Source organism: Pedobacter psychrotolerans, from assembly GCF_004340665.1.
Lineage (GTDB): Bacteria > Bacteroidota > Bacteroidia > Sphingobacteriales > Sphingobacteriaceae > Pedobacter > Pedobacter psychrotolerans.
In genome coordinates, this window is the sequence record NZ_SLWO01000009.1 from 1 (window position 1) to 206,042 (window position 206,042).

Annotated in this window: 157 protein-coding genes and 3 tRNA genes; 95 read left to right on the forward strand and 65 right to left on the reverse strand. The window is 37.8% G+C overall.

The window, feature by feature from the left end:
• A partial coding sequence (locus EV200_RS19355) for an integrase core domain-containing protein (RefSeq protein WP_165877981.1) occupies positions 1–225 on the forward strand: 225 nt, incomplete at its 5' end.
• A 971-nt stretch (positions 226–1,196) separates the two neighbouring features.
• Here the strand turns inward: EV200_RS19355 and EV200_RS19360 are convergent.
• Both EV200_RS19360 and EV200_RS19365 read right to left on the reverse strand, forming a co-directional pair.
• Entirely contained in the window at positions 1,197–2,027 is an 831-nt protein-coding gene (locus tag EV200_RS19360; RefSeq protein WP_132535685.1) for an MBL fold metallo-hydrolase, read from the reverse strand.
• A 44-nt stretch (positions 2,028–2,071) separates the two neighbouring features.
• Entirely contained in the window at positions 2,072–2,515 is a 444-nt protein-coding gene (locus EV200_RS19365) for a MarR family winged helix-turn-helix transcriptional regulator (RefSeq protein WP_132535687.1), read from the reverse strand.
• A gap of 252 nt (positions 2,516–2,767) precedes the next feature.
• On the opposite strand from EV200_RS19365, the gene EV200_RS19370 reads away from it, so the two are divergent.
• The 7 genes from EV200_RS19370 (at position 2,768) to EV200_RS21825 (ending at position 9,791) form a co-directional block, all read left to right on the forward strand.
• The gene (locus tag EV200_RS19370; protein ID WP_229676747.1) at positions 2,768–3,916 is read left to right on the forward strand and encodes an MFS transporter; all 1,149 of its coding nucleotides are present in this window, start codon (positions 2,768–2,770) and stop codon (positions 3,914–3,916) included.
• Between the two features lie 182 nt (positions 3,917–4,098).
• Complete coding sequence (locus EV200_RS19375) at positions 4,099–5,928, forward strand: glycoside hydrolase family 2 protein (protein WP_132535689.1); 1,830 nt, start codon at positions 4,099–4,101, stop codon at positions 5,926–5,928.
• Between the two features lie 189 nt (positions 5,929–6,117).
• Positions 6,118–7,587, forward strand: coding sequence for a glycoside hydrolase family 30 protein (locus tag EV200_RS19380; protein ID WP_132535691.1), 1,470 nt, complete (start codon positions 6,118–6,120; stop codon positions 7,585–7,587).
• A 19-nt stretch (positions 7,588–7,606) separates the two neighbouring features.
• Positions 7,607–8,431, forward strand: a complete 825-nt coding sequence (locus EV200_RS19385; protein WP_132535693.1) for an SDR family oxidoreductase — start codon at positions 7,607–7,609, stop codon at positions 8,429–8,431.
• Between the two features lie 189 nt (positions 8,432–8,620).
• Positions 8,621–8,854 carry a hypothetical protein gene (locus EV200_RS19390; RefSeq protein WP_132535695.1) on the forward strand — a complete coding sequence of 78 codons (234 nt, stop codon included), beginning with the start codon at positions 8,621–8,623 and terminating at the stop codon, positions 8,852–8,854.
• Positions 8,855–8,977: 123 nt separating this feature from the next.
• Positions 8,978–9,433 carry a hypothetical protein gene (locus EV200_RS19395; protein WP_132535697.1) on the forward strand — a complete coding sequence of 152 codons (456 nt, stop codon included), beginning with the start codon at positions 8,978–8,980 and terminating at the stop codon, positions 9,431–9,433.
• A 190-nt stretch (positions 9,434–9,623) separates the two neighbouring features.
• The gene (locus EV200_RS21825; protein ID WP_165877982.1) at positions 9,624–9,791 is read left to right on the forward strand and encodes a hypothetical protein; all 168 of its coding nucleotides are present in this window, start codon (positions 9,624–9,626) and stop codon (positions 9,789–9,791) included.
• 111 nt (positions 9,792–9,902) lie between these two features.
• Here the strand turns inward: EV200_RS21825 and EV200_RS19400 are convergent, their stop codons facing one another.
• Entirely contained in the window at positions 9,903–10,547 is a 645-nt protein-coding gene (locus tag EV200_RS19400) for a hypothetical protein (RefSeq protein ID WP_132535699.1), read from the reverse strand.
• Positions 10,548–10,820: 273 nt separating this feature from the next.
• Here EV200_RS19400 and EV200_RS21830 point away from each other — a divergent pair, with 273 nt between their 5' ends.
• From EV200_RS21830 to EV200_RS19430, 7 genes are all read left to right on the forward strand, one after another.
• On the forward strand, positions 10,821–10,985 hold the full coding sequence (locus EV200_RS21830; RefSeq protein WP_165877983.1) for a hypothetical protein: 165 nt from the start codon (positions 10,821–10,823) through the stop codon (positions 10,983–10,985).
• 364 nt (positions 10,986–11,349) lie between these two features.
• Positions 11,350–11,622, forward strand: a complete 273-nt coding sequence (locus EV200_RS19405) for a hypothetical protein (protein ID WP_132535701.1) — start codon at positions 11,350–11,352, stop codon at positions 11,620–11,622.
• 644 nt (positions 11,623–12,266) lie between these two features.
• Positions 12,267–13,184, forward strand: coding sequence for a HamA C-terminal domain-containing protein (locus EV200_RS19410; protein ID WP_132535703.1), 918 nt, complete (start codon positions 12,267–12,269; stop codon positions 13,182–13,184).
• 5 nt (positions 13,185–13,189) lie between these two features.
• Positions 13,190–15,328 carry a DEAD/DEAH box helicase gene (locus EV200_RS19415; protein ID WP_132535705.1) on the forward strand — a complete coding sequence of 713 codons (2,139 nt, stop codon included), beginning with the start codon at positions 13,190–13,192 and terminating at the stop codon, positions 15,326–15,328.
• A 226-nt stretch (positions 15,329–15,554) separates the two neighbouring features.
• Positions 15,555–16,010 (forward strand): hypothetical protein, encoded by a 456-nt coding sequence (locus EV200_RS19420; RefSeq protein ID WP_132535707.1) that lies wholly within the window; start codon positions 15,555–15,557, stop codon positions 16,008–16,010.
• Between the two features lies 1 nt (position 16,011).
• Positions 16,012–17,052: a patatin-like phospholipase family protein gene (locus EV200_RS19425; RefSeq protein WP_165877984.1), complete on the forward strand. Its 1,041-nt coding sequence runs from the start codon at positions 16,012–16,014 to the stop codon at positions 17,050–17,052.
• Between the two features lie 231 nt (positions 17,053–17,283).
• Entirely contained in the window at positions 17,284–17,820 is a 537-nt protein-coding gene (locus EV200_RS19430) for a PI-PLC domain-containing protein (protein ID WP_132535711.1), read from the forward strand.
• 99 nt (positions 17,821–17,919) lie between these two features.
• Here EV200_RS19430 and EV200_RS19435 read toward each other — a convergent pair.
• The 7 genes from EV200_RS19435 to EV200_RS19465 all read right to left on the reverse strand — a co-directional run bounded on the left by EV200_RS19435 (position 17,920) and on the right by EV200_RS19465 (position 21,894).
• Positions 17,920–17,993 (reverse strand) — tRNA-Arg (locus tag EV200_RS19435).
• A gap of 110 nt (positions 17,994–18,103) precedes the next feature.
• On the reverse strand, positions 18,104–18,541 hold the full coding sequence (locus EV200_RS19440; protein ID WP_132535713.1) for a Fur family transcriptional regulator: 438 nt from the start codon (positions 18,539–18,541) through the stop codon (positions 18,104–18,106).
• Between the two features lie 9 nt (positions 18,542–18,550).
• Positions 18,551–19,000: a hypothetical protein gene (locus EV200_RS19445; protein ID WP_229676748.1), complete on the reverse strand. Its 450-nt coding sequence runs from the start codon at positions 18,998–19,000 to the stop codon at positions 18,551–18,553.
• Positions 18,997–19,440 carry a hypothetical protein gene (locus EV200_RS19450; RefSeq protein ID WP_132535715.1) on the reverse strand — a complete coding sequence of 148 codons (444 nt, stop codon included), beginning with the start codon at positions 19,438–19,440 and terminating at the stop codon, positions 18,997–18,999. The genes EV200_RS19445 and EV200_RS19450 overlap by 4 nt, the downstream gene beginning before the upstream one ends.
• On the reverse strand, positions 19,437–20,648 hold the full coding sequence (locus EV200_RS19455) for an ABC transporter permease (protein ID WP_132535717.1): 1,212 nt from the start codon (positions 20,646–20,648) through the stop codon (positions 19,437–19,439). The genes EV200_RS19450 and EV200_RS19455 overlap by 4 nt, the downstream gene beginning before the upstream one ends.
• Entirely contained in the window at positions 20,645–21,274 is a 630-nt protein-coding gene (locus EV200_RS19460; protein ID WP_132535719.1) for an ABC transporter ATP-binding protein, read from the reverse strand. Before EV200_RS19460 ends, EV200_RS19455 begins: the two co-directional genes overlap by 4 nt.
• A gap of 239 nt (positions 21,275–21,513) precedes the next feature.
• Complete coding sequence (locus tag EV200_RS19465; RefSeq protein WP_132535721.1) at positions 21,514–21,894, reverse strand: MerC domain-containing protein; 381 nt, start codon at positions 21,892–21,894, stop codon at positions 21,514–21,516.
• 84 nt (positions 21,895–21,978) lie between these two features.
• Between EV200_RS19465 and EV200_RS19470 the strand changes: the two genes are divergently transcribed.
• The 4 genes from EV200_RS19470 to EV200_RS19485 all read left to right on the forward strand — a co-directional run bounded on the left by EV200_RS19470 (position 21,979) and on the right by EV200_RS19485 (position 26,577).
• Positions 21,979–23,178 carry a GTP-binding protein gene (locus EV200_RS19470; protein ID WP_132535723.1) on the forward strand — a complete coding sequence of 400 codons (1,200 nt, stop codon included), beginning with the start codon at positions 21,979–21,981 and terminating at the stop codon, positions 23,176–23,178.
• 90 nt (positions 23,179–23,268) lie between these two features.
• Positions 23,269–25,722, forward strand: coding sequence for a TonB-dependent receptor (locus tag EV200_RS19475; RefSeq protein ID WP_132535725.1), 2,454 nt, complete (start codon positions 23,269–23,271; stop codon positions 25,720–25,722).
• A 71-nt stretch (positions 25,723–25,793) separates the two neighbouring features.
• Positions 25,794–26,234 carry a PaaI family thioesterase gene (locus tag EV200_RS19480; RefSeq protein ID WP_132535727.1) on the forward strand — a complete coding sequence of 147 codons (441 nt, stop codon included), beginning with the start codon at positions 25,794–25,796 and terminating at the stop codon, positions 26,232–26,234.
• A gap of 163 nt (positions 26,235–26,397) precedes the next feature.
• Complete coding sequence (locus EV200_RS19485; RefSeq protein WP_132535729.1) at positions 26,398–26,577, forward strand: hypothetical protein; 180 nt, start codon at positions 26,398–26,400, stop codon at positions 26,575–26,577.
• Between the two features lie 110 nt (positions 26,578–26,687).
• On the opposite strand, the gene EV200_RS19490 is transcribed toward EV200_RS19485, so the two are convergent.
• Together EV200_RS19490 and EV200_RS19495 are read right to left on the reverse strand one after the other, a co-directional pair.
• Positions 26,688–27,959, reverse strand: a complete 1,272-nt coding sequence (locus tag EV200_RS19490) for a nucleoside recognition domain-containing protein (RefSeq protein WP_132535731.1) — start codon at positions 27,957–27,959, stop codon at positions 26,688–26,690.
• Positions 27,960–28,140: 181 nt separating this feature from the next.
• Positions 28,141–30,999, reverse strand: coding sequence for a S9 family peptidase (locus tag EV200_RS19495; RefSeq protein WP_132535733.1), 2,859 nt, complete (start codon positions 30,997–30,999; stop codon positions 28,141–28,143).
• A gap of 365 nt (positions 31,000–31,364) precedes the next feature.
• Between EV200_RS19495 and EV200_RS19500 the strand changes: the two genes are divergently transcribed.
• The gene (locus EV200_RS19500) at positions 31,365–33,878 is read left to right on the forward strand and encodes a phosphatidylglycerol lysyltransferase domain-containing protein (RefSeq protein WP_208864578.1); all 2,514 of its coding nucleotides are present in this window, start codon (positions 31,365–31,367) and stop codon (positions 33,876–33,878) included.
• Between the two features lie 3 nt (positions 33,879–33,881).
• Here the strand turns inward: EV200_RS19500 and EV200_RS19505 are convergent, their stop codons facing one another.
• The 8 genes from EV200_RS19505 to EV200_RS19540 form a co-directional block, all read right to left on the reverse strand.
• A complete protein-coding gene (locus tag EV200_RS19505; protein ID WP_165877985.1) occupies positions 33,882–34,505 on the reverse strand; it encodes an AcvB/VirJ family lysyl-phosphatidylglycerol hydrolase in 624 nt (207 codons plus the stop codon).
• A 55-nt stretch (positions 34,506–34,560) separates the two neighbouring features.
• A complete protein-coding gene (locus EV200_RS19510; RefSeq protein WP_132535739.1) occupies positions 34,561–35,280 on the reverse strand; it encodes an AcvB/VirJ family lysyl-phosphatidylglycerol hydrolase in 720 nt (239 codons plus the stop codon).
• A gap of 4 nt (positions 35,281–35,284) precedes the next feature.
• Entirely contained in the window at positions 35,285–35,851 is a 567-nt protein-coding gene (locus tag EV200_RS19515; protein ID WP_132535741.1) for an outer membrane beta-barrel protein, read from the reverse strand.
• Positions 35,852–35,949: 98 nt separating this feature from the next.
• Entirely contained in the window at positions 35,950–37,752 is a 1,803-nt protein-coding gene (gene yidC / locus EV200_RS19520; RefSeq protein ID WP_132535743.1) for a membrane protein insertase YidC, read from the reverse strand.
• A 20-nt stretch (positions 37,753–37,772) separates the two neighbouring features.
• On the reverse strand, positions 37,773–39,389 hold the full coding sequence (locus EV200_RS19525) for a CTP synthase (RefSeq protein WP_132535745.1): 1,617 nt from the start codon (positions 39,387–39,389) through the stop codon (positions 37,773–37,775).
• A 243-nt stretch (positions 39,390–39,632) separates the two neighbouring features.
• On the reverse strand, positions 39,633–40,103 hold the full coding sequence (locus EV200_RS19530) for an HAD domain-containing protein (RefSeq protein ID WP_132535747.1): 471 nt from the start codon (positions 40,101–40,103) through the stop codon (positions 39,633–39,635).
• A gap of 16 nt (positions 40,104–40,119) precedes the next feature.
• Positions 40,120–40,503, reverse strand: a complete 384-nt coding sequence (locus tag EV200_RS19535) for a hypothetical protein (protein ID WP_132535749.1) — start codon at positions 40,501–40,503, stop codon at positions 40,120–40,122.
• 140 nt (positions 40,504–40,643) lie between these two features.
• On the reverse strand, positions 40,644–41,183 hold the full coding sequence (locus EV200_RS19540; protein WP_132535751.1) for a hypothetical protein: 540 nt from the start codon (positions 41,181–41,183) through the stop codon (positions 40,644–40,646).
• A 290-nt stretch (positions 41,184–41,473) separates the two neighbouring features.
• Here EV200_RS19540 and EV200_RS19545 point away from each other — a divergent pair, with 290 nt between their 5' ends.
• On the forward strand, positions 41,474–41,968 hold the full coding sequence (locus EV200_RS19545; protein ID WP_132535753.1) for a GNAT family N-acetyltransferase: 495 nt from the start codon (positions 41,474–41,476) through the stop codon (positions 41,966–41,968).
• A gap of 109 nt (positions 41,969–42,077) precedes the next feature.
• Here the strand turns inward: EV200_RS19545 and kdsB are convergent, their stop codons facing one another.
• The 4 genes from kdsB to trpS form a co-directional block, all read right to left on the reverse strand.
• On the reverse strand, positions 42,078–42,866 hold the full coding sequence (kdsB, locus tag EV200_RS19550; RefSeq protein WP_132535755.1) for a 3-deoxy-manno-octulosonate cytidylyltransferase: 789 nt from the start codon (positions 42,864–42,866) through the stop codon (positions 42,078–42,080).
• A 3-nt stretch (positions 42,867–42,869) separates the two neighbouring features.
• Positions 42,870–43,070, reverse strand: coding sequence for a DUF5808 domain-containing protein (locus tag EV200_RS22055; protein ID WP_132535757.1), 201 nt, complete (start codon positions 43,068–43,070; stop codon positions 42,870–42,872).
• 66 nt (positions 43,071–43,136) lie between these two features.
• On the reverse strand, positions 43,137–43,751 hold the full coding sequence (locus EV200_RS19560; RefSeq protein WP_025144984.1) for a deoxynucleoside kinase: 615 nt from the start codon (positions 43,749–43,751) through the stop codon (positions 43,137–43,139).
• Between the two features lie 101 nt (positions 43,752–43,852).
• Positions 43,853–44,851, reverse strand: a complete 999-nt coding sequence (gene trpS / locus EV200_RS19565; RefSeq protein ID WP_132535759.1) for a tryptophan--tRNA ligase — start codon at positions 44,849–44,851, stop codon at positions 43,853–43,855.
• Between the two features lie 152 nt (positions 44,852–45,003).
• Between trpS and EV200_RS19570 the strand changes: the two genes are divergently transcribed.
• The 6 genes from EV200_RS19570 (at position 45,004) to EV200_RS19595 (ending at position 48,220) form a co-directional block, all read left to right on the forward strand.
• Positions 45,004–45,732, forward strand: coding sequence for a lysophospholipid acyltransferase family protein (locus EV200_RS19570; protein ID WP_132535761.1), 729 nt, complete (start codon positions 45,004–45,006; stop codon positions 45,730–45,732).
• On the forward strand, positions 45,729–46,019 hold the full coding sequence (gatC, locus tag EV200_RS19575; RefSeq protein ID WP_132535763.1) for an Asp-tRNA(Asn)/Glu-tRNA(Gln) amidotransferase subunit GatC: 291 nt from the start codon (positions 45,729–45,731) through the stop codon (positions 46,017–46,019). Before EV200_RS19570 ends, gatC begins: the two co-directional genes overlap by 4 nt.
• 88 nt (positions 46,020–46,107) lie before the next feature.
• Positions 46,108–46,866: an ABC transporter ATP-binding protein gene (locus tag EV200_RS19580; RefSeq protein WP_132535765.1), complete on the forward strand. Its 759-nt coding sequence runs from the start codon at positions 46,108–46,110 to the stop codon at positions 46,864–46,866.
• 64 nt (positions 46,867–46,930) lie between these two features.
• Positions 46,931–47,479, forward strand: a complete 549-nt coding sequence (locus tag EV200_RS19585; protein ID WP_132535767.1) for a cob(I)yrinic acid a,c-diamide adenosyltransferase — start codon at positions 46,931–46,933, stop codon at positions 47,477–47,479.
• A gap of 90 nt (positions 47,480–47,569) precedes the next feature.
• The gene (locus EV200_RS19590) at positions 47,570–47,791 is read left to right on the forward strand and encodes a DUF2795 domain-containing protein (protein ID WP_010603503.1); all 222 of its coding nucleotides are present in this window, start codon (positions 47,570–47,572) and stop codon (positions 47,789–47,791) included.
• A gap of 270 nt (positions 47,792–48,061) precedes the next feature.
• On the forward strand, positions 48,062–48,220 hold the full coding sequence (locus tag EV200_RS19595; protein ID WP_010603502.1) for a lmo0937 family membrane protein: 159 nt from the start codon (positions 48,062–48,064) through the stop codon (positions 48,218–48,220).
• Between the two features lie 90 nt (positions 48,221–48,310).
• Here EV200_RS19595 and EV200_RS19600 read toward each other — a convergent pair whose 3' ends face one another.
• A complete protein-coding gene (locus tag EV200_RS19600; RefSeq protein WP_132535769.1) occupies positions 48,311–48,976 on the reverse strand; it encodes a 2-C-methyl-D-erythritol 4-phosphate cytidylyltransferase in 666 nt (221 codons plus the stop codon).
• A 74-nt stretch (positions 48,977–49,050) separates the two neighbouring features.
• Positions 49,051–50,100: a tRNA preQ1(34) S-adenosylmethionine ribosyltransferase-isomerase QueA gene (gene queA / locus EV200_RS19605; protein ID WP_132535771.1), complete on the reverse strand. Its 1,050-nt coding sequence runs from the start codon at positions 50,098–50,100 to the stop codon at positions 49,051–49,053.
• Positions 50,101–50,300: 200 nt separating this feature from the next.
• On the opposite strand from queA, the gene EV200_RS19610 reads away from it, so the two are divergent.
• On the forward strand, positions 50,301–51,545 hold the full coding sequence (locus EV200_RS19610) for an ABC transporter permease (protein WP_132535773.1): 1,245 nt from the start codon (positions 50,301–50,303) through the stop codon (positions 51,543–51,545).
• Between the two features lie 489 nt (positions 51,546–52,034).
• Here the strand turns inward: EV200_RS19610 and EV200_RS19615 are convergent, their stop codons facing one another.
• Both EV200_RS19615 and EV200_RS19620 read right to left on the reverse strand, forming a co-directional pair.
• Entirely contained in the window at positions 52,035–52,445 is a 411-nt protein-coding gene (locus tag EV200_RS19615; RefSeq protein WP_132535775.1) for an organic hydroperoxide resistance protein, read from the reverse strand.
• Between the two features lie 136 nt (positions 52,446–52,581).
• Positions 52,582–54,741 (reverse strand): FUSC family protein, encoded by a 2,160-nt coding sequence (locus EV200_RS19620; RefSeq protein WP_132535777.1) that lies wholly within the window; start codon positions 54,739–54,741, stop codon positions 52,582–52,584.
• A 278-nt stretch (positions 54,742–55,019) separates the two neighbouring features.
• On the opposite strand from EV200_RS19620, the gene EV200_RS19625 reads away from it, so the two are divergent.
• Positions 55,020–55,910: an alpha/beta hydrolase family protein gene (locus EV200_RS19625; protein ID WP_208864579.1), complete on the forward strand. Its 891-nt coding sequence runs from the start codon at positions 55,020–55,022 to the stop codon at positions 55,908–55,910.
• A 26-nt stretch (positions 55,911–55,936) separates the two neighbouring features.
• Here the strand turns inward: EV200_RS19625 and EV200_RS19630 are convergent, their stop codons facing one another.
• Complete coding sequence (locus tag EV200_RS19630) at positions 55,937–56,359, reverse strand: DUF2846 domain-containing protein (RefSeq protein ID WP_132535779.1); 423 nt, start codon at positions 56,357–56,359, stop codon at positions 55,937–55,939.
• Between the two features lie 99 nt (positions 56,360–56,458).
• On the reverse strand, positions 56,459–58,924 hold the full coding sequence (locus tag EV200_RS19635) for a mechanosensitive ion channel family protein (RefSeq protein ID WP_229676749.1): 2,466 nt from the start codon (positions 58,922–58,924) through the stop codon (positions 56,459–56,461).
• 138 nt (positions 58,925–59,062) lie between these two features.
• Between EV200_RS19635 and EV200_RS19640 the strand changes: the two genes are divergently transcribed.
• The gene (locus EV200_RS19640; RefSeq protein ID WP_132535781.1) at positions 59,063–59,896 is read left to right on the forward strand and encodes a hypothetical protein; all 834 of its coding nucleotides are present in this window, start codon (positions 59,063–59,065) and stop codon (positions 59,894–59,896) included.
• 280 nt (positions 59,897–60,176) lie between these two features.
• Here EV200_RS19640 and EV200_RS19645 read toward each other — a convergent pair whose 3' ends face one another.
• From EV200_RS19645 to EV200_RS19660, 4 genes are read right to left on the reverse strand one after another with little or no spacing between them, the layout of a single operon-like run.
• Positions 60,177–60,998, reverse strand: coding sequence for an amidohydrolase family protein (locus tag EV200_RS19645; RefSeq protein WP_132535783.1), 822 nt, complete (start codon positions 60,996–60,998; stop codon positions 60,177–60,179).
• Between the two features lie 26 nt (positions 60,999–61,024).
• The gene (locus tag EV200_RS19650) at positions 61,025–61,354 is read right to left on the reverse strand and encodes an L-rhamnose mutarotase (protein ID WP_132535785.1); all 330 of its coding nucleotides are present in this window, start codon (positions 61,352–61,354) and stop codon (positions 61,025–61,027) included.
• A complete protein-coding gene (locus EV200_RS19655; protein ID WP_132535787.1) occupies positions 61,355–62,209 on the reverse strand; it encodes a fumarylacetoacetate hydrolase family protein in 855 nt (284 codons plus the stop codon). It abuts the gene before it with no gap.
• Positions 62,210–62,242: 33 nt separating this feature from the next.
• Positions 62,243–63,007 carry an SDR family NAD(P)-dependent oxidoreductase gene (locus EV200_RS19660; RefSeq protein ID WP_132535789.1) on the reverse strand — a complete coding sequence of 255 codons (765 nt, stop codon included), beginning with the start codon at positions 63,005–63,007 and terminating at the stop codon, positions 62,243–62,245.
• 382 nt (positions 63,008–63,389) lie between these two features.
• Here EV200_RS19660 and EV200_RS19665 point away from each other — a divergent pair, with 382 nt between their 5' ends.
• The 24 genes from EV200_RS19665 to EV200_RS19780 all read left to right on the forward strand — a co-directional run bounded on the left by EV200_RS19665 (position 63,390) and on the right by EV200_RS19780 (position 113,563).
• A complete protein-coding gene (locus tag EV200_RS19665; RefSeq protein ID WP_132535791.1) occupies positions 63,390–66,128 on the forward strand; it encodes an alpha-d-galacturonidase in 2,739 nt (912 codons plus the stop codon).
• A complete protein-coding gene (locus tag EV200_RS19670; protein ID WP_208864580.1) occupies positions 66,125–67,672 on the forward strand; it encodes an MGH1-like glycoside hydrolase domain-containing protein in 1,548 nt (515 codons plus the stop codon). The genes EV200_RS19665 and EV200_RS19670 overlap by 4 nt, the downstream gene beginning before the upstream one ends.
• Positions 67,673–67,879: 207 nt before the next feature.
• Positions 67,880–69,457 (forward strand): glycoside hydrolase family 28 protein, encoded by a 1,578-nt coding sequence (locus tag EV200_RS19675; RefSeq protein ID WP_132535793.1) that lies wholly within the window; start codon positions 67,880–67,882, stop codon positions 69,455–69,457.
• A gap of 10 nt (positions 69,458–69,467) precedes the next feature.
• A complete protein-coding gene (locus tag EV200_RS19680; RefSeq protein WP_229676750.1) occupies positions 69,468–72,284 on the forward strand; it encodes a glycoside hydrolase family 95 protein in 2,817 nt (938 codons plus the stop codon).
• Positions 72,281–75,943 (forward strand): malectin domain-containing carbohydrate-binding protein, encoded by a 3,663-nt coding sequence (locus EV200_RS19685; RefSeq protein ID WP_229676751.1) that lies wholly within the window; start codon positions 72,281–72,283, stop codon positions 75,941–75,943. The genes EV200_RS19680 and EV200_RS19685 overlap by 4 nt, the downstream gene beginning before the upstream one ends.
• Positions 75,944–76,108: 165 nt before the next feature.
• A complete protein-coding gene (locus EV200_RS19690; protein ID WP_132535795.1) occupies positions 76,109–76,780 on the forward strand; it encodes a DUF3826 domain-containing protein in 672 nt (223 codons plus the stop codon).
• Between the two features lie 430 nt (positions 76,781–77,210).
• Complete coding sequence (locus tag EV200_RS19695; protein ID WP_132535797.1) at positions 77,211–80,408, forward strand: SusC/RagA family TonB-linked outer membrane protein; 3,198 nt, start codon at positions 77,211–77,213, stop codon at positions 80,406–80,408.
• A 38-nt stretch (positions 80,409–80,446) separates the two neighbouring features.
• Positions 80,447–82,459, forward strand: a complete 2,013-nt coding sequence (locus EV200_RS19700) for a RagB/SusD family nutrient uptake outer membrane protein (protein ID WP_132535799.1) — start codon at positions 80,447–80,449, stop codon at positions 82,457–82,459.
• Positions 82,460–82,847: 388 nt separating this feature from the next.
• On the forward strand, positions 82,848–84,503 hold the full coding sequence (locus EV200_RS19705; protein WP_132535801.1) for a pectate lyase family protein: 1,656 nt from the start codon (positions 82,848–82,850) through the stop codon (positions 84,501–84,503).
• A 1,115-nt stretch (positions 84,504–85,618) separates the two neighbouring features.
• The gene (locus EV200_RS19710) at positions 85,619–88,780 is read left to right on the forward strand and encodes a DUF6298 domain-containing protein (protein WP_132535803.1); all 3,162 of its coding nucleotides are present in this window, start codon (positions 85,619–85,621) and stop codon (positions 88,778–88,780) included.
• Positions 88,781–88,783: 3 nt separating this feature from the next.
• Positions 88,784–90,184: a glycoside hydrolase family 140 protein gene (locus tag EV200_RS19715; protein WP_132535805.1), complete on the forward strand. Its 1,401-nt coding sequence runs from the start codon at positions 88,784–88,786 to the stop codon at positions 90,182–90,184.
• A 266-nt stretch (positions 90,185–90,450) separates the two neighbouring features.
• Positions 90,451–91,383, forward strand: a complete 933-nt coding sequence (locus EV200_RS19720) for a glycoside hydrolase family 43 protein (protein WP_132535807.1) — start codon at positions 90,451–90,453, stop codon at positions 91,381–91,383.
• Positions 91,384–91,622: 239 nt separating this feature from the next.
• Positions 91,623–93,455 carry a sialidase family protein gene (locus tag EV200_RS19725; RefSeq protein ID WP_132535809.1) on the forward strand — a complete coding sequence of 611 codons (1,833 nt, stop codon included), beginning with the start codon at positions 91,623–91,625 and terminating at the stop codon, positions 93,453–93,455.
• Between the two features lie 406 nt (positions 93,456–93,861).
• Positions 93,862–95,265 carry a sialate O-acetylesterase gene (locus EV200_RS19730; protein WP_229676752.1) on the forward strand — a complete coding sequence of 468 codons (1,404 nt, stop codon included), beginning with the start codon at positions 93,862–93,864 and terminating at the stop codon, positions 95,263–95,265.
• Positions 95,265–98,033 (forward strand): glycoside hydrolase family 2 protein, encoded by a 2,769-nt coding sequence (locus EV200_RS19735; protein ID WP_132535811.1) that lies wholly within the window; start codon positions 95,265–95,267, stop codon positions 98,031–98,033. Before EV200_RS19730 ends, EV200_RS19735 begins: the two co-directional genes overlap by 1 nt.
• Positions 98,034–98,460: 427 nt before the next feature.
• A complete protein-coding gene (locus tag EV200_RS19740) occupies positions 98,461–101,202 on the forward strand; it encodes an alpha-L-rhamnosidase (protein WP_165877986.1) in 2,742 nt (913 codons plus the stop codon).
• 104 nt (positions 101,203–101,306) lie between these two features.
• On the forward strand, positions 101,307–101,972 hold the full coding sequence (locus EV200_RS19745) for a DUF3826 domain-containing protein (protein WP_132535813.1): 666 nt from the start codon (positions 101,307–101,309) through the stop codon (positions 101,970–101,972).
• A gap of 79 nt (positions 101,973–102,051) precedes the next feature.
• Positions 102,052–103,188 carry a sialidase family protein gene (locus EV200_RS19750; RefSeq protein WP_132535815.1) on the forward strand — a complete coding sequence of 379 codons (1,137 nt, stop codon included), beginning with the start codon at positions 102,052–102,054 and terminating at the stop codon, positions 103,186–103,188.
• A 164-nt stretch (positions 103,189–103,352) separates the two neighbouring features.
• Positions 103,353–104,765, forward strand: coding sequence for an acetylxylan esterase (locus EV200_RS19755; RefSeq protein ID WP_229676753.1), 1,413 nt, complete (start codon positions 103,353–103,355; stop codon positions 104,763–104,765).
• Between the two features lie 6 nt (positions 104,766–104,771).
• Positions 104,772–105,701, forward strand: a complete 930-nt coding sequence (locus EV200_RS19760; RefSeq protein WP_132535817.1) for a sugar phosphate isomerase/epimerase family protein — start codon at positions 104,772–104,774, stop codon at positions 105,699–105,701.
• Positions 105,702–105,708: 7 nt separating this feature from the next.
• A complete protein-coding gene (locus tag EV200_RS19765) occupies positions 105,709–108,303 on the forward strand; it encodes an L-rhamnose mutarotase (RefSeq protein WP_229676754.1) in 2,595 nt (864 codons plus the stop codon).
• A gap of 106 nt (positions 108,304–108,409) precedes the next feature.
• Complete coding sequence (locus EV200_RS19770; protein WP_132535819.1) at positions 108,410–109,495, forward strand: Gfo/Idh/MocA family protein; 1,086 nt, start codon at positions 108,410–108,412, stop codon at positions 109,493–109,495.
• 243 nt (positions 109,496–109,738) lie between these two features.
• A complete protein-coding gene (locus EV200_RS19775; RefSeq protein WP_132535821.1) occupies positions 109,739–111,328 on the forward strand; it encodes a sodium:solute symporter family transporter in 1,590 nt (529 codons plus the stop codon).
• Between the two features lie 60 nt (positions 111,329–111,388).
• Positions 111,389–113,563, forward strand: a complete 2,175-nt coding sequence (locus EV200_RS19780) for an alpha-L-rhamnosidase-related protein (RefSeq protein WP_132535823.1) — start codon at positions 111,389–111,391, stop codon at positions 113,561–113,563.
• Positions 113,564–113,730: 167 nt separating this feature from the next.
• Here EV200_RS19780 and EV200_RS19785 read toward each other — a convergent pair whose 3' ends face one another.
• Positions 113,731–114,504 (reverse strand): IclR family transcriptional regulator, encoded by a 774-nt coding sequence (locus EV200_RS19785; protein ID WP_132535824.1) that lies wholly within the window; start codon positions 114,502–114,504, stop codon positions 113,731–113,733.
• A 283-nt stretch (positions 114,505–114,787) separates the two neighbouring features.
• On the opposite strand from EV200_RS19785, the gene EV200_RS19790 reads away from it, so the two are divergent.
• The 17 genes from EV200_RS19790 to EV200_RS19870 all read left to right on the forward strand — a co-directional run bounded on the left by EV200_RS19790 (position 114,788) and on the right by EV200_RS19870 (position 140,612).
• Positions 114,788–117,541 (forward strand): family 78 glycoside hydrolase catalytic domain, encoded by a 2,754-nt coding sequence (locus EV200_RS19790; RefSeq protein ID WP_132535826.1) that lies wholly within the window; start codon positions 114,788–114,790, stop codon positions 117,539–117,541.
• Position 117,542: 1 nt separating this feature from the next.
• On the forward strand, positions 117,543–118,658 hold the full coding sequence (locus EV200_RS19795; protein ID WP_132535828.1) for a glycoside hydrolase family protein: 1,116 nt from the start codon (positions 117,543–117,545) through the stop codon (positions 118,656–118,658).
• 50 nt (positions 118,659–118,708) lie between these two features.
• Complete coding sequence (galB, locus tag EV200_RS19800; RefSeq protein ID WP_229676755.1) at positions 118,709–121,147, forward strand: beta-galactosidase GalB; 2,439 nt, start codon at positions 118,709–118,711, stop codon at positions 121,145–121,147.
• Positions 121,148–121,622: 475 nt separating this feature from the next.
• Positions 121,623–122,783: an ABC transporter substrate-binding protein gene (locus EV200_RS19805; RefSeq protein ID WP_132535832.1), complete on the forward strand. Its 1,161-nt coding sequence runs from the start codon at positions 121,623–121,625 to the stop codon at positions 122,781–122,783.
• Positions 122,780–123,931, forward strand: coding sequence for a CaiB/BaiF CoA transferase family protein (locus EV200_RS19810; protein WP_132535834.1), 1,152 nt, complete (start codon positions 122,780–122,782; stop codon positions 123,929–123,931). Before EV200_RS19805 ends, EV200_RS19810 begins: the two co-directional genes overlap by 4 nt.
• A 113-nt stretch (positions 123,932–124,044) precedes the next feature.
• Positions 124,045–125,208 (forward strand): CaiB/BaiF CoA transferase family protein, encoded by a 1,164-nt coding sequence (locus EV200_RS19815; protein ID WP_132535836.1) that lies wholly within the window; start codon positions 124,045–124,047, stop codon positions 125,206–125,208.
• The gene (locus tag EV200_RS19820; RefSeq protein ID WP_132535838.1) at positions 125,201–126,436 is read left to right on the forward strand and encodes an extracellular solute-binding protein; all 1,236 of its coding nucleotides are present in this window, start codon (positions 125,201–125,203) and stop codon (positions 126,434–126,436) included. Before EV200_RS19815 ends, EV200_RS19820 begins: the two co-directional genes overlap by 8 nt.
• Positions 126,437–127,510, forward strand: coding sequence for a Gfo/Idh/MocA family protein (locus EV200_RS19825; RefSeq protein ID WP_132535840.1), 1,074 nt, complete (start codon positions 126,437–126,439; stop codon positions 127,508–127,510).
• Positions 127,511–127,625: 115 nt separating this feature from the next.
• The gene (locus EV200_RS19830) at positions 127,626–128,069 is read left to right on the forward strand and encodes a MaoC/PaaZ C-terminal domain-containing protein (protein WP_132535842.1); all 444 of its coding nucleotides are present in this window, start codon (positions 127,626–127,628) and stop codon (positions 128,067–128,069) included.
• Between the two features lie 203 nt (positions 128,070–128,272).
• Positions 128,273–129,565, forward strand: coding sequence for an L-fucose:H+ symporter permease (fucP, locus tag EV200_RS19835; RefSeq protein WP_132535844.1), 1,293 nt, complete (start codon positions 128,273–128,275; stop codon positions 129,563–129,565).
• Between the two features lie 62 nt (positions 129,566–129,627).
• Positions 129,628–133,044, forward strand: a complete 3,417-nt coding sequence (locus tag EV200_RS19840) for a glycosyl hydrolase (protein ID WP_132535846.1) — start codon at positions 129,628–129,630, stop codon at positions 133,042–133,044.
• Positions 133,045–133,475: 431 nt separating this feature from the next.
• A complete protein-coding gene (locus tag EV200_RS19845) occupies positions 133,476–134,903 on the forward strand; it encodes a sialate O-acetylesterase (RefSeq protein ID WP_132535848.1) in 1,428 nt (475 codons plus the stop codon).
• A gap of 501 nt (positions 134,904–135,404) precedes the next feature.
• Positions 135,405–137,642 (forward strand): DUF5703 domain-containing protein, encoded by a 2,238-nt coding sequence (locus EV200_RS19850; RefSeq protein WP_208864582.1) that lies wholly within the window; start codon positions 135,405–135,407, stop codon positions 137,640–137,642.
• 164 nt (positions 137,643–137,806) lie between these two features.
• On the forward strand, positions 137,807–138,595 hold the full coding sequence (locus EV200_RS19855; RefSeq protein ID WP_132535850.1) for an L-fucose dehydrogenase: 789 nt from the start codon (positions 137,807–137,809) through the stop codon (positions 138,593–138,595).
• 124 nt (positions 138,596–138,719) lie between these two features.
• On the forward strand, positions 138,720–139,739 hold the full coding sequence (locus EV200_RS19860; RefSeq protein WP_132535852.1) for a zinc-binding alcohol dehydrogenase family protein: 1,020 nt from the start codon (positions 138,720–138,722) through the stop codon (positions 139,737–139,739).
• A gap of 415 nt (positions 139,740–140,154) precedes the next feature.
• Positions 140,155–140,349, forward strand: coding sequence for a transcriptional regulator (locus tag EV200_RS19865; protein WP_132535854.1), 195 nt, complete (start codon positions 140,155–140,157; stop codon positions 140,347–140,349).
• Complete coding sequence (locus EV200_RS19870; RefSeq protein ID WP_132535856.1) at positions 140,337–140,612, forward strand: hypothetical protein; 276 nt, start codon at positions 140,337–140,339, stop codon at positions 140,610–140,612. The genes EV200_RS19865 and EV200_RS19870 overlap by 13 nt, the downstream gene beginning before the upstream one ends.
• Before the next feature lie 132 nt (positions 140,613–140,744).
• Here EV200_RS19870 and araA read toward each other — a convergent pair whose 3' ends face one another.
• The 4 genes from araA to EV200_RS19890 form a co-directional block, all read right to left on the reverse strand.
• Positions 140,745–142,235 (reverse strand): L-arabinose isomerase, encoded by a 1,491-nt coding sequence (gene araA / locus EV200_RS19875; RefSeq protein WP_132535858.1) that lies wholly within the window; start codon positions 142,233–142,235, stop codon positions 140,745–140,747.
• Between the two features lie 340 nt (positions 142,236–142,575).
• Positions 142,576–143,277 (reverse strand): L-ribulose-5-phosphate 4-epimerase, encoded by a 702-nt coding sequence (locus EV200_RS19880; RefSeq protein WP_132535860.1) that lies wholly within the window; start codon positions 143,275–143,277, stop codon positions 142,576–142,578.
• Positions 143,274–144,971 carry a ribulokinase gene (locus EV200_RS19885; RefSeq protein ID WP_132535862.1) on the reverse strand — a complete coding sequence of 566 codons (1,698 nt, stop codon included), beginning with the start codon at positions 144,969–144,971 and terminating at the stop codon, positions 143,274–143,276. The genes EV200_RS19880 and EV200_RS19885 overlap by 4 nt, the downstream gene beginning before the upstream one ends.
• Positions 144,972–145,529: 558 nt before the next feature.
• Positions 145,530–145,754 (reverse strand): CDGSH iron-sulfur domain-containing protein, encoded by a 225-nt coding sequence (locus EV200_RS19890; RefSeq protein WP_029285844.1) that lies wholly within the window; start codon positions 145,752–145,754, stop codon positions 145,530–145,532.
• 424 nt (positions 145,755–146,178) lie between these two features.
• Here EV200_RS19890 and EV200_RS19895 point away from each other — a divergent pair, with 424 nt between their 5' ends.
• Both EV200_RS19895 and EV200_RS19900 read left to right on the forward strand, forming a co-directional pair.
• Positions 146,179–149,205: a SusC/RagA family TonB-linked outer membrane protein gene (locus tag EV200_RS19895; RefSeq protein WP_132535864.1), complete on the forward strand. Its 3,027-nt coding sequence runs from the start codon at positions 146,179–146,181 to the stop codon at positions 149,203–149,205.
• 10 nt (positions 149,206–149,215) lie between these two features.
• A complete protein-coding gene (locus EV200_RS19900; protein WP_132535866.1) occupies positions 149,216–150,841 on the forward strand; it encodes a RagB/SusD family nutrient uptake outer membrane protein in 1,626 nt (541 codons plus the stop codon).
• An 804-nt stretch (positions 150,842–151,645) separates the two neighbouring features.
• Here EV200_RS19900 and EV200_RS19905 read toward each other — a convergent pair.
• The 7 genes from EV200_RS19905 to EV200_RS19935 all read right to left on the reverse strand — a co-directional run bounded on the left by EV200_RS19905 (position 151,646) and on the right by EV200_RS19935 (position 163,437).
• Positions 151,646–152,215 (reverse strand): hypothetical protein, encoded by a 570-nt coding sequence (locus EV200_RS19905; protein ID WP_132535868.1) that lies wholly within the window; start codon positions 152,213–152,215, stop codon positions 151,646–151,648.
• A gap of 126 nt (positions 152,216–152,341) precedes the next feature.
• A complete protein-coding gene (locus tag EV200_RS19910) occupies positions 152,342–152,830 on the reverse strand; it encodes a hypothetical protein (RefSeq protein ID WP_132535870.1) in 489 nt (162 codons plus the stop codon).
• 140 nt (positions 152,831–152,970) lie between these two features.
• The gene (locus EV200_RS19915; RefSeq protein ID WP_132535872.1) at positions 152,971–155,931 is read right to left on the reverse strand and encodes an AAA family ATPase; all 2,961 of its coding nucleotides are present in this window, start codon (positions 155,929–155,931) and stop codon (positions 152,971–152,973) included.
• The gene (locus tag EV200_RS19920; RefSeq protein ID WP_132535874.1) at positions 155,918–156,538 is read right to left on the reverse strand and encodes an ABC-three component system middle component 1; all 621 of its coding nucleotides are present in this window, start codon (positions 156,536–156,538) and stop codon (positions 155,918–155,920) included. Before EV200_RS19920 ends, EV200_RS19915 begins: the two co-directional genes overlap by 14 nt.
• The gene (locus EV200_RS19925) at positions 156,535–158,442 is read right to left on the reverse strand and encodes an ABC-three component system protein (RefSeq protein WP_132535876.1); all 1,908 of its coding nucleotides are present in this window, start codon (positions 158,440–158,442) and stop codon (positions 156,535–156,537) included. Before EV200_RS19925 ends, EV200_RS19920 begins: the two co-directional genes overlap by 4 nt.
• 20 nt (positions 158,443–158,462) lie before the next feature.
• Positions 158,463–162,200, reverse strand: a complete 3,738-nt coding sequence (locus EV200_RS19930; protein WP_132535878.1) for an AAA family ATPase — start codon at positions 162,198–162,200, stop codon at positions 158,463–158,465.
• Between the two features lies 1 nt (position 162,201).
• Positions 162,202–163,437, reverse strand: a complete 1,236-nt coding sequence (locus tag EV200_RS19935; RefSeq protein ID WP_132535880.1) for an exonuclease SbcCD subunit D — start codon at positions 163,435–163,437, stop codon at positions 162,202–162,204.
• A gap of 495 nt (positions 163,438–163,932) precedes the next feature.
• On the opposite strand from EV200_RS19935, the gene EV200_RS19940 reads away from it, so the two are divergent.
• Complete coding sequence (locus tag EV200_RS19940; RefSeq protein WP_132535882.1) at positions 163,933–164,367, forward strand: RidA family protein; 435 nt, start codon at positions 163,933–163,935, stop codon at positions 164,365–164,367.
• A 739-nt stretch (positions 164,368–165,106) separates the two neighbouring features.
• Here EV200_RS19940 and EV200_RS19945 read toward each other — a convergent pair.
• The 7 genes from EV200_RS19945 to EV200_RS19975 all read right to left on the reverse strand — a co-directional run bounded on the left by EV200_RS19945 (position 165,107) and on the right by EV200_RS19975 (position 170,431).
• Positions 165,107–165,352 (reverse strand): hypothetical protein, encoded by a 246-nt coding sequence (locus EV200_RS19945; RefSeq protein WP_132535884.1) that lies wholly within the window; start codon positions 165,350–165,352, stop codon positions 165,107–165,109.
• Between the two features lie 193 nt (positions 165,353–165,545).
• Positions 165,546–166,970, reverse strand: a complete 1,425-nt coding sequence (locus EV200_RS19950; RefSeq protein WP_132535886.1) for an MFS transporter — start codon at positions 166,968–166,970, stop codon at positions 165,546–165,548.
• Between the two features lie 85 nt (positions 166,971–167,055).
• Complete coding sequence (locus tag EV200_RS19955) at positions 167,056–167,865, reverse strand: helix-turn-helix domain-containing protein (RefSeq protein ID WP_132535888.1); 810 nt, start codon at positions 167,863–167,865, stop codon at positions 167,056–167,058.
• A 394-nt stretch (positions 167,866–168,259) separates the two neighbouring features.
• Complete coding sequence (locus tag EV200_RS19960; protein WP_132535890.1) at positions 168,260–168,613, reverse strand: Arm DNA-binding domain-containing protein; 354 nt, start codon at positions 168,611–168,613, stop codon at positions 168,260–168,262.
• A 221-nt stretch (positions 168,614–168,834) separates the two neighbouring features.
• A tRNA-Lys gene (locus EV200_RS19965) sits at positions 168,835–168,907 on the reverse strand.
• 152 nt (positions 168,908–169,059) lie between these two features.
• Positions 169,060–169,758 (reverse strand): NUDIX hydrolase, encoded by a 699-nt coding sequence (locus EV200_RS19970; RefSeq protein ID WP_132535892.1) that lies wholly within the window; start codon positions 169,756–169,758, stop codon positions 169,060–169,062.
• Between the two features lies 1 nt (position 169,759).
• Positions 169,760–170,431 (reverse strand): HAD family hydrolase, encoded by a 672-nt coding sequence (locus EV200_RS19975; RefSeq protein WP_132535894.1) that lies wholly within the window; start codon positions 170,429–170,431, stop codon positions 169,760–169,762.
• A 132-nt stretch (positions 170,432–170,563) separates the two neighbouring features.
• Here EV200_RS19975 and EV200_RS19980 point away from each other — a divergent pair, with 132 nt between their 5' ends.
• On the forward strand, positions 170,564–171,715 hold the full coding sequence (locus tag EV200_RS19980; RefSeq protein ID WP_132535896.1) for an aldose epimerase family protein: 1,152 nt from the start codon (positions 170,564–170,566) through the stop codon (positions 171,713–171,715).
• Between the two features lie 749 nt (positions 171,716–172,464).
• On the opposite strand, the gene EV200_RS19985 is transcribed toward EV200_RS19980, so the two are convergent.
• On the reverse strand, positions 172,465–173,634 hold the full coding sequence (locus EV200_RS19985) for an alpha-hydroxy acid oxidase (protein ID WP_132535898.1): 1,170 nt from the start codon (positions 173,632–173,634) through the stop codon (positions 172,465–172,467).
• A gap of 568 nt (positions 173,635–174,202) precedes the next feature.
• On the opposite strand from EV200_RS19985, the gene EV200_RS19990 reads away from it, so the two are divergent.
• On the forward strand, positions 174,203–174,415 hold the full coding sequence (locus EV200_RS19990; protein WP_132535900.1) for a hypothetical protein: 213 nt from the start codon (positions 174,203–174,205) through the stop codon (positions 174,413–174,415).
• An 88-nt stretch (positions 174,416–174,503) separates the two neighbouring features.
• On the opposite strand, the gene EV200_RS19995 is transcribed toward EV200_RS19990, so the two are convergent.
• From EV200_RS19995 to EV200_RS20005, 3 genes are all read right to left on the reverse strand, one after another.
• Positions 174,504–175,133 carry a hypothetical protein gene (locus EV200_RS19995; RefSeq protein ID WP_208864583.1) on the reverse strand — a complete coding sequence of 210 codons (630 nt, stop codon included), beginning with the start codon at positions 175,131–175,133 and terminating at the stop codon, positions 174,504–174,506.
• Positions 175,134–175,338: 205 nt separating this feature from the next.
• Positions 175,339–176,118 (reverse strand): CPBP family intramembrane glutamic endopeptidase, encoded by a 780-nt coding sequence (locus EV200_RS20000; protein WP_132535902.1) that lies wholly within the window; start codon positions 176,116–176,118, stop codon positions 175,339–175,341.
• A 303-nt stretch (positions 176,119–176,421) separates the two neighbouring features.
• The gene (locus tag EV200_RS20005; protein ID WP_132535904.1) at positions 176,422–177,645 is read right to left on the reverse strand and encodes a serine hydrolase domain-containing protein; all 1,224 of its coding nucleotides are present in this window, start codon (positions 177,643–177,645) and stop codon (positions 176,422–176,424) included.
• A gap of 207 nt (positions 177,646–177,852) precedes the next feature.
• Between EV200_RS20005 and EV200_RS20010 the strand changes: the two genes are divergently transcribed.
• The 3 genes from EV200_RS20010 to EV200_RS20020 all read left to right on the forward strand — a co-directional run bounded on the left by EV200_RS20010 (position 177,853) and on the right by EV200_RS20020 (position 181,277).
• Positions 177,853–178,944: a sensor histidine kinase gene (locus EV200_RS20010; protein ID WP_132535906.1), complete on the forward strand. Its 1,092-nt coding sequence runs from the start codon at positions 177,853–177,855 to the stop codon at positions 178,942–178,944.
• Positions 178,941–179,645: a LytR/AlgR family response regulator transcription factor gene (locus tag EV200_RS20015; protein ID WP_132535908.1), complete on the forward strand. Its 705-nt coding sequence runs from the start codon at positions 178,941–178,943 to the stop codon at positions 179,643–179,645. Before EV200_RS20010 ends, EV200_RS20015 begins: the two co-directional genes overlap by 4 nt.
• A gap of 336 nt (positions 179,646–179,981) precedes the next feature.
• Positions 179,982–181,277 (forward strand): hypothetical protein, encoded by a 1,296-nt coding sequence (locus tag EV200_RS20020; RefSeq protein ID WP_208864584.1) that lies wholly within the window; start codon positions 179,982–179,984, stop codon positions 181,275–181,277.
• 301 nt (positions 181,278–181,578) lie between these two features.
• Here EV200_RS20020 and EV200_RS20025 read toward each other — a convergent pair whose 3' ends face one another.
• The gene (locus EV200_RS20025) at positions 181,579–181,956 is read right to left on the reverse strand and encodes a winged helix-turn-helix transcriptional regulator (protein WP_132535910.1); all 378 of its coding nucleotides are present in this window, start codon (positions 181,954–181,956) and stop codon (positions 181,579–181,581) included.
• Between the two features lie 86 nt (positions 181,957–182,042).
• Here EV200_RS20025 and EV200_RS20030 point away from each other — a divergent pair, with 86 nt between their 5' ends.
• Positions 182,043–182,588, forward strand: coding sequence for an NAD(P)H-dependent oxidoreductase (locus EV200_RS20030; RefSeq protein WP_132535912.1), 546 nt, complete (start codon positions 182,043–182,045; stop codon positions 182,586–182,588).
• A gap of 629 nt (positions 182,589–183,217) precedes the next feature.
• Here the strand turns inward: EV200_RS20030 and EV200_RS20035 are convergent.
• Both EV200_RS20035 and EV200_RS20040 read right to left on the reverse strand, forming a co-directional pair.
• Positions 183,218–184,336 (reverse strand): Gfo/Idh/MocA family protein, encoded by a 1,119-nt coding sequence (locus EV200_RS20035; RefSeq protein ID WP_132535979.1) that lies wholly within the window; start codon positions 184,334–184,336, stop codon positions 183,218–183,220.
• Positions 184,337–184,601: 265 nt separating this feature from the next.
• A complete protein-coding gene (locus EV200_RS20040; RefSeq protein WP_229676756.1) occupies positions 184,602–185,222 on the reverse strand; it encodes a hypothetical protein in 621 nt (206 codons plus the stop codon).
• Between EV200_RS20040 and EV200_RS22255 the strand changes: the two genes are divergently transcribed.
• The 12 genes from EV200_RS22255 (at position 185,143) to EV200_RS20100 (ending at position 199,628) form a co-directional block, all read left to right on the forward strand.
• On the forward strand, positions 185,143–185,316 hold the full coding sequence (locus tag EV200_RS22255) for a helix-turn-helix transcriptional regulator (protein WP_373287839.1): 174 nt from the start codon (positions 185,143–185,145) through the stop codon (positions 185,314–185,316). The two genes, EV200_RS20040 and EV200_RS22255, sit on opposite strands and share 80 nt — an antisense overlap.
• A 442-nt stretch (positions 185,317–185,758) precedes the next feature.
• Positions 185,759–186,154, forward strand: coding sequence for a type VI secretion system tube protein TssD (gene tssD, locus EV200_RS20050; RefSeq protein ID WP_132535918.1), 396 nt, complete (start codon positions 185,759–185,761; stop codon positions 186,152–186,154).
• A gap of 194 nt (positions 186,155–186,348) precedes the next feature.
• Positions 186,349–186,744 carry a type VI secretion system tube protein TssD gene (gene tssD / locus EV200_RS20055; RefSeq protein WP_132535920.1) on the forward strand — a complete coding sequence of 132 codons (396 nt, stop codon included), beginning with the start codon at positions 186,349–186,351 and terminating at the stop codon, positions 186,742–186,744.
• A 294-nt stretch (positions 186,745–187,038) separates the two neighbouring features.
• The gene (locus EV200_RS20060) at positions 187,039–188,856 is read left to right on the forward strand and encodes a type VI secretion system Vgr family protein (protein WP_132535922.1); all 1,818 of its coding nucleotides are present in this window, start codon (positions 187,039–187,041) and stop codon (positions 188,854–188,856) included.
• An 18-nt stretch (positions 188,857–188,874) separates the two neighbouring features.
• On the forward strand, positions 188,875–190,158 hold the full coding sequence (locus tag EV200_RS20065) for a tetratricopeptide repeat protein (RefSeq protein ID WP_132535924.1): 1,284 nt from the start codon (positions 188,875–188,877) through the stop codon (positions 190,156–190,158).
• 71 nt (positions 190,159–190,229) lie between these two features.
• Positions 190,230–194,807, forward strand: coding sequence for an RHS repeat-associated core domain-containing protein (locus tag EV200_RS20070; protein ID WP_132535926.1), 4,578 nt, complete (start codon positions 190,230–190,232; stop codon positions 194,805–194,807).
• 6 nt (positions 194,808–194,813) lie between these two features.
• Positions 194,814–195,734, forward strand: coding sequence for a hypothetical protein (locus tag EV200_RS20075; RefSeq protein WP_132535928.1), 921 nt, complete (start codon positions 194,814–194,816; stop codon positions 195,732–195,734).
• A 97-nt stretch (positions 195,735–195,831) separates the two neighbouring features.
• Positions 195,832–196,431 (forward strand): hypothetical protein, encoded by a 600-nt coding sequence (locus tag EV200_RS20080; RefSeq protein ID WP_132535930.1) that lies wholly within the window; start codon positions 195,832–195,834, stop codon positions 196,429–196,431.
• A gap of 127 nt (positions 196,432–196,558) precedes the next feature.
• Positions 196,559–197,173 (forward strand): hypothetical protein, encoded by a 615-nt coding sequence (locus tag EV200_RS20085; RefSeq protein WP_132535932.1) that lies wholly within the window; start codon positions 196,559–196,561, stop codon positions 197,171–197,173.
• Positions 197,174–197,380: 207 nt separating this feature from the next.
• Positions 197,381–197,899 carry an SMI1/KNR4 family protein gene (locus EV200_RS20090; protein ID WP_132535934.1) on the forward strand — a complete coding sequence of 173 codons (519 nt, stop codon included), beginning with the start codon at positions 197,381–197,383 and terminating at the stop codon, positions 197,897–197,899.
• A 178-nt stretch (positions 197,900–198,077) separates the two neighbouring features.
• On the forward strand, positions 198,078–198,614 hold the full coding sequence (locus tag EV200_RS20095; protein WP_165877987.1) for a hypothetical protein: 537 nt from the start codon (positions 198,078–198,080) through the stop codon (positions 198,612–198,614).
• A 219-nt stretch (positions 198,615–198,833) separates the two neighbouring features.
• A complete protein-coding gene (locus EV200_RS20100) occupies positions 198,834–199,628 on the forward strand; it encodes an immunity 22 family protein (RefSeq protein ID WP_132535938.1) in 795 nt (264 codons plus the stop codon).
• A gap of 531 nt (positions 199,629–200,159) precedes the next feature.
• On the opposite strand, the gene EV200_RS20105 is transcribed toward EV200_RS20100, so the two are convergent.
• The 5 genes from EV200_RS20105 to EV200_RS20125 all read right to left on the reverse strand — a co-directional run bounded on the left by EV200_RS20105 (position 200,160) and on the right by EV200_RS20125 (position 203,589).
• A tRNA-Ser gene (locus tag EV200_RS20105) sits at positions 200,160–200,246 on the reverse strand.
• A gap of 94 nt (positions 200,247–200,340) precedes the next feature.
• On the reverse strand, positions 200,341–201,330 hold the full coding sequence (locus EV200_RS20110) for a YihY/virulence factor BrkB family protein (RefSeq protein WP_132535940.1): 990 nt from the start codon (positions 201,328–201,330) through the stop codon (positions 200,341–200,343).
• A 4-nt stretch (positions 201,331–201,334) separates the two neighbouring features.
• Positions 201,335–201,748: an acyl-CoA thioesterase gene (locus tag EV200_RS20115; RefSeq protein ID WP_132535942.1), complete on the reverse strand. Its 414-nt coding sequence runs from the start codon at positions 201,746–201,748 to the stop codon at positions 201,335–201,337.
• On the reverse strand, positions 201,748–202,803 hold the full coding sequence (mltG, locus tag EV200_RS20120; protein ID WP_132535944.1) for an endolytic transglycosylase MltG: 1,056 nt from the start codon (positions 202,801–202,803) through the stop codon (positions 201,748–201,750). The genes EV200_RS20115 and mltG overlap by 1 nt, the downstream gene beginning before the upstream one ends.
• A 15-nt stretch (positions 202,804–202,818) precedes the next feature.
• Positions 202,819–203,589, reverse strand: a complete 771-nt coding sequence (locus EV200_RS20125; protein WP_132535946.1) for a PASTA domain-containing protein — start codon at positions 203,587–203,589, stop codon at positions 202,819–202,821.
• A gap of 212 nt (positions 203,590–203,801) precedes the next feature.
• Between EV200_RS20125 and EV200_RS20130 the strand changes: the two genes are divergently transcribed.
• The 3 genes from EV200_RS20130 to EV200_RS20140 all read left to right on the forward strand — a co-directional run bounded on the left by EV200_RS20130 (position 203,802) and on the right by EV200_RS20140 (position 205,899).
• The gene (locus tag EV200_RS20130) at positions 203,802–204,788 is read left to right on the forward strand and encodes a D-alanine--D-alanine ligase (RefSeq protein WP_132535948.1); all 987 of its coding nucleotides are present in this window, start codon (positions 203,802–203,804) and stop codon (positions 204,786–204,788) included.
• A gap of 21 nt (positions 204,789–204,809) precedes the next feature.
• Positions 204,810–205,394, forward strand: a complete 585-nt coding sequence (locus tag EV200_RS20135) for a Crp/Fnr family transcriptional regulator (protein WP_132535950.1) — start codon at positions 204,810–204,812, stop codon at positions 205,392–205,394.
• A 97-nt stretch (positions 205,395–205,491) separates the two neighbouring features.
• Entirely contained in the window at positions 205,492–205,899 is a 408-nt protein-coding gene (locus EV200_RS20140) for a DUF983 domain-containing protein (RefSeq protein ID WP_132535952.1), read from the forward strand.
• Positions 205,900–206,042: the final 143 nt, after the last annotated feature.

Consider the following 206,042-nt stretch of genomic DNA (forward strand, 5'->3'; position numbering starts at 1 on the left):
GCTCAGCCTGATGACTTCAAACAGGCAGAGAAAATGCTGCGATCAGCTGTAGAACTATATAACAATGAAAGACCGCACCTGAGTATTGGTCTGTTAACACCCCAAATGGTACATTCCAAAGAACTCCATGTGGAGAAATTGTGGAAAAACTATTATATTAAAAACACTAAAATTGTAAACCCATTTCAGGAAAATAAAAACCCTGTAAATCAATTAAAGGATTAAAACTAAAACTGTAAACTTTTTTTAGGACGATACATATAAATAATCTGTTCAAATAGTATTTTAAGGCATATGATTAATCGAACTCGGATGATCAATAAAACTTCTTTGACAGGATAACTTTCCTTTTTATGAAGTAACAAAAAACCACCCCGTCCTGCGGACACCCCTCTGGAGGGGAATTCTGGGTGCATAAAACAGCAGGAGCATTAATCTCTTTTTAAAGGAAAATCTGGGCATTTTGCCATTCCCTCCGATGCATCGGAGGGTGCCCAAAGGGCGGGGTGGTTGAAATATAAATAACCTATTATATAGTTTTGTAAGGCATATGATTAATCGAACTCGGATGATCAATAAAACTTCTTTGACAGGATAACTTTCCTTTTTATGAAGTAAACAAAAAACCACCCCGTCCTGCGGACACCCCTCTGGAGGGGAATTCTATGTGCATAAAACAGCAGATGTAAACTTTTTTTAGGTGATACAACCCTTTTTTACGCCCTTTCCCTTTCAGGGGAAAGGTGCCGATAGGCGGATAGGGGGTAACTAATAGCGATAACCTGTTCAAATAGTATTCTAATGCATATCATTAATCGAATGCTCAGGTTGTAGAAAAGTAATTTAATTATTCTCCCTATATTTAAGGTAGTGTTAAATCGCTGACGTGGCAAATTCTCAAAAAATCGATTTCTTTACCCCGCCTCCGGGCCACCTTTACCCCACTTTTACCCCACCATCTCGCCACACTTACCTTGTACATCACTTAAGTCTGCCGGTAGAGCTAAACCATAATTGGCCGATATTGTCTATCCAGCGATGAGGTAATCACGAAGAATCTTCCAGTTTATTATGGGCACATCTCTTACAAACCCTTATCCGGTGTGGAGTCTAAAAAAAAAAGCCCGTACGAGAACATGAGCGACAGATTTTAAGGCTTATTAATAGCGTTCTTGAAGATAAGAGGAGGGAGCGCTTTAAAATAAATTTAATTGTTCAGGTTGATATAGGCTTGGATCGAAACGATATGGTTTTGAATTTTGATTTGATACGTAATAAACTTCTGTCTCGCAATCTCTTGAAGCTACCTTTATGATGGTGTTTCCGGCAACATCATTAAACATTTGCTCTACCAGAACTGGATTATTGTTGTCTTTGGATAAGTGACTCAGCAAAAGATGTGACATGTAATCCGGGCGGTGATTTAAAAATAAATCCAAAGCTTGTGAATTACTTAAGTGTCCACGGCCACTGGTAATTCTTCTTTTTAAAAAATAAGGGTATTGTCCATTGGCCAGCATGTTCGCACAGTAGTTGGATTCTAAAAATGCGGCGTGGCAACGTTTAAACTGATTGATTAATCGATCGCATACCGAGCCTATATCTGTGAAAACACCTACCCGAACTTCATTACATTCAATCGTGAAAGAATAAGGATCAGCAGCATCATGGAATTTAGAGAAGGCTGTGATTTGCAGTTTCCCAATTTGAATATTCTGGGTATGGCTTAATCCGAAAGTATTTTGTTCGTCAAGAGCTAACTTGCTGCTCTTGAGTGTCGCTACACTAATATAAACCGGAATTTTATATTTCCTGGCGAACACAGCCAAACCTTTAATATGATCGCTATGCTCATGAGAAATAAAAACGGCCTTTACTTTTTGGATGGAAAGGCCTAATCGCAACATTCTCTTTTCTACCTCTTTACAAGGCAGGCCCACGTCAACCAGAATGGCTTCTTCCTCGTTGCCGACATAATAACAATTGCCGTTGCTGCCTGAATTTATGGATGTAAAGTATAATGCCATTGGATTCGCAAGTTAAGGCTAATTAACATAACGGGAAAGTAAAACTATACTCTAGTGCCATTGTATTCCACCAACCTGGTTAATAGTGGAAGAAAAGCTTGAATGAGGTTGATTTCTTCCTCTGAAAATATTTTCTCCATCGTTTTAACCAACCATTCTTCCTTTATTTTCCGACTGGCTATGATGTGCTTTTCGCCAAGTTTGGTTAAACCAATATGTATTTTACGTTTATCATCATCACTTGGAAATCTTTCTACGCAATGCGCATCAAAAAGGCGGTTAATAATTTGTGAAATGGCTTGCTTTGAAACCCGCTCCATTTCAGCAAGCTCTGTAGATAATAATTTGCCATGTTGTTCCAGTAAAGACATGGTTAACAATTCTGCATTACTAAACTCAGAACTCACGTTCTGTTTTCTCAATTGCCGGGTAAGGCGGGTAACCGTACTTCTCAGCTTTGCAGCAATTTCCTGTGTTTGTTTTGACATGCGTCTGGTAAATTAACTTGACAAAGATAATGTTAATTTATATTGTATTAAAGATGTTTATTCAAGGATCATTTAGAATTATGATCATAATATGATAAAAAAAATGATAAAGTAGCTTTACTGTTTTAATATAATTTTATACTTTTGTAAAGTTACTTTACTATTTTAATCATGAGTATTTTTCGTTCATTAAGACATTATAATTACAGACTATTTTTTACATGACAAGCCATCTCGCTTATTGGCACCTGGATGCAAAGAGTGGCCATTAGCTGGTTGGTTTATCGCCTTACAGGTTCGGCCTTCCTATTAGGGTTAATTACTTTTCTAAGTTTAATTCCATCATTAATTTTAGCCCCTTACGCCGGAAGTTATGTAGACAGGCATAATAAATACAAGATTTTGGTCATTACCCAAATCATCTTAATGCTGCAAGCTGGTGCGCTGGCTGTTATGATCTGGTTTAAAGTTTATGATATGTTTTGGATTGCTGCCTTATCATTGGTGCAGGGATTAGTAAATGCCTTTGATGTAACCGCACGTCAATCTTTAATGGTTAACCTGATCGAAGACAAGGAAGATTTACCGAATGCCATTGCGCTCAACTCTTCTATGTTTAATGCAGCCCGTTTAATTGGTCCGGCGCTGGCTGGCGTAATATTGAGTACGTTAGGAGAAGACATCTGTTTCCTCCTCAACTTTGTCAGTTTTATAGCGGTAATTGCTTGTTTAGCGATGATGAAGTTAAAACTAACTGCACACGTTAAGTCTAAAGAAAACATATGGATCGATTTAAAAAAGGGTTACGATTATCTCAAAACCTCACCTGATTTATCTTCCATGATTTTAATGATGGCCGCCTCTAGTCTGCTGGTGATTCCTTTTACAACGCTGCTTCCTGTTTTTGCAAAAGATATCTTTAATGGAGATGCCACAACCTTCGGATGGTTTGAAAGTGCTGCAGGTTTTGGTGCCTTCTTTGGCGCAATCTATATGGCTACCCGGAAAGCTGGTCAAAATTTACAGAAGATTGTCATCGTATCTGGCGGACTTCTTGCCGTTGCCGTGATTGCTTTAGCCATTGCACCTACTTTAATACTCGCGCTGGTTTGTACCGGTTTAGCTGCGCTGGGGTTAATGGCACAAACTTCATCCATCAATACCTATCTTCAAACCCATGCCGATGATTTGATGAGGGGCAGAACGTTGAGTTATTATATTATGGCTTACCAGGGAGTATTGCCGGTGGGGAGTTTGTTAATGGGCTATCTTGCACATTTATATGGTACACAAGTTATTGTAGCTTTTGAGGGCGTAGCAGGGTTGCTCATTGTTGGCGCTTTTCTTTACCATGAAAAACACCGTAATCAGTTAGAAAATAAGCTGTCTTTTTTTAGTTAAGGATCATTCTTAACGTTAATTTTTCAGTTTGATCTCATGCGCTGTGTTAATTTTTAGACGTTAACTTAGTAGGTGTTTTTGCTTAAAAGATAGATTTAGCAACATCGCTGACATGTTTTAAGTTCTAAAGAATTATTTATTAGTTTTGAAACTGTTAATTAAACAGATCAAAAATATCAGTTATGCTTAGATCAAGATATATTCTATTCGTCATTTGCTTTTCACTTATCACTTCAATGGGTAACGCACAGGTTACCGCACTTCAAAATATCCAGGCCAGAAAAATTCTAAGTTTAAATGGGAAATGGAATTATATCGTTGATCCTTATGAAAACGGGTATTATGATTATCGCCACGAGCCTTTCGATCAATCTAAAAGTGGAACAGGTGGGTATTATGATGATCGGGTACAAAAAGATAAAACCGAGCTTATTGAATATAATTTTGATCTCTCACCCCAAATGAATGTTCCTGGAGATTGGAATTCCCAATCAGAACAGTTATCGCTTTATGAAGGAAATGTATGGCTTCGTAAAAAGTTTGATGTTAAGCCTGAAAAAGGCAAAAAGTACTACGTTTACTTTGGTGCAGTCAACTATGAAGCAAATGTTTATTTAAATGGTAAAAAGTTGGGTGTACATAAAGGCGGTTTTACACCATTTCAGTTTGATGTAACAAGCAGTTTAAAACCTGGTGAGAATACGCTCATTTTAAAGGTTGATAATACCCGGAAGCCAGATGAAATTCCTACTGTAAATACCGATTGGTGGAACTATGGTGGCATTACCCGCGACGTTTTTCTTGCTGAGTTTCCAGATCATTTCATCAGCGATTATAAACTGCAATTAGTTAAAGGAAACAATAACCTGCTTAGTTTTACGGTAAAATTAGCCGATGCGACAGCCGGGCAAGACATCACATTGTCTATCCCTGAACTAAAACTTGAAAAGAAATATAAAACAGACTCCGAAGGAAAAATTAAAGATGAATTTACCTGGAATAATTTATCGCTTTGGTCGCCAGAGAATCCAAAGTTGTATGGTGTAAATATTAAAAGTGATAAAGAAGATATCAATGATAAAATTGGATTTAGAACCATCCAGGTGAAAGGCGATAGCATTCTTTTAAATGGTAAAAATACTTTTTTAAGAGGAATCTCTATTCATGATGAAAACCCGCTTTTGGCGGGTCGCCTCCGTTCAGAAGGGGATATGAGGATGATGTTGCAATGGGCAAAAGATCTGAATTGCAATTATGTTCGCTTGGCTCATTATCCTCATAATGAAGAAATGGTTCGCTTAGCTGATGAAATGGGATTGATGGTTTGGGCTGAAGTACCCGTATACTGGACCATCAGCTGGACCAATCCTTCTACATATGCCAATGCCAAACAGCAATTAACGGATTTAATCGTTCGGGATAAAAACCGCGCAAGCGTGATCATCTGGTCGATTGGAAACGAAACCCCACTAAGTGATGCCCGTTTGAGTTTTATGACTAACCTGGCTGAAACCGCACGTACACTTGATGATTCCCGTCTGGTAGCTGCAGCGCTTGAAGTTCACCGTGAGGGCAACACCATGGTCTTAAATGATCCATTGGGTGAAGTAATTGATTTAGTAAGTTTTAACGAATACGCTGGATGGTATTGGGGCGGCGCTCCGGCAGAGTTATCGAAATATACTTTCGATATTAAATATAAAAAACCAGTGGTCATCAGTGAATTTGGAGGTGATGCCCTGGGTGGTTTTCATGCTGATGAAAATACCCGCTGGAGCGAGGAATACCAGGAAGCACTTTATAAAAATCAGTTTAGCATGCTAAGCAAAATAAGTGCCTTACGGGGTGTAACACCATGGATCTTAGCTGATTTCAGATCGCCAAGAAGACAACATCCCGTTTATCAGAATTTCTGGAACCGTAAGGGCTTAATTAGTGAAACCGGCAAGAAAAAGAAAGCATTTTATGTGGTGAAAGATTTTTATAATCAAATGGAAACCAAATATAAATAAGTAATGATTAGTTAATAAAATCTATGGATTATTTTGCATCTGGCAGATAAGTGATTAGGTCTTATGATCCAAAAAATAGGAAAGAATGACGAGAATATGGGTTTAATCAATGGATTTATGCAGAGATTCGACACCTTACAACCCTTGATCGCCTTGAAGAAGGGATTTAAACTACAATAAATAATCATAATGAAACAACATTTAAGCATCTTACTTATTTTGGCAACAGCTTTCAGCACCTCGGCGCAGAAGAAGAAAGCATTGCCCGCACCAGTCCAAAATTACACCTTAGGAAATAAAAAAGTAACCGTTTATACCACGGCTGAAAAATCGGAGTATCGGATCAGCAAAACAGAAACTTTAAATTTTGTTGAAAATAAACAACCATTTGAAACAGAGCCTTGCATTTTTGTAGATCCTACCATAAAATATCAAACCATGGTGGGTATTGGTGGTGCACTAACGGATGCATCAGCCGAAACATTTGCCAAGCTGTCGAAAAAAAATCAGCAGGAATTGCTGGAAGCATATTACAGTAAAGATAAAGGGATTGGATATACACTAGCCCGTACCAATATCGCCAGCTGCGATTTTTCCAGTGGCAGTTATGGTTATGTTCAAGATAACGATAAAGATTTAAAAACCTTTAGTGTAGCACATGATGAGCAGTTCAAAATTCCATTAATTAAACAAGCAACTGCCGCAGCCGGAGGTAAACTAACTTTATTTGTAAGCCCATGGTCGCCACCAGCATGGATGAAAGATAACAACAGCCTAATTAAAGGCGGACATTTGCTTCCTGAATTTCGCCAAAGCTGGGCGAACCATTACGTAAAATTCATCAAAACATATGAAGCAATGGGCATTCCGGTTTGGGGCTTATCTGTTCAGAACGAACCAATGGCCAAGCAAATCTGGGAATCATGCGTGTACACTGCTGAAGAAGAACGCGATTTTATTAAGAACTTCTTAGGCCCAACTTTGCAAAAATCAGGTTTAGCATCTAAAAAGTTAATCGCCTGGGATCATAACCGTGATCAGATTTTCCAAAGAGCCAGTACCATTCTAAATGATAAAGATGCAGCTAAATACGTTTGGGGCATCGGCTTCCACTGGTATGAAACCTGGACGGGTAGCGGAATGCAATTTGGTAATTTGCGCCAAACACACGAAGCCTATCCGGATAAGGCGCTGATTTTTACTGAAGGCTGTAAGGAAAAATATGATGTAAATAAATTAGATGACTGGACTTTAGGCGAGCGTTATGGTTATTCCATGATCAATGATTTTAATGCCGGAACAGCTGCCTGGACCGATTGGAACATTCTTTTAGACGAAAAAGGTGGTCCGAACCATGTGGGTAATTTCTGTTTTGCACCAGTTCATGCTGATACTAAAAAAGATAAACTCATCTATACCAATGCCTATTATTATATGGGCCATTTTTCTAAATTCATCCGTCCCGGTGCTAAAAGAGTAGGCGCTGCATCCAGCAGAGATTTGTTGCAAACGACAGCTTTCTTAAACACTGATGGCAAATTAGTGGTGGTGGTGATGAACCAATCTGACGAAAAATTAAAATATAGTTTGTGGATTAAAGGGCAAGCTGCAAATACAACCAGTCTTCCACATTCGATTACCACTTTAGTGGTAGAATAACCAAATAAAAACCTAAACCATGATCAAAAAAATCGAAAATCTGTTCTCCTTAAAGGATAAAGTTGTTGTTGTAACAGGCGCTACCGGAGTATTAGGAGAAGCATTTCTTCAGGGGCTGAATGCTGCAGAAGCAACCCTTGTCGTGATTGGCAGAAATGAAGAAGTGGCCAAACTCCGTGCGCAGGAAGTAATTGATGCTGGAGGCAAGGCCATTTATATCATTGCCGATGTGTTGGATGAGCAAGCATTGACAACCGCTAAAACCCGTATTATAGAAACTTTTGGCAAAATAGATGCCTTGGTTAATGCAGCGGGCGGTAATGTGGCTGAAGCAGTAATCCAACCAGGAAGCGATATATTCAACCTGAATATTTCTGCACTAAAACAGGTTTTCGATTTAAATTTGTTTGGAACCATTATCCCAACTCAGATCTTTGGTCAGGAGATTGCCAAAAATGGTGGCAGCATTGTAAATATTTCATCGGTTTCCGCTACTCAGGCCATTACCCGTGTATTGGGTTACTCAATGGCTAAATCGGCTGTAGACAGTTATACCAAGTGGATGGCTGTAGAATTAGCTAACCGCTATCAGGATAAAATCAGGATCAATGGCATTGTTCCGGGTTTTTTCATTACCAACCAAAACCGGGCTTTACTCATCAATGAGGATGGCTCCTTAACAGCCAGGGGAAATGCCATTATTTCGAAAACACCATTCAAGCGCTTCGGCGCTCCGGAAGAGTTAATCGGCGCTTTGGTTTATCTTTTGAGCGATGCTTCTAAATTTGTAAATGGTGAAAACATTACTGTTGATGGTGGCTTCTGTTCCTTCTCAGGTGTGTAGATTCTTATAAATGATAATCTAAATTGATAAAAGAGGCTGAAATAGCCTCTTTTATTTTTTCTGATTGTTTCATAAATTCAATATGGCCCGGGTGATTTTGGATTAAACACATTAATTACGGTTTTTAACCGATAGGCCATATTTTAAACCCATCTTTGTATGTGGCTTGAAATTTGCCTTTAAATCATTATGGAAAACAACCAGCATCCCGAAAAAAAGATTTTAACACCATCAGTTATTCATGATGATTTATCAGAGGTTAAGAAACCTGAACACTTAAGAAAAACGGCTTCAGGTCATGATGATTTACTGCCAGAAAACCCGGAGCGCAATTATCATCACGAAGAATTCAAATCTTTAACTTCCAGCCATGATGAGATCAAACATGCAGATGATGACGTTTGGAACGGTGAAGATGCTTAATCTTTGAAACCTATTTCAAGATCTATTCCCGTCTTTTTCATAGCAGTATTATATGGAATGATAGGTATTCTTTGTAGCGTTTATGGTGTGATATCCGTTTATCATGCAAAACCATTAAAAGATATGAAGAATAACCTGTTATCAATCAGCGGATTGATGATATTACTTTCTTTGGTCGTGATTTCCTGCAAAAAGGACAAAACACCTGCCGGACCAAAAGATGCATTGACAGGATCATGGGAAGAAGTTCCACAAAAGGCATATAGCAAAAGATTGCTTTTTGAAGCGGGTGGAAACTTTTCCATGCAAATCAGAGATCAGGGTAATCAATACTGGAGTACAGAAGTGATTGGAAAATATACCATTTCCGGAGATCAACTGATCGTTAATACGAGTAGCAATCTGGAAAAATCCTCTACTGGAAAAATCATCAGTAATACCCCGATAAATTATGTTTTATTTGATAAAGGAAAGTTTTCCATTGATCAGCAGGTACTGACGATCAACTATACCACGTATCCGGCAGATGGTCCTGTACCTACAGTGGCTAAATTCAATCAGTTGATTCCGATAGATTAAAGAGGCGAGATCAGGTTGAAGATGATCTGTCTCAAACCTTAGTCTGGTGCGATATGCCTGTGTTTACAAGGAAAAAAAATCATGAGAATTTAAATTTTAAGAAGGTAGATAAATTCATTAATTCTTCATTTGATATTTAGAAATTTATTAAACAATAAACAAGGTTATTCACCCATTAATAAATATCAACATGAAAGCAATTAAAATTTTAATGATCGCATTAGTAGCTACTTTTTCTATAAACGCAGTAAGTGCACAAACAAAAGAACCTGTTAAAGTTAAAACAGAAAAAACAACAGTTAAAAAAGTACAAAAACACCACCACAAAGCTAAAAAAGCTGCTTCTGCAAAAATGTAGTCGCCACACAAAATGATTGAGGTTATAAATCCATTCCGAATTTCGGGATGGATTTATTGTTATAGTTAGGAATCAAATGAAAATAGAGAAGACTAAAGGCATTTCTCTTGATCAGTGAGAAATAAGCGAAACCATTATAAAAATAAATCCGGTTATTGCCATTAAAAAAAACAAAAATGATTTAATATCCTTTGCTTTATGTCCGTTTTTTAATACCAGGCGACTAAAGGGGGCGGATATTATTATGGCGAGTGCAAATAAAAAGGCAAATGCCGGTGCCAGCTGTCCACCAAAGCTCATAACTGTATGATTATCGTTATTCCCAAAAAACCCTAATAGATCTCCCAGCAATAAAAAATTCCAGATAACCACAAAAACAATCACCGCTGACCATTTCAAAGGAAAGCTTCCGATTGATTGATATTTTGCAATCTCCGCTTCAACGGCTGCCGGTAGGACACTGTTGTTATTTAGAAATCCGATATCTGTTATTCGTTTAATCAGATCGCGACTTCCGGAAGTTAAAAAAACAACCTTTTCACTATAGCCGTTAACCCGGTGATTAATTTTAATACCTGATGTGAATACTGCTGAAAATAGTTCGATAGAAATAATATCAGATGGTCTGAAATATAAATTACCTAGAATGGATGCATTTAACCGCAATTCATTTTTATTAACCAACAATTTAGCAAACGGCCAGGTAGCCTGGCCTGATCCAATGTATGCACCACCCGTTTCTTCAATTTCAAACATGCTCTTAAAGGTTGATTTTATGGCTAAAACTATTTAAAAGCAATGGAAAAACAAAATAACACCATTCAACATAACATGTCCAGTTTTTAAATAAATGATCTAATCCCAATTTTGACCATGTCACCAGCCAATTCTTTAGCCTCATTTTCCAGGTGCTAAAAACATGATTTGAAATTTTTATTTAAACGGGTAAAAATTCATCTATTCTTCATTTGATATCTAGAACTTTATTGAACAATAATCAAGGTAATAACCCATAAAATAAATATCAACATGAAAGCAATTAAAGTATTAATGATCGCCCTTGTAGCTACTTTCGCTGTAAATGCAGTAAGTGCACAAACTAAAGAACCTGTTAAAGTTAAAACAGAAAAAACAACAGTTAAAAAAGTACAAAAACACCACCACAAAGCTAAAAAAGCTGCTGCTAAAAAATAGTATATAGCAACAATAGGTTAGGTAATTAGGCCGCTTCGAATAATTTCGAAGCGGTTTTTTTGTTTATTTATAGTCCCTTCTGTGTTCCACAAACGAAAGTATCTATTTGATGGATATGGTCGATGAGATTACCAACAAGTAGAAAAATCTTTATTTAGGATTTGCTTCGCTTTATCTTGGATAAATCTAGTCAGGCTCTACTTCTCAGCTCGCCTGTGCAATTGAAAATGCTGCGCTAACGCTTGTGTTAAAACATAGATCGAATCCCGTTGCAGTGCAACTACTTATTCTCACCCATTTTTTCAGTTCGCAGGCGGTGAGCAATCACTTGTTTTTAACGGTATCATTTTTATTATATTTGAGCATGAGTATTGAGTGGTCAATTAATTATAAGAACAATGAGCTTGTTTTAAAAGAAGGATTTTTAATCGCCTATCAAATGTTATTATTCAAAGAAATTGAAGGGAATTATGGCAGTTCTGATAATGAGCTTAATGAGTTCAAGATATTTCTATTAAACGATACATTTACTATATATGCTGGATGGTGGGGAGGGATTGATTTTAACGAATTTTCAGATGCCACTATAAATAAACTAATACTACTAAACCGAAAACATGATTCACAAGGTTGGTAACGATATGAACTACCTTACAAGCTCGCATATATATCATATATGTAAAGAGGCATTTGAATATCTCACAGCTGCTGGAAAATCAGATTATGGCGTTCAATTTGATTCCAGTGACCTTTTGTATGCTGAGGAACAGCTCCCTATTGAAAACTATTCGCACGCCTTCCATTTAATTAAATTGTTAATGATGGGGACATTGAAACATTCAGATATTAATGGACTATTAGTTGGCTAATTAAAAGTGCTGCTAACCCTGATTAGTGTTTTGGTTTTGGTCATTGTAACTTAATAATTAATCAATAATACCGCCAAGCCTCGTGTTTATTGCATAAACATATCACTGCATCGCTTCTGCGAAGCTTTACTCCAGTGACCTTCCCTCCATTCGCAGGAGGTTCGCGTACTAAAAGTGAGTATTTACTGTTTTCCGTAATTCAGGCATTTCTATTCTTTATATATTAGCAAAGTAAATTATAAATTATGCTCTACCTAATATAAGCCATTTCAACTTTTAATGAAGAAATCGATATATTAGATACTAAATTCCGATTGTTAAGTCACTATCTGAAATCAAGAAAAAATTTATAGTCCGATTCTCGCGTAATTATAATTCAAACTTGTATATAAAATTCCCATCAAGCCAAAATATGGATTTCGAAATCTTAATCAACAATACTTTCTCCGATATAAATTCCAACGATACTTTATCTCCAATTACAAATAAAAGTGTAATTAGTATGATAAATAATTTTGAAGACTCAGAATGGAGATATAATCACTTTCAAAACTTTATATGGGATAACATTGCTGAGACTTCACTATCATATAATGAACGAGAAAGCTTAATTAATAGCCATCATTCATTATTAACATACGCAGCTAAAAATCTAAGACTCTCGGACAAAACAGGCGATATAAGCAAGGGAAGTGAAATTGCTGAAATTGTTTTGTATGCCATCATGAAACATCATTTCAATTCACTGCCCGTTGTACCAAAAATATTCTACAAACAAAATGCTCAGGACAATGCAAAAGGTGCTGATAGTGTACACATAATCATTGAAAATGGAAATGATTTTTCTATATGGTTTGGTGAAGCAAAATTTTATAATAGTATCGAAGACACTAGAATTCCTGAAATAATAACATCGGTTGAAAACTCTCTATCCACAGAAAAACTAAAGAAAGAAAATAGCATTATTACAAATGTTTCTGATATCGACTTGCTAATTGACGATGAAATCCTAAGAAATAAAATAAAGTCGGCTCTATCACCAAGAGAATCTATTGATCTTATCAAACCTAAACTTCACATTCCAATCTTGCTTTTGCACGAGTGCGAAATAACTAAAAAACATACAGTAATTTCAGATTTATACAAAGATGATATAATTGAATTCCATAAAAAAAGAGCGGAATCATATTTTAAAAAGCAAATTGACAAACTTGGAACTTTACCACATTATTCAGAAATTAAGTTTCATTTAATTTTCTTTCCAGTACCACTAAAGAAAATTATTGTAGACAGATTTGTTTCAATGGCTGACTTTTATAAAAACTCTTAACAGCGATGGATATATTTGATTCTTGTCACATTATAAACGATCACTTGATCTCTACAAGAGAAGGCCAAGCTCGAAATGAACTCATTAGATTATTAGATTATCACGAAAGAAATGATATTGAATATTCTCCATTAGTAAACCATTTAATCCGTGAAACGGGATTGTATCCTTATTTAAAACCAGATACAGCTGACTGGGGAGACAGATTTGTTTATGAAATATTTAAGGTTGATATCGGGGGTAAAGAGTCAACACTTCACAGAGAACAATCATCACTATTGAAAAGACTAATAAATGGTGAAAATGTAGCAGTGAGTGCGCCAACTAGCTTTGGAAAAAGCTTCGTAATTGATGCCTTTATTTCCATTAAAAATCCAAATAATGTTGTGATTATTGTTCCGACTATAGCATTAACAGACGAAACTCGTAGGCGGTTATATAAAAAGTTTGCTAATAATTATAAGATAATTACAACTACAGAGGTCGAACTAGCTGAAAAAAATATTTTTATTTTTCCTCAAGAGCGAGCAATGAACTATGTCAATAAAATTGACAGTATTGATATTCTAATCATCGACGAATTTTATAAGGCGAGTTCAGTATATGATAAATCAAGGTCGCCAGCATTATTAAAAGCAATCCTCAAACTTGGAATTAAATCAAAACAAAAATATTTTCTAGCACCTAATATTACTTCGATAGGAGAAAATGTATTTACCAAGGATATGGTGTTTGAAGATAAGCTGGGCTTTAATACTGTTTATCTTGAGAGATTTGACAAATACACTGAAATTAAGGGTGACAAAATTGAAAAAGAACTTCAAAAAGGCGAAATTTTATTAAATATTCTCGAACAGACAAAAACAAAATCTTTAATCTATGCTGCATCGTATCCACAGATTGATAAAGTTTCAAATCTTCTAAACGAGATGTTGCCCATTTCTGAAAAACCATTGTTGATAGAATTTTCTAATTGGCTCACAATCAACTATGGCGCAAATTGGAAATTAACTAACCTTGTTAAAAGAGGCGTCGGCATTCATAATGGACAGCTTCATCGCTCAATCAGCCAAATTCAAGTAAAGTTGTTTGAAGAAAAGGATGGATTAGCTAATATAATTTCTACTTCGTCAATAATTGAGGGAGTTAATACATCTGCAGAGAATGTTATTATTTGGCGTAATCGAAAAAGTGGTGGCAACAGCATCTTAGATAGTTTCACATATAAAAACATTATTGGTAGAGGGGGCAGAATGTTTAAATATTTTATCGGTAAAATTTATCTGCTTGAATCACCGCCTCAGGATGATGCCACTCAACTTGATATTCCATTTCCAGACTCTATATTAGGAGACTTGGATGAAGAGATTCATATTTCGAGTTTAAATAATGAACAAGTAGCAAAAATCGTATCATTCAAAACTGAAATGTATGATATATTAGGAAAGGAAGTCTATGATAGATTGTTAAAAGAAAATATTTTTCAATCTAACAATTCTGATTTTGTTAAAGAAACAGCAAGACAAATGAAAGATAATCAGGAAGATTGGAATGGACTTTCCTATCTAAATTCAAATGAACCTGAATCTTGGGATAGATTAATATGGAAAATAATAAGCTTGCAGCCAGGAGAGTGGGGAGATGGGCCATATGGTATTCAACATAAGAAATTTGTTGAGTTCGTCAAGGTCTTAGTGGCAAATTGGGGCAGCACTATTCCTGAATTGTTAGATGAATTAGATGAATTTGATATTGATATCGAGCAGTTTTTCAAACTTGAGAGAATTGCAGCTTTTAATTTATCTTCTCTAATAAGTGACATTAATATACTTCAAAGAGAAATCCTTAATAATGGCACTGATGTATCTCCCTTTGTTTCTAGGGTATCGCATGCTTTTTTGCCTTCGGTTGTGTATCAGCTTGAAGAGTATGGACTTCCAAGAATGATCTCTAGAAAACTTTACCAAAATGGTATTATTGATTTTAATAATGATAATTTGAATATACATAATACAATAGAGATTTTTCATGAAATAGGTAGGGAAAAGATCAAATCATTTAACTTCATTGATGCATTTGATGAATATATTTTGGACTATTTTTATGATGGTATTACAATATCAGAGAGCGAAAGTCCATTGTAGTTAAATAATTAAATCGATTTTTCTTCTTGAGGATTTATTTACCATTTACTTTAAAGGCTCAGTCAATCGTCAAATCACACTCTTTACGGTCATAAATATTGTTTCAGATTGAAAACAATCAATTTAACTGCTCTTCTCCAACAATAGGCCAATTTCAAATATTATCATTATAATTACTCGTTAAAAATTTACTTTATCGGTTTCTAGCAAATAAATTACAAATACAATGAATGAAAAACAGGAGGTTAAATTAAACCAATTATTAGAAAAAAGAATAAAACGTCTTGAATCCATAAACTACTTCGCAGAATATTTTGAAGAATTTTCATACTCAATTCTGAAAAAAGCTGTTATCAAAATAAACGAAAAGTTACAAGCTTACACTCAGGAAGCTTTAAGAGTGTTTTTCGAAAATCCTTTCGAAAATAAAAGAACTAGATTTTACGTAATGATCCAATTAATCTCGAATAATCATGGAAGAAATAATTTCTACCTAGATAATACGATGAATTTTCCTACCATAGAATTTGAGGGGGATGAATTTACGGGAAAAGTTCTTGTTAAATACAGTTTCGAGAATAAAATTAAATCTCAAAAAGAATATGATATGAATCATTTAAGAGATGATAGTTATGCTTCTGAGATAATTTTAGACTTTCTAGAAAAAATTTATTCTTTGTAAGGTGAATATTGAGAATAGAAAATTTAGAATTCTTAGCATCGATGGTGGGGGCTTACGAGGTCTCATCCCTCTTCAAGTAATTAGAGAAATAGAAGATATTACTAAGCGACCTATACATAAGACTTTTGATCTAATAGCTGGCACTTCAACCGGAGGATTGCTCACATGCGCTTTGAGTTTTGGAGATGTTCAGTCAACTATAGGTAATACAAGAAAATATAGCTTAGATCAAATTGAAGATATATATTTGAGTCGTGGGAAAGAGATTTTCGCGAAATCTAATCACTTAATGAATACATATAATTCATTAAGAAAATGGGTTAGGCCTGAGTTCAATCCTAAAAATCTGAGCAAAATATTAGATGAATATTTTGGGGATAATAGAATTACCAGTTGTCTAAAGCCTATTTTCATAACATCTTTTAATATCCATAGAAATATACCAATATATTTTACGACTAGAGAGGCGACATTACAAGAAGAAAAAAATGCTACACTTCATGAAATATGCAGGGCTACTTCTGCTGCGCCAACTTACTTTCCATCATATTCATTTAATTATGACTCTGAAAATGTTGTTTGCATTGATGGTGGCATCGTGATGAATAATCCTGCGATTGGTGCACTAATTGAAGTTTTGGGCAATTCTGATTATAAGCACTACAAAGTAGATGACAAACGTATTGATCTTAAGGATATATCCATATTATCTTTAGGAACTGGTAGGACAAAAAAAAATATAAATAGTTCATTTTCCCACAAATGGGGGAGAAAAAATTGGATTAAGCCTATTATTGATATTTCTACCGGTGGCCCAGTAAAGATTGTACATAACCAAATCAATACCTTGTTCAAAGCTAGCAATCTCGAAAAAAACTATTTTAGAATTGATATCGATATCGATGAAAAGTATTCTGAAATGTCAGATTCTAATCCGGATACATTAAATTATTTATTGAATCAAGCTAAGTCACAAATTACTAATAACCATACATTAAAAACAAAGCTTGAGATTTTTCTTAAGGAAAACGGAATTGTTTAGTTGATGATATCTATCTAACGATTTCACCAATTTAAGCTTCTCTCCTCAACACGTTTCAAGAAATTCCGGCATAAACGCTCAAATAGCCATCGCACAGGCTATTTATTCCGGTCCTCCTTTACTTAATTAGTTTGAAAGCTTGATTAAAGTGCCATATTTAAATAGATACCACTATATTACTAAATTTTGGATATGCATGAGGTATGATTTATATTTAATAAAATTAAAGATATGGCTCAGATAATTTGTGCACTAATAGTATTGGATAATGTAGCCGTACCTGCTGACATGGTACACTTCAGGGAAAACAGATCATTTGTAATACCTTTAGAACCTGATAAGTATGATGTGGACTGGAGTCCCCTTAGTGTTTTTATTGCTCACTGCGTTAGTTGTAATGACTTGTCTACTGCATTAAACACCTCTTCCGCAGTACAGAATAAATACAGCGAAGATGAAGAAGAACTATTTACCTACGATTTTTCAGCCCTGGCTTCGTTAATAAAAGAAATTAATCCAGATAGATTCATACTTAACTATTTTGAAGACTTTGCAGATATAACAGTACATGATTTATATCTAACCGTGATTAACGGTAAAGTTGTAAATGAGGCTACTTGCTTTTATGATGGGAAATTTGAACTTAATCCTGAATTTGATATAAACAAAGCATATCATGCGCTAATTAACCAAGGGGCAAGGATTGGTTGGCTTAATCATGATAAATATAGGAATTATGATAATGCAAAAAGGGCATTTGAACGTTAAGTTATAATAGTATTACTCTTAGGTTGGTGTTATCATCAATGAGAAAAAAACTTCAGCCATAAAAAAAGGCCTTTAGTTTAAACTAAAGACCTTTAAATGTACCCCGGAAGGGACTCGAACCCCTGACCCTCGGTTTAGAAAACCGACGCTCTATCCAGCTGAGCTACCGAGGCTCATTTTTTTAACGAGTTGCAAATATAGAAGTTCTATCTATAAAGCGAAAATATATTTTAAAGAATTTTCAATGATTTTTCTTTCAATCAAATAACCGTTTCATAACTAATTAATTAGCCTGGTTGCATTCCTTGCAAATCCCTGAAACAATCAGGTTCATATCCTCTACTTTGAACCCTTTTGCTATTTTTAGTGCCGGAATCTTCACCTCATCAAGGCAATATACTCGTAAACAGTTGTTACAATTGAAATGCACATGCTCATCATGGTGGTTATGCTCCGAGCAAGAATTAGAACAGATCGCATAATTCGCAGTACCGTGATTATCCATTACCCGGTGAATAATACCCTTCTCTTCAAAAGTTTTTAAAATCCGGTAAAGCGTTACCCGGTCAATTTCCTTACCAATCAAGTTTTCCAAATAGGGTTGTGAGGTTGCAGAATCGCGGTGTGATAAAATATCCAAAACCTGTAAGCGAGCGCCAGTTCTTTTCAGTCCGTTTTTAACTAAAAGATCTTCGTATTGCTGATTTTTATTCTGGTTCATAATGTAAATTTAAATAATTACTTTGGCATTCTTAATGGATACGGGCGGTTCATAACTGGCATTGGTATTGGCCAGTTTCAAAATCCCCTTTACCCGAACGGGTTTATCTGTAAAATCGGCAGCATTTATCAATTCGACCATAATCATAATCGGTACACCATTCTGTCCGCAAAAGTAGCACTGATTAATGGGTAAGGTAGCCAGTAAGAATTTTTGCTGTTTCTTCCCGCTTTTAATCGGGATCATATAGCCGGTTAGATCAAACTCCGCATCTTTAAAACGATTAATAGTCGGCCCGTATATAGGCAGAAGTTCATTTTTTTCGTTTAACTCAAATTTAACGGAGCCAATTACATCCCAGTTTAATGACCTCAGCTCATCACCTGGCCGATGAGGTTTCTGCTGAGAAAAACACAGGTTGGAGCAAAAAAATAATAGGATAATCGTAAGCTTGCTCATGGTATCTGTTTAGCACCAAGTAAAAAGAAATCAGAACGGTTGTCTCCTGAATTATTAATCACAAATTTGCCACGTAGCTTGATCGGCTTATCTGTAAAAGGAATTGCAGATGCCATTTTCACCTCTATCATAGAAGGAATATCTCCACTGCCACAAAACGGACAAGATTCAATAGGTACAATAGATAGCATAAACTCTGAAAATTTAGCGCCTACCTTGGTGGGGTAAATAAAGCCAGGCAATTCAATCACCTTATTATTTAAAGCCATCAGTTCAGGAGGGAAGATGCTTACCCATTTTAAAGGTTCAACCTGTTTATCATAACGTAAGCCAATCAAATTCCAGGTAGGCGTACGCATGTCTTTATGCACCTTCACCTGTGCGTGTACACCTGAAAAGCTGTAAAAAAAGAGTGCAATCAATAAAATATATTTCATCATTTATCTTTTGAAAGGGTACTTGCAATATCAACCTTATAGGTTTGCACCGCTGGAATAATTGCTGCAATAATGCCGATAGCCAGGCCAGCGCCAATCAGGTAGAGTTCATCCGTTAAGAAATAATAACCAGAAAGTCTGGCTTGAGAAGATTCCTGGAAATGGCCGATGAGTGTTAAGGCAATATGGCCTATAGCCAAGCCAATTAAAGCACCGGTTACAGTGATCATTAATCCCTCTAACATCACCAAACAGAATACCTTGGCCTTTGATGCACCCAGGCAACGCATGATGGCCAGGTCATATTTTTTCTCTTTCATGGAATTAAATAAACTGATAAAAACGCTCAATGCAGATATTGCCATGATCAGGATGGCAAACCATTTCAGCGTTTCAATCCCCACGCCAATCAGTGAAAACAACCGGGCACTTTCCATTGCAGGAGATGCGGCCTGCATATTGGTGCTTTGATTAACCATTCTAGGAAATATCACGACCGACATCGGCGAGCGATACTGAATGAGTAAAGACGTAATTTCACGATTATTGATTTCCTTTTCTTCCTCACCATGATGATGTTTATCCTCTTCATGATTCGGCTCATGCATTTTATAAACGCTACCAATATTGGTTAAGATCAGGTTATCTGTTACGTTACCTTGTGGTGCCAATATTCCCTTAACGATATAAGCATGTTGTTTATGCTCATCATCGGAATTACTTAAACCATGCGCACCGAAAAAGTGATCACCTACTTTCAGCTTAGACTCTGCTGCTACAGCGCTGCCAATAGTGGCTTCCAGGTCCTTATTCCAGAAATTTCCCTTAGCTATTTTCAATCCGTACAAACCAGTAAACGAAGAATCTGTACCTACAATCCTGTAACCCTGATAATTATCGCCAAGGGCAAGTGGAACCGCCCTTTTAACCATTGGATTTTGCATCAATGTTTGCGCATCCTTTGCCGGAATATTTCCCGTTGGAAAATCAATATGGTAAATACTGCTTAAAATGAGTTGTAACGGGCTTCCTTTGGCACCAACCACCAGATCAATATCCTTTGAATTACTTTCCAATTTATCACCAATTTGTGTAGATGCCAGAAAAAGTATGGATAAAATACCTACACCAAATGCTACCAATACGATATTTAAAATGGTGGTAAGTTTATTTCTGGATAAGTTTTTTGCACTTAATTTTAATATATTCATGATAATAAGTATTCTTTGCTAAGGCGGTTTCTCACTCTGTTATCATGTGTTGCTACAATTAATGATGCATGGCTGGATGCTGCCTGTTCCGTTAACAGTGAAATTACATTTTCAGCATTCTCATCGTCAAGACTAGAAGTCGGTTCATCCGCAATAAGTACCGATGGGTGATTAACCAAGGCACGAGCAATAGATGCGCGTTGAAGTTGCCCCTGACTCAGTTCTTCTGTATATTTTTTGGCTTTACCGGCAAGTCCTAAGGTTTCCAGTAAGAGTGATATCCGTTTTGCATCAATGGGCAAACCTGCAAGGGAAGCAGCAATGGCTATATTGTCGTAAATATTCAGGCTTTTAATGAAATGCGGTTTTTGAAAAACGATTCCTATTTTCTGACCTCTGAATTGATCCATTTCCCTCGTTGACAGATTATATATGCTTGTTCCATCCAGAATGACTTCTCCATTTTGGGGTTTCAGCAAACCTGCTATAATATTCAGCAAGGTGCTTTTTCCACTTCCTGATGATCCAAGTAAAAGCCACTGCTCTGCATCTTTAATTTCCCAGTCTGGAAACTGTAATATAGGTGCATGGTGGTATTGGTGAGCTAAAGACTGAATTTTAATCATAACTTTTTTGATATTAACCGAATGTTTTTAATGGCGTAACGGCGATAAAGTTCCTTTGCATCGTTTGTGCCATGCTTACAGGCCGGATTGAGCATACAGACAACGCTCAAGGCAGAGATAAATAACAATTTGATGTTTCTATTCATGGCTACAAATATATATTCTTTTCATTTGCAATAATGATGCATTAACACGGGTATTTAATAAAAAATGGGTGACCATGAAAGTTGTTGTCTTCATCAATGTGTACAGCTTTTGCTCAATCTGATATTCCAGAAATGTGCACAGGCTATGGCCAAACCACCAGCAGGAATGAATATAGGCTCCAATATTTCAATGCCTGAAAAATGACCGATAAAGATAAGTGCAAATCCTAGTATCAAAATGATAATAGGTAATATTTGGTGATGAATTTTTCGGTATGATTTACTTAAAGACCAGGCACCTATGATTAATGACAATAAGATCATCGATATTTCTATCGCAGGATGAGCTAGAAATTCGAGTCCCAAAAAGGGCAATAAAGTTAACACAAAGGGAAGGAGCGCACAATGTATGGCACAGGCAGTTGATGCAGTTATGCCGATTTTATCGAGATTTAGGGCTTTGATGGTTTTCATATCTATTTTATAGAAACAAATATAAAAGCAATAATGTTGCATTTATAAAATCTATAAATATATTTGCAACTTAATTGCATTGATATGATAAATAAACTACCAGTAACCGTACTCAGCGGTTTTTTAGGAAGTGGTAAGACCACTTTATTAAATTCCATTTTGAAAAACAAAACAGGCTTAAGAGTTGCCGTGATTGTAAATGACATGAGCGAAATTAATATTGATGCACAGTTGGTTGATCATGCAGGCAGCTTATCTAAAACAGAAGAAAAGTTGGTTGAAATGAGTAATGGCTGCATCTGTTGCACGCTTAGGGAAGATTTAATGTTAGAAGTGGAGAAACTGGCCAAAGAAAATAGATTTGATTACCTGCTGATTGAAAGCAGTGGGATTTCAGAGCCGATTCCAGTGGCACAAACTTTTTCTTTTGTTGATGAAGCTGCTAACATCGATTTGAGTCGGTTTAGCTATCTGGATACGATGGTTACGGTAGTTGATGCATTTAATTTTTATAAGGACTTTGGTACAGCAGAAATTTTGCAGGATAGAAACTGGGCAGATGATGTGGCAGATAAGAGAACCATTGTAAACCTATTGACGGATCAGATTGAATTTGCCGATGTGATCATCATTAATAAACTGGATTTAGTAACCGCTCATGATGCCAGCTTAATTGAGGCCTTGATTAAAAAACTTAATCCAACGGCAAAACTGCATAAAACAATTTTTAGCGAACTCAGCCCAGATAAGATCTTAAATACTAAACTTTTTAACTTCGAATCGGCCGCTTCAAGTGCTGCATGGAAAAAGGAGTTGGATGAAGTTCATATTCCTGAAACAGAAGAGTACGGCATTAGTTCCACCGTTTTTTCGGCAAGGAAACCATTTCATCCGGAACGGTTCTGGAATTATCTTAATCAGGAATTCCCGACAAACATCATCAGAACGAAAGGCATGTTCTGGATTGCAGCCATGCGCAACGCTGCTATTAATTTTTCACAGGCTGGCGGTTCGCTGAGGATAGAATTAGCGGGAACCTGGTGGGCTGCTATGAGTGAAGTAGAAAGAAATAGTGATGCAGTTTACCAGGAGAATAAACAAATGATTTTAAGTGATTGGGATGAAACATTTGGCGATCGATTAACAGAATTGGTATTTATTGGGCAAGAACTAGATGCAAAAGCATTAAAAGAGGATCTGGAGAAGTGTTTGTTAACCGATGCTGAAATAATTGCGTACAGGAATAATATGCTGTTCAACAATCCTTTTGAACAAGTGATTTAATAGATAAAAAGGTTTTTCTAAAAATAATATTTGTACTGTTTAAAATTAAATTTAGATTTGTCTAAATTTAATTTTAGATATGATTAATTTATGAAATCAATCCTGACTATTTTCCTTTCCATCTTAATGCTTACAGTTGTTGCACAGAAGAAAACCATTATTGGCAAAATTACCAGCAACCAGCAACCATTAGAAAATATTAACGTTAAAATAATGAGTACCAACCAATCTACCAAGTCGAATAGTTTGGGAGACTATCAACTCAATACGTTTGGGAAGGCAGATGTAGTGATTCAGTTTTCAGGGATAGGGTATCAGTCAGCAAAAGTTAAAGTATCAATCATTGGAGATAGCCTTCGGTATAATATTGACCTTAAAACCCAGGCAGCTGATTTAAATGATGTGGTGATTACTGGTGTGAACCGGGCAACGGCATTGCGTAAAAGTCCGGTGCCTATTGCCGTACTATCCAAAAAGACAATGGATCAAAATGTAAATACCAATTTAATTGATGCCATTGTAAAGGGGATTCCCGGTGTAACGGCAGTAACAACTGGTCCAAATGTTTCTAAGCCATTTATTCGCGGTTTAGGTTATAATAGAGTACTTACTCTATACGATGGTTTAAGGCAGGAAGGCCAGCAATGGGGAGACGAACATGGTATTGAAGTGGATGAATATGGTATATCAAGGGCTGAAGTAGTAAAGGGCCCGGCAAGCCTGACTTACGGTTCTGATGCATTGGCTGGTGTAATCAACATGATTCCACTGAATCCTATACTCGAAGACGGAGAATTACAAGGTGATTTCACCACAAACTACCAAAGCAATAATGGACTCATCGCCTCATCTTTAGGGTTAGCTTACAGAAAAAGTGATTGGAAATATACGTTCAGGGCGAGTGGAAAAACCGCACATAATTATCAAAATAAAGTAGATGGATTGGTGTACGGAACGGCCTTTCGGGAATATAATTTATCGGCAAGCGCAAGGGTTGATAAAAGCTGGGGTTATTCAAAAACAGCCATTACCTATTACGATAACTTAATGGAAATTCCGGATGGGAGCAGGGATTCTCTCAGTAGAAAATTTACCAGGCAAATTCTGGATAATGGCGATGATATTAAAAACAGACCAATAGTTCCAGATGATCAATTAAATAGCTACGCGATTAATCCCTTACATCAGCACATACAGCATTTTAGGTTTTATAACACCAGCAACTTTAAGTTGGGTAACAGTGACTTAAATGTGCTGATTGGTGGACAACAAAGTATTCGTCGAGAATACAATCATCCAACAGCGCCAGATCAGGCAGGTTTGTTTGTCATGCTGAATACTTTAAATTACGATATTAAATACAATCTTCCTGATTTTTCTGGAATTGAAAGTACAATCGGTATCAATGGGATGTTCCAATCTAACAGGAGTAAAGATGCTACCGATTTCCCCATCCCGGATTACAATTTATTTGATGTAGGCGCTTTCTTTTTTGCCCGGAAATCTTTTGGAAAGATTGATGTTTCTGGTGGTTTTAGAGCAGACAGGCGGAATATGGAATGGAAAAATTTCTATGTCGCTTCAAATCCTCAAACAGGTTTTGGTGAGAAAGTTAGTGAAGATGCTGCTGCTTCGAATTTACAATTTCCTGCATTTGAAAAAAAATATTACGGCCTATCTGGTAGCTTGGGCTTAACTTATAACATTTCAGAAAAACTGTTAATTAAGGCAAATATTTCCAGAGGATACAGGGCACCAAATATTACTGAAATTGGCTCTAACGGACTTGATCCGGGTGCACACATTGTTTACTTAGGCAACAGAACTTTTAAACCAGAATTTAATTTACAGCAAGATTTAGGTGTGATTGCCTATCTTCGAGATGCTGATTTAAGTGTTGAAGTTTTTAATAACCACATTCAGAATTATATCTATCAATCACGTTTAACAGATGAAAATGGTAATCCGGTTGTGCTAGTTCCTGGAAATCTGACTTATCAATATCAACAATCAAAAGCGCAACTCTATGGTGCTGAAGTAAGCATCAATTTGCATCCATCGCAGCTTAAATGGTTAAGTTTTAATAATAGTATGGCTTATGTAGTTGGCCTGAATAAGAACCAAGACCTATTAGATCTGCATGGCAGTGAAGCAAAGTATTTACCTTTTATTCCACCATTGCAAATTCGTTCTGAACTTAAGGCAACCGCGCAAAAGTACATTGGCTTTTTAAATAAACCTTATGTAAAAGTGGATGCATCTATTTTTGCAGATCAGGATAAGTTTTATGCCTTGGACAATACTGAAACTTACACGAAAGGATATACTTTATTTAACGCAGGATTTGGTTCAGCAATTCTGTCTGGAAAAGGAAAGGTACTAATGAATATTTTTATACAGGTCGATAATGTATTTAACGTGGCCTATCAATCACATTTAAACCGCTTAAAATATTTTGAATACTACAACTCATCACCAAATGGAAGATCAGGAATTTATAACATGGGTAGAAACTTTAGCTTTAAAATGATTATTCCTTTTTAATCAAAATTGATAACTGCGATTTGAAAATCCATTTTGGAAAAATATTTTGGATTTTTCTATATTTATGAAATATGGAAGAATCATTAAGTGAACAAAGATTAGGATTTCTAAGGCAATCTATTGGAAAGGTGATGACCAATTCACCTTCAAACTATATGAATTGGTTGGCTCCGATACTGATAAAAGCTGAAAGTGGAGTTTTGGTTTGTCAGTATACCATTCGTAAAGAAATGACTAATCCTTATCATATTTTACATGGCGGCGTAACAGCTGGCATTATTGATGATTTGATTGGCGCAACAGTTTACACTATGGGCCTGAATGATCGATACACCACCGTAAATAATTATATAGATTATTTTGCGCCAGCGGTAGAAGGTGATGAAATCAGAGCAGAAACTTCCATCATTAAAAAAGGAAAAACGATTTTGAACTTACAATGTGAGGTCTTTTTGCCCTCAAAAAAGCGCCTGATTGCAAGAGGATATTCAAACATGTTAAACATAGGTTAACATATTCCCGATTGCTTTGCGATTATTTATTAATTCCTTTAAACTAACGAAACATTCTGCGTTGTAACTTGTTGTATCTTAACCAAAAATATAATGAGCCATGTTAGAAAATTATTCATCCCTGCAATTCATTGTGAGAGGCAAGATTTTTAAAGGATTTTGCATGCGCATTCAAGACGATTTTCATGAAACTTATGCTGTTGTTTTAGACGGCTACCATTCATTTTGTATCTGGTTAGATAATAAAAGTGAAAAATGGTGTGCTTCTAAAAATGTAGCTATTGATCCAGATGCCATTGATGAAATTATTAACAGAATTTCTATTCCACCACAAGTTTCTTAAAAGTCTGACTTTAAAATGCTCATAAACTTAAAAAATCCCTGATCTTATCGAGATCAGGGATTTTTTAAGTTTATACACTTTCATTCTCATCGTTAAATAATATTGATACTTTATCCGAAAAACAAATAACAAATTCCAATTGCTGTACATACCCCAACTAAATCCGCCAGAAGCATAGATCCGATGGCATACCTGGTATTTTTGATTTGTACAGAACCGAAATAAACGGCTACCACATAAAAGGTAGTATCTGATGCACCCTGAAAGATGCCTGATAATCGGCTTGCAAAAGAATCAGCACCGTAGGTTTCCATCGTGCTTACCATCATTCCTCTTGCAGCTCCGCCACTTAAAGGCCTGATTAATGCGGTAGGCAAACCTTCCACAAATCTGGTATCTGTTCCCAAATAAACAAAGATGTTTTTAATTCCATTGATGACCACATCAAAAGTACCACTTGTACGCAATAAACTAATGGCTACGAGCATACCCACCAAATAAGGGATGATGTTAATCGCCGTTTTAAATCCATCTTTTGCACCATCTATAAAGGCATCAAACACATCAATTTTTTTGTATAACGCACCAAGCACAATTACAAAAAAGATAAATAGGATCAGTCCATTACTTAATAAACCAGAAAAAGACTGAATACCAGTGGCATCTAACGACCGGATGTAAAGTACGAGACTGGCAATAATAGCCGATAAACCTAAAATCCAACCGATTACAACGGGTTGCAAAAGGTTAATTTTCTGTTTAAATGAAACAATAAGCATGGCTGCCATAGTACCAACAAAAGTTACAATTAAACAGGGAATAAAAACATCTGTAGGATTTGAAGCATTCTGGGAAGCACGGATTGCAATAACACTTACCGGGATTAAACTCAAACCAGCCGCATGCAAACATAAAAACATGATCTGGGCATTGGATGCTGTATCTTTATTAGGATTAAGTTCCTGTAGACTTTCCATTGCCTTTAAACCAAATGGGGTTGCAGCATTATCCAGTCCAAGCAAGTTTGCTGAAAAGTTCATGATCATATGTCCCATAGAAGGATGACCTTTTGGAATATCAGGAAATAATTTAGAAAAAAATGGGCCAACAATTCTAGACAATAAACGGATACCGCCTGCTTTCTCAGCGATACTCATTAACCCCATAAATAACGCTAATATGCCAATAAGCTTTAAACAAAGTTCTACCGAAACCCAGCAAGTTTGAATGATGCCATCTAATTTAAGTGGATTTGCAGCGTCATCGGCCTTACCAATCACCATCCAGTTGAAAATATCGCTTTGTCCGAAAAAGAAACATTTTATACCCGCTACTACAATTGCAACGATTATAAACGCAGACCAGATTCTACTTAATGCCATTAGGTTTGTTTAGTTATATTTTAATGGGATGAAAATACCCTTTTTAAATGAAAGTGCCAAGTGGAGTACGGAGTCTTCAGTCTGGAGTCTAAAGTATATATTACGCTAATAAAAAAAGTCCATAGTCTGATCACTTTCGCGCTCCAGACTATGGACTTTTGACTCAGGACTTAAGACTTAACTAAGGTTTCTCGTCGGTTAATTTGAAACCCCAGGTTTTTCCTTTTTCTGTGGCAGGGATTCCACTTGTCATCCACACTGGCGCTTTCGCACCCTTAAGGTAGTGATCAAAAAATTGTTGCTCACGAATCTGAATATCTTTACGGTTTTGACGCTGAACTAAATTATGTGCTTCGCCGTTGTAATTTAACATCCAAACGGGTTTGCCCAGGCGACGTAAGCCTGTAAACATTTCAATACCCTGATACCATGGCACCGCTCCATCTGCATCATTTGCCATCACCACTACTGGTGTATTAACTTTAGGAAACATAAATAATGGAGAGTTTTCTATGTATAGTTCTGGCTTCTCCCACAAGGTGGCACCAATTCTACTTTGGGTTTTTTCATATTGAAACTGGCGATTCATGCCTGTTTCCCAACGAATTCCACCGTAAGCTGAAGTCATGTTCACTACAGGCGCACCTGCCCAGGCGGCGGCGTACATATTATTTTGTGTGATCAGATATGCCACCTGATAACCACCCCAGCTTTGACCCTGAATACCAATTTTGGTTCCATCTACCCAACTGTTTTTCTTGAGGCTTTCTACGCCGGAGTTAATATATTCCACAGCTGATTGTCCTGGATGTCCGCTTTCATATCTAATATCAGGTGCAAAAACCAGGTAACCATTACTTACAAAAAATGAAATATTGAGACGGGAAGGCGTAGGGGCAGGTGCCTGATAATTGTATAAGCCATCCGTTAATTTTTCATAGAAATAAGCAATCATTGGATATTTCTTATTGGGATCAAAATTTTCCGGTTTGTATAAAATACCTTCTGCCTGGTAGCCTTTAGGGGTAGTCCATTTTACCAATTCTGCAGTACCCCAATTATAATTCTGTTGCTGTTGATTAGTATTGGTTAACTTCGTTTCTGTTTTAAAATCAGTAGTGACATATACATTTGGCGATTCTACATAATTTGCTTTATCATAAATGTAAGTTTCAGCATCCTTCGCTTTTGCTAAATTAGAATACTTATATTTCGCCATCACCATCATTTCAGGTGCTTTAACAGCACCCACGTTTGTGCGATAGAAACCATTTTCTTTAGTCACGTTATTAAAAGCATTTAGCCAAATGACTTCGTTAGATTTTACAAATTTAGAATCTACATTTCTTTCAGATCTATTTTCTGGCAATACCCTTTCGTAACGGAAAGTAATTTTATTGGCCCTGCCGAAACCTGCTGTAATGTTTTTTGGTGCTGATTTTCCATCTGGTGAAAAGGACCACAAATCATATCTGTCATTTAGGATAACAGCTTTATCATCTGCCGTCCAGGTAGCAATTCCATAAGCCGATGGAAGATTAGGAACATCATTATCTTCATCCACGAATTTTACATCTAAACTTTCAGTAAGTGCGGTTACTTTTGAAGTTGAAACATTATAGGTATACCAATTGCCATTCTTTCTGTCAAAATACAACACATAATTACCACCTGGAGATGACATGGCGTAGCCATTCAATTCAGCAATAATCTTCTTACGCTGACCATTTTTGGTATCAACTAAATAATAGTCTTTAGCGGTTGAACCACTCCATTGGGATTCAATTCTATGTCCAAAATCTGTTGTGGCCAAAACAGCATCTGCATTCCCTTCGGCAATAAGGCTGGCATCTGGAACTGTTAAATCAGTTAATGGAATCACTTTAGGATCGCTACTATAAACATCAATCACCGATAAATAACTTTTTTTGCCATCACGATCAACATTTTTTAGTTGCATCGGCTGTAAGTAATCATCTTTATAATTCCAGACATCAACTTTGGCTACTTCAAAATCTACAATGGTGGTGTCTTTTGGACTTTTAACAGGTGAGATGCCAAAAAATAATTTCTTTCCATCCTTACTAAAAGTCACTTTTCCATCACCATTAACCGACCATTTTGCTGGTAATCCTGGCATATCAAAATCGACTATGGTTTGTGCGGTATCTAAAGTTAAAGAATTGTAGTAGACATTGTAATTCTTTATTTCCTGCTTTTCAGGACTTTGTTCACCTACGAATGCCAGATGCTCACTTTCTTCATCAAAGGCGAAATTTTTAAAACTACCTTTCCCCTTAATCAAGGTTTTTGAAGTACCTTTTTCAGTATTTAATAAAAATACACCTTGAGGTGCCGTTTTATCTTTTTTAGATCCACTACAGGTATATACAATTAGTTTACCGTCTTTACTGATGGCGTAATCGGTTACAAATTTAAAGGTCTGATCGGCTCCGGTAATTAGATTTTTAACCACCAAATCAGTTCCCTCTTCAGTTTTGCCTTTTCCAGCAGGTTCATCAGCTATAAAATCCATAGCTGAATCTTTATTATCAGCAGGTTTTGTAACTCTTTTAGCAGTATCTGGCTTTTCTGTGAGGTAAGCCATTACACCCGAACCTTCTTCAGGAAACTTAAATGATTTTACACGTGCAACTTTAGTGATTGTATTTGTGGTGAGGTTGGCAATGCCCAATGAATCTTTCGGCATTTCTTCGGGCTTTTTCTTCTTAATTTTAGCCTGGCGGATATCTTTATTGAATGGGCGAATGCTGAATACCGCAAATTTTGAATCATTGCTAAACTGTGCATTCATTCCTCTGGGAATAGTTAGCTTAGCATTGGTTTTGAGGTTGTTCAAGTACAATTGTGCATCACCTTCTTGCTGCAGAACACCGTACATTGCCCAGGAACCATTATTTGATAATTGCTTAAGGCCAACTGATTCCCAGGTATCATATACCGTATGATCTAAGGGTTTCTTTTGTGCATAAGCAAAGTTGACAACTAAAAATAGAATGATAGATAGTCTTTTCTGCATTTTTTAAAATAGATTAATAAGTTGGTTGTGATTTGAAGCTTCTAAAATTGGAAATTTCTGGCTCATTAAGAAACATGTATGCCAAATATTACAATAGGTTAATTTGATGAAATAAAAGATCAATGTTTAATCTTGGTGTTTGTAAAAAACTCATTACATTAGAGGCGATAAAAAGTAAATACAATTATCTAACTAATTATTAACTGATGCGTATTTTGCTGGTACATCTGCAAAATATTTATGCAAAATGAAACCTTGAATGGTATTTGTTATCTGATCTCTTTTCTATGATTTATAAAGCGAAGTCATTTTTATCCCGGTTAGTTTACAACAAATTTTTTTGGCAGTTTTTTCTAGCCATTTTTATGCTTTGTACCGCTGTGTTTTTTATCCACGGTCAACATATAGAGATTTTAGAAATTAAAGCGCAATTAAATACCGCTGTACCCAGCTATATTGGGATAGGGGTTTTACTTACCATTTTATATATAGTAGCCCAAGGGCAAATGTACGTGCATAGTTTTAAAGCCTTAAATGTGCACATGGGATTGCGCAATGCGATTGTACTTTTTTTAAAACGGAATCTGATCAGCATTTTTCTTCCTGCAGGTGGGTTCTCATCACTGATATTCTTCACCAAAGAAATAGAAGAGGAAGGTATTTCAAAATCCAAAATTCACCTTTCTTCTACTCTTTTTGCCTTCTGTGGGATTCTTTCTGTGGTTATTGTGGCCATACCGGTTTTGGGAATAGCCCTTTTAACCACCAAACTAGGTCTGGTTGAAATTTTAAGTTTTGCATTTCTGCTTTTATTAACCGCATTTTTATTTGTAGCCATTTACTCCATTTCAAAAAAAGGGTGGGCGTATCAATGGCTTTCCAGGTTAAGACCATCTTTATCAGCTGTATTAGATGATATGGTTGACGAGCGCATCAGTAGAAAGCACTTTTGGTTAACATTATTGATCTCTATCGGAATTGAATGTATTGGTATTCTTCACCTGTACATTTGTATGCTCGCCTTAGGATTTAATGCCAGTTTACCTGCTGCAATTATCGGCTATATTGTAATGGTCATTTTATTAATTTCTTCGCCATTTCTCCGTGGCCTGGGAACGATAGAGGTTTCATTAACCTTTATCCTGAGTCAGTTTGGTTTTCCAATCATTGCTGCCGCTACCATTACCTTAATGTTCAGGTTTTTCGAATTTTGGCTCCCCCTTATTGGAGGCATTATTAGTTTTATTACCAAAAAAGACAGCATAGTTTTAAGAATCCTTCCTGCATTTATCATTCTCATCCTCGGTGTAGTAAATATTATATCTTCTATTACTCCAGCTATACCAGCAAGATTGCGTTTGGTTAGAGATATTTTTCCTGAAGATTTAGTAGTAACCAGTAATGCGTTGGTTTTAATATTTGGATTAATTCTGGTAATGATCAGTGTCTTTTTGCTACAGGGATCTAAAAGGGCATGGTACGTTGCCGTATCTATAACTTTGTTTTCTGTTTTAGGACATTTATTCAAAGCGGCTGATTATGAAGAAGCAATATTAGCTTTATTGGCATTTTCATCTCTGTTCTATACCCGGGCAAATTACAAGCTTAAAACACATCCTAAATTTGTTCAGGTTGGATATCCTGTGTTTATATTCGCTATCCTGGCCGTTTTTGCCTATGGAGTAATTGGTTTTTACTTTATTGATAAACGGCATTTTGGTGTTGAATTTCAATTTGTAGATTCAGTTAAGGCTGTTTTAAAAGTGATATTTTTTATAGATGATCAGGCTTTACATCCTTTAACCAAGTTCGGATTACATTTTGAACAATCCATTTATTGTGCCAGCGGACTGGTAATTTTGTTTATAATTTTTAGTTTATTAAAGCCCTACTTTTTTAAGCCATATAATACTCCGAAAGACTTTGAAGATGCCGAAAACCTTTTACAACAAAAAGGATCATCTGCCTTGGATTACTTTAAAACCTACCCAGATAAGTTTATCTATTTTAATGAAAGCCGAACTGCTTTTATCAGTTTTAAGATTACCCGCCATTTTGCTTTAGTACTGGAAGATCCTGTTGCCGAATCAACGGAGGAGAAACTGTCCATGATTAGGCAATTTGAAAAGCGCTGTGAAGAAACTGGCTTCATTGCGGCATATTACCGCGTTCCTGAAGAATCATTATCATTTTATAAATCGATAGGGAAAAAGTTTATCCCGATAGGAGAAGAGGCTGTTTTAAACCTGGAAACTTTTACCATGGATGGAGGTAAGATGAAAACCACCAGAAGTGCGATCAACAGATTGAGCACTGAAGGCTTTATTTTTAAAGTTTATGAAGGGCCACAAAAAGAAGGACTTTTGCAAAAATTACAAACCGTTTCTGATAACTGGCTTAAAGATCTCAATCAAAAAGAAGTGGCTTTTACACAGGGCATTTTTGATAAGAGCATTTTAAAAAATCAAACTATTTTAACAATAGAAGATCAGGAAGAAAAGATTTATGCTTTTTTAAACCTGATTCCTGATTATGCCATGGGTGAGGCTACGTATGATCTGATCAGGAAAGAAACAGATGCACCTAACGGGGTTTTGGATATGCTTCTGGCCAAAACTTTTTTATATCTTAAAGAACAGGGGTTCACTAGTGTAAATATGGGATTGGCACCGTTATCTGGAATTGATGGGGTTGATGTTACACAGAAAACCATTAAGTACGCTTATGATAATTTAAAGGTCTTTGCCCAGTTTAAAGGGTTACGCCGGTACAAAGAAAAGTTCTATCCCGAATGGAAGAAGAAATATTTGGTTTACAGTCACCATTATCATCTATTACAAGTGCCTAGCGCTTTGAAACGTATCTCTGAAGGTAGTTAAACCTTAAATACCAGTTAAGATGGTAGCAACTATTTTTTTGATGTCATTATCAAATTTATGGGAACCTGGTATTAAAACTTTGTTAAGATTTTTATGGTCTTTAAGTAATTTATAAAAGTCGCTGTCTTCATCTTTACCAAAAATACAAAGTACGGGCGTAGTATGCTTATATAGCTCAGGAATGGTTTTATATTTCGCCTCGTTGCTGCCGAAGCTCATTAAATCGCTTAGTCGAACTACAAAATCTGTTGAGGTAGAAGGCGACAGTAAAACCGATGATTTTAGCTTATTGAACAATTCTTTTGATAACCGCGGAATGGTAAAGGCAACAGCATCTGCACCAAAAGAATAACCGATAAAAGAAAACTCTTCTTTTCCATAAACTTTAAGGTAATGCTGAATAATTTCAGAAAAATCATGAGCCGTTTTATCCGGGCTTTTCTGCTCCCCAAAATATTTCCGGCTATCCAGGCTTACGACTGAATAATTTTTCAGAACCAATTCATTAACCAATTTTTGTGAAAAACTGTTCATACCACCGTCTCCACTAATATAGAACAGCAATTGCTTAGCTTCGCCTTTTCTCGAACTGCTTAATGGATATTTCGACATGTCTTGAGCCTTCATTAAACCTGGTATAAACAGCAATATAAATAAAGATATAATACGCATTTGCAATAGATTACTTTTGGTTAGACAGGATGGAAACAATTTTACCATAACTGCTTACTGCATAATGATGATTGCCCTCCAGAGTATCAAGGTGAAAATTAGTAGTGGAAACGTTTTTCAGATGTTTATCATTTTCTTCCACACCATAAAAGCAATATACCGGGATGGAAATTTTTTGAACTTCCTGATCTACTTTATAGACATAATGATCAGATGAAATATTAGTAAGATCTGAAAAGTGAACAACAAAATCTGTTGTAGCGTAAGGGGAGAGCAGTTCTAAGGCCATAACATGTTTTTTAGCACGGTAGGGCAAAAGGTTATAAATGAAGGGGACTACGTCAGCACCAAAAGAATAACCACATAGATAAATTTGATGGGCATGATACTTAAAAGCATATTTTCGCATCAGTTGTAGAATGTCTTGTTTGGTTTGCTCAGGCGTTTTCTGTTTCCAAAAATAACTTCTGGCATTAATACCAATCGTTTGAAATCCACTGTCAGCAAACTTAACGGACAAATTATCTTCAAATTTCATCCAGCCACCATCGCCTGAAAAAAATATCAAAAGCTTTCTGGTAGGTGTTTTTTTTGCAGGGTAAAGAAAAATTGGGAGGTTAAACTCTTTTATTCCCATCGCATTATACTCACTGCTTCTATCTCGTTTAAATAATGCACAGCTGCTTAAACAAAAACAAACAGCTAATAATAGAAATAGAATATTTTTCATAACGCTAAATGAAAGTAAAACCTACCATAAAGGATAAACCATGCGGATTGATATCCAGATCATTGGTGCTCATTTTATAACCTTTAAATCCAAGGCCCAAAAATGTACTTATATTTGAATTCCATGCATATTTTGCTCCAAAGCCTGCGTAAACATATAATCCCTGCTCCTTAGTAATTGAAATATTATTGGGCATAATATCTTCAGCGATATGGTATTTGTTAAATGATATTCCTACAGATGCTTCAGCATAAGGCTTTATTTTTTTTGAATTTCTGAAGTTGTATTTCAGATTTCCAAAAACAGGTATAAAACGAAGTTGACGAAGCGTATATCCATTATCATGGTGTATTGGCGTAGTAGAATATTCCAATCCTGCTCCTGGTTCCAAACCGTTCTCAAACAAATAATTTACTTTAAAAGATGGCGCATAAAATAAGTTGCAATGTGTTGATCTCAAAAGTTCAAATGCGGGTGAATAAGTAAATTTTGAGGTATTGATCATTTTATCTTGTGCAATCAATAAAAAAGGGGCAAGCAAAAATATTAAGCTAAATTTAAGCGATTTCATGTTAACAAAGTTTTTTCTGCAAACATAATAAATAAGTGTAACAAAAATGTTATATTAAAATTCAGGTCAAAAAAAAGCACCGTTACCGGTGCTTCTTGTTATTTTTTAGCTTGTTGTTGTTGACGCATATAATCGTCTAATCGCTGTTGAAATTTAGATTTCTTCTTTTTTTCATCTGCAGGCCGTGCCTTATTCTGCTGAATTAAAGCATGAATTTTATCATCATCAACCATTTTACGAATTAAGATCTGCTGACCGAAAGTCATTAAATTGGCTAAGAAATAATAATAATTTAAACCAGCTGGATAGCTATTTAAAACACCTAGAAAGATTACCGGCATTACATAACCAATGTATTTCATTTGACCTGTAGCACCAGAAGTCTGGTTGTTAAAATAAGTCATGATAAGGGTAGAGATGGTCATCAATACGCACATTAAACTTAAGTGATCACCAATAAATGGCAATTTAACACCGAATTTAATAAACTCGTCATAAGTTGATAAATCTTTCATCCAAAGGAAACTCTCGCCACGTAATTCAAATAAATTAGGGAAGAAGAAGAAGAATGCCATTACTAATGGTAACTGTAGAACCATTGGTAAGCAACCACCTAACGGATTTACTCCGGCTTTTTTATAAAGCTTTAAATATTCCTGTTGTACAAGCGTTGGATTATCTTCACCAACTTTAGCTTTAATTTCATCCATTTCTGGTTTTAAAACCCTCATTTTAGCCATTGATAAGTATGACTTATAAGTAAGTGGTGATAAAGCTACTTTTAATAAGATGGTGAGAACCAGGATAATTAAACCGAAGTTCCAGCCAAAATTATTCAGGAAATTAAATACGGGCAATACAATAAAGCGGTTGATGTATTTTAAAGGCCAGTAACCTAAATCAACTTGCTTTTCTAAATCGTAACCCTGATCTTTTAAAGCAGAAAATTTATTTGTTCCGAAATAAAAATCCATCTCATATGCCTGATTTGCAGTATGCGCATAAGGCAATTGCATATTGGCATCATAATATTTTACCAATCCTGGTGCCGTTGGGATTTTTACTTCTAAACTTCCTTTTTCAAATGGTTGTTTAGCAATTAAAGAAGCCGAGAAAAAGTGTTGTTTAAAAGAAAACCATTGAATTTTACCTTTCGTTAATTCTTCCTTTTCATCTTTTGAGACACTTAAATGGTCTACATCACCATCTACGTATTTGTAATAAGGTGCAGAATAACGGTGTTCACTTTCGATAGATTTTTCTTGTTGTAATAGCGTAGTCTGCCAGTTTAAACCAATAGTATTACCTGCAATTACCTGTTGTAGTCCAACCAGATTAATTTTAAAGTTTACTTTATTACTTAACCCCTTTAAATCGTAAACGTACTCTATGTAGGCATTAGCACCATAGTTGGCACGCATGCTTACCGTATTAGCTGTTTTAGTTGGCGTAAAGTATAAATCATTGGTATTGATGACTTTTCCTGCAGCATTCAGGTTTAACCCAAATTTATTCTGGTTACCATCAAACAAGATCAATGGCTTTCCGGCATAGGTTTTTTGACCTTTTATCTGCACGGATGAAATTCGGCCACCTTTATTACTTAAGGTGATTAACAATTTCTCATTTTCTAAGGTAGCGTTGGTCTCTGTGCCAGTTAAAGCTGTACCGAAAGGGCCTTTTAATGCTAGGGAATCTACAACTGGATTAACTGCAACAGTTTTTGTTGTATCTTTTTGAATTGGGTTTGCACCAATCTTTTTTAATGAATCGACTCTATTAGTAGAGTCAACTCGAGCTTGTTCTCTTTTTACTTCAGCTTCATTTGGCCTTAAAAAGTAAAATGATCCTGCTAAAATGATCATGATCAGGAACAATCCTGTAAAGGTATTTCTATCCATTATTCGTGTTTGTACTGCTTTTAATTCGTTTTCTTTTTCGCATACTCCATTGCAGCGGCGACAAATTTAACAAAAAGTGGGTGAGGATTAGCAACTGTTGATTTTAATTCTGGGTGAAATTGTCCACCAATGAAAAATGGATGGTTTTTTAACTCCACAATTTCTACTAAATTGGTTTGTGGATTAATGCCAGAAGCAATCATACCCGCATCCTCATATTGTTTTAAGTATTTACTGTTAAATTCAAAGCGGTGGCGGTGACGTTCATTAATGTGCGCTTTTCCATAGATACCAAAGGCTTTGGTGCCTTTTTTAATATCGCATGGATAAGAACCCAAACGCATGGTACCACCCATGTTTACGATGCTTTTTTGCTCTTCCATCATATTAATTACCGGATGTGCAGTTTCAGTATCAATTTCGGTAGTATGCGCACCTTTAAGGCCTAAAACATTACGGCCGTACTCAATCACAGCACATTGCATGCCCAGGCAAATGCCGAAAAATGGAATATTGTTTTCGCGAACATATTTAATGGTATCTATTTTACCTTCAATACCACGACTTCCAAAGCCGGGTGCTACCAGTACTCCTTGCAGGTGACCGAGTTTCTCTTGTACATTATCAGGGAAGATACTTTCTGACGGAATATATTCTACCCGAACTTTACATTCATTTTTTGACCCAGCATGAATGAAAGATTCTATAATTGATTTGTATGCATCCGGTAACTCTACGTATTTGCCAACTAAACCAATTTTTACTTCAGCTGTAGGATTTTTCAAACGACCAAGAAAATCTTTCCAGCTTTCCATATCCGGATCATTTTTAGTCGGTAATTTTAATTTTGCAAGAACCGTTTTATCTAATTGTTCTTTTAGCATCAACAAAGGCACATCATATATAGTTGATGCATCCATCGATTCGACTACTGCATTGATGTTAACGTTACAAAATAATGCGATTTTTTTTCTGATTTCAGGACTGATGTGGTGTTCGGTACGGCAAACCAATATATCTGGCTGTATTCCGTATTCCAATAAAGCTTTAACAGAGTGTTGCGTAGGTTTTGTTTTTAATTCACCAGCAGCAGCTAAATAAGGCACCAGGGTTAAATGGATTACGATGGCATTGGTACTACCTTCTTCCCATTTAAACTGACGAACAGCCTCAATAAATGGAAGAGATTCAATATCTCCAACGGTACCACCCAATTCGGTAATCACGATATCATATTCACCACTATCACCTAAAATACGCATGTTGCGTTTAATTTCATCAGTGATGTGTGGTACAACCTGAACGGTTTTGCCTAAATATTCACCCTTACGTTCTTTGCTGATTACGTTTTGGTAAATACGACCAGTAGTTATATTATTTGCCTGAGAGGTAGGAACATTTAAAAAACGTTCATAGTGACCAAGATCTAAATCAGTTTCAGCTCCATCTTCAGTAACAAAGCATTCACCATGCTCATATGGATTTAAAGTTCCTGGATCGATGTTAATATAAGGATCGAATTTCTGAATGGTTACACGGTAGCCGCGTGCCTGTAAAAGTTTAGCTAAAGATGCGGAAATAATGCCCTTACCCAAAGAGGAAGTCACACCACCCGTAACAAAAATATACTTAGTCATGTTTGTGGTTTTTTACAGCAGATATAAAAAATTGCTGCTTTTTGTACGGGATACAAAGGTACGAAAATTACTCGTTTCAAACATTTTAAAATGAAGATAATTGAAATATGATAAAGCAATGTAAATCAGAAAATTATCAGATTCTATATTATTTGCGTCAAACATTTCATCTGCTAATAAAACAAAAAGCTTAAACATATTGCTAGATTTAAGCTTAATTATAATATTTATCAGCAGTAGAGACTAAGAAAATTCAAGATATTTCTCATCAATCAATGAAAGCATTTCTTCTGCTAAATAATCCGTGAATCCAACAGAAGCGCTCGTTTGAATTAATCTTGATTTTAAAAATTCCGGAAGCGCGTTTAGCGATTTATCGTCATCTAAAATAATAAAATGATCTCTGGATGTATCCAGATTAAACCATTCTAAAATTTCTCCCTTACGATCTAAATTTTTCACATTATCAGGAAGACGGCTGATTTTATTCAGATTAATATTTCTTATTTTAAAAATGCTGAGCCACTCGTTTAACGTAAATTTAAATTTATGTGATGTGGTGAGCACAACCTCTAATTCTGTGTGGGAAAGTACCTTATTTAGCGCTGCAATTGCTTTAGTATTAAACTCAGTAAACCCGTCCGATAAAATCTCAGGTCTTCTCCATGAGTTTGCAGGCACCATTACACCATCTATGTCTAACAATAAAAGCATAAACAAATTTATGTATTTATTTTGTTATTTCAATAATTTTATTAAAAGGGATATTATTAAAATCCGCATCAAGTTTATTAAGGAATTTAATTTTACTTTTCGTATCCCATTCTTCGTCAACAAATTCTACATCCGTCCACTCATATTCTAATGTGGCAAGTGTTCTATAAGATGGCACGCTACCAAGTTTGATATTTGCTAAAAGTGAACTGATATAGCGATGGTGACCATCAATAATTAAATGATCACATATTTTAATGTCATCAAATTTAATATCATTAATCATTTTTCTATAAATCCTATTAATTATTGGTATCGACAGTTTTGCATGGGATGAATGTAAATTTGCTCTTCCTTCTCTTATAAGGTTTAAAATAATTTCATTTGTAATTTGCTCCATAGTAATAAGTTCGAATAACAATTACAGTGGAATGTGATCAATAGGAGGGAAGAATAGTAGAACGAGATATAAAATATCGGTCTGAATCAAAAGATACTAAAGAAACAGATATCAGGTTAACTTTGTGAACGACATTTTCACTAACAACAATTATAGTAAACCTTAACTTTTTGTTCTTTTTCACTCCAAGCAATATAAAGGTTGTTTTCTTTACCCAACCGGTATTTAAAGCCATTTAATCTTGATTTTTTAAGCTCCTCATAAAATGCCTTATCAGGAACATAATTATCTGGTTTGTCAGACGGCATAACCGCAGGTTCTAGAAAATTATCTTCTAAGAAAAAATTATCTGCAATGGTTTTTAAAAAAGCAATCTGATCCTTTTCCTTTGATAAATCTACATTTGGATCAGTGCTTCCTAATAAATCAGTGCCTTTAAGTTTAACATTATAAATTTCCTTGCCATCGGCCTTTTTGATGTTAAAAATCAGCATAATATTTTCCGGTCTTCTACCAGTTAATTCAATTTTGAAAGTATCCTGAGTGTTCAAATCAGAGAATGATTTGGTGATCTGCTGATTAACATTCTTAAAATTAATAGCATTATTTTTAGCCTTATCGCCCGGTTGGCAAGCCACAAATAAGGTACTGATGGTGATTAAGAGCAATAATTTTCTCATTCCCGAAAATACAAATTTAAAACTTCTGTTAAATCATAAATCATCATTTGCCACCTAATTAATTGACCAATAAGACCATACAATTATTTTCATTTCAATTTATGAAATAATAACTGACAATATTAAATTTGCGTAACTCAGCCATGGCAAGCAGTTGATGATTTTTACAGATTGAACAATATATCATTACAAATAGCTTTCAATGATATTAGCCAAAAAGGAAAAAACCTGGTAGAAGCCATCTGCAAATGGCGCATTTTTATCAGCTTAAAATTTTATTAAAATAAAGAATGAACGAGCATAAAGAGCTAGACAATTTAAAATTTGAAATTGTTGATTATACATCTGCCTACCAGGAAGCATTTAAATCATTAAATGAGGAATGGATTTCTGCCCATTTTACCATGGAAGATTCTGATTACAAAGCGCTGGATCATCCACAAAGCTATATATTAGATAAGGGTGGTTGTGTTTTAGTGGCACTTTACAATGGAGCGCCTCTAGGTGTTTGTGCTTTAATTAAAATGAACGACGGGGAATATGATTTTGAACTGGCTAAAATGGCGGTTGCACCGGAGGCACAAGGTAAAAATATCGGCTTCCTTCTGGCTTCTGCCATAATAGAAAAAGCAAAATCATTACATGCATCAAAAATTTACCTGGAAAGTAATACGGTTTTGAAACCAGCTATCAATCTTTACTATAAACTTGGGTTTAAAAAAGTAGTTGGCAAGCCTACGCCATATGCCCGGTGTAATATTCAGATGGAACTGGTTTTACAATAAAATCACTGCAGATCAGAGGATGTGTTAGTTTGGTTGTAAAAGTCTTTAAACACAGATAAAATGCAACTAAGCCATATCCGATCTTAACCTGCAAATCTGCGGTTAATGATCAGTCTAGTTTCAGAGCCTCTAATAGCTTATTTAACTTCAATAAATCCTCAGGTGTATCGATAGCAACCGTTTCTAAATCAGTTACTTTTGTTTGGATGTAAAAACCATTTTCAATCCAGCGAAGTTGCTCTAAACTTTCGGCAATTTCTAAGGCCGACTGTGGTAATTTTGTAATCGCCTTTAAGGATTCTGTTCTATAGCCGTAAATGCCAATGTGTTTGTAAAACTGATGTTTTTCTGCCCAAACGCCAGGTTCTCCATTTCTAATAAATGGAATCGGACTCCGGCTGAAATACATGGCTCGTCCATTGATATCTATCACCACTTTCGGGCTATTGGGATTATAAATACTTTCTTGACTTTGAATAGGTTTAATTAAAGTTGCCAATTCCACCTTATCTTCTGCAAAGCAACTTGCCAGCAAATTGATTTGTGCAGGTTCGATAAAAGGTTCGTCACCTTGAATATTGATTACTATATCAAATTCCGGCAATTGCTCAATTACTTCTGCGCATCTATCCGTTCCACTTTGATGATGTGCGGCCGTAAACACAAACTCACCTCCAAATTTTTCAACTTCAGCCGCAATTCGCTGATCATCAGTAGCAATTACAACCTTCGATAAACTTTTGGCTTTCAAAGCTTGTTCGTAAACCCGTTGAATCATACTCTTGCCAGCGATATCAACCAGCGGTTTGCCAGGAAAACGGGTAGAGGCATAGCGAGCCGGGATAATTCCAATTATCTGCGAATTTTCAGAGTTAAACCTCGAATTTCTATCGTTCATAAATTAGGCTAGATAGATTTTATAATATATAAATGCAAAGATAAGCGTCATAATAAAATAAGAAGCTGGATGAGCAAAATTCAATGTCCAGCCTAATAGTTTAATCCGTTTAGGCACAAATAACCGCTTATCACTGGAGTTGAAATAAAGAAAGTATAGCTTCCAGTTTGATTCGTGATCATGTTTAAAATCTTCTTTCATCATTATAGAATATAGTTTTAAACTTTCTGATACACCTTTTTTTAGCTCCCCTTTTAGGAGGCTCTGTGGCTAAAACAACCCATTAATTTCAGCTTCAATGGATTGAATTACAGTTCCCAAATCTTCAGGATTGTTAGTAAAATCCAATTTATCTTTATCTAAAATTAATAACTTACCCAGATTATAACCTTTAATCCATGCCTCATACTTTTCATTTAGCTTAGATAAATAATCGATCCGGATTCCAGCTTCATATTCACGGCCACGACGTTGAATATTGTTAACCAATGTAGGAACTGATGCCCGTAAATACACTAATAAATCTGGTGGTTTAATAAATGAGGTGATGTTATCAAATATTGCCCTATAATTATCATGGTCGCGGGTCGTCATTAAAGCCATATCATGTAGGTTCTCTGCAAAGATGTGTGCATCTTCATAGATCGTTCTATCTTGAATAACATTACGCTTATTTACTTCAATATCAGTGATTTGCTGAAAACGACTATTTAAAAAGTAAATCTGAAGATTAAAGCTCCAGCGTTTCATGTCACTGTAAAAATCTTCCAGATAGGGGTTATTGTCTACAGCTTCATATAAAGCTTCCCATCCATAATTCTTTGCCAGTAAACCTGTAAGGGTTGTTTTTCCAGCACCAATATTACCTACAATTGCGATATGCATTTTTTTTAAATATGAGATATGAGATAAAAAGTATGAGATTTGAGAATATACAAACTTTCTCAAATCTAAAGTCTAATTTCTCATATCTATTTGATAATAAATTAAAAACTTTTAAACCCAATCAATTTGCGAACTTCTCTTATGGTGTTTTGTGCGCTTTCACGGGCTTTTAAAGCACCATGTTTGGCCACTTGTCTTAAATAAAGATCATCCTTAGAAAGTTCTTCAATACGTTCTCTAATTGGCGTGTTAAATACAATCATATCTTCTGCAAGTTGTTTCTTCATATCGCCATAACGGATTTGCATCTTATTGTATAATCCATCAAAATGCTCAATGGTATCAGCAGTTGAAACAATCTTCATTAAATCGAACAAGTTTTGAATGGCTTCTGGCTTTTCCTGATTTTCCTCCGTCGGCCCGCTATCGCTTACTGCTCTTGATACCTTTTTACGGATAACCTCAGGACTATCTGATAAATAAATACAATTTCCGTCACCGTCTGATTTACTCATCTTTCCCTTTCCTTCCAATCCAGGAACTTTCACCAAATTATCAGCATAATTAAATGCAAAAGATTCTGGGAAAAATTCAGCATTGTACATTCTGTTGAAACGGCTCCCGAAGTTACGTGTCATTTCCAAATGCTGTTCCTGATCTTTACCCACAGGAACTTTCGTTGCTTTGTGAATCAATATATCTGCAGCCATTAATGTTGGGTAAGTTAATAAGCCTGCGTTTACATTATCAGGGTTTGATCTGATTTTTTCTTTGAAAGAAGCACTGCGCTCAAGTTCACCCAAATAAGCATTCATATTAAGATATAAATAGAGCTCAGAAACTTCTGGAACGTCACTTTGTACGTATATAGTAGTCTCTTCCGGATTAATTCCACAGGCTAAATATTCCACCAAAACGTGGCGCACATAGCCATGTAAATCACCTGGAGTTGGATGAGTAGTTAAAGAATGAAGATCGGCAATAAAAAAATAGCAGTTATAATCGTACTGCATCTTTACAAAATTGGTTACTGCACCAAAATAATTTCCTAAATGTAGCTTTCCTGTTGGCCTGATGCCACTCACCACGGTTTCTTTCATAATGCCACGAAATTAAAAATAAAAAACTAGCAATGTATAACATCTAATCAATTTTAATATCAACAGTGGTTAGATGATATATTATTGACTCAATTTAAAATTAGAACCTTACAAAATTGTTATTGTCAGGCTATTTTATATTTTTGGTGCTTATGATTAAACTTTTAAGGCAGTTTCACAGGCTGTGGTATCTTTTCTGGATTGTATTCTTCTTCGCCTTATTTTATCCACTCTATTATATCACTTCCAGAAATGAAAGATATTATGGTTTACTCAACTTCTGCCGTAAAGTAAACAGTTTTTTATGCAGCTGCTTCTCAGGCGTATTTTTTTCATTTACTTACGAAGAAAAACTGGATAGAAAGCAAACTTATATTTATTGCGCCAACCATAGTTCGAACCTCGATATAATGATTTTCTGTATTATGGGCCATGGAAAATATCATTTTATGGGAAAAGATGAGTTACTTAAAAATCCAGTATTGGGCATTTTTTTTAAAACAATTGATATTTCTGTAAACCGTGAAAGTAAAATCTCCGCTTTCAGGGCATTTAAAAAAGCCGGAGAAAATTTAGAAAAGGGGATGAGCCTGATTATCTTTCCGGAAGGAAAAATAGATGTCCACTATCCACCAATATTAGGTGAATTTAAGAATGGCCCTTTTCGACTTGCTATTGATAAAAACATTCTTTTGGTTCCGGTAAGTATCACTAATATTTGGAAAATCAACTGGGATGATGGATCTAAATATGGAAGTAAGCCAGGAATTTGCGATATTTACGTCCATAAACCTATCAACACTGAAGTTTTAAATGTTGATGATGCTGATATACTTAAAGATCAGGTTTATCAATTAATAAATAGTAAGTTAGTAAGATGAATTTAGACGCAAAAACCATTTATAAAATCGCAGATCTGGCCAGGATTCATATTGATGAAGATGCAGCTGAGAATTTAATTCCCGAAATGAATAAGATTTTATCTTTCATGGAGAAATTAAATGAATTGGATACGTCCAATGTGAAACCATTGGTATACATGAATGAAGCTACCAATGTTTGGAGGGAAGATATTGTTAAACAGGAAATCTCCATAGCTGATGGATTAAAAAATGCTGCGAAACATACAGATCAGTTTTTTATGGTTCCGAAAATTATTGAGAAGTAATTAGTTTAATTTAATATCTATTCATTTAGCATTTTTTTATCCTTCTTGTAACATCTTACCTATTAAGCCTGTCTAAAAAAGAAAAAACATGGAGCAACCACTCATTATCATTAAAGAAATCGGACGTAAGTATGTCATCGGATCGGAAGTAATTCATGCCTTGAAATCGGTTTCTCTGGATATTAATAAAGGAGAATTTGTTGCTTTAATGGGCCCATCTGGTTCTGGTAAATCTACTTTAATGAATATTTTAGGTTGTTTAGATACACCATCAAGCGGGAGTTATATTTTGAATGGCACTAATGTAAGTCAAATGACAGATGATGCATTGGCTGAAGTTCGAAACCAGGAAATAGGATTTGTTTTTCAGACTTTTAATTTATTACCGCGATCTACCGCTTTGGACAATGTAGCCCTGCCACTTATTTACGCGGGGAGCAGCAAAAAAGATCGTGAAGCACGAGCAGCCAAAGCATTAGAGAATGTGAATTTGGGTAACCGTATGGATCACAAACCCAATGAACTATCTGGTGGTCAACGTCAGCGTGTGGCTGTGGCCAGAGCCTTGATTAACGATCCATCTATTATTCTTGCAGATGAGCCTACAGGTAACCTGGATACCAAAACATCAATTGAGATTATGGGTTTGCTGGAAGAAATTCACAGTAAAGGAAATACCATCATTTTAGTAACCCATGAGGAAGACATTGCGCAACATGCACATAGAATAGTCCGCATGCGCGATGGTTTAATCGAAAATGATTACCTGAATACGGATATTAAAAATGTTTCACCACGCCTTCAGGCTTTGAAAGACAGTGGAAGCGACTGGGAGAAAATTAACTAACCAATTCTTAATTCCTTCATAAGGATTATAATAATAAATAAATATCTCAGAAGAGATCAGTGTCATGAAAATTTATACTAAAACAGGTGACAAAGGTCAAACATCACTTATTGGAGGTACCCGTGTACCCAAATTCCATAAACGTATTGAAAGCTACGGAACAGTTGATGAGCTGAATTCATACGTTGGATTAATTATGTGTCAGGATATTGATGAGCACTATAAGAAATTACTAAAAGAAATACAGGACCGCTTATTTACAATAGGCGCTTCGTTAGCTGCTGATCCCGAAAATTCAAGAATGAAAATTCCCGATTTGCATGATGCTGACGTTATTTTGTTAGAAAACGAGATGGATGCGATGAACGAGTTATTGCCCGCTTTGAAACACTTTGTGCTGCCAGGCGGAAATACTGTCGTTTCTTACTGCCATATTGCTAGGTGTGTTTGTCGTAGGGCGGAAAGACTAACAGTGGAGTTGGCAGAACATAGCTTTGTAGATGAGCGTGTAACCATATATTTAAATCGTTTAAGTGATTATTTGTTTGTTTTGGCACGAAAACTGAATATGGATTTTGCAGCGGAAGAAAACATTTGGATCCCACGTGTTTAAAAGTTGAAAAATAAGTTTGTTTAGCTCAAAAATTTTAATATACTTTGCGCATTATTAAGAACAAGAATTTAATTTAATTGAATTGAAGATATGTATTGGACATTAGAATTAGCATCGCACTTGGAAGACGCACCTTGGCCTGCAACTAAAGATGAATTAATTGACTATGGAATCCGCTCTGGTGCTCCTGTAGAAGTTATTGAGAACTTACAGGCTTTAGAGGATGATGGTGAGCCTTATGAAACTATTGAAGAGATTTGGCCTGATTATCCCACTAAAGAAGATTTCTTCTTTAATGAAGATGAATACTAGAAATTTCAAAAAAAATATAAACCGTTCAGTCATAAGCTGAGCGGTTTTTTTTTGATATAAATTTAGCTGATTTTCCTACTGATTAAGTTTACAAAAGAAGATTTAACTGAAAATTTTCAAGAAAATATAGTTAATAGATTTTCTTTTAGGTTTCGTATATTACTGAAAAGCAATGGTTAAGAATAATAATTAAAAAAATATTTACATTTTTTAAACAAAATGAGAATGTACGCTGTTACTACATCAACATTTACTTAAAAAATTAACACTATGGGAAATTTATTGTATTTAGTAGCAGTGGTATTGGTTATACTATGGGTGATCGGATTTTTATTCCACGGCTTTGGTGATGTAGGTAACATCATTCACGTTTTATTAGTAATCGCAGTTATTGCAATCTTGCTAAAAGTTATTGGCAGAGCAACCTAAGATACATTAACGAATTTTTCATTCAGATTTTAATATCTATGAAAAGAATTAAAAAGGTGTTTCATTTTGATGAAGCACCTTTTTTTGTAGCTATTTTTTTAATAACAGCTCTGCTAATTCCAAATCAATAGGGTAGGTAATTTTAATATTATTACGCTCACCTTCTATGATATTGATATTCTCTTTCAGTGCTTCTACTACACTGGCATCATCAGTAAAATGACTGGTGAATTCTTGTAGATAAGCCTTTTTCAATATATTCAAACTAAATGTTTGAGGTGTTTGCACCAGGTAGATTTCATCACGCTTTAAAGCGGTAGATTCATCACCTCTCAGCATTCTCACGCTATCACTGGACTGTACAGCTGCAATCACATTTCCTATAGCCTCAGCTCGTTTAAAGCAATTGTCAATTAACGCTTTTGAAACTAGCGGACGGACAGCATCATGAATGGCTACAAAGCTTTCTTCGTTTATGCTATCAATGGCATTTTTAACAGAATAAAACCTTTCGGTTCCACCGTTAATGATTTCGTGTGGTATCCGAAAATTAAACTCTTCACAAAGTCTTCGCCAATATCTTTGTTGATCAATATTTAAAACCAGTAAAATTTTAGGTTGAGTATCGCTTTGGGCAAAAGCTTTAATGGTGTGCATCAAAACCGGGAGGTTTCTAAGCAGTAAAAATTGTTTTGGAGTTTCTGTTTGCATCCGATTGCCAGAACCGCCTGCTACAATTATAGCGTAGTATTTCATTTTTAAGAGATGAGATGTTAAATTTGAGATATGAGACTTGATTGAACTCAAATCTCATATCTCACTACTCAAATCTAGATAATTAGCATGGCATCACCATAGCTATAAAACTTATATTTTTCTTTTACAGCAACTTCATAAGCGTTCATTACATTTTCGTAACCACCAAAAGCACTTACCATCATCAATAATGTAGATTCTGGTGTATGAAAATTGGTAATCATGGAATTGGCTATACTGAATTCATATGGAGGAAAGATAAACTTACTTGTCCAGTCATTAGCAGATTTTAAAGTTCTGTTAGCAGAAACTGCCGATTCAATAGAACGCATAGATGTAGTACCTACCGCACAGATTTTTCTTTTTTCTTCTAATGCCTTATTTACAATGTTGGCATCTTTTGGCTCAATAATGAATTGTTCAGAATCCATTTTATGCTTGGTTAAATCTTCCACCTCAACCGTCCTGAATGTACCAAGACCTACATGTAAGGTTACTTCAGCAAACTCAACACCTTTAAGTTCAAGGCGTTTCATTAACTCGCGACTAAAATGCAAACCTGCTGTTGGAGCGGCTACAGCACCTTCATGCTTTGCAAAGATAGTCTGGTAGCGTTCTTTATCTTCAGCAGTTGCTTTACGCTTAATATATTTAGGAAGTGGTGTTTCACCTAAAATCTCCACGTTTCTTCTAAATTCCTCATCTGTTCCTTCAAAAAGGAAGCGGATGGTACGTCCGCGTGAAGTCGTGTTGTCTACAACCTCTGCGACCAACAAATCGTCATCGCCAAAATAAAGCTTATTACCTACGCGGATTTTACGGGCCGGATCTACCAGTACATCCCATAAACGCAACTCTTTGTTTAATTCGCGAAGTAAAAATACTTCGATTGTCGCACCAGTTTTTTCTTTATTTCCATATAAACGGGCTGGAAAAACTTTGGTGTTATTTAATATCATAACGTCCTTGTCATCGAAATAACCGAGTACGTCTTTGAAAATTTTATGTTCAATTTTACCACTGTCTTTATGTAAGACCATTAAGCGAGCTTCGTCGCGTTGTTCTGCCGGATTGTTGGCTATTAATGCTTCTGGTAAGTTGAATTTGAATTGTGATAATTTCATTCTTGATGAATTTTTTGAGGTGCAAAAATACGAATTTAATTTTTCTTTTCGGTATTTTATCAAACGCAATTAATGTATATTATGTTTTGGTTGTCTTTATTTACCTTAACCAGTGATAAATCGATCTTTTAAGCGAAAAATAATTAGTTTTGATATTATTGTTGTAACCTTTTTAAGTGTATGGCATCTAACTTATAATTATGATAATTTTTAGGCTAATAGGCGAGAGTTTCCGTTTTGCGTTCGATGCATTGCGCCAAAATAAGTTGCGTACTATGTTATCTCTACTGGCGATAACCATTGGTATTTTTACCATTATTACCGTTTTTTCTGCGGTAGATACCTTTCGTGGTAAACTTCAGGCCAGCGTAGATAAATTAGGTTCCAACACCATCTTTATACAAAAATGGCCTTGGAGTTTTGGGGATAATTATCCCTGGTGGAAGTATATGAATCGTCCGCAGCCTTCTTTACGTGATTTTGAGATGCTAAGAGAACGCATGGAAAACGCACAGGGAATTACCTTTGAAATATCAACAAGCGATAGAACCATAAAATATAGAAGTAGTTCAGTAGAGGGAATCACGGTATCAGCTGCTTCTCAAGACTTTGACAAAACCTGGAATTTTGAATTGCAGGCAGGTCGTTATTTTACAGAAAATGAAAGCAATAGTGGTGCGCCGGTTTTATTAATGGGTGCTGATATTGCAGAAGGATTGTTTGGTTCAGACAATCCGATTGGAAAACAAGTACAAATTTTAGGTAGGAGATTAACCGTTATTGGTGTATTTAAGAAAGAGGGTGAAGATATGTTTGGAAGCACTTTAGATAAAAATGTTAATATTCCGGTAAATTTTGCCAAAGGTATTTTAGATATTCAAAGTGAACGCTATGATCCACAAATTACAGTTCGCGGAAACGACAACGTATCTCTGGAGGAAATTGAGAGTGAACTTCAGGGCTTAATGCGATCTATTCATAGAATCAGGCCCGGTCAGGAAGATGATTTTGCATTGAATAAAACCACGATTATCTCCAATCAGTTAGATTCCATGTTTACCATGGTTAACTGGGCAGGATGGATTATTGGCGGTTTCTCTATTCTTGTTGGTGGGTTTAGTATCGCTAATATTATGTTTGTATCTGTAAAAGAACGTACGAATATCATTGGCATTCAAAAATCTTTAGGCGCTAAAAATTATTTTATTCTACTGCAATTTATTTTCGAGTCGATATCTCTGTGTATTCTCGGTGGTTTACTGGGTTTGTTACTGGTTTATTTAATGGCTTTATTAATTGGTGCTGTTACAGGATTCAATATCATTCTGGGATTAAACAATATCATCCTCGGAATAGGAATTTCCATTATCATTGGCACAATATCTGGATTTTGGCCAGCATACTCAGCATCAAGATTAGATCCTGTAGAAGCAATTAGAAGTTAGCTTTTTTTTAAGCTGATAAAGGCTTACTTCTGGTAGTTCGTATTGCATGGCTAGCGTAAATAGTCATCGTTTGTAAGCATAGCCGTTAACTTAATTTTTAAAAGTAGACTTTAATTTAGCAAAAAGACAGGGCTTCGCCATTTTTAAAGATGTGTTTAGTTTTATGCTGATTTTAGGCTTAGCCGGTAAGCTTTTATCATAAATGGTGTAGTTTCCTTCAGCAGCTTATATTCTTGAAATAATATTGGAAGTTTTTAATTACGTTTTATAGAAAGAGAACTGCGATTCAATCGCTTTTTCTATATTTAACTCCATCTACAATTAAAATTAAAGAAATGAGGAGCTTAACAGCCCTTAACCTATAAATCATTACAAAGTTTTATTCGGTGAAATGAAGATTTTCTTCCAAAAAAAGCTTGAATAAATTAATAACGATTCCGATATTAATTTATTCAAGCTAAAAATGATTTTTTATTTGAGTAAGTTATTTTAAACAGCAGTTACCCGCACTTCAATATTGCCTTTAACGGCTTTCGAATATGGACAAGCATGGTGTGCTTTATCTGCAATAGATTGAGATTCTTCTAGTGTGATACCAGGAATATGAACATCCAAATCAGCAGATAATGCGAATGAATTACCATCCTTATTAAAGGAAACCAACACCTTCACATTTGCCTCACTCACATCTACACCCTCACGTTCGGCAACAGAGCCCAATGCACCAAGATAACAAGGTCCCCAGGCAGCTGCAAATAGTTCCTCCGGATTTGTGGCACCACCTTGTCCACCCATTTCCTTTGGTTTTCTTAATTCAAAATCTAAAATTCCATCACTTGATTTAACGTGACCATCTCTTCCTCCAGTAGCTGTAACTTCAGCTGTATATAATTTTTCCATGATAATATGTTCTTTATTTATAAATCTAACAAAGCATTACGATCATTGTTTGAGCAGATAAGTATAGCATGCCAGATCATAAGAATCAAATAACCATTTTTAGCTCCTTTAAACGATCAGGAATACACTAATCGAATTATATTTTAATCTTGAAGGTCAGCTTATAAATATCGTAAGCTACTTTTTGAATCAAGTCAAATTGTTCCGGAACCAAATCCTGTCCCTGATTAATTTTATACCCTGTATCGGCCATGCGAATCAGGGGTACATTATCTAAAGTATCTTTACTTTGTTCTAAACTTTCAATGGCCATATCAAATAAGTAATCCGTATTATTCGACATGGGTTTTAGGGCATCGAAACTTTCAAAAGTAAAAGCATGTTCTTTATTATATAAAGACAGCGTGGCAATGTAAGAAGATAGAAGATGGTTCAGCGTTGTAAACTGATGTACTTCCTTGATAAAGAGTTGTTTGCTTTTTGGTTCAGAGAACATCCGTTGAAAGAGCGATGCCAGGTTTGCTGTACTTACATAAACTTCTTTTCTTGCTAACTTATAGTCTGTACGGTTATAGTTCTTTTCAAAATACAATCGCGCCACCTGACCATAATATGCTTTGTTGGCCCTGATGATATTTAACATAGCCTCCTTTAGCTTTTCATGTTCCCAGGTTGGGAATAAGGAATAACTAGCCAGAAGTGCGATGCCGGAACCGATAAAAGTATCATAAATACGTTCTCTTGCCAACGCGATTGAACCCATTCCGAGAAAATCAAATAAGATGAGGATATAAGGCGTCATAAAAAGTACGCTCACTACATAATTTTTTCTTTGGAAACTATAGCTGCCAATCATGCAAATCAACAGGATAAAAAACAAGGTATGCCGGTCATGAATATACGTGAGCACACCCATTCCTACAAAGGCACCCACTGTTGTCCCAATTAAACGTTGATAATTACGCTCTTTGGTTAAACTAAAACCAGGTTTAGAGATTACGAGAATCGTTAACAAAATCCAGTAACTGTGTGAAAAATTTAGTATTTCAGCCACTACAAAACCTAAAAGCATTACAACTGTAACCCTAAGTGAATGCCTGAAAGTTGATGAACTATAAGTTAAGTTTTCTGTGAAAAGCTGAAAATCAAATTTCTGTCTTTTGATGAATTTTTCTGTATCTACTTCAGCCTTACCGATATCTTTACTTGTTCTCACCTTAAAATAACTGTAAATGGTTTTCACCCTGGCCAGTATATTTTCAATATTCACTTCAATATTTTTGAGCGCAATAATCCCTAAAGTATTGTATTCCTGATTTGTATTGTTTTTTTCTAAATCATTGATCTTACTTTTTAGCCGCTCAATCTCTATCAATAGCCTTTTGGACAGTACAGGTTTGCCACCACTTTTTAAGGCAAAGGCAATATCATCCAAAGCATAAGATATCCGTTTGATGGCCATTTCGTAATCTTTCAGAATTCCTGCCTGATCAAACTGTTCGTGCAACTGCTGATAGTTATAATAAGTTGACATCACCTGTTCAAAAAGATCGACCATATCGACAAAAACAAGCAAAAGGAACCTGCCCTCCGGACTTGAATCGCGGACTATTTCCCGGGTTCTGAACAATAATTCTCGCACAGCATCCTGCTTCTCGTGCACAGAAACCTGTAATTGAAGCAATTCTGAATAAGTTTTATCGTAATTGGTATTCTGGTGATAGAATTTTGCTTTTTCTCTTAAAAATTCGGCCACCTCAAAAATGGAATCACTTAAAGATTGCTGCACGAGGCGAAAGGGGCGAAGCCTGTAAAAAAAATAACTTAATCCTGTATACCAAAGGCTTCCGACCAGTACCATGAATGCATGCTGGATTACTTCCTGCCATGGGCGGATATCATCAATACTCAATACGATAATCAACAGGACAGCTGTACCAACTGATGCCGCACGAATGCCGTAAATGTAGAACATCGAAAAAACAAAACTAGAAACGGCGAGCAGAAAGGCAACAAAATAATCGCTCTTATTCGTAAGGCCAGTTAAGATGGAAAATACAAATATCAAAACCGTGGTAACCAACATGGCATTGCGCCGGTGAACCATAGGGCCCGGACTGTCTACAATGCTCACACATAAAGCGCCCAAAGATAAAGTCATTCCGTATTTTAGCATTCCAAATTGCGCTAAAATGAGAGAGGGAAGGAGCACGCCCATCGTAATGCGCAAACCATCCGCAAAATAAGTACTCAATAAGAAATCCTGAATATTCCGGATGGGTTGCCTGATCTGCATGTTACAAAAATAACATTATCGATAGATTTTTGTTGAGATAAAAAGGAAGTTTTCTCGAAGTTTTATTTTTAAGAAGACAGTATTTGAGTTAATATCTGAGGTATTGATCATCACTACCTGATAAGTAAGTAAAGACAATCAGAAATGCAAAAGATGACTTTAACTTATAATGGTGAAACGTATTTGGTCATATTTTTTGCCTATTCCATCACATTTATCAGGATGAGGATGGTCAACCGGATATATTCGTTTCACATTTAAAATCCTCTAAACTTAAAATGATGAAATGTTATTTACTTTTTATGCTATGCTTTAGTTCCAGATTGTTTGGTCAAACTGCTTCAGATTCTACCCATGAAGCTCTTTTCACAATTGAAAATACTCAATTTAAAAGTGCCGGGATTACTTTAGCAGGTGCAATATTTAAACCCAGGCATCCAAATGCTGCAGTGGTCATTGTACATGGCTCCGGCCAAGAAAGAAAGATGGCAGAGGTAGCTTCTCTTTTAGCAAAAAAAGGTATCGCGGTGTTAACTTATGATAAACGTGGGGTTGGTGAATCTGGCGGAGTATATGCCGGACCAGAAGTTGGAACCAACAATATAGATTCTGCCAATCTGAATCTACTGGCATCTGATGCAAGTGCTGCCGCCAATAAGCTGTCATCATCGCTGAAGCAGAAGCATGTGCCGTTAGGTTTATTAGGTTTTAGTCAGGCGGGTTGGATTATTCCAATGGCCGCAGAAAAAAATAGTCTGATCAATTTTATAGTAATATTTAGCGGACCAGTGGTTACATCGCAAGAACAGCTACGGTTCCAGTTTTATACATCAGGAAAATCTAACTTTTGGGATACGCATACAGAAGTTGAAGTTCGTGAGCACATTAAAAATGATCCTGACCGTTATCAATTTTCAGGTAGCGATCCGCGTCACGCTCTTACTGTATTAAAAATTCCCGGACTCTGGATTTATGGTGGCAAAGATATACAAGCCCCAGTGGGTTTATCTATAGAAAGGCTCGACATATTTAAAGCAGAGGGCAAGCCTTATGATTATCAGTTATTTCCATCGTTAGGACATAATACCGCATCCTCGAAAACAGTTAACCCCATGAACATTGCAATTGAATGGATTAAACATATTAAAAAGTCCATGAAATCGAAATGATTGGTCTAAGTAAATGTCTTAGAATTTTATTCTTCGGTTAGGCAGTTTGTATGCTCTTTTGCCTTTGCTAAAATAGGTGTGGCAGAATTTTCAGTGATTTCCTGACAGGTGATTTTATTCGCATATCCATTTTGTGTGCTGGCTACAGTGATATAATTGGTTTTGTTTTCAGCTACCATAAATGTAAGCGGTGCTGATTTCTTTCCATTTGATAATCCGCCACTAACTACAGTTACTTTATGTTCACCTACGTTAAGATTATGGATAGAAAAAGACTTGTTCTTTAATTTACAAATGAGCTTTCCATCCACGAAGATTGAATAATTGACTGCAGATCCTGTATAACCTGTTGATCGAATGAGATAAACTTTTCCTGTATTGGTTTGGGAAAAGGCGCCGAATGTTGTTGCCAATAAAAATGCTAACAGTGAGAATTTAAATGTTTTCATAGTGAGAACTTTAGATGTTATTTAGTTTTACAATTGAAATAATTTACTTAAAAGGAACTCATTTTTTAAAAGTTAGTTTTAACAATTTTCTTGTTTGTTTTACAAATCTTTATGTTTTGCATTTGGAAAATGTAGATCCTGTTGCGGAAATGGAATAGAGATGCCATTGATCTTAAATCCAGCATTAATCGACATGATCAGATCACTCTTCACCACAGCAGAATCCCGCATATTTTTAGTCCAGAAAAATATCCTGACATCAATGGAACTACTATTAAACTGCTCATATTGAACGATAGGTGCAGGATTGGTTGTTAGCCTGGGCTCGGTGGATAAAATATCCAATAATACCTTTTTAACCAGGTTAAGATCTGAATCATAGGCTACGCCAATAAGGAGCGTTGATCTTCTGCGGTTACCTCCCAGCGACCAGTTAATAAGGTGAGAATTCAACAAATCACCATTAGGCATAATTACATCTGCCCCGTCGTAGGTTGCAACTACGCTGCTGCGAAAACCGATTGATTTTACTTTACCGCCCTGACCGTCTATTTCAACGGCATCGCCTACATTAACTGGTTTTTCAAAGGCGATGATTAAACCACTAACCAGATTATTAACCAGTGCCTGTAAACCAAAACCGATACCAACACCAAGCGCCCCTAATACCAGGGTAATTCTATCTAATGGGATGCCCACTGCAGCTACGGCTAAAAATAAGCCTAGTGTTAAGATAGTGATGCGGACAAGCAATAGCCAGCTTCCAATACCCTGGCTTGCTTGTTCTTTATTCTGTGCAAGATGTTTGTCAGATGCAAAAAATGAAACTATTTTAGAGGTAATCACCGCAATGCTCATGATTACAAAAAATAATAGCAAGCCGTTGATGCTGAAAGTATAATCTCCGATTGTCCTATCAGTGGCAAAAAATTCGCGTAGAGGTTTGGCTATATAATCAAAGCCAGCAAAATTCCTTCCGAACAGAATGATCCAGCCAACAATAAGTACAATATAAAAGAGGGCGGGCACATTTTTACCAACTTTAGAAAAGTTAAGGTAAAAGAGTTTTAATTCTTGTTTGGTATATACATTATACGCCAGATATAACCCTTCATTGATCAACCTGATGGTCCATAAAAATAATATGGCAACTACAACATTTAAATATCCACTAATGAGCAATGCTTTTCCGAGGTTATAGCGCCCAAAAATATTGCAGCATATCGATCCAAGTTCTATTGCTGTCATTAGCCCAATAGCAACCAAAATTAATTTTTCTCTGAGCTCTTCTCGTCGGCCTTTAATAAGTACATAGGCGCCGGAGGCAACACCCAATATGGATAAAACAAGCATCATCCAACGTTCCGGACGTGAAGCTTGCAAGATGAGATTATCTACAGCCGCAATCATGAAAAGCACTACCATGACTAACCAAACGTTCATCCAATACTTTACAATGAAGTTTTTGAACATAATGGTTAAACTCAGGCAACTCATTATCCAGAAGATCACATTAAGGATGAATGGTGGGGAAAAGAAAATGAATTGAAATATACTGATGACGATTAGAACGGCAGATGCCAGGGGATATCTTAATACCAGTTGTCCTTCAAAATCGTCGCTCAATATTTTATTTTCGATATAGATTTTCTTCAAAGAGCGTAAATAAATGAATGAGAAGAAAATGAGTAAAATAAGGATGAAAAGCTTACCTAAATTGTTTTGGAGATAGAAAGTAAGTGTGAGCAGCCCTTTTTCTTTCCCTTGTCGTAGTATTTGTTTAAACGGTCTGTGAGATCCTGCATCATCCCATATATTCACAAATTCCCTATGGAGTATGTTTGTTCCCATCTCCATTTGATAATGATTGATTTCTTCAAGCGTAGTCTGAAGATTTAATACCCTGACATTGACAACGTTTTGGAGCAGTTGCACCCGTGTGCTTGAAATCTTTAATGCACTATCGATGGGATTAATTTCAAGGGCAACAACCCGAAGTTGTTGAATGTACTTATAAAGATCAGCGGAATCTATAGGGAATTTAAAAAGTTCAGGTAAACTTATCAGGGAATCCAGCTGATAGCGAAAATTAATGATGCTTTGTTGCTGATTATCGAGTCTGATTTTTCTCGCTATTGCCTTATTTAAAAGTTCAGATAGAATTTTTGAAGTAGAGGTAAGGTTTCGAAAAGTTTGGGCAGTTCCTTTATTGATCATTACTCCATCAACGGCCGCATTATAATCCTTTTCAATACTGGCAAGTTGAGCTTTGGCAACTAAAGTATCAGAAGCGGTTTTTAAATAGCTTTTCGCTTTCTGCATTGCTTTCTTTGCTTCCTCTAATATCCTTGCCTGTGCCAGTGCGGCTTTATCTGCATTAAATTCGTCTGCACTTTTCTTAGCCGACAATTGGGCAAAGCGTTGCATTTTACTTACGAAGCTATTATCAATTTTATGTTTGGATGAATCTATACGAATGGAATCTGAATTTTGCCCAAACGAATGTTGAGGGAAACATAAAATATTAAAGAGGCAAAAAATATAAAGGAGTATAACTTTTTTCATAAAGTACCAACGGAATAAAAGCGAGTTAGATGATCATATAAATGTACTGATCTCCGCTGAAGTATGAAAAAATATTGTTAATCTCTTATTTGTATTCAGGCCTTTACAAGTTATATTTGTTATACAAATCTAAATCCTATGAAAAAGCTTTCCACATTTGTTTTTGCTTTAAGCCTGGTTTCATCCAGTTTATTTGCACAATCCTCAGCCAAACTTAATCCAGACGTCATTTCAAAGAAAAATGGCGAAGAAATTAAGGCCAAAATCACAAAAATAACCGATACTGATGTCAGCTTTGTGTACCCAGGAGAAACAGCTGAATATGTTTTAAAAAAATCTGATCTTCTTAAAATCGTCCATTCAAGCGGCCAGGTACCACTTCCTGCACAAGAACGTCAGAAGGAGCAGGTAGCCATGTCCGCGTCTCCTGCAGATCATCATAATAGAATTGCAATACTGCCTTTTACCTATCTTATGGATAACCAGCCAGGAGCGGACGCAATTGGTTACAAAGCCCAGGAGGATGCCTTTTCTTTTCTTGCTCAACATACCGCAGGATATACAATCTTGGATCCAAGAACCACTAATGCACTTTTGGTTAAAGGTGGAGTAACCAAAGACAAAATGATGAATTTCACGATGAAGGAGATTTGTGATATTTTAGGTGTTGAGTATATTGTTGATGGCTCGGTTACTCAAAATAAAGGTTATCAGACAAGTTCCACAAGTGGCGTTGCCAACACGAAAGTAAAACGGGATGATGACGAAAAAGTTAAAGGGATTTCCACGTATGGCAGCACCAATAGCAATTCTGTTCAGCGTTATGATGTGTCAGTAAGCCTGCACATTTACATGGATAACAATGCTAGCATCTACAACCAAAGTCATAAAGCTTTTCTGAGTAGTACCGATGGCGGATATAGCAGCCCGTTAGAATATTTGCTTAAGAGGTGTCCTTTATACAGAAAATAATTGAAATGCTAGAAGCCCTCAATCATATGATTTGAGGGCTTCTGAAAAGCTTTAAGACCTTCTCGATGGATGGCGAGGGAATTGAATTCCAATTACTAGCATACTTACAGTTGTTTTCTTGGTAAAACGAATGGGTTTTATATGATGTTTTACATCAATAATTCATAGAAATCACAATGAATGTAGTGGATGTCATGGAGCGACTTAAATGAAATTGCCCTTTATTAATGAAATCACAAATGAGATTGCTTCAATCAATCGAAAATATATTTTCCATTCATTAGAGCTTATAAAAAGTCCTGGCATTATCGGTAAAAATTAGTTTCCTTTCTGTGGCGCTAAATCTTTCTGCGTATTTACTCACCAGGTGAAACCAATCTTGATAGGGGCGACTCACCAACACTACTGGCCAATCGCTGCCATACATCACCCGATTCACACCGAAGTTTTCAAAAACCACATCAAAACAATTAAAAAGCTCAATCTCTTTCCAGTTTTTCCAGTCGGCTTCAGCCAATAAACCAGATACTTTACATGATACATTTGGGTTTTCTGCCAACAGTTTGATGTTTTGCCCCCAGGTTTTTAAATCCTGACTTTTAACATCGGGCTTGCCACAATGATCTAAAACAAATGGCTGATCTGGAACCTGATCAACCATTTTAATGATGCTCCCTAACTGATTGTGGTAACACAACAAATCGTAAGTATATCTGAACTTTTTAAGTTGCTTAATGCCTGCAATAAAATCCGGATCAAGAATAAACTCGTCGCTTTCCGCCTGAAGTACATGTCGCCAGCCTTTTATCTTCTTGAAGTTATTCCAATAAGAAAGTCTGCTGCTGAGGTCAGGGCTTTTAAGATCTATCCAGCCCACAATTCCTTTGATGAGTTCATTTTGATCTGCCAGGGTAAGCAAGAAATCATTTTCTTTTTCTGATTGATTGGCCTGAACGGCAATGCAGCCAGAAATCTGAAGATCATTGAATGTACGGGTAAGATTTTTTGGTGTAAAATCGTGGCGGATGATACGCATCTCTTCCGTAATCCAGTTATCCCTAACCGGATCAAAATTCCAAAAGTGAACGTGGGTGTCTATCATAATTGAGCGTTATAATTGTTGAAGATTTACAATTTAAAAATCTGATCCATTAAAATCCACTTTTCGCCAGGTTTTGCCTGAGGTAAAGCTTGCTGGTATGTCCACATCAAGGTTTCCCATTCCTGTACTTTAGGATTCGCTAAATCTGCCTGATTCTTTTTTTCAAAAGAAAAATCTTCATTAACCTCCATAATCATAAACAGCCGATTGCCGAGTAGATAAATCTGCAGGTCATCTACACCAGCATTACGAATGCTTTCCTTAATTTCTGGCCAAACATCAAGATGATACTGCTTATATTCGTTAATCAGCTTTTCATCATCTATTAAATCCAGTGTTAAACAGTATCTTTTCATTTATTGTCCGCTATAAGCTTTAACTTCTTGTTTACTCGTGCCTAAGCCATCAATCCCAAGTTCAACTACATCACCTGCCTTTAAATACCAGGGTTCTGGTTTTTGCCCCAATCCAACACCAGCGGGTGTACCTGTAGAGATTACATCTCCAGGTAAAAGTGTCATAAATTGACTGATATACGAAACGATAAAAGGCACATTAAAGATAAAATTCGATGTATTACCATCCTGTAATGTTTTTCCATTTACAGTTAACCACAGGCGAAGATTGTGTACATCTTCAATTTCATCAGGCGTAGCAATAAAGGGGCCGATGGGTGCAAAGGTATCACAGCTTTTCCCCTTCACCCATTGTCCATTGCGCTCAATCTGGAATTCACGTTCACTGTAATCATTATGCAATGCATAACCCGCTATGTGATTTAAGGCATCCTCTTCTGAAACATAACTGGCTTTTTTGCCGATAACGATCGCCAATTCAACTTCCCAATCGGTTTTTTTACTGTTTTTAGGAATAACCAAATCATCATTTGGACCAACGATGGCCGAGGTGGCTTTAAAGAATAAAATGGGTTCTGGAGGGATGGCTGCATTGGTTTCTGCTGCATGATCTTTATAATTTAAACCCACGCAAACTATTTTAGACGGACGGGCTAAGGCAGGACCTAAGCGAACACCTTGATCAACCTGTGGTAAATCTGCTGATTCGATGTCTTTCTTTAGTTTTTCTAAACCATCGCCACCAAAAAAATCCTCGTTATAGTCGCTCACCAATGCCGAAACATCGAAATAATTCTCATTGATTATTACACCTGGTTTTTCTGCTCCCGGCTCGCCGAATCTGATTAATTTCATCTTAATTTACTTATAAATGTATTTTAAATTATGTTAGTTGTTCAAGGTGGTAAAACCACCATCAATAGGGTAATCGCAACCGGTAATAAAAGAAGCTTCATCGCTGCATAAATATAAAGCTAAAGCGCCAACTTCTTCTGGTTTAGCCATTCTGCCGATGGGTTGTGTTTTAGATAACTTCTCAAACATTTCATCTATATTATCCGGATAGTTTTTCTGTAAAAAGCCATCTACAAATGGGGTGTGTACACGGGCAGGCGAAATAGAGTTACACCTGATGTTTTCACTGATGTAATCTTTAGCCACGCTCATGGTCATCGCCTTTACTGCACCTTTCGCTGTACTGTAAGCGAAACGATCTGGTAGACCAATTAACGAAGCGATTGAGGCCATGTTAATGATTACGCCGCCGCCAGCTGCCCGAAGTTGTGGAATAGCGGCATATAAACAATTGTAAACCCCTTTCACATTTACTTTCATCACCCGGTCGAAATCAGATTCCTCGGTTGTATCGGCTTTACCAATATGCGCAATACCCGCATTGTTAACCAGGATATTGATTGCGCCAATCTGACTAAATACTTCCTTAACATTTTGGTGATTAGCAACATCGCAGGCGTAAATAAAAGCCTTTCCGCCATTGTTATTGATTTCGGCAAGTGTAGATTCAGCTTGCTCAATGCCGAGTTCCAAAATATGAACTTCAGCACCCTGCCTGGCCAAAATAGTTGCGATCGCCTTGCCAATGCCACTTCCTCCGCCAGTTACTACAGCTCTTTTGTTCGTTAATGAAAACATGTTTATGGTTTAAAATGGTTATTGATTCGATTATTGAAAGATAGAAATTAAAAATTATGGCGATGTTAATATAACGTTCGTTTTTTTCCTTTCTGATAAATGGAAATGTAGCATTTGCCACCTTTAAATAATATTGATTAGAATCAGGATACAAATAAAATAAATAATGTTGATTAAATATTTTATCTTCTTATCTAAATATTCAAGAATCTTTACAACCTTTTATTTTGGCTATTTAAACGGGTTTACCTTGCGGAAATTTTACATAACTCCAAAGCTTAATTACTTATATTTGAATAATATTTTTATATTTAAATAAATATTTTAACCAAATATCCACTGTGAACCTTGCGAAAGGTTTATGGTGTTAGCATCAGTTTGAATGAGAAAATTTCTATTCCCGTTTTTTTGTACCCTATTGTTTTGGATCTCGTCGCTAGTTTCCGTTCATGCACAAAAACAAGAATCAATTATCATTTCTTCAAATAGCAATGAAAGGATTAAGTTCGGTGCCGAACGACTTTCTAACGCGCTAACAAAAATAGGCTACAAGGTTAGGATTCAGAATCAGCAGAAATTATCAGGAGTAAAGAACGCCATTGTGGTTGGATTGGCAAGCGATAAAGTATATGCGCTATTGCCCAAATCATCAAAAGATAAAGCCATTGCTGCAGGGAAAGAAGGATTTTCCATTACCGAAGGCAAAGACAATGCAATTTATATTCTAGGTGCCGATGCATCAGGCGCTTTATATGGATGCTTGGAACTGATTGATCAGATCAAAACGCAACAAAAAATACCAACAAAAATTGCACTTACCGATCACCCGGAAATGGTGTTGCGTGGTACCTGTATCGGGTTACAAAAACCTGATTATCTTCCCGGTCATGATGTTTACGAATATCCATATACCCCTGAAACTTTTCCCTGGCTATACGATAAAGCTTTATGGATTAAGTATTTAGATATGATGGTGGAAAACCGTTACAATTCCCTTTACCTGTGGAATGGTCATCCGTTCTCTTCATTAATTAGGCTGAAGGATTATCCATATGCCGTAGAAGTTGATGAGGCAACGTTGAAAAAAAATGAGGAGATCTTTCAATTCCTGACTCACGAAGCAGATAAACGTGGCATCTGGGTGATTCAGATGTTTTATAATATCATCATTCCGAAGACTTTTGCAGATAAACACGGTTTAAAAACGCAAGACCGCAACCGCCCAATTGTGCCTTTGATTGCTGATTACACCAGAAAATCGATCGCTGCTTTCGTAGAAAAATACCCAAATGTAGGTTTGATGGTAGCGCTTGGCGAGGCGATGGAAGGTGTTGGCCAGGATGATATAGACTGGTTTACCAAAACCATTATCCCCGGTGTAAAGGATGGATTAAAAGCGGCCAACATTCAAGGTGAACCACCAATTGTACTGCGGGCACACGATACGGATGCACCTGCCGTGATGAAAGCTGCATTACCTTTATACAAAAATCTTTATACTGAAAATAAGTTTAATGGCGAAGCTTTAACTACATATGGGCCGCGTGGCGCCTGGGCAGAATTGAATAGAAAACTGGCCGCCATTGGAACGGTTAATATTTCTAATGTACACATTTTAGCCAACCTGGAACCTTTCAGATACGGTTCTGCTGATTTTATCCAGAAATCGGTTGTGGCGATGAATAAAATTTATGGAGCTAAAGGATTGCATTTATACCCGCAACACAGTTACTGGGATTGGCCTTATGCTGCTGATGAGGTAAAAGGGAGGATTTTAGAGGTAGATCGTGACTGGATCTGGTATAAGGAATGGGCAAGATATGCCTGGAAGTCAGAAAGAGATCGTTCGCAGGAAGTTAATTATTGGGGATCAGAATTGGCGAAGAAATATGGTTCGAACCTGGCGGGAGGTAAAGCGATTTTAAATGCCTACGAAGAATCAGGAGAGATTTCGCCGAAGCTATTGCGGAGATATGGAATCACCGACGGGAATAGACAAACGCTAACTTTAGGCATGTTGATGACGCAATTAATCAACCCTTTCCGCTACGGTTTATTCACCCTGATGTACGAATCTGAGGCACCTGAAGGTGAAATGATCATCGAATACGCTGAAAAAGAATGGAAAAAACAAGGTCATATTGGTGAAACTCCGGTTCAGGTGGCGAAGGAAGTAGTGGAGCATGGAAAAAAAGCTTTGATATCGATTAATGAAGCTGCTCCATCGATTACTAAAGACACCGCCGAGTTTGCCCGTTTAAAAAATGATATGTATTGCTACGATGCGATGGCAAATTTTTATGCGGAGAAGGTTAAATCGGCCCTTTGGGTGTTGAGGTATAAATACTCCAACGATGTTACCGATCTGGAAAAAGCACTTCCGTTTTTACAGAAAAGTGTAACCCATTATGCCGAATTGGTTAAGCTTACCGAGCGAAACTACTTGTACGCCAACAGCATGCAAACCAAGCAACGAAAAATCCCGATGCGTGGGGTAGATAAAACATTTATCCATTGGAAAGAAATGTTGCCGGTTTTTACTAAAGAACTGAATCATTTCAAAAGAAGTATCGACTCGTTGAAGTCTGTTAAAGGTAATGCAGTGGCGAAAATCATCCCGTATCAACCTGCTGAAGTAAATGTTTTAAATCAGAGTGAAAATTACATCATTGAAAAAAATGTAGCCGTTTTTTCTGATACCGCTGTGGTGATTAAGGAAGTAGCAGCACAATTGATGGGTTTAAAAGGAATCAAGTTATCGAAGGGAAATCAGGTTAAAGCTGGTACGGAAATTAAATTTAATACAAAATTACCAGTGAAGCTTTTGGTTGCATTTTTTAATCAGAAAGATCCTAAATTCCTGGCGCCACCACAATTGGAAACTGATGCAAGCGCGAATAATTATGGTCAGTCGGAAATTAAAATCTCCAATGCATTAGTATTAAATGGTTATGCACCTGCAAACGTTCATGCCTATTCTTTCCCGGCAGGAACGCATACCTTGAATTTAGGAAAGGGAGCGTGTTTGGTGTTGGGTTTTATTGATGATCAGCAGGAATTAAGAATATTTAATGCCGGTTTAGATGGCAGGGGAAAGGATATAGATTGGTTATTCGAATGATGAAAAAGAGAAATTTAATTGCTGCGATTGGCTTATCTATTGCAACAATAACTGGTTTTGCACAGCAAAAGGCAAATACGGATCAATTGAAAAAATATGTGGAATATTTCAATTCAATCGATTCAGAAGCGGTTAAAAATTATATTCCAAATGCAGAGGCTTTCGAGTTTCTGGCAGAGCAGGCACCCTTATTCGAATGTCCGGATTCTGTTTTAGAGCAGAATTATTACTACCGTTTATGGACCTTCAGGAAACACTTGGTTAAGAGTCCAGAGGGATTTATTTTTACCGAATTTATAGAGCCTGTAAAACATGCAGGCAAATATAACTCCATCAGCTGTGCTTTGGGGCACCATATTTACGAAGGTCGCTGGTTTAAAGACAATAGCTATTTAAAGGATTACATTAAATTCTGGCTTTACAAAGCCGATGTGGGTCAGAGCAAACAGCGCTTCCACCAATTTAGCAGCTGGATAGATGATGCTGTTTATCAGAATTTCCTGGTTAAACCTGATCAGAAATTTTTGAAAGAAATTCTCCCAGCCCTTGATGCCGATTTTACCAAATGGGAAACCGAGCGACAAAGAAAAGATGGTTTATTCTGGCAAAATGATGTAAAAGATGGGATGGAAGAATCCATCAGTGGATCCAGAAGAGATCAGAATCAACGCCCAACCATTAACAGCTACATGTTTGGTAATGCAATAGCCTTAAATAAAATAGCTGTTTTGCTTGGCAATCAGTCACTTGTAGCTAAATATCAGGCAAAAGCGAATGTGCTAAAAAAACTGGTTCAGGATAGTTTATGGAATGCAAAATCAATGTTTTTCGAAACCAGGAAGGCGAAAGGTGGCTTAGCTAATGTTAGAGAGGCCATCGGTTTTACACCCTGGGATTTCAACCTGCCAGATGATCAATCTACTTATGCAAAAGCCTGGGATCAGTTATTGGATACCGCTGGTTTCAAAGCACCCTGGGGTTTAACCACAGCTGAAAGGAGAGATCCGACTTTCAGAACGCGTGGCTCTGGTCACGGTTGTGAATGGGATGGCGCCCTTTGGCCCTTCGCCAGTTCCCAGACTTTGAAAGGACTTGCTAATTTGCTTACCAATTATAAAAAACATGGTAAAATGAATGCCGATGTTTTTTATCAGGAATTGCATCAATACGCCGCTTCTCATGTGAAAAATGGTAAACCTTACATTGGCGAATATCAGGACGAAAAAATGGGTGAATGGTTAAAAGGGGATAACCCAAGAAGTAGTTTCTATAACCACTCCACTTTTTGTGATTTAATTATTAATGATCTGATCGGAATCAAACCCCGTCAGGATAATGTGTTGGAGGTTTTTCCATTAATTCCCAAGAACAAATGGGACTGGTTTAAACTTGATAATGTAACCTATCATGATCAATTGGTTACACTGATCTGGGACAAAACAGGCCAAAAATATAATAAAGGAAAAGGCTTTTTAGTGTACGTGAATAGTAAGCAGATTCATCAATCGAAAAGTTTGAAGCCAGTTAAGGTTCAAATGAATTAACATGGGAGCGATAAAATCGCTATTCTCGATCATCCTCTTTACAAAAGAGGACGATTGTATCAACCAAATCGTCGTTGCGAGGAGGCACGACAGCCTGCCCCGACCTTTCGGGGAAGGAATCTGCATCCATGGTTGGTGGCTCACCAACCATTTACAATTAAAAATTTAACTGGTCGTGACACACCGACCAGGGCATAAAAAGAACAAATGAAAAATATTTTAAAATCGATTATTTTCTTATTCGCTACAGTAATTTGCTTATCAGCAACAGCGCAATCTTTTTATAATGTAACCAAATACGGTGCGAAAAACGATAGCAGTAAACTGGCTACTGAAGCCATTAAAAAAGCAATTGATGCCGCTGTTAAAAACGGTGGAGGCACGGTTTATTTTCCCGCGGGGAAATACCTTACTGGTGCAATTCACTTGAAAAGTAACATCACCATTTTTATTGATGCCGGGGCAGAGCTTCATTTTAGTGATAACTTCGATGACTACCTGCCAATGGTTAAAAGCCGTTATGAAGGTGTGGATGTAACCTCATTCTCGCCACTTTTTTATGCTTATAAAGCGGAGAATATTTCGATAATCGGTCGTGGTTTAATTGATGGACATGGCAAAAAATGGTGGGATTTTGTAGAAGGCTACAAAGAAGGACAGTCACGATCCAAATGGCAAACCACTTTTGATGGCTTAAATAAAGATATTGTGTTACCCGATGATCCCAGACAAATGCAACGCGGTTTTCTTCGTCCACCGTTTATCCAAACTATGTTTTGCAAAAATGTATTAATCGATGGGATCACCATTCGCAATTCGCCGTTTTGGACGGTTAACCCTGAGTTTTGCGAGAACGTAAAAGTTCACGCGGTGACCATTAATAACCCACACTCGCCAAATACCGACGGCATTAATCCTGAATCCTGTAAAAATGTACACATCTCGGATTGCCACATTAGTGTGGGCGATGATTGCATCACGATAAAATCTGGCAAGGATGAGCCAGGAAGAAAAATGGCAGTTCCGGCAGAAAATTACGTCATTACGAATTGTACCATGTTATCTGGTCACGGGGGCGTGGTAATAGGAAGTGAAATGTCTGGTGATGTGCGGAAAATCACCATTTCGAACTGTGTGTTCGATGGAACAGATAGAGGTATTCGCATTAAAACGGCAAGAGGTAGAGGCGGTGTAGTGGAAGAAATTCGCGTAAGCAACATCATCATGAAAAATATTAAACAACAAGCCATTGTGCTCGATATGCAGTATGCAAAAACCAATGTAGAACCCGTTTCAGCAAGAACGCCAAAATTCAGAAATATCCATTTTAGCAATATTACTGGTCAGGTGAATCAAGCGGCTTACCTGAATGGCCTGGAGGAAATGCCAATTGAAAACATCACCTTCAACGATATTAATATGGATGCTAAAACAGGTTTTAATATTAGCTTTTCTAACAAAATTGAGTTTCATAACGTTCAGGTGAATACCGAAATTGGACCATCGCTCGTTGCTTCAAAAGTAAATTACCTGGTTATCGATGGTGTAAAAACGTATCAGCCACATGCTGATGCGGCGGTGATAGATTTGCGAAATGTAACGGATGTATTCTTATATAACGCCTTTCCAACAAAGGAAACCGCAACCTATTTGAAGGTGAGTGGCGCAGCAAGTAAGAACGTTACTTTAGGGAATAACAATTTCAAAAATATAAAGGCCGCGGTTAAGAAAGATCAGGACGTTTTAGAATCAATAAATGTTATCTCTGGTGATAAAGGCCAGTAAATCTTATTTTATGATGTGGCCAAAAAGAAATTCACTACTGCTTTTTATTTTAATACTATGTGCATCCACCTCACTTTATGCACAGGATGGGAATCAAACGCTTTGGTATACTAAACCTGCAGAAAAATGGACGGATGCTTTGCCTATTGGAAATGGACGCTTAGGTGCCATGATTTTTGCTGGCGTAGAGGATGATCATATCCAGTTCAACGAGGAAACTTTATGGACGGGATCACCACGTGATTATAATCGAAAAGGTGCTTCGAAGTACCTGCCAGAAATTAGAAAGCTACTTTTTGAAGGTAAACAGAAAGAAGCCGAAACGCTGGCACAAGCACAATTTATGGGTGTGCAAAGCGAAGCTGGCAATCGTGAGGCTTGGGTAAAGGAAATGAAAGCAGGGAAGGGCATTTTAGGAAATCCGGCCTCCGCTAACTATGATGATCGGCTTTGGAAAACACTTAAAGTTCCGGCTTATGAAGGTTGGGAAACGGTTGGACTTAAAAATTTAGATGGTGCTGTTTGGTTTAGAACCACGATTGATGTATCACAAGACTGGGTTGGAAAGGATTTGGTTTTAGACTTGAATAAAATTTTTGATCAGGATTTTACTTACGTTAATGGCAGTTTGGTTGGTCATACAGAAGGTACAGAAGCAAGAAAATATACCATCCCGGCTAAACTGATTAAGGCCGGAAAAAATACCATTGCCATTCAGGTTTTTAATTTTTACGATCGTGGAGGGATTGGTGGTTATAAAGATGTAAGCAAGCCTATCGGAATTTATCCTGTTGGATCAACTGTAGAGAATGGAATTTCACTGGTTAAGGAATGGAAATATAAAATTCAAAACGATGCTCCGCCAGCAGTTCCTCAATATCAGGCCAGTTATCAGCCTTTTGGCGATTTAAATCTTAAATTCGATCATGGTAAATCGCAGGTGTCGAATTATAAGAGATTGCTGGATTTAACGAAGGCCATTGCCAAAACTTCCTACACCGTAAATGGGATAGATTATCAAAGAACTTATCTGGCCAGTCAGCCTAGTCAGGCGATAGTTATTCATTTAACAGCAAACAAAAAGGCATCAATAAGTTTCAATGCTGCACTTTCCAGTGTTCACCCAAACTCGTCAGTTAAGGTATTAAACGATCATAGTATTTCACTTTCTGTACAGGTAAAAGATGGTGCGCTACGAGGAGAAAGTCGTTTAACTGCTGTGATCAAAAATGGTGTTATTAAAGTGCAAAACAATCAAATCAGCATCCAAAAAGCGGATGAAGTAACTTTATATCTTACCGCAGGAACCAATTTCATCAATGCAAATGATGTTTCTGGTGATCCAACCGTTGCGATAAATAACACGCTAAATTCGATAAAAGGAAAAACTTATGCCGATATAGCGCAACAACATGTTGAGGAATATCAGAAATATTACAACACCTTTAAAGTAGATTTCGGTCGTTCAGAAAATGAAAAGCTGCCAACAGATGAACGCTTGCGTCAATTTGCGACAGCCAATGATCCTGGTTTTGCTGCACTTTATATGCAGTATGGGCGCTATTTATTAATTTCCAGTTCCCGTCCGGGTACGCAGCCTGCTAATCTTCAGGGGATTTGGAACGATTTGCTTGCGCCACCCTGGGGAAGTAAATACACCACAAACATTAACCTGGAGATGAATTACTGGCCAGCCGAGATCTTGAATCTGTCTGCATTAAATGATCCCTTATTTCAAAAAATAAAAGGTTTGGCAAAAGTCGGAACTACGACTGCAAAAGAATATTACCATGCAAACGGCTGGGTTTTGCACCACAATACCGATTTATGGAATGGAACATCGCCCATCAATGCATCGAATCATGGCATCTGGGTAACCGGAGGCGGTTGGTTAAGTCAGCATTTGTGGGAGCACTACCAATTTACACAAGATCAGAATTTCTTAAAGAATGAGGCTTATCCATTGATGAAACAAGCGGCTTTGTTTTTTGAAGATTTCCTAGTGAAGGATCCGAAAACAGGCTGGTTAATCAGCACACCATCCAATTCGCCAGAGAATGGTGGCCTGGTGGCCGGACCAACAATGGATCATCAGATTATCCGGTCGTTATTTAAAAATTGCCTTGTAGCAGCCAATATTTTAAATGTTGATGAATCTTTTAGAAAGTCACTTCAGGATAAAATCACGCAGATTGCACCAAATCAAATTGGCAAATACGGACAGTTGCAAGAATGGCTGGAAGATAAGGATGATACCACCAATAAACACCGGCATGTATCGCATTTGTGGGGCGTTTATCCGGGGAATGATATTGCCTGGGATCAGGATTCGAAAATGATGAACGCTGCGAAGCAATCGCTTTTGTACAGGGGAGATGACGCGACGGGCTGGAGCCTGGCCTGGAAAATTAACTTTTGGGCAAGATTTAAAGACGGTGACCATGCCATGAAACTGATAAAAATGTTGATGAAACCTGCAGGTACAGGCGCAGGATCTTACGTAAATTTATTTGATGCCCATCCACCGTTTCAAATTGATGGAAATTTTGGTGGAGCAGCAGGCATCGCCGAAATGATCGTTCAAAGTCACCAGGGATATATTGATATTTTACCAGCGCTTCCAGGTGCTATTCCGAATGGTGAAATTAAAGGGCTAAAAGCCAGGGGTGGTTTTGAGGTAGATTTAAGTTGGACCAATGGAAAACTGACCGCACTTCAGATTAAATCCAAAGTTGGAGGCAAGTGCAAAGTGAAATATCTGAATAAAGAAATGGAGATGGATACCAAAGCCGGAGAAAGCTATAAATTGAATGGAGATTTGAAATGAAGATATTAATTCAACTTACGAAATTTCAATGGGCAGCGGGCGGAAGAATTTCGTCAGTTTCTATGCTAAATAACGCTAAGACTGACGAAGTTTGCCATCATACAGGCCTTAGAAACTTCGTAAGTCAAAATGATCTGCTTTCGAAATTTAACTGGCCTGAGCCGGGAAGAATTTTGTTATTTTTAAGCTTCATTTCCATTTTACTTTTTTTTGCAGGAAATTCTTCTGCTCAAATCCGTAAAGACATTCCCCTTAACGCCAATTGGGAAACCATTGCCGACGAAAAAAATATAAATGCTCACGATGGTTTTCAAGCAAATAATTACAAAATCAATAATTGGAAAAAAGTAAATGTTCCGCATAACTGGGACCAATACGAAGGTTATCAGCGGAAGCTTCACGGCAATAAACATGGTTATGCCTGGTATCGTAAAACCTTTAAAAGCAATGAAATCAAAAATGGCAAACGTTTCTTTTTGTATTTCGAAGGTGTTGGTTCTTATGCTACCGTTTGGCTGAATGGCAAACAGGTTGGCTATCATCCTGGCGGAAGAACCACATTTACACTTGATGTTACCGATGTAATCAAACTAAAAAACCAAGATAATTTATTGGCGGTCAGGGCGGATCACCCGGCAAATATTCAGGATTTACCCTGGGTAGATGGTGGTTGTTCAACCGAACGCGGATTTTCCGAAGGATCACAGCCTATGGGGGTTTTCAGACCCGTTCATCTTATGGTAACCAACGAAACCAGAATTGAGCCCTTCGGTGTTCACATCTGGAATGACAATAAAATTTCAGACAAATCAGCTGTTTTAAATTTTGTAACTACTGTTAAAAATTATTCAGCGAAAAGCAAGACCGTTACTGTTTTGAATCAATTGATCGATGTGAATGGGAAAGTGATTAAGGAATTAAAGAACAATATTAATATTCAATCCGGTAAGGAAATTGAACTTTCTCAGAAAACTAATGAGATTATTAATCCTAAACTTTGGTCGTTAGAAAATCCATATTTATACACTTTAAAAACTTCCATTATAGACCATGGAAAACTGGTTGATGAATTAGAAACACCGTATGGCATCCGCTGGATCAGCTGGCCTATTGGAGAACAAGCGAATCAAAAAGTGTTTCTGTTAAATGGGAAGCCTGTTTTTATCAATGGTATCGCCGAGTACGAACACCTGATTGGTAACAGCCATGCCTTTACAAATGAGCAGATTTCTTCAAGGGTAAGGCAGATCAAAGCAGCTGGTTTTAACGCTTTCAGGGATGCACACCAGCCACATAATTTGTTGTATTCTGATTATTGGGATCAGGATGGGATTTTATGCTGGACGCAGCTGGCGGCACATATCTGGTATGATAAGCCAGCATTCAGATCAAACTTCAAAAAGCTTTTAATCGATTGGGTAAAGGAACGGAGAAATAGTCCGGCAGTGGTTTTATGGGGTTTGGAAAATGAAAGCACCTTGCCCGAAGATTTTGCGATAGAGTGTACCGAACTGATTCGGAAACTCGATCCAACGGCCTCCTCGCAAAGGAAGGTAACTACCTGCAATGGTGGAAAAGGTACAGATTGGGATGTGCCGCAAAACTGGACAGGTACTTACGGTGGCGATCCGTTAACCTATGGCGCAGATTTGCAAAGACAGGTTTTAGTAGGAGAGTATGGTGCCTGGCGAACCATCGATTTACATCATTTAGCTGCTAACGAAAAAAGTTATTCGGAAAACAAAATGACCGATTTGATGGAAACGAAAGTGCGTTTGGCAGAAACGGTGAAGGATAAGACTGCGGGTCATTTCTTTTGGTTGTATAGCTCGCAGGATAATCCGGGTCGGGTACAGGGTGGTGAAGGCTTGCGGGATCTGGATCGAATTGGGCCTGTGAATTACAAAGGTATGTTCACCCCATGGGAAGAACCAACTGATGTTTTTTACATGTTCAGGGCCAATTATGCACCAAAGGAAACCGAGCCAATGGCCTATATCGTTTCACACACCTGGCCAAACCGTTGGAGCAAACCCGGCTTGAAAGATAGCATCGTGGTGTATTCAAACTGCGATGAAGTAGAACTTTTTAATGATATTGATGGTGAATCACTAGGGAAACAGAAACGCGGTGCAATCGGAACGCATTTCCAGTGGAATAAGCCAAACATTAAATACAATGTACTCTATGCGGTGGGTTATGTGAATGGAAAAGCTGTTGCGAAGGATCAAATTGTATTGAATAGTCTTCCAAAATCTCCAAATTTTGATCGTTTGGTGAGCAATACAAACATCTTGAATCCTCACGAAAATTATAATTATTTATACCGCTTAAATTGTGGCGGACCATCTTATCAGGATCATTTAGGTAACAAATGGTTGGCCGATCAGCAATTATCCCCCAACACTAAAAACTATGGTTCAACTTCATGGACGGCTGCATTTCCAGGCGTTCCGGCTTTTTTTGCCAGCCAGCGAAGAACTTTTTCTCCAATTGAAGGTACGCAGGATTGGAAACTTTTTCAATCATTCAGATATGGGAGAGATCAGCTGAAATTTAGTTTTCCTATTCCTGTTGATGGAGAATATCTGGTAGAACTGTATTTTATCGAGCCTTGGTTGGGCATTGGTGGCGGAATGGATGCAGAAAAAATGAGGTTGTTTGATGTGGCAATTAATGATCAAATGGTTTTACAAGATTTAGATATCTGGAAATCGGTGGGTACAAACAGTGTGTTGAAGAAAACAATAAAGGTGAAAGTAAAGGCAGGTGACTTGGTGGTTTCTTTCCCACGGGTTAAAGTTGGACAGGCACTTGTTTCGGCCATCGCAATCGCTTCTTTAGATAAAGGAATAAAAATAGGCGAACAAAGTAATTCAATTTTTAAGCTTGCAGATGAAAAGAATTTTCAAGCTAAAAGCTGGATGGATATTGGCGACCAGCAATTTTTTAACAATGAAAAGGAATTTACGCAACTTCCACCAAATCTTTATGGCGCAGAATGGATTCAAAAATCAGCTGTCGAGGCTAACCCTGAATTGAAATTCCAGGTAAATGAGGTGGCCGATGTCTTTGTTGCGATGAATCAGCAATCTAAAATTCCTGAAGGATATGAAGATACCCAAACAAAAATCGAGAACAGCGAGCGCGAAGCGTTTAACGTCTATCGCAAAAGATTTCTAAAGGGGGATAAGGTAGTTCTGAATGGTGATTTCGCTACTATAGCGGTGGTGCTACCAAGCAATTTGGAACCCGCTTATGATTTAAAAACAGTGGCTACTTACAAGGCGACTGATGCATCATTAAGCGGCCAGAGCATTGTTAAGGCAGAATTAATGGGGAAGCCAAGAGTGACTTTTACAGAAGGCAAAGGCGGGGTTTTGGAATGGAAGATAGGTGTTGGTGTGGCAGATACCTATTCGCTTACCATTAAATACCACAATCCATTTAAACAGGTTTTAAAGGCAAAAATGGAATTTTTATCCGCTGATGGAACGTTGATGAAAACTGAATTGGTGGAGTTTGTACCAACTAAAGAGGGCAAATGGAATTATATCAATACCAATACGGGCAGCATGATCAATGCCGGGAGTTATAAAGTTCGACTGATTGCAATAGATGCAAAAGGACTTACTATCGATGCATTGGATGTACAGTAAAGTATGAACTTATATCGTTAAATCATTAAACAATTAAATCTTATTTATTTTTATATGAATAATTTGTTTATTAATGAATTTATTGTGACCTTAAACAATTGAATGCACAAGATGAATTTCTCTTCATTATACCGTATTCGAAATCTAACCAAAAATTAAAATCAGATGATGAGATTATCAGTTTTAGCTTTATTGCTATGCATTACAAATCTGGCGAACACTTTTGCCCAGCAAATGACTGCCGAAGAAAAATTAAAATACGAAAAGGCGATTACCGAAAGGGCGGGTAAAATAGTGATGGGTTTAGGCATAGCAGATCAGCGGAAATCTGATAAAGTGAGGGATATCATCAAAGATCAATACAGCAACCTGAACGATATCCATTCGGCGAGAGATTTGAAAGTTAAACAAATAAAAGAACAGCAAAAAGATAATAAAGTGGAGCGTGACTCTGCTTTGGCAAAAGAAAACCGCAATACAGAAACTGCTTTAAGTAAGCTTCATAAAAAATACATGGCTAAGCTTTCGGCTCAACTGACTACCGATCAGGTAGATTTAGTGAAAAACGGAATGACCTATAATGTATTGCCAATTACCTACAAAGCTTATCAGGAAGAAATTCTCACTTTAACTGAGGAGCAGAAAAAGCAAATCCTGGTTTGGTTAACAGAGGCCCGAGAACACGCCATGGATGCAGAATCATCTGATAAAAAACACGCTTGGTTTGGAAAATATAAAGGAAGAATTAACAATTACCTTTCGGCTGCTGGCTATGATTTAAAAAAAGAAGGTATAGAATGGGAAAAGAGGCGTAAAGCCAAGGCGCAGGTGAATTAAATATTCGTTTGAGAGATGAAAAATCACCTCTCAATTTTTTATATTTTTTTATTTAAGAATGTTACATTTATATATGAATGTTTTTTTATACCTTGTATCCTAAATTACAAATTAGTTTCTTACAGTAAGGGATACATTAATATGTTGCATTGTAGTACATGGTTTACATGATTACGTTGCTTTATGAAATGTTTGCTGAAGAACAAAATTGTAAAATACTTTCTAACCAAAAAATAACCAACAAAAATCAAGATGAGCCGAGAAAACCTATGCTATAAGCAGATTTTTTAATCTGAATTGTAACCATCATTTTTTCAGAAGAAACCGAAAGCAATATCATTTCATAATCAGCTAAAATTAATTGGGAAGAAGCCTAATAATGATCGCTGAATTAAATGATTAATGTGATTAAAAAACTAACCAAAATATAATGAAATCAAAATTTTTACGTAAATTTTCGATGGTTTTGCTTCTATTGATGTCGGCAAGTGCTGTCCTCTTGGCTCAAGAACGAAGAATAACCGGTAAGGTTGTGGATCAGGCAGATGGGCAGGGAATTCCAGGTGTTAATGTAAGTCTCAAAGGTTTTCCGAGCAATGTAAGTACCAACAGTGATGGTATATATACCATTCAGGTAAAAAATAATACAGATGTATTGGTGTTTTCTTTTATTGGATACGCCAGGCAACAAATTATTGTGGGTACACAATCCAGCATCAATGTAAAACTGGTATCTGATAATAAAAATCTGGAAGATGTTGTGGTGGTGGGCTACGGAAGTCAGAAGCGGAGCTCTTTAACGGGATCTATTGTGGATATTAAGGCTTCAGAAATTGAAGATTTACCAGGTACCAATGTGGCTGTTGCTTTAAGTGGTCGTTTGTTAGGGGTTGGTGTGAGTGGTGGTATTGCTCGTCCGGGTGTTCCCGCTAAAATTACGATCAGAAATCCCAATAACATTTTCTCCAAAGATGGCGGGAGTACAGATCCTTTATATGTAATTGATGGTGTAATCCAAATTGATGGTCAGGGCAAACCTGATGCAACAAATTTTGGAAACTTAGATGCATCTGAAATTGAAAGCATGTCGTTCTTAAAAGATGCATCAGCAGCGATTTATGGCACACGTGGTGGTAACGGAGTAGTTTTAGTAACTACCAAACGTGGGAAAGTAGGAAAGCCCAGAATTAGCTACAGCGGATCTTATGCGGTAAATGACGAAGCTTATCGAACCAAAATGATGAGCGCCTATGAATTTGGCCAATACATCAACATTATGAACGGTCCAAATGGTGGTAACAAACAACCTGGTGTAGATAATTTTTTTACAGCGGATGAGCTGGCACATTTCAAAAATATCAATTACGACCGTCTGGAAGATGCCTGGAAATCGGCTTACGATTTACGCCATACCTTAAGTGTAAGCGGAGGAGCAGATAGGGCAACTTATTTTGCCAACGTATCTTATAATAAACAAACGGGTAACCTGGCTACATTGGATTACAACCGATGGAATTTCAGGGCCGGAACAGATGTGGCCGTAACATCCAACTTTAAAGTAGGGATTCAGGTTTCAGGCAATAGCGGCGATTTGGTTAAAACTTTTAATAAGGTATCTGGCGAAGGGGTAGAAGATGATTACAAAAATCTATTGCTGGCGCCAAGATATGTACCTGATTATATTGATGGCTTACCCGTGAAACTTCCGGGAACAACAAACGATTTATCTCGATACCATTTTGGAGAAATAGACCGGTTAAATAATTTAGCCACTACCAAAACAAACTTATTTACCGTAAATGGCTATGCCGAATACGAACTTCCATTTATAAAGGGATTGAAAGCAAGAATGGCTTATGCCCGAAATACTGGAAATTCGGTTGGCGATCAGGTCGGTACGTTTTACACGCTGTATGAATTTAATCGTTTAGGTGAAAACAAACACATTTATGAGGGCGCGACTGTTTTAAGTTCGTTAAAAGTAACCAATGGAGACCGTTTGTATTATGCCAATACCAATCAAAAAAGTGAGCAAACCAACTTCGTATTAAATTATGCCAGAGATTTTGGTAAGCACTCCGTAAGCGGATTATTTACAGTAGAAAAATCAGAATCTGAAAACAGCCAACAAGTAGTTTATAAAGCAGGTCCGATTGCGGCCACCAATGGCCAATTTAATTCGGCCACCGGAGCCATTGATGGTTCAACTTCTGCCAATGAAGCCGGAACTTTATCCTATGTAGGTAGAGCAAACTACGCCTATGCCAATAAATACCTGGCAGAATTTTTATTCAGAACAGATGCCTCTACTAAATTTGCACCTGAAAACTATTGGGGTAAATTCTACTCAGGATCAGTAGGCTGGGTAATCTCTGAAGAAAGTTTTTTCAAAGTATCAGCAGTTAACTATTTGAAATTAAGATATGCATTTGGTGTTTTAGGTAACGATCAAACCAAGCCTTGGTTATGGCGTCAGCGCTATACTTTCCAGGATGGTAAAGGAGCTGTTTTTGGTGGGAATACTGCGGCTACAACCGGTTTTAAAATGGAAGCAGCGCCTAACAGAGATGCAACCTGGAGTACAGAATACAAAAACAACGTTGGTATCGACGCTAAATTCCTGAAAAATCGTTTAAGCGTAAATGTGGAAGGTTATTATAACATGGCCAGAAATATTTTGATAGAACCAACGGCAAGTCTTCCGGTAACTATTGGTGGTACTGTGGCTTCAGTAAACTTTGGGTCAGCAGATTTCTTTGGTTACGAACTTGGTATTTCCTGGGATGATAAAATTGGCACAGACTTCAATTATGGCGTAAGTGCCCGTTTTGGATGGAGTGATGATAAAGTGAAAATCAGTAATTTTAATGCTAATGATAATTTAAAACCTTGGTTAGCTAAACCAAACGAATCATCAGATAATGGTAAGTGGGGATATGACTATTTAGGAATGTTTAAAACACAGGATGAGGTTACCAACTACATTAACCAATATAAAATTACTCAGGTATTTGGTACGCCAGTAGCGCAGTTAAGACCAGGAACGCTTTATTATAGAGATGTGCGAGGTCAGTTACAATCTGATGGTACTTTTGGTGCTCCAGATGGAATTATCGATGAGAATGATCAGGTACAGCTATCAAAAAAAGCACAAAATCATTACGGTTTTGGTATTACTTTAAAAGCTGGTTATAAAGGTTTTAGTGTAGATGCGGTGATTGCCGGTTCATTCGGTGGGTGGGCAGAAATCGATGAAAGGAAAGCTTTGAACGTTTCTATTGCCAGAAATTTTACCAGCTTACCAAATATCTGGGGTAATATTTACGATCCGGTTATTAATCCTGAAGGTACTATGCCTAATCCTAATTTCCCAGATATTAGCTTAACACCAACATCTAATTTTTATAAAGTAAGTGCTTTCAGAATCCGCATTCCAAGTTTTAATGTAAACTACACCCTGCCAAAAACAATCGTAGAAAAATTAAAAATTAACAATGCAAGGGTGTTTGTATCTGCTTTAAATCCGGTAAATCTTTATAATCCATATAGTTACAAAGGTCCGGATGGTGCCTGGGATGCTTATCCAAATTTAAGAACACTATCCTTCGGACTTAACCTCACCTTATAACCAAAGAAAATTTGAAATTCAATAATCTAATTATAGAGATGAAAAGAAATAAGATATTAAGTTTAATCGCCTTGGTGGTTGTGCTTTCCTCCAGCTGTAAAGATTCCTTTCTCGAAGAAAAAAGAGATCTGGCCGGATATAATGAAGAAGTTTTTAAAGATGCAGCATTGGCTCAGGGTTACGTAGATTATGTTTACGGCTTATTCTTGCCGGCAAACAATGCACAATCACTATCCTGGAATTTAGCTACAGGTAATGATAATTTCGCCAGGACAACAGATGAATTTGCTGGCGAAACAGATTTTAACAAAGTGTGGGCAACGATCAGTTATACCAACAGCCATGCCTTAAATTATTTTGGGGCGAGATTAACCACCAGTATTGTCAATAATCCGTATACGAGATTAAAACAGATTAACATTTTTATTGCTGAAATTGATAAATATGGCCTGCCGGAAGATGTGAGGAAACGCCTTAAAGGTCAAATGTATTTCTGGAGAGCCTGGCAATACTTCGATTTGGTAAGATTATACGGTGGCGTGCCATTGGCATTGGTACCACAAGATCCCATTTCAGAAGATGGAACATCGTTGCAAATCCCTAGAAGTTCCAGCTCTGAATGTATTAAACAAATCATCGCAGATCTTGATATGGCGCAATCGTTATTACCAGGTAAATGGGGAAATTCAGATTGGGGCCGCATTACCAGTGGTGCTTGTGCCGCGATGAAAGGCAAAGTGCTGTTAACTTGGGCGAGTCCATTATTTAACCGTACAGATGATATTACCCGTTGGGAAGCAGCTTATCAGGCAAACCTGGCGGCAAAAACATTATTGGAAGCAAACGGTGGTGGTTTATTCAAGACTGGCGGCACTGCAAATGGTGTGGCTTGGGGCAACATGTGGTTCTCTGAAGTGAATAATCCGGAAGCCGTAATTGTTTATGGTTTTAATAACCTCGCCATCGGCGGAACAACTACGAAAAATAATGGCTGGGAGCAGGCCGCAAGATCAAAAGAGCTTAATGGAGCAGGATCACTATCACCAACAAAGGAAATTGTAGATGCTTTCCCGATGAAAGATGGTAAAATGCCAGGTGCTTCAACTACTTATGCTTATGATGCGAAGAAATTCTATAAAAATAGAGATCCGCGTTTCTATAAAACTTTTGTATACAATGGTGCAATCTGGCCATATGCAGGAAACACGACTTTCAAACAGTGGACTTATAAATGGTACAAAACCGCTGCTGAAACAGTACCCAGTTTAACAACAGAAGCAAAAGGAGCAAATTCCAGTGCCATTTATATTAGTAAGGCCACTGATCCTTCAGCATCCAACACCAATGGAAATTTTCAACAAAACGGTATGGATTTTATGGAAATGCGTTTCGCCGAAGTGATCTTAAACCTAGCTGAATCTGCCATTGGTGCAAATAAATTGGGTGAAGGTTTAGAAGGTATTAAATCCATCAGAGAACGTGCGGGAGTGGAAAATTTAGACGGCGCATATGGATTGGCTGGCGCTACCAGCAGAGACCAGTTATTCTCTGCCGTTTTAAAAGAGAGAAACATCGAATTCGCTTACGAAGGAAAAAGGTTTTTTGATTTAAGACGCTGGATGTTGTTTGAAGAAAACTCTCCTACTGCTGCACGTTTAGGGATTAAACCTTTAAATGGTACCAGAAGAAAAGGATATTTCATCACTGTAAAATCAGTTGCAGGTGCTAAATATGTGGGTACAAATGATCCATTGATTAAACCAGCTACCGGAAATGCACCGATAATTGATCGTGATCCGGCAACCTATCCAACAGCAAATGGCAGTGCAAATTATGCGGCATATTTGGATTATTTATATGATAACATATTCGTGATTACTGAAAAAGATGATTTGGATAGAACAAACCCGGCCGACTGGAAATTTAAATGGTACCCTGAATATTATTTCTTTGGCCTGAACGAAAACATTTTAAGTTCATCGCCATATTTAGAGCAAACTACAGGATGGAATAGTTTAAAAGGAGCAGGTACATTTGATCCGTTGAAATAAGATTGTTTTACAGCATTGGGATAAGTTAGCGCAATCTCGATTTATATATTTGGTTTGGAAGAGGGGAGCAGCGAGTGCGATCCTCTTTTTTTATTCAAGAATGTTACATTTATATATGAATATAATCTCTATCTTGTAACTCAGCTTAGCAGCCGATATTCAGGTGTTTCGAATCCGGGAAAACGGATTAAAATTCGTTCGCTGATTTAAGGAGTTAAGCTAAAAATCTTTAGATTAAGTGCTGATTTAAAGAATAATATATTTTCTAACCAAAATTGATAAACCAGGATTGATCAAAGAATGAGCCGAATAATAAATCTTAATATTGCGTTATTTTAGCGAAGTATTTATCGACTTAACTTTTGTTTTTCCAACGAGCAAAACACAAATGAAAAAGAACTTTTTAAATCTGCTGTTTTCAGCAGCATTAATACTCTCAGCTGGTTCAGCTTTTGCCCAATATCCTACAATTCCCGAAGATGTTAAGAAGTCATCAGATTCTATGATGAAGGAAGCTTATCATCAGTCTGATATGGCCTGGGAAAAGGCAAAACCCATCATTCTGAAAGAAGAGAAAGAGGGCAAGCCTTATATTCCATGGGCTGGCCGACCAACGGATTTGCCGCAATCAGAATTATTGGCTTTCCCGGGTGCTGAAGGTGGTGGTGCTTATAGTTTCGGTGGTCGTGGCGGAAGAGTAATAGTCGTTAAAAATTTAAATGACAGTGGTCCGGGTTCTTTACGCGATGCCTGTGAACAGGGTGGAGCCAGGATAGTAGTTTTCAACGTTTCGGGGATCATCAGGATCAAAACACCACTCATTATTCGTGCACCATATATCACCATTGAAGGTCAAACGGCACCAGGTGATGGTGTTTGCGTAGCTGGAGAATCGGTTTGGTTAAATACACATGATGTGATTGTTCGTTTCATGCGCTTTAGAAGAGGCGAAACCTTTGTGGGGCGTCGGGATGATGCGATTGGCGGTAATCCGGTAGGCAATATCATGATCGATCACGTTTCGGCAAGCTGGGGATTAGACGAAAATATGTCGATGTATCGTCATATGTATAACGATAGCACAGGCAAAATCGAAGATAAACTGGCAACGGTAAACATCACCATTCAAAACTCCATTTTTTCTGAGGCTCTAGATACCTGGAACCATGCTTTTGGTAGCACATTAGGTGGTGAGAACTGTACCTTTATGCGGAACTTATGGGCAGATAATGGCGCCAGAAACCCATCTATTGGGTGGAACGGTATTTTCAACTTTGCAAACAATGTGGTTTTCAATTGGAATAATCGTTCAACGGATGGTGGAGATTATACTGCATTATTTAATATCGTAAATAACTACTATAAACCTGGTCCGGTTACGAATTTAAAAGAGCCGATCAGCTACAGAATACTCAAGCCAGAATCTGGAAGAAGTAAATTACCTTATGTTGTTTACGGTCGTGCTTATGTAGAAGGAAATATTATTGAAGGAAATGAAAAAGTAACTAAAAATAACTGGGATGGTGGCGTTCAGCTGGAGAATAAAAAAGGTGAATTAATGACTTTCGAACAGGCCTCTCCCTATTTTGCAGCCATGCGGGTGAAAAAGCCTTTTCCAATGTCTAAAATCACTATTCTCCCAACTTTAGCAGCGAAAGAATATGTATTAACTAACGTTGGGGCAAACCTTCCGAAGAGAGATCCGGTTGATACCCGCGTAATTAAACAAGTAAAAACAGGTAAAATCGACTTTATTGAAGGCGTTAAATTACCTGAGAAAGATTTCGAACACCGTCGTTTACCAAAAGATTCATACAAACAGGGAATCATTACCGATATTAGTCAAGTCGGCGGTTATCCGGAATATAAAGGTACACCTTACAAAGACTCAGATGATGATGGTATGCCTGATGCGTATGAGTTAAAAAATGGTTTAAACCCAAATGATGCAACTGACGCAGCTAAAATTTCGAAAAGTGGTTATTCGAATATCGAAGTTTATTTAAATAGTGTGATTCCTGTTTCAACTGTAAAACCTAGTTAAGGGAAAATGGAAAGACTAAAGACCAAAGCTGAAAGATTAAAGGCCAAAGCGGAAAGACTAAAGCACTTTGTGTAAGCCAATTTCGTCATTGCGAGGCACGAAGCAATCTTAATGCGAAAGCTTTGTCATTCATGGCGCAGCGAAGAATCTGCAAGCGATGAAAGCATAACATTAACAACCCACTGCCAACAATGTAAGAGTGTAGGTAGAGACAGTAGATAATAGGTTGCAGATGCTTCATGCTTCAGCGTGACAACACGGGTTTGTCATTCAGAGCGTAGCGAAGAATCTGCAGACGATGAAAGTAAACATTAACAACCCACTGCCAACAATGTAAGCGCGTAGGCAGAGACAGTAGATAATAGGTTGCAGATGCTTCATGCTTCAGCGTGACAACACGGGTTTGTCATTCAGAACGCAGCGAAGAATCTGCAGGCGATGAAAGTAAAACATTAACAACCCACTGCCAACAATGTAAGCGCGGGGGCAGAGACATTAATAATAAGTTGCAGATGCTTCATGCTTCAGCATGACAACAAGGGTTTTGTCATTCCGAACGCAGCGAATAATCTGCAAGCGATGAAAGCAAAACATTAACAAGCCACCGCCAACAATGGAAGAATGTGGGCAGATACAGTAAATAATAGGTTGCAGATGCTTTATGCTTCAGCATGACAATAAGGGGTTTTGTCATTCAGAGCGCAGCGAAGAATCTGCAAGCGATGAAAGCCGAACATTAACAACCCACTGCCAATAATTTAAAAGCGTGGGTAGAGACAGTAAATAATATGTTGCAGATGCTTAATGCTTCAGCATGACAACAAGGGTTTGTCATTCAGAGCGCAGCGAAGAATCTGTAAGCGATGAAAGCAGAACATTAACATAACCCACTGCCAACAATGTAAGCGCGGGGGCAGAGACAGTAAACAATAGGTTGCAGATGCTTCATGCTTCAGCATGACAACACGGGTTTGTCATTCAGAGCGCAGCGAAGAATCTGCAGGCGATGAAAGCAGAACATTAACAACCCACTGCCAACAATGTAAGCGTGTGGGCAGAAACAGTAAATAATAGGTTGCAGATGCTTCATGCTTCAGCATGACAACAAGAAAAAAATGCCAAAAACCAACCACATATTAAAAGTAAAGCAACTCAAAACCTTATCAATTTTGATGATGGTTCTTTTGATGGCGAACTTTTCATTTGCACAAAAACCAAAACCCATCGAGCCACCAAAACCTATTTTCAAAGGTAAGGATGGTAAAATGGCTTATACGGCAGATAAGCTGGGGAATTGTATTCCTGATTTCTCCTATGCAGGTTATATGGCAGGCGAAAAAGCAATTCCATCAGCGCAGGTCAAAGTTGTAGTGCCTTTAAAAGATGATGATGCTACGCTAAGAATTCAATCAGCCATAAATTATGTATCTAAATTACCTGTCGGGAAAGATGGTTTGCGTGGGGCGATTTTGCTGGAGAAAGGTACCTATGAAGTTTCCGGAATCTTAAAAATATCAGCTTCAGGCGTTGTGCTTCGTGGCAGCGGAATGGGTGAAAGCGGAACTAAAATCTTCGCACAAGGTTTGGATCGGATTGGGGTGATCAGAATTTTAGGTAAAAAAGATAAGATAGAAGAATCGCCAATAGCCATTACAGATAATTATGTTCCGGTAAATGCACAAAAAATTACACTAGCAAATGCCACTGGCTTTAAAGTGGGCGATAAAATCATGATTCATCGCCCATCAACCAAAGAATGGATTGAAACCCTTAAAATGGTTGAGTTTGGTGGAGGAGAAAGTGCTTTGGGCTGGAAACCCGGCACCAGAGATTTGTATTTTGATCGGAAAATTACTGCGATCAACGGTTTAATCCTCAGCTTAGATGCGCCAATAACAACAGCTTTTGATACAAAATTTGGAGGTGCAACCGTAACGAAATACAAATGGGATGGTCGGATTTCAAATGCTGGTGTAGAGAATTTAAAGCTCGAATCAGATTATCACAAAGAAAATATTAAAGATGAATACCACCGTTGGACAGCTATTTCTTTAGAATATGTAGAAGATGCCTGGGTTCGGCAGGTGGTGTTTGAGCATTTCGCAGGTTCTGCAGTTAATGTGCTCGAAACAGCAAAGAGAATCACGGTAGAAGATTGTAAATCGCTTGCGCCCATCTCAGAAATTGGTGGCGAACGTCGCTATACATTTTTAACCACCGGGCAACAAACCCTTTTCCAAAGGTTGTATTCAGAATACGGTTATCATGATTTCGCGGTGGGTTTCTGTGCCCCCGGACCAAACGTATTTGTGCAGTGCCAGTCTTATTTGCCTTTCAGTTTTAGTGGTACCATTGATAGCTGGGCATCGGGTGTTTTATTCGATATCGTAAACATTGACGGACAAGCATTAAGTTATTTAAATCGCGGTCAGGATGGGCAAGGTGCAGGCTGGAGCGCGGCGAACAGTGTTTTCTGGCAATGTAGCGCCGCAAGGGTAGATAATTATCAGCCACCAACTGCACAAAATTGGGCATTCGGAACCTGGGCGCAGTTTTCTGGAAATGGCTATTGGGATATGTCGAATGAGCAAATTCAACCACGAAGTTTATATTATGCCCAGCTTAAAGATAGATTAGGGAATGAAGTAGAAGCCAGAACTTTCATCCTTCCGGTAGAAACAGAGGCATCAAGCAGTCCTCCGATAGATGTTGCTCAAAAACTAACTAAACTTGCCTATCAACCTGCCTTAACCTTATCAGCATATATTGATGCCGCATCTGAGCGGAATAAAATTTCAATTGATACCAAACAGGCAAAAATCATCGATAAAATCGGATTAGACAAAGTTGTTCAGCCAGCAATGGCCGATGAGATGACGATAAAAAACGGTTGGCTGGTTCGCGGAAATGAAATCATTTTAGGCAACCGTCAGGATGTGCCCTGGTGGAATGGAAGTGCCCGTCCGCATGGATTGAAAAGCACTAAATTCCACATTACCCGATTTGTGCCTGGTCGTTCCGGTAACGGCTTAACCGATGATTTAGATGCCATTACTGATTCCATGAAAAATGGTTCAGTTAAAATATTAGATCACAATTACGGCCTTTGGTACGATAGAAGGAGAGATGATCACGAACGCATCCGCCGGATGGATGGTGAAGTTTGGGCACCTTTTTACGAATTACCTTTCGCCCGGAGCGGACAGGATAAAGCCTGGGATGGCTTGAGTAAATACGACATCACCAAATACAATCTTTGGTATTGGGACAGGCTGAAAACCTTTGCCAATCTCGCGGATCAGAAAGGTTTGGTTTTGATTCATGAGAACTATTTTCAGCACAATATTATCGAGGCTGGTGCACATTATGCAGATTTTCCGTGGCGTACGTCCAATAACATCAACAATACGGGTTTCCCAGAACCTGTTCCGTATGCAGGCGATAAAAGAATTTTTATGGCCGAGCAGTTTTACGATATCAGCAATGAAAACCGCAAGGCAATCCATAAATCTTATATCCGTAAATGCCTGGAAAATTTTAATGGAAATACAGGTGTGATTCAGTTAATCGGTGCAGAATTTACTGGTCCGCTACACTTTGTACAATTCTGGCTTGATACGATTAAAGAATGGGAGCAGGAAACAGGCAAACATCCGATCATTGGTTTAAGTGTTACCAAAGATGTTCAGGATGCTATTTTAGCGGATAAACAAAGAGCGGATGTAATCGATCTAATCGATATTAAATATTGGCATTATCAGGCAGATGGAACGGCTTATGCACCACAAGGTGGACAGAATTTGGCTCCCCGTCAGCATGCACGCTTACTTAAACCTAAGAAAACATCTTTCGAGGAAGTTTACCATGCGGTTTCCGAGTATCGAAATAATTTTCCTGGCAAGGCAGTGATGTATTCCGGAGACAATTTCGATAGTTTCGGCTGGGCAATTTTGATGGCTGGCGGTTCATTATCCAATGCTAATCATGTAGATCAATCAACGCTTACAGCGATTTCACAAATGAAACCTTTTCTTCCGGCAGGGAAAAACACCAAACAATATGGCTTAGAAAATCCAGGGAAAGCTTATGTTTTATACAATGCTTCTTCAATAGCCAGCAATATAGATTTAACAAAGTTCAGCGGGAAATTTACTGTAAAAATAGTGGATGGTAAGGATGGAAAAGTGTTGAAAGAAGAAAAAATAAATGGAAATGCCATCTCAAAAATTGATAAAGTTGGAAATGGAGATGAAATCATTTTCCTCAATAAGATCTAAAATATGACGATTAAATCAAAGATATTTTTCCTTTCGATGGCTTGTTTAATTGCGTTTGGTTGCAAGGAAAAGCCACATTTTGGAGATAAGAGTTTACTCATCTCTGAAAATGGAAGGTATTTAACAACGGGCAATGGTGAACCTTTTTTCTGGTTGGGCGATACAGGTTGGTTGTTATTCAGTAAGCTTAACCGCGAAGAAGCCAATACCTATTTAGAAGACCGTAAGCAAAAAGGTTTTAATGTGATCCAGGTAATGGTTTTGCATGAAGTGCCATCTGTAAATGTTTACGGCGACTCATCCATCATTAACAAGGATGTTTCAAAACCTGCAATCACAGAAGGGAATGATTTTAAAGACATTAAGGCTTATGATTTTTGGGATCACGTTGATTATATCATTGATCTTGCCGAAAAAAAAGGAATTTATATGGCACTGGTTCCGGTTTGGGGAACGAACGTGAAAGAGAAAAGAGTGAATGTACCGCAGGCGAAAATTTACGCAGAATTTCTTGCCAAAAGATACCGAGAAAAGAGTAACATCATCTGGTTAAACGGTGGAGATATTAAGGGAAGTGATGGTTTAGAAGTTTGGAATGCGATTGGTGAAACTTTACGGGCGAATGATCCTAACCACTTAATTACTTTCCATCCGAGAGGCAGAACAGCTTCATCTACCTGGTTTCACAAAGCCAGCTGGAACGATTTTGATATGATTCAATCAGGGCATCGCCGTTATGACCAGGATACTTCTGCGAAGGAAACATTGCATTATGGTGAAGACAACTGGAAATACATTGAAACAGATTATAAGCTAAAACCAACCAAACCAACCATTGATGGTGAGCCTTCGTATGAGGGAATTCCGCAAGGCTTACATGATACCATCGAACCCCGCTGGACTGATGCCGATGTGCGGAGATATGGATATTGGTCTGTTTTTGCTGGTGCTTTTGGTTACACCTATGGAAATAATGCTGTAATGCAGATGTACAAGTTGACGGATAAGAAGCCCGCTTATGGTCCGAAAGCGCCATGGACAACAGAAATAAATGCCGCAGGAGCAACCCAGATGAAGCATTTAAAAGATTTGATGTTATCGCATTCTTATTTTGATCGTATACCAGATCAAACTTTAATCGCTGGTAAAAACGGAGACCAGTATGAACGTGTGATTGGAACCAGGGGTGAAGAATTTGCCATGTTGTACACTTATACAGGAAAGAATTTCAGTGTTCAAATGGGGAAAATAGATGGTGATGAAGTTAAGGCATCATGGTTCGATCCCAGAACAGGAAAAACGATCTCAATCGGAACATTTGAAAACAAAGGAATAAAAGAATTTAATCCGCCAGGAGAACCTAAAAATGGTAACGACTGGGTTTTGGTGTTGGAGAAGATCTAGTTAAGGCATTATTTGGAGGAACGGTGCAATCAAAACTGCGAACAAGCCTTGATATTGCTGTCATTCTGAGGCACGAAGAATCTGAAGCCGATCAATGCCGTCCTAAATACTGCACTGGTTATTTTTTAAGCATTGGATTTATGGAAGATTGTATTTCATAGCTTGGAGATTCTTCACTGCGTTCAGAATGACAAACCCCGCAGAATATTGCGAGTGGTAGTAGGGTTGAATAGGTAAGTATTAATGTAGAATAAGAAAAATAAAAAATGTTTAAAGCAAAGTACATATCATCATTCCGCTTAGCCATTATTGGCCTGGCTTTGTGTGGATTAACATCTTGCTCAAAACAAGCTTATCTCTTTACCTCATTCCACGAACCGGGCACTGAAGGTTTAAGACTTTTATACAGCTATGACGCTTACCATTGGACGGATTTAGATAAAACGTTTTTAAAACCAGCAATCGGTACGCAGAAAGTAATGCGTGATCCATCCATTGTTCAGGGCCCTGATGGCACCTTCCATTTGGTTTGGACTTGCAGCTGGAAAGGCGATAAAGGATTCGGTTATGCCAGTTCAAAAGATTTAATCAACTGGACAGAACAGAAATTTCTTCCTGTAATGGAAAGTGAGGCGGAAACCGTTAATGTTTGGGCGCCGGAAATTTTCTATGATGATGAGCAAAAGGAATACATAGTGATTTGGGCATCAACCATTCCATTCCGTTTTGCTAAAGGGATAGAGGATGAAAATAATAACCACCGGATGTACGCCATCACGACGAAAGATTTTACGAATTTTTCAAAACCTAAATTGTTTTTAGACCCGGGTTTCAGTGTGATTGATGCAGTAATTGTGAAAAGAGCAGTGAAAGATTATGTATTGGTTTTGAAAGACAACACACGCCCCAATCGGAATTTGAAGATCGCATTTGGCAAGGATGCTTTAGGTCCTTATGAGTATGTTTCAGAAACTTTTAGTCCGAAGTTAACTGAAGGTCCAACGGTAGTAAAAGTAAAAAATGATTGGCTGATTTATTTCGATGCTTACGGACAAAAGATTTATTCTGCTTATAAAACAGCAGACTTTAAAAGGTTTAAAGAGGTGACTTCGCAAGTTTCGATCCCTGAAAGACATAAGCATGGAACGATTATAAAAGTGAAGAAGAAGGTGATTGAGGGATTGAAAAAATATAAATAAGTCGTCATTGCGAGGCACGAAGCAATCTCTTATAAAAAGCAATATTGTCCTGGCTTGGGCTTAGCTGGGTGGAAAATTAAAATAAAATAAATTGTCATCCTGAGGTACGAAGGATCTCCAAGCGATGGAAAACTGCCGCCTGATAGACCACTTAACCAGGAGTAGTGGGGTAAATTCAAGCAGCGTTAATAGGTTGCAGATTCTTCCTTCGTCAGAATGACAGCGGTTAAAATTATAAAATGAAAATATTTAAAATACTTTGCTTAACCCTATCATTTGCTTTTGCGATACAAACTTCGCAAGCGCAAGATACCGTGCGTTATACAGGTAAAACGCTGGTCAATGCCGACTATCATCATGGACAATTAACTCCTGTGGTTGGGGTACACAGCATTCAAACGTTCAGGGCAAACAGGGCGCATCCGGAATTGGCAGAAAACTTCGGCTGGACGTATAACCACGCCCCAATGTTAGCCTATTGGAACAACAAATTTTACATTGAATATTTGAGTGATCAGGTGGGAGAAAGCATCCCACCAGGACAGACCTTATTACAATCTTCACCTGATGGTTATACCTGGAGCAAACCTGATGTGATTTTTCCCATTTACAGAATCGCCGATGGAACCACCAAAGAAGGAAGAACAGATGTAGCAAAAGACTTAGATGCAGTGATGCACCAACGCATGGGCTTCTATGTGTCTACTAAAAATGTATTCCTGGTTTTAGGTTTTTATGCGATCAGTTTTGATGCAAAAGACGACCCGAATGATGGGCATGGGATTGGCAGAGCCGTAAGAGAAATCCAGCCAGATGGAAAATACGGACCCATTTATTTCATTCAGTACAACCCAGGTTATTCAGAAAAAAACACGAAATATCCTTACTTCGAAAAAAGTAAAAATAAAGCGTTCGTTGCGGCATGTAAGGAGTTGCTGGCAAACAAATTAATGACACAGCAATGGAATGAAGAAGCAGATCGAAAAGACCCTTTAATTACTTTACAAAAACAGTATAAAGCCTTCAGCTATTATCACTTATCAGATGGACGAGTGGTTGGTTTATGGAAAAATGCATTAACGGCAATCAGCTCCGATAATGGTGAAAGCTGGCCGGAAAACGCTTCCCGGGCACCGGGTTTTGTTAACAGCAATGCTAAAATCTGGGGGCAAAGAACTGCAGATGGAAATTATGCAACCGTTTATAATCCCTCAGAATACAGATGGCCACTGGCCATTTCGACCAGCAAAAATGGCTTAGACTATACGAATCTGCTTTTGGTAACTGGAGAAATATCCCCTATGCGTTACGGTGGAAATTATAAATCTTACGGTCCGCAATACGTTCGCGGCATTATTGAAGGCAATGGAAAGCCTGCCGATGGTAAACTGTGGGTAACGTACAGCATGAACAAGGAAGATATTTGGGTTTCTTCCGTTCCCTTGCCCGTTACTGATCAAGTAAAACTGCAAGTAAACGACGATTTTTCAAAATTACCAAAAAACAAAGCGCTTGAAAAGTGGAATATTTACAGTCCGTTATGGGCACCAGTAAAAGTAGAAGGTGGAGCCCTTGTGCTTAAAGATAAAGATCCTTTTGATTATGCAAAGGTAGAAAGGGCGTTTCCAGCATCTAAAAAAATCATCACCTCGTTTGCTGTAACGCCGAAACAGAATGATTTTGGCTTATTGGAAATTGAATTGCAGGATGCCAAAGGCTTAGCAACTGTTCGGTTAACTTTCGATACTGTTGGTGTATTGAGTGCAAAGGCCGGTGCGCGTTACAAGAACTTTATGAAGTACGAAGCAGGTAAAAGTTATGATATCAAATTAAAACTGGATGCACATACCCGGTTTTATACGGTAACGGTTAACGGAAAAGACGTGCTAACCAGTCTGGCTTTTCAGCCGATTGCCGAAGTATCGAGAATTGTCTTTCGCACTGGTTCTGTTCGTCGCTTTCCGGATGTCGATACACCAGCAGATCAAACATACGATCTAAAAAATGCTGGTGAACCAGAAAAAAAAGAAGCTGTTTATTTGATTAAGTATTTAAAAACGGAGGGGTTTTAGGATGAGGGTTAAGTTTGGAGTTAGGGGTTTGGAGTTTGGAGTTTTCCCCTCATTGCGTTTGAGCAAATCGTCGCTGCGTTTTCCATTATCGTCATTGCCTTTCAGTAAGTCGTCATTGCGAGGAGGTACGACGAAGCAATCTCCTTCAGGAGAATCGGATTGCTTCAGCTCGCACAAGTTCGGCTTCGCAATGTCTACAGCCCTAAGATTGTCACGTTTCAACATATCGTCATTGCCTTTCATTAAGTCGTCATTGCGAGAGCCAGCTCCGATTTCTCGGAGAGGCACGACAGCTTGTCCCGATTCTTCGGGTAAGCAATCTCCTTTAGCAAACTCAGATTGCTTCAGCTCGCACAAGCCCAACTTCGCAATGACGACTGCCGTAATGACGACGAAGCAATCTCTTATGCTACTACTCTTTTTTCTATTTTGTATCTCCGCCAACGCCAAAATCCTTTTACCTCAAATCCTATCTAACGATATGGTTTTGCAACGCAATAAACCCATCAACATTTGGGGCTTTACTGCGCCTGATGAAAAAATAGTCGTTACTTTCGCTGGTCAGCATAAGCAAACCATAACCGATAAAAACGGGTACTGGAAGGTGGTCTTATCGCCTTTAAAAACATCATCCACCCCTCAAACCATGATCATTTCTGGTTCCAACCGGATTGAATTAACCAATATCCTCGTAGGTGAAGTTTGGGTTTGCTCAGGTCAATCAAATATGGAATATCAAATGCGTAAGCTGGCGAAGATTCCTAAACCAAAAAATGAAAAGCTAGGCTTTCCGTCAGATGAAGTGGCAAAAGCAAAAAATACACAAATCAGAATTTTTCTGGTCAATCGTAAACAGTTAATTAAACCAGACTCACTGCATAAAAGCTGGGCAGTAGCGCAGGATTCAGCTTTAAGGGCTTTTTCTGCCGTTGGGTATTTCTTTGCTAAAGAAGTCCAAGCGAAATTGGGCATCCCGGTAGGAATAATTTCTTCTGCAGTTTCAGGAAGTGCCATCGAACCGTGGATTTCACCAGCGGCTTTTGCTCAGGAAGCCTATTTTAAAAATCAAAAAGTAGGCAATGATCCTGGTAAATTCTACACACCAATGATCGAACCGCTTTCGCAATTTAAGATTCGTGGTTTTTTATGGTATCAGGGGGAAACGAATTGCTTTTTAAATGAAAAGATCAGCTACGCTTATAAAATGAAAACCCTGATCAATTTATGGCGCAAAGCCTGGGGGGAGAAAGATCTTCCTTTTTATTATGTTCAGATTGCCCCATTTAATTACTCAAAAACCAAGGGTAAAATCGCTTTAGATGCAGATACTGAACCTGGTTTTTGGGAAGCACAAATGCAGGTTTTGAGGCTTCCGAACACTGGAATGATTTCGACAAATGACTTAACTGATTCAAACGAAGATCTACACCCGACTTACAAATGGGAGGTAGGCAGAAGATTAGCGCTTCTGGCTTTGGCTAAAACTTACGATCTAAAAATCGACTATTCCGGTCCGGTTTACAAATCTGTTGCATTTAAGGGTGGAAAAGCCTTGCTGAGCTTTGATCATTTGGTTTCTACAAATCAGATTACTGGATTTACCATCTCCGGTAAAGATGGCAAATTTGTAAAGGCCGATGCTTCAGTTGAAGCTGGTAAAGTAGTGGTCTCTTCAAATGAAGTTGCTCAACCTGTTGCGGTGCGTTACAACTGGACAGAAAACCCAACTGGAAATTTTTATAGTAATGGATTACCTGCACTGCCTTTCAGAACGGATAATCCATTAGTGAACCAATTTAAAACCAATTAATGAAGTACAGCATTTTACCTTTCTTTTGTTTAGTAATGATGTTTTTCCCCCTCCGGGCACAGCAAACGGAGAAACTATATCTATCCGGAACTGGAAACGATGACACTGTAAAATGGGATTTTTTCTGTACCGAGGGAATGAATTCCGGGAAATGGACAACCATTCCTGTGCCTTCAAACTGGGAATTGCAAGGGTTTGGAAAGTATAATTACGGTTTTAATAAAGAAACAAATAAGGGGAAAGAACAAGGACTTTATAAGTACAATTTCCAGATACCAACAGCCTGGAAAGACAAGAAAATAAATATCGTTTTTGAAGGCTCGATGACCGATACGGAAGTTAAAATTAATGGAAAATCTGCCGGAGAAACACATAAGGGTTCATTTTATGTTTTTAAATATGATATCACAAACCTGATCAAATTGGAAGGTGATAATTTACTTGAAGTAAAAGTTTCTAAACATTCAGTTAATCAATCGGTTAATGAGGCCGAACGTAAAGCCGATTTCTGGATTTTTGGTGGTATTTTCAGACCAGTTTATTTGGAGGCGTTGCCGCAAACTTATATAGATCGGGTTCAGATTGATGCAAAAGCAAATGGCGTTTTTACGGCTAACGTTTTTACATCTGGCTTGGCCGATAAAATTAATATTCAGCTAACGAATGCAAAAGGGAAAAAACTAGGAAATGAATTTTCGACTAAAATCGCATCGAATTTAACGCAGGTTAATCAGGAATTTAAAAGCCCGGCCTTGTGGTCATCTGAATTTCCAAATCTCTATACGGCAACTTTTACGCTGATTAAAAATGGAAAAGCCATTCACCAACTCACGAAGAAAATTGGATTCAGAACGGTTGAAGTTGAGAAACGTGACGGTGTTTATGTGAATGGGGTTAAAATGAAATTTAAAGGGGTCAATCGCCATTCTTTTTATCCTTCATCCGGCAGAACAACAAGCAAAAGAATCAGCATTGCCGATGTTTCTTTGATGAAAGAAATGAACATGAATGCTGTTCGGATGTCGCATTATCCGCCAGATGGACACTTTCTGGATGTTTGTGATTCCTTGGGTTTATTTGTAATGGATGAATTGGCGGGCTGGCATGGCACTTATGATACCCCAACCGGAACAAAATTGTATCAGGAGATGATGGCCAATGATGAAAATCATCCGTCAATTGTATTTTGGGCCAATGGAAATGAAGGCGGTCACAACCGTGAGCTCGATCATCTTTTCGCTGATAATGATCTTCAGAAACGCCCTTTAATCCATCCATGGGAAGTTTTTAACGGATTCGAAACCACCCATTACCGTGAATTTAATTATGGAATTGGAAATTATGACCATGGCCATAACATCCTGATGCCAACCGAATTTCTTCATGGCATGTGGGATGGAGGTCATGGTGCGGGGATAGAAGATTATTGGAATGCCATGTGGAACAATCCACTTTCTGCGGGTGGTTTCCTGTGGGATTTTGCCGATCAGGCTGTTGTTCGAACAGATAAAAATGGGGAACTGGATACTGATGGAAATCACGGACCAGATGGAATTGTAGGGCCTTACCACGAAAAAGAAGGTAGCTTCTATACGATTAAAGAAGTTTGGAGTCCGGTTTTTGTAGAGAAACAAGAGATGACTGCAGGCTTTGATGGCTCATTTTTTGTGGAAAATAGGTATGCTTTTACCAACCTCAATCAATGTACTTTCGAATGGAAACTGAAAAAATTACAACTAGGTGCAGACGCCGTATTCAAAGCAGGGAAGGCAGATGCGCCAAACATTAAGCCTTTAGAAAAAGGGAAATTACAAATTAATCTACCTACAGATTGGCGGACTTTCGACGCTTTTTATCTAACTGCTAAAGATTTTTATGGCAAGGAATTGTTTACCTGGAGTTTCCCGATTGCTTTGCCTAAAGATGATGCCGATAAAATTGTGGTTAAAACTGGTTCTTCAAAAGTAAGCCTGAAGGAGTCTGCTACCACTTATCAGGTTTCGGCAAATGGTATCGATTTAACTTTTCATAAAACAACCGGATTACTTCAGCAGGCTAAAAATGCTAAAGGAGTAATTCCATTTTCAAATGGCCCGGTTTTGCAAGAAGGTGTGAATAATTTTAAAAATTTCACCACAAAAGTAGATGGTGATAACCTGGTTATTTCATCCAAATTTGATAAAAAAGAAAGCTATAATACTTTAGAGTGGACTATCTATCCATCGGGTTGGTTGAAAATGCAGGTTAAATATTTTCCATCTGCGTACTTCACCACTTTCGTGGGATTAAATTTCTCTTATCCAGAAACGGAAATCAAATCCGTAGTATATAAAGGAAACGGTCCGTATCGCGTTTGGAAAAATCGGATGAAAGGAACGGAATTTGGAATCTGGAAAAAGGATTATAACGACTCGGCAACCGGGGAACCATCCTGGCAATACCCTGAATTTAAAGGCTATTACTCAAATATGTACTGGTGCGAATTTATCGGGAAAACCCAAAACTTTAAAGTGGTTACCGATAGAGAAGATATTTTCCTGCGGTTATTTACACCGAAGAAATCGAAAGATACGGAATACGATAACATGAGTCCGACTTTCCCCATAGGAGATATTTCTTTTATGAATGGCATTTCTGCAATTGGTACGAAAACGCAAAAACCAGAAACCACAGGACCCATGGGAATGAAACATGTATTTTATGATTTTGATAAAGAACCCAGCAGGGCGTTAGATATGACTTTATATTTTGATTTTTCAACGAAATAGAATTAACCGCAAAGAACGCTAAGTTGTTCGCAAAGTAAAGAAGAAAAGAATTGCCCGCAGATAACACGGATTCCGCAGATAAGAGAAAATTAAATCTGCGGAATCCCCGAAATTAGCGGGAGAAAAATGATAAATGAAGAAAAGTATAGCCCGCAGATTACACAGATTCACGCAGATAAGAAAATTATCGGTCTGCGTAAATCACCCAATCATCAGGACAAAAATGGAACAAAGATAACGCTGTAAAGTTCGTCATTGCGAGGAGGCTCGACGAAGCAATCTCTTTAAAAAAGATGTACAAAAAAAAGATTGCTTCAGCTCATTCAAACCTGGCTGCGCAAAGATGAACACCTTTGGAAAGATCAAATAACAACTAAAATGAATACTATATGGCCTCTATGTCTATATGGTCAATATAAAAAATGAAATGATCATTAAAATCTACATAACGATAATCAGCATTTGGTTACTACCATTTTTAAGACTGGCAGCACAAGTTTCGTTGCAAAATACCACCTGCGAGATGTTGGAAAATCCGCTAGGTATAGATATTCAAAAACCACGGTTAGCCTGGCAAATTATTTCTAAAGAAAGAAATGTGATGCAAACCGCTTATCAGGTTCTGGTTTCTTCTTCTTTGGAGAAATTAAATGCAAATAATGGCGATTTCTGGGATTCAGGAAAAGTAAATTCTGCTAAATCTATTCACGTAGCTTATGATGGAAAGGTGTTGACAAGTCGTGTGAAAGCTTATTGGAAAGTTAAAACGTGGACAACCGCCGGAGAAAGCGAATGGTCTGCACCTAACTCCTGGACAATGGGTTTGCTTTACTATAAAGACTGGCCAAAAGGTTGGATCGGTTTCGATCGGGCATTCCCATGGGATAATATCAAAACCGATTCACGTTTATCTGCCCGGTATTTCAGAAAGGAATTTCAAAGTACAAAAACGGTTAAATATGCAACGGCATCCATCATTGGCCTGGGTTTATATGAACTGTATATCAACGGGAAAAAAGTAGGAGAAGATGTTATGGCGCCCTCGCCGACGGATTACACCAAAAACGTAAAGTATAACACATACGATGTGACGAGCTACCTTCAAAATGGTAAAAATGCTGTTGGCGCTATTTTAGGCAATGGACGTTTCTTCGCCATGCGCCAGAATGAAAAGCCATATAAAATCAAAACATTCGGTTTTCCGAAAATGCTGATGAACCTCAATATTGTTTACAGCGATGGAAGTACCACAAATATTGATACCGATGGGAGCTGGAAAGGAACTGCAGATGGACCAATCAGAACCAATAACGAATATGATGGTGAAGAATATGATGCCACGAAAGAAGCTGCCGGATGGAACAAAGTTGGTTTTGATGATAGCAAATGGTTAAAGGCCGAGTTTGTACAGGAACCAGGCGGAACGATGGAAGCACAAATGAACGAAAATATCAAGGTAATGAACACTTTGAAGCCCATATCGATAAAAAAACTTCCTGGCGAGAGGTATGTTTTAGACATGGGGCAAAACATGGTAGGTTGGTTGCAAATCAAAGTGAAGAGCCAAAAAGGAAAACAGATCAAATTGCGTTTTGCCGAATCCTTACAGCCGAACGGAGAATTGTTCACCGCCAATCTTCGCAATGCAAAATGTGCCGATTTGTATACCGCAAAAGGAGGGGAAGTGGAAACCTGGGAACCGACATTTGTGTATCGTGGTTTCCGGTATGTAGAACTTTCGGGATATGCCAATCAACCTTCAGTTAACGATTTTGTGGGAAAAATGATCTACGACAATATTAAAACCGTTGGGACATTTGAAACTTCGGATGCTTTAACGAACCAGATTTTCAAAAATGCCTGGTGGGGAATCGCTGGAAATTACAAAGGGATTCCGATTGATTGTCCGCAACGGAACGAGCGCATGCCTTGGTTGGGCGATAGAGGTGCAGTTGCTTATAGTGAAAGTTTCGTTTTTGATAACGGCAGATTCTACGCAAAATGGCTCCAGGACATTAGAAATTCGCAGAAAGAAGATGGCGCTATTCCAGATGTTGCGCCTGCTTTTTGGAGGTATTATAGCGACAACATGACCTGGCCCGGTGCCATGCTTTTAGTTACGGAAATGCTTTATAAGCAGACAGGCGATGTTTCTGCCGTTCAGGATAATTATCCGGCAATGAAAAAGTGGCTGGCTTACATGCAAGATCGCTACATGAAAGACTATATTTTAACCAAAGATAGTTATGGCGACTGGTGTATGCCGCCGATTACCATTGAGTTTGGTAGAGGCAAAAGCGCAGATAAAAAATACCCGTCAGAACTGATTTCAACGGCTTATTATTATCATTTCACACAGCTGATGATACAATTTGCGAAAGCAATTGGTAAGGATGAAGATGTTGCAACTTACCAGCTTTTGGGTGATAAAATTAAGGATGCCTTTAATCAGAAATATTATAACGATAAGGGATATTATGCTACTAACGCCCTGACAGATAATGTTATTCCACTTTACTTCGGAATGGTACCAAAAGATAAGGTTGAGCAGGTTTTTAAAAACATCACTTACACAGTTGAAGTGACCAATAAAGGCCACCTCAGTAATGGATTGGTTGGAATTCAGTGGTTGATGCGTTGTTTGAATGATTATGGCAGACCTGATTTAGCGTACGCGATTGCCACACAAAAAACCTATCCTAGCTGGGGTTACATGGTTGAAAATGGGGCAACAACGATTTGGGAACTATGGAATGGCAATACTGCCGATCCGAAAATGAATTCTCAAAATCACGTGATGATGCTCGGCGATTTACTGATCTGGTATTATGAAAACCTGGCAGGAATTAAATCAGCAAGCGGCGCTTTTAAAACCATCACCATGAAGCCAGAAATGATTAACGGACTAAACTCTGTAAATGCCAGCTATCATTCCGTTTATGGTTTGATTAAAAGCAACTACAATAAAACGGCAACTCAATTGAAATGGAATGTTACCATTCCGCCAAATACAACGGCAATGATTTATATCCCTGCAAGGAATAAAAATGAAGTTTCGGAGCAATTGGCATCCGCAAAGGATTTAAAATATATCAAAATGGAAAATGGCAGAGCGATTTATGAGGTAGGCTCGGGCGATTATGCTTTTGTAGTGGAGCAAAGGAAATAATATAAATAAATCGTCATTGCGAGGCACGAAGCAATCTTTCCTATTAGAGATTGCTTCGACTGATGAAAAAACAGTCTCGCAATGACGAGAAAAAAAATACAATTATGAGAAAATTTTTAAAGCCGTTTATGTTATTGATTTTACTGCTAACCACGGTAAATGCATTCAGTCAAACGAAAGACGTGATTATACCTGAAGAAATGCTTTCCAAAGCAAAAGAATGGGTTTCAGCATTAAATTTAACCGATGCCACTAAAAAACTGGCTGCCGAAAATGCAATAGCAGTTCATTTAACCACCATAAGAAACTGGCATAACGAACACCCCTCATCTACTGTTCCAGATGGAATAAATCCTGTTACCGGAACTAAATTAAGTGATCTGGATAAACAAATTATTGCTGATTCGGCCATTCCATCAACCGTACATCAGGCATTAATGGAAAGTCTCAATAAAAACTTATCTCCAGAACATGTAGAAACTATCTTGGATAAATACACCATTGGAAAAGTGGAGTTCACTATTAAGGGTTACAAAGCGATCGTTCCGGATTTAACTGCCGACGAAGAAGCGAAGATTTTATCCTTTCTCAAACAAGCCCGGGAACAGGCCGTGGACTATAAAAATATGAAACAGATCTCGGCAATTTTCGAAATCTATAAAACGAAATCAGAACAAATGTTAAATAACAATGGCAGAAGTTGGAGGGCGCTTTACAGTGCTTATACTAAGAAAGTAAAGGAAGAGAAAGCGAGTAAAGCAAAGCAGTAAAAAGTTTTCAGTTTTTAATGTATAAAACAAATCTGTGAAATCAATTAATCAGTGTAATCAACCGCGAAGCGATAGAATTATGAAACTAAGAAAAATATACACTACAATAGGACTTGTTTTCGCATTATCAATTACCGCCAACGCACAAGTAGAAAAATGGCAGACGGGTGTTGTAAAACAAGAATTTTTATACGATCAGGCACCATTTCCATCGTGTCATTCTGCAACGATTGCTGAAACGCCAACTGGTTTAGTAGCCTCGTTTTTCGGCGGAACTAAAGAAAGAAATCCCGATGTAGAAATTTACATTAGTCGCTTCGTCGATAACAAATGGCTGGCACCTGTTTCGGTTGCGAATGGCATCCAGCCTGAGGGGAAACGATTACCAACCTGGAATCCGGTGCTTTATCAGGTACCCGGTGGTGATTTGCTCTTATTCTATAAAATCGGACCAAAACCATCTGAATGGTGGGGATTGATGAAAGCTTCCAAGGATGGAGGAATTACCTGGTCTGATGCTACCAAATTGCCCGACGGCTACATCGGTCCGGTAAAAAATAAGCCAGTACTTTTAAGCAATGGAAATCTTTTTGCACCTTCCAGCCGTGAAGGCGATGGCTGGAAGATTCATTTTGAAGTAACCAAAGATAATGGCAAAACCTGGCGGACAATTGGGCCACTTTCCGAAAACGGAATTAAAGCCATCCAGCCAAGTATTTTGCAGCATGGCAATGGCAGACTGCAGATTTTAGCCCGAACAGCAAACAGGGCTATTGCTGAATCATGGTCGGAAGATAACGGCGAAACCTGGACACCGATGACTAAAACAAGTCTGCCAAACAACAATTCAGGAACAGATGCTGTGACGATGAAAAATGGTCGGCATGTTTTGGTTTATAACCATGTTTTGCCTCCTGGCGATTTAGCTAAAGGTGCCAGGACTCCATTAAATGTTTCCATTTCAAAGGATGGTAAAGAATGGTCAGCAGCGTTAATCTTAGAAGATTCACCGATTAGTCAATATTCTTATCCCGCAGTGATTCAAACAGCAGATGGCATGTTGCATTTTATTTATACCTGGCGGAGACAAAAAATTAAACACGTGGTTGTTGATCCATCCAGGATGAAATTGAAGAAAATAAAAAACGGCATCTGGCCTAAGTTGAAAGGTTATACTGCTCCGATGATCACTGAAACTAAAAGCGAGGAGCCATGAGAATTATAAATCATTTCTTCTGCTCCTCGTCATTGCGAGGAAGCACGACGAAGCAATCTAATCTTTCGAGAGAGATTGCTTCGGTTGATGAAAAATCAAGCCTCGCAATGACGACCAACCTAAATTCATATTGCTTTGTTTATCAAAAATTTAGATTCGTAATAATGAGTAGATACTTTAAGTATTTAGTCATGTTTTTAACTGCCTGTTTATTAAATGCAAACAGCCTCTCCGCCCAAACGCAAAACACCGATAACCTTTACAAAAAAACACTGAGTGAGGTTTTAAAAGACATTCAAACCCGCTTTAAAGTGCAGATAAAATATTCCGAACCACAAGTAAAAGACAAATGGGTAAATTATGCCGACTGGCGTTTCCGTGCCGATGTTGATGAAACACTTGCCAATGTGCTTACACCTTTGGATATGAAGGTGAACAAAGAAAAAACAGGCGTATATAAGCTCAAAGAATACGAATATTATCGTTGGGAAGTTCAGGACGGCTGGGCCTACCTGGATGGTTTAGCTTCAAAATACCACGATAAGGCGAGTTGGGAAAAAAGAAAGGATTCCATTAAACCTCAACTTTACCAGGCTTTACAATTATCGCCGCTTCCGGCAAAACCCAATTCAAAACCCATTATTACTCTGAAAAGAGTTTTCGATGGTTATTCTGTAGAGAATATTGCTTTAGAGATTTTACCGGGCGTTTGGATAAATGGATCGCTCTATAAGCCATTGAATACCAAAGGAAAAATACCATTTGTATTAAGCCCTGATGGACATTGGGAGAAGCAACGTTATCGAGCAGATTGCCAGATTCGTTGCGCAACAATTGCAAGAATGGGCGCTATGGCTTTCAGTTATGACTTGTTTGCCTGGGGTGAATCGATGCTTCAATTCAAATATGAAGACCATCGCCGAAGTTTAGCGCAAACTGTACAAACTTTAGGTGGAATCAGGATTCTGGATTACTTCACCTCCTTAAAAGAAACCGATACAAACAGGGTCGGGATCAGTGGAGGTTCAGGAGCTGGAAGTCATTCCATTTTAATGACCGCTATGGATGCCAGAATTAAGTTAAGTGCGCCGGTGGTAGCCATGTCATCCTATTTTTATGGTGGTTGCCCCTGCGAAAGCGGGATGCCTATTCATCAATGTGGCGGCGGAACGGATAATGTAGAACTGGCCGCAATGGCTGCTCCTAGGCCACAATTGTTGGTTTCTGACGGAAGCGATTGGACAGCGCATACACCAGAGCACGATTTTCCTTACCTGCAAAAAATGTACGGTTATTATGGTGCAGAAAATAAGGTAGAAAATGTTCACTTGCCAACCGAAAAGCATGATTTCGGTATTAACAAACGCATTGCATTATATGATTTCCTGATCAAAAATTTCAAGCTAAATGGTGCTGCCGTGAAGGATAAAGCGGGTAAATACGATGAAAGCAAAGTGACTATCGAAAAGGAAAATGCACTCTATGTTTTTGGAGACAAAGGTGAAAAGTTGCCGAAAAATGCCGTGATGGGATTTGAAAACTTAGAAAAATTGTTTCCCCAAAGCAAAACAAAATAGATAGTGATGGAGAATCAAAAGAGAAGAACTTTTATCAGTAGTATTGCTTTGCTTACAGGTGGTTTGTTGCTTTCTGATCAATGGGTTATGGCGAGTGATAAAAAAACAAGATATAAAGTTGCTGTAATTGACTTGATGATTTTAAAACGTCAGAAATTGAGCGCATTACCACTTGCTCAAGAGATTGGTGCTGATGGTTTAGAGATTGATATGGGTGGTTTAGGCAACAGAGAAACTTTTGATAATAAACTGGCCGACGCCAAAATAAGACAAGAGTATTTGGATAAAGCCAAAGAATTGAACCTCGAAATATGTTCCTTAGCGATGACTGGTTTTTATGCGCAGTCTTTTGCTACACGACCAACTTATCAAAAAATGATTCGGGATTGTCTGGATACTGCAAAAGCCATGGGTGTGAAGGTAGTTTTTCTGCCTCTTGGCGTACAAGGTGATCTGGTTAAAAATCCAGAATTGCGTAAACCCATCATCGATAGATTAAAAATTGCGGGGAAAATGGCTTCGAAAGCTGGTGTTGTTATCGGGATTGAATCGGCCCTGGATGCAACAGGTGAATTGAAATTGCTGAAAGATGTTGATTCCAGAAATGTAAAAAGTTATTTCAATTTTTCTAATGCGATAAAAAATGGCAGAGATTTATGCAACGAATTGAGAATTCTGGGTAGAAAAAATATCATTCAAATTCATGCAACCAATGAAGATGGCGTTTGGTTACAAAATGATCCCAAAATAAACCTTCATAAAGTAAAAGAAACACTCGATGATCTGGGTTGGGGAGGTTGGTTAGTGGTAGAAAGAAGTAGAGATGCGGCGCAACCCACAAATGTGAAATACAACTTTAGCGCCAATACAAGCTATTTAAAATCTGTTTTTCAAAATAATGCGTCGTCATTGCGAGGAACGAAGCAATCTCATTAGTAGAATTATGGAAATTGCTATAACCAAAAAGATGCAAAGTGCATACAGAATAAAAGACTTGATATCTTGGTTTGGGTCATCACGAACCAAACAATTTAAACCATTTTTCATTTTGGTAATGCTTTTGTCGTTGTTGCAATTCAATGCAGCAGCGGTAGATATTTACGTCGCTATAAATGGTGCTGATACTAACTTGGGTACCAAAGAAAAACCTCTGGCAACACTGCATTCTGCAATTAAAAAAGCAAGGGAATTGCGCCGTTTGAAAGATCCATCAATTAAAGATGGAATCAAAATTATCATGGGGAAGGGAGTATATCGGTTAGATGAACCGATTATGCTGCGACCTGAGGATTCTGGTACAAAAGATAGTCCGACAGAAATCATCGCTTTGCAAGGAGAAAAAGCCATTTTAAGTGGTGGTGTAAAAATTAAGGGCTGGAATAAACTCAATAAAATTGTTCCGGGATTACCTAAAGCATCGTTAGGGAAAGTCTGGGTGGCAGATTTGCCTGATTTCGGTGGGCGTGATTTACAGTTCAGGCAATTGTGGGTGAATGATCATAAAGCCATCCGGGCAAAAAACTATAATGGCGAAAAGATGGGCAGGATTTTATCATGGGATAAAAAGAATCAGACGTGTAAAATACCCATTCCTAAAAACATCGATCTGGTTAATATTAAAGGCATGGAAATGCTGATTCATCAATGGTGGGCAATTGCAAATCTTCGTGTAAAATCGGTTAAAGTAGTTGGAAATACTGCAGAACTTTCTTTTATGCAACCTGAAAGTAGAATTCAGTCTGAACACCCCTGGCCCGCACCATGGATTTCTGAAAAAACCGGAAATTCTGCTTTTTACCTTTCAAATGCCATTCAGTTTTTAGATGAGCCTGGCGAATGGTTTGAAGATCTTCAAAATCACAAGCTTTATTACTGGCCGCTTGCATCAGAAAATATACTTAAAGCAGATGTGGTGGCGCCAGCATTCGAAAATCTGGTCAAAATTGAAGGAACAATCGATCACCCGGTTTCCTACGTGAGTTTCAAAAACATCTCTTTCCAGCATTCAACCTGGTTAAGGCCATCACAAAAAGGGCATGTGCCGCACCAGGCAGGGATGTACATGCTTGATGCTTATAAACTAAAAACTCCGGGAACGTCAGATAAAGCTGCTTTGGAAAATCAAGCCTGGGTTGGCCGACCAGTGGCAGCTATTGAAGTGAATTACGCGAACAATACTTCGTTTGAATCATGTCGGTTTGAACATCTTGCATCTACGGGCTTAGACTTCAAAAAGGGGACATCAGATAATAAAATAGCAGGTAATTTATTTAAAGATATTGGTGGCGCTGCGATATTAATTGGAACTTTTTCTGATGAGGCAACTGAAGTTCATTTGCCATATAATCCTTTCGACAAAAGAGAAATTTCTACGGATGACAGAATAGAAAATAACCTGATTACCGATGTAACCAATGAAGATTGGGGAGCGGTTGGAATTGGTGCGGGTTACGTTCGTGGAATCAAAATTATTCATAATGAAATTAGCGACGTGTCTTACTCGGGAATTAGTATGGGTTGGGGATGGACAAAGTCACAAAATGCGATGAAGAACAACACCATCAGCGCAAACAGCATCCATCATTATGGCAAACATCTATATGATGTTGCAGGAATATATACTTTATCTGCACAACCAGAGTCTGTTATTAATGAGAATGTTATCGATAGTATTTATAAGGCGCCTTATGCTCATCTTCCTGACCATTGGTTTTACTTATACACTGATGAGGGTTCATCGCACTTTACCATAAAAGACAATTGGACACCGACCGAAAAGTACCTGCAAAATGCCAACGGACCAGATAATCTCTGGGAAAATAATGGGCCAAAAGTTGCACTTGAGGTTAAACAAAATGCCGGATTGGAAGAACCATTTCAATATTTATTAAAGGAAAAGTCTGTTTATTCAAATAGAGGAATTAACACCGCTGAAGATAAATCTGTCGTGTTTGAGTTAATATTTAAACCAAATGACTTACCAGGAAATAATACTCTAAATGCATTTGCTAAAGAAAATAACCTCTTGCCTTCAGCATTTTATGAGTGGAACAATCGCCTGGTGATTTATACCTCAAGCCTAAAAGTGGAAAGTTTGCAGCAAACTTTAAAGCGCCTGAACGCATCAGAAATTAAACTTTATGATAATCTTTTTTATGATTTCAACAGAGAAAAGAACTGTGGTGATCAACCTGTAAAAGAATGGGATTATATTATTTTATCTGCCAATTTGGTGAAGGACGAAAAAATGCAAAGGGAATATCTGGCCTATCATCAAACACAGTTTGAAAAATGGCCGGAGATTTCAAAAGGATTCTGCAACGCCGAATTTCAGCGGTTAGCGATTTTTAAAAATGAAAGGCAACTCATGCTTATCATCAGTATTCCGAAAGGTAAAAAATTGGATGATTTAAATCCTAAAACCACGGAAAACAATCCAAGAGTAGAGGAATGGAATGCAATAATGAAAAAATATCAGGAAGGAATTGAGGGTGCAAAACCTGGTGAGGTTTGGGTTTTCTTTAAACCAATAGCGTAAATAAAAGTACTCGTCATTGCGAGGCACGAAGCAATCTCATTAGGAGAAGATTGCCACGTCGTTCCTCCTCTCAATGACGACTTATGAATAAACAAAAAATAAGATCATGTTAAGATTAGGGATTTTAGGATTAGGAGAGGGCAGAAGTACAATTTCTGCTTCATTGGCGAGCAAGAAATTTAAGCTCATTCAAATATGCGATGCCAATAAGAAACTTTGCGAAGAACGCGCTTTGGAGTTCGACTTTCAAAACTGGACGACCAGTTACGAAGATATGTTAACCAGCGATAAAATCGATATGATTGCGATTTACACACCAGATCACTTGCATTTCGAGCACATTAAACTGGCGCTGCAGCACGGGAAGCATGTGGTTTGTACCAAGCCTTTTATTGATGATTTATCGCAGGCCAATGAACTGCTGGAACTGAGTAAAAAATCACGCAAGAAGATTTTTGTTGGGCAGAGTTCCCGCTTTTTTGAACCTGCTATGCGCCAGAAAAAAGATTTCGATAAAGGTTTAATCGGCGAACTAATTACGATAGAAAGTTATTACCATGCCGATCACCGTTGGTTTTTAGAGAAAGGCTGGTCATTAAAACAATCCTTTAAATGGTTATATGGCGGTTTAAGTCACCCTGTGGATTTTATTCGTTGGTATATGCCAGATATTGAAGAAGTAATGGGTTACGGCATGTTAAGTAGCAATGGTTTAAAGGCTGGCCTGAAAAATCAGGATACGATGCATTTCATTTTTAAGGCTAAAGATGGCAGGATTGCACGCGTGAGTGGTGCTTATACCGGGCCAACCCAGCCAGCGAGTCGTGATAGTGGAATGAGTTGCATTTTACGTGGCACGGAAGGTGCTAGTCAGGCCGATTACCATGAATTGCGTTATGCTGTGACCACAAAAACTGGTGAAGAAAAGATTATTACCTGGGGCGATTCTACCTTAAAACATTACTTCCGTTTCGAAGGACAAAGTCACCATGCTGGTGAATACCAAAACTATCTGGATTATTTCGCGGATAGCATTAACAATAAATTTACTGCTTACCCTGATTTGAAAGAGGGAATCGGAACGGTGGCACTTTTACAAGCGATGGATCAATCAATGGAAACAGGTTTGCCAGTGAAAATTGATGAGATTTTGAAAGCAAATCATATTAAAAGGGAATCGATAGGCTTGTAAAAGATAGGTCTGAATCGTCATGCTGACCTGTAGCGCAGCGGAAAGCTACGCAGTAATTTAGTTCAGCACCTATTTAAGAAAGGTCCTGAATTAAGTTCAGGAAGACTATTCTTTGAGCAGAATCGTCATTACGAAGCACGAAGCGATCCTACAACTATGGGTTAAAATAGCGAAGGCATTAAGATTATTTCGTTTCTCACAATGAAGATAGTATAAAAAATAGCAACCTAACCAAATAAACCAATGGGAAACATTGTAGAACGTTTAACCAGCTTAGATTACATCATCGTGATTGCCTACCTTGTTATTTTGGTGATCATTGGGTATCGGGCAAGTTTTTCGAAAGATAAAAACAAAGATGAAACCCTATTTCTGGCTAATAAATCTTTAGGCTGGGCAAGTATCGGCTTTAATATGTGGGGCACAAATGTTGGTCCATCGATGTTGCTTGCTTTTGCCAGTATAGGTTACACCACAGGCATCGTTGCGGTAAACTTCGACTGGTATGCCTTTATCTTTTTGTTTTTACTGGCCATTGTTTTCGCCCCGAAATACCTGGCAGCAAAAGTGAGTACCATGCCTGAGTTTATGGGGAATCGTTATGGCGATTCTACCCAAAATATATTGGCCTGGTATGCCTTAGTGAAGATATTAATCTCCTGGTTGTCATTAGGCTTATTTGCCGGAGGTTTTTTAGTCCGCCAAATTCTGGGCATCCCCATGTGGCAATCGGTTACGGTTTTAGTGGCTTTTGCAGGATTATTTACCTTTTTCGGAGGATTAAAAGCCATTGCAAAAGTGAATGTTTTTCAAATGATTTTATTGATTGCCGTGTCATTGTCTCTTACACTTTTGGGTTTGCATAAAGTCGGCGGAATTTCTGCTTTATATGCTAAAACTCCGGGTCATTTCTGGAACCTCATTCAGCCGACCAGCGACCCCAAATATCCCTGGTATGCAATTTTGTTAGGCTATCCGGTTGCGGCCGTTGCCTTCTTTTGCACCGACCAGTCGATGGTTCAATCTGTTTTAGGCGCAAAGAATTTGAAGCAAGGGCAATTGGGCGTGAGCTTTATCGGGTGGTTAAAATTGCTATCCTTACCATTGTTTATCATCACAGGGATTTTATGCTATGTTCTATTTCCAAATCTAAAAGACCCTAATGAGGCTTACATGACGATGGTTACCAACCTTTTCCCTCCAGGGATGAATGGTTTGGTAATAGTGGTTTTAATTGCAGTTTTAGTGGGAACGATTGGTTCTTCCTTAAACTCTTTGAGTACCGTTTTTACGATGGATGTGTATGTTAAGAAAATCAATCCGCAGGCTACCAACAAACAAATTATCAATATAGGTCGCTTAACAGTAGTTGCCGGCTGCATTTTCGCTGTGATTGTGGTTCTGGCGATTGATAACATCAAAGGCTTAAACCTATTTGATGTCTTTCAATCAATTTTGGGCTTTATCGCGCCGCCGCTTTCAGTGGTATTCCTGTTAACTGTTTTCTGGAAAAAAACCACCAGAAAAGCGGTGAATTTTACTTTATCCATAGGTTCTGTTTTGAGTTTGGGTACAGGAATCACATACCTCTGGATCTTGCCACCCGATCAAAACGATTTCTGGCCACACTATCTGATGCTCTCGTTCTATATTTTCGCAGGGCTACTCATTATGGCTATCCTCATTTCACTTTTAGACCGAAGCCCGAGTATTTATAAAATTAATGATGAACATCAAGCAAATATTGAAAAGCCCAGCCGAATAGTCTGGATTTCGTGGACAGCACTTGCGGTAGTGATGGTTGTACTTTATATCTTTTTTAACGGACATTAAATTTTACGTCATTGCGAGGTACGAAGCAATCTCACTCTCCATACTATTAATTATACAATCATGAAAAACCTTAAAAAAACACTCTTACTCTCGCTTCTTAGCTTCCTGATAATTCCAACCTTTGCCCAAAAGGCATCCTGGATCTGGTACCCCGGCGATTTCGATATTTACATGAGCAATGTGATGCAGAACCGGAGAACAGAACGCGGATCATTTTTTCCAGTATTCTGGAAAATGGATAGTCATTATGTTTTAGTAGATTTTCATAAGGAATTTACTTTAAGCCAACCAGAAGAAGTTAAACTTTTTGTTGAAGGAACTTACAATGTTAAAATCGATGGGCAAGCCATTACGGGTTTTTCAAAAAGCATTCAAATCCCGGCAGGAAAGCATAAGTTTAGTTTAAAGGTGTATAGTCAGGGAACGGTGCCTGCTATTTTTGTACAAGGCAAAACCATTGTTTCTGATGAAACCTGGTTAACCACTTTCGAAGACAAGGAATGGATTGATCAAAGTGGAAAGGTTTCAGATAAATCTGGAACTACCTTCGTTTCTGCGGGCTCCTGGAATTTAACAGATCCAAACATGTTGCCCTCGAAATTTAAGTTGCCTGTAGTTGCGCACTATGCTGTAAACAAAGAAAAAGCAGGCAATGATTATGTAGCAGATTTCGGGAAGGAAACATTTGGCTTCCTCAAAATACATGGTTTGAAAGGAAATGGAAAGCTAGATATTTATTATGGAGAATCCAGGGAAGAGGCTTTATCAACTGATAAGTGCGAAACGCTGGATCACCTGGATCTCAATCTAGCCAGTAAGAAAGATTCGGTGATGCCACTTTCAAAAGCGTTCAGGTATGTGAATTTTCAGGCTGAAAATGGAGTTACTGCCGATTCGATTTCGATGCTTTACGAATATGCACCAGTAACGGAACGGGGGAGTTTTAAGTCATCTGATACGGAGTTGAATAAAATATACGATGTGGCGAAATACACCTTTCATTTGAATACCAGGGAGTTTTTTATCGATGGGATTAAACGCGATCGATGGGTGTGGAGTGGTGATGCTTACCAGAGTTATTTGATGAATTATTATTCATTTTTCGATGCACCAACAGTTAAAAGGACACTTTTGGCACAGCGTGGAAAAGATCCGGTTACGGCACACATTAATACCATTATGGATTATTCTTTTTACTGGTTTCTAGGGATCTACGACTATTATAAATTTACTGGCGATAAAAAGTTTGTGCAGGATATTTATCCAAGAATGCAATCATTAATGACTTATATTGATGGCAGAAAGAACAAAAATGGCTTATTAGAATGGATGCCAGGCGATTGGATCTTTATCGATTGGGCAGATAAATTGAGTAAAGATGGAGAAGTAAGTTTTGAGCAATTACTCTATGCCAGAAGTTTAGAAACCATGGCTTTATGCGCTAAACTAGCCAATGACACCGAAAATGCAACAAAATACGACCGTGCTGCAAAAGCATTAAAAACAAAAATCTTCGAATTATACTGGAACCAAAGTAAGCATGCTTTGGTGCATAGCAGAATTGCAGATCAACTAACGGATAACGTTACGCGTTATGCCAATATGTTCGGCATATTCTTCGATTATTTCACACCAGAACAAAAGTTGGCCGTAAAAGAAAACGTGCTTCTGAATGATAAAATTGCCAAAATCACCACGCCATACATGCGCTTTTACGAACTGGAAGCATTATGTGCAATGGGAGAGCAATCTTACGTATTGAAAGAAATGAAAAGTTATTGGGGTGGGATGCTTAAACTTGAAGCCACTTCTTTCTGGGAAGAATATAATCCTGATAAGAAAGGAGTGGAGCACTTGGAGATGTACGGCAGACCATTTGGGAAAAGCCTTTGCCATGCCTGGGGCGCCAGTCCGATTTACTTATTAGGGAAATACTATTTGGGCGTTAGTCCTGATTTACCCGGTTATGAAACTTATACTATTCAGCCAAACTTAGGTGGATTGGGATGGATGGAAGGCAAAGTACCAACCGCAAATGGCGACATTTCTGTTTACATGAACAAAAAAGAAATCAGGGTAAGTGCTGCTGCAGGTACAGGGAAGCTAATTTTAAAAAGTAAATCAAAACCTGTAGTTGAAGGAGCGGAAGTGAAAGAAGTTTCGAAAGATGTTTATGAGGTTAAGATTGAGAAAAACATGAATTATGCGATAGGATATAACCCCCCAGCCACCTAAAGGGGGAGTGAAAAGCATGGTGGAAATAGAAGGTGGATGAAAAGAGAATATCATACATTATATCATCCTCGTTTTTAACGAGGAGAAGAGAGTATAGCGATTTTATCGCTTTCTAATTGAACCCCTATCCGCCTGTCTGCACCTTTCCCCTGAAAGGGAAAGGACGTTTAAACCCCAATCCTTTGCTCTATCTTTTTAACACATTTATAAGCCTCAGCAAGAATTACCTCATTTTCAATCGCTTTATCTGTATTCAGCGCATTTAACATAGAGATGGTTAAACAAGCAATGATGCCATTGTTGCTTGCCAGACCCACTGGTACCGAAATATCGGTAACGCCGGAAACTGAATCACTATTTTTTAGATAGGAACCATTTTGCTGAATATCTTTCAGGGAAATTAAAAAATCTTCCTGTTGAGGTTTTGCATATTTTTTATAGATCGAATTATTTTTTAGCGTGACAGTTCGTTCATCTTCAGACATGTAAGCCAATAAAACCTTTCCAGATGCGGTAAGCGGCAAAGGAAACAAATTCCCTTCTTCAATAGAAAGTGCAATCGGTCCCGGACTTTTTGCATGAATAATCACCATCACCTGGTTCATGTATAAAATACTCAGGTGGCATGACTGGCGAATGCTGTTTGCCAATTCTTCTAGTGGAAACTGCGCCGCTTTACGCAACTCATCAATAGGCGAGTGGCGGTGAGAAAGATAAAACAGCTTGAGCGATAAACGGTATTTCCCGGAAACTTCATCACGCAGAATATAACCGCGACTCTCCAAACTCATCAACATCCGATAAATTTCGTTCGGTGTTTTCTCAATGCCTACAGCAATTTCTGTTTGAGAAAGTGGGATAGATTGCGCTGATAAATATTCCAATATATCTAGCCCCTTATCTAAAGCTGGTGCCTGATATTTCGATTCTTTTTCGTTCATACGGGTCTAAATTTGGCTGTAGCAATTTTTTTACAATTCCAAACATACAAAATGCATTCATATTTATCGCTTACAACATTTTGTATTAATTTAAATACGAAGATATGTTTTCATATTTAAAAAAAACATTTATATTTGAATTGATGCCGTGTTAGCGTTACAGATTGATTTCTTTAATTTTTGAAATTGGTTCTTTTCTGCTTCAAGGTATTAATAACCATTTATAAACCCAAATTATTATTGCTCTGCGTAAAATTGGCAACGCGGAGTTAAACATAAAATAATGAGCAGAATTTTCTTTTTTTCCTGGCTATTTTCGATCAGCATTTCGCTGTCTGCGCAAGATATTCAGGTTGCTCAATTATCCTGTGCTTACTTAAATAATCCAATTGGGATTGATCTTGTTACCCCGAATTTAAGCTGGAAACTGCAATCTGCTCAACATAACATCATCCAAACCGCTTATCAGATTCTAGTTGCAAGTAGCATTAGTAATCTTGGTAAAAATATTGGCGATGTTTGGGATACGAAGAAAGTAAGCTCCAATCAATCTATCCAGGTTCAATATAAAGGTTCGAAACTGGTCTCCACAAAAAAATATTATTGGAAAGTAAAGGTTTGGGATAATAAGGGAAAGGTTTCTGATTGGAGTAAACCGGCTTTTTTTCAAATGGGTTTACTAAGTGTAGCCGACTGGAAAGGTGCGAAATGGATTGCTTATGAAAAGCTGGCCGATTCGAATGTAAATGTGCTGCCAACTGATGGCAAAAAAGATAAAGTTAACGCGAACAATGTGTTGCCCATGTTTCGCAAAGATTTTGTGTTGGCAAAATCAATAAAAAGCGCTACTGCCTTTATTTCTGGTTTGGGGCATTTTGAATTGAGTTTAAATGGAGCCAAGGTAGTAGATGATTTTCTTGCTCCCGGCTGGACGAAATACGATAAAGAAGCACTTTATGTCACCTACGATATTACTAAACAGTTAAAGAAAGGTTCAAATGCTGTGGGCTTGATGCTTGGCAACGGCTTTTATTATGTTCCTCCCATTAAAGGAAGATATAGAAAATTGAAGTCAGCTTTCGGTTATCCAAAAATGATCTGCCGTCTACAAATTGAATATACCGATGGAACATCAACCAATATAGTGAGTAACGAAGATTGGAAAACTGCACCATCACCCATTATATTTTCGAGTATTTACGGTGGGGAAGATTATGATGCAAACCTGGAACAAAAGGGTTGGAACATCGCCGGATTTAAAGATGCTCACTTGAAATCAGCGCTGCTGGTTGATGGTCCGAAGTTAAATGCACAGAAAGAAGCGCCTGTAAAAGTGTTTGATAACTTTAGCGCTAAAAGCATTACACAGACTGGCAATCAGGAATGGGTTTATGATTTAGGTCAGAATTCCTCTGCCATTATCGAATTGAAAGTTCGGGGCAGTAAGGGAGATACCGTTCGCATTACACCTGCAGAGTTATTGAAGGAAGATGGTACGATTACTCAAAAAAACATCGGCGGGCCATCCTATTTCACTTATATTTTAAAAGGCGATGGTTTAGAAACCTGGCGACCTAAATTTTTCTATACGGGTTTCCGCTATTTACAGGTGAAAGGTGGCGTTCCTGCTGGAAAGGAAAATCCTTCGAAACAAGCTGTAATAGAGGATTTAACAGCGCTTCATATTCGCAATGCCGCAGAAACCATTGGAAAGTTTAGTTCATCAAATGAATTGTTTAATAAGACCTTCACCTTAATCGACTGGTCGATTAAAAGCAATATGGTTAGTGTGTTTACAGATTGTCCGCACCGCGAAAAGCTGGGTTGGCTGGAGCAACTGCATTTAATGGGTAAATCAGTAAATTATAATTATGCCGCGGCACCATTATTTAAAAAGGCAACTGTTGATATTCAGAATTCACAGCTTGCTAACGGACTCGTACCTGAAATTGCACCCGAATATGTGAAATTTGAATGGGGTGGCGACATGTTTCGCGATTCTCCGGAATGGGGAAGCAGCAGTATTTTAGTGCCATGGGATTTATATAAATATTATGGCGATCGGCAAGCACTAATCGATAATTATCCCGTAATGCAACGTTACCTTAAATATTTAGGTACAAAAGCTGATCAACATATTTTAACTCAGGGGTTAGGAGATTGGTATGATCTCGGGCCGAAGCCACCAGGTGTTTCCCAGCTCACGCCAATGGGCATTACGGCTACCGCAATCTACTATTATGATTTAAAAATCATGGAAAAAATTGCTGCATTATTAGGAAAACCAACCGATGCTAGTCAATATTCCAACCTGGCTGTAGCGGTAAAAAGGGCATTTAATTATCAATTTTTCGATAGTAAAACCAAACAATATGGCTCTGGTAGTCAGGCTGCAAATGCCATGGCTGTTTACATGGAATTGGTTGAAGATCAAGATAAAAATGCCGTGATTGAAAATTTGGTAAAGGATATCAGGACAAAAAATAATGGATTAACAGCTGGTGATATTGGCTATCGATACGTTTTACGTGTATTGGAAGATGCAGGAAAATCGGATGTAATATTCGATATGAACAGTCGCTCTGATGTACCCGGTTACGGGATGCAAATCGCCAAAGGCGCAACTGCATTAACCGAAAGTTGGGCTGCATTGCCAACCGTTTCTAACAATCATTTTATGCTCGGGCATTTAATGGAATGGTTTTACAGCGGTGTTGGCGGGATCCGTCAGGATGAAAATTCGGTGGCATTTAATAAGATCAGGATTGAACCCGAGGTGGTGGGCGATTTAGCTTTTGCAAAAACGGAATACGATTCTGCTTATGGTAAAATTACAACCGACTGGAAAAAATCGACGAATGGATTTGAACTGGAAGTAAATATTCCGGTCAACACCACAGCAGTCGTTTACCTTCCTGCTCCAAATAATCAGACTGTTTCCGAAGCAAATCATGCGACATTCAAATCACTGGGGTATAAAAATGGAAAAGTGATGGTGGCTGTAGGTTCGGGCGCTTATAAATTTAAAGTGAAGTAGGATGAAAGCGATCTGGATCTATATCATTTTTGTCTTATCTACACTTTGTGTTGCTGCGCAGACATTACCAGCCGCTGTTTCTGCTGTAGAAATGCAAAAGATTTACGAAGAAGTAAGAACACCTTATAAGTATGGCTTGGTCCAAGTTCCTGAAGATAAAGAACACAAAATGGATTGTCCGACCATCTTTAAAAAAGGAAAGGACTGGTACATGACCTATTTAATTTTTAGCGGTCGTGGTTATGAAACGTGGTTATCGAAAAGTGAGGATTTATTGCATTGGGAGAACCTCGGGAAAATGATGTCATTCAGCGATGTGGGCAATTGGGATGATAACCAAAAGGCCGGGTACAACGCTTTATTAAATACGAAATGGGGCGGGAATTATAAAGTCAAACCGTTTAATGGTAAATACTGGATGTCGTATTTCGGTGGTAAAGAAGAAGGCTACGAAGTAGAACCATTATCCATCGGGATGGCTTACACGACTAAACATCCGTCAGTTGTTCAGGAGTGGAGCCGATTGGATCAGCCAATTTTAAGTTCATTGGATGCTGATGTGCGCTGGTGGGAAAACCGCAATAAACTTTTCAAAAGTACGGTTATTGAAGATAAAAAAAGGTTAACTGGTCATCGTTTTGTGATGTATTACAATGCCGTTGGCGATTCTTTAGCGAATAATAAAAAAACGCGGTGGTACGAGCGAATTGGTATGGCCGTTTCTGAGGATATGATCCATTGGAAGCGTTTCCAAAAAGACCCGGTGGTTCATCATCCTGTCGGGATTACGGGCGATGCTGTTATCCAGCAGATTGGAAGCAATTACGTCATGTTTTATTTCGGTGCTTTCTGGCAAGACAGAAAAGGATCTTTCAATCGTTTTGCAGTCTCCAAAGATTTAATCAACTGGACCGATTGGACGGGTGAAAACCTGATAGAATCATCAGAAACATACGATGAATTGTATGCGCATAAATCTTTTGTATTAAAACATAAAGGTATTGTTTATCACTTTTATTGTGCAGTGAACAAGCAAGACCAACGTGGAATTGCAGTGGCAACATCGAAAGATCTTGGGAAAAGTAAAGTGAATTTTGTTAGCGAAACGAAGAATTAGAAATGAAGAGGCCTCAGTTTACATATAAAATTTTTGGTTTAATACTCTTAGTGTTTATTTCATTAAATTATTGCGAGGCATCAGGCATCGCAACGACGTTCTCCCCTTTATCGTCATTGCGAGGAGGAACGACGAAGCAATCTATCTCTGAAGAACCCCGTACCAGGATTAGCTTCAATAAAGAATGGAAATTCTTTTTAGGTGATGAGCCGGGAGCTAAATCTCCTGCATATACCGATTCAAAATGGCGGAAATTAACTTTACCACACGATTGGAGCATCGAAGGGAAATTCGACGAGAAAAATCCAGCAAAGCCTGAAGGTGGTGGTTTACCCACTGGCATCGGCTGGTATAGGAAAGAATTTAATGCACCTGCAAACTTCGCAAACCGATTAATTACGATAGAATTTGATGGCGTTTATAAAAACAGCCAGGTTTGGATCAATGGAAAATACCTGGGAAAACGTCCTTATGGTTATAGCTCATTCGCTTACGAGATCAGTAAATATTTAAAACCCGGAAAAAACCTCATTTCTGTAAAGGTTGATAATGCTGCCCAGCCAGATTCTCGCTGGTATTCGGGCTCCGGCATTTACCGGAATGTGTGGTTAACCTCCTCCGCGAAAGTTTCTGTTGCGAAATGGGGTACGTTTGTAACGGCAGATCAATCTGGCAAAGTTCAGATCGAAACCCAAATCCAGAATAAAACATTAAAACCTCAATCTGCTGTTTTAGTTCATACCATTTATGATGCCAGTGGAAAATTGGTTTTAAAAACTAAGCCTGCATCCGTTAAAATAGATACCTCAGGCAAAATGATCACGAGCGAAGATCAGATTAAAAATCCAATGCTTTGGTCAGTTACCAACCCGAAGCAATACAAATTGGTTACTCAAATTCTTCAAAACAATAAACTGGTAGATGCTTACGAAACCAAATTTGGCGTTCGTTCTTTCCAATTTGATGCAGAAAAAGGTTTCTCACTGAACGGTAAATCAATGAAAATATTAGGTGTTTGCCTGCATCATGATTTGGGTGCGCTTGGTGCTGCGGTAAACGTTCGTGCCATGGAGCGACAGTTGGAAATCATGAAGGCGATGGGCGTAAACGCAATTCGGACTGCACATAATCCACCAGCACCTGAGTTTTTAGATCTTTGTGATCAAATGGGTTTTCTGGTAATGGATGAAGCTTTTGACATGTGGGCAAAAAAGAAAACCAAAAACGATTACCATTTAAACTTTGCAGAATGGCATAAAAGGGATCTGGAAGATATGGTTGTTCGCGATCGGAATCACCCATCCATCATCCTCTGGAGCATTGGTAATGAAATCCGTGAACAGTTTGATAGCACCGGGATCGCCATTACAAAAGAACTGGTTTCGATGGTTAAAAATCTGGATAAAACCCGTCCGGTAATTTCGGCATTAACAGAAACTGATTCAACTAAAAACTTCATTTATCAGGCAAAAGCACTTGATATTTATGGTTTAAATTATAATCATAAAAAGTATAAAGATTTCACTAAAAATTACCCGGGTGTTAAGTTTTTAGCTACCGAAACCACATCAGCATTGCAAACCAGGGGCTTTTACGACACTGCGGACACCATTCGCCGTTGGCCAAAAGATGGTAAAACAAAATTTATGGAAGGGAATAAGGAATGGTCGGCATCTGCTTACGATAATGTTTCTGCTTATTGGGGTTCTACACATGAAGAAACCTGGAAGGAAGCGAAGAAATATGATCATGTTTCAGGTTTATTTGTCTGGACAGGATTTGATTACCTCGGCGAACCATTGCCTTATCCCTGGCCAGCCAGAAGTTCGTATTTCGGAATTGTTGATTTAGCTGGGTTTCCTAAAGATTCTTACTACATGTACCAAAGCGAATGGACAGATCAGCCCGTGCTTCATATTTTACCACATTGGAATTGGGAACAGGGAAAATCAGTTGAGGTTTGGGCCTATTACAACAATGCCGATGAAGTGGAACTGTACCTGAATGGAAAGTCTTTAGGTAAAAAATCGAAGCAAAATGATGATTTACATGTGCTTTGGAAGGTAAATTTCGAGCCAGGAACATTGAAGGCTATATCCCGTAAAAACGGAAAAGATGTTTTAACGACTGCAGTAAAAACTGCCGGAATACCTGCAAAGATTGAACTGGTAGCCGATAGAAGTAAAATCAAAGCTGATGGCAAGGATTTATCCTTTATCACCGTTAAGATTTTAGATGCAGCCGGAAATGTCGTGCCGAATGCCGATAACTTAGTTGATTTTAAGGTGGAGGGAAGTGGATTCATCGCTGGTGTGGATAATGGCTTTCAGGCGAGTTTGGAGCCCTTTAAAGCCAATTACCGAAAGGCATTTCATGGTTTATGTTTGGCCATATTGCGGTCAACAGAGAAAGCAGGGATGATTAAGCTAACAGCAACTTCTGCTGGTTTGGCTTCCTCATCAATTACAGTTAATACGGTTAAATTATGATGATGGTTATAATACATGCGACTTACACCTGGCGACTATCAGTTGGTGTTAGTTATAAGATGGTCGGTGAGACACCGACCATTAGAGTAGAGGGGTTTCTATCGGTTGGTGTCTCACCGACCGAAATTAGCTGTAAAGATGGTTGGTGGAGACACCAACCATTAGCGTCATTGCGAGAAGGAACGACGAAGCAATCTCATTCAGCAAATCGGATGAGCAATATGGTCGGTGGAGACACCGACCATTAGGATAGTAATCAGAGTATCTATCGGTTGGTGTCTCACCAACCGAAATAAATATGGCGGGTGGAAACACCAATCATTAGGGAAATAGTTTTGTCATTCTGAGGAACGAAGAATCTACAACCTACGAGAACAGGCTCTGCCATGGCAGTAGCTAACGTTAGGATGGTATAGGATGGGTTGGAGATTCTTCGCTACGTTCAGAATGACAGAAATAAATAAAAAATAATAAAGTGGAGAAGACAATTAACTTAAAAGGAATAACCTGGAACCACAGTCGTGGGCTTTTGCCGATGGTAGCAACTGCGCAGCGATTTTCTGAACTTTATCCAAATGTTCATATCACCTGGGAGAAAAGAAGTTTGCAGCAATTTGCTGATTTTTCAATTCAGGAACTGGCAGAACAATTTGATTTATTAGTAATTGACCATCCCTGGGCAGGTTTTGCAGCTAAAACAAAATCAATTGTGCCTCTGGATTTTTATCTTTCAGATGATTATTTGAAAGACCAGGAACGGAATTCCGTCGGTCAATCTTATGAGAGTTATTTTTACGACGAACATTTGTGGGCTTTACCAATAGATGCAGCAACGCCTGTGGCAGCCTCAAGACCGGATTTATTCACTGAAAAAAACTTACAATTGCCCCAATCTTTTGAAGATATATTAGCACTTGCAGACAGAAGTTTGGTTGCTTTCGCTGGTATTCCGATTGATGTTTTAATGAACTTCTACACACTGTGCTGCTCATTAGGCGAAGATCCTTGCCAAAATGATAGCGAAGTTATTTCAACAGAAACTGGTGTCAAAGCTTTACAAATGTATCGCGAACTGGCTTCAAAAATAGACCCTGCCAATTTCAATAGAAATCCCATTCAGGTTTATGAAGCCATGACATTAACCGATGAAATTGCCTATTGTCCATTTGCTTACGGCTATTCAAATTATTCGAGAACCGGCTATGCACGTAAGGTGCTGCATTTCCACGATATGATTTCACTCGATGGGCAAACCAATTTGAGAAGCACGCTAGGTGGAACAGGGTTAGCCATTTCCTCTAAATGTGAAGAGCTGAATATTGCTGCGAAATATGTGGAGTTTGTAGGTTCTCCGGTATGTCAATCCACTTTGTTTTTTGAAAGTGGTGGTCAGCCGGGGCATTTAACCGCCTGGAAAAACGATGAAGTAAACCGCCAGAGCAAAAACTATTTTTTAAATACTTTGCCAGCTTTACAACGGGCATTCCTCCGCCCGCGGTACCATGGTTCCATGTATTTTCAAGACCATGCAGGCGATGTGGTGCGAAATTATTTAATGAACGGTGGAGATGAGAAACATGTTTTATTAGCTATGAATGAATTATATCAGAAATCTAAAAGTTTAGTGTTATCATGAACAGGCCATTAGAAGGACTTTTGGTTTTAGAGTTTTGCCAGTTTCTGGCAGGGCCTTCAGCTGGATTAAAACTGGCCGATTTAGGTGCACGTGTAATCAAAATTGAACGTCCAAATACAGGAGATGCTTGTCGTCAATTATCTATCAAAAACCTTTTTGTGGATGAGGATAGCTTGCTTTTTCATACCATCAACCGAAATAAAGAAAGTTATGCTGCAGATCTAAAAAATCCGGAAGATTTAGAAAAGTTAAAAAAGCTCATCAGCAAGGCAGATGTGATGACACATAATTTTCGCCCCGGTGTAATGGAAAAAATCGGCCTTGATTATACAAGCGTTCAAAATATCAACCCAAAAATTATTTACGGAATGGTTACGGGCTATGGTAAGGAGGGGCCATGGAAGAATAAACCGGGTCAGGATTTATTGGTGCAAGCCGTTTCAGGCTTAACATTTTTATCCGGAGTGGATACAGACGGACCTGTTCCTTTTGGTCTGTCAGTTTCTGATATCATGTGTGGGAACCATTTGGCACAAGGTATTATGGCTGCTTTAATCAAAAGAGCGAAAACGGGTAAGGGTGTTTTGGTGGAAGTCAGTTTACTCGAATCTATCCTCGATGTGCAATTTGAAGTGCTGACCACTTATTTAAATGATGGCGGAAAACTACCCGATCGGAGCGGTGCAAAAGGCAGTGCGCATGCATACTTAAGTGCACCTTATGGCATGTACGAAACAAAAGACGGTTATATAGCAATGGCGATGGGAAATCTGCCTAACATTTGTGCGATCATCAACTGTAATATCTCCGATTTATATGTGGAAGCAGGTTCGGCATTCGAAAATCGTGATAAATTAATCGTGCGTTTAGCAGAGACCTTTAAAAAGCAAAACACAAAAAACTGGGTTGATCTTTTAGAAAGTCATGGGATCTGGTGTGCTGAAGTCTTAAATTATCAAACTGCCACAAACTTAAGTACCTATAAAAAACTGGAAATTGAGCAGGAGCTGAACTTAGGTGATGGCAAAAAAATGAAGACAACGGTAAGTCCGATTCGTTTAGATCATGAAAAGTTGTTTGCATCTAAGGCAGCGCCAAAATTAGGCTTGAATACCGCTGATATTAATAACGAATTTGAATTGAGTTAGGATCTTGTTAGTCGGGATCTGTAATCCCGACTTTTCATTCTGAGGATTTAAAATCCTCAATTAACAAGGTCAAGAAAATATTCCTGACCAACAAAAAAATAATAAATATAACCATGAAACCGCTTGAAGATTATTTAATTATCGATTTCAGTCAGTTCCTTTCAGGACCGTCTGCAAGCTTGCGTTTAGCCGATATGGGTGCCCGTGTCATCAAAATTGAACGTTCAGGTATCGGCGATATTTGCCGTACACTTTACACCTCCAACCTGATTATGAATGGCGAATCGTCTGTTTTTCATGCCATCAATAGAAATAAAGAAAGTTTTGAAGTCGATTTAAAGAACGAGGCAGATTGTGAAATGGTTCGCGAGCTGCTTAAAAAAGCAGATGTAATGATCCATAACTTTCGTCCGGGTGTGATGGAGCGCTTAGGTTTTGATTATCAATCGGTAATCGCATTAAATCCCACCATAATTTATGGCGAAATATCTGGCTACGGAACGGAAGGCGAATGGCGAAACAAACCTGGTCAGGATTTGCTTTTACAATCGGTTACTGGTTTAACATCTCTTACCGGCAATGCCGACAGCGGACCAGTGGCAATGGGATTATCTATTGTAGATATGCTGGCAGGTGCCCATTTAGCACAAGGTTTATTGGCCTGTCTTTACCGCAAGGCGATCAAAAATGAAGGTGGTTTTGTGCAGGTAAGCATGATGGAATCGGCTTATGATTTCCAGTTTGAAACGATCACAACTTTTATGAATGATGGGGGAGAATTGCCTCAACGATCAGAAAAGAATAATGCAAATGCTTATCTGGGTGCACCTTATGGGATTTATCAAACCGAAAATGGATACCTGGCATTGGCGATGGGTTCTATTCCACAGCTCGGTAATTTGCTGGGATGCGATAAACTTTTGGATTATGAAGCGATCGAAGAAGCATTCGACAAACGGGATGAGATTAAAGCAATTTTAGCAGATCACTTAAGCACAGAAACAACAGAAACATGGCTTTCAAGGCTAGAACCTGCAGATATTTGGTGTGCAGATGTGTTAAATTGGAATGCATTAATGGATCATGATGGCTTCAAAGTGTTGAATATGATTCAGGAAGTGGAGATGATTGATGGTTATCGATATAAAACTACCAGATGTCCGATTCGGATTGATGGAGAATTATTAACTTCGACAAAAGGTTCTCCAAAACTGGGCCAGGACAACGAGCGCATTATAAAAGAATTTATTACACAGAAAACTACTGCAAATGTCTAACCAAGCCGATACTTTTAGAATAGCTGTACGTAAATTCGGTCCTTTTGAAACTGCGATGCAGAAATTCTGGGATCAATACTGTGCAATTTCCGGCTGTGATCTGAAATTAGAAATGGTTATCATGGATTTGCATGAACTTTACGAGAGCACTATTACCCATAAAGGTTTAGCAAATGGCGATTTTGATATTGCCCATATCAATACCGATTGGGTTTACGAAGGATATTTGAACAATGCTTTCGAATTACTCAATCCCTATATCAATACTAAAAAGCCCGTAGATTTTCCAAATGGATGGAGTAAATCGCTTTTATCGCTGCAACGTTTCGGATGGGAAGTGGTCGGTTTACCATTTCACGATGGACCAGAATGCTTGATCTATAGAACAGATTTGTTCGAAAGTGAGACTGAAAAAGCCAACTATTTACAGCAATTCGGAAAAGCCCTGGAAGTACCCAAAACATGGGAAGATTTTCATCAGGTAGCACATTTTTTCAATCGCCCTGCAGATCATTTGTACGGAAGTATTTTTGCCTGTTATCCCGATGGACATAATACCGTTTTTGATTTTTGCCTACAACTTTGGACAAGAGGAGGTACCCTGGTTGATCAATCAGGGAATATTCAGATTCATTCGCAAGCTGCTGTAGATGGATTAGATTTTTACCGGATTATGGTAAATGATGAAACTGCTGTTCACCCAAAATCTGCAGCGTTCGACTCTGTTCTGGCAGGAATTGCTTTCTCACAGGGCGAAGCCGCTATGATGATTAACTGGTTTGGTTTTGCTGCGATGTGTGAGGTGGATGCAAATTCTAAAGTTAAAGGTAATGTTGGTGTGGAATTATTGCCTGCAACTATCGGAAAAGAATCAGCCTCTTTAAATGTTTATTGGCTTTATACCATTGCTAAAGGAAGTAAAAACAAAAATCTGGCTTATGATTTTTTGAGGTTCGTCACCGACGTTGAGCAAGATAAACGGCTTACATTCGAAGGCGGAATCGGGTGCCGGATCTCTACCTGGAAGGATGCGGAGGTGAATGAAATTATTCCCTATTACCACAAGTTAGAACAATTACACGAGGTGGCCAATATGCTTCCTCAACATAAAAACTGGACTTTAATTGCTAAAGTAATTGATGAAATGGTTTTGAAGGCGATCAATACTGACGAGGAATCTTCGGTCTTAATTGAACAGGCGCAAAATCAAATTAATAAATTGAATTAAATGAGTATTGAAATTAAATATCAACCAGCATTACCCGAAACTAAGCAGCCCATCATCATCATTGGGGCGGGTGGAATTGTAGCTGATGCACATCTTCCGGCTTACAAAATTGCTGGTTTTGATGTTTTTGGGATTGTAAACAGAACCAAAGAGCGGGCGCAAAAACTGGCTGATGCTTTTGGCATTCCAAATGTGTTTAATACTGTTGCAGAAGCAGTGGCAGCAGCACCTCAGCATACGGTATATGACTTGACCATCATGCCAGAGCAATACCTGGAAACCTTAAAACAGTTGCCCGATGGAAGCGCAGTGTTGATTCAAAAGCCAATGGGCGATGATTTTGCACAAGCAAATGAAATTCTGGAACTATGCAGAACAAAGAATTTAAAGGCTGCAATTAATTTTCAATTGCGATTTGCACCCTTTGTAAGTGCAGCAAGATTTCTGATCGAGAGCGGCTCGATTGGTGAGCTATATGATATGGAAGTTCGTGTCACGATTAAAACACCATGGGAGATATTTCCACATGTGATGATTCATCCGCGTTTGGAAATACAATACCATAGCATTCATTATGTTGATCTTATTCGTTCATTTTTAGGAAATCCACAAACAGTATTGGCGAAGACCTTGAAGCATCCTGCAAAGGCGCTATCTTCATCCCGGTCTACCATTTTGATGGATTATGGCGACACGATGCATGCTGTAATCAACACCAATCACGATCATGATTTTGGTCCGGATCATCAGGAAAGTTATATCAAATGGGAGGGAACAAAAGGTGCAATTGTAGCAAAAATTGGCTTACTAATGGATTATCCTCATGGCGTGCCTGATGTTTTTGAATACTGTATCGTAGAAGATGGAAAAACACCGGAATGGCAAACGGTTAAATTAGAGGGTTCATGGTTTCCTGAAGCTTTTATTGGCACAATGGCGAACTTAATGCGATATAACGAAGGCTCGACTGCTATTTTAAATACCGATGTTGAAGATGTGATACAAACCATGGCGGTTGTAGAAAGCGCCTATCAATCGAGTGATATTGGAGGGGTAAAGGTTAATCATGAATAGAAAAATCGTCATTGCGAGGAGGAACGACGAAGCAATCTGTTTATAAGAGGGATTGCTTCGTTTCGAAGAAGAATCGAAAACTCGCAATGACGGAATTATAATTAAAAAAAATAAAATGTATTTCAAATCAACATTTTTTGAAGATTATCAATTGGAAGATAAACGGGTAACCTTAGGTCGCACCATTACCGAAACCGATTTTGTGGTTCATGCAGGTCATACGGGCGATTTCTTTCCGCACCACATGGATGCAGAATGGTGTGCCACCCAACCCTTCAAACAACGAATTGCTCATGGAACGATGATTTTTAGCATCGGCATTGGACTAACCGCATCAGAAATTAATCCTGAAGCGATGTCTAAGGGTTATGATAAACTGCGTTTTGTAAAACCTGTTTTTATCGGCGATACCATTCATTCGGAAATTACAATATCAGAAAAAGGAGAGAGCAAAAGACCAGAATACGGAACCGTAACAGAACACGTCGAAATTATTAACCAGTATGGAGAAGTTGTTTTAGTCTGCGACCATCTCCTGGTAGTTAAAAAAGTTCATTAGTTCAATGGTCAATAGTTCATTGGTCTGGATGCCTATAGCGATAGTTTTAATAAAATAATTGTTATACTTAATATATAACTAACCAATCGGAATGAACTACTGACGAAAGAACGACTAGGCAACTGGTCTGAACTAATGACCAATGACTAATGACCAATGACTAATGAACCAATGACCAATAAACCAAAAAAAAACCAAATATAATGAACCACAACACACATCCAGAAATCATAACAGAGGGCGATCCCTCATCCGGAAAAAAGTATTTATTGCCATTTATTCTCGTAGTGAGTCTGTTTTTCCTTTGGGGAATGGCGCACAACCTCGATTCTATATTAATTCCACATTTAAAGAAAGCGTGTAATTTAAATAACCAACAATCTACGTTGATTGATACCTCCGTGTTCTTCGCTTACTTCATCATGGCGATTCCGGCTGGAATTATCTTGAAGAAATGGGGTTACAAAGCCACAATGATTGCAGGTTTATTAGCCTTTGCTTTTGGCGCATTTTTATTTGTTCCTGCCGCAAACAACCTATCGTATGCTACATTTTTGATTGCACTTTTTATCATTGGTTGTGGTTTAACCATGCTCGAAACTTCTGCAAACCCTTATGCAGCAATCCTTGGCGATCCGGCGAAAGCCACAAGCAGATTAAATTTAGCCGCTTCATTTAATGGATTAGCCGCTATGGTTGCGCCTGTAATTGGTGGCTTGTTCATTCTTTCTGGCAAATCGCATACTAAAGAAGAATTGGCAGCAATGACTGAATCGAGCAGAAACAGTTATTTTCTGGAAGAAGCCGCATCAGTAAAAACGCCTTACATTACATTGGGTATTATTTTGTTGGTTATCGCAGTGATCTTTTACTTTATTCACCTGCCGGAGATTAAAACGAAAAGCGTAGATGGGGAGGCAAAAGGTAGTTTCTTTGGTGCATTACGCCATAAACATTTAAGATGGGCGGTAGTTGCGCAGTTTTTCTATGTTGGTGCACAGGTTTGTGTAACGAGCTTTTTTATCAGAATGGCGCAGCAAGGTGGTGGATTTGATGAAAAAACAGCGGCCTCATATCTAGCCATCTATGGATTTTTATTCACCGCTGGGCGTTTCGCCGGAACGGCCTTACTCCAATTTATAGCTTCAAATAAGTTATTAGCCATTTATGCGGTTATTTCTGTTTTACTATGCTTAGTGGCAATATTAGGACAAGGTTCTTATGTAGTTTATGCTTTAGGAGCTATCGGCTTTTTTATGTCAATCATGTTCCCAACCATCTTCGCATTAGGAATTGAAGGCATTGGGGAAGATACCAAACCTGGTTCCTCCTGGTTAATCATGTCAATTGTTGGCGGTGCTATTTTACCATTTGGCATGGGAACGATGATTGACCAGTATGGCGATAATATTCAGATCGGATATAGCATTCCTTTGGTATGTTTTATCATCGTTCTTTACTTCGCACTAAGAGGATATAAAGTGGCGCATAAATAAATTAATAGTAATTGCGCGGAGGACGATAAAACCAACCCTCTCAATGACGAAAAAAAATCAAAATGAAACCAACGTTTAGTAAAATCTTCTTGTTCTTTCTGCTTTGCGCTTTTAGCTTTAAGCTTAATGCACAACAAAACGAAAATGCAAAGCCTTGGGTATTTTGGTATTGGGTAAAGGGTGCGGTTTCTAAAGCCGGCATTACAGCAGATTTAGAAGCCATGAAAACCAACGGAATTGGCGGAGCATATTTGATGAGTATTCAGGGGCCAGATAAAACACCAATTTACACACCTCCTGTAGTTCAGCTTACGCCAGAATGGTGGCAAATGGTGGAGTTTGCGATGAATGAAGCTAAGCGTTTAGGCTTGAAGCTCGGCATGCACGTAAGCGATGGTTTTGCGCTTGCTGGTGGTCCTTGGATTACACCCGAATTGTCTATGCAAAAAGTGGTTTGGTCAAAGATAAGTATCAGTAGCAAAGTACTTAAAATTATTCTACCTCAACCAGAACATAAAGAAAATTATTATCGGGATATTGCAGTTTATGCCTATCCATCGCCACCTGGCGAAAGCATCACTACACGTACCGTAATTCCAAAAATCACGGCAAGCAATGGTGCTGATGCGACAGGTTTGGTTCAGCCAGGAAATAAGAAAAACTTCGGTTCAAATGAGCCATGCTATGTTCAATATGAATTTGAAAAGCCTTTCACTTGCAGAACAGTAACCATAAAAGTTAGCGGAAATAATTATCAGGCCCAACGTTTAGCCATCAAAGTGAGCAATGATGGAAAAACTTATCGCTCCATTGGACGTTTAGAAGCACCACGTCACGGTTGGCAAGATACAGATGAAGATGTTACGCATTCCATCGAGCCAACAACTGCCAGATTCTTCAGGTTTATTTATGATAAAAAAGGCGCTGAACCTGGTGCAGAAGATTTAGACGCAGCAAAGTGGAAACCATCTTTAAAATTAGTAAACCTGGAAATATCCTCAGAAGCAAGAATCAATCAATTTGAAGGTAAGAATGGCTCCGTTTGGCGGGTAAGTAAAAGAAGTACCGAACAGCAAATCACTCCGGAATTATGTGTTCCGCTGAATAAAGTCATTAACCTAACGGATAAATTAAATCCTGATGGAACATTAAATTGGAAAGCACCAGAAGGAAACTGGACGATTTTAAGGGTAGGACATACTTCTACAGGGCATACGAATGCTACAGGTGGCGGCGGAATAGGTTTAGAATGTGATAAATTTAATCCTGAAGCTGTTAAATTGCAGTTTGATAGCTGGTACGGCGAAGCATTGAAGCATGGTGGGCAAGAAATTGTTCAGAAAGTATTAAGTGTTTTTCACGTAGATAGCTGGGAATGTGGCAGCCAGAATTGGTCGCCAGTGTTTAAAGACGAGTTTTTAAAGCGCAGGGGATACGATTTAACGCCTTATTTACCCATCATGACGGGTTTGCCTTTGGAAAGTGCAAAGGTATCTGAAGATTTTTTATATGATGTAAGAAAAACAATCTCCGACTTAGTAGTTGATCAGTTTTATAAAACACTCGCTGGATTGGCAAAAGCGAAGGGTGTTACGTTCACTGCGGAAAGCATTGCACCCACGATGATGAGCGATGGTTTAATGCATTATAAAACCGTTGATGTACCGATGGGCGAATTCTGGTTAAATAGCCCAACACATGATAAACCAAATGATATGCTCGATGCCATTTCTGGTGCACATATCTACGGCAAAAATATCATTCAGGCAGAGGCTTTTACCACGGTTCGGATGGATTGGAATGAAAGTCCGGGGAATATGAAAACCTTGCAGGATCGGAATTATGCACTTGGCATTAATAAACTGGTTTATCATGTTTTTACACATAACCCCTGGATTGATCGAAAGCCTGGAATGACATTAGATGGCGTAGGCTTGTATTTTCAGCGCAATCAAACCTGGTGGAAACAGGGGAAGGCTTGGATAGAATACGCAGAACGCACTCAAAATTTACTCCAACAGGGCAAACCAGTTGTCGATATCGCCGTTTTTACGGGTGAAGAATTACCTCGCCGTTCAGTTTTACCCGATCGTTTGGTAGAAACCTTGCCAGGTATTTTTGGGCAAGACATAGTTGAGTCTGAGCAGAAGCGTTTAGCAAATGTTGGTGAGCCATTGCGGCAGATTCCTGCAGGTGTAACGCATTCAGCAAACATGGCTGACCCGGGAAATTGGGTGAATCCACTTCGGGGTTATGCTTATGATAGTTTCAATCCGGATGTGTTGAGCACAGCCACTGTAAAAAATGGTGATGTGGTTTTTGAAAGTGGCGCTACCTACAAGATTTTGGTTTTTACTGGTGCGCTAAAGTTAAATCCAAACCATCAATACATCAGTTATGAAACAGTAAAAAAGCTTGCTGATTTAATTAAAGCAGGAGCTAAAGTGATCATAGCAGATAAACCACTATATCAATCTGGCTTAAAGCAAGTTGATCAGGTTATTTTTGATAATTTAGTGGAAGAGATTTGGGGTGGAAACTTCGATTCATTTAAAAGTGGTGGGAAACCTATTTATCTCAAGAAACTGGGTTTAGGACATGTTTTTAGGGCGCCATTTGAAGGAAATGATTTTACCAGTTTGGGTTTGGAAAAGGATTTAGATATAGTTGAAATCCCATCAGTGCCTAGTTCTACAATTCTACCGTCCAGGCAGATAACTTTCGCACATAGAAAAGACACTAGTTCAGATGTTTACTTTATATCAAATCAAGCGAACCAGGATCGTGAATTTAATTTTTCCTTCAGGATTAGTGGCAGAATTCCTCAAATCTATAATGCAATAACCAACGATACGTTAGCGCTTAAAAGTTGGTCGATTAAAGACGGCAAAACTAATTTTAATTTGAGATTGCCAGCAAACGGTTCAACTCTCGTGATTTTTAAAGAAAAGACAAATTTAACTCAATTAAACCTTGGCGCTAATTCAAGTATATTCAAGCGTGTGCTTGATATTTCTAAAAACTGGCAGGCTAAATTCGATACCAATTACGCTGGCCCGTCAAAGCCGGTAATTTTTAAAGAACTAACCGATTGGACAAAAAATGCGGATAGCTTGGTGAAATACTATTCCGGAACAGCTGTTTACACCAGAAACTTTAGTTTCAAAGGAAATACAAATGAAAAAATCTGGATTGATTTAGGTGAATTTTCTAGCATTGCTGAAGTGAAAATTAATGGTATAGATTGCGGCACCTTATGGACGGCTCCGCATCGCCTTGAAATTAGTAAAGCCATTAAAAGAGGCGAAAATGAAATTATTATAGAAGTGACAAACACCTGGGCTAATCGTTTAATTGGAGATGGTAAATTACCAGAAAATAAAAGACTTACCAAAACTACTGCTCCGTTCCGCTTAGCAGATAAACCTTTAAATCCTGCCGGATTATTGGGGCCAGTAGTGATACAAGTTGAAGAGTAAATAAGAATTTAATATGTCAAATAAATGAAAAAGATAATCGTATTGAATACTGGTTTTAATTCAAACTATGGTCTACGCTCAACAATTTTCAATTTAAAAATTAATATAATGATAAAAAAGCTACCTCATGCGACCGAGAATTTTGTCCTTCATACTTTACGACTTCAGATATGCGCAGATCGTTTTAAAGTAGCCACCGAAACCATAGTTTCAAATATGTAGGTAATTTATAACGATCTTCGGAGATGTCTGTCTGGTTGCCGGTAAGTAGGTAAATAAATAATCGTTATTGCGAGGCATTTATGATATAGAACTATGAGGGGAATTCTCCTCTTTTGTAGGGGTGCCTGAAAGGCGGGGTGTTATAGACTCCATATAAAAAATAAGCCAGCATGAAATTGGATTTCAGCTGTTAGCAAATGATAAGAAAAATGAAACTAAAACTTCTCATATTTTTAAACCTTACCTGCTGCATCATCGCATCGGCAACGGTTAAACCCGCATCCATTTTTACCGATCACATGGTGCTGCAGCAGCAAAGTGAAGTGGCCGTTTGGGGTTGGGCAAAACCTTCTTCCAACGTGAGAATAGAAACGTCCTGGAATAAAAAGACCTATAAGGTAACAAGCGATCAGGATGGTAAGTGGCGGGTAAAAGTATCTACTCCTATAGCTGGCGGACCATACGAAATGAAATTAGACGATGGCGAAGAGTTGGTATTAAAAGATATTCTGATCGGTGAGGTATGGTTCTGTGGCGGACAATCCAACATGGAAATGCCAATGAAGGGCTTTAAGAGTCAGCCAATTATAGGTTCGGCAGAGGCAATTTTAAAATCTACAAACCAAAATATCAGACTGTATACCGTCCCACGTTCATCTATTACAGAAAAACAAGACAATAGCAAAGCTTCTCAATGGAAATTGGCCGAACCCGAGGCGGTTTCAAATTTCAGTGCGACAGGTTACTTTTTCGGGAAGCTGCTCAGCGAAGTATTAGCCGTTCCAATTGGAATCATCAATGATAGTTATGGTGGCTCTACAATTGAAGCCTGGATGTCGCCGGAAGATTTAAAACCTTTTCCTGAAATCAAAATCCCTTCAAAAGGTGATTTAATTAAAGAAGTGAGTCGTACGCCAACCACTTTGTACAATGGTATGCTTTATCCGGTAATTGGTTATGGCATAAAGGGAGCCATCTGGTACCAGGGCGAATCCAATTTCGAAAGGCCAGACCGATACGAAGACTTCTTCCCGGCAATGGTTTCCAGCTGGAGGCAACATTGGGCTATTGGAGAATTTCCTTTCTACTATGCGCAAATCGCACCTTTCAGTTATAATTATTCAACTGTTGGTAAAGGAACAAAAATTAACAATTCGGCCTTCATTAGGGATGCACAACGGAAGTCTTTATCAAAAATTCCATATGCCGGCATGGCCGTGCTACTGGATATCGGCGAAGAAAATTCCATCCACCCGGCCAATAAAAAACAAGGTGGTGAACGCTTAGCCTACCTGGCATTGGCACAAACTTATGGAATAAAAGGATTTGGCGGTGTAAGCCCAGCATATGAATCGGTCACGATTGAGAAAAATGAAGCCATTGTCAAATTTCAGAACGTTCCAAATGGCATCACATCTTTTGGGAAACCACTTTCGTTATTTGAAATCGCTGGTGCGGATCAGAAATTTTATCCTGCGAAAGCAGTTATAAAAGGAAGCAGTGTAACGGTTTCAGCTATGGAAGTAAAAGTTCCGGTGGCTGTTCGCTACGCTTTCAAAGATTTTGTAAATGGCGATTTATTTGGGAACGATGGTTTGCCCGTGTCCTCTTTCCGTACCGATAATTGGGATAATTGATAATGGGTTTTACCAGAAAGATCTACATTGATAAAATGACACATGGAAAACCATGTATTTTAGCTAGAAACTTTTATGCTCTAATATGTCTTACATGGTCAAAATTTTTAAATTGATAATGGGTTTAACAGGAAAGATCTACATTGCCACAAAGGCACATGGAACACCAAGCATCTTAGCTAGGAACCAATATGTTCTTATATGTCTTATATGGTCAAAATTTTAAATTGATAATGGGTTTTATCGGAAAGATTTACATTGCCACAAAGGCACATGGAACACCAAGCATCTTGGCTAGGAACCTATATGTTCTTATATGTCTTATATGGTCAAAATTTTAAATTGATAATGGGTTTTACCAGAAAGATCTACATTGCCACAAAGGCACATGGAACGCCAAGCATCTTAGCTACGAACCTATATGTTCTTATCTGTCTTATATGGTCAAAATTTTTAAATCCATTATTAGTTGCACTTAGGTTTCTAAGGTGGTCATCTATTTTGATTGTATCATTATTAATCACAACAGCACAATCACAAGAAAACGTAACGTGGATTACCCAGAGCCATAACTCATCAGAATCAATGCCAGTAGGCGGTGGTGATATTGGCCTAAACCTTTGGGTAGAAAAAGGCGAGGTTTACTTGTATCTATCGCAAAGTGGCACCTTTGATGAAAATAATACCTTGCTTAAACTTGGTCGTGTAAAACTAAAATTAAGCCCAAACCCATTCGAAGGGAAAACATTTAAACAGGAACTGATTTTAAACGATGGTTATGCCCAAATTTCAGGTTCAAATGGCAAATTAAACACTCAAATTAAGATTTGGGTTGATGTTTTTAATCCTGTTATTCATCTTGATATTAAATCCAATCAGAAAATAACTACTGAAGCAAGTTATGAAAGCTGGCGTTTTGAAGATCGGATTACAAAAGGGAAGGAGAATAATCAAAATTCCTACAAATGGGCACCACAGGGTATAATAAAAACCTTTAAAGACGAAATTGGCTTCAAAGGAAATACTATTCAATTCTATCATCAAAATAAACCTGAAACCGTTTTTGATGTTGCCGTAAAACAACAAGGATTAGAAGATAGAAAAACAGAATTATTTAATCCCTTAAAACACTTAATTTTTGGCGGTTCATTACGCGGCGACAAAATGATTCCTGCTGGAAATTATTCAGGAACGTATTTGAATACACCATTTCAAGGCTGGACATTAAAGAGCAAATCGCCAACAAAATCTGAGCAAATTACCATTCGCTTAAATACCAGTACAACATCGGTTCAGGCTTGGGAAAAGGAAATAAATGCAATTAAACCTGCGGTAAGTCAAAAGGCTAGTATTAAATGGTGGAACGATTACTGGAAAAAAAGTTTTATTTATATCAGTTCAAAAGATGAAACGGCGAATCAATCATCAAAAAACTATCAATTATTCCGGTATATGCTGGGCTGCAATGCCTTTGGAAAATATCCAACCAAATTCAATGGCGGTTTATTTACTTTCGATCCTCAACTTACAGATTCTACATTAAAGTATACACCCGATTTTAGAAACTGGGGTGGAGGAACACACACTGCTCAAAACCAGCGTTTGGTATATTGGCCAATGCTAAAAAGTGGCGATTTTGAGCTGATGGAACCGCAGTTCGATTTTTACCTCAAACTGCTCAAGAATGCAGAAATCAGAACGGAAGCGGCTTGGGGGCATAAGGGTGCCAGTTTTACCGAACAGTTAGAGAATTTTGGTTTGCCAAATCCTGCAGAATATGGATGGAAACGTCCAACAGACTATAACAAGGGTCTGGAATACAATGCCTGGTTGGAATACGAATGGGATACCGTTTTAGAATTTTGTATGATGATCTTGGAAACCGAACGATATGATCATCAAAATATTGATAAATATCTTCCTTTGATCGAAAGCTCGCTCACCTTTTTTAAGGGACATTATACCCAGCTAGCCAAGCAAAGAGGGGCAAAATCGCTTGATGGAAACGGTCATTTGGTTTTATATCCGGGGTCTGGTGCCGAAACCTATAAAATGGCATACAATTCTACCTCCACCATTTCGGCTTTGAAAACAGTGCTGAAGCAGTTGATCGAATATCCATCCTTGCCCGACAGTAAAAAGAAAGAGTGGACTGAAATGCTTCAGACGATTCCTCCGATTAGTTTTAGCCAGTTCGATGGACATACCACCATTTCCCCTGCAAAAGTTTGGGAGCGCATCAATAATACAGAAAGTCCGCAGTTATACCCGGTTTATCCTTGGGGAATTTACGGCATCGGCAAACCTGGACTGGATACGGCCATCAATACATTTAAATATGATACCGATGTACTCAAATTTAGAAGTTACGTAGGATGGAAACAAGATAATATTTTCGCAGCTAGATTAGGTTTAACCGAAGAAGCCGCCAAGCTTACCACCTTAAAACTTAAAGATTCGGGAAGAAGGTTTCCGGCTTTCTGGGGACCGGGTTTCGACTGGACGCCTGATCACAACTGGGGTGGCTCGGGAATGATTGGTTTACAGGAAATGTTAATGCAAGTAGATGGAAAAAAGATTTATCTGTTTCCTGCGTGGCCTAAAGATTGGGATGTACATTTCAAACTTTATGCGCCATACCAAACCACAGTTGAAGGAACGCTAAAAGATGGTAAACTAATTGATTTGAAAGTATTGCCAGAAGCGAGAAAAGTAGATGTAAAAGTAATGATAGAGTAATGGAATGAGAGATTGACTGAATGATAGATTGATTGAATAATAGAATGATTTAATGGAGATTGATAGAATTAGAGATTTGATAGAACGTTCACTCATTCAAAATTCACTCATTCAAAACTCACTCATTCATTAATTCAAAATTCACTCACTAATTAAAAAAAGACATGGATTTAAATTTAAAAGAAAAAGTTATTGTGATTACCGGCGCTGCAAAAGGCATTGGCCGAAGCATTGCAGAGGTGTTTGCCAAAGAGCATGCAATTGCGGTTATCGTGGGTAGAAAACCGGAAGACAATGAAAAAGTCGTTGCGGCCATTAAAGAAAGCGGTGGCCAGGCAGCTCAGTTTGTTGCTGAATTATCAAACCCTGAAGATTGTAAAAATGTAATCGCGGCCATTATTAAAAAGTTTGGTCGGATTGATGGATTGGTCAATAATGCTGGTGTGAACGATGGTGTAGGCTTAGAAAACGGTAATTATGAAGATTTTATGGCCTCGTTGCATAAAAATATGGTTCATTATTATCTGATGGCTCATCATACCTTGCCTGAATTAATTAAAAGCAAAGGCGCAATTGTAAATATCACTTCTAAAACTGCCGAAACCGGACAAGGAAATACCTCGGCTTATGCCGCTGCGAATGGTGGAAGAAATGCCTTAACCCGCGAGTGGGCAGTTGAATTATTAAAATATGGCATCCGCGTAAATGCAGTGGTAGTGGCAGAATGCTGGACCCCAGCCTATGAAACCTGGATTGAAACTTTGCCAGATGCCCAAGCGAAGCTGGATGAAATTACTTCTAAAATTCCATTCGAAAACCGAATGACTACAGCAGAAGAAATCGCCAACATGACAGCATTTTTATTGTCAGATAAATCGAGCCATACCACCGGACAAATTATTCATGTTGATGGCGGCTATGTGCATTTAGACAGGGCTTTGGCAAACGCATAATAGAGAATATAGAATGAGTAAATGGCTATGCAATTGCTTTAAACATTCTCTCATTCAAAACTTAAACATTCTTTCATTCAAAATTCACTAATTCAAAATTCAATCATTCTCTCATTCAAAACAAATGAAAACCCTTACCTGCACCACACCCGGAACCTTCGAATATTCAGAAACTGAAAAACCTGAACTTAAAAAAGACCACGCCATTATAAAAATTAAACGTATCGGGATCTGTGGAACTGATTTACATGCTTTTGAAGGTACTCAGCCTTTCTTCAATTATCCACGGGTTTTAGGTCACGAGCTTTCCGGAGAATTGGTAGAAGCAGATGGTGCCGAAGGTTTCCAAATAGGAGAGGCTGTTACTTTTATCCCTTACTTCAATTGTGGAGAATGTATTGCCTGCCGCATGAATAAGCCAAACTGCTGTGTGAAAATGCAGGTTTGTGGAGTGCATGTAGATGGTGGAATGCGGGAGTATCTGCAGGTGCCTTCGCGGACGCTTTTACATGGCGAAGGATTGAGTTATGATGAACTGGCTTTAGTAGAGCCTTTGGCCATAGGTGCGCATGGTGTCCGCAGAGCTGATGTTCAACCTGGCGAATTTGTTTTAGTTATTGGCGCTGGTCCTATTGGTTTAGGTACAATGGAGTTTGCCCGAATTGCCGGAGGAAAGGTAATTGCGCTGGATATCAATGATGATCGCCTGGCTTTTTGTAAAGAAAAACTTGGCGTTGTTCATACCATTAATGCACAATCAGTAGATGTAGCAGAGCAGTTAAGTCAGATCACCAATGGCGATATGCCTACAGTAGTCATTGATGCCACGGGAAATCAAAAAGCGATTAACAATGCCATTAATTATATGGCGCATGGAGCTAGGTTCGTGCTGATTGGCTTGCAAAAAGGTGATCTGATTTTTAATCATCCCGAATTCCATAAAAGAGAATCTACTTTAATGAGCAGCAGAAATGCCAATATCGAAGATTTTGAACATGTAATTAAATCCATGAAAGCAGGTTTAGTGAAACCCACCACTTATATCACGCACCAGGTAAAATTTGAGGAAGTAAAGGATGAATTTAAAAATTGGTTAGACCCGAAGAATGGTGTAATTAAAGCGATGGTTAATATGGCAAATTAAACTTTAGCCATACTTTTACCGTGGGCGTCATGCTGAATTCATTTCAGCATCTATTAAACACTTCTCTATTGGTTGGTCTCTCACCAACCAAATCATAAAGACTTACGAAGTTTAGATGGGTTTGTGAAGTGGCAAAACTTCGTCAGTCTGAAGATCATTTTGGAAACTTTCGAAGTTCTTCCTGCGCTCAGCCTTTGAAACTTCGCAAGTTGAATAAGACTCTCTATTGATTGGTGTTTCACCAACCACTTTATGATAATCTGCAAATCTGCGGCCCCGTTTTCATAAGATGGAGACTAAAAACTTAGCCGATCTGAAGATGCTTTTGCCTTTGAACAAAACATTTATCTATATTTTAAAATATTTATATTTGCTATTGTTAATATGAGTTCAAAAACGATAATACCAATTCAACATGAAAATAGGCGACAAAGTTTCAATCTCTCCCCAAGTAACTGATCGATCTGATTGGATTAATGGAACTATCAAAGAAATAGAAGAAAATCCTTTTGCTGGTATCGTTATTACAGCAGAATCTGAAGATGGTGAAGTATTTTTTGAAAAAGAAGATCTTTTTAGGCTTTTAAGTAAAGAAGCATGTACGCATTAAGTTTTGATATGACTATCGCTGATTTGAAAAAAGAATATGGCGAGAAATATCATAGTGCTTATGTCGAAATAAAAAATCATTTAAATAAAAATGGTTTTTATTGGATTCAAGGCAGTACTTATGTTACAGAAGGGAATTTAACTGCAGTTTATAAAGCCATTAATATTCTATCTAATATTGATTGGTTCAAAAAATCAGTAAGAGATATTAGAGTATTTAAGATAGAAGATTTTTCAGATTTTACTGCTATTGTGAAGGGCTAGTCTTTGAGACTCTCTATTGGTTGGTGTCTCACCAACCAAATTATAATCTGCGAATCTGCTGCCCCGCTTTAAAAAATAAAAGCCGATAATTTATAAAACTATCGGCTTTAAGATTGGAAAGTTTATTGTGAATTATTTATAAGCAACCTCATTCCAATGCAATTCATTTCTGAATTGATTGATTTTAGTATCAGCACCAATGTTGATATATTCCAAACCAGCAATATTTGCAAAATCTGATAAATGTTCTGTCGTTAAATTCTGACTATAAGCCGTATGGTGTGCACCACCAGCATAGATCCATGCCGCACAACCAGTTTTCATATCAGGAAGCGGTTTCCAAAGCACACGCGCAACAGGTAAGTTTGGTAAATCATGCTCTGCTTCAACAGCAGTCACTTCATTCACCAACAAACGGAAACGATTGCCCATGTCAATTAAAGAAGCATTTAGAGCATCGCCGCTACCTACGTTGAAAACCAAACGAGCAGGGTCAGCTTTGCCACCAATACCTAAAGGATGAACCTCTAAACTCGCTTTGCCATTCGCCAAAGATGCATCTACCTCAAGCATGTGCGATCCTAAAACCATTGAATTTGATGGGTCGAAATGGTAAGTATAATCTTCCATAAAAGCATTGCCTCCAGGTAAACCAGCGCCCATTACTTTACAAGCGCGAACCAAAGCAGCTGTTTTCCAGTCACCTTCACCAGCGAAGCCATAACCATCGGCCATTAAACGTTGCGCAGCGATACCCGGTAACTGAATCATACCATGTAAATCCTCAAAAGTATCAGAGAAGCCTTTGAAACCACCATCTACCAGGAATTTTCTTAAGCCCAGTTCGATTTTTGCAGCATCATAAACAGATTGATGTCTGGCACCACCAGCTTTCAAATCATCGGCCATGTGGTACGTTTCTTCGTATTCCTTCAATAAATCCTGAACAGAAGCTTCATCTATCGCGTTAATTACAGCCACTAAATCACCTATGCCATAAGTATTTACCGCGAAGCCAAATTTCATTTCTGCTTCAACTTTATCACCATCGGTTACGGCAACATAACGCATATTATCACCAAAACGAGCAAATTTAGCACCTTGCCAATCGTTCCATCCGGCAGCAGCTCTGCACCAGGTATCAATTTGTTTGGCTACTTCTTCATCTTGCCAGTGTCCAACCACTACTTTACGATCTTTACGCATGCGGGTCACCATGAAACCAAATTCACGGTCACCATGTGCACTTTGATTTAAGTTCATGAAATCCATATCGATGGTATTCCAAGGAATATCACGGTTGAATTGCGTGTGTAAATGAAGCAATGGTTTCTGCAAAACATTTAAACCCCTGATCCACATTTTAGCAGGAGAGAAGGTGTGCATCCAGGTGATTACACCAATGCAATTTTCATCGATATTGGCTTGTTGTAAGGTTTCGAAAATTTCTTCAGTCGTTTTTACAATCGGTTTGTAAACTACCGAAACGGAGATATTTCCATTTTTGTTTAAAGATTCTGCTACTTCCTGTGCATGATCCGCCACTTGTTTTAAGGTTTCCTCACCGTACAAATGTTGTGTACCAGTGATAAACCAAACTTGTAATTTTTTTAAATCAATCATTATTTACTTTATTTAAATACTAATATTTTTATTTTCCGTCATTGCTTCAATCGATTTTTCATCGGTTGAAGCAATCTCATTTGAAAGATTATTTGATCGAATTAGATTGCTTTGTCGTACCTCTCCGATAAATCGGAGCTGGCTCTCGCAATGACGATGGGTGGAGACTCTTAACTCCCAACTCCATCAATTGCTCTTCAAATAGCATTTACTAAATGAGGTTGCTTCGCCGTTCCTCCTCGCAATGACGATGGGTGGAGACTCCAAACTCATTACTCTCAACTCCCAACTTTCTTATGCACCCAGGACTAATGACTTAAGAATCAAGACTAAAGACTCCCTAAACCTGTCCATAATAAGCTCCTGCACCATGCTTCCGTTCAAAGTGTTTTTCAATGAGCGAATCTTTCAACTTCGGTGCCTGCGGATTAATCTGTTGTGTTAACAAGGCCATTTGTGCTACTGCTTCTAAAACTGCACTGTTATATACCGCTTTTTCAGCAGTTTTTCCCCAGGTAAAAGGTGCGTGATTACCGACCAGGATCATTTCTACTTCCTTGTAGCTTAGTCCCAGACTTTGAAAGTGATTCATAATCTGAAAGCCAGTTTCATATTCGTAGTTCCCTTTAATCATGGCATCATCCATTGGTGGTGCGCAAGGAATATCGACTGTTAAATGATCGGCATGCGTAGTTCCAAAAATCGGAATAGCCTTTTGTGCCTGCGCCCAGGCAGTTCCATAGGTAGAGTGGGTGTGTACCACGCCGCCAATATCTTCCCAATGTTTATATAAAACCGCATGCGTTTTGGTATCTGAAGATGGACGCAAACTTCCTTCAACAGTATTCCCATCAAAATCTACGATCACCATTTTTTCCGGTGATAAATCTTCGTAAGGCACACCACTTGGTTTAATGGCAAAAACACCCTTAGCACGATCGGCTGCACTTACGTTCCCGAAAGTAAAGAGTACCAGTCCCAGCTTTGGCAACTGCATATTGGCCTGGTAAGCCTGTTCTTTTATATCCTGGTAATTGCTCATGACAAGTAAGGTTTTACGTCTTTTTTATTATGTTTTTCAAGGTATCTACCTAAGCCTAAGTAAGCCTGATAATGTTGGCGATACAATTTCTGCTTTTTCACACTTGGGGTATATTCTTTTTCAAAACCGGTACCCATAGCGGCCATCGCTGCCTCTATATTTGGATAGATCCCTGCTGCAACCGCTGCAAACATGGCCGCACCTAATGCGCAGGTATGTTCGAAACGGTGAATTCTGATGGGCATTTCCAATACATCAGCCATCATTTGCATAATGTAAGCTGATTTTTTAGCCACACCACCAATACCGATAATTCCCTTAACTGGAACACCCTGCTCTTTAAAACGATCTACAATGGCTTTTGCACCGAAACAAGTTGCAGCAGCCAAAGCACGGAAAAATCTTGGTGCATCTGTACCTAAACCTAAACCGGTAATGGCACCTTTAAGCTCCTGATTAGCATCAGGCGTTCTCCTACCATTTAACCAATCAATGGCTAATTCAGCATAATCATCATCATCTAAAGCTTCAGCTTGCTGACTTAGATTGGCAATGATTTTACTTTCCAATTCGTCTTTTAAAGCAATGGCTGTTGCTTCGTCAATTAAATCTGATTCGGTTAATAAATGATTTAAAGGCCAGCTGATCAGGTTTTTAAACCAGGCATAAACATCGCCGAAGGCAGACTGACCTGCCTCTAAACCTGCCATACCTGGAATGACAGAACCATTCACTTGTCCGCAGATACCGCCGATTAGTTTGCCATGTAAATCCTGACTAGGCGCAACCAATATATCGCAGGTACTGGTTCCCATCACTTTACTTAAATAGTAAGGCTCAATCTGTCCACCAACTGCCCCCATGTGCGCATCGAAGGCACCTACGCCGATTACCACATCTGTATTTAAACCTAATTTTCCTGCCCATTCCTCACTTAACGTTCCAGCAGAAATATCTGAAGTGTAAGTATCATTAAATAATTTATCTCTAAATCCGGCTAAAAGCGGATCAAGGCTGCTAAAGAAATCTTCAGGAGGTAAGCCATTGAATTCTTCGGCCCATAAAGCTTTATGTCCGGCCGCACAACGACTGCGTTTCATGGTGGTTACATCTGTTCCACCACTTAATAAGAATGGAATCCAGTCGCAATGTTCCACCCATGATGCAGCACCTTTTACTATAGACGAATCAACCCTTAAAGTGCGCAATAATTTTGCCCAAAACCATTCAGAAGAATAGATCCCACCTACGTATTTAAGGTAGTTCACCGGGAATTTTGTGGCATGCTCATTAATTTCAGCAGCTTCTTTAACAGCAGTATGGTCTTTCCAAAGCACAAACATGGCATTTGGATTTTCCTCGAAACCAGAGGTGAGTGCCAGGGGAGTGCCAGTGGCATCAACCGCAACCGGACTAGAACCTGTGGTATCAATAGAGATCCCTTTAACCAAATGAGCAATTTCTGCACCACCAGCTTTTTCAATACAAGCTTTAATGGTGTGTTCTAAACCCTCAATATAATCTAATGGATGCTGTCTGAATTGATTGGCAGATGGTTTACAATATAAACCTTTTTGCCATCGGGGATAAAGAAAAACAGAAGCTGAAATTTCTTTTCCGTTTGCGGTGTCGACCAGAACCGAACGAACAGAGTCCGTCCCGTAATCTACACCAATTACATAGTTTGCGCTCATAACAATAAATAATCGTCTAATTAACGTTTATTTATTCGGATTATAAAATTTTATGAAAATTTGTTAAAAGAAATTTTCGATAGGCGAGTAATTTAAATTAAGCAGAATTCATTTCCATGTATCGGATGGCGTCTCACCAACCAGTGGATTGAGTGGTAACCTTCTATCTTACCTATAAATTTAATGGTATGAACAGATTTAGGGAATAAACTTAGAATGGTTGGTGTGAGTAATTACCCAATCTTCGCGTTCTCTGTGATTTTTTCTCTTTGGCCTCTGTGGTTAATAAAGGCATCAAGCGGAATTGTTAGGGTAATAAGTATTTAGGCATACATTTTCGACTATCGGTATTGTCTCACCAACAGAAAAACCCACGTCTGTAATTAATGTGTTTAATAAACTAACGAGATAAAACTTATAATGGTTGGTGGGAGTAATTACCTAATCTTCGCGTTCTCTGCGATTTTTTCTCTTTGGCCTCTGTGGTTAAAAGTCATCAACCAATGGTTCAAAAGAAAAGCCCTACATTTCTGTAAGGCTTCCTGTAAAAATAATTATTTATACTTTTTTTGGAGGCAAATCAAAAGCTATTGCATCGTGTTCGAAATGGCCTTTATGTGCACCATCGCAAAAAGGTTTGTTTTGAGAAAGGCCGCAACGGCAGATGGATAAAACTTCTCTGCCTTGTAAACCATAGGCGTTTCCATTTTTATCAACAATTTCGAAATCGCCTTCAATTTTAACTGATCCGTTATTATTAATTGTAAGTTTTGTTTTAGACATGATGTTTTGTTTGTGTAGGGCAAAACTAAAATAATTTTAACGATTTGATTGGAGATATTGCAGTTTAGAAACATTCCGTTTTAATCCAGCCAGGTCATTTAGCAATGATTCCGTAACGTTAAAATATACTGGATTGATGAATATATTTGGTGTGCATGATTATACTACATCATATTCGCACTGCAAGCTTATTTTGGAGTAAAATATTAATTTACCCCCTATTAATTATCGTATTACCCCTCACGCTGTCTGCAATATTTATAGTTACTTTGACTTAATCAAATATAAATGTTTATGATCTGAAAAAACTACGCCAAAGCGCCGTATCCGGGTGCCCGACAAAACGCCTTTTCAATAATGACTAAAGCGTAAACTGATCTAAAAAGATTGGTTCCTTCCAAAAAAATATACTAACCAAATCATTATGCTAAAAAAACTACTATTCTCTTTAAGATGTATACCCCTGTTATTTGCTGTAATTCTATTTTTGAATGTCAGTGGTAATAGTTTGTATGCCCAAACGCCAGGCTCAGAAACTTCAGGAGTAATCCTTGATGTAAAAGGTCAGCCCATTCCTGGTGCAACTATTAAAAATGAAAAAACCGCAAAAGTAGCCATATCTGATGGAAACGGGCGATACAAAATTGCTGCAGCCAAAGGTGAAACATTAACCTATACATTTGTTGGCTATACTTCCAAAACAATTGTATTTGATAATCAGAATCAATTAAATATAACATTAACCGAAGCTTCTGATAAGACACTCAATGAAGTGGTAGTGGTGGGTTATGGTACACAGAAAAGATCCGACGTTACAGGTTCGGTGGTGTCTGTGCCAAAATCCAGGTTATCACAGCTTCCGGTAACCAATATTCTTCAGTCTATCCAGGGCGCTGTTGCCGGTGTAAATATTACTTCTTCTTCATCTGTTCCGGGTAGTCAACCCAATGCATTAATCAGAGGTCAGAACTCCATCTCAGCAAGTGCTGGCCCCTATGTGGTGGTTGATGGTGTGCCTTTAACCAAAACAGGTGGCTCATTAAATGACATTAATCCAAATGATATTGCATCAGTAGAAATCCTGAAAGATGCCAGTGCTACGGCTATTTATGGTACAAACGGTTCAAATGGTGTAATTCTAATTACAACTAAAAGAGGTACAACCGGTAAACCGGTCATTCGTTACAATGGTTATGCTGGTATTGATAACATCGCTCATATTTTAGAACCGAGAAGTGGTGAAGAATATGTGCAGAAATATGCAGATTTTCTTAAGCAAACCAATCAAACGCAAACCAGACCTGTTCCAAATGTTGGTGAATTAGCAGCCTATAATGCAGGTACAACAACTGATTGGGTTGATGAAGCGACACAACAAGGTGTGATTCAAGACCATAACGTTAGTGTTTCTGGCGGAACGTCCGATGTAAAATATTTTATTTCAGGTGATTATCTCGATCAGAAAGGCGTAATTAAAGGTTACCAGTTCAACCGGATCGGTTTGCGTTCTAATTTAGATGTGAACGTAACCAGTTTCTTAACGGTTGGTACTTCTTTATTCCTCACCAGCAATAATTTTGATGGTGGCAGAGCTAATTTATTATTAGCCACAGCAATGAGTCCATATGGGCAGGAATATAATGCAAATGGCAGTTACAAGATTTTCCCGATGGAACCGGAGTTGTTGTACACTAATCCATTATTAGGTTTAAAAACCACCCAAATCAGCAGAACAACCAATGTGAACGGGAATGGATATGCGGAGATTAAATTTCCAGGAGCCTTAACCGGATTAAAGTTCAGGTTAAATGCAGGATATACTTATTTCCCTGAAAGACGAGGTAGTTATGTTGGGCGTTTAGCCAACGATAATAATGGTACGGCAAGCAGTTTCAATGCCTCTACGAACAGTTATACTATTGAGAATATATTAACGTATTCAAAGGATATTAAAAAGCACCATTTCGATTTCACGGCATTGTACAGTGCGCAGGAACGTAAATACAATTCAACAACAGCAGGTGCCGTTGGCTTTATCAACGATGAATTAGGTTTAGATAATATTGGTTCAGGCGCTACACAAACCAGCAGTTCTTACCGCGACAGATATGGACTCAACTCTCAGATGGGACGTTTGTTTTATTCCTATGATAGCCGCTATTTATTAACCTTAACGGCACGTAGAGATGGTTCTTCTGTATTTGGAGCAAACACCACGAAATATGGTGTTTTCCCTTCGGCAGCCATAGGATGGAACATTACCAATGAAAGTTTCATGAAAGATATCAAAGCCATCAGCAATTTGAAATTAAGGCTTTCATATGGTAAAACCGGTAATGAAGCCGTTGGCGTTTATAAGACTATCACCACAGAAGGAGCGGTACGTTCTCCTTTCAATGGAATCAGTACCATTGGTGTAGCGCCTAATAATCTGGGGAATATTTTATTACAATGGGAAACGACTAAAACGGCTAATCTTGGTTTAGATTTTGGTCTTCTGAACAATAGAATTACGGGTAGCATAGAAGCTTATCAGAATAAAACCAGCGGTTTGTTGCTCAGCAGAAGTCTACCCATTATCACAGGTTATTCTAATGTTTTGGAAAATATCGGAAAGACCACTAATAAGGGTTTAGAGCTAACATTGACTACGCAAAACTTTGCCGGGAAAAATTTCCGTTGGGAAACCATGATTGTTTTTGCCACCAATAAAAATAAAATCACCGATTTATATGGTGATGGAAAAGATGACTTAGGCAACAGATGGTTCATCGGCCAACCCATCAATGTAGTTTACGATTACAAAATGACAGGCGTTTGGCAAACTGGGGAAGATGTTTCCAAACAAGATCCAACAGCAAAACCGGGTAGCCTGAAATTTGCTGATTTAAATGGTGATGGAAAAATTACAGCCGATGACAGAACGATTTTAGGGCAGACAGCTCCAAAATGGACTGGTGGTATTACCAATACATTTCACTATAAAAATTTGAATTTAAGTGTGTTTATTCAAACAGCACAAGGCATGACGAAGAACAATCCTGACTTAACTTATGGTGATGAAACTGGAAGAAGAAATACACCGGCAGAAATTGGGTATTGGACACCTGAAAATCAAAGTCAAACACGCCCTGCATTATCCTATAATAATACATTAGGCTATGGATATGCTTCTGATGCCAGCTACACCAGAATAAAGGATGTTACCTTGAGTTATGTTTTTTCACAAAATATGCTGGATAAACTTCACTTAGGCGGTTTAACCATTTATGCCAGTGGCCGTAACCTGCATACGTTTACCAATTGGGTAGGCTGGGACCCTGAGCAAACTTTTTACACCCGAGGATCAGGGAATTCAGGTGCAAACCAACAAGCATTTTCTGCAGATTGGACAAATAACTATCCGGTTACGAGAACATTTGTTTTGGGTTTAAATGTTTCATTACGTTAATCTTATCATCATGAAAAAAAATATCATCATACTTACTTCCTTATCCATATTGTTTTTTGCCTTTTCCTCTTGCAAAAAAGCTTTCCTGGATGAGAAACCATTTTCGGCCTATACGCCCTTAACGCTTACGGATTCATTGGGTTTTGAAGCTTCGTTAATTGGATTATATAACCATACCAGTACCATATTTTCCTGGAGTGATCAGCAGGGCTGGCCAAGTGTTTGGCAAGTTGGAACCGATGTGGCGAATGCCACGAATAACCAGCAGGGCGTAGAAATTCCTTATTATAATTACGAAACGTTAACGCCAACTGATAATGGTGCTGCACGTACCTGGAACAGGAACTACATCATGGTGAATTTAACCAACATTATTGTAGATGGAATTGACAACCCTGCCACCACAACCATCAGTGCGAAAGGCAAAAACCAGATCAGTGCCGAAGCTAAATTTTTCAGGGCATACGCTTACAATAACTTGGCTACACTATTTGGTGGTGTACCTTTAATTACCCATGCTTTATCGGGTCCTAAAATTGATTTCGTTCGCGCACCTATAGCTGATGTGAATAATTTTATTGTGGCAGATTTAGTGTTCGCTGCAGCCAATCTTCCAGATATTGAATCAGTAAAAACCAATACGAAGGGTAAAATGTATGGCAGAGCCAATAAGTTTATGGCCATGCAACTTTTAGCAGAGGTTTATTTAAGGATAGGTAAGCCAGACCTGGCTGAGCAACAGGCACAAGCAATTATCAATAGCGGCAGGTTTAGTTTGATTAAAAACCGTTATGGTGTAAAAACCAGTCAGCCAGGTGATTATTATTCTGATATGTTCCAATATGGCAATGAGAGAAGATCGCAAGGAAATACCGAAGCCATCTGGGTTTTAGAACAAGAAAATCCGAATACTGTAGTCGGCGGTATTACAGATAGTCCACAGCAAAGAAGGGTATGGGGTGCCGCATATTACAACATTGCCGGTATGACGGTTGCCGATTCGTTGGGTGGACGCTCCGTTGGCAGGTTACGATTAAGTAACTGGGTACTGTATCGTTTGTATAAAGGAAATGATATTCGCAATTCACAATACAACATCCGCCGGAAATATTATTATAATGATCCAAGTCCAACCTATGCGGCAATATATGGCAAACAGGTTCCTTTTTCTGGTCCGGATACGTTGATTAACATTTGTCCAAGTACTACCAAATGGGGCGCTTTTGATCCGAATGATACTTTTGGTTATGCCATGATTAAAGATTTTATTTTAATGCGATTAGGTGAAACTTATCTCTTACTTGCCGAGGCGCAAGTTGCGCAAGGTAAAACCGCTGAAGCCGCTACCAGTATTAATGTATTAAGAACAAGGGCTAACGCTGCACAGGTGAGTGCCACAGATATGACAAAAGATTTTATTCTGGATGAACGGGCCAGAGAACTGATTGGTGAGGAGAACAGAAGAATGACCTTAATGAGAACCGGAACATTGGTAGAACGGGCACTTCGTTTAAACTCAAACGATGCATCAAAACCAATCACAGGCTTAACTACAAAAGCATTGTTATTGCCTATTCCGTTGAATGAAATACAATTGAACAAGGATGCTGTTTTAACACAAAATCCAGGTTATTAATAAAGAAAAGTTGGTTAGTTTTTCGGGTCGTCTTCGGATGGCCCGATTATTAGTCTCAACACACTGTCATTCAGAGCGAAGCGAATAATCTCCAACCGATAGACACCGAACCCAACCTTAGCTACTGACTAACTATACCATCTTCTATTTATCAGCACCCTAAACGCAGTGTCATTCAGAGCGAAGCGAAAAATCCCCAACCGATTAACATTGAACCCAAGCTTATCTACTGACTAACTATACCATCTTCTATTTATCAGCGCCCCAAACACATCGTCATTCAGAGCGAAGCGAAGAATCTCCCAACCGATTGACACGGAATCCAACCTTAGCTACTGACTAACTAAACCATCTTCTATTTATCAGCACCCCAAACGCACTTGTCATTCAGAGCGAAGCAAAGAATCCCCAACCGATTAACACGGAATCCAACCTTAGCTACTGGCTAACTATACCATCTTCTATTTATCAGCACCCCAAACGCACTTGTCATTCAGAGCGAAGCGAAGAATCTTCCAACCAATAGACACAGAATCCAACCTTAGCTACTGACTAACTATACCATCTTCTACTTACCAGCACCCCAAACGCACTGTCATTCAGAGCGAAGCGAAGAATCTCCAACCGACTAACACTGAACCAACCTTAGCTACTGACTAACTATACCATCTTCTATTTATCAGCACCCTAAACGCACTGTCATTCAGAGCGAAGCGAAGAATCCCCAACCAATTAACACTAAACCAACATTAACTACTAGCTAACTAACAAAAGAGTGCATCAGGAAAATCTATTTTTCCTAAATTAATTTTTCTCTTCAAACCGAATCCAATCCTTCAAAATATAAATAGGGGTGAGCACAGTTTTATCTTTGATGAAATTGGCTTTGATAAAATTTCCTGCATTTGAAAGGTATTTAATTTCTGAGTTAATCATATCCGTAGTCGAATAATAAGCCCCATACGGACAATGGTATGGATTCCCTTTAACATCTGAGGTAAATACAGAAAAAAAGATAAGCTTCTTGGAATTGGTATCCGGTTGTTCATATCCAAAAATCCGGTAATCTTCCCTGATATTTCCATATACCATTAATGAACTATCTTGAAGGCTAATGATGGCCTTTTGAAAAGCATCTTCATTCATTTGCGTGGCCTCAGCATTTCTGATGGTATCAGGCTGATGTACTTTGGTTGAACTAATGTGCTCATTGGGTTTGATTTTGGAAATGCCGTCAGTTTTACTCGTATCAGGAAGCCTGGTTTTTACGGTTTTGTTATTGTTATTGCCGCAACTCATGGCCAACATACAAATGGTCATCATTGATAAACCTATCCAATGGAAGAAATAATTAAATGCGCTTGGTTTGGTCATCTTTTAGTGAAATTTGTCTTAACTGATTTAATCCTGAACTGCTGGTAATCAAAATGCAAATTAAATATGGAGAAGAAAAAATAATTTCCACTAATTGCTGCGTTATTTCTTGTAAGCTATCAAAAGCTATGCAACGATTATCCCGATATTCTTTTTATAAAGCACACAGTAGGCTTCGTCCGCGTTGCCAAATAGTTTCTCGTAACCAACTAAGTTATTAATGTAATCTATTAACCGCTGATTAGTGAGGGTAGACGTTTCAGATAATCCTGAGATCTTCCATGGAAAGTTATTTTGATTTGGGTTGGGCGTGTGTAAAAATAACGCATCACTAGCGCTGTCATTGTCTAAAATGGTAATCCAGATCTGAAAATCAACTGTTAAAGATTTAGCTCGATCACTCAAAAGATCAAAATGTCGGAACAATTTATCGAGGTGAGGTTTACGGCGTTTAAAACTATCATTTCCATAACCATACCAATCGAAATGCGTATGCCAACGATCAAACCATGCGTTATCTGAATCTGTAAACTTTAACTCACTCCAGTCTTCATTCTTTAGCTCTAGGTTTTTATAATATCGCCGAAGGCCTCTGTGTTTTTTAATGCGGTTCATGATTGGTTTTTGTGTTCCATGAATTTCTGGTTTTGATAATTTTGGTAAATGTCAAGAATAATCAGCCCATCTCTCTGATTGGGGATGAGCTGATCATAAAGTAGCTTTGGAATTATGATCTATTTCTTTCGTTAAACTTATTAATTTATCAATTCAGCTCTAACTCCATCATCATTAGCAATTAAGCGCCATAGTTTTACGTCTATATTTTCATTCTCAAGTTTCCTTTGGAAGAATTTTGCCTGAATAACATCGTGAGTTCCCATTAAGACTTGAAACCCCTGATCAGTTATGTAATCTCGAAGGAGGTCGAATACACCAGAAGCATGAACAAGATCGTGATGTTGAGTTGGATCATCTAGTAACAATGATTTCCATGGTGTCCATTTATAGGTACTAGCCATAGAAAGCATAAAAGTTAATTGTAAGTCAGTAGCTTGGGCTTCGCTAGCTACTTCCATTACACTTACCTGTTCGTCGTGAAGATTAATTTTAACCTCTGCCTGCGATTTATTTCTATATGAGTAACTTTCTAATTGTGTCTCTACAAAGCGAGGATTTACAACAATTTTTTTTAGTAAAGAGACCCATAATGGATTTATGGCTTTAATTTTATCGTGTACGCCATTAACTTCTTCACCGATTTTACGATATAATATTTCAAGTGCAGTTTTCCTTTCTGTTATGAAAGACAGTTCACCATCTATTGTTGATAATCGCTTCTTCATATTTGATAGATAAAGCTGTTCGTCTTGGTTCACACAAATTTCTTTGATTTCTTTATCCAATGTGGCAAACTTCTCTGCTGCGTTCCAACGACCTAATTCATCACTTATCTTATTTAAGTCTTCTAGTCCTTTTCTGATAAGATCTGATTGCTTGATAAGTTTAGTTTTTCCTACATTAAGATTGTCCATTGAAGGCGGCTCAATTAAGTTACTATCTTTCCACTCTGCTAAGATTTCATTCTGTTGCCCTTGTAACTTCGAAATAGCCATATTTAGGTCTGTGATTTGTTCTTCGGCTTCTCTTTTAACCTTCACAATTTGTTCACTGGCCCTAGTGTTGTCAGTTATTTTTGATGTTGTAGCTTCAATTTCTGTTGCTATAGTAGAAATTTGTGAGTCTAATAAATCTATGTTAATTAATGAAAGAGATTGGTTTATTTTTTCAATTTCGGTTTTTATATTTTCAAGAGATGCCGTAAGCGTAGTAACATTTAATTCATTTGAGTGAATTGTATCTCTTGTCTGGTCTCTAGCCGTTATTAGTTTACTTAATTCTTCTGAAGATGGTTCTTCTCCAAATTCTGTTTTATCTTTAAAAATCTTCTCTAGATTTACATTGTTTTTTTCTTTTTCATTTATTAACCATTCATTTGCTTCATTAATATTGTTACTATCAGCGAATCTAGGTAGGCATTTTTCATTAATAAATTCTTGAAGATTTTTTGATTTATCCTCATTTTCAACTAAATTTTCATTGATTTTACTTAGCGTCGTTTTTTCATTTTGTATCTGCTGTTTTTTAATATCAACTTCTGTTTTTAATGTGTTATTAGTTTCAATTTCACTACTGATAATAGGATCTATTTGTTCCAATGCCAAAGCTATTTGCTTCGAAAGTTCATCAGGTTCATATTCTGCGTTACAAACAGGGCAATTTCTCTGGTCATCAGGCAAATTTGTTGCTATAATTCCTACTGCACCAAGAATTGCATCCGAAGCATTTTTTAGAGAATTAAGTTTGGTTTGACTTTCATTAAATAACTTTTCTATTTTTAGTAAATCAGTCTGAAAATCTTCTATTTTTTTCTGAGATCCTGCTTTTTGTCCTGTTTGAATGTTGATGAGATTTTTTATTTCAGCCACATTTAGCAAATGGGTATTCCAATCCTCGATTACCAACCGTAGTGAATTGAATTCCCCTTGTTTTTTTAGTGCTTCTGCTTCACGTCCTCTAATAGAATTGAACGCAGCAATTTTAGCATTGAGCTTATCAACAAGTTCGCTTTCTGTTTTTAATTTTTCTTTTTGTTCAGAAATAGATTCAGATATGGCCTTGATTGATTTTTCTGTAGATATAGATTTGGCTTCTTCCTCTTTCTTTTTATCTAATAATCCTTTTGATTTTTGTAAGTCTTTCTGTATGTCTGTCTCTTTATTAAAAGCATCTTGTAGTAAAGGTAATGCGGTCTTTAATGGGGCAAGATCTAAATCTGCTTTCTGTGCTATGTCTGTTTTTTCAGCTATCTGCTTCTTCTTATCTACTATTTCTGTGTTATTACTTTCAAAAAGAGAAATTTTGCTTTCAAGATTTGAAAGGTTAAATAAACGCTTTTGATTATCTTCTTCTAACTTAATTAAAACAGAGTTTACAAGTCCGCGATAACTAACAACGGCATCTGGTTTTTGGTCAATATTTTCCAAATTTGATGAGCCGTCAAATTGTTTGTGAATCCTTTGTATTTGATCAATAATTTCGTTTAAAGGCTTGAGTACGTAGTTTAACTTAGCGTTATCACGTTCTTTTAATTTATTTTCTAAAATAGAGACCTTTTCTTCATGTTTATTCTTCTCATCTTTTTTTTCATTTATTGTTCTCGTAGCAGCATTTAATGTATTTGATTTTGTTTTGGCAATCGTACTTAAATCCTTTCCAATTGATAACTTATCTAACAAATCTCCTGCCTGAGAAGATTCCCCTTTTTGTATAAACCAGTTATTTCCACGCTGCTCTATAAGATGAGTAAGTCTTAAAAGGAATGGAACATCTTTTATGGAGTGTTCTGGAAACAATAAATCATGATCTCCCGATATTTTAGGCTCTGAACCTTTTCTATAATTAACCTCACAGTAGTTTCCATTGTCAAAATCTAATCTGACATCCACATCATTCTGTTTGTCACGTATCAATGATAATGGCGGGTTTACTAAACGTTGAATCGAGCCCGTCAATGCAAACTCGATTGCTTCGAAAAGAGTTGTTTTTCCAGTTCCATTAGGAGCAAGAAATATATTGGCACCAGAGCTTAATTCGATTTCGACATCTTTACCAAAACGTCTTGCGTTGCTTATTGTTATTTTTTTAAGATGCTTCATTGCTTTCTGATTGGTTATTTATCAATGTATTAAAAAGGTCAAAACTTGAAGTGCCAGAACTAAATGCCTCTCTCCACTTGACTTTTTCCTCATTATTAAACCATGCAAATTCTTGTTCTAAGACTGAAAAAGCTGAAATAAGTGGGTCTTGCCCTAAATCCAATGGGGTTGGAGCGTCAACTTTTGTGATAAATGTTCTTTCGACAAATGATTCCTTAGTTTCATTTGGGCGTAATACAAATTTTCGACAAAAATCTTCACTAGCCTCTATTCTTAAACATTCTTCAATTGAAGTTTGAGTTTCTTCAGTCCACATAATGGCAAGATAGATATCAGCAGTTTCGGGATCTAAGAGTAATTCTTTGCATAATGCGGCCCATTGTAAGACATCTTTTAGATAATTACTCGAATTGATGCCTACTACAAGTAGCGTTTTTAGGCGTGGTTCCGAAGTTTCTAGAGGGCGAAAAAAACGTATTAGTCTTTTGTTTTGAAGATTTTCAGAAGCTACCTCGATCATCTCGTTTTCAGTTGTCCCTTGACTTTTTATAGAAAAACGAGCTTCAATCTGATGATTGATATAGAATACGAATTGGTCAAAAGTCATGATATGTTATTGTTTAAAGTTTCAGTAAGTGACTCGTTATAAATTTTAAGTTTTTGTTTTAGATAGGTTTGAAGTTCATCAATACTTCCTTTTTTGATAATTGAATTAAAGATTCGGTTTTTCGTTATTAATAATTTCGGATTATTTCCAGCTGCTAAGGAATGATCAATGTTAACTGAGTCACTAATTGAATGTTTGTAAATCTCGCCTTCTGGTTGTTCACTTTGTGAAAGAATTAGAATGTCGTATGCTTCTTTACCAATAAGGTCATCAATAGACTCCTCCTCGTCTATCTTCCTAATTTTTTTTACCTTTCCAGCTGGTCCGCTCCACCAACTAAGTCCTATAGCTCCAATACTTAATCCATCTTCGGTTTTCATAATTTCTCCGTCAATTGAACCTAATGCCACTGAAATAAGTAAGCAGGTAAATAGAGCATCTGCGATTAGTAATTTTGTCTTCGGGCCTATTCGTAAGTGTCCCAATATTTCTTCTCCTTCAGCATTAGGGTGTACAATTCTTTTTAAAAGAGGGATTAGTATTGATTCATCCTTAGTTATAATTTCTTGCCAGACATTCCAACGTACTTCAACTGCATCTCTTAACTCCGGTGATTGGCTAGTGTCCATTTGGGATATTCTCCCTAAAATTTTTTCAGAAACTAATTTCCATGTCTTTTTGGCCATTTGATGACTCATTTCTTTTGCAAATGCCTCACGTTCTGCATGAGTATTCATAATCTTGCCTCCGCTGGTATTAAATGAGGCATTATTATTAGAAATACGAATTCCTTCAAAATCATCTTCGTGAACTCCGAATGTACCTCCAATTTTATTTTCAATATGTACTTTCCATCCATCCCAATTTGCACAAAGACCGTTTACATTTCCATCTAAATGCATTGCAAGTTGAAATATACTTTCGTGAATAGGAGTAAGTGGATCATTTACTTTTGCAATATTAATATTTAAGTTTCTGTACCTTTCGTTTGACCAGAGTAAGGGTATTGTTTTGCAAGGTCTTTCTATCTCAGTATTGCTTTCTAAATCATGGATACCCATAATCTGCCAATTATTATCTATGTGATCAATTTGTGTCCAAATCTTGATATCTGAGCGAATATATTCCTTGAGTTCGAATAATAAGTTTCGAGGGGATATGGCTCCTGAAAATGTAGTGTTCTCAATAGTGTAAGAAAGGATTTTTAATCGTATTTCTTCAAGTTTATCTGAGATAAATATTTCTTTCAGTTTGTCTTCTGTCTTACTTTCGATTTCAGATTCCAATCCCGAATTTTTTATTTTTAGAAACTTTAAGGCTTTCAAAATGTGTTCCCAATCTTTGAATTCACACCATGTTGTTAACCAGTCGAAACAATTTTTAATATTTGTGTCTATGTCAGCTTGAGCTTGGAGCCCAGCAACAGTTGTAACGGCTGGTTTTATTTGAACTTCGCATAAATCTTTTAAATTTCTTATCTGAAGTCCATTTTTAATTTGCGTAGTTAACTCTGGTAATTCAATCCAAAATTCCCTTTTTGGATTAATGATGGATATATCAATATCTTTACACCATTCTGCTAAGTTTTTTAAAGTTTGGTCTAAAGGAGATAAATCTCGTTTTTGACCTTTTCTAGGCCCTGTTAAATATTCGTTTCTTTCACATTGGTCATTATTATCGCCAAAATCTCCTGATGTTTGTCTTTTAACTTGTACATGAATTTGTGAATTCTTGTCTTTTTCGATAACTATATCATCCCAAGTGGATATGCCGCCTTGTTCTGCACCAATTCGCTTGTAATGTTCTCTCCCAGCTACAAAATCAATCAGCATCACTGCAATTTTGTAGGTTACGAGTGCCTGCTCATATTTTTTAGTTTGGTCTAATCTTAATTTAGCTAACATTAATTATTCTATTATTAGTTTTAAAAAATATTTTCAATTTCCACCTTACTCTTCCCACTCTGCTGCTTACTCACCTTAATCTGTACCGGAATCCTTTCCGTCATTTCCTGCACATGGGAGATCACACCCACTTTACGACCCTGATTGTGAAGTCTTTCCAAGGCATCCATGGCAATATTGAGCGTGGTAGGATCTAAGGAACCAAAACCTTCATCAATAAATAAAGATTCTACTTGCATTCGGCTGGACGACAAAGAGGCGAGGCCTAAAGCCAGTGCAAGCGATACCAGGAAAGACTCTCCGCCAGAAAGCGAGTACACAGTTCGTACTTCATTGCCCATATCCTGATCTACTACCTGTAAGCCGAGTGTGGCCGGAATACGTTCGATTTTATACCTGCTGGTAAGTGAATGCAGGTGGATGTTCGCATAGCCGAGCAAAACGTCAAGCGTATATTCCTGGGCAATCTGTCGGAATTTTTTACCATCAGCAGAGCCGATAATTTCATTCAGTTTGCTCCAGTTTTCCGTAATGCTTGCCTGTGTGTCGATGCTTTTGAGCAAGTCACCAATTTTGTTTTTATTGGCTTCGTCTTGTTGTAACTGGAAACCGATTTCGCTTCTTTTATGCTTCTGTAATTCTACATCAGACTTTGCAACCCTAAATAATTCGCTAAGTTCATCTAACGGACGTTCGGATAAGTTTTTTTGCTGATGCGCATCCAGCAATTGCTTTCTTTCAGCCAGGATGGAGGTTGCTTTCGTAACTTCGTCATCAATGGTTTGTAATGCCATACGCTCGGCATCCATCCAATCGTTGTTTAAGGTCAGGAGTTGATGCAGTTCGGTAATGCTTAAAGTCGCGTTATTTTTTTGGTTATAATCACTGAGCCAGGCTTCTGTTTTTTGTGAAGCTTTTGTGGCTTCTGTTTCTAAAGCATTTAATGTGGCAAGCAATTCCTCTTTTTGAGTATTGGCTTTGGTACTATTAATATTCAGTTCCTGCTGCATTACCTTAAGCTGATCCACATGTATTTGGGCTTCAGTAATCGCCTGTTTCAATTGATTCTCTATATCAGTTGCAGGTTTTCCATCGAAAATAGTAAGACGTTGTTGCTTCAGATCCTGGTAGTTTTGGTGTTGTATGGTGTAAGCATCCGTCTTTTTAGTCAGCTCAGCCGAAAGGTTTTTTACCTGATTTTCCAGTTCTTTTAGCGTGGCTGCTAATGCCCCTTCCTGAAGGATATATTGAGCTAACTTCTCCGAGTTTTCATTCCATGTTTTGGCAAAAGTTTCTATACGGCCTACAAATATTATTGGATCCGCCTTCCAGTTTTTCATCCATTCTGACGTGGTAAAATAGGGCGAAAGTATTTTTTCAACCTCATTAAGATCCAAGGTAGCCTTTTGTAGTTCCTTAACTTTTCCGCTTTGCTTTTCCAAGTAAAGAGAGATGGCAGCTTTTACATCTTTTAATTGATTAGTAAGGCTGTCAATGCTTTCTTTCAGCAGGTCGATTTTGTTTTTATCAGCTTCCAGTTGTTGTTTTTGGCCGGAATAAGCCTGTATCTGTACCAGTAAACCTGCTTGTTTTGTTTTTAGAGACTGTAATTTTTCTGCTATCCAGTCGGCTTTTTTTACATCGGAAATGGCTTGGCTTTCTTGAGAGATGTCGAATTGTTCCCAGATTTGCTTTTTATTTTTCACGGCAGCTTGTTTAGCATCAATGGCCTCACTTTGACTTTGGATGGTTTGCGCTAAAGTTTGAAAAGCTTGTTCCAAAGCATTATTCTGACGATAAGTGGCGAGATAAACGCGTTCCATTTCTGCATAGGATTCTTCCAGTTTAGCCAGTACATTTTGCAAACCTGGATGGTGCATGGCATAGGGATGGCTGGTACTGCCACATACCGGACATGGTTCCTCATCTATCAAGGTGGCTCTGAGCGTTTCAACGTTTTCTGCTGATGCCAGACGAGATTGTTGCAATAATTGTGCAGTGGTTTCCTTTTGAGCACTTTCTACCACCAATTTTCTGGATAGTTCTGCTAGGTTTTGCTCTTTTGTTTGGTAATCAGCTTGATCTGTGAGTTGTTTCTGGCTTAAGGTTTGTAATTCTGTAAGCGCACTATCAAGCAATTGCCAATGGGCTTGTGCTTGTATTGTTTTTTCAACAGCGCGATCTGTTCCCTCTTTATCTAGATTTAAGGTTTCGATGGGGATTAACAGCAACTCCTTCAACCGTTCATCATAGGTTTTCTTTAACCTTTCCCATTCTTCATTTTGTTTGCCCAGGCTCGCTTCAATCGTTATTTTTTCTATTTCACTGTTATGAATTTTAGCTGCTAATCCATCCAGTTCTGTGGTAGAAGATTGTACGGTTTCTAAAAGCTTTTTAGCATCCTGTAATTTAGAAAGGATGATGTTTTTATTTTCAGCAATCGGACTCCGATCTTTATTTTCTGTCTTCCAGTTAGTTATGGTGTTGATTTGAGCGGAAAGCGCTGTAAATGCTACTTGCTTATCTGCCAGTATTTTTTGTTGCTGGCTGTTTGTTTCCGATGCACTGTCGGTTTCTTTTTTGGTTTTTTCTAAGGTTTCCTTTTTTTCAGCAATTAACGTATCAAATTTTTTGGCTTGTTCCAGCAGGGGTAAAGCATCATTTAGGGCTTTGTTTTTGGCTGTAAGCTCATTTCCTGATGCTAAAAGTTGTACCTCTAGTTTTTCTCTCTGTTCCTGGAGCGAGACAATGGATTCTTTTAAAGTATTCAGGGCAATTGTTTTCTCCCCATACTGGTGTTGTGCATGCTTTTGTGCATCTACCCAGCTTCTGGTTTGTTGTACCTGCTCGGTTACCACCAGTTTCTTCCTGCGTGGAAAAGCATTTACTTTATGCTCATTTGCTTGTTGTAATGTAGTATTGGCATCAATATGATTGGCTTGTAATTTAGCGAGTTGCTCGTGCCAGCCGATTTCTAAAGTTAGATTTTCAATCTCTTTATCTAAAATTATGATTTCAGTTGCCAGAATCCCTTGTTCTTCCAGTAAGGTTTTAAGTTCATCTTCGTTGAGTGTGGCAATTCCTTCCTTTCGTAAATTAAGTTCGCGGAGTTGCTGTTCTTCAAACTTATAATTCTCGAATATTTTTCTGGAGATTTCAGAATAGATATGCGTTCCGGTAAGTTTTTCTAATAATGAAGATTTTTCATCCTTGCTGGCTTTCATAAAAGCAGTAAAATCGCCTTGCGCCAGCAAAACCGAACGGGTAAACTGCTCAAAATTTAGTCCAACAAGTCTTTCTATTTCCTTTAGGGTTTCAGCTTTTTTACCAGGAATAGCCACATGAGAAGTGATATTCTGTAAGATAACCGAATCAGATTGCATACTGCCATCGGCCCTATTTCTGGCACGCCTTACACTCCAGTTTGCACGATAGTGTTGTCCGTCGATTCCTCTAAAGTCTACTTCGGCAAAACCATCGGCTGTTCCGTCTCGTAAAATTCCGCGAACATCACTTTGGTTTAATTTAAATCCTTGAACATCAAGGATCTCTATCCCTGTTTCCTTTGCCTGCAGGTATCGTGGTGTTTTACTGTATAGGGCAAGACACAGTGCATCTAATATGGTCGATTTTCCGGCTCCGGTAGCTCCGGTGATGGCAAAAATCCCTGCCGAACACAGTGGCTCGGCAGTAAAGTTAATCTCGGTAGTTCCTTCTAAAGAGGCCAGGTTTTTTATGCGTATGGCAAGTATCTTCATCTTATTCGGCTGTCTGATTTACTTCCTGTGCTACCTGCTGAAAAAGTTGCAGTAGAGTAGAAGGAACTTCGCTGTTGTATCTGGATTGGTATATTTTGTTAAATACATCAAGAGGCTGTAGTTCGCTCAGTTTTTCTTGTGTAATAAATTCCGATGCTTTTTCTTTGGAAGCAGGATTTATCGATTCAATTTTGGCCAGTCTTACTTTCTTACCCATTAATACCGTTTCAATTTTATGTCGCAAAGCAGGTTCAGGTCCGTCTAGCAATACACGGACTTCGAGATAGGGCGCTATTTCTGAATGCTGATCCATTATTGGCAATTGTTCCAAAAGCGCAATAACTTCATGCAAGGGTAGGGGCTTCAGCGGAATTCTTAGCAAAGGTACAAATAGCGGGATTTCTATTGTTTTAAGGTTGCTGATCTCTTCTTCCAGTTCAAAAACAATTACCTGATGTTTATAATTTAGTTCTGAAAAAGACATCGGCAGCGGACTTCCAGAATATCGAATGTGTTCTTTTCCGCCAATGCGTTGCGCTTTGTGGATATGGCCTAGTGCTACGTATTTGAGATCAGGATGAAATGCGGTAGCTGGAATACATTCTACACCACCCATGATCAGCCTTTCAGTTTTATCCAGATCGCTTATTTCTGCATGGTGAGTGTGCAGATGTCCCATCCCAATGATAGTTTGTCCGTTTTGCTTTTTCAAACTGGCATATTGGAAAGCCTTTTCATATAATGCCGTTACGCCTTCTGTATAAGGATTGGCACAGTCGGAAATTGCCGGATAATCGCCCATGCGCAAAAACGGAACAGCCAGACACCATATTTTAATATTGCCCGAAGCATCATGTATGGGAACAATTAGTTTGTTATAATCAATATTTCCATCTGCGTCTTTTTCAACCAAGCCAATAATATGTACGTTGGATGACTCCAACAATGGCTTTGGCGCTTCTAAGCGAGAGGCAGAATCGTGGTTGCCCGCTGTGATGATGATCTGTAAATTTGGATTTGCTTTAGTTGCTTGATTCAAAAAGGTATAGAACATTTTTATGGATGCCGCTGCCGGATTGGAAATATCAAAAACATCACCACTGATGAGCAGAACATCTATTTTTTCATCCTGTAGCGTCTGCACCAACCAATTCAGAAACTGCTGGTGTTCAGGTGTACGGTCGTATTCGTGAAACAGCTGGCCGATGTGCCAGTCTGCGGTATGGAGGATTTTCATTAGCTAATTTTATAAATGCGTAATATACTTTTCCATACTATAAAATTTGAAGCGTTCATTCTTAAATTTTAAATAAGGAAATTTTTATACACCCAAGACTTAACTGGTAAGACAATTTGGAATTCGTAAGCCTTATTTATGGTATATAAGTAATTATGAAGGAGATCTGATTGGATTTCATTAGAGTGAGTTCGTTAATTCAAGGCAATTTAAAAAATAAATTGGGAAATGTTAGGTGAATACTATTTGATTGTGGCTATATTATTTTACTAAGTCATAAGATTCTATTTATTTAAATCAAAAATAAAATAAATGTTAATCATATCCTTACGGGAAACCGTAAGAATGAAATCGTGGTTGCATTCAGGTCTTTAAAAACGAAAAACATTTATTTCTAATCCATTGCATCATTTTTAAATTGAAAAATAAACAAAATACATAAATTTAGACTTTAGTTGAACCCGATAACAAACAACTTATTTAAATTAAACAACTATGCGATACCTCATCCTACTTCCTTTCCTTTTCGTTTTTTGTAGAACTTTTTCACAAGAAACCAAAATCAAAAAAGAAAAATGGCATTGGAACAAAGCATCAAAACAAGACACCACAGCAGGGTATGCTCAGGTTTTAAAGGTTGATAATATTCTGTACATTTCAGGTGTGGTAACAAACGATATCACTCCCGAAGGAATTACATCTGTTTATAATAATTTAAAAGCTTCACTAGCCAGTTATGGTGCAACATTCGAAAATGTAGTTAAGGAAAATTTGTACACGACGGATATTGAAGCAATGAAAAAGTTCAATTACGTGAGAAAAGGGTTTTACAAAAATGACTTTCCTGCAGCCACTTGGGTTCAAATACAACGATTGTATATGCCGCAAGCAAAATTAGAAATTGAATTGATTGCACACTTGCCGAAATAATTTCAGAAATCAGCACCAAGTCCTGAAATCAACGTTTAAATAGTATTTAGTTCGGTTTTGGATTTCGATTCACCGAATCTCTCAACACTTATAATTTTATAAAGCATCTAATCTTCAATCTTCTCATTTTGTTCCAGTTTACAATTAATTATCGACCTATTCTAAGTCTGTTATAAACCCTTCTTTTTCCATTCTACGCAACGCACATTTACAAGTTATTTCTCCACTAAATCTGACCTAGATTTAGATCCGATTCCTACTCGTATCCTATTGCTTTCCTAAGGCATGATAGTTGCATCTTAAAGGCATGTTGGGGTTTATTAAAAAACAGACTAAAACCTCGTTGAAAAGGGGTGAAAAAATAAACTCAATTTACTCCGAATAGATAGTCATTTTAAAGAGATGATCAATGTGGCAGTTGGCAGTAAAACCTACCAGAGAGCAAATTACTAAAATGCATCAAAATAAGCCATAAAATGGAACCTGAATTAAACAAAAAAGCCTTACATTATTGTAAGGCTTTTCGTGATCCCGCTGGGATAATGACTTATCAATCCAATCGGTAGTAAATGAGCAAGTTGTGAAAATTATATAATCATCATTTCAATGTAGGCACCAAATTGGGCACCAGTTATTTTTATATGATTTGACTAGGTTTGAAAGAACAATTTCTATTTCAAATTTAAATAAAGCAAACCAAAATTACAAAACGTATCTGTTCTAATTTACAGAAAGTTCTTCAATAAATAAGTAACCAAGATTTACATCCCCCGTAATTTGATTTAAGCTCATCAATGGCCTTCATCAAAACAGAATCTTCATTTTTTAGTAAATCCCTAATGGTATATTCTTCTTTTATATCAGGTTTGATACCCTTTCCAATAAATTCAGTACCGTCAGGAAGGGATGGAAAAACCAATTTGTATGACTCCAATTGGCCAATTTTAATTTTTCTATAACTTGGGTGAATTCTAAACAGTTGCAATCTTTTAGTTTTTGGTGATAGGTTATTCGTTTTGTAAAATTGATAGCAATAGCAAAGATATTATAATTCAAAATTGCCAACAAGTGCTTTCCTGACCTAATATGGAATAATCCAACATTCATTTTGGATATTCTCCATCTGCAATATGTTGTTGGGCGCTTATCAGGGATTTACCCAATACGAACTAAGTATCTTATACGTCCTTCTTTCTTAGAAGAATTAAAACAGGGGTAGCTCCCAAAGGGGTAAGCGCAAAAATCCCATATAAATAAAATGATGCATCAATAGCTCCAGCCACGCCTCCGGGATTTTTTATTCCTCCCAAATTTGTAATCAATCCAGCCAATGCTGCACCGAAAGAGGTGGCTATAAGCTGAACAGTGGTTACAGAAGAAGAGGTAAGATCTTCTTCTCCCAATGGTGATAAGGAGAACACCCTGGTCAAAAGATGTGGCCAACCCATTCCAATTCCTGCTCCAATGGAAAGCAGAAATGCACAAGTTAGCGCAAGGTTTAGATTTGAAGATAACGAATTTGTATGAGAAATTAAAGTTAAACCCAATATGCCTAAAAACATCAGAACGGAGCCTAAAAGGATAATTTTACTAACTATACCTCCTTTGTAGCCAGAAAATGTGATAGAGGATAGTGTCCATCCAATGGCAATTAAAACAGTTAGGAATCCCGACTCCAAGGGCGAGTAATTGTGAATTATTTGTGCAAAATAGGGGACGTAAATTTCAATTGATGTAGCTATTGTCAATAATGCCATAACGGTATAAGTGGCACCTAGGGCAGAAGATATTTTATAGGCCCCGGTAGGAAGTAAACGAAGCCCTTGCTTCTTTTCCGAAATTACCAGGAAGAACAAAAACAGGACGGCAATGAAAACTCCTACAACATTTTTCAGTACACTTTCTTGTACACTGGCCACGGAAACCGCCAATGTAGCTAGTCCTAGAAATGATAATTTTAGATAGGGAATAGAAGGAATTGTTTGCTTGTTTTTTTCTTTGGGCAAAACACCGGTGGAGATGATGTAGATTAAAATGCAGAATATCAATAAGGAACCAAAAGCCCATCTCCAATGACCATTTTCAGCAAATAGTCCGCCTAAAAAAGGCCCTGAAAAAGCAGCTATTCCCCACATGCCTGAAATTAGTGCCATAGCTCTGGACCATAGGTTCTTGTCAAAAACCAGTCTAATCATGGCATAGGATAAGGCGAATAGTAACCCACCTCCAAATCCCTGAACAAATCTTCCAAATAGTAAAATATACATAGTTGGTGCAAGGGTACAAAGTATTGTTCCGAGAGAAAATAGCAGGATTCCAATTTGATAGGCTTTTCTAGGACCCGATTGTGCTAACCGATTTGCTGAAATAACGGAACCAATGACAGACGCCACTACAAAGATGGTGGTATTCCATGCGTAATATTCCAAGCCGCCAATTTCTTTAATGATAGTAGGCATTATTGTAGTCGCCAAATACACATTAGTAGCATGCAACATAACCCCTAATGCTAAGGCTGTTGCCTTTAAACCGTTTTTATTTGAAAAGAGATCCTGCCAGGATGCATCTTTTACCTTTATAGTTTCAGTATTCGAATTATTCATCTTTTAAACTTTAGAAATCATATCGCAAAGTTCGAAAGTATTGAAATCATCGACAATATCGGATTTTCGGAATAAAGGTCAATTTTTACGGATTTTTTCTGAAATCATTGGGTGAACGGTTTGTATGGGTTTTGAAAAAACGGGAAAAGTAAGACGCTGTTTCAAAGCCTAATTCATCTGCACATTCTTTAATGGATAGTGTTGTGTGTTTTAAAAGGTATTGGCTTTCTAGCAAAAGCTTTTCATGAATGATCTGTAAAGCTGTACTGCCTGTTTCTTCTTTAACAACCTCTGTGAGGTGTTTGGCTGATATTCCTAAATGTGAAGCATACGCTCCGATAGAATTCCAGGTTAAATAATGTTCTTCCACCAGCTTTCTAAACTCATAGGTTAGTTGATAATTTCGGTTCATATTTTTGTCAAAACCCAGCAAGCAAAATTCACAAGCCCTGTTATATTCGTACAAAATCTCCGTAATGTTCAATCGAATAATATCTAAATAATAGGCATATTTTAGCTCCAGCTCGTGTTGAATTTTTTTGAATGTATGTGAAACAGACGGCGCTCTGTCATTTAGCTCATACGCAGGCGGATACTTGCTGTTTAAGGTTAATAATTCATCAACTATATTTTCTTTGAGGAACATTTTTTGTAGGGAGAGCTTAGTAAAAAAGATCTGCTTTACTTCTAAATCTTTTGACACATTATTTGTGGAGAATAGTACATCGGGAGAGAGAATGGCAATTGTATTCGGCACAAGTTCAAATTGATGATATCCTATCTTGATAGAGGCGGCCCCCTTGTCACATATCAAAATGGTGTAGCGATTATTCTTAATAGGACCACCTATATTCAAATTTTCTGTGCTTTCAGAATATCCTATTTCAAAATCCATATTTTTTCAATACATTAAATCTATTTACAGCTAATTTTTTTGTTAGTATCATTTGGTTATCAAAGTCGAATACAAATAGACACCTGAAAACGATAGTTCTATTTAAAATAAAGTTAAGGACAATAATTAGGCTTACAAATCGAATGAAAGTGCCATTAAGCGCTGAAAACATACGTGTTAGTAAATCGCACGTTCAAACTATGTTGCTCACTCTTTTTTTCAGCTGTTCTTCTCTCGGCTGCACTTTATCTAAGGTTAGTAATTCCAACTTTGACACACGCTTATTTACACTCTCAATATCGTTAGTAGATCATATATCTTTCATCTTCTACAGTTTCTCGATCTCTTTCTCCAGCTTTTCCAACTCTGATGGCCTGGTGGCGTTTACTGAGAACTACCATAGATTATGCGATTTAATCTGTCCTTTGCTTTCAATCGTAATGTTTTTGTATGAATTTTTTAACATTGTTGGAGTAATAAATTCATACTTGGTTTTTAAAACTGTAAAGTTGACTTCCAAGACACTGGATATACGATTAAGTTCGGAATTGATCTTCTTCGCATTTTCCGACCTAACGACTTTCTTCAGCTCGACGTCCCAATTGTTAATATGGACTTTTTGCCCAGTAGAAAACTCAGCGTCCTTGCCATCAATAGAAATTCTACAAATAATAGGGGCATAGTCTTTTAAATCGGCTTTTGATTTGCGGTGCCAGAACAGGATTTTTAGGGTTTGGTTACTTTTCATTTCTCAATCTTTTGGTAAAACATGTTGTTTTCAGATTGTGCTTCAAATGTTATTCAAGGTATTCTTGATAACTGGTGCCCAAATTTACCGATTACGTTTGGGCACCGGAATGGGCACCATTTGTATTGGATTACTATGGTTAAAAATGACCTATTATTTTTTGCGAATCGTCGTTTAAAAAGACTTTTAAACAGAAAAGGCGCAATCTCTTGCGCCTTTCGTGATCCCGCTGGGATTCGAACCCAGGACCACTACATTAAAAGTGTAATGCTCTACCAGCTGAGCTACGGAATCATTTTCTTTTGTTTAAGGAGGTGCAAATATAGAGATTAAAATCAATCACACAAATATTTTTTTAAAATAAATTTAAATACGAATACTCGTTAAGAAATTGTTAAGATAAGTGCTTGATTGTTAATTTTATAGCAAAGTATGTTATCTATAAATTATTTTGTAGCCTTTGGAATAAAGTTTAAAAAAGACTGAAATTGAGCCTTATGTTTGTTTTTATCCAGTTTAAAATAAAATGCACCACGTCTGGAGTTTGATTTATCCTTTTCCGTTTGCTTAATCAATAAGCCACTGGCTGTAATTTTCCGGATAAAGTTTCGATTATCGATAGGGGCATCATACACCTGCTCATACAATGCCTGAAGTTGCGGAATCGTGAATTTCTTAGGCAGAAGTTCAAAAAGGATAGGGTGCAGGGCTGCCTGATAACGGATCTTAGCCATTGCTGCCTGAACCATTACGTCATGATCAAAGATTAAAGCAGGCACTTCCTGAATTTTAAACCATTCAGCATGAAACTGATCGTTGATTTGAGTGCTATACTTGTTAATGTCGATTAAAGCAAAATAAACTACTGAAACCGTCCTTTCAATAGGGTCGCGATCAGGGCGACCATAGGCATGAAGTTGTTCCAGGTAAACATCGTGTAAGCCAGTTAGTTCAAGTAAAATCCGTTTTGCGGCACCATCAAGATCTTCAGCTTCACCAATGAAACCACCCATTAAACTCCATTGATCTTTAACCGGTTCAATAGCCCGTTTAATCACAAGCAACTTAAGTTGTTCACCATCATAACCGAAAATGATGCAATCTACCGCCACCAGCACAGGTTTTTGATTAATATATTTTGCCATTTTAAAAAAGCGTATTTAATTTAGGGTCGTTGTAATCACTAATAAAAGTAAGGATATTAGAATAATCTTCAAATTCCGGCATGGTATGCGTAGTCGTTAACACAACACATTTCATCCCTGCAAGAAGGGCAGATTCTACGCCTTTAGGTGCATCTTCAAAAACCAGGCAATCTTTCGGATGAACTTGAAGCGCTGCCGCAGCTTTTAGAAATGTCTCAGGGTTAGGCTTGCTAATTTCAACATCATCAGCACTCACAATTGCAGAGAGGTAATCACGAATCTTCAATCCATCCACCACGAAATCTATATTAAAGGGAATGGCCGCAGAACCAATGGCCATTTTTATGTTTTCGTTTCTCGCCCGCTTTAAAAAATTAGCCAGTCCGTCAATTAATGCTAAATGTGGTAAATATCCCTCCTGATAACGTTTTTCTTTATCAATAGATAATTTTTTCACTTCTTCATCACTGAATTTATCTTTACCAAAAACACGCTCTAAAACCTCATGGTTCTTGCCGTACATCTCTTTTTTTACCGTTTCATAATCCAGGTTAGCGTCCAGATCTTCGTTCATTACGGCATACCAGGCCTGAGTATGATATTCCATGTCATCGATCATAGTACCGTTTAAATCGAAGAGAAAAGCCTTAGGTTTAAAATTCAAATCATGCATATTGCCGCTAAATTATGTGATTTTTTGGTTGATGTATCAGGAGACACATCAATAATCTTACAATTATAATTATAATCGTCATGGCAACGATAATATATTTTCTTAATTTAGCCCTAACCAAAATAGATCTTTATGAAAAAAATAATGCTTAGCGCGGTACCATTGGCAACATTTTGTTTAGCTGTAGCGCTATCTTCCTGTAATCCAAAAGCGGATAAAGGAACAGAAGCCATGGCGCAAACAGATTCTTTAAAATATAACACGACCATTGATGGCAAAAATGTTACTCTTTACACCTTGAAAAATGCAAAGGGCGCTACAGTAACCATTACCAATTATGGCGGACGCATTGTATCGCTTTTAGTGCCAAATAAAGAGGATAAATTAACGGATGTCGTTTTAGGTTACGACAGCATTGGTGCTTACCGCAAGAAAGGCGAGCCATTTTTTGGTGCTTTGATCGGAAGATATGGAAACAGAATTGGTAAAGGTAAATTTAAATTAGAAGGAAAAGATTACCAGTTGCAATTAAACGACGGACCAAATACTTTACATGGTGGAACCGATGGCTTCTACTCGAAAGTATGGGATGCAAAACAGCTTGATGGACAAAAATTAGAGTTAACTTATGTTTCTAAAGATGGCGAAGCTGGATATCCTGGTAAGCTGGATGTGAAAGTGGTTTACACCCTAACGGATGATAACGCTTTACAGATTGATTACACTGCCACCACCGATAAGGCTACAGTAGTCAATCTAACCAATCATGCTTATTTTAACCTCAACGGAGAGGGGAATAAGAGCATTTTAGATCATGAATTAACCATTGCCGCAGATTCCATCACGCCAGTTGATTCTACATTAATTCCAACAGGGAAATTGTTAGCTGTTGCTGGAACTGCTTTTGATTTTACGAAAGCCAAAACCATTGGAAAATCTATTGAAGAAACCAATGAGCAGCTGAAGTTTGGGAAAGGATACGATCATAATTTTGCCCTAAACAAACATGATGCTAAAACACCGGTTGCTACTGTAAAAAGTACTTTAACTGGAATTAAAATGGAAGTATTTACATCTGAACCTGGTTTACAGTTTTACAGTGGTAATTTCTTAACAGGTGCCGATCAGGATGGAAAAGGTAAAAAGGCATATCCATTCCGTTCAGCCATTTGTTTAGAAACACAGCACTTTCCTGATGCCCCAAATCATCCGAATTTTGCCTCTACAGAGTTGAAACCTGGACAAACTTATAAAACGAGTACTACGTATAAGTTTTCGAAATAATATAAAAAGAGCTCCTGTTTTTGCAGGAGCTCTTTTTTTGAAATTCTAAATACAAAATCTTTTCTATTTCAAATCTTAACCGAAAATGCGCTAGAGATCACAAAGACTTTAAGCATTCTATATTATTTTCTGTTATTAAATGAATAACTACAAATAAACACAAGATTTTCTCAATAAGAAAAATAGCAATCCCTTAAATTTCTTATATGGTGAAATAAAGCAGCTATAATTAAGCTCTTCCAACCTCTGTTGAATATCCTTAATTTTAACTCCAAAGGCACCAAGTTTCTCGAAAGTAAAAAAATAGCAATCCCTTAAATGCTCTTAAATTTCTTATATGGTAAAATAAAGATGCTATAATTAAGCTCTTCTAACCCCCGTGAAATATTCTTAATCTTAACTCCAAAGGCACCAATTTTCTCACAAGGAAAAAAATAGAAATAGCTTAAATGCTCTTAAATTCCTGATGTGGTAAAATAAAGCTGCTATAATTAAGCTCTTCCAACCTCCGTTGAATATTCTTAATCTTAACTCCAAAGGAACCAAGTTTATCGCAAGGAAAAAAATAGCAATCCCTTAAATGCTCTTAAATTTCTTATGTGGTAAAATAAAGCAGCTATAATTAAGCTCTTCTAACCTCCATTAAATAATCTTAACTCCAAAGGCACCAATTTTTTCTCACAAGGAAAAAAATAGAAATAGCTTAAATACTCTTAAATTCCTGATGTGGTAAAACCAAGCTGCCAAAATTAAACCTTTATTAACCTATCGGGGAATTGCGAAATCTGCTCAATGGTTAACTGTTGCATAATCTGGTACAAATGGGTTTTAAACATATTGATGGTATGTTCTCCTCCTTCATCACCTAAGGCTCCGACTCCATACATAAAAGGCCGACCCATAAAGTTGAACTCAGATCCAACTGCATGCGCTCTTGCCAAATCAACTCCAGAGCGAATCCCTCCGTCCATCATGATTTTTATCTTCGATTTATACAAAGGATTGTTTGCCAATTTGATCAGCGAATTGATTGATGATTCGCCAGCATCGATTTGTCTTCCGCCGTGGTTAGAAACAATTACACCATCAGCACCAATTTGGATCGCTGCCTGCATATCTTCATCGGTAGTAATCCCTTTAAGTACTAACGGGCCTTTCCACAAATCGCGGATAGCAGCAACTTTTTCGATATCAACCTTGCCTGTAAATGTCCTGTTCATAAATTGCCCCAATTGCGACATATCTAAACCCTTTTCCATGTAAGGTTTTAAGGTAGCAAAAGATGGAATGCCATTTTGCAGAGTTTTAATTCCCCATAACGGACGTGCAAATGCCTGCAATACATTATTGATTGACATTTTAGGAGGGATAGACAAACCACTCTTGATTTCTTTATATCTTAAACCAAATGCAGGTACATCCACCAAAACCACCAAAACCGGGCACTCCACTGCTTTTAAACGGTTTAAGATATCATCCCTTAAACTATTTTCTGTAGGATGATACAATTGAAACCAGGCTTTACCCTCTGATACTTCTGCAATCCGCTCAATGCTGCTCGTAGATACCGTACTTAAAGTGTAAGGTATGTCAAGTTTGGCGGCAGCTTTTGCCAAAATTTCTGGTGCATTCGGCCACATCAAACCCTGTAAACCTATCGGAGATACCCCAAATGGAGCGCTGTACTTACGTCCGAATAGTTCAACAGACATATCAATATCTCCACCCACCCGTAAATAATTAGGTTTAAGGTAAATATTGTCGAAGTCGTTTTCGTTTCGTGCTAAATTAAGTCCCTCATTACAACCACCTTCCAGGTAGTCAAAAGCAAATTTAGGAATTCGTGCCTTTGCTTTTCTTCTCAGATCGGCTACAGAAGGATATTGAGAATTATAAGGGAATGTAATCTTTTTACTCATATTGATATATTGTCTTGGTCAGATGCCACTTTTAAAAAGCGAAAACTAATCTTTTATATTATATTTTCCATCCTGTTCTATCTGCTATTCTATACTTGTTGCCTGTTGTACATTTAAAAGTTTAAGGAAATAAGGTTATTTATTTAGCTTAAAAAGATTATATTCGATTGATTACCAAATTATTAAACATATGAATAGCCTTATTCAAAACTACAAAATAATTTTAAAAGAATTGACCATCAACTGCCAGCATATAATTACCAGTCCCAAAATTAGAATACCAAAACTCTCTGATATGTAACTAGTTGCACTTAATATTACCGCAGAATAGATGTCGATTGGGAGTAAAAACTAACCGAATAGCGGTTTGTCTTAACCAAATCGCGGGCTTTAGTAAAGTTGCTGTAGTGCGTTCTGCATTAATTAAGAAATGAATTGCTGATGAACGGCTTCAAAGAAACCACTGGTCATAACACAACAGAAGAAAATAAACCTAAGAACCGGAGATTGGGGTTAATAAATTTATAAGGATATGATTTAAAAATAAACCATATCCTAAACATAGGATATGGCAAAGACTTTGGTGTTGATTTTCAACAATATGATGGAGCAAAGAAACAACCTATGCGGCTACCGGAAAGACTACCCAGGCACTTTATGGAAATGCTATATTAAGGACATAAAAGATGAAAAAATCTTGAGTACTACCTGCTCTAACGGGGGGGCAATTGAACTCACTTCTTTCCCGTTAAACATCACCAACTTAATTGATTGGGTATGAAAAGTGATTTTTCTGGGAAGCTTAAACTGGTTAGAGGTGACGGTTACGCAAATCTTGATCCCACTAAGTTCATCTATATCATGGAAACTTAATGCAGATTTACTTTAACAATTTCACCATCCTCTTTTACTTCTACAAATTCTTCGATCCGGTCCTGAAAGTCTTTTGAATACTGTTTTTGCTGATAATAGTCAGTCTGCCCCCCATAGTTGTTATAGCCAGTTCCTGTATAAGCGTTGTAAGTACCTTTATATGTGTAATCCAGCAATCCCTGTAGAAAATATTTTCCAGGCTTCATATCAGGAAAAGTGAATTCTCCATCGCTATTTGTGATGGCTTCCAACCGGTGTCTGTATGCATCTTTAGAAAGGTAGACAAAGCGTCTTTTTCTAATATTTTCCTTATCTTTTCTGAGATTGTACCACTCTTCAACATAGGGTGTCACCGGGAAAAGAACCACCGTCATTTTGTTGGCATATATCCGAGGTGCCAAGGGGGCACTATAACCAAGTTTAGTCTTTGGCTTGGTATAGGCTACACCTTTAATGACAGCATTGCCTTTCGCCAGCATTCTTTTTGCCTGTAAGGAATCAAAAGTGACTTCAGGATAAAAAGCCTCAACCTTTTCTTTTTTCTCAGGCTCTTTGTATTGGGAAAATGATGGTGTGGCGGCGGTAAAAGCTATCGCTAGTGCCAGGAAACATTTTTCAAATTGCATAATTCTAATGTTAAATTTTTATAATATTTCATAGGGAAAGTTAAATGAACCTAATCTCTTACTGATTACTTAAAAGAACTGGTTTTGCTAATAAGGTATTTATATCCAATAGCTTTTCCATAGACTGATGTTTATATTGAGGTAATTATGGTAAAGCTATTAGAAGTCTTTTCTAAAAGGAATACCACTTTTCATGTATTTTTTTCTACTGATTTTTAGGTATTTTATGCCGTTTCTTGTATTGAAAGTAATAGAGCAGTAATATCGCCAATCCGGCACATGTAAATTTAAGCACATTTCCTTTCCAGTCTGTTGCAGCAGTATCGGATATGATAAAAACATTCCACATGGTGTTCAGGGAGATGTGAAATACAACTCCGCTCCATATAGTATAGCCATCTAAGGCATCTAATATGGCAAAAACTATTGCTCCAAAAAAGGTTATTAAAAATATTTGTATGGCTATTGGTCCGCTTCCGCCAGCCCCCATCCAATGTATCCAACCGAAAATGGCAGACTGCAATAATACTGCGGGGATATAGTGCCAGCCCAATCTTTTCCTGGTTAATACAAATCCAAAACCACGAAATACAATCTCTTCTGCCAAAGGAAAAATGATAGAAAGAAACAACAGCTCAATCAAATTAATATGATCGACTAATTTCGCCTGCAACGCAAATCCGATCCAGCAGGGTAATGTCGCCAAAAGTGTTAAAGCCGGCCCTGTGATCCTATTCCTCTGAAGCCCCAATGAGTTACTTAATTGCCTGTCCTTTGGAGGCAACAAAATAAATGCAGCAAATAAAACCAATAATACCGCCAAGAGATTATCAAGACTGGAACCACCGTATGGCATCCGAAAACCGGAAATCTTCATGCCAAACAATCTAAATATGTCTCTAACGTTTAAAGCGCAGACCAAGGTCACTGTGACAATGATAGCTGCAAAACTGGTTTTTAAAATTCCTTTTTGATTAATTTCCATAATAACGCAAATATTAATTTCTTTAATGTATTAATGGTGTTATGCAAAAGTAGACGAGGATTTTTATGATATGGTTGCAAACGTTATGTGTTTGTGGGGTTTATGAGCGGTGAATGCGTCGGAAAGCATCTGGTATGCCACAAGATGAGTAGGACTAACGCCAAACTGACACACAAGCGATGTATAGTCGGAATTTGAATATTGCGTATTTTATTTCTGTAGGAGAATTCAGGAAATCGTATAAAGTTCATCTTACTATTTGATTGCCGTTAATTATCTAAGTTCTACTTTTAGGAAATGGAACTAATTTCCTGTGCTACTTGCATGGTTACTATTTCTCATCTGAACACCGTATTGATAAAGCTCATTATAAATACCAAAGAATTTAGCCTCCTCTGTTTCCAGCAGTGAGGTATTGATGAACATAATCACCGCAACTTCTTTTTTAAGATCCGAAAGCATGAAAGTCCTTACACCAAAGTCGGAGCCGTTGTGTCCGATCCTTTTTCCACCCATTTTGGTAGACCAGAAAATGCCTGAATTTAGTTTGTCTGGTTCTATATTTTCAGGTTTATGCGCATCATCGAACTGAAACCGAAGCATCTCCTGCACCGTTTTCTCCCTGAGAACCTGTCTGTTTTGAAATTTACCGCCATTTAACAAACAGATAAAGAAGTGGGACAGGTCATTAACCGACGTACGTACGCCACCATCGGGATAAGTGGTCTGTCCGTAAAGCGGTATCAGTTTAATACTGCTATCCGCCTGTTTCTGGTAAAGCCTGGCATGCTTTTTCAGATTGATCTCTGACAGGAACCAGCCTGTATCATCCATTTTCAATGGCTTGAATAGATATTTCCGGCTGTAGTCGTTCAGCTTTTTACCTGTCTGTACTTCAACGATGTAGCCGGCCAGCGCCGTGCCGAGATTTGAATACTCACGAAACGTACCCGGCTTATGATCGAGAAAATTTTCTTTTGAATAATATTTGCCACCAGGTGTAAAATAGTTTTGCAGAAAATCACCAAGCGCTTCCTCTGAATCTTTCCCGTTAACATACAAAGTGTCGGAGGTATAAAAAGGGAACCTGTCACTTAGGCCGGAGGTATGGGTAGCCAGGTTACGCAAGGTGATTTTCTCTTTCGGAAAGAATGGGTTATAAATCTTAAAGGGCAGATAGGTATTGATATCTTCATCAAGGGAAAGTTTTCCCTGCTCCACGGCTTTCATTAGGCAGGCGCCGGTAATGGTTTTAGAAATTGATGCAATGTTCATTACTGTTGATGTGGTGAATGGCACCTTGTTCTCCCGGTCAGCGTAACCATAACCTTTCGACCAAACCAATTTCTTGTCGACGATAATGGCTGCACCTAAGCCTACCAATTTTGCATCGTTCATTTTTTCCAGGATAGTGCTGTCAATTGCATTGGTGGATTTTAAGTGTAATTGCTCAGTCTGTTGCCCGTAGGCCGTTGCACCTATCGTAATGCATAGAAGCAAGGTAATGATGTTAATTTTTGATCTCATCTTGATAATTTTTTTGAAAACTTCGATGAAAATCGAGTAAAATAATTTGTCGACAACACAGCTCTGCCATAAAAGCCAGAAGGATGTACAGAAACTGCTATACGACTACATATTTCATTTCATCTTTGAATTTGCCCTTTTCAGGATGGTTTTCCGTTATTCTGTCGTGTTTGGTGAGGGTAATTCTTCTATGTGCTATATTTGATCATGCCATTGATCGAAAGAATCGTTAAGTTCAGCCTGACTCACCGTTTTCAAACGCACATCATCTTTTGGCTGATAGTTGCATTGCTTTTCATGAACCGGTACGATATTGAAGAATATCGACAACTAGACAGCATTATATACCGCCAGATTTATTATATCTCAGTAACCATGCTGGCTTCCTATTTTCTAGCTTACCTTATCATTCCTAAGTTAATGGGGTCGAAGAACTATTTTGAGGTAGTTGTCTATTTTATTGCAGGTTCTTACCTCATTTCTGCTTGCTCCCGTATCGCTGTTATATACCTTTTGGAACCGCTGATCAGAACACCTCCTTTTGCGCAGGAATCGCTATGGCAGATCCTATCTGATCTTCCAAAATTAGTTACACATTATTTTGCCCTGTCATTTTCTGCGGCCTGGGTATTCGCTTTTGTTAAACTGATCCGTGATCAGTACGTGGTTCAGCAACGTTCGCTGATGCTGGAGAAAGAAAAGGCAGAAACGGAACTCAAAGCTTTGCGAAGCCAGCTCAACCCGCATTTTTTATTCAATACACTGAACAACATTTATTCGCTGTCGCTGATGAACTCTCCGGTTACCTCAAAATCGATAGCCGGCTTGTCTGAGATACTAGATCATGTGCTTTACCGGTGCAACACCGCTTATGTTCCTATTTCATCAGAAATTAAACTGATCGAGAACTATCTCGCATTGGAAAAACTTAGGTATGACGAGCGGCTGCAGATTAGTTTTGAGTATGTAACCAACCATCAGGCAGCTATCGCACCACTGATTTTACTATCTTTCGTTGAAAATGCGTTTAAACATGGTGCGGGCATGGATGCGGGTAATCCTTTTATCGCGATTAACCTTCAGCTAAACAATAACCGCCTCCGCTTCAAAGTGATGAACAGTCTTTTAGATGAGCCACCCGGAACCGATGGAAATGGCCTTGGTTTGAACAATGTTACGCGGCAGCTTGACCTGCTCTATCCATCGCAGTATGAATTAAATATAAAAAGAATCAACCATACTTATGAAGTGGAACTGGAAATTGATCTTGGGGATGTAAATAATGCTTTAGCTATATGAAAATAAAATGTCTTTTGGTTGATGATGAGCCGCTTGCAATTAAACTGCTGCAGAATCATCTTGCCCAACTGGATGCTTTTGAAGTTGTGGCAACCTGCTCCACGGCAATTAAAGCATTGGAGATGCTGAGAACTATTGCAGTAGATCTCATGTTCCTGGATATTGAAATGCCCCAAATGAAGGGTATTGATTTTTTGAAAGGCCTAAAGGATCCTCCAGCGGTGATTGTGACAACCGCTTATCGGGAATATGCCATTGATGGTTATGACCTCGATATCATCGACTATCTTCTGAAACCGATCACCTTCGAACGGTTTTTCAAAGCTGTTGACCGGTATTTACGGTCTCGGAATGCTGAAAACCCTGTAGCTGCTGTAGCACCACAAAATTCTTATCTTTTTTTAAAGTCAGGGTTAAGAAACCACCGGTTGAATACGGATGACATTCTATATATCGAAAGCCTTAAAGATAATATCAAAATCGTTTCCACTAACAGTTCGATTACCATCAAATACAGGATCGGCGATCTCGAACCAGATATCATATTATTTTCTCTACTGCGTGTTCACCGATCATTTATTGTCAACATGCTTAAAATTAGTTCTTTTACTTCAAATGATATCACAATCGGGGATAAGACGATCCCCATTGGGCCAAACTATAAAGAATATGTTTTTAGGAAGTTGCAGGAAATAAGTTGAGCTCGTAAATTTCCTTGCCGGAGATTTGTTCTTTCAATGTTGTTCCTGGCATCTTTTTAGGCTATTTGTTTATAATGTACTCTAAATAGTATTAATGAGAAATTTACTCATTAGAAATGAAGAAATACGCAGGATTATTAGCTTCGGAGTAAGTGAATGCTCACCTTAAAATGGGTAAGATCTGCAATTTTTCATTAAATTAGCTTTTAAGTAGAGATCGAAGATCTGCGAAAAAAGTGTCTCACTTCATGGGGCTGAAAAAATAACCGTGGCAGTTACTTATAACCGAAAATAAATCTCTAATAGACGTTTAATTAATTTTTAAAAGGACATAATATGATGAAAAAATTCTACATCACGATATTACTTTTTATATTTATTCAGACAGCGTTTGGACAGAAAGTTTCAACCTTTCAAGACAGCATTTCTACTTATTTTAATGAAATTAAAGATGAGGCCAAAAAACATCAACAACTGTGGGGAAAAGATTTATATGGTCCGATACTTTTAGTTAATCCGAGTACGAGAAAACTATTTGCAAACTTTCCTGACACAGCTGGTATTCTTAGGGATGACGACAAAATTTATTCAGGAATTTTACCAAAGGAAGTTAACATTGCAAACACATCTGTCAGCTGGAATGGCAAACGTTGGGCTATGATAATGCTTCCATTGCCAGCAGATAAACAGGGCAGATTAAATCTACTTGCTCATGAGTTATTTCATGTAAGCCAGCCGGCATTGGGTTTTAAACTATTTAATAATGAGAATAACCACCTTGATCAAAAGGATGGAAGAATTTATTTGCGTTTAGAATTAGAAGCACTACAGAATGCTGTACAAACGACAAATGAGAATAAGCGAAAAATGCATCTTACTGATGCTTTGATTTTTAGAAAATATAGATATTCTCTTTATCCCGGAGCTGATACAACCGAAAATTTATTAGAATTAAACGAAGGAATTGCGGAATATACAGGCTTGGTAATTAGTGGAAGGAATGAAAAACAAACTATTGAACATTTTGTAAAAAGCATAAATTCTTTCTTGCGCAATCCTACATTTGTACGTTCATTTGCTTATCAAACAACTCCGATCTACGCTTACTTGCTGGCCATCACAAAAAAAAGTTGGAACAGGGAAATAACAGTTAAGACTAACCTGACTGACTATTTTATAAAGAAATTTGATTTGTCACTTCCAAATGATTTAAAGAAAGCGACTGATTTACGATTGTATCAATACAATGGAGCGGTAATTATTTCAGAAGAAAAAGCTAGAGAAGAACAAACCAAGAAAATGATTGCCGAATACAAAAGTAAATTTATTACTCAACCACACTTTGAACTTGTATTTGAGCAAATGAATGTATCCTTTGACCCAAGGAATTTAATGCCTATAGAAAACAAAGGAACGGTCTATCCGAACATTAGGGTTACGGACAAATGGGGAATACTTACTGTTGATAATGGCGCATTAATGAGTATTAGTTGGGACAAAATTTCTGTAACTATTCCTTTAAAGAATGAAAATAATAGTATAACCGGAGATGGGTGGAAATTGGAGCTTAAAGAAAATTATTCAATAGTAAAAGATGATATTACAGGCAATTACAAACTCACTAAAAAGTAAAAGTTATTGATATCTGAAAATTAAGAAATGCGAAGAAATAGATTATGAGGGAGGTTATGATTACCAGATTGCTGATAAAGTGAAGAATAAGAAACAGCGCTACCAAGAACAAATATTTGAAGCGAATCAATTAGACCGAAAAGTAAAATCCAGAAGAGGGTATTACCTTTTTATGATCTTTTCAAACTAAACAACTATCCCTAATTCGGAAAGCATGATCAATTTCAACTGAGATATATTCACTTACATTTTTAAGTAAGGAACACTTCATTTGCAAAGATAAATTGCAAAGCGTTCGCATCTAAACAATTTTATTGACAAACTCTCCTTTTTCAGAGGCGATCTGATTTCCCCACTCTACGATTGCTTTTAATACTGGCATAAGTGTTCTGCCGAAGTCTGTCAGGCTATAAATAACCTTAATAGGTGGCTTTTTACCAAATACTTTCCGTGCTATCAATCCATCTTTTTCTAATTGCTTCAACTGCAAACTCAGCGTCATTTCGGTAATATCTGGCACCTCTTTTCGGAGCTCGCTATACCGTTTTTCAGCATCTTGTAAATGATACAGAATCACTGTCTTCCACTTACCGCCAATTAGGTCCATTGCCAAACTTACGGTACAAGGGTAAACCTTTTCCTGTAGTTTGATATAATCACCAATACACTCTGTCTTCATCTGTTTTTTATTTACACCTATCCATTTTGATAGTTATTGCAGATGCAATTTACTATAAATAGTTTTGCTACTCAAATAATTATAGTATGTCATTAATAATATTAGCACACCCGGCCTTTGATACATCTTTTGCGAACAAAACGATTATCGATGAATTAAAGAAAAGCAATAACGATATTGAAATCAGAAATATCCATGAGTTATATCCTGATTACAAAATTGATTCAAAAGCAGAACAGGAAGCCCTGTTGCGGCACAAGACTATAATTTTCCAATATCCGTTTTATTGGTACAATATGCCAGCGATATTAAAGCAATGGTTTGATGTGGTATTTGAATACCAGTTTGCTTACGGCTCAAAGGGCGACAAATTAAAAGGCAAAAACTTTATACCCAGTTTTACTGTAGGAGCCCCCGAAAATGGATATAGAACATTAGCAGAGCATCATTTTAGGATAAATGAATTTTGTAAAAATATTGAACAAACTGCATATTACGCTCAAATGAATTATATAGAACCCATTTATTTTCATGGCACTTCTTTAGCAGCAGGTTTTACAAAGGAAGAAGTAACCAGGAAAGCAATAGAACATGCTAAGAAATTGATAGCCCTTTTAAATGACTTACCATAACGACACCTGTTGACGCAACTCAGAATAGTATAAATTAATGATTGCTAAGGACTATAAACAAAAAATGCCTTAAACATATAGTTTAAGGCATTTTAATGTATTTTGATTATACATTGGCGGGGAATCTGATTATCCACTGCAACATCTACAGGAACTTTTCAGAATAATCAGGGGAAATATATAAGAATAAGAAACGAATGGAAGGCGATCAGTAGGAAGATTGGATTTATGTGTCTCATTGTTAAGTTGTAATGGAATTCACAAGCGGCATCTGGGTTGATGGTTTGTAATATTCAAAATTCGAAACAAATAGGAGGTTCCAGCATTAAAGTTCGTCAAATCCAGCGATTCATTTTTTGTCTCTGTACAGTTCAATAATTAAGCTTGAATAGCACCTTCAATAATTACTCCTCCCGAGCCTTACGTCTTTAACACTTTTCTTAATTAATGAATGATCTTCAAAATACCTTACAGAACTGTGACAAGCCTATACTATGCTCACTAACTGCAAACTTATCTGTACACGAATTATAAAATTAATATGCATGTACATCATGCACTCTTAATATCATTATTTTAAAAATTTGAGGTTTCATGGCTAGATAAGCCCGTTTCGTAATCTTCTTTAGCTAAGTAGGGAGGTTAACCTTTTTTCCTGTTTTCACGGCCTGATAGATGCTATCAATGATTTTAAGATCTTTCAAACCTTCCTCGCCGTTCACATCAACCACTGGCTTTTTATCTTCAAAAATAATAGTTGCCATTTCATCCATTTGTATAGTTTGATGAGTAGTTACAGGCTGTGTGAGTTCACCTTTATGTGTTCTGCCCTTAATCGGACCATAACCAGTAGAAGGTTGCATTTCTGCAAATCCTTTATCACCACTCATAAAAAATCTATCCAGATGATTGATATTGTAGCTAGACAAGCACGACGCTATGGCACCGTTTGGAAAACCCAATTGAAACTGTATGGTTTCATCCACACCTTCTTTAAACTTTATTGGGTCGGTCTTAGTTTCCTGAGCTGTTACCCAAATTGGCTCTTCGCCCACCATATATCTTGCCCCGTTGATTGCATAGATTCCAATATCCATCATTGATCCTCCGCCTGCCAGCGCTTTGTTTAATCGCCACTGCCCGGGATCGCCTGCTTTAAAGCCACATTGTCCCTGGAAAAACATGATCTTACCGAAGTCACCCGCATTTCTCATTCGGATCACCTCCAGCGTTTGGGGTTCAAAATGCATTCTGTAGCCAACCAGTAGCTTTACATTTGCTTTTTTACAAGCGTCGATCATCTCCTGTCCCTCTTTGGCATTTAAGGCCATCGGCTTCTCGCATATAGCATGTTTCCCTGCTGCTGCTACGCGGATAACCTGACTATGGTGCAGTGCGTTTGGAGTAATTACGTAAATTGCATCTATATCCGGATTATTTTTTACCTCATCGAAGTTGTTATAATTATAGCAATTCTTTTCCGGGATGTTGTACTTCGTTTGCCATTCTTTAATTTTTGATGGCGTACCACTAATTACACCAACCAGCTTCGCTTTGGTACAGGCTTTCATTGCTTCTGCTACCCGGGTTCCATATCCACCTAAACCCATGATGGCTACCCTAAGTACCTTACCTTCGTAAGGCTGTTCAGTTTGATTAGGAGCGTTAGCAAATGCTGTTACAGAACTTAACTGCAGCATTAATGCTGATACACCCATTTTTTGCAGAAAATCTCTTCTAGTATTCATATTCATTCTGTGGCTAATTACCCATTCAGCAAAATATGCGATTACCCGTATTTGCCGCTTAATTGATTGATTTACACTATATAATCTAACACTAATCTGTTATGTTTAGTTTTCGCCATATGATTTGTGGATTGGTTTTGGTGAGATCAGCTGTAGGCCAATAGGTTTATTGCTCAATTAAATTTAGTGAGATGGGGGTAATCACTTCTGGTTTTTCCACTTAAAGGCTGAAGTGAAATTTAAGGTTTACATGCTATAAAGAAAATTAAGCTCTTGCTATGATTCGTTGGCTGATCAGCCACATGGCTTCGAACAGTTTAACCAGTTGTTCATAAACGATAATGACCTCTGTTTTAGTCAAACCTTCTTCCATGAAGGAATTGCTTAGGGCATCGTGTAGCCAAATGTTAAGGATCTTTCTATAACCTTCTGGTTTATGGATCCTGAATATTTTCTTGATCACTGATGCTGGCCTGATAATCTCCCGGATGCTCAGGTTTCCGGGATAGTCCTCAAGGTTTTTCCTTTCCAATTTGATGTGCCATTTGGCAATGTCGATTTCGTCTTCGCTGTTAATCTTGATTTGGCCAAACTTTTTGCCTTTTAACAGCCAGGCGGCTTCGATCAGCTTGATGATGAGTTCATAATGGTAGAGCAGGCTGGAGGCATCACCATTTTTATGTGCTTCGGAAGCAAAAGCCGCATCATTGCGCCATTGTTTCAACAGCCTTAAATGACCGGGCAGCCGTGAAGAAATGAAAAAATCATGTAACACGCTGATCGGATCTGTGATTTCATCCTGGTTATTGACCGAAAAAGGAAAGACAAACAAAGATCTGGCAGATGCTTTAAAGATAGCTCCTGAAACCGTTTCCAGTTGGTGCACAAATTCTGCTCAACTTTCAATAAAGAAATTATTTGAAGTAGCTATATATCTAAATATCGAGGCAGGAGATTTATTGGTCTCTTCTAAAAAATAATGAGTAATTGGATTTGTTTTTGATCTGTTATACATGTGCTTCGTTTTAAAAGCATAGCTATAATTTTCGTATCCTGGCCACTAATTAGTTTCATAAAATCAAATGATGCATATAAATTTTTCTATCATATGCTGTAAGCGGTATCGGTTAGGAGATGTATAAGCCGAGAAGTCATCATGTAGCTAAAAGCAACACCTTGTCCATAAATGCTACAAATCTGTCAATGTCATTATATTAATACAAAAATAATTTTATTTTGGATACATTTTATATGCGGCTAAAATGTGCGTTTTTACGGTCACAGGCCCATTTTATGGATTGCAAGTATTGCTTACCTATTAAAAATGAGCGATATACATCATAATTGGCTTAATTTTTGGTTTATATTAGTTGTAGCGTAAGCTACAGATAACCAAATTTTTAACCTTTAAATTTAGAAACTATGGCTTTCAAGGCTAGACTGAATTTTTCGGGCAAGGAGTACGATGTACTTCATTGTTCCTATGCACTGAACCGCGATGTAGATGCTAAAGGAAGACCTTCTTCCGGAGTTTACGGCGGTACCATTGATATTGAGATCGAGTCAACCGAAGACACCTCAATTATCGAAGCGATGGTAAACAACCAGTACAAACCCATTACCGGAACCCTTCTGATTAAAAAATCTGAAGAAGATGCCAAAATGAAAGAAGTTGATTTTGAAGATGGCTACATTGTGAAGTATTCCGAAGGAATCAACATTGTAGGTGATCACCCGATGACGCTTAAGTTCCAGATCTCAGCCAGAAAGCTGAAACTCGGAAATGCAGAGCATCTAAACGATTGGCCTAAAGCGTAGATGAAGTGATTGTTTAGGGTTTAGTGCCTTTAATTGGTTTAGTATAGTTTAGGGTTTAGTATTGTTTAAATTGTAATTTAATCTAACCTCTATAACCCATCTAAACATTTTCAGGTTCTTACGAACTAACCGCCTGAACACAAAACCCATCTCACCACAATTCATTTTTTCAAAAACATTTAAAACTTAAAACAATGGCATTTAAAACCAGATTAACATTAGGTTCAAAAGAATTTGATGTTTTACAGTGCAGCTTTTCATTAAACAGAGATGTAGACGCTAAGGGTCGTCCATCATCAGGAGTATACGGTGGAACCATCAATATTGAAATCGAGTCTACAGAAGATACTTCAGTAATCGAATCGATGGTTAATAACCAGTATAAGCCACAGGCGGGAACCATTACCTTCAAAAAGGGAGAAGAAGACGCTAAAATGAAGGAATTAACCTTCGAGGATGGTTACATTATTCAATACAGTGAAGGTATCGCTGTAAATGACAACACCCCGATGACGCTTACTTTCGTGGTTTCAGCCAGAAAACTCAAACTGGGTAATGCAGAGCACGAAAATGATTGGCCAAAAGCTTAATTCTCAAAATATTATAAGCTAAAAGTGACTGGTTATGCCAGTCGCTTTTTAGTTTTATAATATTTCCTTTTTAAAAAAATAATGCAAATTTAAATTAACACGCTGCTCATGTCCCCGTTAACCAGATATTGCATCTCGATATACATATACGCAGCTTTTAGCAGTTGCGGATTGAACGTTATATAGCATTTCACTTATAGATGAAATGCAAGTCATTTCATTTTACATTGGTAAAAGGCACAGCAATAAAATTGGGGTTTCCTCATTCTTGTTGCCACCAATCTTGAAACAAATATGGAACAAAAACTCATTACCGAAATTAATATAGAAGATAAGGCCATTACCCATTTTGCCTCCTTCAGCCTTCAGCAGGAATTTAACAGTCACCATTATTTTGAACTGAGGTTTAACCATGATCAAATGGGAGCACCGGGCTTAATTAACCTGGATGACAGTCGCGGTTTTGTAGGCAAAACCTTAACCGCATCCTTTGGATATTCCCAGGAGCAGCTTCAAAATTTTTCAGGTTTGGTTACCCGGGTAGAACTGGCACAAAGCCATGGCTATCACGGTGTGTTAATTGTAAGCGGCTATAGCCCAACCATTTTAATAGACCGTGGCCAAGACCTGGGTTCCTACCTGGATAAAGACTTAAATACAATTGTCAAACTGGCCACTAATGAAACCCCGGCGAACGATTTGAAAATTGTTGCGAATGCCAGCCGCCAGTCCAACATAGATTACCTCATTCAGTACAAGGAAAGCGATTGGGAATTTTTGAACCGCTTATCAGCAGAATACCACGAATGGTTGTATTATGATGGTCAGCAACTGAATTTCGGAAAGCCTGATGAACAAAAAGATATCGCTTTATTTTATGGCCGGGATGTGCATAACCTGCAATATGCCATGGAGGTTTCGCCTATTAAAAATAAACGTTTTGCCTATAATCCCAAGCAGGATGAAATGCTGCAAAGCGAAAGCAGTGGCAAAACGAATAGCAATCCCGATCTGGCACATGCCATCCAGGCTTCTAATGCCATGTATAGCAAAACCTTTAACCAGCCTTCGCTCATTAGGGTTGACAACAGTGGCGACATTAAAAGCCATGTAGAGAATGAAGAAAAAGCGCACATCAGTGAACTGTTAAAGGTTAATGCCAGTGGCGATAATGCCGAGCTTGGCATTGGCACATTGGCTGAAATTACCATGAGCATCAGGCAGGAGATTGCCTTTGCCACCGAAAGCCTGGGTCGGTTTTTAATTACCAGTATTACCCATAACCTTGATGGAACGGGGAAATACCACAACACTTTTGAAGGGGTGGTAGCTGATACCGAACGGATTCTGGTGAAGAATTATGATAAGCCAAATCCGGACATGCAACTGGCCGACGTGATCGATAATGCAGATCCGCAGGGAAGTGGCCGGATTAAAGTGAAGTTTAAATGGGAATGCAAAACCAATGATGTTACAGAATGGCTGCGGGTAATCACGCCAGATGCCGGAAGTAGTGATAAAGTGAGCAAAAACCGTGGTTTTGTATTTGTCCCGGAAATTGGCGACCAGGTAGCCATTAGCTTTGAAGAAGGAAACATTGCCCGCCCAATTGTGCTGGGCTCAGTTTTTCATGGCAAGAATGGTTCTGGTGGAAGTGCAAGCAACAACAGCAAAAGCTTGACCTCTAAAAGCGGACATACCTTAACGATGGATGATGGAGCGGGTATGATTATGAAAGATAAAGACAGTAATTTCATTGAACTTGATGGCGCTGGTAAGGCCGTTTTTGAAACCAAGGAATCTATCCATATAAAATGTGGTGAAAGCAGCATTTTTATGGATAAAACCGGAAAGATCATTATTAAAGGAAAAGACATTCTGACCATCGGAGAAAATATCGGCAATTCAGCTTCTACCAGTATAGGCATAGGTGTTGGGCCAGAAGATGGAACCCCTACCTCAGGTATTGCGATTGAATCGCAGACTTTGGATATTGGCACTACAACTCTTTCCATGAGTGGTGAAACGGAAGCCAACCTTACATCAGAAAAAGTTAATGTGAGCGGCAAAAATGTAACCAATATCAGCAGTGGTACGATTAATCTAAACTAATTTCCATTTACCGCTAAAATGAACCCAATACAACTCGAACTTTTTAAAATAGACAAACAATGGCAACAGGTAATCAGAAAACATCCATCAGAGAATCTTTTTATTGGTCTTGGTGAGCGGCATGAAGTGAACCTTTTCGAAGCATACTTTAAGTACCAGTTAACCGAAGAGAGTAAGACGAATGATATGTTTTTGCTCCATTACCAGGAATTTAAAAGTGCAGATAATTACGGCAAAAGTTTAGTTAAAGAATGGCAGGAGATCTTTCAACTATGGCAGAAAGATACTGGTGCAGGCATGATATGGGATGTGGATCAGGCTGATCGTTTAAAAAAATATGATACTGACGCTTACCTCCCCATTACGGCTTTGGCGCAATTGTGCAAGCTCTATCCAGAGTTAAAGTTTAAAAAAATCTATATACAACTGGCACCAACAACCATTCATAATATAGAAGCACTGTCTCAATGGATTAACGAATGTAGCAGTTGCATTACTGCGCTGCAGCAAGATAATATCAAGCTGGTTTATACCGAGCATCATGTGCACCGCACATTAAAAAATTTAAAGCAGGGAACGGAATTTAGACTCAATATTGATGTAAGCCAGCTAATGCAGAATGCTGCGGCACATAGTAACCGCGATAAAAGTGATCCTGAGTCCGATTATCAGCAACAGATATTGGTCGCCAGTAATTATTTAAGCAAAGGCAAACACGAACAGGCAAATGCGGTTTTGGAACGGGCCATTATGATTGCACAAAAGCAAGGACTACATGAAGCAGTGGTGGCCGCAAGGATCATGCTGGCCCAGAGTTTAGCCGTTAAAAATAAAAAAAATGAAGCCAGGCAGCAATATGAGCTGGCATTAGCACGGGCAGGACAAAATACTTTGCTAAGTGCCCATATCCACATGAGCTATGGAAGCTTTTTGTTGGCACATTCTGGAAAGGATGAAGCCAAGAAATATTTTGAGAAAGCAGTTAAAATCGCGGAAATCATTCCAAATGATTTTATAGCAATGGAGTGTACACGTTTATTAGGACAGCTTTCGGAGAATAAATTGGCGGGCTCTGCTAAAGCTATGGAATATTATGTGAAATGCCTGGCCATTGCAAAAAAAATGCCGATAGAAAAAAGGCGGCAAAGTTCAATGGCATATACAGCATTGATCATGCTGAAAAAATATGGGGAAGAAAGTCCTGAGGGCAGAAAACTGGATCTGGAAATGCAGGATGATTTTGGTGCGGACTGGAAGACTGACGCAGAGATACCAAAGAACCATGCCAGCCCATTGTCGTAAATACTGCTGCGTTGAAACGATCGTACTTAAAAAGAAGATTAAGCCAGCACCAGAGAAACAAAAATTGACGGATGAAAAAAATAAAAGCAAGTAAACCGAATATGTCTACCGATAGGTCACTTAGCCTGTCTGCAAGTATCACCAAAGCAGAGCCAAAAGCAGTTGGTGGCAGTGTTGCTGCCGGGAGTAACCCACCTGCTGTAAAAAGTTCGTTAAAGCTTTTAAAGGCAAAAAAACCATCCATGGTAAATACGGCCGTACAGCATGTAAGTAAACATTTTGATGTGGTGTTGGCCATCGATTTTCACTGGACAACCATCCCCATTCCGCCTTCTTTCGGGATCATTCCCTTGCCTTTACCACACCCTTTTATTGGAATGGTGTTCGATCCGATGGATTACCTTCGTTTTAATATTCCCGTACCAAAATTTGCACAGGGTTTAATTGGTATGGCCAGTATACCAATGGGCGGTTCAATTTTTGTACATGGCAGGCATAAAGCCACTACAACCACCAGTGTAATGGGTGTTTTGCTTCCATTCAGGCACATTACTTCTTTACCGGTTTATTTTATTGTAAACATAGCCGGCTCTCCACATGAAGGTGAAGTATATTGGGGCTCCACTACCGTTAAAGGCCAGGGTTCAGAAATGAGTGGCTCTAACCCAGGCCAGGTACTTACCTGCTGGTGCCCGCCAATGGGCTTAAAGCCTTTGCCCACCGTACCGGGAAAACTAAAGAAAAACCCACTGGCCTACTTTGCCTTTTACAGTGATTTGCTAAGCATGTATGTGCAGATCAATACAGGTAAACCTGTGTTGGTGGGCGGTCAATTCGCTCCCCACGATTACACAATTGCAGAATATATAATGCGCTTTGCAGCAATAGGTATTATGAGGGGGCTCACCAAACTGGGTGGGGCACTATCCAAGGCTGCACTAAGAGGGGTAAATAAAGTGCTTAAAAAAATGTTTGGATCCAACCCTTTGTCAAAAAAGCTTTGCCATTTTGGTTTGGAGCCTGTTAATTTTGTCACAGGAGCCATGTTTTTTGAGTGGAGCGATTTTGAATTGCCAGGCGGCCATACATTGGCCTGGAATAACGTATGGCGTAGCGATAAAACACATGCGGGCATGTTGGGCAACCAGGTTTACAACAATTACGATCTCTATATTTATCCTGATCCGGAAGCGGGAATTGTAGGCTTTAACCATCCTGATGAAAACATGGTAATGCCATTACCTTATATTGAAGCTTATACAGGCAGGCATTACGACCGTGTACAACAGATCTGGATGGAGCGGCCTGATGAACAAACCTGGTTGTTGACAATCAATCAGGACATTTATACTTACCAGCTTTTTGCAGGTGGAGCAGATGGTGATTTTTATAGGGTGATGCGGATTGATTACCATAGCGGCAATATCCTATCTTTTCAATATCAAGGTCAATTACTCCAACGGGTGGTGGAAAATTCTGGCCGCATACTCGAAATGCAGCACAACCAAGCAGGTACAGCCATTACCACGGTTTACTACCACTATAAAAACACCAGTGATCTTTTGGTTAGTTATGAATATGACGACCGTGGGAATATGGTGAAAGTATATGATCAGACAGGTAAGGCCATCAGCTTTGAGTACGATACGAACAACCGTGTAGTCAAAAGGGTCAACCGAAATGGAATGGCCTATTTTTGGCAATATGATACAGAAGGTCGTGTGATTCATACCGAGGGTAAAGACGGTTTTATGAGTGGATCTGTAAATTATTTCCCTGAAGAAGGTTATAATGAAGTGTATTATCGTGATGGTAAAACAGAACGTTATTATTATGATGAAAACGACCTGGTATACAAAAAAGTAGATGCTTTAGGTGGCGAAACCTGGTACGAGCACAACCGCCATAACGAAGAAACTATGATAGCCAGCCCGGAGGGAAGGGTAGTAGGCTACGCGCACGATGAACAGGGAAATATTACGACCTACCATACCCCAGATGGTGAGCAGTACCATTATAAATATGATGAAAACAATAACCTCATTCTTCGCAGTGATCCTGCAGGTTTAAATGAAACCTGGTTATACAACAATGAAAACCAGTTGCTTAAACATGTGCAGAAAGATGAAAGGGTTGTTGATTTCTTTTATAACGATGGGCAGAAATTACCAGCATACTGCATTGATAATGAAGGCTACGAAATCCGTTGGGCCTACAATGACCTCAACCAGCTGGTTGAATCTGTTTCAGGCGAAGGCACCAGAAGAACTTGGCAGTATGACGATTATGGGAGAATTATAAGTTTTAGCCCTGATACCTATCAACGAACCATCTGGGAAAGAGACGACATGGGGCGAATTGTTGCGGTAAAAGACTTTGGTGAAGAAGCGCTAAGCTTCAAATACGATGCCTATGATTTGCCCGTGTATGCAACCGATGGGAATGAAGAATGGCACATGGACTACACGCCGATGGGCAGTCTTAAAACCCAGACCAGAAGCAGCTATCCATCCAGAAAAAATATTCAGACGCTTCATTTTACGTATGACAGATGGGAAAATTTAAAAGCCATTACCAATGAAAAAGGTGAGCAATATATTTTTTTAAGAGATGCCAATGATGATGTAATCAAAGAAATTGGTTTCGATGGGCAGGAACAAGAATACATTCGCAATCAGGATGGGCAGGTAATTAAAACCATACAAGCCGATGGAAAGGCAATATACCATAATTATGATTTAAGTGGCAGGCTGGTTTACAGCAGGTATGAAGATGGTACCTACGAAGCCTTTCAATATAACAAACAAGGTTTGCTGATTGCTGCAGAAAATGAACTTTCATCAGTTAATTTTAACCGGAACCCTTTGGGTATGGTAACTCGTGAAACACAGGACGGGTACCACATCAACTATCAGTACGATGTCTTTAATAACCTTATTGGGCTAAAAAGCAGCCTGGGTGCACAGATTGATTATGATTACAATGCAGATGGCTATCTCAATGGCATTAGTGCCAAAGGTAATGTTGGGGAAGCCTGGACAGCAGCCATTGGCCGAAATAAAAACGGACAGGAAACCAGCCGAAGTTTAAGCGGTGGCGTTAAGGCCACTTTCGATTATGACCATGAAGGACATCCCATTAGCCAGAGGGTGGAAGCCAGCCGTTCCATTACGGCATTTAAGCAATATGCCTGGGGACCAAATGATAAGCTGAATAACTGCCTGAACAGCATTAGCGGAGGAATCGTTAATTACCGCTACGATACTTTTGGCAGTTTATCATCAGCAACTTATAGCGATGACGGGCAAACGATCTATAAAAATCCGGATGCTACAGGGAACCTATATAAAACAGCCGACCGAAGCGACAGACGTTATGACAAAGGAGGCAAGCTGCTTAAAGATGACCAATGGTATTACCGTTATGATAGCAAAGGTAACCTGGTACAAAAAAGTAAAAGAAACATTATTGGTTTGGCAAAGGCCGAAACCGTAGAAATAGAAAACCCCGGACTTTTCGATAAAAAACTAAACTGGGAAATGGCCAATCCTGATATACCGAAAGCGCAAGCACTTGATATATTGCCAGACGCCGCACCCGATTTACCAGAATGGAAAACTGGCGACTGGGCCTATGCCTGGGCAGCCAATGGCATGATGAAAGCGGTTAAAAATCCACAGGGCGAAATTATTTATTTTGAATATGATGCCTTGGGCAGAAGAAAGGCTAAAATTGTTAAGGATAGGATTTATCGTTATGTATGGGACGGTAATTTGCTACTCCATGAATGGTATTATCCGTTAAGTGAAAGGCCTAACTTGGTGGTTAATGAAGACGGCCTGCTCAGTTATGATAAGCCAGAACCTTTAAGCGAAGATTTAATTACCTGGGTTTACGACCAGAATAAATTTACACCGAGCGCAAAAGTCGTTAATGGCCAGTATTATTCCATCATTAGCGATTATTTGGGTACACCCGTACAGGCTTATGATGAAGCCGGTAAAAAAGTTTGGGATGCTGAACTTGATATTTATGGAAAAATACGTAACCTTAGCGGCGATCGGGATTTTGTGCCATTTAGGTATCAGGGGCAATATGAAGATGCAGAAACGGGATTGTATTATAACCGTTTTAGGTATTATGATCCGGAGATTGGAGGATATATAAGTCAGGATCCTATTGGATTGATGGGAGGTAATCCAACAGTTTATGGATATGTGTATGATTCAAATGTTGAAATAGATATTTTTGGGTTAGAATGCGGACAAAAGCGCATTGGTGATTGGGGAGAAAATTGGGCGAAGAATCAACTCGAGTTATCTGGGAAATATAAAGGAGTTATTTCAGTGCAAAATGGGGCTAATCATGGTATTGATTTGGTCGGAGTACGTCATGATGGTAAATTTGATTTTTTTGAAGTTAAAACAAATACAACAGGAAAAGTTAGTCCAATATCAGCAAGACAAAGTAATGCATCTGATTTTATACAGGATATTCTTGGACCTCAGAAAGCTCAAAAAGGCGGTTTTGGAATTTCTGCAGCCGAAGCGAGAAAGATGGCAGATCCTAGCAATTTAGGAGATACAAGAATTGTGGATATATTTATTAAGAATGGCAAATTAGATAAAGTTTTAACATCTCAATGGTAAATAATAATGATAGATAAAAAGATTTCAAAAATTATCAAAAATTATAAAGAATTTTTAAAAACTAGATTTTTGGAGGATAATGTTGTAAATGATGAGCGTAACACCGAAAACTTAAATACTTTTATTCAATCTGGAAAGGATAGTTTTGAATACAAAGAAGTCGTATTTGGAGAAGAAGAAATAGTAATAGAAAGTATAGAACTCGTTCTTTCAACTTATTCTTCAGAAAAAATAGCAAAGTCAATAATAGACTTTGAGGAAAAGCCAACTTTAGTCAATTACCAACAGCTGTTAAATGCCTATTATTTAGATTTATTGACCTTCATACTTGCCTCAAAAAAACTTGAAAGTACTAGCATACTTTTTCTAGATGCCGATATTGCATTAATTTACATATTAGCTGTTTCCTATTTCCCAGAGAAGCTCGATTTGATAGAACCCTTTGTGATTAGAGGACTTGATTTTAGAGAATCTGTAAGAAACCAGAACGTAAGGCCTATGAATGGTAGTTATGGCAGGGATAATGTTCTATATCTGGCTTATTATCTGGCAAAAGAAAACAATTTTAACTATTCGGAGAAAATACTTAAGTATTGCAAAGATGATATTGATCAGCCATACGTTAAGGCACTAGAAAATTTATTTTCAGAAGACAGCACGATTGTTTCTGAATGGGTTTATAGATTAGCGGATTTTCATCTCAATCATAGCAAATCAGAAGATTTAACCTATCCATTCCATATCAATCATTGGATATATTATCCAATAGAAATCATATCACTTCTTCTATTGAGGAAGCATAAAGGATTAGATAATAGCTTTATTGCTCATCCTTTTCTTGACAAATTTTTACGTTTTATTTATATTGATATACCAGTTGAGTTAAACCATGACGTTGAGAAGTTATCTAAAGCTGTGTTTAGGTAATAATGATATCAGATAAATCAATGGAATTTTATAAGAATAAAAATTGGTTGTATAATGATTATGTACAGCAATATGCTGATGTATTTTTGGTTTGAATATGAGAAATATACAGGCAAAAGACACGTTATTTTTTTACAGCCCAAATATGGAAGATTTGACCCTATATGCAGGTGTAAAATTTAGTTACAATTTTAAAACAAGACAATTTCAATTAGACATGAATCCAGACGGAGAATCCCGTTTAACAGATATTAGAAATTTCAAAGTAAATGAGACATTCACGCAAATTGAATTCGATATTAATTATAAAAACAAAGCAATTGCTTATACCTTAAGTAGTGATTTTGATACATGTAAATATGCTTTCGAAATCATTACTAATTTAAATGAATCTATTATCCCAGATCATGATTTGGATAAAGTAGATTTATACTTTGAACAGGATGTACTCACACATTTATATGTAAGTAAGACAAAAGAATATCAATTGATCGATTCATTGAGACTTATATCCGAAAATAATAATTGCTATTTAATAAGAAATAAACCCGAATACAATAAAAAAAGAGTTGATGATATATTAGTTCAGAATGGTAAGGTTTTAATAACTGCAGAGGGAAAAGATGTCTTTTTTGAATTTAATCTGAGTCCGGTGGTATATAAGATCATTGAAAATATGCTTAGACTTAAAAAATAACCCTTATGGGATAATATAGCTGTTAAAAAAAGTGATTACACTAGATTAGATAGAAAAAAGAAGTATTTAAAATTGGTTGAAAGACAATTGATATAGTTGTTAGTCGTTAATTGCGAGTTTAATCTTAATGAAAATTATCAAACCGAAAATCTCAGGTATAACTTATGAACCAAAAGTAAAGGAACTGTGTTTGATTGCAGACCTTAAATTTGTTTACGATCTAAATATAAGAAAATTTCATTTAGATGAGAATCCACATGGAGAGCCTTGTTTAAAAGAGATTTTTGACATTATTGTAGATGAAATTTTTTCAAATTTATCCTTTAAATCTTCTTATAGAAACAAAGAAACCATCTTTAAATTAGAAAGCCAAAATGAAATTGATAATCTAGTTTTTAAAGTAATTTCTAGTTTAAATCTTTCAGTTATTGATCAGGATGAAATGGATAAGTTTCAATTATTCTTTGAAGAAGGTAGATTTAAAGAATTAGATATTTATAAACAAAATGAAAAATATGAATTAATTGATTCCTTGGCTGTTACAGGTGATGAAGATGAAATCATTTTGATTAAGCAAAATCCATGGGGCAGATTCAAGGTTGATCATTTAGCATGTTCTGATCAAAAACAATTGGATTATAGTTTGACTAATGGCGAACTAGGAATTTACCAGCTAGATATAAATGATGCCATTTATAGTCTTTTTTCTAAATTTATTGAAAGAGTTAAATTTAGAAAATAAACTTTTCGCAAAATTTGATGACTATGAGGGGAGGTTCTAAAAGTGACTACTGGCTTCATAAATAGTAAAAAGAGTTTGCAAAATGGCTGAATTGATTAAAACCTAAGGCTAAAATCTTTCTCGAAGGCAGATTAAGAGCTAGCTAGAAAAGAGAGAATAAGTAAATATAACGCAAACGCTGTTAAAGGAAAATGCATTTAAATTAATATGTTCGAAAAAAAGAATTCAGTTTCAATTTTTGAAGAATTTAACGGTAGGATAAATAAAATCAAAGATCTAAATAAGGTACCTGTATCAGAACCGATATATTTAAAATTTTTATCAGAATACAAAGGGCTGGAAATCACACCTGACATAGAAATATTTGGCTATGAAGATGTTCTCAATGAAAATAAATATATTGAGAAAGATTATCCAGAACTATACGATAAGATTTGGATAATTGGACGAAGTGGACAGGGAGATGAATGGTTTATTAATATAGAAAAATCAACTATTTTGTTTTACGATCACAATAATGGAGAATATGAGTCTATTGACGAATTTCTAGATTTTAATATTGATTTTCTCGTATTTCTTCAGGCCGCTTTTTTGTTTCGGGAGCTTGAAGAACAACTAGATGATCATGAGGATAATTTGCCAATAGAGATTCAAGAATTATTCGTTAGTAGTTTAGAAAAGATTAGTGATGATTTCTATTTGAAATATCCTTATAAATGCTTTTGATGTTCGATCGAAGGCCTAAGATTAGAATTACTTGATCAAAAACAATTTGATTATACTTTGAATAATAACAATACAGGAAGTTATCAGCTAAATATCAATTAGACTGTTTATAATATCATAGAAATAATTAATTTTAGTATACAAGGTATCGCCATATAATAAAAAATTATTTTTTCAAATGCCAATTGTCGTGAATCATATAAAATTTACTAATATCCTTATAGCGTGTAATTGGCGATTTGAAGAAACTCAAGTGAAGATAAATACTGCCACAGCTCAAGATATGGTAAAGGAAAGGCTGTCTAAAACTCCTAGCTCATTTCTTGAATTTGTAGAATATTTTGATCTCCTTGCCAATGCTGAAGATAATATATGGTTTATTTCAATAAAAGATTATCTTAAAGAGAATAATGGAGAGGGATTTTCATGGAATGAATTTGAATTACAAAGCCTCGAATATTCAGATGGGCAGGAGAAAAAAGATGTAATCAAATTTTGGAACGACCATTTACCATTCATGATGTCTGTTAAAAGCGATTATGCGTATGTTGCAATTGTTCTAAACGGAGAAGATAAAGGGCAAATAGTTACAGGAAACAAACCTGAATATGAAGATACCGTCACATTGGCTAATTCATTAGAAGAGTTTTTCGAAAAATACGTCTTGGTATTGAAAGGGCAATTAGAAGAGCCCGCTCTAAAGCTATTTATTTAAAGTACATGCATCATTTTTATTTTTATCAAAAAGTACAGAATGGATGAATTATTAAAGCTGATATGGAAATTTTTCTCGAGGTAAGATTAAAAAACTTGTTAGATAAGAGAGCGTAAATAATGTCTAACTCAGCTGTCAAAGGAAATTATGGTGTCTAGATTTTTGAGAAATGGAGGAGCTGTGTTATATTTTTTGGTTGTCTTTAATGTATAAAATGAAATGGCGGAATTACATATTTGGGTAGGAAATTTTGAATCAAAAGTGGCTTTTGAGGAATACTTTAGTCAGGAATCCTATTTTAAGGCTTGGTCCATTTATGATAATGAGCCACCGACTGGAAAAGAAGACGATGATCAAGAGCCTGATCCGGAACTCAGATGTCAATTTTGTAAAGAAATAGGTGTAGACAATTACGATGAAGATTTTATTGTATTAAAATATTATCATAAGCCTCAGAAGATCAATATGATGTTGAATGATATTCCAGGAGATACCTCTGAGTTTTTAAAATTGTGCGAAAAACATGAGATCGAAAATACTAATGTCCTAATTGCTTATGAAAATCACGATTTAACTCAAAAAGATGCTTCTCAGACAAAAAAAATCATATACCTTGGGGAAATAGCAGGCTTATCAGATACTGATGATAAAGTAAGTTTAATTACGCATTATCTATGGCTAGGAAAAGATGCGATACCATCAGAAATCCTGAATTCTCTAGAGGGAGATAAAGAATTATTAAAAGATAATATTGCGGAAATCCTGGGGATTAAAAAAAAGGCTATTCAAAAGGTTAATTATTATTATACTGATAATAAAGAAAAGGTTGATGAAATAATAATAACCAATGTAGAAGATTATAATATTGCTGAAAAAATGATATTGAAGGCAGATGAGTTAGGTGTTAATTCAACTACGAATTTGATGTTGGAAGTGATATCCGATCAATATTTCGAAATTGATAAAAATGAATATGGTTTAATTTACATTGGGAGCTTTTTAGAAAATGAATAACTGTAAAGCGATATTCAGATATTTTGTGATGTTAAAAGACTTCTAATTTTGCTTTGGAATATGTTTTTTTGAAAAGAATTAGGCGGTTTGTTAGATACTAAGAGAGAGCATGGTGTCGAAGCCTAAACTTCTTGAAAAATAAAGACCGGGTATTATATCATATGAACCTCCCAGGATAAAAGTATAACAGGGTTGGGCAAAATCACTGAATATAGGACTACTAAAAGTAAAGCCAATTGTAAATAGATTAAAAGATCATTAAGGAAATTTATAGGGGCTAGACAATATCCAACTGGATTTATTGGTTCTGCCGTATATGTTGAACCTGCATCAGGTATATATGGATGCACAGCTTGGGCAGAAACATGCAATGATTAGAGAGGTGTTCAAAGAAGGTCTCACATATAAAAATCGGATGTTTAGAACACCTTCGGTTAATCCAGATCTAAAATGTAACATATTGTTATTAAAGCAAATAGGGTTGCTCGAAATCGAGCAACCCTATGAGTTTGAGAAGTTATTCTCCTTATGCGGAGAGTGGGGGATTCGAACCCGCGGACCCTTTAACAAGTCAACAGTTTTCAAGACTGCCGCAATCGACCACTCTGCCAACTCTCCGCTGCAAAAGTACAAACTCCGGCTAAATCTGCAAACTACGGTGACGTTTTTTTTATATTAAGTTGATAATTGCTTAACACAGAGGAAGAAAAAATTATTTCTTTTGGAAGTTTTCGTCGATAGGATCGCTTTTTTTGAAAAGATTAAATGTAGGCCGTATAATTTTAACGCTACGCTTGCTCACATCTACACTGGCATTCAGCTCAAAACCTATTAACAAAATAAAAGAATTCAAATACAACCAGATCATCACTACAATCAGGGTACCAATGGAACCATAAACCTTATTATAAGAACCAAAGTGGTTGATGTAGAAAGAAAATCCCCAGATGGTGATGAATGCTAAAATGGTAGCCAGCCAGGAACCCGCACTGAATAATTTCCATTTTTTTGCATGAGATGGGCCATAGCGGTACAAGATGGAAATAGTAATAAAGTATAAAGTTGCCAGTAAAGCCCAGCGGGTAAACTGAATGGCGTAAACAGCTAAACTTGCCTTTAAATGAAGTTCATCCTTAATGTATTTCAGCAATACCTCACTTAAAGCCATGGCCGTAATACAGGCAATAATAGAAAGACAGATGAATACAGTTAAAGCCAGGGCAATTAATCTCTGTTTAATCCAACCCCGGGTTTCGATAATTAGTGATGATTTATTGAAAGCCTTCATTAGGTTTTTTACTCCGTTAGTGGCAAAGAATATAGCAGATAGAAAACCGAAAGATAATAATCCCGTATTCTGATTTTTCACAATATCATTCAACGTAGATTCAAAAGCCTCATAGGCTGTGTGAGGCAAAACAAGTTCAATTAAACTTAATAACTGATCCTGGAAACCTTTGATCGGAATAAAGGGAATCAGGGTAAATAAGAATATAATCCCCGGAAAGACGGCCAGCATAAAACTATAAGCCAGGGAAGATGATTTATTCACCAGTGTGTCTTTACCAATCTCTTTAAAAAAGAAGGTAGCCACGGTATATAAAGGCAAAGGACTAAAACCAGGCAGTACACAACTCTTCGTCCACTCAATAAACCTCGAGTAGATGCCAAGATGTAATAACTGCCGGTGTAACCATTCCATTCAATTATGTGGTAAAATGAGGTTTAACGCCATCCATAAAATTTTTAGGTGGCTGACATGGTTTTCTGGTCTGTTTATCTACAAAGACCAGAACGGTTTTACCGATGTTGATCAACTGCTCTGCTTCGTTGTAAATTTCATATTCTACATTTAAACGAACGGTAGGTAATTCTTTTACCAGACATTTAACGGTTAAAACCTGGTTATAAAATGCAGGTTTTAAAAATTTAGATTGTAGTTCTAACAGAGGGAGCATTACACCAGCAGCCTCCATAGATTCATAGGTAATGCCCGAGGATGCCTCAAAACATTCTGTCCTCGCAATTTCGTAATAAAGTGCATAATTGGCATGATGTACTATGCCCATCTGATCGGTTTCTGCATAGCGAACCTTTACTTTTGTTTCATGTACGAACATTATCTGAAAATATTTTTTTTGTTTAATGCTTCACGATATTTTTTCGCGTTAATTTCGTGTTGTGCCTTCGTCTCGGCAAAATTATGGTAACCCGAAAAATCTTCTTTAGCACACATATAAATGTAATTGTTTTGCTCTCGGTTTAATACGGCATCAATGGCATTAATACTTGGCATCATAATAGGTCCAGGAGGTAAGCCTGCATATTTGTAAGTGTTGTATAAAGATTGTACCTGCAATAATTTTCCGGTTACCCGTTTTACAGTAAAATCATTATTGGCAAAAATTACCGTTGGATCTGCCTGTAACAAAATCCCCTTATTCAATCGGTTTAGATATAAACCTGCGATGACAGGCATTTCTTTATCATACAGTGCTTCTGCATCTACAATAGAAGCTAAGATATATACCTGTGATGGAGTAAGATTTAGGCTGGCTGCCTTCTGCTTCCGTTCAGCTGTCCAGAACTTATCATACTCTTTATGCATCCGTTCAAAAAAATCAACCGGAGAAACATTCCAATACATTTCATAAGTATTCGGAATAAACATGGTATAAATATTATCCTGATTAAAACCATATTTGGTAATCAGATCGGTAGAATCTAACACATTAATAAAGCTTAATGAATCTGCTTCCAGATTACTGGCTAAATAAGCTGCAAAATTTTCTTTTTTCCTGATGTTTTGAAACTTAAGCTTTACCGGATCTTGATTACCTGCTTTAATCAGGTTAACCAAAGTGCGGTTGGTCATGCCTTTCTGTAAGCGATAACGGCCAGGTTTTAAATTGGCTGCCAGTTTCATTTTTTCTGCTGCTTCGGTAAAAGAGGAAACGCTTTTTAAGATATCCTTCTTTTTCATCTCAGCAACCAACTGATCATAATTGCTTCCTGTTTTAATGTATAAATACTTCTGATTTTCAGTAACGTTAGGAGAGAAGTATACCTTATAAAAATTGAGTGCAAAATATGCAGCAACCAGCACAATAGCGGCAACAATAATTAGTGTTATCTTTTTTCCGGTACTCATCTTCTTTTTTTCTATTTCAGTCATTTTATTGATGTGCGTTTATGGTTGCTTATTGGATAATGTAATATTGATTTTAGTTCCGATGGCCACTTTTGTTAAAGAATCTACCGGCATAGGATCTTGTTTGGTAATTACGGCATTGGCACTATCAGTGATATCTCCTTCGTAAAGAATATTGCCTAAACTCAGGTTAGAACCCTTTAAGCTAAATTTAGCTTCGTCAACAGTTAAGCCAGTTAATTGTGGAATATCAACTTCCTCACTGCCACGTCCATCACCCAGAACGAGGTTAATTCTTGATCCAACAGGAATAATATCTCCCGGCTGAATAGGCTGTCCGCCAAAAGTAGCTTCCAGCACAACATCACGGCTCACATCAGGTTTGTAAGTGGTATCACCTAATTTCAATCTAGAACTTTCGATAATGGCCTGTGCCTCACGCAAGGTTTTGAAAGCGATATCAGGGAATTTTGTGTTCGGGACTTTACCCGCATTGATAGTTAAATAAATGGTTCGGTTATCTTTAACAAATGTATTCGGATCCGGGTCCTGATCAATAACAATCCCGGCTGGCTGGTCCATAATAAAAACTGAATCGACCTCATATTTTAATCTAGCATCTTCCAATTTACTTACCGCTTGTTCAAATGATAAACCTTTCACCAAAGGAACATTCAGGCCCTGGCCATGTTTGGTATAATAGCGAAGACTAAAAAAGGCAATGAGCAAAAGGCCAACTACCGTTAAAAGTGCTGCTAAAATGTTAGTCCTGAATGATTTTGTTTTTAAATATGCTATAAATTTAGACATGAATATTAAATTCTGGGGTTTGCGTACAAATCAAATGTAATCATTAATGGACGAATGAATCATTTTCGGCGTTTCGAAAGCAATAATCACACCATTAAATCCATTATTTCATAAACCATTCAATTCATTAATAATTAAACTTTGCACAAAGATATTTATATTTTTGAGGATATATTTAGAATCAATTTCAATTTATACTTAAGGATTTCTACATGAAGAAAACGATTGCCTTGCTAACAGGCGGTACCACAGGCGAATGGGTGGTTTCTGTAAAAAGTGCAGCTACGATAGCGCATCATATAGATGCAGAATTATATGATGTTTATAAAATTATGCTCAATGATCATGGCTGGTTTTATGAGCCGGCTGATTCTGTTAAAATTGAAATCGACAGGAATGATTTTTCCTTAACTATTGAAGGAAGAAGGATAAAATTTGATGGTGTATTTATTGCCATTCATGGTTCTCCTGGTGAAGATGGTAAATTACAGGGGTATTTTGATATGCTACATATTCCTTACACCACCTGCAATGCTTTAACCTCTGCCATAACCATGAACAAAGGATATACAAAAGCCATTGTAAATGATATTGATCATTTGTACACCGCTAAATCTGTTCAGATTTTTAAAGGTGGCAATTATGATATTAACCAGATTAAACAAGATTTAAAATTGCCATATTTTGTGAAGCCAAATAGTGGCGGTAGCAGCATCGGCATGACTAAAGTTAAACAAGCAGATGAACTTGAAGCTGCTTTAGAGAAAGCTTTTAAGGAAGACCCACAAGTACTGATAGAGGAATTTGTTAGTGGAAGAGAGTTTTCTATTGGAGTATTCAGTGCTAAAGGTGTGGTAACCGTATTACCAACGACAGAAGTGATTCCAGCTAATGAGTTTTTTGATTTTGAAGCTAAATATACACCGGGTGCCGCTGAAGAAATTACGCCTGGAAATATGAATGAGGAAGAATACGAAAGGGTTCATGAAATTATTAAAGCGGTTTACACGAAATTAAATTGTAGGGGAGTTGTTCGTATCGATTATTTTCTGGAACATGAAACCGGAAACTTTTATTTCATCGAGATTAATACCATCCCGGGACAAACGGCTACCAGTTTCATTCCACAGCAGGTTGCGGCGATGGGTATTACCTTGAAAGAATTTTATACCAGTCTGTTAAAAGAAACCATTGGTTAATCTAAATTTTGATATTGTTTGATGGAAATCCAAAAGCTTATTGATAAAGGCTTTGCCGTGAAAACCTTTCACAAAGATGCCATCGTTTATGAGCCGGGCATGCAACCCCGATATGTTTACTTCATTAAATTGGGTGAAGTGCGGATGGTGACCATTAGTGATGAAGGTAAAGAATTTATTCAGGGTGTATTTAAAGCAGGTCAGTATTTCGGTGAACCTGCATTACTGATTGATCGACCTTACCTGGCTTTCACCATTATCAATAAGGATTCGCAGATTATACAGGTGAGTAAGAATGACTTTTTTGGTTTAATAGAAAATGAACCCGGCTTTAGCATGTCGATTATTAAAACACTGAGCAAGCGCTTATTCTATAAATCGATGATGCTGGAAGAACTTGCCAACGAAAAAGCTGAACATCGCTTGCTCACCATTATTAACTATTTACTAGCTGAAGTAAAAGTGGGAGAGCAGCTCAAAGTTACCCGGCAGGAACTTGCAGACATGACCGGTTTAAGGGTAGAAACCGTGATTCGAGGAGTTAAGTTGCTTTCCTCAAAGGAAGAAATTTCGATGGTACGAGGCAAGATTGTACGTGTAAAGTAATAAGGACGATCAATACAATATTGGTTTCTAAATATGATGCAGATCATAAAGTACTGATTGTTTTAGTGATAAATTTGCATTATTAAACAATACAATTATGGCAGATTTAACAAGTTTTCAAGCCTTTATCCAATGTAAATGCCCACGTTGCCGTAAAGGCGATATCTTCACAGGGAGCGCTTATTCCTATAAATTACAAAAAACAAATATCAATTGTCCGCATTGCAATCTGAAATTTGAACGTGAACCTGGCTTTTTCTATGTAGCGATGTTTGTGAGTTATGCCATGAACGTAGCAGAAATTATTACCATTGGGGTAGCCTCTTATGTTTTAGGTTTGCCTTTAATTTATGAAAATCTTTGGTATTACGTTAGCCTGATCCTTTTTGGTGTATTGCTTTGTTCACCGATTAATTACCGATATTCAAGAGTGATTTTATTACATTATTTAACGCCAGGCTTGCATTATGTACCAGGTAGTGGAGATTTAATTCATAAGGTTTAGATAGATCCAACTTACGAAGCTTTGTTGGCTGGTGTGAGGGGAGTTAAGTGTCTTGTCCTAAAATAGGTTTACATAAAAATGTAGACTTATGAAAAAAGAGATTCAAGAATTCAGTGAACAATTCAAGCGCACAATCATCGAAG

What these genes read in the sequence shown, in the direction of transcription:
- EV200_RS19950 (WP_132535886.1), bottom strand. Translation starts at nt 166,970, where the DNA reads ATGAATAATTCGAATACTGAAACTATAAAGGTAAAAGATGCATCCTGG.
- EV200_RS22055 (WP_132535757.1), bottom strand. Translation starts at nt 43,070, where the DNA reads ATGATGAAAGAAGATTTTAAACATGATCACGAATCAAACTGGAAGCTA.
- EV200_RS19665 (WP_132535791.1), top strand. Translation starts at nt 63,390, where the DNA reads ATGAGAAAATTTCTATTCCCGTTTTTTTGTACCCTATTGTTTTGGATC.
- EV200_RS19990 (WP_132535900.1), top strand. Translation starts at nt 174,203, where the DNA reads ATGGCAAAGACTTTGGTGTTGATTTTCAACAATATGATGGAGCAAAGA.
- EV200_RS19625 (WP_208864579.1), top strand. Translation starts at nt 55,020, where the DNA reads ATGATGAAATGTTATTTACTTTTTATGCTATGCTTTAGTTCCAGATTG.
- mltG (WP_132535944.1), bottom strand. Translation starts at nt 202,803, where the DNA reads ATGACTGAAATAGAAAAAAAGAAGATGAGTACCGGAAAAAAGATAACA.
- EV200_RS20080 (WP_132535930.1), top strand. Translation starts at nt 195,832, where the DNA reads ATGAGAAATATACAGGCAAAAGACACGTTATTTTTTTACAGCCCAAAT.
- EV200_RS19360 (WP_132535685.1), bottom strand. Translation starts at nt 2,027, where the DNA reads ATGGCATTATACTTTACATCCATAAATTCAGGCAGCAACGGCAATTGT.
- EV200_RS19900 (WP_132535866.1), top strand. Translation starts at nt 149,216, where the DNA reads ATGAAAAAAAATATCATCATACTTACTTCCTTATCCATATTGTTTTTT.
- EV200_RS19655 (WP_132535787.1), bottom strand. Translation starts at nt 62,209, where the DNA reads ATGAAATTAATCAGATTCGGCGAGCCGGGAGCAGAAAAACCAGGTGTA.
- EV200_RS19620 (WP_132535777.1), bottom strand. Translation starts at nt 54,741, where the DNA reads ATGCAGATCAGGCAACCCATCCGGAATATTCAGGATTTCTTATTGAGT.
- tssD (WP_132535918.1), top strand. Translation starts at nt 185,759, where the DNA reads ATGGCTTTCAAGGCTAGACTGAATTTTTCGGGCAAGGAGTACGATGTA.
- EV200_RS19465 (WP_132535721.1), bottom strand. Translation starts at nt 21,894, where the DNA reads ATGAAAACCATCAAAGCCCTAAATCTCGATAAAATCGGCATAACTGCA.
- EV200_RS19810 (WP_132535834.1), top strand. Translation starts at nt 122,780, where the DNA reads ATGAACAGGCCATTAGAAGGACTTTTGGTTTTAGAGTTTTGCCAGTTT.
- EV200_RS19515 (WP_132535741.1), bottom strand. Translation starts at nt 35,851, where the DNA reads ATGAAATCGCTTAAATTTAGCTTAATATTTTTGCTTGCCCCTTTTTTA.
- trpS (WP_132535759.1), bottom strand. Translation starts at nt 44,851, where the DNA reads ATGAAAGAAACCGTGGTGAGTGGCATCAGGCCAACAGGAAAGCTACAT.
- EV200_RS19460 (WP_132535719.1), bottom strand. Translation starts at nt 21,274, where the DNA reads ATGATTAAAATTCAGTCTTTAGCTCACCAATACCACCATGCACCTATA.
- EV200_RS19885 (WP_132535862.1), bottom strand. Translation starts at nt 144,971, where the DNA reads ATGAGCGCAAACTATGTAATTGGTGTAGATTACGGGACGGACTCTGTT.
- EV200_RS19705 (WP_132535801.1), top strand. Translation starts at nt 82,848, where the DNA reads ATGAAAAAGAACTTTTTAAATCTGCTGTTTTCAGCAGCATTAATACTC.
- EV200_RS19985 (WP_132535898.1), bottom strand. Translation starts at nt 173,634, where the DNA reads ATGAGTAAAAAGATTACATTCCCTTATAATTCTCAATATCCTTCTGTA.
- EV200_RS19370 (WP_229676747.1), top strand. Translation starts at nt 2,768, where the DNA reads ATGCAAAGAGTGGCCATTAGCTGGTTGGTTTATCGCCTTACAGGTTCG.
- EV200_RS19560 (WP_025144984.1), bottom strand. Translation starts at nt 43,751, where the DNA reads ATGCATATCGCAATTGTAGGTAATATTGGTGCTGGAAAAACAACCCTT.
- EV200_RS20090 (WP_132535934.1), top strand. Translation starts at nt 197,381, where the DNA reads ATGTTCGAAAAAAAGAATTCAGTTTCAATTTTTGAAGAATTTAACGGT.
- EV200_RS19690 (WP_132535795.1), top strand. Translation starts at nt 76,109, where the DNA reads ATGATGAGATTATCAGTTTTAGCTTTATTGCTATGCATTACAAATCTG.
- EV200_RS20130 (WP_132535948.1), top strand. Translation starts at nt 203,802, where the DNA reads ATGAAGAAAACGATTGCCTTGCTAACAGGCGGTACCACAGGCGAATGG.
- EV200_RS20085 (WP_132535932.1), top strand. Translation starts at nt 196,559, where the DNA reads ATGAAAATTATCAAACCGAAAATCTCAGGTATAACTTATGAACCAAAA.
- EV200_RS19825 (WP_132535840.1), top strand. Translation starts at nt 126,437, where the DNA reads ATGAGTATTGAAATTAAATATCAACCAGCATTACCCGAAACTAAGCAG.
- EV200_RS19925 (WP_132535876.1), bottom strand. Translation starts at nt 158,442, where the DNA reads ATGTTAGCTAAATTAAGATTAGACCAAACTAAAAAATATGAGCAGGCA.
- EV200_RS21830 (WP_165877983.1), top strand. Translation starts at nt 10,821, where the DNA reads ATGAAAGCAATTAAAGTATTAATGATCGCCCTTGTAGCTACTTTCGCT.
- EV200_RS19770 (WP_132535819.1), top strand. Translation starts at nt 108,410, where the DNA reads ATGTTAAGATTAGGGATTTTAGGATTAGGAGAGGGCAGAAGTACAATT.
- EV200_RS19470 (WP_132535723.1), top strand. Translation starts at nt 21,979, where the DNA reads ATGATAAATAAACTACCAGTAACCGTACTCAGCGGTTTTTTAGGAAGT.
- EV200_RS19930 (WP_132535878.1), bottom strand. Translation starts at nt 162,200, where the DNA reads ATGAAGATACTTGCCATACGCATAAAAAACCTGGCCTCTTTAGAAGGA.
- EV200_RS19485 (WP_132535729.1), top strand. Translation starts at nt 26,398, where the DNA reads ATGCGCATTCAAGACGATTTTCATGAAACTTATGCTGTTGTTTTAGAC.
- kdsB (WP_132535755.1), bottom strand. Translation starts at nt 42,866, where the DNA reads ATGAACGATAGAAATTCGAGGTTTAACTCTGAAAATTCGCAGATAATT.
- EV200_RS19720 (WP_132535807.1), top strand. Translation starts at nt 90,451, where the DNA reads ATGTTTAAAGCAAAGTACATATCATCATTCCGCTTAGCCATTATTGGC.
- EV200_RS19715 (WP_132535805.1), top strand. Translation starts at nt 88,784, where the DNA reads ATGACGATTAAATCAAAGATATTTTTCCTTTCGATGGCTTGTTTAATT.
- EV200_RS19375 (WP_132535689.1), top strand. Translation starts at nt 4,099, where the DNA reads ATGCTTAGATCAAGATATATTCTATTCGTCATTTGCTTTTCACTTATC.
- EV200_RS20100 (WP_132535938.1), top strand. Translation starts at nt 198,834, where the DNA reads ATGGCGGAATTACATATTTGGGTAGGAAATTTTGAATCAAAAGTGGCT.
- EV200_RS19395 (WP_132535697.1), top strand. Translation starts at nt 8,978, where the DNA reads ATGAAGAATAACCTGTTATCAATCAGCGGATTGATGATATTACTTTCT.
- EV200_RS19595 (WP_010603502.1), top strand. Translation starts at nt 48,062, where the DNA reads ATGGGAAATTTATTGTATTTAGTAGCAGTGGTATTGGTTATACTATGG.
- EV200_RS19475 (WP_132535725.1), top strand. Translation starts at nt 23,269, where the DNA reads ATGAAATCAATCCTGACTATTTTCCTTTCCATCTTAATGCTTACAGTT.
- EV200_RS19970 (WP_132535892.1), bottom strand. Translation starts at nt 169,758, where the DNA reads ATGGCAAAATATATTAATCAAAAACCTGTGCTGGTGGCGGTAGATTGC.
- EV200_RS19830 (WP_132535842.1), top strand. Translation starts at nt 127,626, where the DNA reads ATGTATTTCAAATCAACATTTTTTGAAGATTATCAATTGGAAGATAAA.
- EV200_RS19445 (WP_229676748.1), bottom strand. Translation starts at nt 19,000, where the DNA reads ATGAGCAAGCTTACGATTATCCTATTATTTTTTTGCTCCAACCTGTGT.
- EV200_RS19780 (WP_132535823.1), top strand. Translation starts at nt 111,389, where the DNA reads ATGAAAAACCTTAAAAAAACACTCTTACTCTCGCTTCTTAGCTTCCTG.
- EV200_RS19815 (WP_132535836.1), top strand. Translation starts at nt 124,045, where the DNA reads ATGAAACCGCTTGAAGATTATTTAATTATCGATTTCAGTCAGTTCCTT.
- EV200_RS19910 (WP_132535870.1), bottom strand. Translation starts at nt 152,830, where the DNA reads ATGAACCGCATTAAAAAACACAGAGGCCTTCGGCGATATTATAAAAAC.
- gatC (WP_132535763.1), top strand. Translation starts at nt 45,729, where the DNA reads ATGAATTTAGACGCAAAAACCATTTATAAAATCGCAGATCTGGCCAGG.
- EV200_RS19540 (WP_132535751.1), bottom strand. Translation starts at nt 41,183, where the DNA reads ATGAGAAAATTATTGCTCTTAATCACCATCAGTACCTTATTTGTGGCT.
- EV200_RS19365 (WP_132535687.1), bottom strand. Translation starts at nt 2,515, where the DNA reads ATGTCAAAACAAACACAGGAAATTGCTGCAAAGCTGAGAAGTACGGTT.
- EV200_RS19505 (WP_165877985.1), bottom strand. Translation starts at nt 34,505, where the DNA reads ATGAAGGCTCAAGACATGTCGAAATATCCATTAAGCAGTTCGAGAAAA.
- EV200_RS19670 (WP_208864580.1), top strand. Translation starts at nt 66,125, where the DNA reads ATGATGAAAAAGAGAAATTTAATTGCTGCGATTGGCTTATCTATTGCA.
- EV200_RS19790 (WP_132535826.1), top strand. Translation starts at nt 114,788, where the DNA reads ATGAGCAGAATTTTCTTTTTTTCCTGGCTATTTTCGATCAGCATTTCG.
- EV200_RS19760 (WP_132535817.1), top strand. Translation starts at nt 104,772, where the DNA reads ATGGAGAATCAAAAGAGAAGAACTTTTATCAGTAGTATTGCTTTGCTT.
- EV200_RS20015 (WP_132535908.1), top strand. Translation starts at nt 178,941, where the DNA reads ATGAAAATAAAATGTCTTTTGGTTGATGATGAGCCGCTTGCAATTAAA.
- EV200_RS19920 (WP_132535874.1), bottom strand. Translation starts at nt 156,538, where the DNA reads ATGACTTTTGACCAATTCGTATTCTATATCAATCATCAGATTGAAGCT.
- EV200_RS19400 (WP_132535699.1), bottom strand. Translation starts at nt 10,547, where the DNA reads ATGTTTGAAATTGAAGAAACGGGTGGTGCATACATTGGATCAGGCCAG.
- EV200_RS19915 (WP_132535872.1), bottom strand. Translation starts at nt 155,931, where the DNA reads ATGAAGCATCTTAAAAAAATAACAATAAGCAACGCAAGACGTTTTGGT.
- EV200_RS20060 (WP_132535922.1), top strand. Translation starts at nt 187,039, where the DNA reads ATGGAACAAAAACTCATTACCGAAATTAATATAGAAGATAAGGCCATT.
- EV200_RS19390 (WP_132535695.1), top strand. Translation starts at nt 8,621, where the DNA reads ATGGAAAACAACCAGCATCCCGAAAAAAAGATTTTAACACCATCAGTT.
- araA (WP_132535858.1), bottom strand. Translation starts at nt 142,235, where the DNA reads ATGATTGATTTAAAAAAATTACAAGTTTGGTTTATCACTGGTACACAA.
- EV200_RS19735 (WP_132535811.1), top strand. Translation starts at nt 95,265, where the DNA reads ATGAAGTACAGCATTTTACCTTTCTTTTGTTTAGTAATGATGTTTTTC.
- EV200_RS20075 (WP_132535928.1), top strand. Translation starts at nt 194,814, where the DNA reads ATGATAGATAAAAAGATTTCAAAAATTATCAAAAATTATAAAGAATTT.
- EV200_RS19590 (WP_010603503.1), top strand. Translation starts at nt 47,570, where the DNA reads ATGTATTGGACATTAGAATTAGCATCGCACTTGGAAGACGCACCTTGG.
- queA (WP_132535771.1), bottom strand. Translation starts at nt 50,100, where the DNA reads ATGAAATTATCACAATTCAAATTCAACTTACCAGAAGCATTAATAGCC.
- EV200_RS19955 (WP_132535888.1), bottom strand. Translation starts at nt 167,865, where the DNA reads ATGGATTTTGAAATAGGATATTCTGAAAGCACAGAAAATTTGAATATA.
- yidC (WP_132535743.1), bottom strand. Translation starts at nt 37,752, where the DNA reads ATGGATAGAAATACCTTTACAGGATTGTTCCTGATCATGATCATTTTA.
- EV200_RS19570 (WP_132535761.1), top strand. Translation starts at nt 45,004, where the DNA reads ATGATTAAACTTTTAAGGCAGTTTCACAGGCTGTGGTATCTTTTCTGG.
- EV200_RS19865 (WP_132535854.1), top strand. Translation starts at nt 140,155, where the DNA reads ATGAAAATAGGCGACAAAGTTTCAATCTCTCCCCAAGTAACTGATCGA.
- EV200_RS19610 (WP_132535773.1), top strand. Translation starts at nt 50,301, where the DNA reads ATGATAATTTTTAGGCTAATAGGCGAGAGTTTCCGTTTTGCGTTCGAT.
- EV200_RS19845 (WP_132535848.1), top strand. Translation starts at nt 133,476, where the DNA reads ATGAAACTAAAACTTCTCATATTTTTAAACCTTACCTGCTGCATCATC.
- EV200_RS21825 (WP_165877982.1), top strand. Translation starts at nt 9,624, where the DNA reads ATGAAAGCAATTAAAATTTTAATGATCGCATTAGTAGCTACTTTTTCT.
- EV200_RS19630 (WP_132535779.1), bottom strand. Translation starts at nt 56,359, where the DNA reads ATGAAAACATTTAAATTCTCACTGTTAGCATTTTTATTGGCAACAACA.
- EV200_RS19980 (WP_132535896.1), top strand. Translation starts at nt 170,564, where the DNA reads ATGAAAAAAATAATGCTTAGCGCGGTACCATTGGCAACATTTTGTTTA.
- EV200_RS19775 (WP_132535821.1), top strand. Translation starts at nt 109,739, where the DNA reads ATGGGAAACATTGTAGAACGTTTAACCAGCTTAGATTACATCATCGTG.
- EV200_RS19795 (WP_132535828.1), top strand. Translation starts at nt 117,543, where the DNA reads ATGAAAGCGATCTGGATCTATATCATTTTTGTCTTATCTACACTTTGT.
- EV200_RS19635 (WP_229676749.1), bottom strand. Translation starts at nt 58,924, where the DNA reads ATGAAAAAAGTTATACTCCTTTATATTTTTTGCCTCTTTAATATTTTA.
- EV200_RS20030 (WP_132535912.1), top strand. Translation starts at nt 182,043, where the DNA reads ATGTCATTAATAATATTAGCACACCCGGCCTTTGATACATCTTTTGCG.
- EV200_RS19940 (WP_132535882.1), top strand. Translation starts at nt 163,933, where the DNA reads ATGCGATACCTCATCCTACTTCCTTTCCTTTTCGTTTTTTGTAGAACT.
- EV200_RS19495 (WP_132535733.1), bottom strand. Translation starts at nt 30,999, where the DNA reads ATGCAGAAAAGACTATCTATCATTCTATTTTTAGTTGTCAACTTTGCT.
- EV200_RS20005 (WP_132535904.1), bottom strand. Translation starts at nt 177,645, where the DNA reads ATGAGATCAAAAATTAACATCATTACCTTGCTTCTATGCATTACGATA.
- EV200_RS19870 (WP_132535856.1), top strand. Translation starts at nt 140,337, where the DNA reads ATGTACGCATTAAGTTTTGATATGACTATCGCTGATTTGAAAAAAGAA.
- EV200_RS19975 (WP_132535894.1), bottom strand. Translation starts at nt 170,431, where the DNA reads ATGCATGATTTGAATTTTAAACCTAAGGCTTTTCTCTTCGATTTAAAC.
- EV200_RS19745 (WP_132535813.1), top strand. Translation starts at nt 101,307, where the DNA reads ATGAGAAAATTTTTAAAGCCGTTTATGTTATTGATTTTACTGCTAACC.
- EV200_RS19685 (WP_229676751.1), top strand. Translation starts at nt 72,281, where the DNA reads ATGAAGATATTAATTCAACTTACGAAATTTCAATGGGCAGCGGGCGGA.
- EV200_RS19840 (WP_132535846.1), top strand. Translation starts at nt 129,628, where the DNA reads ATGAAACCAACGTTTAGTAAAATCTTCTTGTTCTTTCTGCTTTGCGCT.
- EV200_RS20110 (WP_132535940.1), bottom strand. Translation starts at nt 201,330, where the DNA reads ATGGAATGGTTACACCGGCAGTTATTACATCTTGGCATCTACTCGAGG.
- EV200_RS19725 (WP_132535809.1), top strand. Translation starts at nt 91,623, where the DNA reads ATGAAAATATTTAAAATACTTTGCTTAACCCTATCATTTGCTTTTGCG.
- tssD (WP_132535920.1), top strand. Translation starts at nt 186,349, where the DNA reads ATGGCATTTAAAACCAGATTAACATTAGGTTCAAAAGAATTTGATGTT.
- EV200_RS19530 (WP_132535747.1), bottom strand. Translation starts at nt 40,103, where the DNA reads ATGCTTTTATTGTTAGACATAGATGGTGTAATGGTGCCTGCAAACTCA.
- EV200_RS19510 (WP_132535739.1), bottom strand. Translation starts at nt 35,280, where the DNA reads ATGAAAAATATTCTATTTCTATTATTAGCTGTTTGTTTTTGTTTAAGC.
- EV200_RS20065 (WP_132535924.1), top strand. Translation starts at nt 188,875, where the DNA reads ATGAACCCAATACAACTCGAACTTTTTAAAATAGACAAACAATGGCAA.
- EV200_RS19750 (WP_132535815.1), top strand. Translation starts at nt 102,052, where the DNA reads ATGAAACTAAGAAAAATATACACTACAATAGGACTTGTTTTCGCATTA.
- EV200_RS19405 (WP_132535701.1), top strand. Translation starts at nt 11,350, where the DNA reads ATGAGTATTGAGTGGTCAATTAATTATAAGAACAATGAGCTTGTTTTA.
- EV200_RS20140 (WP_132535952.1), top strand. Translation starts at nt 205,492, where the DNA reads ATGGCAGATTTAACAAGTTTTCAAGCCTTTATCCAATGTAAATGCCCA.
- EV200_RS19860 (WP_132535852.1), top strand. Translation starts at nt 138,720, where the DNA reads ATGAAAACCCTTACCTGCACCACACCCGGAACCTTCGAATATTCAGAA.
- EV200_RS19545 (WP_132535753.1), top strand. Translation starts at nt 41,474, where the DNA reads ATGAACGAGCATAAAGAGCTAGACAATTTAAAATTTGAAATTGTTGAT.
- EV200_RS20095 (WP_165877987.1), top strand. Translation starts at nt 198,078, where the DNA reads ATGCCAATTGTCGTGAATCATATAAAATTTACTAATATCCTTATAGCG.
- EV200_RS19415 (WP_132535705.1), top strand. Translation starts at nt 13,190, where the DNA reads ATGGATATATTTGATTCTTGTCACATTATAAACGATCACTTGATCTCT.
- EV200_RS19455 (WP_132535717.1), bottom strand. Translation starts at nt 20,648, where the DNA reads ATGAATATATTAAAATTAAGTGCAAAAAACTTATCCAGAAATAAACTT.
- EV200_RS19410 (WP_132535703.1), top strand. Translation starts at nt 12,267, where the DNA reads ATGGATTTCGAAATCTTAATCAACAATACTTTCTCCGATATAAATTCC.
- EV200_RS19525 (WP_132535745.1), bottom strand. Translation starts at nt 39,389, where the DNA reads ATGACTAAGTATATTTTTGTTACGGGTGGTGTGACTTCCTCTTTGGGT.
- EV200_RS19440 (WP_132535713.1), bottom strand. Translation starts at nt 18,541, where the DNA reads ATGAACCAGAATAAAAATCAGCAATACGAAGATCTTTTAGTTAAAAAC.
- EV200_RS19385 (WP_132535693.1), top strand. Translation starts at nt 7,607, where the DNA reads ATGATCAAAAAAATCGAAAATCTGTTCTCCTTAAAGGATAAAGTTGTT.
- EV200_RS19585 (WP_132535767.1), top strand. Translation starts at nt 46,931, where the DNA reads ATGAAAATTTATACTAAAACAGGTGACAAAGGTCAAACATCACTTATT.
- EV200_RS19695 (WP_132535797.1), top strand. Translation starts at nt 77,211, where the DNA reads ATGAAATCAAAATTTTTACGTAAATTTTCGATGGTTTTGCTTCTATTG.
- EV200_RS19995 (WP_208864583.1), bottom strand. Translation starts at nt 175,133, where the DNA reads ATGCAATTTGAAAAATGTTTCCTGGCACTAGCGATAGCTTTTACCGCC.
- EV200_RS19675 (WP_132535793.1), top strand. Translation starts at nt 67,880, where the DNA reads ATGAAAAATATTTTAAAATCGATTATTTTCTTATTCGCTACAGTAATT.
- EV200_RS19710 (WP_132535803.1), top strand. Translation starts at nt 85,619, where the DNA reads ATGCCAAAAACCAACCACATATTAAAAGTAAAGCAACTCAAAACCTTA.
- EV200_RS19680 (WP_229676750.1), top strand. Translation starts at nt 69,468, where the DNA reads ATGATGTGGCCAAAAAGAAATTCACTACTGCTTTTTATTTTAATACTA.
- EV200_RS19535 (WP_132535749.1), bottom strand. Translation starts at nt 40,503, where the DNA reads ATGGAGCAAATTACAAATGAAATTATTTTAAACCTTATAAGAGAAGGA.
- EV200_RS19890 (WP_029285844.1), bottom strand. Translation starts at nt 145,754, where the DNA reads ATGTCTAAAACAAAACTTACAATTAATAATAACGGATCAGTTAAAATT.
- EV200_RS19580 (WP_132535765.1), top strand. Translation starts at nt 46,108, where the DNA reads ATGGAGCAACCACTCATTATCATTAAAGAAATCGGACGTAAGTATGTC.
- EV200_RS20000 (WP_132535902.1), bottom strand. Translation starts at nt 176,118, where the DNA reads ATGGAAATTAATCAAAAAGGAATTTTAAAAACCAGTTTTGCAGCTATC.
- EV200_RS19645 (WP_132535783.1), bottom strand. Translation starts at nt 60,998, where the DNA reads ATGATAGACACCCACGTTCACTTTTGGAATTTTGATCCGGTTAGGGAT.
- EV200_RS19480 (WP_132535727.1), top strand. Translation starts at nt 25,794, where the DNA reads ATGGAAGAATCATTAAGTGAACAAAGATTAGGATTTCTAAGGCAATCT.
- EV200_RS19700 (WP_132535799.1), top strand. Translation starts at nt 80,447, where the DNA reads ATGAAAAGAAATAAGATATTAAGTTTAATCGCCTTGGTGGTTGTGCTT.
- EV200_RS20020 (WP_208864584.1), top strand. Translation starts at nt 179,982, where the DNA reads ATGATGAAAAAATTCTACATCACGATATTACTTTTTATATTTATTCAG.
- EV200_RS19755 (WP_229676753.1), top strand. Translation starts at nt 103,353, where the DNA reads ATGAGTAGATACTTTAAGTATTTAGTCATGTTTTTAACTGCCTGTTTA.
- EV200_RS19640 (WP_132535781.1), top strand. Translation starts at nt 59,063, where the DNA reads ATGAAAAAGCTTTCCACATTTGTTTTTGCTTTAAGCCTGGTTTCATCC.
- EV200_RS19880 (WP_132535860.1), bottom strand. Translation starts at nt 143,277, where the DNA reads ATGAGCAATTACCAGGATATAAAAGAACAGGCTTACCAGGCCAATATG.
- EV200_RS20125 (WP_132535946.1), bottom strand. Translation starts at nt 203,589, where the DNA reads ATGTCTAAATTTATAGCATATTTAAAAACAAAATCATTCAGGACTAAC.
- EV200_RS19820 (WP_132535838.1), top strand. Translation starts at nt 125,201, where the DNA reads ATGTCTAACCAAGCCGATACTTTTAGAATAGCTGTACGTAAATTCGGT.
- EV200_RS19660 (WP_132535789.1), bottom strand. Translation starts at nt 63,007, where the DNA reads ATGTTTTCATTAACGAACAAAAGAGCTGTAGTAACTGGCGGAGGAAGT.
- EV200_RS19765 (WP_229676754.1), top strand. Translation starts at nt 105,709, where the DNA reads ATGGAAATTGCTATAACCAAAAAGATGCAAAGTGCATACAGAATAAAA.
- EV200_RS19450 (WP_132535715.1), bottom strand. Translation starts at nt 19,440, where the DNA reads ATGATGAAATATATTTTATTGATTGCACTCTTTTTTTACAGCTTTTCA.
- EV200_RS19650 (WP_132535785.1), bottom strand. Translation starts at nt 61,354, where the DNA reads ATGAAAAGATACTGTTTAACACTGGATTTAATAGATGATGAAAAGCTG.
- EV200_RS20115 (WP_132535942.1), bottom strand. Translation starts at nt 201,748, where the DNA reads ATGTTCGTACATGAAACAAAAGTAAAGGTTCGCTATGCAGAAACCGAT.
- EV200_RS19905 (WP_132535868.1), bottom strand. Translation starts at nt 152,215, where the DNA reads ATGACCAAACCAAGCGCATTTAATTATTTCTTCCATTGGATAGGTTTA.
- EV200_RS20070 (WP_132535926.1), top strand. Translation starts at nt 190,230, where the DNA reads ATGAAAAAAATAAAAGCAAGTAAACCGAATATGTCTACCGATAGGTCA.
- EV200_RS19600 (WP_132535769.1), bottom strand. Translation starts at nt 48,976, where the DNA reads ATGAAATACTACGCTATAATTGTAGCAGGCGGTTCTGGCAATCGGATG.
- fucP (WP_132535844.1), top strand. Translation starts at nt 128,273, where the DNA reads ATGAACCACAACACACATCCAGAAATCATAACAGAGGGCGATCCCTCA.
- EV200_RS19730 (WP_229676752.1), top strand. Translation starts at nt 93,862, where the DNA reads ATGCTACTACTCTTTTTTCTATTTTGTATCTCCGCCAACGCCAAAATC.
- EV200_RS19490 (WP_132535731.1), bottom strand. Translation starts at nt 27,959, where the DNA reads ATGGCATTAAGTAGAATCTGGTCTGCGTTTATAATCGTTGCAATTGTA.
- EV200_RS20010 (WP_132535906.1), top strand. Translation starts at nt 177,853, where the DNA reads ATGCCATTGATCGAAAGAATCGTTAAGTTCAGCCTGACTCACCGTTTT.
- EV200_RS19500 (WP_208864578.1), top strand. Translation starts at nt 31,365, where the DNA reads ATGCTTTGTACCGCTGTGTTTTTTATCCACGGTCAACATATAGAGATT.
- EV200_RS19430 (WP_132535711.1), top strand. Translation starts at nt 17,284, where the DNA reads ATGGCTCAGATAATTTGTGCACTAATAGTATTGGATAATGTAGCCGTA.
- EV200_RS20035 (WP_132535979.1), bottom strand. Translation starts at nt 184,336, where the DNA reads ATGAATACTAGAAGAGATTTTCTGCAAAAAATGGGTGTATCAGCATTA.
- EV200_RS19855 (WP_132535850.1), top strand. Translation starts at nt 137,807, where the DNA reads ATGGATTTAAATTTAAAAGAAAAAGTTATTGTGATTACCGGCGCTGCA.
- EV200_RS19785 (WP_132535824.1), bottom strand. Translation starts at nt 114,504, where the DNA reads ATGAACGAAAAAGAATCGAAATATCAGGCACCAGCTTTAGATAAGGGG.
- EV200_RS19960 (WP_132535890.1), bottom strand. Translation starts at nt 168,613, where the DNA reads ATGAAAAGTAACCAAACCCTAAAAATCCTGTTCTGGCACCGCAAATCA.
- EV200_RS19935 (WP_132535880.1), bottom strand. Translation starts at nt 163,437, where the DNA reads ATGAAAATCCTCCATACCGCAGACTGGCACATCGGCCAGCTGTTTCAC.
- EV200_RS19895 (WP_132535864.1), top strand. Translation starts at nt 146,179, where the DNA reads ATGCTAAAAAAACTACTATTCTCTTTAAGATGTATACCCCTGTTATTT.
- EV200_RS20025 (WP_132535910.1), bottom strand. Translation starts at nt 181,956, where the DNA reads ATGAAGACAGAGTGTATTGGTGATTATATCAAACTACAGGAAAAGGTT.
- EV200_RS20135 (WP_132535950.1), top strand. Translation starts at nt 204,810, where the DNA reads ATGGAAATCCAAAAGCTTATTGATAAAGGCTTTGCCGTGAAAACCTTT.
- EV200_RS19420 (WP_132535707.1), top strand. Translation starts at nt 15,555, where the DNA reads ATGAATGAAAAACAGGAGGTTAAATTAAACCAATTATTAGAAAAAAGA.
- EV200_RS19615 (WP_132535775.1), bottom strand. Translation starts at nt 52,445, where the DNA reads ATGGAAAAATTATATACAGCTGAAGTTACAGCTACTGGAGGAAGAGAT.
- EV200_RS19740 (WP_165877986.1), top strand. Translation starts at nt 98,461, where the DNA reads ATGATCATTAAAATCTACATAACGATAATCAGCATTTGGTTACTACCA.
- EV200_RS19380 (WP_132535691.1), top strand. Translation starts at nt 6,118, where the DNA reads ATGAAACAACATTTAAGCATCTTACTTATTTTGGCAACAGCTTTCAGC.